This is a genomic window from Cognatishimia sp. WU-CL00825 (assembly GCF_040364665.1).
Classification (GTDB): domain Bacteria; phylum Pseudomonadota; class Alphaproteobacteria; order Rhodobacterales; family Rhodobacteraceae; genus Cognatishimia.
In genome coordinates, this window is record NZ_BAABWX010000001.1 from 1,875,293 (window position 1) to 2,105,406 (window position 230,114).

Here is a 230,114-nt window from a genome sequence, read left to right on the forward strand (position 1 = left end):
GTCTATGATCATCAGGCGATCTGCGTCGCCATCCAATGCAATGCCAACATCTGCCCCATGGGCCACAACGGCCTCGGCTGCAGTCTGAGTGCTGGTTGACCCGCAATTGTCGTTGATATTGACCCCATTTGGATCAACGCCCACCGGAATAACATCCGCGCCCAATTCCCACAGCGCCTCTGGTGCAGCCCGATATGCCGCCCCATTGGCGCAATCAATCACCACTTTCAGGCCGCGCAACGGCAACGCCGATGGCAAAGCGCTTTTGACCCGTTCTATATAGCGGAATCGCCCGTCATCCACCCGTTTGGCCCGGCCAATGTTTTGGGCTTGCGCCGGTTCAACGCCACTCAGCACAAGCGCTTCAATTTCGGCTTCGGCTTCGTCAGACAGTTTAAAGCCGTCTGGGCCAAAAAACTTGATGCCATTGTCATCCGCATGGTTGTGACTGGCGGAAATCATCACCCCAAGGTCCGCGCGCACCGATGTGGTCAAAAGCCCCACCGCAGGTGTCGGCACAGGGCCAAGTAGAAACACGTTCATCCCGGTCGAAGTCAAACCCGCCGTCAGAGCGTTTTCAAACATATAGCCCGACAGCCGGGTGTCTTTGCCTATCACCACCCGGTGCTGATTGTTGCCGTCATTGCGAAAATACCGCCCCACGGCCGCGCCGATTTTCAACGCCATTTCAGCGGTCATCGGATGCAGGTTCGCAGTCCCTCGGACCCCATCAGTGCCAAATAGTTTACGCGCCATCATACTCTCCTCTGGTCACAGCCTGCCAAAGCTGCAAGGCCTGCGTGGTTTCAGCCACGTCATGTACTCTTAAAAATTGTGCACCCTGCGCCACACCGGCAAGCGCAACCGCCAAACTTCCCGGCACGCGCTGCCCAGCATCTGGCGCGTTGCCAATGGTTCCGATGAACCGCTTGCGCGACGCCCCGAGCAAAATGGGGCAGCCCAAGGCATGAAACAGGCTCAGCCGCGCCAATATCGCCAGATTATGCGCGTTGGTTTTGCCAAAGCCAATGCCAGGGTCCACCACGATCTGTTCACGCGGAATGCCCAGACCAATCAAATAGCCGACTTGGGCTGCCAGAAAATCATACACATCCAGCAACACATCATCATACCGCGGATCATCTTGCATCGTGGCCGGATCGCCTTGGGCATGCATCACACAGACCGGCACCGCATGACTTGCTGCCAAAGGCCCAAGGTCCGCGTCATAGGTAAAACCAGACACGTCATTGATCAGCCCAGCCCCCGCTCGCACGGCTGATTTCGCCACAGGTGCCTTGCGCGTATCAATGCTGATCGGCGCAATTGCGGCCTTGGCCACCGCCTCAATCACCGGCGCGGTGCGCTTGATCTCGTCGTCAATCGCCACAACCCCGGACCCCGGCCGCGTCGACTCGCCGCCCACGTCAATCAAAGTTGCCCCCTGGGCCACCATTTCACGACTGCGCGCAATCGCGGCCTCTGGCGCATTGTGCTGCCCACCGTCCGAAAAACTGTCTGGCGTTACGTTCAAAATGCCCATGGTTTGCGGCGTGTTCATCGCCAATCCCATCACATCCGCACGCGGAGCGCTCAGGGTTTTCAGTACCGCAGCCGGAATGTCCTGCGCAGCGACAATACGCGCGGGCTTGCCGCGTTGCAGGCACTCTACTTGGGTAAACCAGGTCCAGCCACCGGCCAGATCAATCGCATTGTCAGGCCGGGCAATATCAACCTGCGGAAGGGCTCTATAGTAAATTTTCATATCAATTGAATGGGCGAAACGCTTCCGCTTGGCAAGCAATCACAGGCTGGTTTGGTCGAGTGTTACGATCTGCGTCGCAATTGTGTTTGCCTTTGGCAGCTCTTTGCCGATCACGTATAACTTTCGCGCCTGCCACTGCTCGGCAAACCAATGCGCCAGATCCACAGCCGCGCTTGGCGGCGTATCGGTAGCATCCAGCACCATCTTGGACGGGGCCCACAGGCAAATCTGGCCGTTTTTCATCGCCCAGTCCAACTCTGTCCGCGTGCCTGCCACAGTAAAATCAGCCGCCATCGCCCGCATTTGCCAGGCTGCTTGTTCGGTAGACAGCAGATCAATGTGCCGCTGCGCCGCAACATCACCAGTGTTAATCCCATGATCAGGCGTGTCTAAACACAATACCACCGGCGCGCCCTTGGCGCGTAGCGCGTCAATCCAACCCGGTAAGTTGCCCGACCTCAGAGCCGCATTGCTAAGAAATGCCACCACAGGGGCCAAGGCTTGTTGGTCCGCGGCAACCCCCTGCCCCGGCACCCGCATAATTTCGACGCCCAAGGCCCCATTGCCCTTGTCCAGCTTTTGAATACGCACAAACACCCGCAACGCCTGTGGCTCGTTCAAAATGCGGTCCGCAATCCGCTCGGCCAGCGTTTCCAACAGGTTCAACCGCTCGGCGGTCAATTCATGTTCAATTGCCCAGGTGATCCGATCATATGACAGGATCAGATCCACATCATCCTGCACATCCGCTTCCGGCTCTGAAACCTCGACAACCACATCAAACGACAGGCGCTGTGTCATATCGCGCTCGGCTTGAAACGCCCCGATTTCCACCGACACAATATGGTCGCGCAAAGACAAGCGATCATGCACCCCCGCAACAGCAGTGGCGACAGCCCGTTTCTGAGGATGTGCGAAAGCAAGTTTGGTGGGATCAGTCATCTGCAAATACGCCTCTGGTTTCAAAGGCGCTATAGCAGTGTCAGAAATCAGAAACCAGCGGCGCTGATCTAGTTCTGCGACAGACGCGTGGGATTACGGTAAAAGTGATGCACACCAATTGTGGTGGTGCGGGTAAATTTGCGCGCCCAACGTGGGTTCACCGCCTTAGTATGATAATACGTCGCGCCGTCAGTCAAATCCCGTGGCCCACCTTCGAGCATCAACTTGGCAATTTTACCAACACGATGATAAGCCGCTTGCTCGCGGATCACTTCCGGGTGGCCATCACAGGTAAAGGTAAACTGACAGGCGTATTTGCGCCCCGTACCCTGATTGACCACTTTGCAAACGCTGTTTGGAAATCTTGGTGTGTCCACACGGTTCAAGATGACCTCGGCCACGGCAAATTGGCCTTTGACGCTTTCGCCGCGCGCTTCAAAATACAGGGCCTGCGCCAGGCACGCCCATTGCGCGTCACCGGAAACAACAGGTTGTTGATCGACCCAGCTGCGCGTGCGTTCCAAGGGGGCGGTCTTTGGGGCTTTGCGACCTGAAAAGAACGTTTTGATCTTTTCCATGTTTAAGGCGGCCATTTGAAATTGCTCAAACGGCAAACCATCCTCAACCGACTTGGCCGGAGTTTCAGCAAAAGCTGTTCCTGCCATCAAGCTGATGGCCAATATCACGTTCGAAAAGATGCGCATGGCAGCCCCACAAAATCCGTATGCCGGGCCCTTTTCCGGCAATTTCCGGCAGCGTGATACCTAATTTTTCACTTTTGGTCTAGATGTCACAAAAATGCCCAATTTTCAGACATAATTTTAACAAAATCCTGTGACCATCACGGCGCTGACCACCCTATCTTGTCTTTGATCGCAAGCTGCGCGGCAGCAAGCCGCGCCACCGGAACCCGGAACGGAGAGCAGGAAACATAGTCAATTCCGACTTTTCGACAGAATGCAATCGATTCGGGGCTGCCTCCGTGCTCGCCACAGACCGAAATTGTCAGGCCCGGCTGTGCCGCGCGGCCACGCTCTGCGCCAAATTTCAGCAATTCACCGACCCCATCCGCGTCCAATGTATGGAACGGATCTTCGGGATAAACCTCTAGATTGACATAGGCCGACATAAAGCGCCCCGCGTCATCGCGCGACAGCCCATAGGTCATTTGCGTCAGATCGTTGGTCCCAAAACTGAAGAAATGGCAATGCGGCGCGATATCTTCGGCGCGCAATGCGGCGCGTGGGGTTTCCACCATGACCCCCAGATGAAAATCAAATTCAGCGTCGCTTTCCGTGCGCACAGCTGCCGCCACGGCTTCAATCCGCGATTTCACCAACTCCACTTCGCGTTTCGCGCTGACCAATGGGATCATGATTTCCGGCACAAAGGGCGCGCCATCGCGCGACACATCAATGGTTGCTTCAAATATCGCACGCGCCTGCATGTCATAGATTTCGGGTACAGTGATCCCTAGGCGCACGCCTCGCATGCCCAACATCGGGTTATATTCGCCCAAGGCCTCTACCCGCCGTTCAACCTTCGAAAGTGGCAAATCAAGCGCTTCTGCCAAATCGCGCATGCCCTCACGGTCTGTCGGCAAAAACTCGTGCAAAGGTGGATCTAGCAACCGAATGCAGACCGGTTGCCCCTCCATAATCCGAAACAGCTCGGAAAAGTCCGCGCGCTGCATTGGCAACAGCCGTTCCAATGCGGCCCGGCGATCTTCGCTGTCGTCCGCAAAGATCATTTCGCGCATCACCGTCAGCCGGTCTTCTTCAAAAAACATATGTTCGGTCCGGCACAGCCCGATGCCCTGAGCCTTGAAATTTCGCGCTGTCAGCGCATCTGCTGGTGTGTCCGCATTGGCCCGCACGCCAATATCCCGACTGTCGTCCGCCCAGCCCATCAACATCTGAAAAGCATCATCCAACGCCGCTTCCAACATCGGCGGTTGCCCGGCAAGAACTTGACCGTTTGTGCCATCAATTGTCAGCGTATCACCCGCCTGCAGACTGCGCCCGTCTGCCGTAATCAATGTCTGTTTACGAGTTTGAAAGCGAATGGAATTGGCCCCTACGACGCCCGGCAGACCCAACCCACGTGCAATCACCGCCGCATGGCTGGTGATGCCACCACGTTCGGTCAAAACCCCAGCCGCCGCATGCATGCCCCGGATATCTTCGGGACTCGTCTCGCGCCGCACCAGAATACAGGCCTCGCCGCGCGCTGCCGAGGCCTGGGCTTCGGTCGCGGAAAACACAATTTTCCCAGTGGCCGCACCCGGGCTGGCGGCAACCCCCTCGCCCAGAACATCCCGTTTGGCCTCTGGATCAACTTGCCGGTGCAACAATTCGTTCAGCGCCCGCGGCTCAATGCGCAACAGCGCTTCTTCGCGAGGAATAATCTCTTCTTGGGCCAAAGCCACCGCGATGCGCACCGCCGCTCGGGCGCTGCGCTGAATACGCACCCCATCCAAGATATGCACCACACCGTTTTCAATGGTGAATTCAACCTGCATTTCTTCTTTCAGGCGCCGGCGCATCAACTGGGCATGCGCCACAAGACTTGCAAAAGCCTCTGGCTGACTGTCCTGCAAAGACGGCCCACGGCTATCGCGTTCCAAAAACAAGGATTTCGCCCCAGCACTCAGCGCATCCCGACCCTGAGATTGCGACAAATACCGCCCTTTGATGATCGGCAAACCGGTTTTGCTATCGGCCAGCTGCAAAACACCAGAGCCACTTTCCCCGGTACCCAGCCCCAAAACCATCGCCTGGACAACCAGGCCCAAACCTGCATCTGCGGGTGCCCCCTTGGCCATGCGCAACAGCCGCGCCGAGGTGCCAGACCACGCCCGCGCCATCGACCGCAAAACCCCAGCCAACTGATCCTTGGGATCCTGCGGAAACGGTTCTTCGGCCTCGTGTTCATAGGCATCAAGGGTTTCGCGCAGCGCCGAGGGACGCGCAGCATCGATATGGTCATACATATCCGGGTCCAGCCGCGCCACGGTTTCAGAATAGCCCTGAATAAAGCGCAAATAGACTTCATCAGCCGCGGCGCTGCCAATTTCATTGACCAAATCCGCATGGCGCGCGCCGTTCATGCCGATGTTGAGCACAGCCCCCGGACCGCCCCAATCAGGGTCTTCAGAACTGGGCCGCACACACAGCAAATCAACGTTTTCAAACGGCGCAAGCAGCGCAAGCATATCGGGCATTTCACCCGCCGCAATCCGGCGCACCGTGTCAAAGGACAGCGCAACCGTGGTTGGCACTGGCAAGTCCAGACGCACCAGCCGCTGCAAACATTTTGCCCGGCCGCCATGGGTGCTGTTGGCCACGGGGGCAACTTGGGTGATCAACGTGATATCTGGATTGTCTTGCTGCACTGCGGCGTTCCTTCTGCGTGGGTGCAGCATAACCGCGAATATACATGTGGCAAGGGAAAGCTGCGCAACGTAATTTGCCGCCCCAAAAGTCAAAAGGCCCAACGTTCTGTACAACGTCGGGCCAAAAGATTGAGTATTTTTAGAAAAGTGAAGCGCGGGCGCTTAACCTTCGACTTTGGTCAGATCTGCGACACTCAGGCAAAGCGTGCGTATACGTGACAGCAGGTTCAACCGGTTGCGGCGCACCACCTCATTGTCTGAATTGACCTGCACGGCTTCAAAAAACGCATCAATTGGCGCGCGCAGCCCAGCCAACCCGGCCATGGCGGCGGCGAAATCTTCGCCCCGGATGGCTTCGGCGATGGGCGCTTCGAAATTATCGAGCGCTGCAAACAGCGCTTTTTCGGTCTCATCCTCGGCGAATTTGACATCCGCACCATAGGAATATTCGACACCGTCTTTTTCTTCGGCCTGGGTGACAATATTATTGGCACGCTTAAAGCCCTGCAGCAGGTTGGGACCATCGTCAGATGCCATAAAGCCCTGAAGCGCCGTGGCGCGATTGACCAAAAGCGCAATGTCGTCGTTGCCGTCCATGGCGATACAAGCGTCGATCACGTCATGGCGAATGCCCTTGTCGCGCAAAAAGACTTTGAGGCGGTCGTGGAAGAAGGACAGGAGGTCGAGCGACGTGTCAGGTACACTGCCAATAACTTTGCGGATCAGGATGCCTTCATGCTCGGCAGTTTTCTCGCTTTCCAAATGCTCGCGGACCGCGCGAATTGTCGCGCCGAACACACCGTGCCCTGCAATCTCCGACAGCAGATCCTTTAGCCCGGCCTCTTGTTCAACATTGTCGCTGGCCAAAACAATCATGTGCTGGAGCAAGGCTTTGTCGAGTTTGTGCTCCAGCGGCATCGTAATTCCATTCTCCAGCACCAAGCGAATAACCCCCAGCGCCGCCCGACGCAGCGCAAACGGGTCTTTTGACCCTGTTGGCTTCTCATCAATCGCCCAAAAACCTGTCAGCAGATCCAGCTTATCCGCCAGCGCCACGGCCACGGAAACCGGTGCAGTTGGCACGTCATCAGATGGGCCCAGCGGCGAGTAATGCTCGGTGGCCGCCGCAGCGACCTCGGCCGGATGTCCGGCAAATTCCGCGTAATAACGCCCCATCAGGCCCTGCAGTTCCGGGAACTCATAGACCATTTCAGAGCTGAGATCCGCCTTAGCCCAACGCGCGGCCTGTTCCGCCACATCCGCATCTGCGTCCACAATCGGCGCGATTTCACGTGCCAGCGCGGCAATGCGATTTATGCGTTCCGCCTGGCTGCCCAATTTGTTGTGAAACGTTACATTGGTCAGCTTGTCGAGCCACTCTGTGGCCCCCGCCTTGGCGGTGCGCACATCGTTTTCCCAGAAGAACTTGGCGTCTGACAGCCGGGCAAATAGCACCTTTTGGTTGCCCGCCAGAATGGTCGCGCCATTGTCGGCAGTTTCACGATTGGCGACGGTGATGAATTTCTCGATGCGACCGGTTTTTGGATTGCGCACGGAAAAGAACTTTTGATGCTCTTTCATCGAGGTCTGCAAAACCTCTGGTGGCAACCCCAGGAAATCCTCGGCAATATCGCCCATCAAAGTCACCGGCCATTCAACCAGCCCGGCAACTTCGGCCAACAGGCCCTTGTCGTCCACAACCTCTAAGCCTTGGGCAAAGGCCAGGTTTTGCGCATCTGCCCAAATGGTTTCGGCACGTTCGCCCTGGGCGAGGATCACGTGATCGCGTTTTAGCTTGGCCGCGTAATCTTCGAAACCTGTCACGGCAAAGCGGCCAGAGCCCATAAAGCGGTGGCCTTCGGTGGAGTCGCCTGCGGTGATCCCGTCAATATCCAGTGGCACAACCGTATGGCCCGCCTCGTCTGATGTAATGCATAAAATCGAATGCAACGGGCGCACCCAGCGCAAAGACCCAGCGCCCCAGCGCATGGATTTTGGCCAGGGGAAATTGCGGATGGTGTCTTCTAGAACTTCAGCCACGATCTCGGCTGCCGGGCGGCCCGGCTTTTGGATGCTGGCGAAATACACCGCCCCTTTGGGGGTGTCGCGTTCCTCAAGCTGGTCCATGGTCAGGCCTGCACCGCGCAGAAAGCCCGCCAGAGCTTTTTCCGGCGCGCCCACTTTGGGGCCTTTGCGTTCTTCTCGCACGGTTGGGCTTTCGGCCAACATGCCTTCGAGTGCAAGGGTCAGACGCCGCGGGGTCGAAAAGGCGGATGCATGCGCATAGGTCAGACCCGCGGCCACCAGACCATCGGTCACGCGTTTTTTCAAATCATCGGCCGCACGCGCTTGCATACGGGCCGGGATTTCCTCGGAAAACAGTTCAATCAGCAGATCTGGCATATCTATTGGCCTTCCGGTCTTGGCGGGCAAAAGTCTGGCGCAGGCTCGCCATCAAAGACCAGCTCGCCGCATGTGTTGATTTGGTGCCAGGCAAAACCCCGGCCGTCGGCCAAAACCGCAATCACGCGGTCGATGCCAAATTGAATATTCTCGGTGCCCATAAAGGCAAGTGCCGCGCCGCTTTCCAGCGCCGCACCAATTTCTTGTGCATTAAAGCAATCAAACCACTCCGGCCCGTTGCGCGGCTCGGCCTTTTCATAGGCCTCGTAGGTCTCGGTCAGCAACGGCTGGCTCATTTCAGTGGTGAAACACGCGCGATAGCGGATTGGGGAACTGCTGGCATCGATGGCCTCAAAGTCCTCGTACAGGATCGCCTCGGGCTGACCACTGGCCATCAAGGTCATCTGCACGTCGTCATCACCGGTCGCTGAAACCGGTTCATAAAACGCATAGATCTGAAAATAATACAGGGCCAATCCGGCTGCGATTGCTGACAAAACGATAAACCCCGCCAATAGTTTCCCGGTCACGCCGCGCTCTCCTGAGCTGCGGTGCCACCTGCTGCGGTCAACACAAAGGCATCTGCACATTGTTTGGACAAATTGCGCACACGGCCAATATAGGCCTGGCGTTCAGTGACCGAAATCACCCCGCGCGCATCCAGCAGGTTAAAGATATGGCTGGCCTTGATACATTGGTCATAGGCCGGGTGCGCCATGATAATGCGCTTGCCGGTCTTTGGATCAACATGTTCCTGCGCCAGAATGGCCTCACACTCGGCTTCCGCCTCCTCGAAGTGACGCAGCAAAACCTCGGTGTTGGCAACGTCAAAATTCCAACGGGCATATTCTTCTTCGGTCTGCTTGAACACATCACCGTAGGACAGCGGGATCAGCGCCTCTGGGTCATTATAGGGCATGTCCATCACGTGATCGACGCCCAGAATATACATCGCCAAACGTTCCAAACCATAGGTCAGCTCGCCAGACACCGGATGGCAATCATGGCCGCCGACCTGTTGGAAATAGGTGAACTGGCTGACTTCCATCCCGTCACACCAGACTTCCCAGCCCAGCCCCCAAGCGCCCAATGTTGGGCTTTCCCAGTCATCTTCGACAAAACGAATGTCGTGCAAATCCATATCCACACCAATCGCCGCAAGCGATCCAAGATACAGCTCTTGCAGGTTGGGCGGGCTTGGTTTGATCAACACCTGATATTGGTAATAATGCTGCAACCGGTTGGGGTTTTCACCATAGCGCCCGTCTGTCGGACGGCGTGACGGTTGCACATAGGCAGCGGCCCATGGTTTTGACCCCAAAGAGCGCAAAGTGGTCGCCGGGTGAAACGTGCCCGCCCCGACTTCCATGTCATAGGGTTGCATGATCGCACAGCCCTTTTCAGCCCAATACGACTGAAGCCTCAAGATGATCTCTTGAAAAGAACGCGGTTTGCTACCTGAATGTGCCATGCTCTGCCCTTTTGAAACGCGATTTGTTCCTATGCGCAACAGCAGGGCGGGTCAATTGCAGGCATTGCGAATTTAGGGATGCATGTGGCCCTGAAATTGGTAAAAGGACGGTCAAATAGGAAATTTCCGTGACCGAAGGGCCAACTTCACTATGCCACGTATGTTAATGTCATTAGTTCTTGCAGTGTTTTTTATGTCGCGCGCCGCTTTTGCGCAGCAAAGTGATATTGTCTGGGTTCAAATCGAAGCACAGCCCAGCCTGACGCAAACGCAGAACGAAATTCGCAATTATGCCAACCGCTTACAAGACGTAAACGGCTTTGACCTGGGCGGAGGTTGGTATGGCATTGCGCTTGGTCCCTACACGCGCGAAGACGCGGAAACCGTGTTGAATGTGTACCGTCGCGACAATCTGATCCCACGCGATTCCTACATCACCTTTTCCTCGTCGTTTAAGCGGCAAGTTTGGCCCATCGGTGCGAATCTGTTGAACACCGCAGCGCTGGACACCCCCAATACCGAGACCCAGACCCCTGTGGCCGTGTTGGACGCAGCGGAAGCGGCCCCCACAATCATCGAAATCGCGGACGAAACCCCACGCGAGGCGCGCGCCAGCGAAGCCCGCCTGTCACGTGACGAGAAAAAGACCCTGCAATCCTGGCTGCAATGGGCAGGCTTTTACACAGCCGCCATCGATGGTTCGTTTGGCCGAGGCACCCGCGCCTCTATGTCTGCCTGGCAGGCCGCGAACAACTTTGAAACCACCGGTGTGATGACAACCCGCCAACGCGACATGCTGAAATCGCAATATAACGCTGTGCTCGAAGGCCTAGACCTTGAGGTTGTCACAAACCCAGACGCGGGCATCGAAATGCTAATCCCAACAGCTGTGGTTGAATTCAGCGCGGCGGAGTATCCGTTTGTAACCTTCACCCCCAAAGCCGACATCGACGCTCAGGTGGTGATGATCAGCCAAGAGGGCGACCAAACCACACTCTTTGGCCTTTATGACATCATGCAAACCCTGGACATCGTTCCGATGGACGGCCCACGCGAACGCAAAGACGACAGCTTCGTGCTGGTCGGCGAGGATGCCAGCCGCATCAGCCACACCGAAGTCAGCCTCAAACAGGGCGAAATCAAAGGGTTCACCCTTGTGTGGCCTGCAGGCGACGAAGAACGCCGCCGCCGCGTCCTTAGCGAAATGCGCGCGTCCTTCACCCGCACCTTTGGCGCGATGAACCCCAATATTGGCTCTGATGCGGTGCAAGACATCGATCTCTTGTCTGGTTTGGAAGTCCGCAAACCACAAGTGTCCCGCTCTGGCTTTTATGTCGATGATGCGGGCACCGTTGTGACCACAGCCCAAGCCATTGGCAGCTGCCAGCGCATCACAATCGACGAAGACTACGAAGCAGAAATCGCTGGTATTAACGCCGATCTGGGCATAGCCGTGTTGCGCCCAACCTCGTCTTTGGCCCCGATGGGGGTCGCGCAATTCCGCGAAAGCAACCCGCGTTTGCAATCTGATGTGGCCGTTGCTGGCTATTCCTTCGAAGGCGTTCTGGGGGCCCCTTCGGTCACCTTTGGCAAGCTGGCAGAACTGCGTGGCCTGCAAGGCGAAGCAGAGCTGACACGCCTTGCCCTGGCCCCACTGCCCGGTGATGCCGGTGGTCCGGTCTTTGATGCAGGTGGCGCTGTGGTGGGTATGCTATTGCCAGCCTCAACAACCGGCGAACGCCAATTGCCCCAAGACGTCAGCTTTGCTGCCCGTGGTGATGCAATCCGTGCTGTCTTGACCGAAGCAGGCTATCAAACCGCCTTGGGCGATGCGCTTGGTCTTATGGCTCCCGAAGATTTGACAGCCCATGCAAGCGATATGACTGTGCTGGTAAGCTGCTGGTAAGCCACTAAAAACACGGCGAAACAAACGAAAAACCCGCATCCTCAGATGCGGGTTTTTGTTTTTTTAAACCGAAAACCTTGGCGATTTGCAGCTCTAGACTCCAAGCTGTGTCAGCAAGGCATCCAGATGCGCGCGCTCTTCGCCTTCTAACGGGGCTTTGCGGGCGCGAAACAACGTCGCCTGAGATTTTAACACCAAGCCGTTGGACAGGATCTTCAAGTGGTTCGCGCGCAGCGTATCGCCAGTTGAAGTGATGTCGGCCACAGCCTCAGCAGTCATATTCTTGACGGTGCCTTCCGTTGCCCCTTGGCTGTCCACCAATTGATAATCAGCGACGCCATTTTCACGCAGAAACTCTCGCACCAACCGGTGATATTTAGTGGCGATCCGCAGGCGAAACCCATGTTGTTTGCGAAAAGCCGCCGCCGCCGCGTCCAGATCTTCCAGCAGGTTTACATCGACCCAGCAGGCAGGCACGGCAATGATCAGATCGGCCCCACCAAAGCCCAATTCGGCCATGGTTTCGATTTTCTGCTCCCAAAGCCCCAACTTTTCGCGCACCAAATCGGTGCCAGTGACACCCAAATGAATGCGCCCGGCGGCCAGCTCGCGCGGTATTTCACCCGCACTCAGCAACACCAATTCAATGCCGTCCACACCTTCGACCTTACCGGCATATTCACGGTCAGACCCGGTGCGCGACAGCTTAACGCCGCGCGCTCCAAACCAGTCAAAGGTCTTTTCCATCAACCGCCCCTTAGAGGGCACACCCAACTTGATTGTCATAGCTGCGCCTCCAGGCTCATAACCACTTCAGGCCGGATCACCGCGCCAACCGCTGGAATTTCGCTGCCATTGCCCAAAACCCGGGTCAGCGCATCATAACGCCCGCCAGTGGCCACCGGCGGCAGATTGGCAAAGCCATCTGCGTAAAACCCAAACACAAACCCATCGTAATATTCTAGGTTCGTACGGCCATAGCTGGCTTCAAATTCTAATGCATCCACCGATACGCCGCATTTGTCCAAAGCCTCGATCCGATCGCGCAGCTTAAACACCGCCTCAGTGATCGCAGGCATATCCACCGCAATATCGCGCAGCCTTTCCAAGGCAAACGGCAGGGTTTCCCGCACATTCAACAAGGCGTCCAGCAAATCCACCTGCCCTGCAGAGATCGGATCAGATTTCACATCCACACGCAGCGCTTCGATGCGGTCAGACACTTCTGCTGGTGTGCGCAGACCAATGAAGGGCACGCCACTTTGCATCGGGGCCTCTTCAGCCAGCAAAGCCGCCCGGCTCGCAGGCACAGGCACCCGGCCAGAATAGCGATCCAGCAAAGCCCGAAAACGCCGTGGCCGCCACACATGGCGCAACAATGCGGCCTTGCGGCGGTCAGATGTGTCCAAGCCCCGCACCGCAGCCATCAGCAGACCAATGTCACCGGTGGCAGCCCGCAACGGCAGATGCGCCAAAGCGCCCTGCACCAACGAAAACACCTCAGCATCCGCCGCCGCCGGGTTCTCACGATCAAAAACCTCGTAGCCCACCTGCGTATATTCATTGGCGCGGCCAGTATCATCTTCTTGACGGCGAAACACCTCACCCGAATAGGTGTAACGTGCCGGTTCTGCCCCGTGGTCCATATGCATCTGCACCACAGGCACGGTGAAATCAGGCCGCAACATCTGTTCCCCCAACAGGCTGTCACTGGTCACATAGGCCCGCGCGCGAATGTCTTCACCATAAAGGTCCAGCAACACTTCGGCAGGCTGCAAAACCGAAGTCTCCGCAACCGTGGCCCCCGTGGCCTCAAAACGCGCCCGCAATTCAGCGGCCCGCGCCCGGATCAACGCTTTTTGTGGCATCAGCTTACGTCCTCGTTCTGGCCCGCCAGTATCTCGCGTACCTTGGCCACCAAATCTCCGCGCGCCACTTCAAACTGACTCGGGCGTTCTTTCCACTCTTCCAGGGTGGCACTTTCCGCGATCTTGGCCCCCAGGATCAAATCTTTAATCTGAACAACGCCCTTTTCCTTCTCGTCGCCCCCTTCGATGATCGCCACCGGAGAATTGCGCTTATCTGCATATTTCAGCTGATTGCCAAAGTTCTTGGGATTGCCCAGATACACCTCAGCCCGAATACCCGCATTGCGCAGCTCTGCCACCATGGCCTGATAATCGGCCATGCGCGCCTTATCCATCACGGTCACCACAACCGGCCCGGCCTCTACACCGCCAATGCGGCCCTTTTCGCGCAGCGCCGCCAACAGACGATCGACCCCAATCGACACCCCGGTCGCAGGCACGGCTTGCCCGGTAAAACGCTTGACCAAATCATCGTAACGCCCGCCCCCGGCAACAGAGCCAAACTGACGCTTGCGGCCCTTGTCGTCCAAGATCTCAAAGGTCAGCTCTGCTTCAAACACCGGTCCGGTGTAATAGCCAAGACCACGCACAACCGATGGATCAATCTCAATGCGATCAGCCCCATAACCACCAGCGGCCAGCAAATCTGCGATCTGCTCCAGCTCGGCAATGCCTTCCGCCCCAACAACAGAGCTGCCAACAGCCGCACGTAAATTCGCAAAGGTCTGCGCAACCTCATCTGCCTTTGATGTCAGAAACGCCAGAACCGGCTCAGCCTGAGCCTCGCTCAGACCCACCCCATCAATAAACGCCCCAGAGGCGTCAAGCCGCCCCTTGGTCAGCAATTCGCGCACGCCGGCCTCGCCAACTTTGTCAAACTTATCAATCGTGCGCAGAATATCGTCAGCAGAAGGAAATTTCTTATTTCCCTCACTGTCATAGATTTCGTTTCCTCTTGGACGAAGTTCCTCAGGGCCGAGAACCACTTCCAACACACCGTTCAAAACCTTGCGGTTGTTGACCCGCACCAGATAATCGCCACGCGCAATGCCCACAGCTTCCAGCGTATCTGACAACATCGCACAAATCTCGGCATCCGCCGCCACAGAGGCCGCGCCAACCGTATCCGCATCACATTGATAAAACTGACGATACCGACCGGGGCCAGGCTTTTCATTGCGCCAAACCGGCCCCATCGCATAACGGCGATACGGCAGCGGCAAATCATTGCGGTGCTGCGCATAGACCCGCGCCAAAGGCGCCGTCAAATCATAGCGCAAGGCCATCCAGTCACCCGGCTTGTCTTGTGATGCGCTTTCATCAGCCTCCTGCCAGGCAAACACACCAGCATTGGGGCGCTCTACATCAGGCAAAAACTTGCCCAAAGCCTCGACGGTTTCCACCGCAGCACTCTCCAAAGCGTCAAAACCATAGCGATGATAAACCCCGGCGATTTGATGCAGCATTTCTGTGCGTTCCGTCACCTCGGTGCCGAAATAATCGCGGAATCCCTTAGGCGTCACCGCCTTTGGGCGCGGGGCTTTTTTCACTTTGGCCATCGCTCATGTTTCCTTGGCTAAATTACGTGGCCCGCACTTACCGCACCCCCCCGCCGCAAGCAAGCCAAACACCCATTCACATCAAGCACGCCAACTGAGCTGCTTCATTTTTCCACAAATACTCTGGGGTGAACGGCAAAACCCTGTTTTGACGAGAGGGGCAAAGCCCCTATCCAATGCATCAAGAGGGGCAAAGCCCCTATTTTTAACCTCAGACGCGCAAACCACCCCACCCTTGACCACTTCCCCCCAAAGCACTAGGCAAATTCCATGCAAGATCTCGAAGAACAAATCGCTCACCTGAGCCGCACCGTCGAAGAAATTTCAGACGTGGTCGCGCGCCAAGACACAGAAATCGCGCAGCTCACCCGCCGCGTGACCCTGCTGCTGGAACGTGAGGCACACCGAGAAGCCTCCGCAGGTGACAGCGTCACCATCGGCAACGAACGCCCACCGCATTACTAATTCATGGCAATTTGACATATGCTTACGAATTCAGACCTCGCAGAATTGACCGCATTTCGACGCCAACTTCACCAGATGCCAGAAGTGTCAGGTGAAGAAATCGAAACCGCGAAAGCCATCGTCAATGCCCTAAAAGCCCTGTCCCCGACCCGCATCTTAACCGGCCTTGGCGGCCATGGCGTGGCGGCAGTATTTGACAGCGGCGTTACCGGGCCAACCGTTATGTTTCGGGCAGAACTCGACGCGCTGCCCATCCAAGAATTAAACGACATCGCATGGGCCTCTAAAATCGCGGGCAAAGGCCATCTTTGTGGCCATGACGGTCACATGACGATGTTGCTGGCGCTTGGGCGGCAAATCGCACGCAGCCCAGTTGCAAAAGGCCGGGTGGTCTTGATGTTCCAACCCGCCGAAGAAGACGGCAGCGGCGCAAAGGCTGTTGTAGCTGATCGCGCATATGCCGACATAAAACCCGATTGGGCCTTTGCCATTCATATCGAACCTGGGCGGCCCTTTGGCTATGTTTCAACCTGCCCCGGCCTGATAAATTGCGCCTCGCAGGGCCTAAAGATCAAATTGACCGGTAAAACAGCCCATGCCGCAGATCCCCAAGATGGGCTTTCACCAGCCCAAACGGTTGCCGAACTGATCCCAGCCCTAAACAGTCTTGGCAAGGGCGGCACGCTCGACGATGACTTCCGGCTGGTCACAATCACCCATGTGAATATCGGCGAGCCGACTTTTGGCATCGCGCCGGGCGACGCCGTTATCTTTGCCACCTTGCGCACGGCAAAAGACGCGGCGATGCGCGTCCTCTCGGATGAGGCACGCCAGATCGCCACCACCGCCGCCAACGCAGCGGGGCTTCAGGTGGCCTTCGAGGTTTGCGATGATTTCGCTGCCTCAATTAACAATCCCGACGCATTTGACATCGCGACCACCGCGATGAATGCCATAAATGTGCCCAATGGCGATGCAGGTGTGCCCATGCGGGCCTCTGAAGATTTCGGCGTTTTTGGTTGGGAGGCCAAAGCCGCCATGTTATGCCTTGGTCCTGGAACAGATTATGCAGCGTTGCACAATCCTGACTATGACTTTCCAGACGATCTGATCCCGGTCGGTGCTGCGATTTTTGAACGCATCACCCGCGATCTTTTGGGCAAAGCCTAACCGCAAAAATCGCTCATTTTGCTTAAAACGAATCGTACGTTTCAGGGCTCGAAACGTACAAATTGTACAATTTCGCAAATATGAAACCCGCGGTCTGACACTGGGCAACCGTTACGCCGCGAAACCTCATATCCTTAGACGGGTGCTAGACGCGCTTAGTAATCTTCAACCGCCATCACCCCGGGCAGCGACTTGATCGCGCCTTTGATTTGCGGGTTCACCGGGAATTGGGTCCCCACATCCATCTCAACTTCTCCCGGCAACTCAGGATCCATCAAGCTGAACATCACCGGGCCACGTGGGCCTTTTTTCACTGCCTGACGCGCGCCTTCCAAAACATTGGCCACATTGGAAACGGCCTCGGCATTCTCAAGATAGATCCGCAGCCCCGAGATGCCCGCATCAGCCACCACCGTATCAATGGGCCCGATGGATTTCGCCAAAAGCTTCAGCTGGTCTGCCTCCATCGTGGCCTCAACACCCACCACGACTTTAGAACCCGTCTCTAAATATTCACGGCTCTTTTCCAAGGTTTCCGAAAAGATCGTGATCTCATAAGCCCCTGTCGGGTCAGACAATTGTGCAAAGGCAAAACGATTTCCGCGCGCCGATTTGCGTTCCTGTCGCCCTGAAACCCGCCCGGCAATTTTAGCCACGCAGGGGCCAGACCGGGCTTTTTCGGTCAGCTCATCCAGCGTCAAAACTTTCTTGCGCTTCAGGGCAACCATATAGTCTTCCAGCGGGTGCCCGGACAAAAAGAACCCAATCGCGCGGGCCTCTTCATCCAGTCTTTCCGCAGGCAACCAATCGGCCACTTTGCTCAGGCGAGGCTCTGGCAGATCATCACCAGCCTCACCAAACAACGACACCTGATCCGAAGCCTTTTGCTCATAAATCGCCGCTGAATAATGTACCAGACCTTCCAGACTTTCAAAGACCTTCCGGCGGTTCTTATCCAACTGGTCAAACGCCCCAGACCGCGCCAACATCTCAAGCGGCCGCTTGCCAACCCGTTTCAAATTCACCCGTCGGGCAAAATCAAACAACGTCGCAAACGGCTTATCCACCCCATCCACCTTGCGTCCTTCGGTCACCAAAGTCATCGCTTCGGTGCCAACATTTTTCAACGCGCCCAGCGCATAGACCAGCTTGCCGTCGTGCACCGAGAACGTCGCCATCGAGCGGTTCACACAGGGCGGCACATAGGGCAGTTTAAGCTTCTTTTTTACTTCTTCAAAGTAAACCGCCAACTTGTCGGTCAGATGAATATCGCAATTCATCACCCCCCCCATGAACTCCACCGGATGGTTGGCCTTTAGCCATCCGGTCTGATAGCTCACAACCGCATAGGCAGCCGCATGGGATTTGTTGAACCCGTAATTGGCGAATTTCTCCAGCAGATCAAAAACTTCGCTAGCTTTCTTGGCTGGTACGCCATTTTCGCCAGCACCTTTTTCAAACTTTGGACGCTCTGCATCCATCGCCTCTTTGATCTTTTTACCCATGGCGCGCCGCAACAGGTCCGCGCCGCCCAGCGAATAACCCGCCATGACCTGCGCGATTTGCATAACCTGTTCTTGGTAAACAATAATGCCCTGGGTTTCGGCCAAGATGTGGTCGATTAACGGATGCACAGACTCAATTTCTTTAAGGCCGTTTTTGACCTCGCAATAGGTCGGAATATTTTCCATCGGGCCAGGCCGATACAACGCGACCAGCGCAACGATGTCTTCGATACAGGTTGGCTTCATGCGCTTCAGCGCATCCATCATCCCCGAAGATTCCACCTGAAACACTGCCACGGTTTTTGCCGCCGCATAGAGTTTATAGGTCGCCTCATCATCCAGTGGAATGGCATTGATTTCATTCACCGCCCCTTCAGGCGGTTCATAAAGCTGCGTGCCATCCTGAGCCGTGTGAATATCGCGCCCCTCGCCCCTGATCAGATCCACTGCGTTCTGAATGACCGTCAGGGTTTTCAGGCCCAAAAAGTCAAACTTCACCAACCCTGCCTGTTCCACCCATTTCATGTTGAACTGGGTGGCCGGCATGTCAGAGCGTGGATCTTGATAAAGCGGCACCAAGGCGTCCAACGGCCGGTCCCCAATCACAACCCCGGCGGCGTGGGTCGATGCGTTGCGCAACAATCCCTCAACTTGCTGACCATAATTCAGCAACCGTTCCACCACCGGCTCTGCCCTGGATTCGTCGCGCAGTCGTGGCTCGTCTTTCAGCGCCTTTTCAATCGATACGGGTTTCACACCCTCGACCGGGATCATCTTGGACAGGCGATCAACCTGCCCATAAGGCATTTGCAATACCCGGCCAATATCCCGCACCGCAGCCTTGGACAACAAGGCCCCAAAAGTGATGATCTGCCCCACTTTGTCACGGCCATATTTCTGCTGCACATAGCGGATCACCTCTTCGCGGCGATCCATGCAAAAATCGATGTCAAAATCCGGCATCGACACCCGTTCCGGGTTCAAAAACCGCTCAAACAGCAAGGAATAGCGCAACGGATCAAGGTCGGTGATCGTCAACGCATAGGCCACCAACGACCCCGCACCAGAGCCGCGCCCCGGCCCCACCGGAATGCCTTGCTCCTTGCTCCAATGAATAAAGTCGGCAACGATCAAGAAATAGCCCGGAAAGCCCATGCCCTCGATGATATCCAGCTCAAAATCAAGCCGCGCCTGATACTCTTCAAGCGTCACCGCATGCGGGATAACAGCCAGACGTTTTTGCAGGCCCTCGTTGGCCTGCCTGCGTAATTCAGTGACTTCATCATCGGCAAATTTCGGCAAGATGGGATCCCGCCGATAAGTGGCAAACGCACAGCGCTTTGCGATTTCCACGGTATTCTCAATAGCTTCCGGCAGGTCGGCAAACAGGGCAATCATTTCCTGAGGGGATTTGAAATAATGCTGCGCTGTCAGGCGCCTGCGGCCGTCTGATTGATCAACATAGGCCCCTTCCGAGATGCAAATCAGCGCATCATGCGCCTCATACATTTCGGTTTTGGGGAAATAGACGTCATTTGTGGCCACCAGCGGAATATCCATCGCATAGGCCATTTCCACAAAGCCACGCTCTGACAAACGCTCTGCCTCGGGCTGCCCATCCTCGCCGGGGTGACGCTGCAACTCTACATATAGACGATCGCCATAGATCTCTTTGAACCGCGCCATCATGGCCTCGGCCGCCGGTCGCTGTCCCTGACGCAACATCCGCCCCATTGGGCCGTCCGGTCCACCGGTCAAACAAATCAAGCCACCCGAGAATTTTTGCAATTCCTCCAAGGTGACCTGCGGCAGCTGCCCGCCCTTGTCGACATAAAGACAAGAGTTCAACTTCATCAGATTTTCATAGCCCTCTTCGCGCTGGCTTAACAACACGATCGGCGCTGGCGGCGGGGCCTGCGTGCGCCCGCTGGGGTCGTCATGCGGCATATGCACGTCCACCTGACAGCCAACGATTGGCTGAATCCCCGCGTCCGCTGCTGTCACTGAAAACTCTAGCGCAGCAAACATATTATTGGTGTCAGTGATGGCCACAGCGGGCATGTCCATATCAGTACAGATGCCAGGCAGTTTTTTGGTGCGAATAGCCCCCTCCAAAAGAGAGTATTCGGTGTGAACGCGCAGGTGAATGAATCGGGGATCAGTGCTCATGGCGACAAGCTACCCCAAGCGACGGACCGATGGAATGCGGCTTGGCACCTGATTTGCCATTCACTCAGTATCGCGCCACAAATGCCCGCAGCGGCCATCGCCGATACTAGGCAGGGTGGCCGCGGTCATTTGCCTGATTTTTCAGCACATATTCGCAACAAGACTTTCAAAAAAAACCTTACAACAAACGGCATTACCATGCATTCTCAGACGATTAGGCTCTTTGCCACACACCTCGACAACACGCATAGCTTGTAGCAATTTTGATGCTAACCCCAAGTTTTCCTTGCCAGAACGTCGTGCCCCTCCCTATCGTAACAAGGTACATACGCGGGGGCCGTGTCCTTTCTACGTCGCATCGAAGGGGCACCTGACGGCACATTTCAGTAAGGCGACGGGTTTCAATATGGAAATCACGTTTCTTCTAAACGGAGAGACCATCACACTTGGTGAGGTTAACCCCACCATGACGTTGCTGGAATGGCTGCGCGAATATCGACGTATGACCGGCACCAAAGAGGGTTGCAACGAAGGCGATTGCGGGGCCTGTTCGGTCACGGTTCAGGACACCACTGGCGTTAAAGCGCTCAATGCATGCATCCTGTTTTTGCCGCAGCTCAATGGCAAAGCCGTGCGCACAGTCGAAGGGTTTTCTGCAACCGACGGCACGCTGCACCCGGTTCAGGATGCCATGGTGCGTCATCATGGCAGCCAGTGCGGATTTTGCACACCGGGTTTCATTTCTTCTATGGTGGCCGCCCACAGCAACAACGCGCAGGACTTTGATGATCAACTGGCAGGCAACCTTTGTCGATGCACGGGATATGCCCCAATCATTCGCGCCGCCCAGGACGCCGCCACCCAACCGGTGCCAGACTGGTTAACTGATACGCTTCCAGATCCGACACCGCCGGAATCCCAGCGCATGCAACCTGAAAGCAGCGATGCCTTGGCGCGGATATATCAGCAGATCCCAGAAGCCACGCTTGTGGCTGGGGCCACGGACGTCGGTTTGTGGGTCACCAAACAATTGCGCACGCTCAATCCAGTGATCTTTCTTGGCCAATGTCAGGATCTTAAAACCATCGAGATCACCGAGGCAGAAATTCGATTGGGGGCCATGGTCACCCTGCAACAAATGCGCGAAGCCATTGCGCCCTATCATCCGTCTTACAGCGAAATGTTGCGCCGGTTTGCCAGCACCCAAATCCGCAACGCCGCCACATTGGGGGGCAATATCGCCAACGGATCCCCCATCGGCGACAGCGCGCCTGTGCTCATCGCGCTGGACGCCAAGCTGCACTTGCGCAAAGCGGATCAGCGCCGCACTCTGGCGATCGAGGATTTCTTTGTCTCATATGGCAAGCAAGATCGTGCACCGGGTGAATTTGTCGAAGCCATTTCGATCCCCCGTCAGGAAGATCGCCTAAAGACCTATAAACTGTCCAAACGCTTTGATCAGGATATTTCCGCGGTGCTTGGTGCCTTTAACATCACGGTAGACAAAGGGCGCGTCACCCATGCCCGCATTGCATTTGGCGGCATGGCAGCCACCCCAAAACGCGCGCAACACGTTGAAACCAGCTTGCTTGGCGGGGCCTGGAGCGAGGAATCCATCGCCGCGGCCTGGGACGTCTGGCAGCATGACTTTTCCCCCATGGATGACATGCGGGCCTCGGCCACCTACCGCATGGATATGGCCCGCAATATGCTCACCCGCTATTTTCTGGAAACACTGGGGGCAGAAACCTCTGTGTTACAGGTGCAAGCATGAGCATATCCACCCCGCTTCCCCACGACAGCGCCACCCTGCATGTCACCGGCAAAGCCCGCTATACCGATGACATCCCAACTCCGCGCGGCACGCTGCATCTGGCCTTTGGCTTGTCTACTATCGCGCGCGGCAAAATCGATGTGATGGCGTTGCAAGAGGTGCGCGCAGTGCCCGGCGTGGTTTTGGTGCTGACCGCCCACGACCTGCCAACGGACACCGATGTCAGCCCATCGGTGCACGACGAACCCCTCTTGGCACAGGGCGAAGTGCATTACCTGGGGCAACCCTTGTTTCTGGTGATCGCCGAAAGCCACACAATTGCCCGCCAAGCCGCGCGCAAAGCCCAGGTGACCTATTCGGAAATGACGCCTTTGCTGACCATCGACGACGCCATGGCCGCCGGAAGCCACTTTGAAGAAGGCCCCCGGATTTGGCAGCGCGGCACGCCTGATGCAGCCCTAAAAGACGCGCCAAACCGTCTGGAGGGCAGTCTGGAAATGGGTGGCCAAGAGCATTTCTATCTTGAAGGCCAGGCAGCCCTGGCCCAACCGCAAGACAATGGCGACATGCTGGTGCAAAGCTCGACCCAGCATCCCAGCGAAATTCAACATAAGGTGGCCCATGCTTTGGATCTGCCGATGCATGCGGTGCGGGTGGAAACCCGGCGCATGGGCGGTGGCTTTGGCGGCAAGGAAAGTCAGGGCAATGCTTTAGCGGTGTCTTGTGCGTTGGCAGCCTCGATGACCGGTCGCTGTTGCAAAATGCGCTATGATCGTGATGACGACATGATGATCACCGGCAAACGGCACGACTTCCGCATTTCTTATGACGTTGGATATGACAACGACGGGCGGGTAGTGGGCCTGAAGTTTTTGCAACTGGCGCGCTGTGGCTGGGCCCAGGATCTGTCTCTGCCGGTCGCAGACCGCGCCATGCTGCATTCTGATAATGCATATCAGCTAGATCACATTCGGATTGAAAGCCACCGGTTGAAAACCAACACCCAATCAGCCACCGCCTATCGCGGATTTGGCGGCCCGCAAGGCATGTTGGGCATTGAACGGGTGATGGATCATATTGCCCATGCGCTTGGCAAAGACCCGCTAGAGGTGCGCCGGGTGAATTTCTACGATGATGGCGCAGAGGGGGGGCTGTCTGCCCCCCCCGGCGAAGCAAAGCTTCCCCACCCCCCCGAGGGTATTTTGGTCAAGAACAACACCACCCCCTATGGCCAAGAGGTGACGGATTTTGTGCTGCATGATTTGGTGCAGCAGCTTTGTGACAGCGCCGATTATGCGGCACGGCGCGCAGCTGTGGCCGCATGGAATGCGGATAACCCCATTTTAAAACGCGGTTTGGCATTAACGCCGGTGAAATTCGGGATTTCCTTTACCCTGACACATTTAAACCAGGCTGGCGCTTTGGTGCATGTTTATCAGGATGGCTCTGTGCAGATGAACCATGGCGGTACCGAAATGGGTCAGGGGTTGAACCAAAAGGTGGCCCAGGTGGCCGCCGCCCGCTTTGGCCTGCCCATAGGCGCGGTGCGCATCACCGCCACAGATACCAGCAAGGTGCCCAATACCTCGGCCACCGCGGCAAGTTCTGGCAGCGATTTAAATGGCATGGCCGTAAAAGCCGCCTGTGATCTGATCCGGGCGCGCATGGCAGATTTCATCGCAGCGCATCATCAATGTCGCGCTGACCAGGTTGAGTTTTCTGGCGGATTGGTTTTGGCCGGCGATGTGGTGATGACCTTTGCCCAGGCCGCCAAGCTTTGTTACGAAAACCGCATCAGCCTGTCGGCCACCGGCTTTTATAAAACTCCGGAACTCGAGTGGGACCGGTTGAAAGGCCAAGGGCGGCCGTTTTATTATTTCGCCTATGGCGCGGCCCTAACCGAGGTTGTGCTGGATCGGTTGACCGGTGAAAACCGTATTTTACGCGCCGATATTCTGCATGATGCCGGGACATCGTTAAACCCGGCGCTGGATATCGGTCAGGTCGAAGGTGGCTATGTTCAGGGTGCGGGCTGGCTGACCACCGAAGAATTGGTTTGGGACAGCAAGGGGGCCCTGCGTACCCATGCCCCCAGCACCTATAAAATCCCGGCCTGCTCGGATCGTCCCGATGTGTTTAACGTCGCGCTTTATGAAAACCCCAATGCCGAAGACACGATCTATCGTTCAAAGGCCGTAGGCGAGCCGCCCTTTATGCTGGGCATATCCGCCTTTTTGGCCCTGTCAGATGCGGTTGCCCAATGTGGCACGCCCTATCCGGATCTTGACGCGCCAGCCACCCCAGAGCGCCTGTTTGCAGCCGTGCAGAAAGTCAGCGATGTTTGATCTCGCGCAGCTTGAAAGCCTCTTGCGCAAACACCCGGTGATCGCGCGGGTTGCAACCATTGAATTGCGCGGATCAGGCCCGCGTGAAGTGGGATCACATATGTTGGTTTGGCCCGGTGGGCAAGCTGGCAGCATTGGTGGTGGCGCGCTTGAATATGAAGCCACCAGAACCGCGCTAAACGCCTTGCAACAACCGGTGCCCTCAATCCACGTCAGGCCCAGAGCCACGATCAGTGCCGTGACCAGCCTGCACCCGTTGGGGCCTGCGTTGGGCCAATGTTGTGGCGGTGCCGTGCGATTGGTCACCGAGGTGTTCACCGCTGAAACCGTCAAAACTCTGATATCTGAAACCCAAAATCTGGGCTATTACCTGCGCCCTGTTCAAGACATCAATGCCGGATCTGCGCAGGCAACTCCAATCGCCATGCCAGAGGTGCCCCTGGCCCTGAAGCGGGCACTGGCGCAGTCCCGCGCCCAGGGCAGCAAGATCAAAACGCAGTATCAGGACGGCTGGCTGCTGGAACCTATGCTGTCGCCGCGCACAGACTTGTGGATCTGGGGGGCGGGTCACGTGGGCCGCGCCCTGGTGAACACCCTCGCACCATTGCCCGATATTGATCTGACTTGGATAGATACAGACCGTGCGCGTTTCCCACCCGATCCACTGCCAAATGTCACGGTTCTGCCCGCCGCCGAGCCCGCCCAACTGGTGGCGCATGCCCCGCCAAAGGCCAGCCACCTGATGGTGACCTTTTCTCATGCGCTGGATCTGGAGTTATGCCATCAACTGCTGCGCCATTCCTTTGACTTTGCCGGCTTGATCGGCTCACAAACCAAATGGGTGCGGTTTCAAAAACGCTTGCAAATTCTGGGCCACAGCCCTGCCCAAATATTGCGCATCACCTGCCCAATTGGCGATCCAAGCCTTGGAAAACACCCGCAGGCAATTGCCATTGGCGTGGCAACTAAAGTATTGCAGAGTAAACAAGAATTCACCTTGCACAAGGATCAGACCGCATGACAGTCCCCCTGCTCTCGATTGATGGTCTCACCAAAGCCTATCCCGGTGTCATTGCCAATGATGCGGTGTCCTTTGACATTGCCGAAGGCGAAGTACACGCCTTGCTCGGCGAAAACGGCGCGGGGAAATCCACCCTGGTGAAAATGATCTACGGGCTGGTCAAGCCCGACAGCGGCTCCATGACCTGGCAGGGCAGTGATTTTGCCCCCGCTGAACCCCGCGCGGCTAGGGCCAGTGGCGTTGCCATGGTGTTTCAGCATTTCTCTTTGTTTGACGCGCTAAATGTCGCAGAAAACGTGGCACTCGGCATGGAAAATCCCCCTGCGATGCGCGATCTGGCGGCCCGTATCAAACAGGTTTCTGAAAACTACGGCCTGCCGCTTGACCCGTTTCGCACCGTCGGCGACCTGTCTGCAGGCGAGCGCCAGCGTGTCGAGATTATCCGTTGTTTGCTGCAGGACCCAAAACTGCTGATCATGGATGAACCCACCAGCGTGCTCACGCCGCAGGAAGTGGACATTCTGTTTCAAACCCTGCGGAAACTGAAATCCGAAGGCACCTCTATTCTCTATATCAGCCACAAACTCGAAGAAATACGCACGTTATGTGACCACGCAACAATTTTGCGTTTGGGCAAGAATGTCGGCGAATGCATTCCCGCCGAAACCTCGGCCCGTGCGATGGCCGAATTGATGGTAGGTGACACCCTGCAGACCCCCACACGAACCGCGAAATCGGGCGGGGCGGTGGTTTTGAAAGTGAGTGATCTGACGGCCCGGTCCGCCAACCCCTTTGGCACTGCGCTCAAGAACATCAGCTTTTCTGTGCGGTCTGGTGAAATTCTGGGTCTGGGCGGCGTGGCAGGCAATGGCCAAGACGAACTCTTGGCGGCGCTGTCTGGAGAATTATCCACCGCACCCGACTGTATTGTGATCAACGGCGCTTCTGTGGGCCACCTAGGGCCCAACAAACGGCGGGGCATTGGCACGCTTGCGGCCCCCGAAGAACGGCTTGGCCACGCCGCCGCGCCCAACATGAGCTTGGTAGAAAACGCGCTGCTGACCGGGGCCATTCGTCAGGGATTGACGCAAAACGGCTTTGTGAACTGGAAAAGCACGGAAAGCTTTGCCGAAACCATCATCAAATCCTTTGATGTGCGCACGCCCGGCGCAGATCGCGCGGCACGGTCCTTGTCTGGTGGCAACCTGCAAAAATTTGTGATTGGTCGCGAGGTCTTGCAAGACCCGGATGTGCTGATTGTCAACCAGCCCACATGGGGCGTGGATGCCGCCGCCGCCGCCGACATTCGTCAATCGCTGTTGGATCTGGCCGCCAAAGGGGCCGCCGTTGTGGTGATCAGCCAGGACCTTGATGAATTGATGGAAATCTCTGACAGATTTGGCGCGTTGAACGAAGGCCGCCTTTCCGAGATCCGCCCGGCAGCCGGTTTGACCATCGATGAAATTGGTCTGATGATGGGCGGGGCACATGACTTGGCACCGCCTGCCTCAGATCAGAAACCCTTAGAAGAGGCGCGCTCATGATCCAGCTTGAAAAACGCCCCCAACCCAGCCGGCTTTGGGCGCTGCTCACGCCGGTCGTGGCGGTTGTCATCACCATGATTATGGGCGGATTGCTGTTTGGTGCGCTTGGCAAAAACCCGGTCGAAGCCATTCGCACGATTTTCTACGATCCGTTGTTTGGCGAGTTTTCCTTTTATTACCGCCCGCAACTCCTGGTCAAAGGTGGCCCGCTGATCCTGATCGCCATTGGGTTGTCACTGGGGTTTCGCGCGGGCATCTGGAACATCGGTGCCGAGGGCCAATATATCCTTGGCGCAATCTGTGGCGCTGCCGCAGGCCTTGCGTTTTACCCGCTCGAAAGCGTGTTTATCTTTCCCATCATGGTGATTGCGGGCGCATTGGGCGGTATGTTTTGGGCGATGATCCCGGCGCTGCTCAAGGTCAAGTTCGGCACCAATGAAATTCTGGTCTCTTTGATGTTGGTCTATGTGGCCGAACAGCTTTTGGCCTCTATGTCACTAGGATTATTGAAAAACCCCGAAGGATTTGGTTTTCCCGGATCGCGTAATTTCCAGGATTACCCCGCAGGGCACAACACTGAAATCATCGCCGGATCAGGCATGCATTGGGGCGTTGCCGCCGCCTTTATCGCGGTCATTCTGGCCTATGTCCTGCTGAACAAACACATCCTTGGTTTTAACATCCGCCTTACCGGCGAAGCCCCCCGCGCTGCCCGCTTTGGCGGCGTCAATCCAACCCGTTTGATCCTGTTTTGCCTTGGCACCTCCGGGGCCTTGGCGGGTCTTGCGGGCCTGTTTGAGGTCTCGGGCCCATCCGGCCAGATCAGCATCGACTTTAACGTCGGCTATGGGTTCACGGCCATCATTGTCGCCTTTCTGGGGCGCCTGCACCCAGTAGGCATACTGCTGGCGGGGCTCTTAATGGCGCTAACCTATATTGGCGGTGAAATCGCCCAGGCCAATCTGGCGCTGCCCGCCGCCGCCATCCAGGTTTTTCAGGGCATGTTGCTGTTTTTCCTTCTGGCGCTTGATCTGCTCACAAACTTCCGCCTTCGCTTTGCCACAAAAGGGGCCGCATAATGGATCTTTCAGCCATCAGCCCAACCCTGTTGATCGCCTCTCTTATGGTCGCGGCCACGCCGCTTTTGTTGGCCGCCATCGGCGAATTGGTGGTCGAGAAAGCCGGGGTTCTGAACCTTGGCGTCGAAGGCATGATGATCACCGGTGCGATCTGCGGCTTTGCCATTTCGGTAGAAAGCGGCTCGCCCTATCTTGGCCTCGTGGCTGCGATGGTTGGCGGCGCGATCCTCTCCCTGCTTTTTGCCTTCCTGACGCAATTTGCCCTTGCCAATCAGGTCGCCTCGGGCCTTGCGCTCACGCTGTTTGGTCTGGGCTTGTCTTCTTTGATGGGCCAAAGCTATGTTGGCATCAAACCTCCAGTGATGGCCTCTCTGCATATCCCGGTTCTTTCTGATCTTCCGGTGTTGGGACCCATTCTGTTTTCCCACGATCCGGTGCTTTATATTGGTCTGCTGTTGACCGCCGTGGTCTATTTTGTGCTGAAATACACCCGCACCGGCCTGATTTTACGCGCGGTGGGTGAAAACCACGAGGCCGCCCATGCGCTTGGCTATCACGTTGTGCGCGTGCGCATTCTGGCGATCCTGTTTGGCGGGGCCTGTGCCGGGCTTGGCGGAGCCTACATCAGCCTGATCCGGGTGCCACAATGGACCGAAGGCATGACCGCAGGCATTGGCTGGATTGCCCTCGCGCTGGTGGTCTTTGCCAGCTGGAAACCCTGGCGCGTCTTATTGGGCGCTTATCTTTTTGGCGGCATCAACGTGTTGCAACTCAACTTGCAAGCCGCAGGCGTGGCCATTCCCGTCGAATACCTAGCCATGTCCCCCTATCTGATCACCATTCTGGTGCTTGTCATTCTCTCGGCTGACAAAGGCGGTGCCCCCGCCTCACTCGGCCGTTCTTTCCACGCCTCGCACTAGCTGCTCTGCACGAGGCCAATCACAACCAAACAAGGGAGTATCCCGCTATGAAACTCACGAGACTACTGGCCACTGCGGCCGTCACCATGGGTCTGGCCACTGCGGCCATGGCCGAAAAAACCAAGGTTGGTTTTATCTATGTTGGCTCTATCAATGATGGCGGCTGGAACGAACACCATCATCATTCCGCCAAAGAGATGGTTGCCCATTTTGGTGATGACGTCGAACTTGTTTTTCAAGAAAATGTTGCAGAAGGCCCAGATGCAGAGCGTGCCATGACACAAATGGCGCTTGGCGGTGCTGACCTGATCTTCTCAACCAGCTTTGGTTTTATGGACCCCACGATCAACGTTGCCAAAAAATTCCCAAAGGTGAAATTTGAACATGCAACGGGCTACAAACGCGCAGAAAACGTTTCAAGCTATTCAGCACGCTTTTACGAAGGCCGCGCAATCCAAGGCACCATCGCTGGCCGCATGACCAAAAGCAACATTATCGGCTATATTGGGTCCTTTCCAATTCCTGAAGTTATTCGCGGCATCAACTCTGCTTACTTGCATGCCCAAAAAGTAAATCCTGATGTCCAATTCAAAGTGATTTGGATTTCAGCATGGTTGGACCCAGCCAAAGAAGCTGACGCAGCCAAAGTGCTCATTGAACAGGGTGCAGATGTCGTACTTCAACACACGGATTCAACCGCGCCGTTGGCAGCAATGAAAGCGGCAGGCAATGTCATCGGTTTTGGTCAGGCCGCAGATATGGCAGAATATGCCCCTCATCCTCGTGTTTCATCAATCATCGATAACTGGGCACCTTACTACATAGCCCGGACACAAGCCGTCATGGATGGCTCATGGAGCAGCATCGACACCTGGGATGGCATTTCCGCTGGCATGGTTGGTATTGGCGAAATCTCTAATGCTGTGCCCGAAGAGGTCAAAGCAGAAGCACTTGCTATGATAGATGCGATTTCAGAAGGCACTTATCATCCGTTCACAGGCCCGATTAACAAACAAGATGGCTCAATGTGGCTCTCAGAAGGCGAAATTGCTGATGATGGTGCCCTAGCCGGCCTTAATTTTTACGTTGAAGGCATCGAAGGGTCTGTTCCTAACTAAACCCGCCTAAAACCATTTCAACAAAGGGCCTGCCACCGCGTGGGCCCTTTTTGCATTGCCCCCAACAATAATAATCCTAGTCCCAACCCGCAGTCTCAATGCGATTTCCCAACCTACAAATCCAGCCTAAAGCCCTGACCTTCCAAGTTCATCTTTCCAAAAAAACTCAATTCCGAACCCAAACATACCCACCGCTGCACCTGTTTTAGGACTCAGGCCCTTTCATCGCCCTTTGTTCACGCCCCATAAAACGTTAACATTTGTTCGCAGACCCAACCAATTGCCCTCACCCAAAGGCCCATGAATGCAGCCCAGAATAGCTTCCCCTAACGGCACGCCCATCAGCCGGTTTGCCTTTGGCACCATGCAATTTGGCGGCCGCGCGGATGACGCCGCAAGTGCCGCCATGTTTGACGCCTGCCGCGCCGCCGGGATCAACCATTTTGACACCGCCCACGTCTACACTGATGGCAACGCCGAAACCCTGCTCGGCCGCTTTGCTAAACCGCAACGCGACGATCTGGTGATCGCCACCAAAGCCGCCTACCAGGGCGGATCTGGCCGCCAAAACCTACTGAAATCCTTTGATATCTCCCGCCAGAGATTAAACCTGGATCAGGTTGATATCCTCTACCTGCATCGATTTGACCCGATGACCCCGCTGGCAGAAACCTATGACACGCTGGCAGAGCTGAAACACCAGGGCAAAATCCGCCACATCGGTGTCAGCAACCACGCGGCCTGGCAGGTGATGAAATCCATCGCGGTTGCTGCCCAGCGCGATCTGACCATCGATATCCTGCAGCCAATGTACAATCTGGTCAAACGCCAAGCCGAGGTCGAACTCTTGCCGATGGCACGGGATCAGGGCCTTCTTGTTGCCCCCTATTCGCCTTTAGGCGGCGGGCTTTTGACAGGCAAATACAGCCGCCAGACCAAAACGCTGTCTCAGGGCCGCCTGGCTGATGATGCGCGCTATCAAGCCCGCTATGGCCAAAAGTGGATGTGGGACACCGCCGAAAACCTATGCCTGCTTGCCGCTCAACACGACATCGCCCCAGCCACGCTGGCCGCCGCCTGGGTTGCCGCCCACCCACAGGGCCTCAGCCCAATCATTTCCGCCCGCTCCCCACAACAACTCACGGCCTCACTTGCTGCTGTGTCCTTTGACATGTCCCCCCAACTCTACGCGGAAATAACCGCGCTCAGCCCAACACCCGCGCCCGCAACAGACCGGCTCGAAGAAACATGAAACCGCCGCTCAAAGGCACCAGCATTGCCACCCCCAATCCAGAGGGGCCGCCACTCCAGCTTTTCGCCCCCTCTGCGGCACGCAACACCCAAGTGATCCAAAGTTTTGTCACACAGAATGCGCCGCAAAGCGGTCGCGCTTTGGAACTTGCCAGCGGCACGGGCCAGCACATCGCCGCCCTGGCCACGGCCATGCCCCAGATGCAGTGGCACCCCAGCGACATTGACCCTGACCGCCTTGCCAGCATCGACAGCTATGCCAGCACCGCAAACCAACACACAGCGCGGCAACTTTCAGCCACCAGCCCGGCCTGGGACACAGAGCCACAAAGCTTTGATCTGATTTATCTCGCCAATCTGTTGCATCTGATCCGCCAAGACGAGGTGCAAACCCTGTTTGCCCAAACCGCAAAGGCGCTCAAACCGGGCGGCATATTCCTTATTTACGGCCCCTTCATGCGCGATGGCCAACTCACAAGCTCCGGCGATCAGCGCTTTCACTCCAGCCTGATCGCCCAAGATGCAAATCTGGGCTACAAAAACGATCAGGACATTCTAGATTGGGCAGCCGCCGCTGGCCTGGCGCATCGCGCCACCCACGGCCTGCCTGCCAACAACCTCGGATTTGTCTTTCACAAACCCGCTTTCACAAACCCAAGGCGCTTTGTTCTTGAACAAAATACCCCGGGGTGAACGGGGAAACCAAAGGTTTCACCGAGAGGGGCAGCGCCCCTCCCCTTTTTCACCCGGTATTTCTTTCGGACTTATCCATCCACACGAATGGTGGCGTTTTTTGGATCATACGGGCTGTCGCAAGTCACCTCGGCATCCCACAACTGATCCAGCATCTTGACCTTCAGCTTGGTGCCAACCTCGGCAAACTCGGGCGCGACATAGCCCATGCCTATCGATTTCTCAAAGGCCACCGAATAGCCCCCGGATGTCAAACGTCCAACGCGCTGACCTTCCGGCGTATACAGCACCTCACGTCCCCAAGGGTCCGCATCCGCAGGTCCATCAATCAACAGCGTACAGCATTTCACCCGCACACCGGCCTCCAGCATGGCCTCCTTGCCATAGAACTCTTTGTTCAGATCAATGAAACGTGGCAGATCGGCCTCTTGTGGTGTCGCGTCCCGGCCCAGTTCGGTGCCAAAAGCGCGATAGGATTTTTCCTGACGCAGCCAGTTCTGTGCCCGCGCCCCCACCAGCTTCATGCCATGCTCCGCCCCGGCGGCCTCTAGCAAATCAAACAGATAGTTCTGCATTTCAATCGGGTGATGTAATTCCCAACCCAGTTCTCCGGTATAGGCCACCCGGATCGCATGTACCGGGCACATGCCCAATTCGATCTGGCGGGCCGACAACCACGGAAACCGCTTGTTGCTCAGCGCAGTTTCCGGATCCGCATCCTTGATGACGGCCTTAAGCACATCGCGCGACTTCGGCCCTGCAATGGCAAACACGCCCCATTGCGTGGTGACATCCTGAATCTCGACATAGCCAAATTCTGCGGCCTTATCTTCGGCCGCTTTGCGCAGATAATCGGCGTCATATTCGGTCCAGGCCCCGGCAGAGACCAGATAATAAGAATGCTCTCCGGTGCGCACGATGGTATATTCGGTGCGTGTGGTGCCCGCAGATGTCAGCGCATAGGTCAGGTTGATCCGGCCAATCTTGGGCAATTTGTTACAAGTGAACCAATCCAAGAACGCTGTTGCGCCCGGTCCTTTGACCACATGTTTGGTAAAGGCGGTGGCATCCACCAGACCAACGCCTTCGCGAATGGCTTTGGCTTCGTCAACCGCATGTTGCCACCACCCACCGCGACGGAAAGACCGCGCGTCATGGTCAAAATTGCTTGGCGCGTCCAGTGGTCCAAAATAGTTCGGACGTTCCCAACCATTGACCCAGCCAAATTGTGCCCCACGGGCGGCCTGACGATCAAACGCAGGCGAGGTGCGCAACGGCCGTGCCGCCGGGCGCTCTTCATCCGGGTGATGCACCACATAGACATGGTCATAGCATTCTTCGTTTTTGCGCGCGGCAAACTCGGTGGTCATCCAGTTTTGGCTATAGCGTTTCGGATCAAGGCTCGCCATGTCGATCTCGGCTTCGCCATCCACCATCATCTGCGCCAGATAATAGCCGGTGCCGCCTGCTGCGGTGATGCCAAACGAGAATCCTTCTGCCAGCCACATATTACGCAGACCGGGGGCCGGGCCGACCAATGGGTTGCCATCAGGCGTGTAGCAAATCGGCCCGTTGAAATCGTCTTTCAGGCCACTTTCTTCGCACGACGGGATGCGGTCGATCATCGCCATATACTGGCTCTCGATGCGCTCCAGATCCAGCGGGAACAGGTCCGCGCGGAAACTATCTGGCACGCCATATTCAAAACAGGCAGGCGCGTTCTTTTCATAGACACCCAAAATCCAGCCGCCGCGTTCTTCGCGCACATAGCTTTGCGCATCCGCGTCGCGCACAACCGGATGCTCTGCCCCGCCCGCTTCGCGGTATTTCACCAGCTCTGGATCGGTGTCCATGACGATGAATTGATGTTCCACCGGAATGGCTGGCATCTTGATGCCCAGCTTGCGCGCCGTGGTCTGCGCGTGGTTGCCAGAGGCCGTCACGACGTGCTCGGCGGTGATCACCACCTGCTCGTCAGAGGGCACAAGATTGCCGCCCTTTTCGATCATCTTGGTGCAGGTCACCTCCCAATGGGAGCCGTTCCAATGAAAGCTGTCAGCCTGCATTTTGCGCACAATATCAGCCCCATGCTGGCGCGCGCCCTTGGCCATCGCCTGGGTCACATCAGCCGGGTTAATATAGCCATCTGTGTTGTGATACAGCGCACCCTTCAGGTCGTCAGTCTTGATCAATGGCCAACGCGCCTTGATCTCATCCGGGGTCAACCATTCATAAGGCACACCACAGGTTTCAGCGGTCGAGGCATACAGCATGAACTCGTCCATACGCTCATCGGTCTGCGCCATGCGCAGGTTGCCCACGACTGCAAATCCAGCATTCAACCCGGTTTCGTCTTCCAGAGTTTTGTAAAAATCGACCGAATATTTGTGAATATGCGTGGTTGCATAGGACATGTTGAACAGCGGCAGCAAACCCGCCGCATGCCAGGTAGACCCGGCAGTCAATTCGTCACGCTCAATCAGCATGACATCGTCCCAACCTGCTTTCGCCAAATGATAAGCAATCGACGTTCCGATTGCCCCGCCACCAACAACCAAGGCTTTGACCTGTGTTTTCATGTCAAACCGACTCCTCTGGAATTTCTTGAAGCCATTTCAACCGATTTTGCCGCCAAACGCCAAACCCACCCGACGCCTCATGTCACAAAACCGACCTTACATTCCTGCAAGGTCGGTTTTTGGCAAATACCAAGCTCTAAACTCAGTGTTTTTCCGCGGCTGGCACCGTCACAAGGCAATGTTTGGCATGGCCATTGCTGCTGCAATTCTTAGAGGCAATGCCACCGCGATGGACCTTGGGAAGCGATTTTTCTTCTGCGCCAGCAGACGTGATCCCATGCCCCGCATCAGCCTGATGCACAGCCGCGCCAAATCCATGTGCTGACAACCAATCCTCAGGCGTATCAATCAAAACTTCAGCCAGGCCTTCCGCAATCAGCGGGCTGGGCAACGTCTGCAATTGGTTCAGACTTTGATAGTCGATCTGCGCCAATATCTCCGCGACCTTGGCATCAGAGCCAAGCGCCCGCACCTTGATCACCAAACCGCCACCCAGGCTGGCAAAGAAGTATTTCACTTCAACATCCCGTCTGTCATGACTGTTGTCGGCCTGCAAAAAATGCACACCGTCATATACATCAAAATGCGCCACATCCTGAGCATGCAAAATGCTATACCCGCGCGCGGTTTCCTTCACATTTGTCCAGAAATAGCTCGCCCGTGGCCGCCCCTCTTTCAGGCGTTCCAGATCGCGGCCTGTTTGCACCACCCAATAAGCTTGCTTTAAGCGTTTCGCCAAAGCCTCGGTTGGTTCGGCAAAATCAACCTGCACCATGACCGAATGGCGGCCCTTTACGTAAATCGCAATGCTCTGATCCAAGGCTTTACGCATCCCCGCCTCAGGGGTCTGGGTGACGCCGTCTGGCCAGCCAAAGGCGGCCGCATAATAATCATCCCAATCCAGCCGCTCCCAGCCCATCAGAACCTCTTCTTCCTCATCAGGAGTTGGCAAATAGCTGTTTGCTGGCACCGCCCGCAGCGCCAACCGCACATCCTTGGCCCGATCAAGCGTCCATGCCTGATCGCTCCCCAGCCCTACCTTGGCCAGCAGATGCCCAAAATAAGACCCCTGAGGCTCTGGTTTGTCAGCCGCGTGCATCTCCAACGCATGCGCGCCATCCAACGAAGCAACCTCTACCGAAGACGCCTGCGAATAGCTGCGATAATCAAGCGCAAAGAAAACGCCCAGCGCGATCACGCCAAAGACGACAGGAATAAACTTATACATAGGTGGCTCCCACGATGGCTCTATTTCGCGCTAACGCTACCGTCAGATCACGGCTCGAATTTGCTGGGAATTAGGCTTCTTTGGGTCTTTGTTCTGCTGCGCTACTGCGTCAGCACCTCAACCGCCACAGGCTTTGCGGCGCTTAACTGCACCTCGCCTGCTGGTTTCAATCCATTGTCAGATTGCAAAACCGCCAACCCAACCAAGCCAAGACAGGCAAAAATCACTGGTAACACACGCTTCACGTTCAAGCCTCCATAGCTGACGTGGTCCAAGCCTCTTGCAAGAACATGCCGAAATTCAGGACCGGATTATGCCAAAACCGTGACGTCACACGGCTTTAGGCGCCGCAGTTTTCCTTGCCGCACCGCAGCACCTTTTGCTACACCACTCCTACGATGCCCAAAGGAGCTCACATTATGCAGGTTTGTCGCACAGTTTCAGACTGCCGCGAAAGTCTCGCCAACTATCGCCGCTACGGCGAAATTGTTGGCCTTGTTCCAACAATGGGCTTTCTGCACGCCGGCCACATCGAGCTTGTGAATAACGCCAAATCTCGCGCTGACCGAGTGGTTGTCACCATCTTTGTGAACCCCACGCAATTTGGCGACGCTAGCGATCTTGACGCCTATCCGCGCGACGAAGCGCGTGATCTCGCAATGCTCAAAGACGCAGGCGTCGATCTGGTGCTGATCCCGCAAGTCGCCGAGGTTTATCCCGACGGCGACGAAACCATCGTAGAAACCACCCGCATGGCCAATATGCTGCACGGGCTGGTGCGCCCGGGACATTTTCGCGGCGTCACCACGGTTGTGGCGCGGCTGTTCAATTTTGTGCAGCCTGATCTCGCGTGTTTTGGTGAAAAAGATTACCAACAGCTGCAAATCATCAAACGCATGACCCGCGATCTGGGCTTTCCTATCGACATTATCGGCGTGCCGATCGTCCGCGAACCAGACGGGCTTGCCATGTCTTCGCGCAATGTGCGCCTGAATGCCCAGGACCGCGCCGCCGCATTGGTGATTTCCAAATCCCTTGAGGCCGCCGAGGCCCTGCCCGAAAAAACCGTTACTTCCCTGCGCGAGATCATCGCGCAAACCATCAACGCCGAACCCCGCGCTACCATTCGCGGGCTAGATATTGTCGAGGCAGAGACCCTGAATGACCTCAGCGGGCCACTGACCTCCCCTGCCGCCATAATGCTTTCAGTCGAATTTGGCGGCGTCCTCTTGCTAGACCAAAGGGTGATCCATCCATGAGCAAACAAGTCCCAATTCGCCGCACAACCGTGCCTCAGATTGCTGCGCGCAAGAATGGCGAACCTATCGTTTCGCTCACCAGCTATCACGCGCACACCGCTGCAATTGTTGATAAATACGCTGACTTCATCCTTGTAGGTGACAGCCTTGGCATGGTCATGCACGGTATGGAAAGCACCATTGGCGTGCCGCTTGACCTGATGATCATGCATGGCAAAGCCGTGGTGCGCGGCACGCAAAAGGCGCTGATTGTTGTGGATATGCCCTTTGGCACCTACGAAGAAAGCCCGGCCGTGGCCTTTCGCAATGCCGCCAAGATCATGAAAGAAACCGGCTGTGGCGCAGTCAAACTAGAGGGCGGCGCGCGCATGGCGGAAACCATCCACTTCCTGGTGGAACGCGGCATTCCCGTGATGGCCCACATCGGCCTGACCCCACAATCCAGCCACGTCATGGGCGGCTTTAAAACCCAAGGCCGTGACGAAGCTGGCTGGGACGCCATCATCAACGACGCCAAAGCCGTTGCGCAGGCCGGTGCCTTTTCAGTTGTGGTCGAGGGCGTGGTCGAACCGCTCGCCGCCAAAATCACCAAAGAATGCCCGATTCCAACCATCGGCATCGGCGCATCTGCCGACTGTGACGGGCAGATTCTCGTGCTTGAAGACATGTTGGGGCTGAATGAATGGACGCCTAAATTTGTCAAAGTCTACGGCGACCTCGGCCCCGCCATCGAACGCGCGGTCTCTGAATACGCCGATGATGTCAAATCTCGCGCCTTTCCAAGCGATGCGGAAACTTATAAATAGCATCCGACTCAAACCGGGGGCTTTGTATTTCCAAAGCCCCTTCCAAATCACGGATTTTATTAAATGTTTTCAATATTTTCAGGCACCGCGCGTGTCTCGCGCGCCTTTTGGTTTGGCGTGGTTTTGCTTATTGTCCCGATTGTCTTTTGCCTCACCCATCTCACCCAGATCATCAGCACAACCGATGTGGCCAAGCTGCGCATGCAGGCCCAGGTCGCCCGTGTGGTGATCGCTGCCCTCATCGGCGTCTATCTGTTTTACGTCACAAAGGGCCTGTTTAAAGCCGCCCACCGCAACAGATCCCCCGGCCTCTGGGGCGGGGCTGCGGTGCTTATCACCGGCAGCCTCACCTTTGTCTCAGCGCATTTTGCCTATGATCCCTGGGCCTATAAACGCTTGATCACCGACAACCTGTCGCGCATCCCCCCGTCAGCAGCCTTACTGGCCGAGGTCACCCATGTTCAGGCCAGCCTGCCCCGGCCCATGTCCAAATCGGTACAGATCCAAAGCGCCGAACTGCGCAAACGCGAACTGGTCTTTCTGGTCGACGCCAAAGGCAAGGTGGCCGACACGCGCGTCAAAGCCATCGAAGACAAGATGTGGCAAACCCTCACCGTCGACCATAGCTATTGCGCCGAACTCCGCGCCGCCTTTGATCAAGGGCTTTGGACCGCGGTCTATGAGTTTCGCTACGAGGATGCGGTGTTTTTTGCCCGCCTAGGCCCAAAACAATGCGCAGCTGTCGCACCCCATCAAGATCTCATCGTGAAAAAGCGGCTCTAAACACCGCCGCCCGCTCCGCGCGCTGCACCTGCTTTGTTCTTGATCTAAATACCCCCGCCGGAGGCGTCCAGCGGGGCAGGCCCAAACAGGCCGCGCCACACTTACAAGGACCTCAATCGCGAATTTCTGTCTCTGCCACGCCCCAGATGTCTGATTTTCGCGCCCAGCCCTTATAGCCCCCAGCGGAAATCTTGCACCAATCTGCACCACATGTGCCCAGATTGGCCACCACCCCCAGCTCCAGCTGGGCAGAGGCCGGCGTATTTGGTTCAGGCCGCAAATTCAGCGGCAACATATCAGCCTGCACAATCACCGTGCGATTGCCAGACAGCAGGGAATAATGCACCCAGCCTCCGGCCCCATCCCGATCCTGCACACGCCGCCAATGCCCATGCTCGGCAGTCACCACCAGCGGCATATCACGGCGCTTGAAAATCCAGTCGATTCGATGGGTCAGCGACGGCCCGCGCCGCACATTGGCCTTACTGGCCTTCAGCGACACAAAGCGCGGCATCGGCAAGTTGGTCACCGGGCCACGCTTGACCTCTGCCAGCGCGGCACTTGCAGAAATCACCATGGCGGCAACAGCCAGACCCAAATTCGCCAAACCACGCCGCCCCAAGCCCTTTTCAGACTGCCCATTCATCCCGGAATTCTTTCGCCTGCTAACAAAATTTCGCGGAGGTTCTTGTACCCCGTCATTCTGTGAGGCACTGTGCCAGTAACATCCTGATTTGGGAAGAACGGTGAGGGGTCCAATGGCAAAGCAACGTCTAAGTGTTGTTGTAACGCGACGGTTGCCCGAGGCAGTCGAAAAGCGACTTTCAGAGCTTTTCGAAGTGCACCTCTGTGCAGATGACGTCCAGATGCCCCAAGAGGCTCTGATAACAGCAGTGCAAACGGCAGATGTGCTGGTGACAACCCTCAACGACCGGATCGACGCCCAAATTCTGGCCGCCGCCGGGCCACAGCTCAAGCTGATTGCCAACTATGGCGCGGGCGTGGATCATATCGAAGTCGAAAAAGCCCGTGATCAAGGCATTATCGTCACCAATACCCCTGGCGTGATGACCGAAGACACCGCAGATATGGCGATGGCGCTTATTCTGTCGGTCACCCGGCGCATTCCCGAAGGCTTGGAGCAAATGAAGGTTGGCAAATGGCAAGGCTGGTCGCCGGGTGCCCTGTTGGGCGGGCGGATTTCAGGCCGTGACATTGGCATTCTGGGCATGGGCCGCATTGGCCAAGCCGTGGCCCGCCGCGCCAAAGCCTTTGGCATGAATGTGCATTACCACAACCGCCGCAGGCTACATCCAGAAATCGAAGCCCGCTTTGAGGCCACCTATTGGGAAAGTCTGGATCAGATGCTGGCGCGCATGGATGTTGTGTCGATCAATTGCCCCCATACGCCGTCAACCTATCACCAGATCAACGCCCGGCGTTTGAAACTGATGAAACCCAGCGCGGTGATCGTCAACACGTCACGCGGCGAAGTCATCGACGAAACCGCACTGGTGCGGGCGCTCAAAGCCGGCGAGATCGCCGGTGCCGGTCTAGACGTCTATGAGGGCGGCGAAGAAATGGGGGCCGAACTGCGCAACCTCGCCAATGTGGTGATGCTGCCGCATATGGGATCTGCCACCATCGAAGGTCGCATCGAGATGGGCGAAAAAGTCATCCTGAACATCAAGCACCTCGAAGACGGCCACCGGCCGCCAGACCAAGTCTTGCCGTCCATGTTATAAGCCTGGACACCCGCCGCGCGTTCTACTTTTGGCCCGTTGACCTTGGCCCACAGTTCACAAACCTTATGTGTAAAGTCGCAGCGCTTGCGCAACTTTGCGAGCCACGTAAAGTTGTCGCATGACCCAAGCCCCAACTCTCACCACCGGCCGCCTGATCCTGCGCGCCCACGGTCTGGATGATTTCCCAGACATGGCAAAAATGTGGGCCGATCCAGATGTGGTGCGCTACATCTCTGGCAAACCGTCGACACATCCGGAATCCTGGGCGCGGTTTCTACGTAATATCGGCCATTGGGAAATGCTCGGCTTTGGCTATTGGCTGGTTGCTGACAAAACAACCGGGGCGTTCTTAGGCGAAGTTGGTTTTGCCGATTTTCAGCGCGACATGACCCCCTCTTTTGCGGGCATGCCAGAGGCCGGTTGGGTGATGACCACTGCTTCTCATGGCAAGGGTCTGGCACAGGAGGCGATGCAGTGCATTTTGAACTGGGCGGACGCAACCCTGACAGCCCAACATTCTGTTTGCATGATTTCACCCGACCATCAGGCCTCTATCCGCTTGGCTGAAAAGCTGGGATTTGGCGACAAGGCTTTGGCCAATTACCTGGGCGAACCCGTGCTGACGTTTAAAAGAAATCGTCCTTCTTAACCCTTTTCTTGCAATGTTGCGCGCGAAACAGCCGAATCGTACGTTTGGGGCCGCCAAACGTACAAATTGTACAATTAATCAAAAATGAAAGCGCCGCACCTTGGGGCCAAACTGTGCGAGGCCCACCAGATATGGCACCCACCGCGTAAAAAAAGGGCCCGCTTCCAGTGGAAACGAGCCGATTTAATGGCTTAACGAGGAGCGCGCTGCCCGCTTGACACTCAGCCGACAGAGGCGCGGATGGCGCGCATGTTTTCGCCATAAGGGGCCGGATTTGACACGCTGCCACCTTTGAAGACCGCAGAACCGGCCACCAAAACATCAGCGCCCGCCGCCGCCATCAAAGGCGCGGTTTCCGGCGTGATGCCACCATCAATTTCGATGTGAATAGGCCGGTCACCAATCATCGCGCGCAGTTTTTTCACCTTATCAACTTGGCTATGAATGAACTTTTGCCCACCAAATCCGGGATTCACAGTCATCACGCAAATCAGATCCACCATATCCAGCAGATATTTGACATCCTCGATACCGGTGCCCGGATTCAACGCCAGACCTGCCTTACAGCCTGCACCTCTAATCGCTTGTAAAGTCCGGTGAATATGGGGCCCGGCTTCCAAATGCGCGGTCAAAACATCTGCCCCGGCATCAGCAAATGCATCGATGTATTGGTCCACCGGCGAAATCATCAAATGCACGTCCATCACCGTGTTGATGTGCTTGCGAATGGCGGCGCACAAGGGCGGGCCAAACGTCAGGTTTGGCACAAAATGCCCATCCATTACATCGACGTGAATCCAATCCGCACCCTGTGCTTCAACAGCTTCGATCTCGGCCCCAAAGTTGGCAAAGTCAGCTGACAAAATAGAGGGAGCAATCTTCAAAGACCGGTCAAAACTCATGGCGTTCTCCTGTGGGGCCATTGATTCGTTGGGCGGAAAATGCGCCGAACCGCGCCAAAGTGCAACGCCCAGCCCTTCAGCGCCCATATTTTACCCATCCCGCACAAGAAAATTGCAGAATGTCATCAACCCGTTACCCGCCATCGCAAACTGTCAAGAAAGCATTTTGCCCTAGGTGAAGGCTTGCAAGACTAACAAAAGCTACATGACACCCAATAGAGAATGCTGCGAATTATTAAGAGTTTGGCTACCTTTTCGAGTTTTACCCAATTGAATTTTCCGCCCAAAGCACGCCGTGCACAAAGGAGCTCGCTATGATGATGTTTTTTGATCCCATGTCTGCAACTACCGCCAGTTGGCAAATATTCGGTAAAGCGGTCGAACAGCAGTTGCGCACCAGCCAAGTGATCGGGCTGGCCGTTGCGCAATCATTTGGCCTGCGATCTGTTGCACAGATAGCCCCGCAACAAGCGCCTAAGACCCCGGTTAAGAAACGCTCTAATAATGCCTTAAAAACAACACCTTCCGAGAATCAACCCCCACGAAAACCGGTAGGTTTTGACGGCGCTAAACCTAAAAAACCAGCAGAGACGAAACCGGAGATTCAACCCGCGCCGGCCCCCGTTGCCAAAGACAAACCAACCTTTCAGCGTGCCATCCCGACACCGCCAGTTGGTGCAAAGCCCACCAAACCAACGCCTGCCGCGCCACGCAACAAGTCCCTAAGCCGTACCGAAGTCAAAGCGCCCAGCCTCGCGCCAGCGGCCCCCAAAGCGCAATCAAGCAAACCCAAGCGCCAACGGGCACCCTCCTCACCCCCAACCATGCCTAAAAAGTAGCCCCCAGCCTTGCGTCTGACGCAAGGCGGCAATGACAAACCATAGGTGGTGCTCGCCAAGCGCAGCCCTTATTTGATCTCACAGGGAGCAATTGAAGCAAATGGAGCATGTCCAATGGCTACTACAACTCTGAATCATAGCGCGTCGCAATCCATCCTGCGCACACTCGCAGCACCGTTTATCGCAATCGGAAACACTCTGATCGCCATCGGCGAAGCCAGCAGCCGCTCAAAGCAGGTTGAATTTCTGAACAGCTTATCTGACAGCCAATTGGCAGACCGCGGCATGACCCGCGAAACCATCGTTCGCCACGTGTTTTCTGATAAAATGGGCATCTAAGCCTAGAGTCCAGACACTGACGAAACAGGGCGCCCGAGGCGCCCTTTTTTGTGTCACTTCAACTGTTTGGAAAGGTAACGCCAGTGGCGTTACTCGTCGTCGTCCTCGACCACTCGCACCGCACCCAAAGATGCGTTAGATACATGCGCCGCATAGCCTTTTAGGGCTTTTGAAACAGCACGCGGTCGACCCAGCGCTTTCCAAGATTTTTTGTCTGCCTGCGGATGTTCCGCGCGACGCCGGGCGATTTCTTCGTCGCTGACATTCAAGTTGATCGAGCGGTTTGGAATCGAGATTGTGATCTTATCCCCATCTTGAACCAGACCAATCAGACCTTTTTCAGCTGCTTCCGGCGACACGTGGCCAATCGACAGGCCGGCCGACCCACCAGAGAAACGACCATCGGTGACCAGAGCACAGGTTTTATCAAGCCCCTTAGATTTCAGATAGGCGGTTGGATACAGCATCTCTTGCATACCCGGGCCACCCTTGGGCCCCTCATAGCGCACGATGACAACCGAATGTTCTTTGACTTCGTTGCGCAGAATGCCGTTCATCGCATCATCCTGGGATTCAAAGACTTTGGCCGTGCCTTCGAATTCATACATGTCTTTGATAACACCCGCAGTTTTGACGATACAACCTTGTTCAGCTAGATTGCCAAATAGCACGCAAAGACCGCCTTCTTGGGAATAGGCATTGTCAAAGTCACGCACGCAGCCGTCCTCAATATCCAGATCAAGCTCTGTGTACATACGTGATTGGCTGAATGCTTCGACCGTGCGTACCCCACCCGGTGCAGCAATGAACAAGTCGTGGGCTTCGTTGCCAGCACTTGCCCGGCGCACGTCCCATTTGTCGATGAAGGCACCAACGGTTTTTTCATGAACAGTCGCACAGTCGCGGTGAATTTTCCCTGCTCGATCCAGCTCGCCCAAAATCCGCGCAATGCCGCCTGCACGGTGCACATCTTCCATGTGATACTTTGGTGTCGATGGCGCAACCTTACAGAGGTGCGGTATTTCACGGCTCAGGCGATCCATGTCCGCCATGGTGAAATCAACCTCACCCTCATGCGCAATGGCCAAAAGGTGCAGAACGGTGTTGGTCGACCCACCCATCGCGATGTCCAGCATCATTGCGTTTTCAAAGGCGTCAAATGTAGCAATGCCACGCGGCAAAGCAGTGGCGTCATCGTGTTTGTACCAACGCTCGGCCAGATCTACGATTTTGTGGCCCGCTTCTTTGAACAAAGCTTCACGTTTTGAATGGGTTGCCAGCAATGACCCGTTGCCCGGCAGCGCCAAACCCAACGCCTCGGCCAAACAGTTCATTGAGTTTGCAGTGAACATGCCAGAACAAGACCCACAGGTCGGACAAGCAGAGCGTTCCAGCTTGGCCACGTCTTCTTCGGAACGGCTTTCATCTGTTGCGCCAACAATCGCAGTTACAAGATCGGCTTTTTGCTCGCCATCTTGCAAGATCACTTTGCCTGCTTCCATTGGGCCACCAGAAACAAAGATCGCTGGGATGTTCAGGCGCATCGCGGCCATCAACATGCCCGGCGTGATCTTGTCGCAGTTGGAAATACAAACCAGCGCGTCAACGCAATGGGCATTGGCCATATATTCAACGCTGTCTGCGATGACTTCGCGGGACGGTAGGGAATACAACATCCCATCGTGCCCCATCGCAATGCCGTCATCCACGGCAATGGTGTTCATCTCTTTGGCAACACCGCCAGCTTTTTCGATTTCTCGCGCGACCAACTGGCCCATGTCTTTTAGGTGGACGTGCCCAGGGACAAATTCGGTAAAGGAATTGACGACAGCAATAATCGGCTTTCCAAAGTCATCATCACCCATACCCGTTGCGCGCCATAGCGCACGAGCTGCGGCCATACGGCGGCCGAAAGTAGACGTCTTGGAACGAAGATCAGGCATTTTGAGTTCCCTAAAAAGCTGGACAAAGGTTTGGCTCTATCGCGTGCCACTTGAAGCGACGATTTGCAAGCATATTGGGACATATTCTTGCGGAAATTCCTGCATTTGAGCAATGCAGCCTTTTCCGAAGACGTCATATACTGTGCAATTGGGTCTTTGGCTGGCCTGCAGCCAAAGACCATTTTATGATGTTTTTCAGCGCTTAAGCTGGCTTGCCGCGCGCGCAAGGGCCTCGATCGCGTCCCAATCACCGGCTTTCACCAAATCATTTGGCGCAACCCAGCTACCACCAGCACACACAACGTTGGACAAAGACAAATAGCTGTTGGCATTTGACGTGCTCACGCCGCCGGTTGGGCAAAACGAAATTTGCGGCAATGGCGCGCCAATAGCTTTCAACGCAGGCGCTCCACCGTTTGCTTCTGCGGGAAAAAACTTCAGCATGTTATAGCCTCGTTCCAACAGGCGCATGGCCTCTGATGAGGTGGCAACGCCTGGCAATGTTGGCAGATCTTCGGCCTCGCAAGCATCCAGCAGCAAATCGGTTGCGCCCGGAGAAACACCAAATTTCGCGCCAGCAGCTTTTGCCGCCTTAACGTCTGCGGGTGTCAACAATGTCCCAGCGCCCACGACGCCACCTTCGACTTTGGACATCTCGTGAATGACCTCGAGTGCCGCAGGGGTGCGCAAGGTCACCTCCAAAGCAGGCAACCCGCCACGCACAAGGGCTTCTGCCAAGGGGCGCGCATGGGCAACCTCATGCACGACAAGCACAGGAACAATCGGAGCCAGCCCACAAATTTCACGGGCAGCAGCGCTGGCTTCCAAAGGTGTTATAGTCATAGTTTAAGCTCCAAATACTGAGGCACCGGTGTCGGCAGAGCCAACAGATGCGCGGAATGCTGAGAACAGTTCACGGCCCATGCCAGCTTCATTTTGAGACAGGTCCGCCGTTGCTGGTGTGCGGTCTAACACACCCTCGGTCAAAATTTCTAGTGCGCCTGTTAGCGCATCAACTCGTAATTCGTCACCGTCTTGAAGATAGGCGATTGGACCGCCATCTAGCGCTTCGGGGCTGACATGAATTGCCGACGGCACCTTACCAGAGGCCCCCGACATGCGCCCATCGGTCACAAGCGCCACTTTCTGCCCACGTCCTTGCATGATTTGCAGCATTGGCGTCAACGAATGCAGTTCCGGCATGCCATTGGCCTTTGGTCCTTGGAAACGCACAACGATGATAACGTCACCCGTCAATTCACCAGCTTTAAACGCTTGTTTGGCGTCCTCCTGATCGTGAAAAACACGCACAGGTGCCTGCACAACGCGGTGTTCCGCTGAAACCGCAGATATTTTCATAACACCGGTGCCAAGATTACCTTTCAAATGCGACAGTCCTCCGTTGACCTGGAAGGGATCTGAAAGCGGCCGCACTATCTTTTCGTTCAATGAGGTCTCTGTTCCGGCGCGCCAAACAAGCCCTTCATCGGACAAAAACGGTTCTGTTGTATAGTTCGCAAGACCCTCACCCGCGACAGTTTTGGTGTCAGGGTGCAGCAGGCCTCCCTTAAGCAATTCATGGATCAAATATCCCAATCCACCTGCCGCGTGGAAGTGGTTCACGTCGGCCAGGCCGTTTGGATAGACCCGCGCCAGCAAAGGCACTTCGGCTGACAAATCTGCAAAGTCTTGCCAGTCCAGAATGATGCCGCCTGCACGCGCCATGGCCAATAAATGGATCAACAGATTTGTTGATCCACCTGTTGCCATCAGGCCTACGATGCCATTCACAAAGGCCTTTTCATCAAGGATTTCGCAGGTTGGAGTGTAGTTGTTGCCCAATGCAGACAGCGAAAGCGCGCGTTTGGCCCCCTCTGTCGTCAGCGCATCCCGCAATTCAGTATTGGGGGTGACAAAGCTGGAACCAGGTAGGTGCAAACCCATGAATTCCATCAACATTTGGTTGGTATTTGCTGTGCCATAAAATGTGCAAGTGCCAGGCCCATGATAGGCCCCCATTTCCGACGCCATTAAAGCCTCGCGCCCGACTTCGCCCTTTGCAAATTTTTGGCGCACTTCGGCCTTATCATCATTGGAAATGCCACTGGTCATCGGGCCAGCTGGCACAAAGACTGCGGGCAAATGCCCAAAGGCCTGTGCACCGATCACCAAACCGGGCACAATCTTGTCGCAGACGCCAAGATAGACCGCCGCGTCAAAAGTGTTGTGACTGAGCGCAATGCCCGTCGCCATCGCAATAACATCGCGCGAAAACAGGCTCAGTTCCATGCCCGCTTCACCCTGGGTCACGCCGTCACACATCGCAGGCACGCCACCCGCCACCTGCGCCGTGCCGCCAACCTCTCGGACCGCGTCGCGCATCAGCTGCGGATAACGTTCAAAGGGCTGATGGGCAGAAAGCATATCGTTATAGGCGGTCACAATGCCTAGATTCCCACCTGTTTTGGTGGCAAGGGCTGCCTGATCCGGTCCAGCGCCTGCATAGGCATGCGCTTGGCCACTGCAAGACAAATGTGCCCGGCTTGGACCCTTACTTTTGGCTGCTGCCATGCGTTCAAGATAGATGCCGCGCGAACCTTCGCTGCGTTTGATAATCCGTTCGGTCACAGATTTAAGCGTCGCATTTAATGTCATGGTTTGTCGCTTTCGTTTCACATAATAGCGGATTAATTGCCAATCGGACGCCAACGGCGTCCATCGCGGTGCATCAAGAGCAATGAATCTTCTGGTCCAGAGCTCCCAACGTCATATTGTTGGGGCTTCAGATTTCGGTCAGTCCAATCTGCTATGATTGGGTCCGCCCAAGCCCATGCGGCTTCCACCTCGTCGCCACGCATAAACAGGGTTTGATCCCCGCGGATAACATCCATGATTAACCGCTCATATGCGTCCTGGGGTCGCTCAGCATCCTTAAGACTGTCGGCAAAGGTCATATCCAAAGAAGCCTCAGTCAGGCGCATACCACCGGGTCCCGGATCCTTGATTGTTGTGTGCAAGGTCATGCCCTCGTCCGGCTGCAAACGTATAACCAAAACGTTGCCCTGCGGGACATCAAGTCCCGGAAAAATCATATGTGGTGGATTTCGGAAATAGACCGCGATTTCGCTCAGCCGTTCGCGCAGGCATTTCCCCGTGCGCAAATAAAACGGGGTCCCGGCCCAACGCCAATTGGCGACATTTACCTTTAAGCCAATGAAGCTTTCTGTAATCGACTTGTCATTACCGGAGTGATCCCGGTAGCTGCCTTGGTCTCCTGACGCACGGTATTGCCCTCGTGCAATATCGCTGCTTTCAACGGCTTCAAGCGCCTCGATGACCTTTAGTTTTTCGTTGCGGACGGCATTCGGAGTAAATTTCGAAGGAGGCTCCATGGCTGTCAGGCATAGCAATTGCATCAAATGGTTTTGCACCATGTCGCGCATGGCACCGGATTGGTCATAATATTCGCCTCGGCCATCCACCGACAGCTTTTCTGAAACTGTGATCTGTACATGATCGATGTGCGAGGCGTTCCAAAGCGGCTCAAACAAGGAATTGGCAAACCGCAGCGCCATCAGGTTTTGCACTGTTTCTTTGCCAAGATAATGGTCGATACGATAGATTTGATGTTCTTGAAAACAGGCCCGCAGCTCTGCATTCAGCGTGCGCGCCGAAGCAAGATCATGTCCAAACGGCTTTTCGACAACGATCCGGCTTTCTTCAGTCGCAATACCGCGATCTCGCAAGCGACGGGCAATTGCACCAAAGAATTTAGGCGCAACGGACAGATAGAAAGCTTGAATAACGTCACTGCGCGTTGCTGCTTCCAAATTGTCCCACCCACGATCGCCCGCTGCGTCCACAGAGACATAATCGATCAGGTCCAAAAACGCTGAAATTTTATCTTTGTCTCCATCATGAGCCGATGAAATGGCGGCCGACACTTTGGCCTGAAAATCCGCGCGACTTAAATCTGAGCGCGAGACGCCAATAATTCTACTGTCGTCCGCAAACTGCCCAGCCAGAAAACGGTGAAAAAGCCCAGGCCAGATTTTGCGGCGCGCCAAATCCCCGGTGGCACCAAAAAGAACGAGGTCAAAGGCGTTGACCGGAATTACGCGTGAAACCATGGTATCCTCATGTGCATGTCGTTTTGCATGCGTTTCTTTGGGTGGTTTTTTTGTAACGAATCAAGCGAATGGCCTTGTACGGCTATCATAAGGAGCCAATAGATTTGACTTTTGGCTTTGTTCTAAAAAGAAACAGACCCTTACATAAACCGGACAGGCCAAAACCCGACTCACCGACTGGTAGCGCTAACATAACCTGAATCCTAGGAGAATCAATGGGTATTTAAGTGGCCTCTGCATGTTCAAGCGCACATTCTGAGCGCGTCTCACATTACTATGAAGACCCGGCATTTTCGCATCTGGTCTGGTCAACTGATCCAAGAGCCTGCGCTGGTAATCACCTGGCTCGTAAAGCTGAATGTACCAAATTGCAGCATGCGACGCGTGTATAGACGCAACAAACAGGTCTAATTTATTGCCATCCTGCAGTTTCCGAATTCACTTGCAGCAAGCTGTCGCATAAAAGCGACCTGATAAAATTTGTGAGCAAACGATGACACCCAAAACCTCGGAATTGTTAATGCCCGCAGGCAATCTGCGAAAGCTAAAGCTTGCAATACTGTACGGTGCTGACGCCGTTTATCTGGGCACACCAGACATGTCGCTGCGCACAAAATCAGAGTTTTCGTTAGAGGATGTGATCGAGGGCGTCGCGTTTTGTCACGCAAAGGGAAAACGCGCGTATCTGACGCTCAATTTGTTTTCACACAACAAAGATATCCCCAAGCTTGATGAATACATTGATACGGTGCGCAAGGTTAAGCCAGACGGTCTGATCATTGCTGATCCTGGCGTGTTTCAATATGTGCGCGAGCGCGCACCCGAGCTGCCACTGCATATTTCGACGCAGGCTAATATTTGTTCTTGGTTGTCGGTCAAATTTTGGGAAGCACAGGGGGCCGAGCTTGTGGTTCTTGCGCGCGAAGTATCCTACCCGGAACTGGTCGAAATTCGCGAGAAATGTCCGGACATCAAAATCGAGGCATTTGTGCACGGTGCCATGTGCATGACCTATTCAGGTCGCTGCCTGTTGTCTAACTTTATGGCTGAACGCGGTGCCAATCAGGGCAATTGCGCAAATTCCTGTCGCTGGAACTATAATGTGAAGCTGCAGTTAAAAGACGGCACGCGCGAAGAAATCAATATCACAGAAGACAATGCAGATCTTTTTGAATTCCTATTAGAGGAAGGCTGCCGGCCCGGGGAGTTGATGCCGATCGTGGAAGATGATCGCGGCTCTTACATTCTGAATTCACGTGATCTTTGTATCATGCCTAAGTTGGACGAATATCTAAAAATTGGCGTTGATAGTCTGAAGGTCGAAGGCCGAGGTAAGTCAGAGTATTATGCCGCCATCGTCGCCCGCGCCTATCGCATGGCCATCGACGATTATTATGCTGACCCCGAGAACTGGGACCCAACGCCATATATGCGTGAATTAGAAGCGGTCGGGAACCGTGGATACACTTTGGCATTCCACGAAGGCCGGCTGAGCAATCTGGCGCACGACTACGAACACACGGCATCACTTGCACAGTGGGAATACGCCGGTGTTGTCACCGAAGTCACAGAAGATGCATTCTTGGTCGAAGCTAAAAACAAATTGGTCGCCGGAGAGGTGCTGGATTTCGTTTCGCCTATTTCGCGCGAAACCGTTTTATTGCGCGCTTACGAATTTGAAAAAGCCTCCAACGGAGAGGTGCTGAAAGTTGTTCATGGTGGCAGTAAAACGGTGATACGCCTGCCCTTTACCTTGTTTGACCACGAAGATTTGGAAGATCTCAAGGCCCGTTTCCCTGTTTACTCTGTGATGCGCAAAGAGCGCGCATTAACAGATGAACAATGGAACCGCATTCGCTTTGATAAACTCACGCAAAGCATGGAAATCAATAAGACCGAAGCCGGCACAAAGGGTTATGAAAAACGCCGCGGTGCATTGATTGACAGTATCCAAGCAGGTGGCACAGACAAGCGTTTCAAAACCAACCGTGTGGGGGTTGAAGGATGCTGTGGCAAAGGCTGCAATGGGTGTTTGATTTTCTGGCAAGATGATCAATATGCAAACGCTCGCGAGTCCCTGCTGAAACGCAAACAAGGCGAGATGCTAAGCCGCGCCGAAGCAACGTCTTTGAAGCTTCCGGAAAAAGCTGATTAGACTTGCACCAACAAATGCACCTTACCGAATATGCCTTTTGGTCATGCGCGGGCCTAATTATTTGACCAAGCCGCTGCAATGGGCTTTGCAATGCGCAGCAAATCAATGGCGCGGGCGGCCAATTGATCGACAATATCCGAAACGGTCTTGGGCCTAAGATAAAACGCCGGCACCGGGGGCATGATTATGCCGCCCATTTCCGTAACTGTCGCCATGTTTCTAAGATGCACCAGCGTTAAGGGTGTTTCGCGTGCCAACAACACCAATCGACGCCGTTCTTTAAGCTGAACCGAAGCGGCGCGGGTCAGTAAGTTATCATCAAGGCCATTGGCGATGGCTGCCAAACTGCGCATCGAACAGGGTGCGACGATCATCCCGCTGACAGGAGCTGATCCGGACGCAATGCGCGCGCCTACGTCGGCAACGTCATAACACGTTGTTGCCAAATCACGCATAACGTCCAATGCATCTGCACCGCATTCTATTTTCAATGTGCGCATTGCAGCTGGGCTGACGACCAATTCCAATTCGGCACCCAAATCGGCAACCTGTTGTGCAATCGACAGCGCCAGATCCGCACCGGATGCGCCGGATACTCCAAGAATAACGCGCGACTTACTCATGTCTGTTCGCCTCGCAAAATACGCTCTGCAAGGGCTGAGGCGAAGGCGCTATCTCTGGGTGATGTTGACATCACGTGCCCCCATTCGCGGGTGGTTTCGCTGTCGATTTTTGTGGTGGCGTCAATTCCCATCTTACCAGCAAGGCCCGCTTTTGGGGAAGCGAAATCCAGATAATCCATGGGAGTGTTTTCCAAAATCACGACGTCGCGTGACGGGTCCATGCGTGTGGCCAATGCCCAAGAGATATCTTGATGGCTTCTGGGGTCGATATCGACATCCACCACAATGATCATCTTGGTATAACTGAATTGTGGCAGCATCCCCCAAAGCGCCATCATCACACGTCTTGCCTGCCCCGGGTAACCTTTGTGGATGCTGACAACTGCTATCCGATAAGAGCAGGCCGCGGGTGGTAACCACAAATCATGGATCTCGGGAATTGAGGCTTGGATCGTTGGCAATGCAAGCTTGTTGAAAACTTCCCCAATAATGGCTGGCTCGTCCGGGGGGCGCCCAGTGTAAGTTGATAAGTATAGCGGATCGCGCCTGTGCGTGATCGCGCTGACTTGCACGACGGGAAAGGGTTCTGCTGGATTATAATAACCCGTGTGATCACCAAATGGTCCTTCGGGTGCGGTTTCTGAACGTGACACCCAGCCTTCGATGATGATCTCGGCCTCGGCGGGCACCATGAGTGGGACAGTCTTTGCCGCGACGAGTCTGGGTCGCATACCGTTTAAGGCTCCGGCGAAACTTATCTCTGAGACATTTTCGGGCAGCGGCAACGCCGATGAAAGCAGCGTTGCTGGATCTGCGCCAAGAACAATTGCAACAGGTGTTTTTTCCCCCACCTGCCCCCAACTTTTGTGGTGCGCAGCCCCGCCGCGATGTGGCAACCAGCGCATGATCATTCGATTATGATCTAAGACTTGGACGCGATAGATACCCGCATTATAGGCCGATATATCACTTATATCCGTGCCAGGGTGCCGCGTGATAACCACTGGCCAGGTTATCAAGGGTCCTGCGTCCTGCGGCCAATGGGTTTGTATGGGCAATTCGCGTAAATTGACTGAGTCACCTTCTGTTACGATGTGCTGAACAGGTGCGGATTTCAGAAACTTTGGTCGTGTTGCCAGAGCAGTCTTCAGCATCGGCCAGCGTGACAAAGCATCGCGCAACCCTGTTGGTGGCGAAGGAGATCGCAACGCTGCAAGAAACGCGCCCAAGTCCGCAAGTTTATCAGGTGTAATGCCCAACCCAGCTGCAACACGTTCTTGCGTGCCAAAAAGGTTAACAACAACAGGAACTTCAGACCTTCCCCCATCTTTTAGGATCGGATTTTCAAAACACAAAACCGGCCCGTCAGCTTCTAGGACTGCACGGTGAACAGCTGTCATTTGATGCTGAACCGAAACCGGATCTGACACTTTCACTAACTGTTGCGTGTCGCCGCACCAATCAAGAAAGCTGCGCAGGTTTGGAAAGGAAGGAAGGGATCGAATGATATTTCTCCAAGCAAATTGCCTGAGGCCGCTTAGCACCGAAAAAACCCGGAAAAATTGACGATCGTCAATTTTTGTCAGGGCCTTTCAAACTAACTCTCTTTTACTCAGCCGACCAATTGCACAATTTGGGGTAGGACACTTCGTTGCATCAATCTTCAGATCCACTTCCCAGATGTCCAACAATGGCGTCTTATGCATTGCGTCTAGCCCCCCTAAGGCCCTTGTCATTTGCATTAACTTCCGTTGCAAAAAACGTTGCCAAAAATCATCCAGGTCTATTTCGGCGGCTTGGCGAATATGGCGATGCCAGTTTTGTTTTAGACCCAACTGACTTGCCATTTGTTATCTTGCTTAACCCAAATAGCGGAACACCAAGCGTCATCGCGACACGCAGGTCTACCAAAACAACCACGCGCATTGCCGGCCCGTTCGCAGCGCTGCTCGGGCTGGTACATGGAAAATTTGATGGCGACGCCCTGTTTTTTTCGCGCAATTTGGTGATCGAAGGCGATACATCTGCTGCCCTGGCGCTGCGCAACGCCATTGATGATGCAGAACTTGATTTGGCGCAGGAATTTTTGAGCCCATCCAGCCCACTTTCTGCGCCTTTGCAGCGCTTTCTTACATATTTGGAACAGATGTCGGGTGTGTGTTTCATCCGGCCTGAGGACACACAAGAATGGTAATGGAAATCGTTTGCCCAGCCGGGACGCCCGCAGCGTTGCGGGCCGCTGTAAAAGCGGGGGCGCACACAATTTATTGTGGATTTAGTGATGAAACCAATGCGCGAAATTTTCCCGGCTTGAACTTTGACAGGGCTGAAATGCGCGCCGGTGTGGAATATGCGCATGCACATGGGGCAAAAATGTTGGTGGCGATCAACACTTTTCCGCGCTCTGGGGACGAGGCCATTTGGCATCAGGCGGTGTCTGATGCCGAGGCCTGCGGTGTTGATGCCGTGATACTTGCAGATATTGGCCTTTTGGACTTTGCGACGCGCAAACATCCAAAGCTGCGCAGACATCTTTCGGTGCAGGCCGCCGCAGCAAATGCCGACATGATCAACTATTATGCCAAAGCATTTGATATCAAGCGCGTCGTGCTTCCGCGTGTTTTGTCGGTTCCGGAAATTGCCGCCATCAACGCCGAAATTGATATCGAAACCGAAGTGTTTGTGTTTGGTGGGCTTTGCGTCATGGCCGAAGGGCGCTGTTCGTTGTCATCTTATGCCACAGGCCGGTCGCCGAATATGAATGGCGTTTGCTCTCCTGCCAGCCATGTAGCCTATCAAGAAACCGACGGAATATTGGATGCACGACTGGGTGACTACGTGATCCACAGGGTCGAAAGCGGCGCACCAGCCCCGTATCCAACGTTGTGCAAGGGATGTTTCAAAACCGAAGAAACGACTGGCCATCTATTTGAGGACCCAGTCAGTCTGAATGCTGAAAAGCTGATCCCACAATTGCAAAAAGCCGGTGTTACAGCGCTAAAAATTGAGGGCCGGCAGCGCTCGCGGTCTTATGTGGCACAGGTTGTAAAGAGCTTTCGCGCCGCGGTCGAAGCTTTGGAGGCAGGCCACCCGATTCCCGAAGGAATGCTGGCCCAATTGTCCGAAGGCCAAGCCACGACCACTGGCGCTTATAAAAAAACATGGAGATAGACGAGTGAAATTAACCGCAGGAGCCATCCAGTTTTTTTGGAGTGCCGATCGTTGGGCGCGCTTTTACGACGATCTCGTTTTGGCACCGGTTGACAGCGTAATCTTGGGTGAACTTGTTTGCTCTAAGCGCTTGCCATTCTATCAAGACCGCATTCCACAAGCGGTTGAGGCGCTGCAAGCGGCAGGCAAGCATGTGGCGTTAACCAGCCTCGCCGTTGTAACCCTCAAACGAGAGCGCAATCTGCTGTCAGATCTTTTCGATCTTGGCGTTGAAGTCGAAGTGAATGATCTCACCGCTTTGGCCTATCTGCCCGAAGGCTCAGCATTTTCAGTAGGCCCGCTTGTAAATGTATATAACGAAAGCACGCTAGGATGGTTGGCCGCAAAAGGAGCCACAAGAATTTGTTTACCACCTGAATTGCCCCTTAATTCAATCGAAATTCTTGCCACTGCTGCAAAGGATCTTGGTGTGGAGATTGAAGTTTGGGGACATGGTAGGATTCCTCTCGCAATTTCTGGGCGCTGCTATCACGCGCGCCTGCACGGGCGCACCAAAGACAATTGCCAATTTGCCTGTGAAGATGACCCCGATGGCAAAGTTGTTCGGACTTTGGATAATCAACCTTTTCTGTCCATGAACGGGGTACAAACACTGTCTGAAAGCCATGCCTGTGTTGTCGCGCAGGTTCAAAAACTTGCCAATGCTGGGGTGTCTTCCCTCCGGCTATCGCCTCAGTCGAAAGGGTTTTTAGATATTTGCCGCCTTTACCGCGCATTGCTAGATGGGAGACAGACCTCTGAAGCTGTTGTCCAAGAAATTCGTCACATTTCTAATGGCATACGCCTATCCGACGGTTTTCTCGCAGGGGCAGCTGGTGTTGACTGGTCTGGCAAAACGTTACAGCCACATGAATGAACGCCACAGTGCGCGCAAAACCCAGACTGTTTAGCCATTTTTGGGATGCCCCTTTTAGACCGCTCTTTTTGGCGGCCTTTCTCTGCGCTTTCTTTTCTATTCTGATCTGGCCAATTGGCGAAAAACTGGGTTTGCCGACGCCGGGGATCCATCCCCCCGTTTTGTGGCACATGCACGAACTTTTGTTTGGGTTTACCGCGGCCGCGATTGGGGGCTATGTACTAACGGCCCTGCCCAATTGGACTGATCAGCAACCTGTCGCCGGGATACTTTTGAAACTGCTTGTTCTTCTTTGGGGAGTTGCCAGAGGCGTGAACGTCTTGCCGCAAACTTTGCCAACGGGCTTAGTCGTGCTCATCAACTTAAGCTATTTTTTATTGCTGTCCTACATCGTTGCTCGCCAGATCTCAGTTTCCAAAGCGTTTCGCAAGTTAAGCTTCGTCTTGGTTGTTTTGGCATTGGGCATGGCTGACGTAGCATACTTAACAGCCGCAAACATGGGTTATCCTTGGGTCAGTCATGACATTGGACACCATGTTTTCATTGGCTTGTGCATGTTGCTTATAGTCGTGGGGGCAAAACTCATCGCTGCCTTTACTAAGAATTGGCTAAACATAAACCAAATTGAAACATCTGATGTAGGCTTGTCTAGCAAGCTGAATTTGCTTGTTTTGGCGTTGCTGATGATAGGCTTTTGGCTGTTTAGCTTCGTAGATAGTGGCCTCGCCTATGCCGTTCTGTTGTGCACATCTTGCCTTATCATTTGGTCCATGTGTGCTTGGCAGGCGAAAGCACTTTTCCGTAGCCCACTAATTGCGGCACTGCATGTCTCCTTTTGGTGGATACCAGCCGGTTTTTGTTTGCTGATCCTATCGCAGACTGCCCCGTCATCTTACCGCGCCGCTGACGCCCTTCACGCGATAACCATAGGGGCGATGTCTGGATTGATCATGGCTATCTCTGGCAGAGCAGCCGCCCTTCGCAACAACGGTGTGTTACACGCTAGAAAGTCGTTTTATGTCGCTATACCACTTGTCTGGACAGCTGCATTGGTGCGACTATTGGTGCCTGCATTCCCCCAGCACACCGAATTGGTTGTAGTGTTATCCGCTACAATTTGGTGTTCTGCTTGGTTCATTTTTATCATTGGCTTTCTTCCGGCGCTTTACGGGCCAGCCCCGCGTCCAGTGTTGAGTGGGGCAAAACACGCCGCTTCAAATTCGACGCCAGCCAAATAGCTATTTGCTCGGCGCAAATAATGAGGGCAATCCTCTGTTACAATGCGCCACAGTCGACCTTGTTTATGCGCTAACCTATGTTACCCAGGTGCTTTCCAAGCACACGATCAAAGTGAGCAATTGGCATGACTGGCAAAAAAACAGACCATCCTTGTGGTCGTTGTGCATTTTATGCGGGAAGCATTTGGAAGCCTGTCCCCTCAGAGTCAGTTTCATTTTTGAAGCAGGGTTTTTCCCGAAAGACCTTACCCTCGAGCCAAGCTTTGTTCAGGCAAGGAGACGAGAACCGAGGCATATTCTGCGTCTCCAAAGGACTGATTGCAATTCGTGCGCTTAGTGCTGACGGTGCATCCACTTTGATCAGGATCGCCTACCCAGGGGACGTCATTGGATATCGTTCGTTTTTGGCCAATCGCCCGCATGAGACAGAAGCTCTTGCTTTGCTGCCGTCGCGCGTGTGCACCGTGGCCTTGCGCCATGCAGACCAAGTTGTTCAGAAAAACCCGATGGTTTTGAAAAGCATTGCGTCCCGGTGCATTTCTGAAATCGACAGAAACCACGAACGGATTATCGCCACGGCTACAAAATCTAACAAACAGCGTTTGGCAGATCTTCTTTATAGGTTGATGACTGAACATGGTAAATCTGATGGCGATTGGATCTCAATGCGACTTCCCCTCTCGCGCATCGATTTGGCGGATTTGATCGGTGTGCAGCCTGAAACACTTTCGCGCCTTATCAGACGGCTGCAATGTGATGGGTCGTTTCAATTCTCTGGTCGATCGGTGCATGTGCCCGCAACGGCTTTTAGTGTTTCACCAGCCTTGTTGCCCCTACCCCCACTAAGCGCTTGATATAATTTATTTATCAATTCCTGAAGATTGAAAAGGATGAGATGCACCCCTCGCAGCAAATAGAGAGGGATGCATGGAAAAAGCTTTAGAGGTTGGCCTCTGGACTAGGCGAATTGGCCATGCTCTGGTCGCGCTCTTCGCGTGGCAGTAAAAGGTTCAAAACGACGCCTGCAACGCCTGCCAGACCAATGCCCGCCAACGTAAAGCCACTGCCAAATGGAATGGAAAGCCCCCCAATTCCAACGACAAGAACAACAGATATGATCACCATATTCCTGGCCTCTGTCAGCCTGTCACCAATCTTGGCAACGACCGATAGACCAATCACAGTCACCATTCCGAACATCAAGATCATGATGCCCCCCATCACGGGCATGGGTATGGTTGCCAAGGCACCGCTTAGTTTGCCAACAAACGAAAGCGCGATGGCGAAGATAGCAGCCCAGGTCATAATCGCCGGATTAAAGGCCTTGGTCAGTGTAACCGCACCAGTCACTTCGGAATAGGTTGTATTGGGTGGCCCTCCAACTAGACCCGCAAATGTGGTGGCCAGCCCGTCTCCAAGCATGGTGTTTTGGATGCCCGGATCTTCCATATAATCCTTTTTGGTGACACCCCCGATGGCCATAATATCCCCGAAATGCTCGATTGCGGGCGCAATTGCGACCGGCAAAATAAAGAGGATCGCCGCCAAGTTAAACTCTGGTGCGACAAATGCAGGAATAGAGAACCAAGGTGCTTCTGCAAAAGGCGCGAAACTGACCAAATTCTGGCCTGTAACAACACCCAAAACCAACGCCACAATATAGCCTGCAATGACACCGAATATGATCGGAACCACCTTGATAATGCCTTTGCCCCGGATTGCAAAAATCATTGTCGTACCTAAGGAAATAGCCGCAATTGTTAGCGCAATCCCCTTGGGCATGATCTGCGTGTCGCCCGCGAGCCCCGTCGACATGTTGATCGCAACCGGTGCTAAAGCCAAGCCGATGACCATAATCACAGGGCCAACAACAACCGGTGGCAAGTATTTGTGCAAAAAGCCACTGCCCCAAATTCTGATCGCAAAGCTAAGCGCCACATAAAACAGTCCTGCAACAGCTAAGCCGCCGGTTGTTGCCGCAAGCCCCCAAGTTTGAACCCCATAGATAATCGGCGCAATGAATGCGAAGGACGATGCCAGGAATACCGGGACTTTACCCTTGGTTACGATTTGAAAAATTAGAGTGCCTACCCCGGCTGTGAAGAGTGCTACGCTGGCATTTAGGCCGGTCAGTAGCGGAACTAAAACAAGAGCTCCAAATGCGACAAAGAGCATCTGTGCCCCGATCAAGGCTTGCCCCAAGCTGAAATTATAGTCGGTGCTGGATAGCCGGGAGTCGCCCCCCGATTGTGAGTGTGTCATGTCGTCCTCCATGTTTTCATCAAGAAACCCTGTTGCCCCTCCACGCTTTGGATTTCTTTTCTGTACTTGCTTTATGATTACGGATTAGAATTATTGTCCCCAAACGCGCGCCTCTCTGAGGCCCAATTTCCTAGCTACACTCTAAAGCTGTCGTGAAATTTTGTTTCAAATTCACCATATTTTGTGCATTTTTTAACCAACCGGTCAATTTAAGTCAATAATTTTACTATTCAGTCAATTTATCCGTGCGCTTTTCTCTCAAAGGATCATCTGAAGCGAACTAGCATTAACCTTTTCAGGTTTATGTAGCTTCAAAACTTTGCACGAAGAATGCCAATCCGAACACTCATTTAGCGCGATATTGGTTTGTACAAATCCGTCGATTTGGAGCGCAACTCATGAAAGCGCCCACCGATCTAATTTCGAAGTTTAGTCAAACAGCGTCGCAAAATTATTCTTGATACTGTCCCCAATGTACAAAGCCAAAGCCTGTATCGTGGATGTGGGATTGACGGCGCCAGCCGTCACAAAGATTGAACCGTCGACAATAAACAGGTTCGTTACGTCGTGGCTGCGCCCCCAGCCGTTCACGACCGAGTTTTCTGCGGCATTACCCATGCGGCAGGTGCCCATTTGGTGCCATCCAGCGCGCCACCATACCGCGTCGTTGCCCTTGCTTAGGATCTTCTGCGCCCCGGCAGCCAAAAGAACCTCTTTGGCTTTCTTCTCGCCATGTTCGAGCATCTTTTTGGTGTTCTCGCCCAATCGATAGGTTATTTTTGGGGCCGGAATTCCATCACTGTCTTTCAGTTCTGGATCAAGCGTGACGCAGTTTGCCTCTTCCGGCAGGTCTTCTATCACCACGGTCAAGCCCGCAAGATATGGGTAAACTTCGTCCATGATCCGGCGATGTTAATTCCCCCAGGGAATAGGCTTATCAATGCCATACCCCCCCCAAAAAGCAAAGGTCATTGGCGTGGTGGACCGGCCAGAGTGAAGACCGTAGCCACGCACAAATCCGCGCGATGGATCACTTTCGTAAAACTTTTGGCTCAATATGGAACAGGCCATCGGTCCTTCGTGGCCTTTCATTGGCTCTTCAAAGACACCTGCAACCCCGGTGAGAGGATGAAACATCAGGTTCTTGCCAACGAGGCCAGAGCGATTTGCCAAACAATCCGGAAAGGCTTTTGATTTTGAGTTCAGCAGCAAACGCGGCGTGCCAACGCCGTTACAGGCCACCACAACCATTTCTGCGCTTTGTTCCTGCAGCTGCCCTTTGGCATCGAAATAAAGCACGCCGTTGGCGAGTCCTGTGTTGGCATCAACAAGAATTTCCGCAACACGTGAATTGGTGCGTAATTCAACACCTGCATTTTCTAGGATCGGCCAATAAGTGAAATTTGTGCCTCCTTTGGCACCCGCTGCACAGCCAAGATCACAAGTGCCGGCATTAACACATTTCTGTCGGCCATCGTGATCTTGGCTTAAGCTCGAAACATCCGACGGCCACCAATGCCAGCCCTTTTCATTGAAGCCTTTGGCCAGTGTTTGTCCCAATTTGCGCATTGGAATTGGCGGAAGGTCAGGATTGTAAGTTGATAGGCTGGATTGCCGCCCAATCCAGAGACGCCGGTGTTGCGGTCATTCGCCTCGTAGAAAGGCGCAAGCGTAGCATAATCAATGGGCCAATCGTCGGCCACGCCATCAAGAGTTTTTGCACTAAAATCCGATTGATCTTGGGTCCACATTGTTTTCATCCTTAACGACCAGAAACGTTGCCAGATCTCGAGACCGCATCAGTTGCCACGGCCAATAGTAGTATGGCTCTAGAGAACATAAGTTTGTCAGCGGCACTGGCACCGGACAGATCCAGCCCATTCCCAAGCGAGCCAATCACAAGTGCACCTAAAATCGCATTCCAAACAGAACCCTGCCCCCCAAATAGTGAGGTGCCGCCAATGACCGCCGCGCCAATACTCTCGAGCAACAGCGAGCCACCTGCAAACGCGGTGTAAGACACCGAACCAAAGCGGGACGCCCCGAAAATACCGCCGATCGCGGCAAGGATGCCAACAATAGCAAAGGCAGACACCCGAATGCGTTTCACATCCATCCCAACACGCCGCGCGCTTTCGGCATTGCCCCCCACAGCAAAGATCGAGCGCCCGTAAGGTGTTGATGTGGTGATCCAGCCAATCAGCGCCATCAAAAGCAGAATAAGCAAAGGCAATGACCGATATGCGTTCATTGTCAAAACAGCTGCAAAAATAAGGCATGCAAAGAACGCTACTTGACCCCATAGGGTCGCGTTGCTGTCTAACTCAAGGTGCAATGCCTTTCGCTGCGCTTGACGGCGCAAGGCCATCGCCGCAACAAACACCACCAAAAGGGCCGCGATAACCAAGCCCCAAAAATCTGGGAGCAGGACACGAGCTATCGCGCGCACAAAGGGATCACCAACGTTCAGATTTCCTGTCGGCAGGATCTTCTGCATCAGACCCTGATAGCCCAAGAGACCGGCCAAAGTGACAACAAACGAGGGTATTCCAACATACGCGACAAGCAAACCCTGTGCGGCCCCCATGACAGCGCCAACCGCGATGACAATAAGGCATGCCAACCAGCCGGGAACACCAGCCAAAACCAAAACCCCAAGAAGCGCAACGCAGACGCCAGCTGTTGCAGCAGCAGAAAGGTCGATATCGACAAGCAACAGAACAATTGTGATCCCAACAGCCAGGGTCGCGATTACCGCGGACTGCATGAACAAGTTGTAGATGTTACGTGGTCTAATAAAGATATAGCGGATTTCTTCGGCGCTTGGATCGCTGAGGTATTCATACAGCGGTACCGCAAGGCCAAAGTAGGTCCAGATTGCTGCCAGTGCGAGCAAACCAGGAACAAAGGTGCCGAACTTGGTTTCGCGCATAATGCGCAACCGATCGACGAACGTAAGTTTGACTTCAGACTGCATTTTTTGCTTCATCTATCCCACGTGTCATCGCAACGACGATTTCGTCGGGTGTCGTGTCTGCGGTGTTCCTGATTGCCACATTCCCGCCGTGTCTGATGACACAGATCCGGTCTGCAATTTCAAAAATGTCGCGCATGTTGTGCGAGATATAGATGACAGCATGGTTGGTTTCGCGCAGCCGTTTGACCACGTTCAAAACTTGGCAAGTTTGGGCAACGCCCAACGCCGCAGTCGGTTCATCCAGCATCACAACCGAACTTTCAGCCCCTACAGCCCGTGCAATCGCAATGGCCTGACGCTGACCACCAGAAAGGCCGCCAACAGTCGCGCGGACAGATTGCAGTGCGCGCACTTCTAAACGGTCGATAGCCCTCTGGGCTTTTACTTCCATTTGCAAGTCGTCAATCGGGTGCAAGAAACGCGGCAGAAACCCCCACCCAGATTTGACAGGCTCGGCCCCTAAAAACAGGTTTGCAGCCACATCAAGATTTTCACAAAGCGCGAGATCTTGGTAAACAATCTGAATGCCACGTCCGCGCCAACACCGTTCTGCACGACTGCGGTCGCAATGTCAGATGTGTCTTGACCGTTGATCAAACGCAGGGTGACTTCTGCTGCTGCACCAATTTCGTGCAAAGGACGCCAACCACATTGGGTCTGCTTGCCAAGCAACATCAACTGTTGTGCTTGGACAGTCCAGTCCAGAAACCGGAACTGTGCCTGCCATGCCTTGCTCTTCCATAGATGCGATGGCTGCGCCGGCGTTACCATCGTTTGATGATACAACACCCTGAACTTTGTTGCTCAGCTGGGTCAACGCATGGTCCATCGAGCGGCGTGCAATGGCCGGATCCCAACCGGGAGTCCAGTTTTCATACCCCAGAACACGTTCACCAGAGTCAAACAAAGGCTGCAAAGCAGAGATCTGGCCCGCTGCAATTACACCTGCGTTTGGATCTGTTGGCGAGCCCTTCAGCATAACCAGAGTATCGCCGGACTTGGTGTTGTCGACAACGTGCTGGGCTTGTGCTGCACCGGTCGCAAACACATCGGCCTGAACCCAGAACTTTGTGTTCGGGGAATTGATCATGCGATCATAGGCAATCGTCGGCACGCCCTCTTCTGCAGCTGTATCTGCGATAATTGCAGAGCTTTCGCCGTCAATTGGGATAACCACGAGCACTTTTGCGCCCTGTGTCAAAGCCTGCTCTGCCTGACGTCGCGGCACAGAAGTGTCATTGTTGGCGTTGAAGACTTCAACCTTAAGATCTGGTGCAATTTCTTTCATTTTATCCAGAAATGCAGCGGCATCCTGCTGTTCCCAACGTAGGTTCACGTTCTCGGGCAATAGCAAAGCAACAGTATCTGCGGAAACTGCGGTTGCCGCAGATTTGCACCGGCCAAGTCGCTAAATTGGGACCCATATCACCCGCAATGTAACGCTTTGATTAATCCAATTCGGTCCAAGGCCATGGCTTCACGTTGCTTGCCGCGGTTTGATATCTGGCGGCTTTTGCCATCCAGATTCCCAAATCGGTCCCAAACTCGGCCAAACGCTCGTTGGGTTGTTTGTTGCTGACCAACATGACGAGAAACTGAATAACGGTCACCACGCCCAAAATGGTTTGTGCAAATGAGATCATGACGGCGATCAAGAGCATAAAAATCAAGCGCCAGAGCATGTTATCGGGTTGTTCCGGCTCAAATTGCTCTCCATGCAGGCGGCCTTCGATTTTTGTTTCGTCTTGGTCCACGTCATTCACCCTTGTTACAGTCACTGCGCGCGGCAAATAGATCACCCCTCGCGCTTCGTTGCAACATTAGGTGGTCATGAATTTCCAAGTTAAAAGAGCAAAAACCAAGAGATATAGAAATCAATCCGGTCTTTCGTGGCTGCGCAAAACTCAGCGCGCCTCGCGCTCTGGGCAGGTGGTGTTGCCTGCCTGGCGCTTGGCACTGTGACAAAGATTTAATTGTACAATTTGTACAACTCAGCCGCTGAAACGTACGATTCGCGCGTCTGACGTGCGATCAACACGCGGCCATCAGCCGATACACAATTTGCGCCGCAGTAAAATCCCAAGCGGCGTTGCCGTCGGGCGCAAATTCGACCACATCCAGTCCCACGCAATTGCGGCCCTGAAGCGCGTGTTCAACCAGGCGCAACGCTTGGTAATACCCAAGTCCGCCGGGCACAGGCGTGCCAGTGGCGGGCATTTGGCTGGGATCAAGCCCATCAACATCAAAGCTGACATAGATATCTTGCGGGAAATCATCTGGCAGATCGACGGCGTGGATATTGTCGACAACCAACTCTTCGGCGTCTTTGAAAAACACACCATTTTTGGTGCGACTGTCTTGTTCCTGCTGACATAGGGCGCGCACGCCAAACTGCGCGAGTTTCAGGCCCTCTTGGGACAAGAGATGCATGACAGAGGCATGGCTGTGTGTGTTGCCCTGATAGGCCACACGCAGATCGGCGTGGGCATCAATTTGCACGATGCCGATGGGCCGCTTTAACGCACGCGCGACCCCCATGACGGCGCCATAACTAAGGGAATGTTCGCCCCCTAATGTGACGGGTATTTTTCCAGCATTCACAGCAGCTTCGGTGCGCTTTGCTATGCGCTCCATGACACTTGGAAGCGCGCCGGTACAGTCAATGGGGGCTTCTGTTTTGATCCCCTGTGCGCAGGGCTCTGACCCGTTGGTCAAACGCTCTAATTCGTTGGATGCGCTGATGATGGCCGCCGGGCCATTTGCCGTGCCCGCTCCATAAGAGACCGTGCGTTCAAGCGGCACGGGAATAACGCGGAATTTGGCCGTTTCAGCGCGTTCCAGGACGGTGAGTTCACTCTCTAGAAAGGAATTCATGGTTAGACTTTCACGACAGGCGATTTTTGAAATCAGAATAGGAGAATTGTTTGACGATCTGTAGATCATCGGTGCGGCTGTTCCAAAGCGCAATTGTGGGCAACGGCACGCCATTAAAGGTGTTGGTTTTCACCATGGAGTAATGCGCCTGATCCAAAAAGGCAAAACGCTGACCAATTGTAAGCGGTTGATCCCAAGTGTAGTCGCCAATGACATCGCCCGCGAGACAGCTTGGGCCCCCAAGGCGATAGCTGTGGCCGGTCTTTGCTTCGCCCAGCATGGCAGGCCGATACGGGGCTTCGATCACGTCGGGCATGTGGCAGGTGGCAGAGATGTCGGTGATGGCAATATTGGTGCTATTGTGAAAGGTATCGAGGACTTCGCCGATTAAAATACCCGCATCAAGGGCAATGGCCTCGCCCGGTTCGATGATCACATCGACGTTGTACTTGTTGCGGATATCTTTGAGCAGATGGATCAACACCTCACGATCGTAATCGGCGCGAGTGATGTGATGACCACCGCCAAAATTCAGCCATTTCAATTGGTTGAAATAGGGCAGCAATTTGTATTCTACCGCGGACCAGACATGCATGAGCGGTTGCACACCTTGTTCACACAGTGTGTGAATGTGGATGCCATCAACGCCCTTGAGCGCATGGGGCGTCAGTTGGCTGATGGGGGTGCCAAGGCGGGAACAGGGGGCAGACGGGTCGTATTTGGCAACCTCGCCCACTGAGTATTCAGGGTTGATGCGCAGACCTACTTGTACACCGGCGGCTTGGCATTTGGCTAAAAAGCGGTCTTTTTGTGCGGGACTGTTAAAGATGACGTGATCTGATAGGGCAATTATTTCGTCGATCTCGGCCTCTTTGTAGGCCGCGCAAAAGGTTGCAACTTTGCCGCCGTATTCTTGGCGCGCGAGCCTTGCCTCGTAAAGGCCACTGGCACAGGTGCCCGGCAGGTATTGGCGGATCAGCGGTGCCAGCGAGTACATGGAAAAGGCTTTGAGCGCCGCCAATACGCTTGCACCAGACCGGTCAGCGACATCTTTGAGAAGGCTTAAATTGCGTTCAACCGCCACCTGATCGACGACAAAACACGGCGAGGGCACGCGCGCCAGATCAAAGTTGCGAAAGGCACCAGGATCGCCGGCTTGGGTGGTCATCATGTCAGACATTTTTGCGCCTTATAAGTTGGCCGGGGGCCAGCCCCCTAGGTCGAATTTGGAAAAATTCGACCACCCCCGGAGTATTTTAAGAAAGATGAACAGGGGCACCGCGCGAAAGCGGCACCCGTGGGTTGTTTAGAAATCAACCGGGCCATCAAGTTCATGCACTTGCCAAGGCAGGCCCTGGGTGTTGAGCATGTCCATGAAGTCATCCGGATCAAGTTGTTCCATATTCCAGACGCCGGGCTGTTTCCAATTGCCTTTCAAAAGCTGCGCTGCGCCAATCATCGCTGGCACGCCAGTTGTATAGGAGACCGCTTGGGAGCCAACCTCGGCATAGCATTCTTCGTGATCGCAGATGTTGTAGATATAAAAGGTTTTTTCACCGGAACCATCTTTGGCCTGACCCGTGGCGATGTCGCCAATACAGGCTTTGCCTTTGGTCAATGCGCCCAGATCGCCGGGATCGGGCAGCAGGGTTTTCAGGAATTGGATTGGGATGATTTCCTGACCATTATGCATCACCGGATCAATGCGTGTCATGCCGACGTTTTGCAGAACCGTCGCGTGCATGATGTAGGCATCGCCGAAGGTCATCCAGAACCTGGCGCGCTCGATTTCAGGGAAATGCGTGGAGAGGCTTTCGAGTTCCTCGTGATACATCTGGTACATGTTTTTTGGACCAACGCCGGGGAAATCAAAGCTTTGTTTGTTGGTCAGTGCCGGACTGTGTTGCCATGCGCCGTTTTCCCAGTGGCGCACTTCGGCCAGCACTTCGCGCAGGTTGATTTCCGGGTTGAAATTGGTGGCAAAGGCCTGACCGTTGTCGCCGCCATTGGCATCCAGAATGTCGATCTGGCGGATGGTTTCGAGTTTGTGTTTTTTCAGCCAGGTGGCAAAAACAGAGGTCACGCCCGGATCAAAGCCGGAACCGAGGATGGCGGTTAGACCTGCCTCGCGGAATTTGTCTTGGTAGGCCCATTGCCAGTGGTATTCAAATTTCGCCACATCTTCGGGTTCGTAATTGGCGGTATCCAGATAATGACAGCCGGCCTCTAGGCAGGCGTCCATCAACACCAGATCCTGGTAAGGCAGCGCTAGGTTGACCAAGAGTTCGGCACCGGTTTCGCGGATCAAACCCACGGTGTCGGCCACCACGTTGGCATCAAGCTGCGCGGTTTTGATGGTGACGCCCGTGCGTTCCAGAACGGCCGCCGCGATGGCGTCGCATTTGGATTTGGTGCGGCTGGCGAGCGTGATATCGGTAAAAATATCTGCGTTCATCGCCATTTTATGAACAGCAGCGTGCGAAACGCCCCCTGCCCCGACAACAAGTGTCTTACCCATGATATGTTCCCCCAAAAGACAGAGTATTATTCGTAATAGGTGTAGCCGTTGATGGAATCGCGATAGGCGCCCATCAGTGTTTTGCGATCTTTAGACTTTAATGCACCGGTTGATATGGCCTCGTCGACCATTTTGCGGAATTCAGCGACACAGGCCTGTGGGTCAAATTCGACGTATGACAGCACTTCTGAGATCGTATCGCCTTCTTGCTCGTGCAAGAGATCAAAGCCGCCGTCCGCCCGCAAATCAATTGTGACCACGTTGGTGTCGCCAAAGAGATTATGCAAATCGCCCAGTGTTTCCTGATAGGCTCCGACAAAAAACACACCCATGTAATAGGTTTCGTCTTGCGGCAATGTGTGCACCGGCAGGCTGTGGCTGATCCCATCCGCCAGAATAAAACGGTCGACCTTGCCGTCGCTGTCGCAGGTGATGTCAGATAGAACGGCCCGTCGATCGGGGCGTTGGTTGAGCATTTGCAGCGGCACCATGGGGTGCAGCTGGTCAATGGCCCAGACATCAGGCAGTGACTGAAACAGCGAGAAATTGCAGTGATAAATATCGGCCAGATGTGTCATCTGTTCGTCAGAAACCGCAATGTTGTCAAAGGCCGCATGCTGTTTGATGCGTGCCATCAGGTGCAGATAGATCTGTTCGGCGCGGGCCATTTGGCGCAGGTCGATATAGCCGCGATGAAACAGCGCGCGCAATTCATTGCGGTAAAAACTGGCGTCATTCCAGCATTCTTGTAGACGGTCGGTTGAAATGTAATCGGTGATCGCCAGCAAGTCACTGATCAGGTGGTGATCGTCCCCCTTGGCATCCGGGGCCGTCTGCGCATCATAGAGCGTGGCTTCGAGCACGTTGAAAATTAACATGGATGACGTTGCCACAACGGCGCGACCACTCTCAGTCACCAAATCGGGATGATCGATGCCAGCGGCATCCATCGCGTATTGCACCGTTTCAACCACATTGGTGCAGTATTCTCGCATCGTGTAGTTGATCGAGCTTTCCGTGGCGCTTTTCTCGCCGGTGTAATCGACACCCAGTCCGCCCCCCAAATCAAGGTGGGTGAGTGGCACGCCCTCTTTGGTCAGTTCAGTATAAAACCGGCAGGCTTCGGACACAGCGCGGCGCACGTCATTCACATCTGGCACCTGGCTGCCAAGGTGGCTGTGTTGCAGTTTAAGGCAATGCAGCAGGCCAGCGTCGCGTAATTTGTCGATCACAGTGACCAGTTGATCGGTTTTCATGCCGAAAGCTGAACGGTCACCAGAGCTTTTTTCCCACTTGCCGGAAATCTGATTTGTCAGTTTGACGCGCACGCCCAACATGGGTTCAACGCCCAGCTCTTTGACCACTTGAATCACGGTGTCGGCTTCTTTTGGGCTTTCCAGCACAATCACAGTGTTAAAGCCGATCTTACGCGACAGGATCGCCAAGGTGATAAATTCTGCATCTTTAATGCCATTGCAGACAATCAAGGATTCCTTGGCCAAGCGATGCGCGAGCGCGATCACCAGCTCTGGCTTGGAACCCGCTTCGAGGCCATAATTATAGGGTTTTCCAAATTCGACGATCCGGTCGATAACCTGCGCCTGTTGATTGACCTTGATCGGAAAAACGCCGCGATAGGCACCATCGTAGCCAACGCGGGTGATCGCCTCGGCGAAACATTCGTTGATGTGGCGGATTTCATTTTCCAGATAAGATGAGACCCGCAACAGCATCGGCACATGCACGCCCCGGTCTTCTAGATCGCGCAGAATTTCTGGCAAGCTGATGGCAGGCGCTTCTGGATTTAGTGGATTTTTGAGCCCGATTTCCCCGTTGCCGAGCACGACAACAAGATCTTTGCCCCATTTTTCGATGCCATAGATGTCATGAGAGGCAATACGAGAATTGTTCAATCGGTGTCTCCCGGAGAGGTAGGGGCCAAAGGCAAGCTGTGGCGCGAAATCAGATGGCGCGGTTTAGGCGCAATTCATGATTCTTCCAAGAAAAATCTTAACGGCTCGCGCGGCCGCTTCTAAGGGCCTAGCACATTCGGCGCGCAAAGGGTTCTGCTTATTCTTCTTTTAAAAGGGTGGAGAGTTTTGCCGCTGCGGTTTTGAGCATATCCACGTGTTGGATTGCCTGATCAAGCGGAAAACGTTGTTCGGGTGCGTGCACGGAAAGCGTAGAGACCAAACGACCATTGGCTTCGAAGATGGGCACGGCGATTGCAGTCATACCTTCCATGAATTCGCAACGATCCACCGAATAGCCCTGATCCCGTACGGCGCGAATTTCTTCGATCAACGCGCTGGCGGAATTGATGGTTTGCGGGGTGCGCTGTTCCATTTGAACAGAGGTGGCATAGCTTTTGAGATGCCGGTTGTCCAAAGAGCTGAGATACATTTTGCCTGAAGCTGTGCAATAAAACGGAACCCGGCTGCCCACCGGAAGTTGAATGCGCAGAGGCCATTTGGTTTCGACCCGATCCAGATAGATCATCGCATCGCGGTCCGGCAGGGCGATATTGCAGGTCTCGCCGATTTCGTCTGCCAAATTAGAAAGGATCGCAACGCGTGCGGTTCGAATTCGCAGTGAGGAAATGATACCCGTGGACATTATTCGCAATCGCAAGCCGGGCGAATAGCCACGACCATCGATTTCGCGTTGGATAAATCCTTCGGTTTCCAAAGTTGTAAACAACCGATGGATGGTTGGTTTGGGCAGGCCGAGATTGTGGTTAACCTCTGTTGGTGTCACCGGCACCCCGGCCTTTGCCATCGCTTCGAGCACGAGAAGCAAACGCAGATTTGTTGGAATTCCGCTTTCTTTGCTTACGTCCTCAGCCATGACTACCCCTTACTTAATTTCGTTTACTGTGCCCTTACCCAGTTCCTGGGATCAGGATGGTGGACAATGCAGGAACCAGCGCGATGATGAACCATACGGTCAACAAGGCGAACAGATACGGCACCGTGTAGCGCAATAGTCTGAAATAGGGAACGCCCGTTACACCCGAGGCCACGTACAAGTTCAATCCATAGGGCGGCGTGATAAAGCCAATCGACGCACCAACCAAGAAGATTACAGCGAACTGGACCGGTTCAACACCAACTGAATGTGCGATCGGAGCCAAGATCGGAGCCAGAATGATGGTGACTGGAAGGCTTTCCAAAACCATGCCACAGACAAACACAATCGCCATGGAAGTAAAGAGAACCGCGTAGTAGCCACCCATGCCGCGTACAAAATCACCGATGATTTGCTGTGCGCCCAGAACCGACAGGATCTGTTGCATCACAACGGAAACGGCAATCAGCGGGGCAAGAATACCGGCGATCTGCGCGGAACGCATCGTGATCGAAGGCAATTCCAGAGGGCCAAAGCCTTGAACAACCAGCATTTCACCATAGCTGCGTTCGCTTGGGTGACGATCTTCGCTTTTGGACCCCATCAGCTTGTATATCGGCAAGCTTAGGAAGCCGACGATGATACAGAAACCAACGGTTACACCCGCCGCTTCGGTTGGTGAGAACTTCCCGGTGTAGATGCCCCAAAGCACAAGACCAATGGCAAAGAAGCCGAGCCATGCACCCAAAGCTGTCTTCATCACACGACCAAACTCTAGTTTGATCAGGTAGCCCCAGCCGTTGCGGGTACAGATGATAAAGGCTGCCAACATCATGCCAAAGACCATCAATGCACCTGGGATGATACCGGCCACAAAGAGCTCGGAAATCGGCAGGTTCATCAAGAAGCCGTAGACGATGAAGATGATCGATGGTGGAATAATGATACCGACCGTACCACCCGCCGCAGCAGTCGCCGCAGAGAATCGCTCGTCGTATCCGCCTTTCACCATTTCAGGATGCAGCATAGAACCGATGGTGGCTGTTGTCGCAGAGTTTGATCCTGAGATCGCTGCGAACAAGCCACAGGCTCCCAAAGTTGCCATCGCCAGACCGCCACGAAGCCAGCCTAAACATGAATAGGCAAAGTCCGAGAGCCGTTTGGCAATCCCCGATCGGTTGATCAAGTCACCGGTCAGAATAAAGAGCGGCATCGCTAAGAGCGCAAAGCCATCGGTGAAGACGTCCCCCAGAGCTGCGCCAATATTTGTGAGGGGCAATCCCAGCACAAAGCTGAGGCCGATCACCCAGTAACCGATGACCAAGAACACAGGCACGCCCAGCATAAAGAAGACCGTTACTGCGATAGAGATAAGTGTAATCCAATTTCCGTCTGTCATGGTGTCACCTATTATCCTTCACCAATGGCAGCGGCTTGAATAAGCGGCTCGCCTGAACGAAGATTTCTATAGTCCTGCAAGTAATTTTCCATCGTCCGGCCAGCAATCATAACAAAACTAAGGGGAACAAAGACCAGAAACCACCACTGAAGCACGTTGTCGGTGCCCAGAAGGATTTGAAAATTCGACGCAGAGTTTGTTGCAACAATTGTTGACGTCACAATCACCACCCAAGCAAAGCCCATCCAAAGCACGAAATCGAGCGTCAGGCATGCAAATTGCAACGGGCGCGGCATGTTGGAGCGAAATTCCGCAAACGCCAAATGGGTGCGAAGTTTAACGTTATATGCGCAGCCCGCCCAGGTCATGATTAGGAACATAAACGGCGGCAAAGTCGTGGACCACGGCGCTTGTACGTTCAGAACAAAGCGGCGGAACACTTCGACAAAGATAATCGTGCCGATCAGTAGGTACGTTGTGACCATGATCGTGCTTTCGAAATTCCGCTCTACCCACGGAACATAATGATAGATCAGCAGGAAGAACCCGCCTCCAAGAATTGTGATGAATGCGCCCAACAGCCAAATGCCGTTTGATTCCATCGCACTGCTCATTTCCCACGCATCATTGGACAAAATTGCCCCAATGATCGCAAACATCTCGCTAAAGAGTGTTGTCATAAACTGTCTCCTCCCAGGGACCGACACGATTTCGATGTGCTGGATTGTTTGTAGCCGCCCAGAGTCAGCGAAATACAAAAATGGCGGCCGGTAAAGACCCGCCGCCAAAATCGATAGGTCTTAGGCTTTCCACCAACGACGTGGTTCGACGTTTTCTGGCAGCATATTCGCGTCTACTTCGCGGGCTACGCGATGCAGTTCGGAATAGGTATCCAGGCCGCCGGCCCATTTGTTGATGCGCTCGCGCCACTGTTCCCAAGCCGCTGGCTGGAACTCTGGTGAACACATTTCTTCGGCCATTTTGATCTGATCATCACCCAAGAATGCGTTACGCACGCCATGCTGAGCGAAGATTGTGTTTGGAAGCTGTGGGTCAGACTGACCAACAGTTTTAACCAAAGCTGCTTCGTTGGCTGCTTGGACGTGAACCTGTGCGAGGTAGGAAGATTCCATAACCGCGTCTTGCAGGTGACCGTCAAGGCTGTCGAATACTTTTGCAGACATCGAGGTGTGCTCGGTACCGCAGAAGAATTTCAGATCAACAGACTGGGACACAACAGGTGACATGTTTGCGTATGCAACCGCAGACGCCCATGTTTCTGCACCATCGATCAGACCTGTTTTCAGACCGTCGAGTGTTTCTTCCCAAGCCACTGGAACCGGGTTCAGGTTCAGAAGCTGCATCGCAATACGACCCAGCTGCGTTCCTGTTACACGGTTTTTCGTGCCAAACAGTTCTTCCAGCTTTGTGACAGTTGGTTTGTCTTGGAAGTTTGAACCCATTTGCAGGCCACGCAATTCACAATGGCTGAAGAGGAACTTCAGACCGTGACGCTTTTCGAGTGGCTCGCGCAGGATCTTGTTTGATTCTGGGCTGTAAAGGAAGTGGTACTGAGATGCGCGACCTGGGAATACATAGGCGTAATCCAGAACGTTCAAATAGGGTGCACCACCCGCAGAGTTTTGGGTTGATGCCGCGTAAATGTCGACAATACCCAATTGTGTTTTCTCTACGCAGGAAAGCTGACCGCAGATTTGGTTGTCACCGATAAATTCAACGCGAATTTCGCCATCTGTACGTGATTCGAGGTCACGTGCAAATTCGAGGCAGCCTGCGCGCTCAATCAGAAGGTTACGCGCATTAAATCCGGACGCCCCGAATTTTAACACATGCTTAGCTTCTTTTTTATAGCGTTTGTCGTAGGTCGATTCGACCGCTCTTGCGAGCGAAGGCATGGTGACAGCGCCTGTAAAGGCACCAGCAGCAAGCAGCGTAGACGACATTCCGTAGCGGCCCGCGAGCTTAAAAAGATCGCGACGTGAAATCCCGCTGAGCTTGTCAGAAACTTTCATGAACTATCCTCCCTGTTCATTTTTGAGACTTGCAGTATCATTTTTATTGAATTATGAATCAAAAGGCAAGGAAAACCTGCACGTTGATTTTCAATCCCTGGGAGGAGCCGATGAGTCCTAAGAATGTCGATTACATTGTTGTAGGCGCGGGTTCGGCGGGATGTGTTGTCGCCAACCGTCTCAGCAAAGACCCTTCGGTAAATGTCGTTCTGTTGGAGGCAGGTGGCAGAGACCTGAATCCGTGGATCCACATTCCGGTTGGATATTTCAAAACCATACACAACCCATCCGTGGATTGGTGTTACGAAACAGAGCCTGATCCCGGCTTGAATGGCCGCTCGATTGAATGGCCCCGCGGCAAGGTTCTGGGCGGCTCTTCGTCGCTGAACGGTTTGCTTTATGTGCGCGGTCAAGCGGCGGACTATGACCGTTGGCAGCAAATGGGCAACCAGGGCTGGAGTTATGACGATGTTTTGCCGCTGTTCAAACGGGCGGAAAACAACGAGCGCGGCGCGGATGACTATCACGGATCAGACGGCCCACTTTCAGTGTCAAATATGCGCATTCAGCGCCCAATCACCGACGCTTGGGTCGCCGCAGCACAGGCCGCAGGTTATCCGTTTAATCCAGATTACAACGGGGCCACTCAAGAAGGCGTTGGGTTTTTCCAGCTGACGTCCAAAAATGGCCGCCGTTGCAGCTCTGCTGTGGCTTACCTGAACCCGGTCAAAGGTCGCAAAAACCTAGAGATCATCACCCATGCATTGGTGCAAAAGGTCGAGTTGGATGGCACGCGCGCCACCGGTGTGACCTATTTGGATAAGTCCGGGCGCAGCCACACGATCAATGCCAGCAAAGAAATCATTTTGTCCGGCGGCGCGATCAATTCACCGCAGTTGTTGATGCTTTCGGGCATTGGCGAGGCTGAGCAGCTGAAAGACGCTGGTGTTGAAGTGAAAAAAGATCTGCCGGGCGTTGGCAAAAATATGCAGGATCACCTGCAAGCGCGCTTGGTCTATAAGTGCAACGAACCGACGTTGAACGATGAAGTGCGCACGCTGTATCGTCAGGCGTTTATTGCCTTGAAATATGCAATGTATCGCGCAGGCCCCATGACCATGGCCGCCTCTTTGGCCTGTGGCTTTATGAAAACCCGCCCCGAGCTTGAGACTCCCGATATTCAATTCCACGTGCAGCCGCTGTCTGCGGAAAACCCCGGCAAAGGTGCAGATCCGTTTTCGGCCTTTACCATGTCGGTCTGTCAGCTGCGGCCGGAGAGCAAGGGCGAAATTCGAATTGTGTCTGATAATCCAAAGACCTATCCGAAAATCATACCCAACTATTTGTCGACTGAAACAGATTGCCGCACCGTTGTGGAAGGTGTGAATATCGCGCGCAGGATCGCGCGTCATGCGCCGCTGACGTCGAAAATTTCGTTGGAATATCGTCCGGATGCTTCGTTGGATATGGACGATTATGATGCGACGTTGGATTGGGCCCGGAACAATACCGCGTCGATCTATCACCCCACCGGCACCTGTAAAATGGGCAATGACTCTGCGGCTGTTGTTGATGCGCGTCTGCGGGTTCATGGCATCTCTGGATTGCGGGTCGCTGACTGCTCGATCATGCCGGAAATTGTCAGCGGCAACACCAATGCGCCTGCCATCATGATCGGCGAAAAATGCAGCGATTTGATCCTTGAGGATCACGCCGCGGGCTAGTTGTCCACCAGAGTTGAGTTGCGCCAGACCCCTTATTTGGCGTAGCTTTCGCCCCGTCGCCACTGTCCACCGGCGATGGGGCATTTTTTTGCCAAGGGAATTTTTTTGCCAAGGGATCTGGGTGGTGAACTGCCAGTGACCAATTGTCGAGATTGCGGTTGGCAGAGTTTGATTTCATTTTGTATACTTGTCACCAACATATTACAAAGGTGAGCTGGCAGTATGAACGACGAAACCAACCCCAAACGCCGCATTGTCTCGTCCCGGCACCTTGCTGAGGGTGAAGGCTGGGAAGCCTCGGAAGTCGAATATGGCATGATCATAGCGTTCAATGCGTTTTCACGCTGGATGACGCGCTGCATGTCAGCCGCGGGCAATACAGATTTGACACCCATTGAAATTTTGGTGCTGCACAACACCAATCACCGGGGGCGGGACAAGCGTCTGACCGATATTTGTTTCCTGCTGAATATCGAGGACACGCATGTGGTGAATTATGCCCTGCGAAAACTTATGAAAATGGAACTTCTGCGCTCTGAAAAACGTGGAAAAGAAGTGTTTTACCGCACTTCAGACAGGGGTGCCGCCCTGTGTGAAGCCTATCGGGATGTGCGCGAGCGTTGTTTTCTGGACGGATTGTCGCGGTTGGATATGACCGGGGAAGAGATGCGCGAGATGGCGGCCAATCTGCGCACCCTTTCCGGGCAATATGATCAGGCCAGCCGCGCGGCCACCTCGCTTTAGCGTCCCATCATATTCGGCAACTTGGTGACAATTTGCGGAAAGACCGTGATCAGAACCACACCGAGCAGCAACAATAGGAAAAAAGGAAAAGCCGCTTTGGCGATTCTTAGGATATTGATGTTTGTCAGCCCCTGAATCACAAACAGATTGAAACCGACCGGTGGGGTGATCTGGCTCATTTCGACAACGATCACCAGATAGATTCCAAACCACAGTGGATCGATGCCAACAGTGGCAACCATCGGCATGATGATTGACGTGGTGAGTACAATCACGGAGATGCCATCCAAAAAGCAACCAAGGACAACAAAAAAGATTGTCAGCACAAAGAGCAAGGTTGTGGCCGACAGGTTCATGTCGGCAATCCAAGAGGCCAGATTTCGCGGCAGCCCCGTGAAGCCCATGGCGACCGAGAGGAAGGCTGCCCCCAAAAGGATCAGCGCAATCATGCAAGAGGTGCGTGTGGCCGACATAACGGCCTGGGCAAACAACGCCCAACTGAATGACCCAGACAGCCAGGCCAGCAAAGTGGCCAGAACGACGCCCAGCGCGGCTGCGTCGGTTGGCGAAGCCAGCCCGCCATAGATCGACCCGATCACCCCACCTATCAGCAAGGCAACAGGCACAAGGTTGCGGGATGCCTTTAGCTTTTCACGCAGAGAAAAGCTTTGATCGATTGGGGGAATAAGGTTTGGGTTCATCCAGGCCCGCACAGCAACGTACCCGGCAAACAAAGCAATCAGCATAAAGCCCGGCAAGACTCCGGCCACAAACAGCCGGGCGATGGATTGCTCGGTTGCGACGCCGTAAACGATCAGAATGATCGAAGGTGGGATCAGCAGCCCCAATGTGGCGGACCCCGCCAGCGTCCCGATGATTAGGCTTTCCGGGTAACCACGTTTGGTGAGTTCGGGCACGGACATGCGGCCAATGGTGGCTGCTGTCGCAGCAGACGATCCCGACACAGCGGCAAAGATCGCGCAGCCAAAGACATTGACGTGCAGCAAACGTCCTGGCGCGCGACCCAGCCATGGCACCAGGCCGCTGAACATATCATCACTTAGGCGCGACCGGAGGAGAATCTCGCCCATCAGAATGAACAGAGGCAGTGCGGTTAAAGCCCAACTGTGTGAATGGCCCCAGAAGGTGGTGGCGATGATCAGTCCGGCAGGGGCATTTGTAAAAAACACCAAGGCAGTCAAGCCAATCAGGCTGAGAGCCACCGCCACCCAGACGCCTGCGGCCAGCAAACCGATCAACATTGTAAGCAGAAGCAGCGCAATTAAAGGATCAGCCATGGTTACACCTCGTCCGGGGTTGCAAGGACAGGTTTGCCTGCCTGCACGAGATCAACCAGAGTGTGCAGGACTGACAGCGTCAGCAGGGCCAGCCCAACAAAGGCCACCGATTGGGGAATCCAGAGCGCAATCGGCACGATCCCATTGGAGACGTCGCCAAAATGCCAGCTTTCTGCGACAAGCGCGCCCATGTAGTAGGTGGCATAGGCTGTCAAAAGCGCGGCGATGGTCAGGGTCAGACCTTCGAGCAGCGTTTGCAGCGCTAAGGGCAAACGCTGGGTCACCAGATTGACGCGAATGTGGCCCCCTGCCCGCAACGTGTGTGCCATGGCAAGAAAGGTGGCCCCGGCCAGCATAAAGCCAGAAAAGTCTGCATAGGACGGGATGGTTGACGGCAGCAACCCTGGGCTTATGCGCCCAACACCGTTCAAAATGATTTGCGCTGAGATCAACAGGCAGATGCACAGGATCAAGATCCCGGCGATGGCCCCCGCCACATCGTAAAGTTTGGTCAATATTCGTGCCATTTTACCTGCCTCCCCGCAGCAAAGTGGCCGGCAAGAGATTTGCCGGCCCAGATGTTCTGGCCTTAGTTGTCATAGGCGTTCAGAATGGCCAAGGCGCTATCAGATGCTTTGGATTTCCAATTCTCGAGCATGGTTTGGCCGATGCCCTGCAGGCCAGCAACCAATTCGGCGCTTGGCTGATATACAATGATGCCATTGGCGGCCAGGGCAGCTGTTTTGCTGTCGGCTTCCGCGGCAGACATTGCCCAGCCGCGTGCCTCTGCGGTTTCCGCGGCGGCCAAGACGGCAGACTGCGTGTCCGCATCCAGACGGTCAAAAACCCGTTTGTTCACCACAACGATGTTTTTGGGCACCCATGCGTTGATGGGGCTGTAATGGGTGACAAAGTCCCAAGCCGTGGAATTTACGCCGGTTGAGGGCGACGTGATCATCGCCGCAACCTGACCGGTGGCAAATGCTTGCGGGATGTTAGAGGCCTCGACCTGAACCGGGGCCGCGCCTGCGAGCGTTGCGAATTCTTCTAGGGCGGCGTTATAGGCGCGAAAGCGCAGACCGTTTAGATCGTCAACTGTGGCGATTTCACCATTGGTGTACAGACCTTGCGCGGGCCATGGCACGGAAAACAGCGGCATCAGGCCTTCTTTGGCAAGCAGTTCTGTCACAACTGGACGCTGGGCAGCCCAGAGCGATTGCGCATCGTCGTAGCTGGTGGCCACAAAGGGTTGGCTGTCTAGGCCAAAGGCCAGATCTTCGTTGGAAAGACGCGACAAAAAGAATTCCCCAATCGGTACCTGGCGCGACCGGATTGCGGATTTGATTTCAGCGTGGGGGAACAATGACCCGGCAGAATGCAGCGTGATATCAAGCTTGCCATCTGTCGCGGTGCGCAGATCATCCGCAAACTGCGCGATGTTTTGTGTGTGGAACGTTGAGTCCCCATAAGGTGTGGGCATGTCCCAAGTGTCGGCTGCGACGCTTGTCGCCAATACCGTCGCCGCGACAGCAAAAATTGCATGTTTCATTGTCTTCTCCCAAATCGGTTGGATTCGTTTGAACCCATTTCCGCATTACGTTTATAAAATGTCAACGTTTTGCAAATAAAGCAACATTAAAATTGAAAAAGGTACACAAGGTACCGGTGAAAAATTCAAGCGGAGCCTATTTTGGCTTTAAAATCAGCATGTTGGTTTGATACGCTCGCTATTCATTGCTAACAGCACCTTGGCAAATTTCGGATCTGCGCAAAACAATATTGAGCTTTGCCCCAAGCAAAACCGTGGCCTTAATTGGCCCTTATTTGGCAAATTGTGCGCTTTAGCAGCGAGTGATCTTGGCCTAAGTTGCCCCGGCTACCCCCTGAACTTATGCCACGTTGGCTGCCAAATTCGGGCAAGATGAAGCAAATCTGCACAACCCAGATGCCAAGTTTGCACAGTCAACTCCCTTGACCTGTGGTCAGATTACGTCAGGCTTAGCGCTATCAGGAATCCTGGAGGGGTAAAAAATGCGCACAAGATTACTCAAAAATTCGGCCCTTGTTGGCGGTGCCATGCTGTTTGCAGCCATGGGCGCGTCGGCAGAAACATTCAAATGGGCGTCGACAACCGACCCGCAAACGATGGACCCTCATGCAGTAAACTCTGCGCCGGTTTTGTCGTTTCTAAACAATATATACGAAGGCTTGGTACGCCGTGGCAAAGACATGGCGATAGAACCCAGCCTTGCGGCGTCTTGGGAACCCCTAGAGGGCGAAAACGGCTGGCGTTTCAATTTGCGTCAAGGGGTGACATTCCAAAACGGCGCGGCGTTTAATGCTGAGGACGTTATGTTTTCCTATCAGCGGGCCTCGAGCGAGGCCGCAGATGTGCGGTCGTGGTTTGCGCCGGTGGCTGACGTGCGGGTGGTGGATGATTACACCATCGACTTTGTCACCAAGGCCCCAAACCCGTTGTTCCCCGATAGTATCGCCAACTTTATGATCCTGGATAAGGATTGGGCAAAAAGCAACGATGCGGCCCTGCCCGCGCGTGATGCTGAAAATTATGCCACAATGAATGTGAACGGCACCGGTGCCTTTACATTGGCAAGTCGTGATCCCGGTGTGAAAACCGTGCTATCGCCACATGCGGGCTGGTGGGATCAGGTAGATCACAACGTGACCGAAGGTGTATTCACCCCCATTGGCAATTCGGCTACCGGTTTGGCGGCGTTATTGTCTGGTGAAATCGACTTTATCCAACCTATCCCGCTGCAAGACGTGCAGCAGGTCGAAAGCCGCGATGGCTTTAAGGTGCTGGAAGGCGAAGAAACCCGCGTGATCATGTTTGGTTTTGGTCATGAACATGAAACGCTGCTGTATTCATCAGATGTCAGCGACGCAAACCCATTTGCCGACCCGAAAGTGCGCTTGGCCACGGCCCACGCTTTGGATTTGGCCTCGATTGACCGGGTGCTGTTCCGGGGCAAGATCGAAGCGGCTTCGCAGTTGGTGCCGGCCAATATCTCTGGCTATTCTGATGCGAACCCAGATCGCCCCGCCTATGACCCGGCGCGCGCCAAAGCCTTGTTGGCCGAGGCCGGTTACCCTGATGGGTTCAGCTTTGGTCTGAAATGCCCAAATGATCGTTACATCAATGACGAAGCATTGTGCCGTGCGGCGGCATCAATGTTTGCGGCGGTGGGCCTGAACGCAGAGCTGAGCACCGGCCCGGTGCGTGACTACTGGCCACAGCTGCGCGAAGACGACTTTGATATGTATCTGCTGGGCTGGTCGCCAGGTACGTTTGATATGGAACACCCCATTCGTTTCTTGATGCATAGCCAAGACAATGAAAAGAAACTGGGGTCTTGGAACTTTGGCAATTATTCCAATGCACGCGTGGATGAATTGCTGCCACTGATCCAGCGCGAAATCGACCCGTCCAAGCGGCAAATGTTGATCGACGAAGTGGTGTCGATTACCCAGGACGAAGTCGCCTATATCCCACTGTATACCCAGCCATTGATTTGGGCAGCCAAAGACAATGTTGATCTGACGCAGCGCGCAGACAACTTCTTTATGCTGCGTTGGGTCACGGTGAACTAAGACTAGCGAACGAAGAAGGCGATGGCATATTTTATCCTAAAGCGTCTGGTCCAGTCCGTCTTTGTGATGCTGGCCGTCGCCTTTTTGGCATTCTCACTGTTTCGATATGTGGGGGATCCGATCAGTCAGATGACCGGGGTTGAGACCTCTGTCACTGACCAAGAGAAACTGCGCGAAGATCTGGGACTGAATGACCCATTTGTGGTGCAGTTCGCACGGTTTACTGGCAATATGTTGCAGGGCGATTTTGGGTTTTCCTATCGCACCCGGCAACCGGTGGCCGAGATGATCACCAGTCGCATCCCCGCGACTTTGGAACTGGGGATTGTGGCGTTGATTATATCGCTGGCCGTGGGCATCCCAACTGGGGTTTATACCGCGTTAAAACCACGCGGGTTTGTGACCCAGACCATATTGATGACCACGCTTGTGGGGGTGTCGATCCCGACCTTTGTGATAGGCATCATGCTGATCTTCTTTTTTGGCGTTCTGCTCGGTTGGCTGCCTACTTTTGGACGTGGTGGCACAGTGCTATTGGGTGGATGGGAGACGTCGTTTTTGACGCTTGAAGGTTGGCGGGCGCTGTTGCTGCCAGCGATCACCCTGGGTGTCTATCAGCTGACATTGACCATGCGTTTGGTGCGGGCTGAGATGATGGATGTGATGCGGTCTGATTACATCCGTTTTGCCACCGCGCGCGGCGTGCCGATGCGGCGGCTGTATTTCAAACATGCCCTGGCCAATACTATGGTGCCCGTGATCACCATTATTGGCTTGCAGTTTGGCGGGGTGATTGCCTTTTCGATTGTCACTGAAAGCGTGTTTCAGTGGCCCGGTATGGGCCTGTTGTTTCTGGAATCCATCCGCTTTGTCGATATCCCGGTGATGGGGGTCTATCTTGTTGTGATCGCGTTTTTCTTTGTTGTGGTGAACCTGATTGTTGATCTGCTGTATGTGGCGATTGACCCAAGATTGCGGGTTGCAGACGTTTCATGATGAGTTTTATCAAACGCCACGAAGGCCTTTGGCTGTTTTCCCATTCGCCCGCTGCGATCATCGCGGCAATTGTTGCAATCGCCATCATTTTTGGCGCGGCCTTTGCCCCCTGGCTAGCGCCGACCAACCCCTATGATTTAGCATCTTTTAGCCTGATGGACGGCCTGCTGCCCCCGATGTGGGAAGAATTTGGCAACCCCAAGTTCCCCTTGGGCACCGATGATCAGGGCCGCGATATGATTTCATCCATCCTGTATGGTGCGCGGCTGTCGCTGATCATTGGCCTGGCCGCCATGGTGATTGCCACGGTCCTAGGCGTGGGTCTGGGGCTGGCCGCGGGATATTATGGCGGGCGCTTTGATGCGATTGTCATGCGGATCGCTGATATCCAACTTGCGTTGCCCGCCATCCTGACCGCCTTGCTGATAGATGGCATTGCGCGGGGCATATTGCCTGCAGACGTGCAACAGGATCTGCGCGTTGCTGTTTTGACCCTGGCGATTGCTTTGTCGCTTTGGGTGAATTTCGCACGTACCGCGCGGGCTTCGACCTTTGTGCAGATGAATAAGGAATACGTGCAGGCCGCGATTATGATGGGGCAACGTCCTATCCGGGTGATGGTTGTGCATATTCTGCCCAATATTTTGGGACCGCTTTTGGTCATCATGACCGTCGATTTGGCCTCGGCGATTTTGCTAGAGGCCACACTGTCTTTTCTTGGGATTGGCCTGCCTGCTGACAGCCCCAGCCTTGGCACGCTGATCCGCATTGGAATGCAATTCCTGCTGTCTGGTGAATGGTGGATCTTGTGGATCCCGACCCTGTTTCTGGTCGCGCTTGTGGTGTCGATCAACATTCTTGGCGACTTCTTGCGAGACGTCTTTAACCCAAGGTTGCGCTGATGCTGAAGGTTGAAAATCTAACGGTCAAGTTTCCGTCTCGGTTTGGCGATGTCACCGCAATCGAGGATGTCGCGATTTCGATCGCCCCGGGTGAAATCCACGGGCTTGTGGGGGAAAGCGGGGCGGGGAAATCCACGGTTGGTGCGGCGGTCATCGGCCTGTTGCAGCGGCCCGGCTACGTTTCTGATGGCAGCATCACACTGGGGGATACAGATTTACGCGGCCTCGATACCTATGAGGCCCACGCCCTGCGCGGCAAGCGGATTTCGATGATTTTTCAGGATCCGCAAACCAGCCTAAACCCGTTGATGACTGTCGAAGATCAGCTGATCGAGACCATTCAATCGCATGAGGATATTGGCACCCGTGCGGCGCGGCAGCAGTCGATAGATTTGCTGGAAGAGATTGGCATTCGCGATGCAGATACCCGTATCAAGGAGTATCCGCATCAATTTTCAGGCGGTATGCGGCAGCGGGTGGTGATTGCTTTGGCGCTTTGTACCAATCCCGAATTGATCATCGCAGACGAGCCAACCACTGCGCTGGATGTGGCGGTGCAAAGTCAGGTGCTCGATCTGATCCGTGAACTGGCAGATAAACGCAAGATCGGATTTATGCTGATCACACACGATATCGGCGTGATTGCCCAAATCGCCGATAATGTCACTGTGATGCGCAAGGGGCGCGTGATGGAAACGGGCCCAACGCAACAGGTTCTGGGGCGTCCAGAGCACCCCTATACGGTGGCCTTAATGGATGCAGTGCCGCCGCTTGACCGTAAAATTGATCGATTTCGCGTGCCAGTAGATGAAAGTCTCGGGGCACGTACAGATCGCCCCGGTGACCGAGCAGAGCGCTGGTTGCTTGAGGGGCAAAAGCAAGACATCACAGGCTTGAAAGTGTCAGGTCTGGAGGTGCAATTTCCCGGTACCCGCACATCTGTTTGGCGCAAACCCGAGGCCTTTACGGCCCTGCAACGCATCAGCTTTGATGTACGCCCAGGCAGCATTCTGGGGCTTGTCGGCGAAAGCGGGTCTGGCAAATCGACTGTGGCCAAGGCGATCACCGGATTGATCCAACATACCGATGGCAGCGTGACGCTGGGTGATGAAATTTTGCCAGCAGGCAAAGCACGTGGGCGCAAACATCCATCGCGCCAATTGATCCAGATGGTGTTTCAAGACCCCTATTCCAGTCTGAATTCCCGCCACCGCGTAGGCGACATTCTGACCGAGCCTTTGTGGTTGTATGATCTGGTCAAAGACGCCGACGAGCGCCGCGATCTGGCCGCTGCCATGCTGGATTTGGTCGGCATGGCCCCTGAGGCCATTGATAAGTATCCGCATCAGTTTTCCGGGGGCCAACGACAGCGCATTGCGGTGGCGCGCGCCCTGCTGGCCCGACCGCGCTTTTTGATTTGTGATGAACCAACTTCGGCGCTTGATGTGTCAATTCAGGCGGAAATATTGAACCTTTTGAAAGATCTGCAATCCACCTTTGGGCTGACAATTCTGTTTATCAGCCACAATCTGTCGGTCGTGCGCCAGATGGCTGACGACATCGTGGTGCTGCGTCATGGGGTGATTGAAGAGCACGGGGACACTGAAGCCTTGTTTGAAAATCCGCAGGCGGATTACACCAAGACCTTGCTGAAACTGACACCGGTCATGCCAATGGGGTGGCGCAAAACGGGTTAGGCACCAGTGTCTGTTGGAATTCGGCCCTTGTAGCGCGCAACCAGGTCTGGCGCGACATCCTGGTCGTCATAAAGGCCCAGCATAACGCCTGTACCCTTGTCTTGCCTTTGTGCAACAATCTCGGCGTCAGATATCGTCAGGCGCTGCGACATGCGCAAACCCCAGCTGTGAAGCTTGGCATACATGTCTTTGCGCGCATTTTCAAAAGAGGGATCACGCCCCAAATCTTTCAATTCTTGCGGGTCATTTTTAAGATCAAACAGCATGGGTGGCATGTTGCCTTCGCAATGCACAAGCTTCCAATCATGATCCGCCACCATGAACATGCGTGCATCCCGCGGGCTGACCTTTAGGCCCTCTGCCACGGGGTGTTTGGAATAGTCATATTCGCTGACGACAAATGCGCGTGCATTCTGGGGCGTTTCGCCGCGCAGATAGGGCAGCAACGACCGGCCTTCGACGATATGATCCGGGATGTCGCGCCCAGAGGCGGCGATGATGGTGGCTGTCAGATCAATGGCTTCGACCAAAGCGTCACATGTGGTGCCGCGAGAGGTGTCGGCCTCTGGTCTGGGATCGTAGATAATGGCCGGAATTTTGACGGATGGCGCATGAAACAGGTCTTTTTCACCCATCCAGTGATCGCCAAGATAATCGCCGTGATCTGATGTGAGTATGATCATGGTGGTTTCGAGCTGGCCGCTGGCTTCCAAATGATCCAGCAAGCGGCCAATTTGATCATCACACTGCTTGATCAAGCCCATATAGGCGGGAATGACTTTATTTCGCACTTTGTCCTGCGCAAAGCTTTGGCCGATCCTGCCATTTGTAAAGGCCTGATATATGGGATGCGGGTCCTGTAATTCGTGATCTGCGCGCACCGGGGGCTGAATGTCTTGGGGGCCGTACATGTCGTGATAGGGTGCGGGCACAATATAGGGCCAATGGGGTTTGATATAACTGACATGGGCACACCAAGGGGCAGTGGCCTGTTTGGTGAACTCTATCGCTTGGGTCGTCAGCCAAGGGGTTTCGCTGTCTTCTTCTTTGATATTGGCCGGTTTGTCGGCGTTTTCCATGAACCAGCCGCTGGCGATAAAGTCACCATCCTTGCCCGCATTGGCAAAATCCACCCAAGGGTTTTCACCGGCATATCCCTTGGACTTTAGATATTCGTTATAGGGGCTGCGCTTGGTGTCATAGGGGCCAGAGGGGCCTTCGGCCCAAAGGCCGTCGTCACGCACATAGACATCAAACCCGCATTCTGCCTGACGGGCACCAATGATGCTGTCTGGCGTTAGACCGAGGCGCGCCATGCCTTTGGCATCCACGTTCATGTGGGTTTTTCCGATCAACCAGCACCCCATGCCGGCCTCGCGCAGGTGATCGCCGAGGGTGGGTTCGCCAACGCGCAGGGGATGGCCGTTCCACTGTGCCCCGTGTGAGCTGACATAACGGCTTGTATAGGCGCTCATCCGGGCGGCCCCGCAGACGGGGGACTGCGTGTACGCATTGGTGAATCGCACGCCCATTTGCGCAAGCCGGTCAATATGAGGCGTTTGCAAACTTTGATGACCCGCGCAGCTGAGATAATCAAACCGAAGCTGATCAAACATGATGTAGAGAATATTCATCAGCGGCACATTTCTTTTGGACAGTTTCAGTGTCTTTTGGACAGTTTCAGTGCAGCTTAGGCAAAAAACTTAGCTTTTGACACCGGTCATTCGCTGTCTGATGCGTTGGCCTCTAGCGTGCCGAGGTCTTCGAGGATCGGGCAATCTGGGCGGTTGTCGCCCGCGCAGGCTGACACCAGATGGCTGAGAGTTGTGCGCATGGCCTGAAGTTGGGAAATCTTGTCGTCAATCTTGGCGAGATGTTGTTGAGCCACCTGCTTCACGCTGGCGCTTTTTCGGCTTTCGTCTTCGTAAAGTGCCAGCAAAGTACGGCAATCTTCGATGGTGAAACCCAAAGCCCGGGCGCGACCCAGAAAGGCCAATTTGTGCAAGTCACTATCGCGAAAGCTGCGGTACCCGTTTGCGCTGCGCTGAGGTGTGACAAGATCAATGTCTTCGTAATAGCGAATGGTTTTGGCGGGCAGGCCTGATAGGCGGGATATTTCTCCGATATTCATGGTGCGCTCCTTAGCTTGGGTCGCCGAGGCTGTCTATGGCTGCGGGGATTTTCCGCAAACGCAGCGCATTGGTGAGAACAAAGACCGACGACAGAGCCATAGCAAAGGCGGCCAGAACCGGCGACAACAACAGGCCGAAGGCCGGATAAAGCACACCAGCGGCCACAGGGATCAGCGCGGTGTTATAGCCAAAGGCCCAGAACAGGTTCTGGTGGATATTGGCCAAAGTGCGGCGCGAGATATCCAGGGCAGTCACAACCCCCCGAGGATCCCCGGACATCAAAACAACATCGCCGGATTGAATGGCCACATCAGTGCCGGTGCCAATGGCAATCCCGACATCCGCCTGCGCCAAGGCCGGTGCATCATTGATGCCATCGCCAACAAAGGCAACTTTTTGCCCCTGAGCTGCAAGCGATTTCAGCGCCGCGCCCTTGCCTGCTGGCAAGACATCAGCGAACACTTTTTCAATACCGATTTCAGCAGCAATGGCATTGGCGGTCTGAATTTTGTCACCGGTGATCATCGCCAGCGTCAGACCCAAGGACTTGAGCGCAGCTATCGCGGCTTTGCTTTCTGGCTTGATGGGGTCAGACACGCCAAGCACAGCGGCAATTTTTCCATCGATCGCGGCAAAAAATGTGGTTTGCCCCTGTGCGGCCAGGTGCGCAGAGCGATCACCCAATTCCCCAAGATTGATATTTTCGCGCTGCATAAAGCGATCGGCACCTACGATGAGTTTTTGACCCTGCACCATTGCCATTGCACCATAGCCGGTGACAGACTTGAAGTCAGAAACCTTTGGCATCACAAGGTTTTGCGCCTTTGCGGCGCGCACAATGCCCTGCGCAATCGGGTGCTCGGAAAGCTCTTCGACGGCGGCTATGCTGGCGAGCACACTGTCAGGATCAAAGCCATCGGCGACGTGGTAGGCGGTGAGTTCCGGTCGGCCAACAGTCAGGGTCCCGGTTTTGTCAAATGCGATCACATCAACAGAGCTCATGCTTTGCAATGCGTCACCTTTGCGAAACAGCACGCCAAGTTCTGCGGCGCGGCCTGTTCCAACCATAATTGAGGTGGGGGTCGCCAGTCCCATGGCGCAGGGGCAGGCAATGATCAAGACCGACACACCCGCGACCAGAGCAAAGGTCAGGGCTGGGTCAGGCCCAAAGAAAAGCCAGGCCAATACCGTCGACGCTGCGGCCAACATTACGGCAGGCACGAACCATAGCGTGACCCGGTCAACAATGCCCTGAATGGGCAATTTGGCACTTTGAGCCTCTTCGACCATGCGCACAATCTGCGACAATGTTGTGTCGGCCCCTACCCGCGTGGCTTGAAATTTGAAACTGCCGACACCGTTCACCGTACCCCCCGTCACCAACGCGCCCGCCGATTTAAAGGTTGGCAGCGGTTCGCCCGTGATCATGCTTTCGTCGACATGGCTTTCGCCGTCGATGACCTTGCCGTCCACAGCGATGCGTTCGCCGGGGCGCACCACAACCATGTCGCCGACCTGCAGTGCCTCTATGTCAATTGTGTCGATGGCCCCTTGGCGTTCTATGCGAGCGGTGCGTACTTGCAGACGCAGCAGTTTCTGGATCGCTGCGCCGGTGCGCCCTTTGGCTCGCGCTTCGAGATAACGGCCCAGCAGGATCAACACGACAATCACCGCGGCAGCTTCGAAATACACGGCACGGACCTGATTGGGCAGCACATTTGGCAAAAAGGTCGCCACAACGGAATAGGAATAGGCCGCACCTGTGCCCAGCGCCACAAGGCTGTTCATGTCAGGCGCGCCCTTTTTCAAAGCAGAAAATCCCTTGGAGTAAAACAACCGGCCTGGCCCAAGTAAGACGGCACTGGTCAGTAGAAATTGAATAATCCAGCTGGCCTTGTGGCCGATGGTTTGACCAATAAAGGCGTGAAAACCTGGCACGGCGTGGCCGCCCATTTCCAAGAGGAACACAGGAATGGTCAGCAAAGCTGCGAGACCAAGCTGACGGCGCAGGGCCAGTGTTTCGGCGGCTTTGCGGTCGCGGCGTTCAGCCTGTTCTTTGCGGTCGGACATGTCAGAGATCGTGGCCGGGTAGCCTGCTGCATCAGCGACTTTGGCAAGCAAGGTTGGGCTTGTGGCGTTTGGCAAATAATGAATTGTTGCCGTTTCGGTGGCCAGATTAACCGAAACCTCCGAGACACCCTCTGCGGCTGCGAGAGCCTTATCAACGCGACCAACACAGGACGCACAAGACATGCCTTGAATGGCAAGCGTGACGTGTTCGGGTTTTGCCATTGTCGTCTCCTGAACGGGATACCTGAACCGAGTTTCGGAACCGGCTTCGACATGGCACTTAGGCATTCCAGTTACTGGAAGGTCAAGAGTTTTCCGACTATTTCTGATATTTCTGGTTGGGGAGATGTCTGAGCTTTGATCGCGTAAGTCACGCTGGGCTCAAAGCAGATTGGCAAAGGCCGCAAACAGCCTTTGCCGATAATATGGACAGCCAATCAGGCCTAGTGCGACAGCACTTGGTCCAAGAAGTTGCGCGTGCGCTCATTTTTGGGTGCGTTGAAAAAACTCTCGGGATCGCTTTCTTCAATGATGGTGCCCGCATCCATAAAGATCACACGATCTGCCACTTTGCGCGCAAATCCCATTTCGTGGGTCACGCAGATCATGGTCATGCCCTCTTCGGCCAGTGTTGTCATAACATCCAGCACTTCGCCGATCATTTCAGGGTCTAGCGCTGACGTTGGTTCATCAAACAACAGAATTTCCGGCTTCATGCAAAGCGCGCGTGCAATGGCAACGCGTTGTTGTTGCCCACCAGAAAGTTGACCTGGGTATTTTTCTGCCTGGTTATCAATCTGCACTTTGGTTAGGTAGCCCATCGCCAATTCTTCGGCGTCAGACTGAGACATCTTGCGCGCCAACATTGGAGCAAGGGTGCAATTTTCAAGAATTGTCATATGCGGGAACAAGTTGAAATGCTGAAAGCACATCCCAACTTCACGCCGCATTTCTTCAATATTTGGCGCGTCTGCATTGATGGGCTCGCCATTGATCAAAATGTCCCCAGACTGGTGTTCTTCCAGTTGGTTAATCGTGCGGATCATCGTGGACTTACCTGACCCAGACGGCCCGCAAACTACGATCTTTTCACCTTTGGCAACGGATAAATTGACGTCTTTTAGGGCGTGAAAAGTTCCATAGAACTTGTTCACGGACTTCATTTGTACGGCGGCTGTCATCGATATTCTCCCTGTTAGGTTTGGCCTATTTCTGCGGCGACCACTATTATTTCTACTTTCAATGCATCGCGGGCGAGTTTTGCCTCTCCACACGCGCGCGCGGGGGCATGACCTGCGGGGACCCACATGTCCCAAACGGCGTTCATTTCAGCAAAGTCTGCCATGTCTGATAGCCAAACTATGGCTTGCAAAATGTGGCTGCGATCAGAGCCAGCTTCGCGCAAAAGCCCATCAACACGTGACAAACAATCTTGGGTTTGTTCCGCGACCGTATCGCCTGCACCCACCTGTCCACAAAGGTAAATTGTACCGTTGTGCTTGACGATCTTGCTCATACGTTCGCCTGTGTGCATCCGTTCGATCATGCAGGTTCTCCAATTAAATTACGCGCAACCAAAGCGTCGGAAATTTCGTTAAGAATAGCCGGATCGTCGATCGCCGCCGGCATTTTATAACTTACACCATCTGCGATTTTTTGCATCGTCCCGCGCAACACTTTGCCAGAACGTGTTTTAGGCAGACGTTGGACCTGAACTGCAATCTTGAAGGCTGCGACAGCTCCGATTTTGGAACGTACGAGTTTGACCAATTCCTTTTCAAGAATATCCGCCTCGCGGTCCACATTGTCATTTGTAACAAAGAAGCCGAGAGGCATTTGCCCTTTTAGGGCATCTGCAGCCCCAACAACCGCACATTCGGCGATATCAGGGTGGCTTGAAATGACTTCTTCCATGGCCCCGGTAGACAGGCGGTGGCCTGCAACATTGATGATATCATCTGTGCGCGCCATGATGAAAACATAGCCGTCTTCGTCGATAATGCCGGCGTCAGAAGTGGCGTAATAGCCGGGAAACTCTTGCATATATGACGTGTGGAACCGATCCTTGGCTTTCCAAAGCGTTGGAAAACCGGATGGGGGCAAAGGCAATTTGCAGACGATATTTCCCAAAGAGCCGTTGGGCACTTCGTTGCCTTCGTCATCCAATACCTGAATGTCATAACCCGGCATCGGTTTGCCCGGAGAGCCGAGTTTAATCGGAAATGCGCCAAGGCCCACTGGATTGCCGGACATTGCCCACCCGGTTTCTGTTTGCCACCAATGATCAATGACCGGCCGTTCGAGATGGTCTTGCGCCCAAGTGATCGTCGCCGGATCAGAGCGTTCGCCCGCCAAGAACAAGGTGCGGAAATTGCTAAGGTCATATTGCGCAATAAGAGCACCGGTTGGGTCTTCTTTTTTGATCGCACGGAAGGCGGTAGGTGCCGTAAACAGCGCAGCAACTTTGTGGTCTTGGATAACACGCCAAAATGCGCCTGCATCAGGCGTGCCGACCGGTTTGCCTTCGTAGACCACTGTGGCGCAGCCGTGCAGAAGTGGTCCGTAACAAATGTAGGAATGGCCAACGACCCAGCCCACATCAGAGGCGGCCCAAAACACATCGCCGGGGGTCAAACCATAGTGGTATTGCATGCTCCATTTCAGGGCGACCATATGGCCACCGTTGTCACGCACCACACCCTTTGGTTGGCCCGTCGTGCCAGAGGTATATAGAATATACAGCGGGTCTGTGGCGGCGACTGGTACACATTCTGTGCTTTGGCCCGTCTCAATTGCTGAGCCGACAGCTTGGGCGTAATCGATGTCTCGCCCCGCGACCAAAGTGCAAAGCTGCGTCTCTCGTTGCAAAATGACGCAATGCTTTGGTTTGTTTTCTGACAGCTCGATTGCCGCATCCAACAGAGGTTTATAGGCGATCACCCGCCCCGGTTCGATGCCACAGGACGCAGAAATGATGGCCTTGGGGGCCGCGTCATCAATGCGTGTGGCAAGCTCTTGCGCTGCAAACCCACCAAACACAACCGAATGAATGGCCCCAAGGCGTGCGCAGGCCAGCATCGCAAAAATGGCTTCGGCGACCATCGGCATATAAATCACAACGCGATCGCCTTTGGCCACGCCACTTTGACGTAACACAGCCGCAAGCGCACCAACCTGAGTTTGCATTTCAGCAAAAGTATAGCTGGCAGATCCCCCGGTTACCGGGCTGTCATAGATCAAGCCGGTACGGGCACCTTGGCCTGCCTCGACATGGCGATCTATGCAGTTATAGCAGGTGTTGCAGGTCGCGCCGTCAAACCAGCGGCCATAAGCCCCTTTTTCCGCATTGAAGGTCTGGGTTGCAGGAGAAAACCAATCGATATCCTCGGCAGCTTTCGCCCAAAAGTCCACGGGATTGGCTTGCCAATCAGCATATGTTTCTGCGTAGCGTGACACGGTCATCCCCTTAACAGGTATAGTTCATGCCGAGACGTCCGCCGTCGACATAGATGGTTTCGCCAGTGATGTAGCTTGATTTTTGGGAGCATAAGAAGGCCACAACGTCGCCAATTTCACGTGCGCCGCCGACCCGTTGCAACGGTGTGCGAGACATCACCATTTTCATGGCGTCTGGGTTTGCGTTCACCCCCGCCATCATTTCGGTGTCGATGGAACCAGGGCCTACAGCGTTCACACGGATATTGTGTTTGGCCAAGGAAAGCGCTGCAGCCTTTGTCAGTTGGTTCACCCCGCCTTTGGAGGCGCAATAAGCCGGGATTGAAGGTATAGCGACCTGGGCATTGATCGAGGACATATTGACAATTGCCCCCTCGATGCCTTTGGCCAACATCGTATTTGCGACGCGCTGCATGGCGATAAATACGCCGCGCAGATTCACATTTAACACGCTCTCAAAGGCGTCCAGATCATAGGAAAGAAAGTCGCCCGGCTTGGCAATGCCTGCATTATTCACAAGGGCCGAAATCGGACCAATATCAGCTTCGATATGATCGATGACAGCATTGATTTCAGTGATATCACCCATATCACATTTCAGACCGATGGCGTCTGCACCGAGTTTTTCGGCTGCGGCTTTAGCCCCTGCTTCGTTGATATCAGAAAGCACCACGCGATAGCCGTCTTCGGCAAGGGCTTCGGCACAAGCGTAGCCAATGCCCTGGGCAGCGCCCGTTACAAGTGCAATTGGTTTATCGTTCATCATCTTTTCCTATTATTCTTCAAAACCGTAGTCAGATTTTGCTTGTTCTTTTGTGATCAATCCGGCCGCGAGATCGTCGGCAATGCGGGCGGTTTCGCGCGCCCTTGGATCGCCGTAACCGCCGCCGCCGGGCAAACTGAGTTTGAGACGCTGGCCTGATTTCACCAATTGCCGGCCTTTGCTCCGCAGTTTGGTGCCGTCGGCCAATTCGACGTTGCCTTTGGCCCCTGGCCCGCCGCCATCGCGGCCCCGTGCCGGGTTTTCGACACGATCAAACATAGCGTTGAAATAGATGTCATAGCCGTCACGCGGCTCGATTTCGATCATCTGACCGAGCCCTCCGCGCAATGCGCCAGCGCCACCCGAGCCTTCGCGCAGGTCTTTGCGCCAAATGGTGATCGGGCCAACATGTTCAGTGGCTTCAACGCTCATGGTTGACACGCCTGATGGAAAGGCTGTTGCTGACAGACCATCCAATGCTGGACGGGCGCCTGTGCCACCCGAATTGAACATCAGCACTTCTTTGTTGGGCAAATTGCTGTCTGGATCGCTTGCCCGTGCGGAGATCTGGATGTTCCAAAGGGCGCTTGCGCCTTCTGCTGGTACGGTATTGGGCAAAGCTTGGTGCAACGCGCCCAACACAACATCAGGAACGAGATGCCCAAGGACGTGGCGCACCGACACGGGCGCAGGTCGCTTGGCGGCTAGGATACAGCCTTCGGGCGCGGTGATTTCAAAGGGCTCAAGCGAGCCAGTGTTGTTGGGCACCTGAGGCGCGATTGCACATTTCAGACCATAACACGCATAAGCGCGGGTATAGACTTCGGGCACGTTGACGCCAAAACGGCTCATGCCAGAGGTGCCATCAAAATCTGCTTTGATTTTGTCGCCTGAAATATCGAGACTGACCACCATTTGCACTGGAGCGTCATAACCATCAACCTGCATGCTGTGCTGGAAACTGCCGTCAGGCACTTTAGCAATCGCCTCGTGGGTGGCTTTGCGGCTTGTTTCGATGATAAATTCAGACAGACCTTCGAGGTCAGCAATGCCAAATTCGCCCATCATGGTTTGCAGCCGACGATCGCCCGCTTCGTTGCAAGCGGCTAAGGAATACAGATCCCCGACCACTTGATCCGGTTCGCGTACATTGGCACGCACAATGCTGATTAGATGCTGCGCAACGGTGCCACGCTCGGCAAACTTCATGATGGGGATCAAAAGCCCCTCTTCATAAACTTCGTTCCCATCCGGGCCAAAACCGCGACCGCCGATATCAACAACATGCGCTGTGCAAGCAAAGAACCCGATATGGACACCGTCGCGGAATGTTGGCGAAACCACGGTGATATCGTGCAAATGCCCGGTGCCAAGCCATGGGTCATTGGTGATAAAAACGTCGCCTTCGTAAGTGTTCTGAAGGCCGATTTCGCGCACAAAATGAGTCACGCTTTCAGCCATCGCATTTACATGGCCTGGTGTTCCGGTAACCGCTTGGGCAAGCATGCGCCCTTGGCGGTCAAACAGGCCCGCTGACAGATCGCCTGCTTCGCGCACCGATGTGGAAAAGGCCGTGCGAATAAGGGTAGTCGCTTGTTCTTCGACCACTGCAATAAGGCGGTTCCACATGACCTGAAAGTCAATTGCTGTAGGGCTCATGCTGTGTCTCCTTTACGGCGCAAAAGCAAACTTCCGTCGCCCTGACCAATGGCCCGATAAGCCGAGGTCACAATGGTGGTTGTTTCATTTTCAACAATGACCGCGGGGCCTTCGGCCACAGCTCCTGGCGTCATGGCAGAGCGGGCGATTTCGCGAGCGGTGACCTGTTTCCGTTGGGCCGCGTCATAAAACGAACGGCTGCGCAGTTCCTCGGCGGGTTTGCCTGCCCCGTGAGGCGTCACACGATCAACGTCGGGCAGTACCGAAGCAACCACCAGTGACCAATTCGTGATTTCGATAGGCAGGCCATCAATAATGCGTCCAAAGAGCGTTTGATATGCGGCTTCAAATGCCACCAGGATCTCTGCTTTGTCTGCATCTGCGAACTCTTTGTAAGGCAGAGAAACCGGGATTTCCCAGCCTTGGCCAGAGTAGCGCATAAAGGCGGTGAGCCGCGAGGTTTTAGGCGCGTCTTTGGCCCCTGCTTCGACAAACAGGCGCGCTTCGTTTTCGAGTTCCTGCAATGCTGCATTGACAGCTTGGGCGTCAAATTGGTGCAAGTGCTGAAACAGGCCGCGGGTGGCCTCATAGCTGAATGGAGCTTTCAGAAAACCGATGGCAGAGCCAACCCCGGCACCGGGCGGGATGAGCAGATCGTCGATCCCAAGTTTTTCGCACAGCCGACAGGCGTGTAATGGGGCACCGCCGCCAAAGCCGATCATGGTGAAATGTTCGATATCACGCCCGTTTTCCACAGTATGGACCCGTGCGGCATTTGCCATATTTTCATCGACCATTTCGGTCACGCCAAAGGCCGCATCTTCGGTGCTTGTGCCAAGTTCATCAGCAAGTTTCGCCGCAATGGCGCTGTCGGAATTTGCCGCTGAAAGCGGAATGGCCCCGCCAGCAAAGTTGTCGGGGTCCAGACGACCAAGCAGCAGATTTGCATCTGTTACCGTGGGTTCTGTACCACCCTTTTGATAGCAGGCGGGTCCGGGCTCGGATGCGGCTGATCTGGGTCCAACCTGAATGCGGCCTAAAGAGTCGATGGAAGCAATTGAGCCGCCCCCGGCCCCAATTTCAACCATTTCAACCACCGGCGTGGACACGGTCATTCCGGAGCCTTTTTTGAAACGATAGGTACGGGCCACTTCGAAGGTATTAGCGGTTTTGGGCGCGCCGTCTTCAATAAGGCAAATTTTTGCAGTTGTGCCGCCCATGTCAAAGGAAAGCACTGAATTCAGACCATGTGCTCTGGCGAAATCTGCGGCAAAAATCGCCCCGCCAGCGGGGCCGGATTCAAGCAAGCGCACCGGCTGTTCCGCAGCGGTTTCAACTGAAATCAAGCCACCGCCTGAATGCAACATAAAGACTGGTGCATCCAGCCCTTCTTCGGTCAAGCGTGCCACCAGACGGCCAAGGTAGTCAGCGACCTGCGGCTGAACATAGGCGTTTGCAATCACGGTATTGAACCGCGGCAATTCCCGCATTTGTGGTGAAATCACCGACGAAATCGAAATCGACAATTCCGGAGCCGCAGCCCGAAGTGCCTCTGCCATCTGAACTTCGTGCGCGTTGTTGGCATAGGAATGCATCAACCCGATAGCGACGGCTTCATAGTCGCCAGCGAGCACGGTTTGTACCATTTCGTCGACTTCGGCAGGATCTAGCGGCAACAAAACCTCGCCGTTTGGCCCCATGCGTTCGTTCAACGTCAGACGATCTTGGCGAGGCACCATCGGTTTGGGGAGCGACAGGTTCAGGTCATATTGCTCAAAGCGGTTCTCTGAGCGCATTTCGATCACATCGCGAAAGCCTTCGGTGGTGATAAAGGCCAATTTTGCGCCGCGACGTTCGATCAGCGCATTGGTGACAAGCGTTGTCCCATGGATAACTTGACCAATATCATTCAGGGCGATGCCCGCCTTTTCAGCCGCCAGCTTAATGCCGTCCAAAATGGCTTGCTCTGGGTGGCTGTAGTTCGTCAACACTTTGCAGGTTGAAAGCCCACCAGAGTATTGCAGCGCAACGTCGGTAAATGTACCTCCGATATCTACGCCAATACGGTTCATTGATGTTGTCATGATCTTCAGATGCTCTTGAGGATTTGATTTGCGGTAAAGGCGGTCTGATACACGCGCGACATGATCGGCGCTGTTGGGACCGTGGATAAGGCTGTGATTGGCAGCGGCAGGTCTGTGCGATCCATACCGGTCAGAAGGTCTGACATGGTTTGGCCAAACAGCGTGCCAGTGGTGATGCCGCGTCCATTATAGCCAATGGCAGTAAACAGGTTGTCTTCCAGCTCATAGATTCGCGGCAGGTGATCCGGTGTCATGGCGATTTGGCCATGCCAGGCTTCTTCAAACTCGACCGGTCCCAATGTTGGAAAGATACGCGCAAGCTGTTTGCGTGCCCAGCGCTGTGACAGCCCTGAATATGGATCGCCAAACACCTTGCCCATGCTGCCAATGATCAACCGATCATATGCATCACGACGCAGGTTAAACATTATGGAACCGGTGTCCCAAAGCCCCTGCCGTTGGGGGAATATATGTGCGGCCTCTGGGCCAAGTGGTTTGGTGGCAAGCTGGAAGTAGTGGATTTTGGTGAAGACGCGGTTCAGCTTCGGCCAAAGAGTGTCAGTATAGGCATTGGTGCCCAAAATCACGGATTTTGCGGTGACAGTCCCCTGATCTGTATCGACCTTCCAAAGCGCGCCGTCCTTGCGCAGTTTGGTTGCTGTGACGCCGGTGCTGATTTTCGCACCGGCGCCTATCGCAGCTCGCGCGAGGCCGCGGCAATAGCCCATCGGATTGATCATTCCCGCACGCTGATCGACCAACCCGCCAAAAAACGATGTGGTGCCAATCAGTTCGGAAACTTGTTCGCGGCTGAGTAAATCAACGGGCTCGCCTAACCGTTGCCACTCGTTGTGGCGGTCTTGCAGCTCTTTGAACCCTGCGGGCGAATGCGCGGCATGAATGGTGCCAACGCGCGCTGCCTCACATTGCATCTGGTGTTTCTCGACGAGAGAGTAGACGACTTCCGGCCCCAGCCCAAAACGCTTGATGAAGCGCGGTCCATAAACTTCGCCCAGTTTCTCGCGGACCTGCTGTGGTGGCAGCCACAAGGCGGCGTTCACAAATCCGCAATTGCGACCAGATCCGCCAAAGCCAATTTGCTGGCTTTCAAGAACATAGGTCGACAGGCCTTTTTCGGCACAGTGTAATGCAGAAGACAAACCCGTATAGCCGCCTCCGACAATCGCAACGTCAACTACGGCATCAACCGCCAGGGGGGCGCGAATGTCTCGCTCAAGTGCCGAAGCATCCCAAAGCGAAATTGCAGACTTGCCTGTCATATTTAAGAATCTCCGGTCATCAAGTTTGAATTGCACAAGACGTGCTGAAAGGTTGCACGATCCAGATAGTTGTGTCAATATCCGAAATAAGCGTTCTATATATCAACACAGGAGCAATAATATGTCGAAGCTCAAAATGTCTTCTTCACAAATGGTCAACGATGCGCGAGAGCGCATAGAAGAGGTTGAAACCGCTGACTTAATCGCGCAGTTGGACTCGCCAGATGTGGTTGTGGTTGACCTGCGCGACATTCGCGAGCGGCAAAGAAGCGGGTTTATTCCCGGCAGCTTTCATGCGCCCCGTGGCATGATCGAATTCTGGGTCGATCCAGACAGCCCATATTTCAAAGATATCTTTGCCCAAGAAGGCAAGAAATTTGTATTCCATTGCGCTTCGGGATGGCGTTCAGCCATCACAACAGCCACGTTGCAAGACATGGGTTTTGAAGCCGCCCATTTGAAAAGCGGATTTTCAGATTGGGTGAAACAAGGCGGCCCCGTCGAGATGCCCGAACAAAAGTCTTAAGGCGTCTAGATGCGGCTCAATTTGGAAGACACGCTGCGAGCCGCATGCGCAACCAAAGCCCCGTAACGCTCTGCCCCATTTTCAGGCAGGCTAATATCAGGCAATGAGATGCCCAACGCCCCAACAGTTTCGCCGCTAGGTAGGGTAATGGCAGCCCCAAAACTTAAGATGCGGTTTCGAAACTCGCCGGTGTCATAGGCAAAACCACGGGATTTCGTGGCTTCTATATCGCGATCCAGCGCATCAAGTGAGGTCAGGGTTCGATCCGTAAATCGGTCAAGCGAACCAGAGATCTGGTCACGAATCCGGTCATAGTTTGCCGCAAGAATGGCCTTGCCTGTGCCCACACAATGCAAGGGTGCGCTGCCACCAATAGCATTCCAAGACCGGATCGGTTTTTGGCTGTCTACTTTATCAATGTAGATCACCGATAGATTTTCCTGCACCGCTAGATAGATCGCCTCGCCGGTTTCCTGTGACAGGAATGTCAGCTCAGGGGCAGCGAGTTCTCTTAGGTTAAGATTCTCGACCGACGAACGACCTACTTGCCAGGTTTTCAGGGTGGCCGCATAGGATTTGTCTTCGCCATGCTTTACGTAGCCAAGCGTAGTCAAAGTTTGCAAAAGTCGAAAAGTATTGGATTTCGTAAGACCAAGTTCTTTGGAAAGCTCGGTAACGCCTTTGCCTTTTTGGGCGGCGGCAAGATTTTCTAGAATAGACAGTCCTTTTGACAGCGTTGAGTCAACTTTGGGCTCTTTTTTCACTTGGTCAGTCATTGTCTACTCATCCAATTTTTTACCGTTTAGCAGTATTTTTTTGCTGATAAAAGGCAGGTGGGTTGTGAACCTGCACATCAGGTGGTTCGCCGATGAATTTTCGCACATCAACCAGTGCAGAATGGGACGCTGGACTTTGCGTAAGGGACGATGTGCGCCCATCATGGGTCAGCACATTTGGATTGCCGTGCCTGTCTCTGGCCTGAGGGGCCGAAAAATCGGGGTCAAACCACGCCCCAGTCCACAAAAATACATTTCCCACCGCAACTTCGTCTGAAAGCACAGCCCCCGCCAGACAACGACCGCGGTCATTAAATATCTCGACGATATCGCCATCCAATAACCCGCGAAGAGCCGCATCAGCGGGGTTTATCAGCACAGGTTCGCGCCCCTGAATTTTGTGACTAACGCTATAATCGCCGTTGTCTAACTGACTATGCAGGCGGGTCTTGGGCTGGCCTGAGATCAGATATAGTGGGAATTTCTGCTTGAGACCCAAGGCGATGTCGCGAGGTGGGAACCATGTCGCATGACCTTTGCAATCAGTCAGGTCAAAGCCAGCAATCTTGTCTGAATATAGCTCTATCTTACCGCTTGGTGTGGGTAAGGCGTTTACCACAGGATCCGCCCGAAAATCGGCCAAGAACACCTGATCGGGGCTTGGGTCTGGCACATCAAGAACGTCGCCACTGATGAAATCCTGCCAATTTGGCAGTGTGACGTTTACTTCGGCTGCCCGGTCTTGGGTGGTTGCCCATAACGCCTGCAACCAGTCCTCTGCTGATTTGCCAGCGGTAAAGTCTTTGCCGTTGCCCAGCATCTCGGCCAATTCGGCATATATGTCGTATTCTACGCGCGCCTCGCCCCTTGGCGATACCAGGCGCGGCATTGGCACCAAAGCGTTGTCGGATTTGCCAGCGCCGAAATCTGTGCGTTCTTGCGCAGCCGCAATCGGCAAAACAATATCCGCATGGCGCGCCGTAGCGGTCCAGTTCAATTCGTTCACAATCACCGTCTGCGGTGACTGGAATGCGTGATGTAAATGGTTCAGATCTTGGTGATGGTGAAATGGGTTTCCCCCCGCCCACCATAACAGTTTGATATCCGGGAAAGTGTGTGTCTGACCCTGGTATTTGAAGGGCTGATTTGGCTTGGTCAGCATTTCGGCGATCATCGCAACGGGAATAAACTCGGTAATCGGGTTCTTGCCTTGGGACAGTGCCCCCCACCTAAAGGGTCGTTCAATGTTGCCGATGTTGGCGTTTACGCCGTAGCCGATCACATAGCCACCTCCGGGCAGGCCGATTTGCCCAAGCATCGAGGCCAATGTAATTGCCATCCAAAGCGGCTGTTCACCAAAGTCGGCCCGCTGCACGCCTGCGGCCACGCTAATCATTGTGCGCGAAGACGCCATTCGTCGTGCAAGCGTGCGAATTTCCTGTGCGCTGATGCCGGTTTCTTGAGCGGCCCACTCGGCTGACTTAACGATGCCGTCTTCCGCGCCCAGCAAGTAGGTTTCGATTTTCTCAAAGCCAACGGTATACCATTCCATAAATTCTTTATTGTGCAGTCCTTCGGTCAACAACGTGTGTGCGCAGCCCATCATCAAGGCGGTGTCTGACCCAGGTTTTGCAGGCAGCCATTTGGCCTTTAGTATGTCCGCTGCGTCGCTGCGCATTGGGCTGATATTTACAAAATCGACACCGGCCTTGGCGCAGGCCGCCAAATTGCCTTTCATACGATGGCGCGCGACGCCACCGTCGCTGACCTGGGTGTTACGCTCTGCCATACCGCCAAACATCACAACAAGCTCGCTGTGTTCTGCAATTACGGTCCAACGCGTCGCCTGTGCCACGTGCTGCCGATATGGACCCACAATGTGAGGCAGCAGACCAAGTGCTGCGTTATAACTATAATTGCCCTCGGACCGCACAAATCCGCCCTGCGTGTTGAGGAATCGTTTCAGCTGGCTTTGTGCATGATGAAAACGACCGGCACTGGACCATCCGTAGGAGCCACCAAAAATTGATTTATTGCCATAAGAATTGCGCACGCGCGTCAGATCACTGGCGATGTGCTGCAACGCGGCGTCCCAGCTGACTTCGACGAATTGATCGCGGCCTCGCGCCACTGCTTTGGTGTCACCCTCGAGCCAGCTTTTGCGAATCGCAGGGCGCAAGATGCGCGCGGCCCCATTTAGGCTGCTGGCAATATTTGCATTGATTTCCGAGGCCGCGGGGTCCCTTGGGTGCCCCTCAACCGAAATCAATGTGTCTTTCTCTACGGTTGCGACGCCCACACCCCAATGGCTGGCCGTCAACTTTGTAACGCTCTTAGTCACGCGCTTCCCTTTTTGTGCCGTTATATAAAACGTATATACCATATGTTGACACATGTCTTTCGGACTGTCATCCTCTGAAAAACACTTGATGCGAGAAAGATATGCCGCATTCTTCACAGAACCTATCAGATACGCTTGTACACATGGGCCGCCCTGCCCGAAAAGACGGTCGACACGTCAACCTTCCGTTGGAACTTGGCTCGACGATTGTTTTTGATACTCTGGATGCTTTCGAAGCAGCGCGTGATGCGCGCTATGAAAACGGCACTCAGTATTATGGACGATATGGCAACGAGGCCACGTTTCAGCTGGAACATATGCTGGCCGAATTAGAGCAAGCCGACGGCGTTTCGCTGACATCCTCTGGTGTGGCGGCCATTACCATAACGCTGCTCACCTTCGCGCAGCCTGGCAAGCATCTGTTGGTTGCTGACCATGTTTATGGCAATACCCGAAATTTTTGCGATGGCGTGTTGCGCCAGATTGGCGTTGAAACAGAATATTTTGACCCAATGATTGGCGCAGACCTTAGCAAGCTTATCCGCGACAATACCTGTGCAATCATGTTTGAAGCCCCCGGATCTGGAACATTTGAAATGCCGGATATCCGGGCTATTTCAGGCGTTGCGCGTGCGGCCAATATTCCTGCGATCCTTGACGGCACATGGGCCACACCGGTGTTTTGCAATGCACTCACCTTGGGTGCCGATGTCGTTGTCGCGTCGATGTCAAAATATCTAAGCGGTCATTCGGATTGCATGCTGGGTATGATCGCCTGCAATGCAAAGTACTTTGAAGACATTCGAAAGACTCTATTTGCGGTTGGTGACAAGACCGGCGCGCAGGAAGTGTTTCTTGCCCTGCGCGGCCTACGTACCTTGAAAATGCGTATGCTTCATGTTGATCAAGCTGGGCGCGACATGGCGCAATGGCTGGGGCAACAACCCCAGGTGAAACGCATTCTGCATCCTGCGTTCGAAAGCTGCCCAGGGCACGCGTTTTGGAAGCGGGATTTCACGGGATCTGCAGGCTTGTTCAGCGTGGTTTTTCACCCCTGTGACAAAAGCCAAATTCGGTCCTTTGTCGACGCGTTGCAACTGTTTGGCATTGGCGTCAGCTGGGGTGGTTACGAGAGCCTTGTTCTGCCTGTCACGCCGCAGCGCAATGCCGGCACTTGGGACGAAGACGGACAGCTTGTCCGGTTTAACATTGGCTTTGAAGAATTGGACAGCCTGAAAGCTGACCTGTCAAAGGCCTTGCCACTTTTGAATATTGCACCGGAGTAACCATGCAAAATAAGATCGACCATTTCGCCATTGGAGCGGATTCATTGGACCAAGGTGTCCTGGCGATGGAAAGCGTTTTGGGCGTGACCGTGCCACGCGGCGGCAAACATGACGCAATGAGCACGCACAATTGCGTCATGCAGTCCGGCAACGAAAGTTTTTTCGAGTTGCTTGCCATTGATCCTGAGGCACCGGCTGATCCCGGTCGCGCCCGTTGGTTCAGCATGGACGAGCAAGCCACAAAAGACCGTCTGAAACAGCGCCCACGCGCCCTGTGCTGGGTGGTCGGGACCGACGATTTGGATGCTGTGATCGCCGCGAGCCCCGTTGATTTGGGCGAAGTGGTATTGTTTACACGCGGCGACCGGTCCTGGCGTTTAACTGTCCCAAAAGACGGAAGCCTGCCAATGGGTGGCCTGTTGCCAGCATTTATCGAGTGGTCACCCGGACCGCACCCCAGCACGGGCCAACAGGATTTGGGCGTGAAGTTGTCAAAAGTTCAGTTGCAGCATCCAGAGCCAGAAACGCTTAGCAATATTTTGGAAGCGCTTCAGGTGAGCCACCTCGCAGAGGTCAGTGCAGGTGCCGCAGCACTTTCTTTCTCATTGCAAACGCCATGCGGTGATGTGGTCTTAGATTAGCAGGGGCAATCGCTGTGCAACCAACGCTTCAACTTGAAAAACTACCCGACGTGAAAGCTTTCTTTGACGATCAGTCAAATACGATCAGCTACCTTGTCATAGATCCCGCCAGCAACGCCTGTGCCATCATCGATACTGTTATGCAGTTTGACTATGCGGCCGGGCGATTGAGCTATGAGACTGCGGATGCGATTATCTCTGAAATAACCGCCCGTGGTCTTGATTTGGCTTGGATCATCGAAACGCATGTGCACGCAGATCACCTGTCTGCCGCCCCCTATATTCAGGAAAAACTGGGCGGCAAGATTGGTATTGGTGAACATATTCTGACGGTTCAGGATACCTTCGGGAAAATCTTTAACGAAGGCACTGAATTTGCCCGTGACGGGAGGCAGTTTGACCAACTTTTCAAGGATGGTGACACCTATCAGGTTGGTTCTCTTTGTTGTGTGGCGCTACACACGCCCGGCCACACGCCTGCCTGTATGGTGCATTTGATGGGGAATGCCGCATTTGCGGGTGATACATTGTTCATGCCCGACGGAGGGTCAGCCCGTGCTGATTTCCCCGGCGGAGACGCGGGCGAACTTTACGATTCCATAGCGCGCGTTCTCGCATTGCCCGAAGAGATGCGGTTGTTTGTTTGCCATGATTACGGGCCAAACGGTCGTGCCATTGCTTGGGAAACCACCATCGGGGCGCAGCGGTCTGACAATATTCATGTTGGAAAAGGAACAAGCCGCGAACACTTTATTGCGATGCGTGAAACCAGAGATGCGCAATTGGCGGTACCAAAGCTCATCATCCCTTCGCTGCAGGTGAATATGCGAGCGGGTGAGGTTCCAAAGGACACCGATGGCAATATGGTTTTGAAAGTTCCGATCAACAAACTATAAGAATTATCCGATTTCCATAAACAAAAAGCCCGGACAAGAAAAATCTGGTCCGGGCTTTTTATTGGAGCAGTGATCAGAGCAAAGGGCTCTGACCATTTTTTTAGCGGGCAGAAACGCTCATACGTCCTTTAAGATACTCACCGTATTGCCCCAACGAGAAGATGAAAGCCCAATAGATTAGGGCCACAAATACATAAACTTCGATGAAGTACGGAGCCCATTCAGCTGTACCAAAGGCAGCGTTGGCTGAAGCTAAGATATCAAAGAAACCGATGATGATCACAATCGCAGTCTCTTTGAATGTCACAACAACCATGTTGATTGTTGCCGGCAATGCATGTCGGAATACTTGCGGCAAAACAATCTTTGACAGAATGTTTAGATAGGACAAACCGAGCGCTCGGCCAGCTTCGAATTGCCCCTTCGGGATCGCCTGAAATCCGCCGCGGAACACTTCAGCTTGATAGCAGGCAAAGAACAACGCAAAGGCGATGATGACACGCCAGATCTTGTCGCCTTGCAACCAGTCTGGCAGCAAGATTGGCACCACAACCGCCGCTGTGAACAGGGTTGTCAAAAGCGGCAAAGATCTGATGAAATCGATGACAAGCGACGCGAAACTGCGCACCACGGGCATTTCTGACCGGCGCATCAACGCAAGGCCTAGCCCCATTGGCATGCCCAACAGAACGACCGAGGCGAACAGAAAGAGGGTCAAAGACAGCCCGCCCCATTGGTCTGTTGTAATCTGGGTCAGGCCTAAAAGCGACCCATCCATCAAGAGATAGTACGCAGCAAAGCCCAAAATCCACAGGATGGACAATCGTTTGCCCGTCCAGGTCCATGGAAAACAAGAGGCAATAACGGTGCCGATGATTGCAATGCACGCTAATGTCGAGCGCCAATGTTCATCAAACGGATAAAGGCCAAAGAGGATGAGACGGTGGCGGGCTGCGATAACTGACCAACACGCGCCACTGTCATGGCCGCAATTGGCGACGTCTTCGGCCCGCCAGACCGCTGTCAAGACGGCCCAGTCCAAGGCAAGCCAAGCGATATAAGCCAGTACACCAAAGACAAACGCAGAAATCAGGCTATCTTGGATCGAACCAAAGGCGCGTTTCCGCAATTTGGCGACGAATTTTTCCATTCTACCAGGAGAACTTGGGGAGGATGTAACTGCCATCGTCATGATCAATGCGCCTTTAGTTGCATACGCGCATTCAGCCAGTTGACGAATTGCGCAATAGAGAAGTTAACCAAGAGGAAAGCCCCCATCAAAATCGCGATCAATTCAAGAGTTTGACCCGACTGCGTGATGGATGTGGATACAATGTAAAACAGATCAGAGAAGCCGATTGCGACGCCAATCGTTGTGGCTTTCATGATGAATATCCACTGATTTCCCAGGGGGGGGATAACTGTTCTGAGCGCCATTGGCATCTTGATACGGCTCCAGATTTGCCCGGAACTCAACCCGACCGCCTGCCCGGCTTCGATCAAACCCGTGGGAACCTGTTTAAGTCCCCCGCGCACAACTTCGGCGATATAGGCAGACCCGTAGAGCACGATGGAAATGATCATTGCCACAAATTCAATTGAAACAGTCAGACCGCCGACAAAGCGCAGACCTTTCAGCTCTGGTGTCGAAACCGCCGCCTCGCCGGCAGGAACCAAAATCAACGCCGCCAGCACAATCATGGCTAGCGTGCCGCCGGCCCAAATGGCAAACAGCTTGCCAAGCTTGACCTTCCGCAGGAAGAGCATCACCAGCAAAAGGATGGAGGCCAGCGCAATCCAGACGCCATATTGGACATCGACGTTCAACGTCGGGATCATCATGCCGCGGTTGGAGAGAAAGACTGAATCTCCCAAGCTTAGCGCCTGACGCGGCCCCGGCATGTGAATGCAAATTGCGTACCAAAAAACCAGTTGCAAGATGAGCGGAATATTTCGGAATGTCTGCACAAATACCGAAGCCGCAGAAACAAGCGCCAAGTTTTTCATGTCGCGCATCGTCCCGATCAAAAAACCCAGAATGGTCGAGAGCACAATACAAATGCCGCCCAAAAACAACGAGTTCATAAAGCCGATTGTCAGCGTACGCGCATAGGTGTCGTCAATGTTGCGATCGATCAAAGAAAAGGAATATGCCCAGCCTGTTGAGCGTTCCAGAAAACCGTAGCCACTTGTAATGCCAAGCGCCGCCAAATTGGTGCGTGCACTTGAAATCGTTGTCCAAATGAAGACCACAGTGCCAAGTATTATAAGGGATTGGATAATAAGCCGACGTCGACGCGCGCGGGCGCGCAATTCCGCTGCAGACATGGTTTCCTCCGTAAAGAAATGAGGTCACCCCAATGGTAAGGGGTGACCAGTGCATGTTGGAAGGATCAATTAGTCTAGTTGTGGAGCGTAAAGCACGCCGCCATGGCTCCAGAGATTGTTCAGACCGCGCTCGAGGTTATATGGGCTATTTTCGCCGATATTGCGGTGGTAGATCTCTGCATAGTTGCCCACTGCAGCAATCATTTCACGCGCCCATGTATCACGCAGGCCAAGACGTTCACCCATGCCTGGGTCAACGCCCAGCAGACGTGCAACTTTTGGGTTTGGTGGGTTTGCCGCCATTTCGTGGACATTCGCCGAAGTGATGCCCTCTTCTTCTGCAATCAAAAGAGAAGCCAACATCCAGTTAACGACGTCAACGAACTCTTCATCGCCCTGACGCATCGCTGCAGCAATCGGCTCGGAGGAAAGCTGATCGTTCAGGATGGTATGGGCGTTGGGATTATCCATCTCTGTGGCACGAAGGACGGCAAGGAATGGGCCCCAAGCGGCAAATGCATCACAGCGATTTGCAAGATACGCGGCACGCAGTTCAGAGGCTTTTTCGTATGAAACCACAGTCACATCGGTATCGATGGACTTCAGGTAGTTCGCTGAAATACGTTCGATCGTAGTACCGGCTTCGACGCATACTGTGCCGCCTGCCAGATCTTTTGCATCCGTGATGCCCAGATCGCCGTGCGCCATAAACTGTGCGCCGCCAAAGAAGTAAGGCAGAGAGAACTGCAGACCCAGTTCAGTGTCGCGGCCCATGGTCCAACCGGTTGCCTTGATGATCACATCAACATCACCAGATTGCAGCGCCGGGAAGCGTTGAGCCCAACTCAGCGGCACGATCTGGGCTTTGCTTGGATCGCCCAAAATGGCGGTGGTCAGCGCGCGGCACATGTCAATGTCCAAACCCTTCCACTCGTTTTTGTCGTTTACTTCAACAAATCCAAAATAGCTGCCGTTGTGGCCGGAACAAAGCATGGTTCCACGATCTTCAATTTGCTGCACGGTCGCACTTTTCGCTGCCACCATGTTTGGTGCTGTTAAACTAAGAGCAGCTAGCGCGCCTACAAGTCCAAGGTATTTCATTTGGCTTCCCCTGTTGTGCTGTTATATGAAACGTTTGTATCGCTATTAAGAATGCTGCTATGCGCTTCTTGTGTCAATAGTTTTTACCGGCCAAAGGTTTTTCTGTTGAAAATTAAGGGAATCCGCATGAATTTTGGGCAAGATTGGTGCGCCGGGCAGATTGACTGGCAGCCAGTTGGAACAAGTGAATTCAGCAATCGCAACTTATCGCGCCGTCAAACAAACATAATCGACGGCCAGTAGTTTCCGGCGAGGGACAATAGCGAAACCGTGATAAGCTTTGCAGAACCCCGCCTTACCATGGGCTTGCGTTTTGGGGCGCGTTTCAAAGCGCAATCGTTGCTTATCACAACGCAAAAAAAACGCGATATGAAGTTGGAACACGAGGCCAGCAGGATCCATTTTTGGCCGATCGAAACCAAACACTCGCTTTGCGAGGAGCTTAAAATTGTTCTGCTAAATGATCGATCAATAGGCGTATTCTTGCGGTCAAATGGCGACTTGGTGGATAAACGGCATAAAGACCAATGACCTTGGCTTCTTGCGGTTCAAAGATCAGCTTTAACTGATTTGAGGCAAGGAAGGGTTGAACAGTGTAAAGTGGCACGCGCCCGATTCCCTGACCATCCGCCGCCATATTGGCGATAGCAAGCGGAGAGTTCGCACGAAAATTGCCTGATACTGCGACAGTGTACACGCCGCTGAGGCCTTTGAATTCCCAATTATCGAAATTTCCGGCAACTGTTTGCAGCAGGCAATTATGGGTCGCCAGGGCCGCAGGCTCGTTTGGGAACCCATGTTGATCCAAGTAATCTGGCGACGCGCAGCAAACCACCCGCATGTTCATGAGTTTGCGTGCAACAAGGCTGGAGTCTTTAAGTTCACCAAACCGTATCGCCAAATCAAATCCTTCTTCGATCACCGACACATGATGATCTGACAGATTCAGATCAATCGACACTTTGGGATGGGCCGCCTGAAACGGCCTGAGAGCCCGCACAAGCAGAGACGCTCCGAACCCAGTTGGGGCGGTGATGCGAATACGACCTGCAAGCTCGGATTGGGTCTCTTGTACCAGCCCTTCCAATTCGTCAAATTGCTCTAACAGGGGCAGGCATCTGTCAAAATAGGCCGCCCCAGTTTCCGTCAATGTGACGCTGCGGGTGGTGCGATGAAAAAGTTGCGCCTCTAAACGCTCTTCCAGCTGCCCAACGTATTTGCTGGCAAGTTTGGTACTGATCCCAACTTGCTTTGCCCCATTGGTAAAGGAGTTTTGCGTTGCCACCGCAACAAACGTTCGCATGCCTTCGATCGTATCCATTGACGCCAATATGTTCATAATGATTGTACAATTTGGTATATTATAGCCGTGATGATCTCAAGTTATTCCTTTGTTATCGCCAGAGCAATCCTGGCTCCGTCAACCAAAGGATCGTTAAATGTCCAACGCCATTCGAATTCACAGTTTTCCACTTTCCGGCCATGCGCACCGTGTTGTGCTGTTCGCCAATCTTGCCGGCATCAACCACGAAGTCATCAATGTGGATATGTCAAAGGGGGCGCATAAGGCGGATGACTTTCTGGCCATAAACCCCTTTGGTCAGGTCCCTGCGATCGAAGACGGAAACGTTGTCATAAGTGACAGCAACGCCATTCTTATCTATTTGGCCCGCAAATACGCCCCATCCTATATGCCAACCGATCCTGTCGCCGAGGCCGAGGTGCAAAAATTTTTGACACTGGCAGCAGGCGAGTTGGCGTTTGGGCCGGCCGCGGCGCGTTTGATCAATGTCTTTAAAGCCCCGTTAGATGTCGACTTCACCCACGCAACAGCCGCTAAGGTTTTGGGAAAACTAGAGGCGCATCTGGAAGGGCGCGACTTTCTCGTTGGCGCGGCGCCGACCATCGCGGACATCGCGATCTATAGCTATACAGCCCATGCGCCAGAAGGTGGTATTTCCCTTGCTCCCTTCCCAAATGTGCGCCGTTTGCTTGCAAATATCGAAGCCCTAGAAGGTTTTGTTGCGATGCCAAGCACAGCGGTAGGTCTGCGCGCAGAAGCAACTGCCTAATTCAGTTGCCCGGCTGGATATTTATCCCCTGGCCGGGCGCATAAACTTTGACAAAGCAGGTTCGCCATGGATGACCAAATTTCGCCCGCCGCCTCGCCGTTTCATAAGGGCGAGCAAGATGCCCAAACGCGCGCCGGCAAGCGCGACAGGATGGAAACCATCGGGAAAATGGCCATTCGGGATTTCATGCCAGAGCAGCACCGCAACTTTTTTGAGCAGCTGCCTTTTATTGTTATAGGCAGTGTTGATGATCAAGGTTGGCCCTGGGCCTCTATTCTGAGTGGAGGCGAAGGATCTATAGTCTCTCCTTCAGATCGTCAGCTTGTCCTAAATGCAAAGCCATTGGCAGCGGACCCGCTTTCAAAGGGGATCGAAGCCGGAGCGCCAATTGGTCTTTTGGGTATCGAATTGGGCACCCGGCGCCGCAACCGTATGAATGCCCGTGTTGCCCGATATGATAACGGTGAGATCCACCTAGATGTCGTTCAGTCCTTCGGTAATTGCCCACAGTATATTCAGACCCGGGATGTCAATTTCATACGCCCAGCGCGCGCCGAAATTACACGTGAAGAGCCTGATCACTTCCGCACATTCGATGCAGCCGCCCAAACGCTCATCAGCGAAAGTGACACTTTTTTTGTATCGAGCTATATCTCAAGAGAAAACGGCGCGCGATCTGAAGGCGTAGATGTTTCACATCGTGGTGGCCGGGCTGGGTTTGTCAAAGTCGAGGGTAACACGTTGACCATTCCAGATTATTCGGGAAACAATTTTTTCAATACAATCGGCAATTTTCTTATGAACCCCAAGGCTGGGTTGATTTTCCCTGACTTCCAAACAGGCGATGTTTTGATGCTGACGGGAACTGTCGATCTGTTGTGGGAAGATGCCCCTGAAATTGCTGCCTTCAAAGGCGCAGAACGTGGTTGGCGGTTTGCTCTGGATCACGGCATTCGCATTGCTGACGCCCTGCCCTTTCGGGCAAAATTTGGCCAGTGGTCCCCGAACAGCCTAATGGCGGATGACTGGGCCACATCACAGGCGCGCATGGATGCCGAGAAAAATCGCGTTGCATGGCGTAGCCTGCAAGTTGTTGGAATAAAGGACGAAAGCAGTGTGATCCGTTCGTTTGAATTCGCAGCTACAGACGACATTCCTTTGCTGCCATTTGAAGCCGGGCAATTTCTGACACTGCGCGTTGACCCGGAAAACGCCCCTGAATTGACCCGATCTTATACCGTTTCTTCTGCGCCAGGTGACGCCAACTATCGTATTTCCGTCAAGCGCGAGCCCAGTGGGACAGTTTCCAATTACCTGCACAATAACCTTCGGGTTGGCGACATTATCACAGCTAAGGCCCCCAATGGCGCATTCTTCCTAGATCCCAAAGCAGAACGACCGGCTGTGCTTATCGCGGGTGGTGTCGGCATAACCCCAATGATGGCGATGACGCGCCACGTTCTGAACGAAGGCCTGCGCACGCGATATGTAAGACCGCTTACAATTATCCACGCAGCTCAAACCACGGAACAACGTGCCTTTTACGGAGAATTCCGCAAGGCCGAAGCTTTAGCACCCGAGAAGATCCGTTATCTTTCTGTCATTGGCCGGCCAAGAAAAGACGAACAACAAGCTGTGGATTTTGATGCCTCTGGTTATGTAACCAAGGGGCTGATCCAACAGGCGTTATTGCTTGACGACTATGACTTTTACCTCTGCGGGCCACCTGCATTTATGCAAGCAATCTATGATATGCTGCGCGCGCTTGGGGTGGCTGATAGCCGGCTATTTGCAGAGGCCTTTGGACCAGCATCTCTATCCCGCGCCCAAGACGCTGGCCCGCGACCTGCAGCTGCGATAAAACCCGTTGCTGGAAAGGCGCGGGTAAGGTTTGATAAATCGGGTTTGGAGACCACTTGGAAACGGGGTGATGAAACCCTTTTGGCAACCGCAGAAGCCCAAGGTTTAAGCCCTGCGTTTTCTTGCAGGAACGGCACATGTGGCAATTGCGCGACGAAAAAGCTTGCTGGGGATGTGACTTATAATGCTCCCGTTACCGCCGCGCATGATACGGATGAGGTTTTGATTTGCTGTGCCGTACCAGCAGCGTCATCAGAAACCTTGGTCCTTGATCTGTAAGCCACTTACCCGCTGCAGCACTTACACTTGAGGACCTTGTAAATACAGGGCGAGCCGGTCTCGCCATCCGGTTAGTATCCGTTTGGCCAACTGAGATACTGGCCTGTGGCGCGGCGTCAAAATGGCGTAGTTGTATAAAATCGGATCCGCCAGTGGAACAAAAGTTATCCGCGACCCTAACGGCTGGGTTTGTTGCTGCGTTAGTGCTGACAGGGGGTCTGTGATGACAATGCAAAGTCCCTCGTTCACAAATTGCATCATGGGCAGAATAATCTGACTATCAACCTTTTGGCGAAATTGTGCACCATTTTCCTCAAAGGCCTTTAGGGTTTTCAGATGAAGCGGATGGCCCGATTGCAGCGTTCCCAAAGGGGCACCATCCAAATCTTTGATTGAAACCTTGGATTTTCGGGCCAATGGGTGGCCAGCCGGCACAGCGCAAAGACATTGGCCCGAAATGACCTCTTCAGAGTAAAGCGCGTTTGGGTCAACAACATCAGAGGCATCCGCAAAACCGAAATCCAGCATCTGGGCCCCAACCAATTCGCGAATTTGTTGGGTCGACCGCGACGATAATGACACAAGGATATTTTCATTTTTGCGTGTTGATTCAGCGATGAACTGCGGAAAAAGATATGTCGAAGGCCCCGGCATCGCCGAGACATTTAGTTCGCCACTTAAGCCCTGCGAAAGGCTGTTCATCGTGCCTTTAACGGTGTTTAATCTGGCAAGAATATTTGAAGCTTCCGCAAAGAGATACTGCGCCTCTGGCACTGGGAGCAACTGGCGTCCTTCGCGTCGAAAAAGCGTAACACCCAAAATTTCCTCTAGGCTTTTGATGGATAGGCTTATGGCTGGTTGCGTTCTGCCCAAATTGCGCGCCGCCTGCGACACGCTTCCAGTCTTCATAACTTCGCAAAACGCAGAGAGCTGAGGTACATTCATCTCTCAATCAATAAGTAAAACTTATTAAAATGCAAGAATATAAAATTTGTAATTATATAAGCTCTGGCTACACTTGGTTGCCATGGATCACAGAATTCAAACGAAAACATCAACAGGGAATCGCTTATGACTAAGTTCACCAAATTTGCTGGCGCTTTACTTGCCTCCTCTTTGCTTGCAAGTGCAGCGTTTGCACAGAACCCAACATTCTTTCGAATCGGCACTGGCGGTGCTGGCGGAACATACTTTCCCATCGGTGGCACCATCGCGAACGGCATTTCGTCTCCTCCGGGATCTCGCGCCTGTGACCAAGGTGGTCAATGTGGCGTGCCAGGGCTGATTGCCATTGCACAGTCAACCACGGCTTCGGTCTTTAACAATGCTGCGGTGCAAAACGGTGAGCTGGAGGCCGGACTAGCGGCAGCAGATGTCACGCGTTCGATGTACCTTGGCGAGGGAAAATTCGAGGGAAAGCCACACCCCAAACTGCGCCTCGTCGCCAATCTTTTTCCAGAAGATCTACATGTTGTGATGCCAAAAGGCTCATCGATTGATGACCTCGGCGACCTCATGGAGAAACGTGTGGGCATAGCTCAGGCCGGTTCTGGTACTCAAGTTGCTGTCTTGCAAATGCTGGATGCCTGGGGCGTGAACCGGGACAAAATGAGTGAGGCGGAGCTTAACAACAGTCAATCCGCGGAACGCCTCGCGGATGGACAACTGGATGCGTATTTCTATGCGGCAGGCTGGCCCGTCGCCGCAATGGTGCAACTCGCCTCTACTAAAGGCATGGAACTGCATTCCTTTGAGCAAGATGATCTAAAAAAGATCAATGAAATAATTCCGGCCTACATCCCGTCAAAAATTCCGGCTGGTGTCTATGAAGGCATAGATTACGACGTACACACTCCTGCGGTTTCCGCAATGTTGGTCGTGTCCTCTGATCTGAGCGAAGAGCTGGTCTATGGAATTACCAAGGCTATGTGGAACGACAACACCCGAAAATTGTTGGACAATGGCCATGCCAAAGGTAAGCAAATCACAGCAGACACAGCGTTGGACGGCGTGGCGGCTTTGGGTGTTCCCCTGCACCCAGGAGCCGAAAAGTTTTATAAAGAAGTGGGACTTCTGAACTAGGTTTGGCAATTGCTTTGACTTTTGGGCGGCAGACCTTCGTCTAGCCGCCCTCTTTAAATTCTATGTTGAAAAGGGTGGGCCATGAGTGACCTTGGGCAAGCAGACTCGCGTGAATTGTCAGCTGAAGAGCTGGCTGAAATCGAAAAGAAATATGACGAGGGCACAGCGACGCGCCAGGTGGCCCCAGGCTTTGCCAAACTTTTGCGAGCCGTGGCACTGACTTTTGCGGTTTATCACTATTTGACCGCGGGCTTTTCGCTTCCACCAGATCATTGGCACATGGGATGGCATCTTTGCGGTCTATTCGTGCTAACTTATGCTTTCTTTCCAATTACAAAAAGCAAAACCGCTTATGATCTAAAGACCGGCGCAATGCGTCTTGGTGGCGTGCCTTATCTAGACATCTTATTGATGGTTCTTGGTGTCTCTTCTGCGCTTTACTTGGGATTGGCTTGGCGCGGGATTCCGTTTCTCGGGATCGAAGAGCAAACGTTCCGTATGGGAAACCCCAACAACTTCGATATGGTGTTTGGCTGTATCTTGATCGTCTTGGTACTAGACATTGCCCGGCGCACACTAGGATGGGTCCTACCCCTTATCATTTGCTTGTTCATGTCTTATGCGCTGTTTGGCCCCATCTTTCCGGGTCTTCTACAGCACCCCGGTGTAAAGTTTCGCACTTTTGTGTCTTCGATGTATTTCCCACAAGAAGGTATTTTCGGCGTGACGCTTTGGGTTGTCTCGACCATCGTGTTCCACTTTGTCCTATTTGGCGTCATTGCCCAGCGCACTGGCCTAGGTCAACTTTTCATCGATAACGCTACCATTTTGGCGGGTCGCTATACAGGTGGTCCGGCTAAAGTCTCAGTTGTATCATCGGCATTTTTCGGAACGATTTCGGGCTCTTCTGTTGCAAACACTGTCTCGACAGGCGCATTGACCATCCCCAATATGAAACGCCTTGGCTATCCCGGTCATTTTGCAGGGGGGGTGGAGGCCGCAGCATCTGCTGGTGGTCAAATCACGCCTCCGATCATGGGTGCTGCCGCCTTTATTATGGCTGAGTTCCTTGAACTACCCTACACCACAATCATCATCGCCGCGATCTTCCCGGCAGTGCTTCATTATGTTGGTGTTTTCACCGTTGTGCATTTAATGGCGCGTCGTCTGAAACTGCAGGGATTGAGCAACGAAATGCTGCCAAAATTTGCAGCGGTTTGGCGTGAAGGCTGGGCGAATATCGTGCCACTGCTCGGGTTATTGATCGTGCTCTTCTCGGGCTACACCCCGTTTATGTCAGCCTTTTGCGGCATATCGCTGTCGATCATTGCTGGCATGTCCCGACGAAAAGAACCCCTAACCCTGATTTACGCCGCGGCATTTATTGCCTTTGCGCTTTGGAAATACAGCAATGGCGGTTTTGACACACTGATTGCATCATCAATGGTGCTGGGTGCGATCATTGCCACGTTCAACCCGCAGGACCGGATCACTCTTTCAGAGATGGCAGAGACATTTGAAACTGGCGTCAAATACGCATTAGCCGTTGGCGCTGCATCTGCCGCAGTTGGAATTGTCGTCGGCGTTATAAATACAACGGGCGTTGGTTTCCGCATCGGGTTTATGGTGACACAAGGGGCGTCAAACCTGGGCGGCGATCTTTATAACCTTGTCAACTTTGGTGGGTTGGAATTATTTTCCGTTGAAGATCTGACCTTGTTTATCAGCCTGATTTTCATCGCAATTGCCTGCATCTTAATGGGGGCCGGGATTCCCACCACAGCGCTCTATATCATGCTGGTTTCTGTGGCTCAGCCAGCCCTCGCGCAACTTGGGGTTCCACCAATCGCGAGCCATATGTTTGTCTTGTATTATGGTGTTGTTGCTGAAATTACACCGCCTGTTTGCACTTCGGCCTATGCCGCCGCCGCAATTGCAAATTCCAACCCATTCCGCACCGGCATCTCGGCATTTACACTTGGGCTGGGCAAGGTTGTGGCCCCTATGGCGTTTGTCTACGCCCCGGTTTTGTTGATTGTTTCTTCAACTGGATTTGACCTTTGGGAATTCACTTATACTGCCACAAGCTGCATCCTTGGCGTTGTTGCACTCTCTACGGCGGTGGTCGGATATTGGCTGACCCCGATGAATGCCATGTATCGAGTGCTTGCGGCAATCGCGGGGATCGTTTTCATCGCTCCCGGACTTCAAGCAGATTTGGTCGCTCTAATAATCGCAAGCCCAGTGATCTTCACCCAATTGCTATCACGTCGCCAGGCAGAGGCTACGAATTAATCGATGACACAAACAGTAACGATTGTAGGCGCGGGGCTCGTTGGCATTTGCACGGCAATAACGCTGGCAGAAAGGAACCTAAGTGTCCGACTGATTGACAAAGAAGCCCCAGGACTGGGCGCGTCCTTTGGGAACGCAGGCATCATCTCGCCATGGTCAGTCCTGCCACAGCCCCTGCCCGGTATCTGGAAAAATATCCCACGCCTTGTTTTTGGACGCCACCGCGTTTTAAAGCCCCATATTTCGCAGTGGCCAAAGCTTATCCCTTGGGGCCTTAGTTTTTTACGCCAAACATCCGTAGACAGGGTTCAAAAGTCCGCCCAGGCGATGTTTCATCTATGTGAGCCATCAATAGAACTTTATCGTCAACTTTTAGTGGGGACGGGCCACGAGGATCTTATTCAAGATGCTTGGTATGTGCATGCTTTTCGCAACGAAACCACCGCGCGCCAATGGGATGAAACTGCGATCGATTATCGATTGCGCCGCGAGTTTGGCGCTGACATTGAATTTGCAAGCTCTGACACATTACGTGAAATCGAGCCCAGTCTGGGCACAGATTTTAAGGCCGCAGTCCTTATCAAAGGTCAGGCGCGCGCGCGGGCACCTGGAAAAATCGCGCAGGCTCTTTTTGACAAGGCGCAAACTATGGGCGTTATTTTTCATCAAGCAGAAATGAAGTCCTTAAAGCGCGAGGGCGACGGCTGGAAAATTCACTGCAAAACCCAATCATTTGCCTCCGATAAGATTGTATTGGCCGCCGGAGCATGGAGCGCCAAATTACTAGAACCCATGGGCATCAAACTGCCCTTGATGGCGGAACGCGGCTATCATGTCGAATTCGCCGATCCGGGTGTGAGCCTTAATAATTCGGTTATGGATATGGACGCAAAAATAGTCGCCTCTTCTATGGCTGATGGCCTTCGCGTGGCAGGAGCTTCAGAATTTTGCAATATTGATGCACCCGCTGACCCAAAGCGCGCTGACCTAATGACACGCCAATCACGTGTAATCTTGCCAGATCTGGATGTCACAAAGCGCACTTTATGGTTCGGACACCGTCCATCTTTTCCGGATAGCTTGCCAATGCTTGATGAGTTCAAACAGCAACCTGGTCTCTTTGCGGCATTTGGACACTCGCACTATGGGCTGATGATGGCCCCAAAGTCGGGTCAAATCGTGGCTGATTTGATAGAAGGGAGGAATTCAAACGTCGATCTAACAAGGTTTGCCTCTGATCGTTTTCAATGAGCTCGCAATCAACGCCATGCTAAGACAGAGAAACCGAGTGTATTGTGCGCCCCTCGGTTTCGGTGTGGCCGCTTGAAAACTTTCAAGATCTGACGAGCAATACCGCGTCAAAACGATGTTCTTGTATTTCAAACGCCGCCTGGCCCAAGAGTTCGACCGCTTTATAAGCTAAACTTTCCACGGGAACGCTGATCGTCGAAACGCCGCCGCCGATCCAGGAGTAAAACGACGGATCGCCATATCCGACAAATGCCATGGGACCACTGGGCGACAGGCCAGCATCCATCAAGGCATTGAGCGCACCATTTGAGATTTCAAACCCGCCGCAAATCAATGCCGTGGCCTTTTTCTGCTCGATCAATCGCTTTGCTTGCTTCAACCCCATTTCTGCAGACGGTGGACCAGTGCAGACAAGCATAGGTTCCTCTTGAATGCCTGCGCTCGCAAGCCCGGCACGAAAGGCTGCCAGTCGTGAGCGACCAGAGGACAAACGGCTATCTGCACCGATGAACGCAATGTTTTTATGACCTTCTGCGGCCAGATGCGCCACGGCATTTTTTAGAGCAGTTCGGTCGTTCACAAGAATTGATGGCGTGGCCTCACCCGTATCGCTTTGCCGAATGAGTTGAATAACCGACATGGCCCTCAGATGGGTCAATTCTGTTTCTGAATGTCCAGGTGCCGGCACCATAACAACACCCTGAGCCTGAATTTCGTGCAAACGCTGCAGAGCCTTTTCTTCTGCAGCGATGTCGTCCCCAGTCAGGTGAATAATCAATTGCAACGATTGTTCTTCGCAAGCAAGCGCCATGGTATTGGCAAAGCGCGCATAGAATTCATTGACGATATTTGGCAGCAAAAGGCCAACGATGCGCGTTTCGTCCCCGCGCATGGCTTTGGCCGCTGCACTTTTAACATACCCCACTTTGCGCGCATGTTCCTGAATGGCTTCTCGTGTTTCTTTCAGCACATTGGGATGATTCGAAAGGGCACGCGAAACTGTCATGTGCGAGATGCCAAGATCTTTGGCTATGGACTTTATGGTGACGCGTGGCGACAAGTTATGCCTTTCATTTTAGGGCCTTATAACAATTGATGACCGATGTGTCTTGACAGAAATTTGTTCTTTGGTAGATATGTTCACGTGAACATTAATTCAGAGGACGGCCGAATGCCTGACCTGCGAGACAGATGCGTATCCATCATGGAAGAGCTTGGGATAACCCGAGACACTGCGATTGACGACGTCATTCCTTTGACCGGTGGCGTCGCATCAGACATCGCGCGCGTTGAAGCTGGTGGCAGGTCCTATGCCATCAAATTTGCCCTGCCAAAGCTAAGGGTCGCCGCAGACTGGCACGCGCCAGTCCACCGCAATGCCGCAGAATACGCTTGGCTGAAAGTGGTCGCCGAACTGCAGCCCGACAGTGCGCTGGCCCTATATGGAAGGTCAGAAAAACAGCACGGTTTCGTCATGGAGTTTCTAACAGGTGACGATGTTTACCTTTGGAAAGCTGCCCTGTTGAACGCACTACCAAAGCGCGGAGAACCTGAAGCGGTCGGCGCTCTTTTGGGTCAGGTACACGCAGCTTCGTCGGGTCCAAATTTTGATGCTGCGCCCTTTCATAATCAAGATGATTTTTACGCGCTGCGGATCGAACCATATCTGGTGCACACAAAGACTATTCACCCCGGGCTTTCATTGATTTTGGATGAAATGGCCGACATGCTTTATCAATCCAATCAAGTATTGGTGCACGGCGATGTCAGCCCCAAAAACATACTTTTCCGCGCAAAGGGACCCGTTTTACTTGACGCCGAATGTGCGACCATGGGCGACGCAAGCTTTGACCCATCGTTTTGCCTTAACCATCTGTTTTTAAAGGCAATTCATCTACCAAAGTCTTGCAATCAACTTTTAAAGTCCGTGGCTGAATTCTGGACCGCCTACCAAGAACATGTGAACTGGGAACCCGCAACAAATCTTGAAGCGCGCGTGTGCAAGTTGTTGCCGGCTTTAATGCTTGGGCGCGTCGATGGAAAATCTCCGGTGGAATACCTGAATGACCCACAACGGGCCTTTGTGCGGATCGCTGCAACACATCTCCTTTCAACACCGGCCACTTCGGTCCCGGAATTTGTCGAAAGGCTAAAACAAATCATGAAGGAGCAGAGCAAGTGACGGCCATCTCAGAAATAAAGGGACGCCGGGTCTGGGACTCGCGCGGACACCCAACGGTCGAAGTTGACGTACGGTTGGAAAACGGTGTTCTGGGACGCGCCATTGCGCCGGCGGGTGCTTCTCGTGGTGCACGCGAAGCAATTGATCTGCGGGATGGGGGTACGGCCCTCGGGGGCAAAGATGTTCAGAGCGCACTTGCCAATGTGAACGGCCCTATCGCAAATGCTTTGAAGGGTCTTAACAGCACCGACCAAACCGGCGTGGATGCTGCTATTCTTGCGCTTGATTTGTCACCGCTCAAAGAAACCTTGGGCGGCAACGCAACCGTAGCCACTTCGTTGGCAGTCCTACATTCGGCAGGCGCAGATGCAAAAAAACCGCTTTGGCGGCATGTGGCTGACCACTATGGAACCGCCCCAGCGCTTCCCCTGCCGGAAATTCAAATTTTTGGCGGTGGTGCCCATGCTGGCCGGCGCGTAGACATTCAGGATTTCATGATCATGGTTCCCGGTGCTGCAAGTTTTGAAGAGGTGATGGAAGTCACCAACGAGATCTATTTTGCCGCCGGTGATATCATGGCCCAAAAGGGCAAATTGGCCGGGGTCGCCGACGAAGGCGGTTGGTGGCCTGTCTTTGACAGCAATGAAGAAGCGCTGGAAACACTGGTCAGCGCGATTGAGAAAGCCGGCGAGACCCCAGGGGAGCGTGTTGTGATTTCGCTGGATATTGCGGCATCAGAATTTGGCAAGTCAGGCAAATACAATTTGGCCCTAGAAAACCGAGACATGGACAGCGGGGATCTGATTGACATGCTTGGCGGATGGATCGACGCTTATCCGATTGCCTCAATCGAAGACCCACTGGGCGAAGATGACCCAGAAGGCATGATTGAATTCACCCGGCGCTTTGGAAACCGCGTTCAGATCATTGGTGATGACTACCTTGTGACCAACGCGCATCTGGTTGAAGAAGCGGCAACAGCCGGTGCTTGCAATGCGGTTTTGGTCAAGGTCAATCAGGCCGGCACCGTCACAGAAAGCATCGACACATTCAAAGCTGCACGTGCGCGGAATTGGGGCGCTATTGTCTCGGCCCGGTCCGGCGAGACCGAGGACGCATCGATCAGCCATCTTTCAACCGGATTAGGCGGCGGACAGCTTAAGGTTGGCTCGTTCACCCGTTCCGAACGCATGGTGAAATGGAATGAATGCCTGCGCATTCAAGAGGCCCTAGGGTCAGACAAATACGTCGCTGGGTTGCCATTGGCCAACACCTGGTGGGGCGCGAAACAAAAGGAAAAGCAATGAAACTGATGCGATACGGTGACCGTGACGGTCGCAAAATCCCCTGCATCCTCGACGCAAACAACACACCGCGTGATGCGTCATCGATTGTCGGAGACTTTGGGCCACGCAGCCTAGCTGCGGGTGCCTTGGTTAAACTTGCCGCTGTCGATCCGGAAAGCTTGCCAGTTGCTGACATCGCCGGAAAACGCCTTGCGCCACCAGTTGCACAGCCGTTTAATATCTGGTGCGTCGGGCTAAACTATTCTGACCACGCTGCAGAGGCGGGCATGGCTATTCCTGATGAACCGATTTTGTTCAACAAAGCCTCATCGACGTACTGCGGACCAAACGACGACATTCTGTTTAGCCCTAAAATGACTAAACTGGACTGGGAAGTTGAACTGGGCATCGTCATTGGCAAGCCCGCGCTTAACATCAGCAAGTCCGAAGCGATGGATCACGTTGCTGGCTTTGTTCTGGTCAACGATCTGTCAGAGCGCGCCTGGCAATTGGAACGCTCTGGTCAGTGGGTCAAAGGCAAATCCTTCCCGAATTTCTGCCCAACCGGGCCGGTGCTTGTGACGCCTGATGAAATCGGCGACGTCAATGCTTTGGACATGTGGCTGGATGTGAATGGCAAGCGCATGCAGTCAGGCAACACAGGCACGATGATCTTCGATGCTGAAACCATCGTGAGCTATATGTCTGAATTCACCAGGCTAGAGCCGGGAGATCTGATCTGCACAGGAACGCCCCCGGGTGTTGGTGCTGGCATGAAACCCCAAGTTTGGCTGCAAAAAGGCGACAAGGTTTCTTTGGGAATCAGTGGCTTGGGTGAACAAAGCCAAACAGTTGTGGATCTATAGGTACATCATGAAACTCAGGTCGCAAAAATGGTTCAACAATCCGGATAATCCGGAAATGACCGCTATCTATGTCGGGCACTATTTGAACTATGGCCTGACACTAGAAGAACTACAGTCGGGCAAACCTATCATAGGTATTGCCCAAACTGGCAGCGACCTGAGCCCCTGTAATCGCCACCACATTGAACTGGCCAAACGCGTGCGCGAAGGTATTCGCGAGGCCGGCGGCATTGCTTTTGAATTTCCGGTGCATCCAATACAGGAAACCGGAAAGCGCCCAACTGCAGCCCTTGATAGAAACCTGGCCTATTTGGGCTTGGTTGAGAGCCTTTACGGATATCCACTGGATGGCGTTGTGCTAACAATTGGCTGCGACAAGACCACCCCAGCGCTGTTGATGGCCGCTGCGACGGTCAATATACCAGCTATCGCGCTTTCTGTTGGCCCGATGTTGAACGGCTGGCACAAAGGCAAACGGGCGGGGACTGGCGCGTCCATTTGGGAGGCGCGCAAACTCTATGCGGCAGGCGACATTGACTATCCCGAGTTCATGAAAATGTCTACCGCATCGACGCCGTCGGTAGGCTTTTGCAATACCATGGGCACAGCCACCACCATGAACTCGCTCAGCGAAGCTTTGGGCATGCAATTGCCCGGTGGCGCGGCAATCCCTGCCCCCTATCGCGAGCGCGGACAGATTTCATATGAAACCGGTCGCCGGATCGTCGATCTGGTGCGTGAAGATCTTAAGCCCGGCGACATCATGACGCGCGCGGCTTTTGAAAATGCAATTGTTGTAAACTCTGCATTGGGTGGCAGCACCAATGCGACAATTCACCTGAACGCTATTGCGGCCCATGTGGGCGTAGAGCTGACCAACGATGACTGGCAGGACTACGGGCACGATATTCCTCTGCTTTGTAATGTCCAACCCGCAGGCGCATATCTAGGGGAGGATTTCCACCGAGCCGGAGGCGTGCCTGCCGTTGTCTCGGAGCTGTTGAAGGCAAAGGTCTTGCCCAATCCAAATGCGCTGACTGTGACGGGCAAAAGCATCAAAGAGAACACCTCTGGCATTGAAGTGAGCAACACTGATGTCATTCACAGCTTTCACAACCCCTTGAAACTTGCAGCAGGCTTTGTGCACCTAAGCGGCAACATTTTTGACAGCGCAATCATGAAAACATCTGTTATTTCAGATGAGTTTCGCGCGCGCTATTTGTCAGATCCGGCCCATCCCAACGCCTTTACTGCGCGCGCCGTCGTTTTTGACGGGCCAGAAGATTATCATGCACGCATTGATGACGCCGCGCTGAAAATAGATGAAAACTGCATTCTTGTGATCCGAGGCACCGGGCCGATTGGCTATCCTGGTGGTGCAGAAGTCGTCAATATGCAACCCCCAGCCGCCTTGTTGCGGCGTGGCATCACAGAATTACCTACATTGGGGGACGGGCGGCAGTCCGGAACATCAGGGAGCCCGTCGATTTTGCATGCGAGCCCCGAAGCCGCAGCTGGTGGCAACCTTGCTATCCTGAGAACCGGAGACGAAATTCGCGTTGATCTGCAAAGCCGCAAGGCTGATGTGCTGATTTCGGATGCAGACATTGCACAAAGGCGCGCCGATCTGGCCCGAACCGGTGGTTATGCCTTTCCAGATCACCAAACCCCTTGGCAAGAGATCCAACGCGGCATGATTGGTCAGCTAGATACAGGAATGACCTTGAAACCGGCACTATCTTATCAAAATATCGTGCAAAAACAGGATGTTCCCCGTGACAACCACTAACCTATATAGCTTGCAGGGCAAGGTCGCCGTAGTTACCGCCGCCGGGCAAGGAATTGGCCGCGCGATAGCCGACCATTTTCTGGCACTGGGAGCCGAAGTTTATGCCAGCGACCTAAACGCAGATTTGCTGAAAGACTTTGGCGGTCACGTGGCTTCGCTTGACGCGGCCGACCCAGCGGCAGTTAGCAGTTATTTTACGACGTTTTCGCGGATCGATATCTTGGCACATGCTGTGGGATATGTGCATCAGGGCACGATCGAAGAGTGCTCTTTCGCAGAGTGGCAGCGTTCGATGGACATCACCTTAAACAGCGCATTTTTTGTCCTGTCTTCCGCGATTCCCTACATGAAAGACCAAGGTGGCAGCATCATCACCATCGCGTCGGTTGTAGGTTCTATCAAAGGGTTTCCACGCCGCGCCGCCTATGGCACAGCAAAGGCTGGATTGATCGGCCTAACAAAATCTATAGCGGCTGACTATCTGAACTGCGGCATTCGGGCAAACGCAATTTGCCCAGGCACGGTTGATAGCCCTAGCCTGCAATCCAGAATTAACGAACTTGCCGAAACACTGGGTAGCCCAAAAGCCGCCAAGGCGTTTTTTATGGACCGTCAACCATCAGGTCGGTTGGGCACCCCTGCTGAAATTGCAAGTTTCGCGGGCTATCTAGCGACAGAGTCAAGCGCTCTGATCACCGGACAAGCCATCGCAATTGATGGAGGCATCATGATCTAATTTCCGACTTGGAGGAGTCGGCACCACTAGGCGCAGCAATGTTCACGTGAACTATGCGCAATATTTACCAGCAATCACCGTCGATAGGAGGAAAGACAATGAAGCTGAAGACAAAACTGGGTATCACGGCCGCCCTGACTGTAACGATGACATCAGCGGCTTACGCAGAACCAAAAACCAACATGCTGCACCAATGGCATTCAGGTGCCAATGCAAAGGCCATCAATGTTTTGGGCGAAATGTATGAAGCAGCAGGTGGCGAATGGAACCAAACCGCTATTCCTGGTCATACATCCAACACCATCGCGCGCCTAAGAGCCGACGTTATTTCGGGCCATCCGCCTTCTGCGGTTCAACTGAAAGGCCCTGAAATTGGTGAATGGGCAAAGACTGGCCTAACCGCAAATTTGAATGATTTGGCTGCGCTGGAAAATTGGGAAACCGTTGTCGCGCCAGAGCTGGTGTCGGTTATGAAACCACATGGTGAGTGGGTTGCTGCACCAATGAACATCCACCGCATTGATTGGATGTGGGCGTCAAAATCAGCCATGGATGCGGCCGGTGCAACTGATCTTCCAAAGACATGGGACGAATTCAACGCTATCGCCGAAAATATGGCGGCGGCCGGCATCATTCCTGTGGCCCACGGTGGCCAGGATTGGATCGATGGCACATTGTTTGAAATCGTTGTTCAAGGCATCTCGACTGACCTTTTCCGCGAAGCCTTTATCGAGCTGAATCTTGACGCACTTCAAGGCCAAGAAATGGTCGCCGCATTTGATCAACTTCGTAAGATGGTCGGCTGGATGGATGACGCATTCCCGGGACGTGGTTGGGAAGAGCCTCTGAACATGATGGCAACGGGCAAGGCTGGGTTCTATTTTCACGGCGACTGGGCCATCGGCACAATGAATGCCGCGGGTTATGAATACGGTACAGATTACCTATGTGCAGGCGCGCCGATGAATAATGGCAAACCAGGCTATATCCTTAACTCTGATTCAGTTGTTTTCTTTGAACAGAAAGACGATGAATTCATCGAAGGTCAGGCCTTGTTGGCATCAACAATTATGACCCCAGAGTTCCAAAAAGTCTTTAATGTCGCCAAAGGGTCGATCCCAGCGCGCATGGACGTCGAATTGGGCGATGAGTTCAATCCGTGCCAACAGCTGAACCTTGTAGATCTCAAAGCGGCGGCTGGAGCCGGTACCGTGGTGCGTTCAATGGCGCATAATATGGCTGTTCCGGAAAAATTCCGCAAAGCGCTGTTCACAGTGATTTCAGAATTCATCACTTCCGATATGACCTCTGAAGATGCTGCGCGCCGCATGGCCGAGGCCGTGATCAACGAATACTGATCACGCATTTCTGGGCGGATCACCTGTGCTCCGCCCCGTCAACTCACAGAAGAAATGAGGCATCTCATGCGAGAAACAGCCGACCTCCCCCCCTTCCAGGCGAGACAAAAAAGCCGATCTGCCCGGCTTTCACAACTCGTTCCTTTGGCGGTGCTACTGCCAACCATGATCACAACCGGCATCTACATTTTTGTATTTGTTTGCTGGAACATCTACCTGTCGACAACAAACTCTACCTTGCTTCCTACCTATGACTTTGCTGGCTTTGACGCCTATACGCGGCTTTGGCGCAATCCCCGTTGGACAACCGGTGTGTCAAATCTGGTCCTGTTTGGGGTACTCTATATTGTCGGATCGACCGTCACCGGGGTTTTTCTGGCTATTTTGATGGATCAGAAAGTCAAAGGTGAAAACTTTTTGCGGTCGATCTTTCTGTATCCCATCGCCATTTCCTTTGTCGTCACAGGCACAACCTGGCAGTGGTTGTTGAACCCATCAACGGGTCTTGAAGCATTTGTGCAGCGCCTTGGTTGGACTGGCTTTGAATTCAATCTGATCACCAACCGCGAAACAGCCATCTATGCTGTGGTTGTTGCCGCCGTATGGCACGCCTCGGGATTTGTTATGGTCATGGTTCTGGCCGCACTTCGGGGCGTGGATCAAGACATGGTCAAGGCCGGACAAATTGACGGCGCAGGTATGATCCGCATTTACCGCCGGATAATCCTTCCCTCGATCTGGCCAGTCATGATTTCCGTCATGATCATTCTTTTGCAATTCGCCATCAAAACATTTGATCTGGTGCTTGCGCTGACCCATGGCGGACCGGGTATCTCGACGACATTCCCAGCCATATTTGTCTACGATCGCCTGTTTGCCGCGGGTGAACTGGCTCAGGGTGCCGCTGCTGCAGTGTGGATGCTGATTGGTCTTGTTGTGGTGTTTCTTCCGATAATCGCATTGAGCTGGGTGATCCGTCGCCAGAAAGGAGTTTCGAAATGACCGCTGTCGAAACCATCCCAAATCTAGACCGCAAGCGTTCGCGCACTCCGGCCCAGATTTTTGGGCGCATCGCCCTTTATGCCACTCTCTTGGTTCTCGCACTCTTCACCTTAATGCCCTTGTTGGTCATCTTGCTAAATTCCGTGCGTTTCAACGATGACATTCTGCGGGAAAGCTTTATTGGCTGGCCCACGCGACTGACCCTGGAAAACTGGGGCGTCGCTTGGGGCAAGGCATGTATCAATGCCAGCTGTACTGGCGTGAAACCCTATTTCTGGGCCTCTATGTTGATGGTCGTGCCTGCAACGGTGATTTCCACCGGCATCGGCCTGGTCAATGGCTTTGCCCTCACCAAGTGGAAAATGCCATTTGCGAGCATCATTTTCGTTGGCATCACCATTGGTGTATTTCTGCCGCCGCAAGTTGTTTTATTGCCTTGGGCAATTGCCCTTAGCTGGCTGGGACTGGCCAAATCCCTAACAGGTCTGGCCTTGGTGCACATCATTCAGGGTACGTGTTTTACCACCCTGTTCTGTCGCAACTACCTGATCAATCTGCCTGATGACCTTATCAAGGCGGCGCGGATCGACGGTGCCGGCTTTTTCAGAACTTTCTTCCGTATTGTATTGCCACTGTCACCCCCGATCATCATCGTGACCGTGATCTGGCAGTTCACTTTCATCTGGAATGAATTTCTGTTCGCGGTGACATTCAGTTCATCAGACTTCCGTCCGATCACAGCTGCTTTGATGTCACTAAACGCCGACGACACTGGCGTAAGCGAATATGGTTTTGGTTCTGCCGCAGTGTTGATTGCAGCCATTCCACCACTCATCATCTATTTCCTCGGCGGACGCTACTTCGTTCGAGGCCTTACTCAGGGAGCCGTGAAGTAAATGGCAAGCCTAAATATCGAACAAGTCTGGAAGAAATACGGTGATTTCATCGCCTTGCGTGACATCAACCTAGACATACAGGACGGTGAGTTCATCGTATTGGTCGGCCCGTCTGGCTGCGGGAAATCCACCCTTTTGTCTATCATCGCCGGTCTCGAGGAAACCTCGCACGGCACTTTGACCATGGGCACCCGCGACGTCACCGACCTGTCGCCAAAAGACAGAAACATCGCCTTGGTGTTTCAATCCTATGCGCTTTACCCGACGATGACCGTGCAACAGAACATCACCTTCGGCATGGAAAACCGAAAGGTTCCAAAAGCAGAGCAAGACAAGGCTGTTGCAGATGTCGCAAAGCTGCTGCAGATCGAACCCCTGCTTGATCGCAAACCAAGCCAGCTTTCCGGTGGACAAAGGCAGCGGGTTGCCATGGGGCGCGCGCTTGTGCGTGACCCGCAACTGTTTTTGTTTGACGAACCCTTGTCAAATCTTGATGCCAAGCTGCGTGTTGAAATGCGGACTGAAATCAAAAAACTGCACAAGCGCCTTGGGCAAACCATTGTTTATGTCACCCACGATCAGGTCGAAGCCATGACTTTGTCTGACCGGATTGTCGTGATGAACGGTGGCGTCATCCAACAGTTCGCAGACCCGGACACGATCTATCAGAAACCCGCAAACAAATTTGTGGCTGGTTTCATGGGATCCCCGGCAATGAACTTTCTGGATGTCGAAGTTGCTGGCTCGGCAGGAGACTTGCGGCTGATCTACAACGGCGATCAGCAAGAGGTGGTTTTCCCAATTGCAGATCAGCATCCGCAATTGGAGCGTTATGTCGGTCAAAAGGTCACCTTGGGCGCGCGGCCTGAACACTTTCAACCCGCGTCAGAAGAACCGGGAAATACAGTGCCCCTTTCGGTGCGCATCGATGTTGTTGAACCTACGGGGCCGGACACCATGGTGGTCTTTACTCTGGCCGGAAACGCCTTGGTTTCTGTAATGCCTGCGAATTTCCGTCCTGAAGAAGAAGAACAGGTGGACATCGAACTGAAGCTGGACGACGCCTGCTTCTTTGATATCGCGACAGGTGTGAGGATCGGCGAAGATGGTTGAATTTGCCCACTACCCAAGCCTTTCTGGTAAAGTCGCGTTTGTGACGGGTGGTGCAACGGGCATCGGTGCCGAAATGGTCAGCGCCTTTGCCAAGCAAAACTGTAAAGTTGGTTTTGTGGATATTCAGGAGGGTGCGGCCACAGAGCTTTCCCACAAGCTAAGGCTTGAAGGAGCAACTGTTTGGTTTTGCAAAACCGATGTGACCGACGTTGAAGCGTTAAAAAAGGCGATATCTGACTGCGAAGCCGCGCTTGGCCCAATTGATGTTCTGGTAAACAATGCCGCAAATGACACACGGCAATCCTGGCAGGAGGTCACAAGTTTCAGCTGGGATGTCACCATGAACGTAAACCTGCGACCCGCCTTTTTTTCCATCCAAGCTGTTGCGTCCGCAATGAAGCACCGGGGACATGGGTCGATCATAAATTTTGGGTCGATCTCGTGGAAAGCCAAACACGGTGGCATGCCCGTATATGTCACCGCCAAAGCCGCCATTCATGGTTTGACACGATCATTTGTCAACGAATTGGGGAGCTCTGGCGTGCGCATTAACACCGTGCTGCCAGGCTGGGTTTTAACCGAGAGGCAACTTAACGAACATTGGGATAACAGTAGCGCAAGCACACTTGATCAGAACCAGGCGTTGAAAGGCAGGATACAGCCTTGTGACACAGCCGCATTGGTTATGTTCCTTGCAAGCGACGACAGTCGGATGTGCACAGGACAGGAATTCACAGTTGACGGTGGCTGGACTTAGCCGCCGTGAAAAGGAAGCAGATATGAACCAATTAGATCTTCAAAATCGCCGTGCAGTTATCACCGGAGGCGGTCGCGGCATGGGGTTTGCCATCGCCAAGCGACTGTTGCAAAGCGGCGCGTCCGTCGCGCTGTGGGATGTTGACCAAGACACGCTAAAGACCGCAAAAGAAGCACTGTCACCATTAGGACCTGTGCATACGCAGATTGTGGACGTCTCTGATTATGCGGCCGTAGAAGCCGCTGCCAAAAAAGTGTCCAGCATATTCGGTGGTATCGATTTGCTGATTAATTCCGCTGGTATCGCCGGGGTTAACACTCCTTTGGTGGACTACCCACTTCAAACGTGGAACGCGGTGATGAACGTCAATTTGAATGGTATATTCCATACCTGCCGCGCGATTGTGCCCTATATGCAGGAAAACGATTTTGGCCGCATCGTAAACATCGCCTCGGTCGCCGGCAAAGAAGGCAATCCAAACGCCTCTGCATATTCCGTTTCAAAGGCGGGTGTTATCGGTTTGACCAAGAGCCTTGGTAAGGAACTGGCGCTCACCGGAATCAGGGTGAATGTCATTTGCCCAGCAGTCATTAAAACTGAAATGTTGGAAAACGTAACCGAAGAGCAAATTGGCTATATGCTTGCAAAAATTCCACAGGGGCGCATGGGCACAGTTGACGAGATTTCAGCGATGGTCGGCTGGGTCTGTTCGGATGAATGTTCTTATAGCACTGGTGCCGTATTTGATTTGTCGGGCGGTCGCGCGACCTACTGATCTAGCGTCAGGACTGGTGTCTAAACAATTTGGTAGGAAGATTGCCTCTGACAAACTCAGAAAGTAAGCGACATTTTCGGTGTGTAAATTGCAGGGTCCCGTTTCATCCAGCTGTCAACAGACAAACCAGCGACCTGACGGGAATTCAGGTCTTGGAAAGTGCACTTAGAAGAACCATACGCGTGTCTTGCAGCGCTAACACACACATTTGCGCGCAATACCCTTGGCACCTTTAAATGATAAATTCGCCAATCGTTGTGTCACTTCGTGAGCCTGTTTTTCCAAAAAAATGACCAATTGAAGAATTCGTGTTGGCAGGTAAACTTTTAATTTATCTGCCAACACAAGCACAGAATGAACTGTTAGGGCATCATACCTGGCAACCAGAGTACGATCTGCGGCAGCAAGAAACATAGGAGTAATCCGAAAACCTGCAGACCAACGAAAGGCAAAATGGAACGGTAGATAGTCCCGATGCTAATTTGCCCCTTGGTGATACCTTTTAGATAGAAAAGTGCATAGCCAAATGGTGGTGTCAAAAAACTGGTCTGAAGGTTGATCGCGACCAAAATTGCAAACCAAACCATCAACGGTTGACCGGACAAGCCGTTGCCGAACTGAAGTGTTTCTACGACAGGGATGACAAGTGGCAGGATGACAAAGCTAATCTCGACCAACTCTAGGAAAAACCCCAAAACAAAGATCAATCCCATCAAGAGCATGAGCAAGCCGTAAGGGCCGAGACCTGTACCTGTTATTATTTCTTCTATCATTGTGTCTCCACCGAGACGCTTAAAAACAACAGAGAAGCAGGTTGCACCGATAACCACAAACAAGATCATCGCAGATGTATCAGAGGTGCTGCGCACTACCGAGCGCAGATTTTTCATCGTCAACTGACGGGCGGCAGCGGCGAGCACCAAGCTACCCGCGGCGCCGATGGCTGCCGCTTCGGTTGGCGTTGCAATACCCATCATGATTGATCCAAGCACCGCGGCAATAAGGAAAACAGGGCCCAAAAGATCTCGCAGTAAGGCAAATACCAAAGGAGTATTATCTGCGTTTTCGTCATCCATGTCAGCAGGTGGCGCCCACGCTGGCTTTAGGGAAGCCGTGATAAAGATATAGGCAATATAAAGGCCACCCAACATCAAGCCTGGAATGATGGCCGCTTTGAATAGCGCACCCACTGAAATCTGAAGAATTGACCCCATAATCACAAGTATGATCGATGGTGGAATCAGGATCCCAAGTGTTCCGGATGCTGCAATTACTCCCCATGCCATTTCAGGGCGATAGCCCTGCTTAAGCATAACCGGCAAAGACAGGAGCCCCAGCATAACAACAGAAGCACCGATAATCCCGGTCGAAGCTGCCATGACAACACCAAGGATCGCCACAGAAATGGCCAGACCTCCGGGCGTACGCCCAAACAGACGCTGCAACGTTAGCAACAAGTTTTTGGCGACACCTGACTTTTCAAGGGCTAGCCCCATAAAAACAAAGAGCGGGATCGCGAGGAACAGCCAGTTTTCAATAACACCTCCAAAGATCCGTGAACCCACCGTGCCCAGGAACGCCATAGGGATGCCTGCGATAAAGGAAAACAGAATACCAAGGCCGCCAAGAATGAATGCCACGGGATATCCTGAAAATATGCCCAGAAGCAGCGACACGACCATGATGATAGCCAAATGGTATTCTTGAATGAAATCGATAATGCGAGAGCTCCGGGAATTCGGTCTGCCACGGAGGCTGAGCTGTGGTTTTCGGGATCAAGAACAACGGCCAGTTTTTGAAGCACTTGGCCGACTGCTCCGACGGCAAGGAAAACGAGGCCAATCGGCATCATTGCCTTGATTAGATAACGATCTGTCAATCCGCCATAGTTCGACGCTTCGCCCGACATGTATGAAATGCGAACAAAGTGTTGAGACAGCCAAGCAATAATCAGGCAGAATGGGATCAGAAATACGACGTGCCCAACAATATCAACGATAGCGCGGCCACGTGGCGTTAAGTTGTGATACACAAGGTCGACGCGCACATGTGTGTCTTTGTGCAATGCGTATGTGCTACCAAATAAAGTTAAGACACCAAAAACATGCCATTGTAGTTCGGTCATACTGTTGATGGTGACGGCCTTACCAAAGAGCAAAACATTGTTTTCCCAACGGCCAAGTTCATTGATACCAAGGGCATTCATCAAAACGGTGGCCAAGACGGACAACATCACAAATAGCACGAGCCAACTGGTGGTACGCCCAACGAAGAATCCTAGCCCAACCAAAGGTCGGGCTAGAGTTGCGCAAAGGACCGCGCCGCGTACACTTAAAGACGCAGAACCGGTTTGTTGCATTTACTTAACCTCAAACTTTAGGCTTTGAAGGTCGTCCCAAGTTTCAAACATCGCTTGATGCTCTTTCAGAGAGGCAAATGCTTTTGCCAACATAGGCTTGTCTGCAAACTCTTCTTCGCGAACCTCGTCCCAAGCAGAGCTTAGCTCGGCCAGAACAGAATCCGGGAAGCGGTGGAATTGAACACCCTTTTCACGGAATGTTTCCATCGCCGCTGCTTGAAGAGGCATGTGATCAGACAGAGCTCGCTGGATGTTTGCGCGGCATGCTGTTTCAACCTGAACGTGGTTGTCTTCGCTCAACTCGTCCCAGACCGCTTTGTTAAACAGCAGAGAGTTCCAGTTTGCGCGCTGATGCCAACCTGGAAAATGGTAGTGGTCTACTACCTCGTCAAAACCCATCGCGATGTCGATCATAGGTGTCGCGAATTCTGCTGCTTCGACACGGCCGCGTTCTAGAGCCAGATAGATTTCGCCTCCTGGGATCAATTGTGTAGAGGCACCCAATTTGTTTAGAACTTTTGCGCCAAAACCAGCGATGCGGATGGACAGGCCATCAAAATCTTCTGGGCCAGTGATTTCTTTGCTGTACCAGCCGCCTGTTTCAGGTGGCGAAATCATGCAGGGAACCGCGTGAACACCATATGGCGCGTAAGCTTCGTTCAGCAGTTCTTTACCGCCGCCACCAAATACCCAAGTATTGAATACTTCGGCGTTTGGGCCAAATGGCAAACCGCCAAAAAGGCTCACGACCGGGATTGTTCCGGCCCAATATCCAATCCAATCAAAGCCAACTTCAACCGCGCCGGAAGACACCGCGTTGAATACTTCGAGTGGTGGAACAAGATCGCCAGGGTTGTGGATCTTCATATCGATTGCGCCGCCCGAAATCGATTTGATATCAGCTGCAATCGCTTCAGCATGCTGGCCCAAGTAGTTACTTGTGCCGAACACGCTTGCAACATCGATTTTGCGTGATTCCGCAGTTGCGGTAGAAACCATTGCCATGCTGGCAACGCCAACGATCGTTGTAAGAGACAGTAGTTTGCTTTTAGTGGTGATAAACATAAATCCTCCATTGTCTTTCTTCACAGTCGTTTTGCCCAATTAAAAAGGCGGCATTCACGTCAATTCAGGAAACCAACATCCGACTATTCGCTACAATTCCACCCTCCTGGTGGTTTTCTTGATGCGCAAATTGGGTGCAATCGGTGGGGTATCCCATTGAAATAGCCCGCAGGTGGGGTCATGAATTTTGTGTGGTTCAAAAGGCGACTTTTTCGCCACCTTTCAGATCCAAAATTTCGCGGGCTTCCGCAGGTGTCGCGATTTCGAGGCCCTGACCTTCTAGGATACCGCGTACGATTTTCACCTGTTCCGCGCTGCTTTTTGCCAGTTTTCCTGGGCCGGCCCAGAGAGAGTCTTCAAGGCCCACGCGAACATTGCCGCCCATAGATGCTGCAACGGATGCAATGCGCATTTGGTTGCGACCACAGCCCAATACAGACCAGCAGTACTGATCACCAAACAAGCGATCGGCAGTGCGTTTCATGTGCATGATGTCTTCTTCATGTCCGCCGATTCCGCCCAAGATGCCAAATACCGATTGGACGAAGAATGGCGGCTTGATGAAGCCGCGATCTGCTAGGTTCGCGAGCGTATACAGGTGGCCGATGTCATAGCATTCGATTTCAAACCGCGTGCCGTTGTTGGCGCATTCGGTCAAGATGAATTCCATATCAGCAAAGGTGTTGCGGAAGAAGGAATATCGAGAGCCTTCGAGGTACTTACGTTCCCAGGCGTGCTTTAGATCTGGGAAACGGTCGAGCATTGGGAACAAACCAAAGTTCATGGTGCCCATGTTCAATGAAGCGACTTCAGGCTTGAAAACAATCGCTGGTTTTGCGCGTTCTTCGACTGTCATTGTCATCGCACCGCCAGTTGTGAGGTTGACGACAGCATCAGTGGCTTGCTTGATGGTTCCTAGAAATGGCTCGTATGCCTCAACGCTTTGATCAGGCTCGCCGTCAACTGGGTTCCGCGCGTGAAGGTGTACAACCGCGGCCCCTGCTTCGGCGGCCTCAATTGCTGCTTTTGCAATCTCTGGGCCCGTCACTGGCAGGTAAGGTGACATAGATGGCGTGTGGATTGACCCGGTTACAGCGCAGGTGATGATGAATTTGTTTGGTGTGCTCATGACTGAGAGTCCTTGATTTTCTGCTCTGGGGCGCGAAAGCTGTCGGCTTGTTGCAAATGGGCGGCAAGAGCGCCCAGACCCTCGTCGCGCTAGATGCTTTTCTGTGTCACGTATTCTTGGGTCGGTGTTTCGCCCCAACTGTCTGCTACACGTTGGCAATTTTCGGGTCCCCAGATGTCTTGATCGACTGGGGTTTTGGACAGGCCGAACAACATGTAGCTTTAGCGATCGCAGTAATCGGCGATCCCGCACGGAGCATTGAGTTCGATTGTCTCCATTGGCCCCATAAAGGACCAACGACGGCCCAACTCGTCTTTGATTGTTTTGTCGAGATCCGCAGCAGACACGTATCCCTCACCCACCAGACGAAAGGCTTCAGCCAGTAGAACGGCCTGCATGCGGTTCAGGATAAATCCGTCGATTTCTTTTTTGACTTCAACAGTTTTCTGGCCGATGGAGTCGTAGATCACTTTTGTTCGCGCAAGCACGTCTGGATCGGTCCATGGTGCCCCACAAATTTCAACCACGGGGATCACATGCGGCGGATTCACGGGATGCCCAATCACACAACGCGCGCGACCAGGGAGCTCTTCGGTAAAGCGCGAGGCAACCAATGCTGATGCAGAAGAGGCCAAAATTGTGTGAGGGGCTGCCAGTTCATCAAGGCGTTTGAACAGCGTAAGTTTGATGTCGATCCGCTCGGGAGCATTTTCTTGAATGAAATCTGCTCCTTTTACAGCGTCATCCAAGGAAATCCCCGCGCGAACAGATGCGCTACTGGCCTCGGGATCTTTGACCAATCCAGGCTCTGCCAACTCATACAATGAGTCACGGACAAGGGCGGGGGCACCTTCGAGGGCTTCTGCGTTTTCGTCCCAAAACGCGACCTCCCAACCCGCGCGTGCAAATACATTTGCCCACGCGCGACCGATGAGGCCTACGCCGATGATCCCGACTTTTTGTTTGGTCTTATGTGGGGATGTCATGTTCATTTTGACCAAGCTCACCACTCAACCGAAATGTATTTCTGTTCCATGTATTCCAGCATGCCGTGGTGCGCACCTTCGCGGCCTAGGCCGGATTGTTTTACCCCGCCAAATGGAGCCGCTGGGTCAGAGCCAAGGCCGCGGTTCAAGGCAGTCATGCCAGCCTAAATCGCCTCAGAAACACGCATACCGCGTGATAAATCTTGGGTGTAAACATAAGCAACCAAGCCATATTCGGTTCTGTTTGCAGCAGCGATGCCTTGGGCTTCGGTGTCAAAGGACGCAATCGGCACGATCGGGCCGAAGATTTCGTCGTTCATCATTTCGGCATCGGCTGAAACATTGGACAAAACAGTTGGCGGGAAGAAGCAACCGTTGCGCTCAAGTGGGATGCCACCTGTCAGGATTTTCGCGCCACCGGCAACTGCATTTTCGACTAAACCGTTTACGCGCGTGACAGCATCGGCATTCACCAGCGGACCACATTGTGTATCTTCTTTGGCGCCATCATCCACCTTCAGTGCAGCCATACGTTCGGTTACACGTTTTGCGAATTCGTCATGAATTCCTTTTTGCACATAGATGCGATTGGCTACGGTACAGGCTTCGCCACCGTTGCGCATTTTGGCAATCATCAAGCCGTCGATGGCTTTGTCGATGTCTGCGTCATCAAAGACCACGAATGGTGCGTTGCCTCCCAGTTCCATAGAGGAATTCATGACGGACTCAGCCGCTTTCTTCAGCAAGATACGACCAACTGCTGTGGAACCCGTAAAGGAAATCTTGCGAACCCGGTCGTCATTCATAATGGCGCTGACAACTTTGCCGGTTTTGGATGTTGTCACAACGTTGACAACACCGTTGGGCACACCCGCTTCGGCAAGCAAAGCAGCAACTGCGTAGGCGGTCAGCGGGGTTTCGGTCGCTGGCTTTAAGATACATGTGCAACCGGCAGCCAAAGCTGGCCCGATCTTACGTGTCGCCATAGCCGCAGGGAAATTCCACGGTGTGACCAAAAGCGCAATACCAACAGGTTGATGTTGAACAACAATCCGCGCACCAGTTACAGGAGCGGTGCTGATATCGCCGATGTTGCGAACGGCTTCTTCTGCATACCAACGGAAGAATTCAGCGGCATAAGAAACCTCGCCTCGGGCATCAACCAACGCTTTGCCATTTTCCAAAGAAATCAGCTGTGCCAGATATTCTGCATCCCGCAGCATTAAGTCATAGCAACGGCGCAGGATGTCAGAACGATAACGCGCTGTTGTTTTTTTTCCAAGCATCTGCAGCTGCTGACGCGGCCTCAACCGCTGCCATGCCATCGCTGATGGAGGCATCCGCAACGTCGGCAAGTTTTTCGTTGTTGGACGGGTTCATCACATCGATGCGGCCGCCTTCAGAGCATTCGACCCATTGACCATCGATGAACAAATTGGTTGGGAGGTTTGCAGATTCAAACGGCATTTTCGATTTCCTGATTGGTTGTTCCGTGAAACGCGGCAGTCACGATTTCTGTGACACCTGCAAGTTCAAGTTTGCGAGGATTGTTGTTGATGAGACGCGCGGCTGACATCGATTGAGACGCAACCCAATCAAGTTTATCTTGGCCCAAACCAAGGTCGGCCAGGGTCTCTGGTATACGGATTTCAGCAAAAAGATCGCGGATACGACGAATGGCATCTTTGGCCAGAGTTTCGGTATCGGTATCCGAGGCACCCATCGCCTTGGCGGTGAAGGCTTCAATCGCGTGGGTCAACGCATCGGCACCAGCAACTGCGGTCAAACCCGGAGGGCAAGTCAACGTCAGTTCTGGGTCACAGATCGCGACTTGTGGGATCATGTACGGGCTGGAAACGCCAACTTTCAGATCACGCATGTTGTCGGCAACAACGGCAACTGGTGTTACCTCGGATCCAGTTCCGGCAGTTGTTGGGATCGCGATCACGGGGATGATCGGACCGCGGACCTTAAATTCACCGTAATAGTCAGACAGATCGCCGCCGTGTGTCATCAATAGAGACACAAATTTGGCCATATCCAAACAACTGCCCCCTCCAACACCGATGATGCTGTCAGGACTATGGTGACCATAGGTCTTTTGGCAATCAACGATGCTCTCGATTGGAAGTTCTGGCTCCGTCCTCGTGAAAACTTGTGGGGTTACTTTAGCATCGAAGAGCGATCTGAGAAGATCTTGCATCTCTGCGCTTTCAGCGAAACGCTCGTCTGTGCAAATTAGTGTAGATGGACCAAATTGACGGGCAACTTTTCCCAAGGCGTGACGCTGTTTGGCCCCGAACAACACAGAGTCTGGCGCGCGCATTATACCTAGTGAATTGCTCATCAAATTCTCTTTCTCATTGAGTGCGGACCTGATGCCCGCGGGTTATTTTGTTCAAATGCGATGTGTTCAAGACGGGCTAGCGCCCTCCGCCTACGTCGATAATGGTATCGTGCACGTAGGAAGCGTCGACGGACATGAGCCACCAGATGACGTTTGCGACTTCGTCAACGGTTCCGAAACGTCCCATCGGAACCGTGTGCAAGAGGCCCTTAATACGATCAGGGTTGCCCAGAGAAGCATGGATATCAGTTTCAATCATACCTGGGCGGACAGCATTGACGTGAATACCTTCGCCACCGACTTCTTGAGCAAGACCCTTTGTCATGACGTCGATGGCCCCCTTGGAGGCAGCATAGTCAACTTGCGTATTCGCGCCGCCCAAGCGTGCCGCGACGGAAGAGAGGTTGATGATGGAACCACTCTGCCCACCATTTGAGACAGTCATGCGAAGCACCGCTTCTCGAGCACACATAAAGGAGCCAAGAATATTAACGTCAAAGACGCGACGCATTCTTTGAGCAGACATGCTCTGAATTTTCCTCACTAGGTCGACTACGCCTGCGTTATTGACCAATGCGTCAAGGCGACCAAATTCTGTATCAATCGCTGCGAACATTGCCATCACATCCGCTTCGACATAGACATCTGCTTGGATCATTAGCGCGTCGGTCTTGTGATTGTATCTCAGCAGCGACAGCTTCTGCGGCCGCTAGGTTACCGGCATAATTGATTGCAACGTCGTAACCGTTTTCCGCGGCTATTATGCCGTCGCTGCGCCAACTCCTCGGCTGCCACCAGTGATCAGGACAACCGTCGCGTCCTTAAGAGTGTCATTCGCAGTTTTCTTATCGTTCATTTCTTACAGATCGAATTGCCTAGAATACGGTGACACCGCACGATGCATCTGCACCGATTGGCTTTGCATTCCCGGTCATTCGCCCCTCCCTAAAGGCTTTTTTTGCAGTTCAATGAATTGTGCCGTTCTGACGGCACCCTACATCTTCGCGTGTACTGGTATTCGCTATATTTACGATATCCGATCCGATCGAATTTGACCTGACCTACGATCAAAAGTAAATTTTGACTCGGTCAAGAAACTTTCATTACAAACGAATTTGGACATAAAAACCAATGGCGAAACAGTCGAGCAAAACAAAGCTAAAGCAGGTTGGGAAACCAAAACCCCTAGCCGATCAAGTCTATGATCTCCTGCTCAATCTGAACACATCGCCAAGAATGCCACCGGGTAGCCGCCTGTCTGTTGACGCCTTGGTGCGCGAACTAAACGTATCCCAGACACCGATCCGTCAAGCATTGGTGCGCCTTCAAACACAAGGCCTGGTGGAACGAGAGCTTAACGTTGGCTACAGTACCCCCTCCCTCCCAGACGCAAGCGAATTGAACGACATCTTTGCCTTTCGGCTGATGATTGAACCGCAAGCCGCTGGATTAGCGGCCGAAAAGACGAATGCGCCACACGCAGACGCTCTTGAAAAGCTTGCACAGGACATGGAGGCGATTTCGGCTGATAGTAGCTTGGGCAATTACGGTAGGTTTGCGGCGAAGGACAACACGTTCCACGAACTGATTCTTACGCAAGCCGGAAATCGTGTTGCGCTTGACGCCATTCAACGTTTGAACGTGCATAACCACCTGTTTAGACTATATTTTCATAGATCTGTTACCGATGATGCCAACCATGAGCATCGTGCAATTTTGGAAGCAATCAAATCCGGTGTAGGGCAATCGGCAAGTGATGCGATGCGCCGCCATATCGAAGCGTCCTATAAGCGCCTAGAACCGCACTTTTAGAACCCTCTTTGTTCTTTTCTGTTTCCCCCTTTTACAGGATGTGAGTTGCTAAGAGACGGATTTCAGCTTGAGATCAGGCGAAATCCAACGTGCGACGACGATGTCGAAGCACCTGCGAAAGTTCGTGCCGCTATGCGATACCGGTAGCAATAAGATTTGTGACACATGAATGAACCGCCCTTTAAAAGGCGCGGCGCATCTTCTGAAGGATGTTCGCCTTCACCGCCCAGGCACCACTCCCAAACATTGCCGCTCATGTTGTGAAGGCCAAAGCCATTCGCAGGAAAACTGTCTACCGGAGCGGTTCCCAAAAAGCCGTCTTGGCCTGTATTATTCTCGGGAAATGTCCCCTGCCAGATGTTGCATAGCGGCACGTCATCTGTTGGTTCTTGATCGCCCCAAGGGTAGATTGCATTCGGATTGCCGGCACGCGCAGCTGTTTCCCATTCCGCCTCGCTAGGAAGCACGCCCTTTGCCCATTTGGCGAAGGCTAAAGCGTCATTCCAAGACACATGTGTTACTGGGTGATCTAAGCGAGCGTTAATGTTTGATTTGGGGCCATCGGGGTGTTTCCAATTTGCACCATGTACTTGGCACCACCAAGGAGTGGCCGCCACACGGCGGTATTGGATATTGGGATCAGCGAAATCAAAGAAGACCAGCGACCAACCATAACGTTCCGCATCAGTTTGATAATCGGTGTCGTTGATGAATTCAGAAAACCACCGATTGGTCACCGTAAAGGGATCAATCCGAAAGGGCTTTAGGTAAACTGGTTTCCGGGGGCCTTCCTCGTCAACGCGAATGACCGGTAGGTCCGTCCCAACATGCGACGTGCCGCCCGATATTGAAACAGTGCGCGACTTCCATGTTTGGCTGCATGTGGCAGCAATTGGTGCCGAACCTGCTGAACGTTTTGGCGCTTCGCCTTCCCGCTTGGGAATACAGCAAACTTTGATTATGTCCGGCTGATCCTTCATCTAAACGCAGCCGTTCGGTCTCGCGTTTTGTAATTGCTGGCAATCAACCATTCTAGAAGCGTTTCTTTCAGCTCTTGCTTTATAGAGCTGTGGTCAGCATTCAGCCAAAGGTTGGTCAGCTCATTTGGGTCAGCTTCCAGATCAAAGAGCTGACCTTCGGCCGACCCCATCAGATGGACCAGCTTCCACTTTTTGCTACGCACCATGGTGATAAAGTCCGCTCCAGTAATGACCATATCGCCCGCTTGCTCGCAGAACACATGATCCCGCGCGGTCCATTCTTGGCCTTTTAGGATTGGCAGCAGACTTTCGGCTTCCATGTCGCTGCTCGGAGTAAGGCCGGCCAATTCCAAGATCGTTGGGCCGAGATCAAACAGCTGACAAAGATCATCAACAGTACGTCCACCCTTGAACTTGTTGGGCGACCAAATAATCATAGGGACACGGGTCACGACATCATACATTGACCATTTTTGCGACAGGCCGTGATCACCCAGACAGTCACCATGGTCTGATGTGAATATGACAACCGTGTTGTCTAGGTAGTCATTCCGATCCAACGACTCCATTATATTCCCGACACATTCGTCAATCATGGTGACGTTGGCGTAATAATAAGCCCGCATGCGACGTTCGTCTTCTTTACTGCGATCCAAATTCCAGATTACGGAATCATGATCCACCTTTGAATCATGAACGCGCTTCTCTTCCATATAAGACGGCTGACTTGCGAGATCTTCGTCCGTTACGATTGGCATCGGAATGTCTTCGCGATTTTCATACTTTTCGATGAATCGCTGCGAGGGATCATAGGGCGGGTGTGGCCCCGGAAAACCAACCTGCATGAACAAAGGTGATGATTTGGGTTTTGTGTCAAGCCACCATTTGGTGAAGTTACCAACGAACATATCCGAATGCAGCTCTTCAGGAAGTTCCCATTCAAATGCACCTAAGCGCGTGCCATAATCATCCCGATTTCGGTAATGCTCTCGCTGTTGCTTAACTAGACCATGGGAAGCAAGTGCTTTGTCCCATTCGTCAAAATACCAACGCCCTTGAAGGTAACGGTCTTTATTTTCAACATTGTAGCGTTCGCTAAAACCAGCTTCGGCGGTGAATGGATTTGTGTGCATTTTGCCAACGTTAACGCAGGTATAGCCAGAGCTCTTTAGATCTTGCACCCAAGTCGTTTGCCAGTCTTGTTCGTTTTCCAAAACACCGGTTGTGTGAGGGTAGTATCCCGTGAATAGACTTGCGCGGCTTGGGACACAGCTCGCAGCGGTGATGTGGCATTGTGAAAATGAAACACCCTCGTTAGCGAGGCGATCCAAATTTGGCGTGTGCATATGTGGATGGCCATGTGCGGCGATGGTATCAAACCGCTGCTGATCTGTGATGATCAAAAGAATATTTGGCCTATCGTCTGAATTTGGCAAGTCTTCTGTCGCACTCACAGTTTTCTCCAACATCTATTTTTGCATAACCGCAGGCTTGGCGCGGCCAAACGCTGGGTCATTTTGGTTAGTCCAATTTAAGTACAGCCAGACCGGTTTGTCCAGTCCAAAATTAGTTTTTTAACTTTTTGGCTAGACCAATTTAGATTTTTGGATTAGACCAGAGTCCAATTCCCGTCCCCACTGGCCCTCTGAAACTTCAGGAACACCACATGACAAGCTCACCATCCACAACCGGCGCAGACATCATTGCGGACACGATCCAACACGAAGAAAAGGTTGATACAATCTTCTTCGTTGATGCGGTCCTGCGTCACACGCTTTTGCGTTTAGAGGAACGCGGCATCACTCGGGTTCTTGCCCACAGCGAAAAAGCCGCCGCCTATATGGCTGACGGCTATGCGCGCATTTCCGGCAAGACCGGTATTTGCATGGCCCAGGCCGTTGGTGCAGCCAATTTGGCCGCCGGCCTGCAAGACGGGTATCTAGACCGCGTGCCAATGTTGGCGCTGACAGGCCGCAAAGCAGACACGCACCTTGATCGCAATGCCTATCAAGAAGTTGCCCATGGCCCGATGTACAGCTCGGTCACAAGCTATTCAGCACAGGTTCGCACGGTCGAAGAATTGCCGCGCATGCTGGGAAATGCCCTGCGCGCCAGTCGCACCAATACCCAGCGTCCGGTCCATCTGGATTTGGATGGCCTGAAAGGCGACAAGGTTGAAGAGGCAACTTTTGCAGGTGACAAAGCCCTTTTGAACTTTCCCGCATCAGGGCGCAGCGTCTCTGCTCTGCCGGATGCGACAGCTCTAAAACGAGCCCTCAAACTTCTGGCCGAGGCCAAACGCCCGATGTTGGTATGCGGTGTTAGCAGCCTATACGCGAAAGCAGGTGAAGGCATCAAAGCGCTGGCCGACACCTGCGGCATTCCGATCGCAACCTCTGTTGGCGGCCGATCTGTGGTTGAAACCTCGCATCCAAATCATTTTGGCGTTGTTGGCACCTATTCCGCACCCTACGCCAACAAGCATTTGGCACAATCTGATTTGGTGATCTATGTGGGCTGCCACATGGGGGACCAGATCAGCTGTGACTGGACAATCCCCTCGGCCGGAACAAAAATCATCCAAATTGACACCGATGCCGCCGAGCTGGGCCGCGGTTACCCAAATGTTTTGGGGCTGTGTGGCGATCTCAACAAGACCTGTTTGGCGCTTGCTGGCAATGCGGAACCTGTGCTTGCAAACGGTTGGCTGACACAATGCACATCGGCGGCGCGCGATTGGCTCGCCGGCTCTTTGGCAAACGCCCATGAAGAAGCCGAATTGATCCCTGCCCCGCGCTTGGCCTTTGAGCTTGGAGAAGCTCTTCCCAAAAACGGCGTTGTAGTTGCCGACACCGGATTTTCTGCCACATGGACTGCACAGTACACTGGCTTCAACGGCGCCGACCAAACCTATCTGCGCGCCGCTGGCTCCTTGGGATGGGCCTTTCCTGCCGCTATCGGCGCGCAAATGGGGGCCCTGGACAGACCAGTCGTGTGTTTCACCGGCGATGGCGCGTTTTACTATCACATCGGTGAATTGGAAACGATGCGCCGCTGGAACGTGCCGCTTGTTGTTGTGATCAACAACAACTCAGCTTTGGGCCAAGGATTGCGCAGCGTGAAAAAGCTGTATGAAAACCGCGACGGCAACCTGGGCGATCTGGTGGAATTCAAGAAAACCAACTTTGCCGAAATGGCAAAAATTTATGGAATCACATCGTTCCGCGTTGAAAAAGCCGAAGATATTCGCCCCACAATCGAAAAAGCCATCGCGTTGAAAGAACCTGTGATCATAGATGTTGTCACCGACCCTGACAGCAACCCTGAGCCAGCTTGGGTTCTTTAAGATGACAGCATTTTCAAACGTCACCGTCGCAGGTGCAGGAACGATGGGTCATGCCATCGCTCTTGTACACGCGATCGGGGGATGCCAAGTCACATTGACTGACCTGTCCACTGCTCAGCTCGAATGGGCCGGCACGCGTATCGATTCATTAATCCATGAGATTGAGACTCTTGGATTAATCAAAGCCTCGGACACCAAAGCGATTCTCCGACGAATAGAGTATCAGGCAGATATTGGCAGGGCGCTTGAACATGCGGACCTTTTGGTAGAGGCCATTGTCGAAGACGCCGAGGTCAAAAAAGCTTTCTACCAACAAGTCGCGCCTTTAATGCCAAAAACTTGTGTTTTGGCAAGCAACACATCGTTTCTTGATGTGTTTCCATTGCTGCCTAGTATCCTCAAAGAGCGAAGCCTAATTGTACATTGGTATACGCCACCTTATTTGATTGATCTGGTAGATGTGGTCCCCGCTCCGGATACGCCGTTTCGGATTGCTCGAGAAATGAAGCAATTTCTTGAACGCATGGGGAAAAAACCGGTCATCCTTAAAAAATTCGTACCAGGCTACATCGCAAACAACGTACAGATGGCAATTGAAAGTGAAGTTTTTCGATTGCTTGATGCAGGTGTCGCGAGCGTCGCTGATATCGATGATGCGGTGCGCTATGGATTAGCCCAAAGATTATCTGTCATGGGGCAATTCAAAAAAATTGATTATACAGGCCTTCAAGTGGTTCACGACATTCATGTGGCTGGATTGTACACGCCGCCTAGCCAGCCTACAGCCACACAACGTTTGAAGGAGCTTTTGTCGGAGGGCGCAAGTGGGGTCTTATCAGGTCATGGTTTCTATAACTATTCCGATGCAGATAGTGCGACCTACCTAACCCGCCGAGACAGGAAACTTGTAAAAATAAAACAAGCCATGCGGGACGACGATGATCAAATCTAATACACCGCATTGGCCTTTGGCCGTGTTTGATTGGGGCACATCGAATTTGCGCGTTTACGTTGTTGAGGCAAGTGGGAAAATATTAGAGCGCAAAGAATGGCCTCTTGGGGTTAAGTTCTCTGAACCATCACAATTGCCTATGCGATTTACCGAAATCATGGAGCGACTCGAAGCTCAATTTTGTTGCCAATATGCGCTGTTGATAGGCATGATCGGTAGCGGCATGGGTTGGCGCGATGTACCAATGTTGCACGGTCCGCTTAGCATTGCAGAACATGCCTCAAGACTTTTCCCACTGGATGGAACTGACGCATACATTGTGCCCGGCGTGACAGCACCTTCGGTAGTAGGCTTAACCGATATGATGCGCGGAGAAGAAACGCAGGCCTATGGCGCGCTAAGATTGCTACAGAAAAGCAATCTATTGTTATGTATGCCGGGTACCCATTCCAAATGGGTTAGTCTCAAAGACAACTTAATTCACGGTATCACTACCAGTATAACTGGTGAACTTTTTGAGCTCTTGTCAAACAATAGTGTTTTGCATGAACAGCTTAGGGATGCCGGTTCTTCGTTTGATCAAACCGGATTTCGCGAAGGCCTAGAGATCGCGAAGTCAGGCCTTGGTGCCCAAAACCTTGCATTTTCTGTCCGCCCGCGCGCATTAGTGAACTGCAAATCGATCCAAGCCAATGCATCGAGTTACCTTTCAGGAATCTTAATTGGCTCTGAAATATTGGCCATGAAAACTGCTTTTGGCGTCTCCGAAATAGCAATTATTGCTGAGATGGGCTTAGCTAAACTGTATGAAATAGCTTGTGGTACATTCGCAATCTCAGCCATGGTGTTGGACGGCGCAGAGGCTGTTTGCGCAGGTGCGTCCAAGCTGCACAGCGCACACCATGCGCTTAAGGATTAATAGCTAAGAAACCTGGAAATCATCCAATCAATGTGCCTTTGCATCGACGTTCGTGCCGCTTGAGGCCGGCGCGCCAAAATCGCGTCGGTTACTTCCTGATTGTTCGCGATCACTGTGATACGATTTTTGCGCGACCGTGTTGTTCCATACCAGTTCTCCCATAACGGCCCGCTCTTTTGCTCCCAAAGAAAATCGAGCAAATCATGGAAAAGCGAATTTTCGGATGCCTTCGCGATACTCATATGAAAACGCCGTGTGCCTTCGTGAAATTCAGGCGTATCATTTGGCGGTACAGCTGCGTTGGCCGCATTTGCTTCGGCTATCTCGCGTAGGGCTGCTTCTGATCCGTTTAGCGCCGCCAAAAAGCAAGATTCGCCTTCAATCAGTCTACGCATTTGAAGGACTTCATGCGGGCCCGGTTGCTTTTCTAACTTAGAGAGGAAGCCAGATTGAGCATCCACGACTGGCTGCACATAGGCACCTGACCGATCCTTGATCTGGAGCAGGCCTCCTGCTTCCAAAGCCATCAATGCTTCGCGAACAGTCGTCCGACTTACTTCGTGCGTTTTGGCAAGTTCTCGTTCGGAAGGTAGCCGAGACATCGGCTTCAATTCACCGCGGCGAATTTGCTGCTCCAAAGTCGCAGCTAGCTTTTGATATGTCTTCACCGACATCTGCAGTTTACCTCGTTTCCTATCCTTGTATCTTTTGGGCCAACCAATTTTCAATACAGAGCGCTAACATTTGTAAAAATTCACCTTGGATCAACCAAATACACCACAGTCCGATTTTTTTGGGGGGGGACCGCCCAAAATATTGAATTGGACAAAAAACCTGTTGAAATTGGAACAGTCAAATACCCGATTTCAGCTTAGGGAAATCAATGCACAAGACAAAAACTAGAACAATCCGCTGAGCAGCCCTTCTTGAACAGTCAATTTTGAAATCTATTGCGTGATTGCTCTTAATCAAACCCGAGGGTGGCCTTAGCAATGAACTCAGGGCATCGCCCCTCCCGCAATTAGGGACCTCGAATTTCAGTCTCACCTAGAAGAGGTTAATCACTCCGTTTCGCGGCACGTACTTTGATCAGCAATTCGCCTGGTTTACGGCTTTGTTTTTCAATACCTCGCAAAAACCATGCTGATTGCCAACTTCGTGTGAGTTCAAAAGGTTTCAAATCGAAACAGTTAGATAGGATGTCAAATTTCTGAGGAAGATTTTGAGATATACCAATCGCACATTTCAAGCCGATCCTGTCCAAAAAAAACTTCGTTTTCAAATAGCAAAGTTGGTGTACCCCAATGCCCAGCGCATTTTAATTCTTGGGCGTTTCGGGCCAACAATTCATCAAAACGATCAGAATGTACCTTTGCATGTTGATTGAGACTAAACCAGTCGCCTCCTGCCGATTTCACGGCTGCTTCTAACGCTCCAGACCGCGTCCAACTACCGTTTTGGCCAAACAAAAGGGCGCCAACAGCTTGATAAACCTGCACTCCCAAGCCGGCCCGACAAGCGGCTGCCAGCAAACGCGTCAGCTGCCGGATGTAGGGCTGATCTTGCGCAATCTCGCCTGTTTCAAGGTTCTGGACAATCGGATCTGGGGCCGGCCAATCAAAGGGAATACCCAGCATTGCAGCCGTCCGTTCCGCGTCGGTTCGCAGATAGTTCAGCAGAGCCGGATTACCTTTTGAAAAGAACTGTGGTTCTCGAATAGCCAAAGGATAAACTGGCTTGAGGACCAAATCCAAACTGTGCTTTTTGGCAAGGCCGATCACCCGATCCGTTGCCAAATATGAATAAGGTGATCGAAGAGTTACAAAAAAAGGCAAATCTCGCGTCATGCGACAGCCACCCGTTCTGGGCCAGCAGACAGGGTTCCCATCATGCGATCCAAATGACGCGCAATTAGCTTTGCCTTGAGCTCGGAGTATTTCGGATCGTCCCAGAGGCACCGAAACTCATTGGGATCTTCTTGCAAATCAAAGAGTTCGCCAAGGCCAGGATGTGAATGATAAACAACTAGCTTATATCGCCCGTCACAAGTCATGCTAGCGCGCGTATCATGCGTAACCTCGCTACTGCCAAGCGAGTCATTGAAGTCGGTTACAACTGTTTCTTTGTGAAAATCCGCACCCTCAAAGACAGTATCCGTGAAAGACATACCTTGGATGGATTTGTCGATTTCAATTCCAACCAAAGAAAGCAAAGTTGGTGCGATATCAACGCTTTCCGCCATTACTTCAGAGCGTATATCGCGCGGAATACCTGGGCCTGTCATCACTAGGGGTACACGAATTAACCCTTCAAAAAAGCGACAACCTTTGTAAAGCAATCCATGATCGCCAAGCATTTCTCCATGGTCGCTTGTAAATACGATGACAGTATTATCGATTTCTCCGGTAGCTTCGAGGTGATCAAGAATTCGGCCAAATTGCGCATCAAGATTTTCGATCATCGCATAGTACGCCGCTTTGACCTTGAGTCCATCAAAGCGGTCAGGCGGCTTTGCGCCACGTTTATCCCCTTCGGGAATGACATGCGCTGCACGCTCAGTTGGCGATAACAACGGATTTACCGCTACGCGCTTTTGCGTCCGAACATCAAAGAACCTTTTTTGGTGGGCAATATCTGTCTCTTGAAACAGAGGTGGGGCCAAATCCTGTCCGTCTCCAAAGCGATCCATTGTTTCTGGTGGCGGGTTAAAGGGAGGGTGCGGATCAAATGGATTCAAACTCAGCATCCATGGGCCATCCCGATCCTCTTGCATGAATTGGATCGCCCGCTCTGCCAGCCAAGCCATTTGGTGCAACTCTGCTGGAACACCAACAGAAAGATACGGTGGTTTTCCAGAGAACAATTGGCTTGGATCTTCGCCTTTTTCGCGAAGCCATGTCCAATATGCGTTGCTGCCTGGCACCTTCTCCCAACCAGGGTTCTGGCACCACTCAAAAATCCGATACCCATCGTCAGGGCGTTGTTCGAATTTAGAGGCCGTTGAGAGATGTAGCTTGCCGATCAAACCGCAGTCATAACCGTTTTCGGCAAATGTCTTAGTCACCAGTTTTTCGGTCTTTGGGAAATAGGCGTTTCCGTTGCGATATACGCGATGTGCTGCTGGATACCGCCCCGTCAGAAAACTTGCGCGACTCGGCGTGCATATCTGGTTCTGCACATAGCATTTTTCGAAAGTTGTCCCAATCTTCATCAATCGATCAATGTTGGGTGTCTCGATCTCGGCATTTCCCAATGCCGAGATGGTATCGTAGCGCATCTGATCTGCGCAAAACCAAAGGATATTTGGACGGGTATCTGCGCCGGTCTTGCTCATTTTTTAGCGCCTCGTTAGTTCGCTGCGCGCGTTGCGCGATGTTGCAGAAGAGTTTTCACCAATGGCCAACACAGACTCGCGATCGAGATAGCTAAGAAGCTGGCAGCGAAAGGCCTTGTGAATAGCGGCTCGAGACTACCACCCGTAGACATCAGGCCAGACCGGAGCTGTTCTTCTGCGATCGGAGCCAGAACAAATCCGATGACGAACGGGCCCAGAGGCATTTTGATCCGCTCCATGCAAAAGCCCAAGACACCTAAGCCAAGCATGATCCACACATCAAAGAAACTGTTACCGACGGCAAAAATACCAACCACACAGAACACAATGATCGTCGAAAGTAGATAGGCCCGTGGCACATAAAGAACCTTGGCAATATGGGCCACGCTAACCATCATAATGCCAAACATCACGATGTTCCCGACGAGATATGCCGCTATTACGCCATAGGCAATTTCGGGATTGTTGATGAACAACAATGGCCCTGGCTCGAGATTGTGAATAATCAATGCGCCAATTAAAATCGCGTCGACCACTGATCCCGGAATTCCCAATGTAATCAGAGGAATTAGCGCCCCACCAACCGCTGCATTGTTTGCTGTTTCCGCGGCAACAACACCTGGTTCATGGCCCGTTCCAAACTTTTCCGGTTCTTTTGACGCGCTGCGTGCTGCGGAGTACGACAGCATAGATGCGATGTTTGATCCAATGCCAGGCAAGATACCAATCCACGTCCCAATGATGCTTGAGCGCATGAAGTTGGACGAGAATTTGCGAATATCGTGCAAGCTTAGGAACATATTGCCGCGTTCTAGCTCTGCTTTCGGAGGGATTTCATCTATCTTAATGATATCCTTGAAAATCTGGCTTACCGCAAAGGCACCGATTAGAACGGGCAATAAGCTGAGACCACTTTCCAAAGGAGTGAAGCCAAAAGTCAATCGCGTTGTTCCCGCGCTAGGGTCAATACCGGGCATATGGATTAACATACCAAGACAAGCGGCAATTAAGCCTTTGAGTAAGGAGCCTTGGCTTAGGCTGGACAGCATTACCAACGCCATCAGGACCATGGTGAAGTATTCCCAAGGACCAAATGTAATCGCCAACTTGGCAAAGGGTGGCGCAAGCAAAGCAAGGAAAACAAACGAGATCATCCCGCCAACAAATGAGGCTGTAATTCCTAAACCCAACGCGCGGGCGGCTTTGCCCTGTTGGGTCAGCGGATAGCCATCAAATGTCGTCATAATGGAAGATGGGGTGCCTGGCATTCGCAACAACGTTGCTGAAATTTGGCTTCCTGACACGCCGCCAACATACATCCCTACGAGCAACATGATCGCGTTCACACTGTCCATGAAGAATGTCAGCGGTAAAGTCAGTGTGATCAACATCGTTGTTGTCAAACCCGGGATCGAGCCAACGACGATCCCAAGCGCAACGCCGCTGAAAACGAGCACAAATGGCAATGGTGCCATTAGATACAAAAGTGCGTCAAAAAACTGCATGCTAGTCCCCAGTTAAGGTAGGTTGATGTAGAAAAATTTTGTGAAGACATATGTGCAGGCCGTGATCATCACGACTGAATATCCGGCAATCCATGGAAGCTTTCGCATATCGCGATGCGTCATCAGCCAAGCCACAATGGTCAAAAAGATGATGCCCGCTATGTTGAAGCCGAGGAGACCCAAATCCATCACCGCTACAAAAACAAGAGTCGCAAGAAAAACAACCAACGACAGCATGTTGTGCGATTTGATCGTATTGGGCTTTGGTTGCGCTTCAGGTTTTGAACGCTGAAGCTGGTATATCGCCCGGCCTATCATGATCAATGAAAGCAACGCCATGATGCCAGAAAGCGCGCGTGGCAACGCTGCTGAACCGAGGGGCTCAAACTTCGGAGGAGGCAAATCAGCGGTGCCAAAATAAATCAGACCACTAAAGGCGATTAAGACAATAGCAAAGGCAATTTCAGACTTTGCGGTCGCGTTGGATGACATTTCGATCCCCTGCTAATACCTGCCAGCGCCAGTACTGCTGGCAGGTAACGTTGACTATTTAGAGATGCCGTTTTCAGAGACGACAACTTTCAGACCCTCAAGTACCTTGCTGGATTCACTCAACGCTGTATCACCTTCGGTCCAATATGGATCTAGCGAGTTCTCTTTGAACCAGGTTTGCATCTCATCGCTTTCTATTGCTGTCTTTAGCACAGACTGAAGCTTAGCGGCGGCGGCTTCATCGAGATTTGGCGGTGCCAACCACCATGCCGGGTTTGCCCAAACCACGTCGTATCCTAATTCTGATGCGGTTGGCACATTAGGCAAAGTCGCCAGGCGGTTCGCACCAAAATAGACCAGTGCACGAATGCCATTGGGCTCAAACTTCAAGTATTCCGTGGCAGCAAATAGTGCGATGTCAGCATTTCCGCCAAGTAAACGAGCCAAACGATCAGCACCACCTGGTGCGCCGATCAACCGTGTTTTGAAATCTGCAGCGCTAGCAACTTGAACACCAACGAGGTGCGGCACGGTTCCAATGCCAACTGCTTCAACCAAGCTTTCCGGCTCTGCCTGCAGGGCTTTAACCAGATCATCGAAGGTTTCGTACGGAGAGTCTGAACGCACAGCCCAAACAGGACTACCGCCACCGGTAAAACCAAGTGACGTAAAGTCATCTGGTGAAATGTCGTTCACTCCCATTGAATTGGAAATCAGCATGCCATGTGACCAATGCATAATCGTGTGGCCGTCCCCGCCGGCGGCAAGCACTTCACGGGCAGCATTTGCAGAAGCTGCACCAGGCTTGTTCACGATTATCATGGGCTGACCAAGAAGGTCTTTCTCATTGATATAATTTGAAATCTTGCGGGCAATCGTATCAGTACGTCCACCTGGCTTAAAACCAACGTACACCTTCACCGGAGCCTCGGGGAAATCAGCCAATACCAAATTTGGAGTTGAAGCGATTGCCAAAGCAATTATCGCACCAACCGTCTTTCGTTTGATGAATTTAGTAAATTCCATTCAGTCGTCCTCCCTCGACGAGATCGTGCAACTCGCACAATTGGCCCAACCAATATTATTTTTAATACAACTTGTCCAGTCCAAAAATGCCATCGATACGCCAGCCCGGTCACCTTGCTGGGATTTTAGAGCGGGCCTAATTTCCTTTTTGTGTAACATTTGGGGGCAGTTTCATTAAGTACCTCACGCCCTGATCCAATCATTTAAGCCTTGAGCAGGAGGGCGGGAATTCAATCCGCCAGAACGTGTCAGCGCTCGACGCCGCTCGTTTGATAGAATTTCGCAACATAATAGAAAGACTATGAAAATTCTCTGGGATCATGACAAAGTGACAGCGTTTAAGGCCACAAGCGATCCAACACATTATGGGCTGATGCTGGGACCAAAACATCCTTCAGCCGCGACGGGAGAGCCGCTGCCTGACCACAGCACAACACAAACCAAAGGTCGCGAATTTGGTATGTTCACCTCAAAAAACAATCAGCGTTTGATTGGTCCAACCTAAAAGGCCTAAATCATCGCTTCAACAATGCTGTGTCTATCGCCCACCAAGTGGACATTGCGATCTCTACCCACTTCTAGCGAACAGCCGATTGCAACGAATCCGCAAAAACAAAACGAATTCCACTGCGCGTCGCATTCCTTCAAAACTGATCGTCCCAAAAGTCGCTAGGCATATCATGGAGCAGTTGGGCAGTTGTGTCATCAATCCAGTCCTGCTGTTCATCTGCGGACCAACTTGCATACCCAGGTTCTTCATGGGCAAGTGCTTGGGCGCGGCGCTTGGCTTGTGCATATTTGATTTGATCGATGGGCGCGTCGGGGATTATGGCATAGACGAAAGTACCGCCCATCGCCCTGGCAAGATTTTCCATCTGCTTAAGGGACACTGCCCCTTCTTTTTCGCTGCGTTCGGCCTGGTAGATGGCGTTGCGCGAAACGCCTTTGCGCGTAGCAACTTGCTCAGCCGACATGCCCAACGCAAGCCGCATCGTCGCAATCCATCCCCTTTCAGGTACGGAATGATCAGCAAACCGTACTGCACAGCGGTCAAGCAGACGAGCCCAGCGTCGGCGTTGCATAAAGTCAGGCATGAACGTCCTTTAGCAAAATTCGGCCATTACTTTAACAAACCACATAAACCACAAAACCCAATTCTCCAAATTATTTGACAAGTATTGCCAAAAAAAGAACATATATACCTAACATTTGTGAGAATTAGTGTTATATAAAAATGGAGAGGAAAGCGATGTTTAATTCATTTTTGGCTCCAGAAGCCATCCCATTTGCGATTGCACTTGCCGTTGTTGCCGGCCTATTCATCCTTGAAATCCTGAGTGCTCTTTTGGGAGTTACGGTCCTTGGCCTTGGTGGCGAAGGGCCGGATATTGATATCGACCCAGACTTCGATTTGAGTATGGATATTGATGTTGATGGTAACATCGATTTTGACGCACTGAGTGTGACGGGCGACATAGCTGATAGCCCCATTGCGCCATCTGGTGTCCTGACTTGGATCGGCGCGCGCGATGTGCCCTTCCTGATCTGGCTTGTGTCCTTTCTAACAACTTTTGGTCTGATTGGTCTGATTATTCAGTCCATAACGACGGGACTCATTGGAGGTCCAATGTTCATGTGGCTGGCGGTGGCGCTTACTATTGTACCCGCTCTTAGCGTCACACGCCTCATTGCCAATTGGGTCGCTTTGATTATGCCCAAAACAGAAAGCAGCGCGATGCGCACCCGATTTTTGGGTGGTCATCGCGGCACGATTACCCAAGGGACCGCCAGTCGCGGCAAACCCGCCGAGGCTAAGATCAAAGACCGTCACGATAACATCCACTATATCAGGGTCGAACCATTGGAAGACGATGGCGTTTTCCGACAGGGCAGTGATGTAACGCTTATTCGCAAGCGTGGTGACAAATTCTTTGTCATCTAAGCCGCCACCGGCCCCCAAGCTAATACACATAGTACGAAGGAGTTTCTCATGGATATAATTTCAATTCTTACTTTCGCGGGTATCATTGTCGGCCTGCTTATTTTTATCGGCCTAATCATGGCGCGTCTTTATAAGCGCGCAACCCGCGAAACCAGTTTGGTAAAGACCGGGTCGGGTGGCAAAAAAGTTATCATGGATGGCGGCACTATTGTTGTGCCGTTCCTACATGAAATTTCGATGGTCAACATGAAGACCCTGCGCCTTGAAGTGGCCCGAGTGAACGAACAGTCGTTGATCACCAAAGACCGTATGCGTGTCGACGTTGGGGTTGAATTCTACGTCTCGGTTAACGCGACCGAAGATGGGATTTCTCGTGCGGCGCAGACCCTTGGAGATCGCACCTTTCATGTAGATCAGCTGCGCGAGATGATTGAGGGTAAGCTGATTGACGGGCTACGTGCCGTTGCGGCCCAGATGACCATGGATGAATTGCATGAAAACCGTGCCAGCTTTGTCCAGGAGGTGCAGAATGCGATTTCTGAAGATCTGCTGAAAAACGGTCTGGAACTAGAAGCTGTTTCTTTGACCGCTTTGGATCAAACCCCATTTGAACAGCTGGATGAAAACAATGCGTTTAATGCCGTTGGTATGCAGAAACTGGCCGCTGTAATCGCGACATCGCGTAAGGAACGCGCTGAAATTACGGCGGAAGCAGACGTATCTGTTGCGCGCTCAGAAATGGAGGCTGAAAAGCTGAAGTATCAGATTGACCGCGAACAACAAGAAGCCTCTATCACGCAAATCCGCGAAATCCAGTCGCTTCAAGCCAGTCAAGAGGCCGAGATTGCACGCAATCAAGAAGCCTCTGATCAGGCCAAAGATCAGGCCCGCATTGAACGCGAACGTGCGGTGCGTGCATCCGAGATTGAACGCGAACGGACCATCCGTGAAGCTGAGATCGCGAAAGAGCGTGAATTGGAGGTTGCAGACCAAGAACGTCAGATCATTGTTGCGCGAAAATCTGAAGAAGAAAGCCAAGCGCGTGCATCAGCGGATAACGCCCGAGCTGAAGCTAAAAAAGCATCAGAAGCAATTGAAACTGCCCGCGCTGTTGCAGAGGCAGAGCGTCAGAAACAGATTGCATTGATTGAAGCTCAAAAAGAAGCCGAGCGTCAGGCGACGGGTATCCGTCTTGCGGCTCAGGCTGAAAAGGATGCGGCAAGTGACCGAGCTGCGGCGAAGTTGGAGGAAGCTCAGGCTGATGCTAACGCGATTATTGTTCGCGCCGACGCAAAAAAGACCGATTTACTAGCCACAGCCGAAGGTCAGACCGCGATTGCCAACTCTGAGAATGAACTAAGCGCCGAGATCATCGCAATGAAGATTCGCCTTGCAAGTCTTGAGGCGCTGCCTGGGATTGTGGCCGAAATGGTCAAGCCCGCAGAAAAGATCGACTCGATCAAAATTCATCAAGTCACAGGCATGGGTGGCGGACAAAGCAATGGTGAGACCATGGGCAAAGGTGGAACGCCTGTAAACCAAGCACTGGACTCTGTTTTGGGTATGGCCCTGCAGATGCCCGCGATGCAGGCGCTGGGAAAAGAACTGGGGATCAGCTTGGAGAACGGTATAGCTGGTGTCGTTGAATCGACCCTTGAAAACCCAGTCGCTTCCGATGAAACCGTCCCACCAATGAACTCCGAAGCTGAGACAATGCAATAACGGCAATGGGGCTCCGTGTTTTGTCGGAGCCCTTTCTTTTCCAGCGAGGCCTGCCAGCTTTGGATTTCAAAACCGATGTTTAGCTAGCGCAACTGCAATTACCAAAGAGTTGGTCCAAAAAAGATAACCCGTTTTGACGCCCCTTTAAGCCGACATTCACTGCACAGAAATCATAAGGAGCTTTGGACTCGGCACAGACTTTTGCTGCAGTATTTTTAATACCTGCCTTCGCTTTTTAAGCTGTTTTTCTTCGAAATCAACGGATGTCAGCAAACCGTTGTTTATCTGCTTTCGTTTCGCGCTATGGAACCGTTCGATGTATTCGAGGACGACTTCTCAAGCGACTTTGTAGGATGGGTAGGTTCTGCGCCTGATCCACTGCTTCGCGCTTGAAATAGTTTGACCCTTAGTCAACTTCCTTGACAAAAAAACGGGGGCAAAGCGTTACAGACCTAGCGGTGCCCCATTAAAAGGCAAAAATTTAGTATTGGCTGATTTAGATAAACCCAAAAAATCATCAAAAATCGATCACTTGAAATCTGTGTAGGTAGCATTTCTTATAAGATGTGCTTTTGTCATTTAGCTGTACAAACCACCACCGAAAGGAAACAGGTTGATGAATTTGCAGTGCCCGGAATTGATATATCTCTTGCGGTATCCGAACTTCGCCTCCACAGCTTTAACGAATGTGAACAAATGGAGATCTTTGGTTCAAATGGCGCTTCAAGGCGCATCGTGTTCCTTCGAGTTGTTTAACGACGCGCACCATTCCATTGCCACCTTGGCTACTTCGCGCCTTAAATTTGGGCTGGTAATTTCCTATGCATAGAATCGCGTATCGCAAGTACCGCAAGCTTTTCACTCTATTAAAGAGCCTTCAAAAAACTGCATTTTTTCTTGTGCTATTTGCATGCAGCTCTTTTCTCACAACATTTGAACTAAACGCGGAAATTCGTGAAAGCAAACACCTCCAACGACACACATTCTTTTGGCATTACACAAATTTTGAAAGTTACGTTGAAGCTACTTTTTTGGTCGGCACTCCCGCTCAAACTCTGCGTAGCTGGTTGGACACCCATAATTTTGAGAAACCAAGTAACGTGCCTCACTCTCTTGTTTATCTGTTGGCTAATGACAAACGCATAAAACGCCTCACGGGAGACGAGGCGAATACAATTTGGAAAATGTCCAGCAAACGCATTTGGTCGATATGTGGCCCAAGCTGGCATGAAGTTTTCTGGCGCGAAGATGAGCAATCAAATATCTCGGATTTGGCCACCTACCAGGTGCTTTGCGTTTCGAACCTACCCTAGTTTTTATTGAGCATTTTTGGGAAAGTTGTATTTCCTGAAACTTTAATGGGGTACTCGTCCTCATCGAAGCCCCTTGCCTTCGCCAAACTCGTTTGTTTGGTGCTTACTCGACGATTTCACCCGTCAAGATAAGCCGAGCGCGACCAAAGCGGGTCATTTCACGCTTGAAGATGTGAAATTTGTCGCCCAAAATCGTGGGTTTCTCGGCCACCTGAACCTCACAACAAAAAATGTGTAATTTTGTGTTAGGCCGAATCCGAGCAATATCCACAAGCTGACTAACTCATTGCTTTTACTTGGTAAAAATGGTGCCCAGGGGCGGAATCGAACCACCGACACGAGGATTTTCAATCCACTGCTCTACCCCTGAGCTACCCGGGCACGGGAGAGTGATTTCTCACTCGGGTTGCGGCGTTTTATGTCACTGCTGGGGTGGTGTCCAGAGCCAAATTGAAAAAAGTCAGTGAAGTTGATTGTCTTTATTTCCGGGTTGCAAAAGACCTGCTTCTTGGCCCTCTTCTGGCTCAGTTGGATAAGTATAACCGCCACTTAGCCACTTTCCCAGGTCGATGTCAGCGCAACGTTTGGAGCAGAAAGGCCGATAGGTTTCAGAGGTCGTCTTTTTGCAAATTGGGCAGCTCATGACAGCAGGGCAGCCACAGGCAAACGTTCACGTTTGCGTTGCAATTCAAAATGTCCAAGAGGCGTCCATCCAGCCATAACTGTTTCAACACCATCAGCGCGCAATGCGGTCCGAATTGCCGTTTCAAACGCACGACGATCCTTTTTTGCCATAGGCGCAAGGTCAAGTGTGATCTGCCCACCTATTCCACGAATGCGGCACTGGCGCGGCAAATCTTTCGCAGCCGCCAAATTTGCGCGCAATGTTGCCGCCGGTGATGTGTCGCTGCCAGTATTCACATCAACGGCAACAAGCGCTCGGGTAGGCTCGACGAACATATATGCCCCGGCTCCTAGCGCCACTTTGGAAAACTGCAATTCATCTAGCGCATCCAGAACACCAAGGTCTTCAAATCCCGCTTCATGGGTGACAACTTCGGCAGGATCGGTCCATTCGCGCCAAGCCACCAAATGCGGCCCATCGCCTTCCAACAGCATTTCTGCTGCACCCTCTGCATCCGCCAAAATAGCTTCCGCAAGATCTTGCATCGCTGCGATGTCTTCTGCGATCTGTTCAGGCTCGGCTGTTGCGCAACTGGAACGCAGTATCAATCCCATCCCATTTTCACGCATAACGTCATGGGCTATGCCCTTCAATGTATCGCGTGTGTCTTCATCCCGTATGCTCCGACTAACGTTCAAGCCAGGCGCTTCTGGGGTCACAATTGCAAAGCGGCTTTTGAACAACACTCGTGCGGTGACCGGAATCGCCTTGCCATCTTCTGCGTATCCGGTGACTTGAACCAACAGGGTTTGCCCCGGTGACAGACCTTTGACCTGACGCAAAAACGCGCTGCCATCCGGTGTCTGCAAAAACATGCCGCCCTGACCCTTGATCGGTCGGTCTGCGACCGCGCGATAAATGGTGCCTGGACGTGGCGCATCGCCATCAATCAAGAAATCAGACAGTTTTCCGTCAACCATTAGCGCCGCAGCCTCACGGTCGTTCACTTGGTCTAGGATGATTTGGCGACCCTTCATGGGAAATCCTTATACATTGGAAAACCTGCGGCGCTTAGCAGGGCAGCGGTTTCAGCAAGTGGCAAGCCAACGATGCCAGTAAATGATCCGCTAATCCAAGGAATAAAAGCACCAGCGGGACCCTGAATTGCATAAGCACCAGCTTTGCCTTGCCAGTCGTTAGTCGCAAGATAGCTGTTCAATTCTTGGTCCGAAAGACGCTTCATCTTGGCGAAGCTGACCACGTCTTTGTGCCACATCTGGTCGCCCTTACGCAGGGCCACAGATGTAATAATGCTGTGGCGACGTCCACCCAGGGCAATTAGAAATTCGGCAGCCTGGGCAACGTCCTGGGGTTTTCCCAGAATACGCCGACCTAAAGCCACGGTTGTATCAGCGCACAAAACTATATCAGTGTGATCTGCCCGTACTGCGGCAACTTTTTCGCGGGCAATACGACCGCAATATGCGCGCGGCGCTTCACCCCTACGGGGTGTCTCGTCAATGTCGGGGGGGCGAATATCATCCGCAACCACACCGATCTGAGCAAGCAATTCCTTGCGGCGCGGGCTTCCAGAACCAAGAATGAGCTTCATATCTTCGGTCCCGCACCTAAGGCCGCGCAACAGGGCGCGTTATTTGAAACGATAGTTGATCCGGCCTTTGGTCAGATCATATGGGGTCATTTCAACTTGGACTTTGTCACCAGCAAGAACACGGATGCGGTTTTTACGCATCTTGCCTGCCGTATGTGCAATAATTTCATGGCCGTTTTCCAGCTCGACCCGAAACGTCGCATTCGGCAGGAGTTCCTTTACGACACCGGGGAATTCGAGCAGTTCTTCCTTGGCCATGGTCTCTCCTATAGCGTAGCACTCGCCATTTGCGAGCGGCCTTTAAATGGGCGCAAATTCTCTTTTTTACAAGGGTTATTCGAACCGCATCTCCGAATTATGGCAAGTTTTGATTGAATACCGGCCTCAATCGGCTGGGAAGCAGCAAAAAATGACAAAATTCCATAGGGTTTGGCAGAGAAACCTTTAGAATTCTGCTTCACCATAGATCTTTTCATTATTAAGAATCTTTTGCATTACAGCTCAACGTGATCGGTTTTGGAGGCATTTTCACCCTCGTTTAACTTATCCATCCACTCCCCCGCCAAAGATTTATATTGCAGCCAAGCTTTTGAACTGCCTTGGTAAATCTTTTTCCGAACTTGAGACTGGGAGGCCGTTGTCACCGGTTGGTTGCCTTTTTCAGGGCTAAGGCATGCGGCATGCCAAGACAGGCCAACTTGTACAAGTAAGTTCCTTATTGTGTTCTCTGGCCCGCGAACAAGTTGTTCATAGTCCAGAGAATAGATTCTGGACGGAAATCGGGTTTGCCAAAACGCCATTAGTTGCTGATAGGCCTTATAATAGGACACGAGATCCTCTGGATCATAAGAAAACCCATTGCCCATCGAGCTATAAAGCGTGCGAAAGTTGGACCAACAGACGGCATTTGCGTCACGTCGCATGTGAATGACGCACGCATCAGGTATTGCCATAAGAATATGACCGATTAACCGAAAATTGGTCGGCATCTTATCGGTGAAAAACGCGGTTTGTCTGGCACAAGGCGGTAAGCGCCGCAAATAATCCTGTCGCAATGCGGCAGCCTGATCCACATCTGGGGCCTCTTGGTTTGGCAGGCATGTTACCACGCTTTGTAACAATGCGCTGGTTTCGCCACACGCCATCACATCGGGATGGCGCGCAAGTATGGCTTCGGCCAATGTTGTGCCGGAACGTGGCATCCCGACGATGAATATGGGTCTTGGCCCCGCCGCGCGGCGAGCTTGCGCAAGGTTTGGCGTTGGCACCGCAAATGCCGTTTTGAGTTTCTCAAATAGCGCGATGTCGCGACCAACATCATAGGCCAAGTATTGTTTTTGCAGCGCATTTCCTTCGCAATAATGCGCATATGCACGATCATAATTTGCGTTGTCTTCACACAGTTTTGCCATGGCGAAATGCAAATATTTGGCATCACGTTGACTTTGCGGAAGATCAAGAGCGCCTGTTATTCGCTCTGAAATTTCAGGCTCGGTGCACATATCGTGCCGCAATGCAAAATTATAAAAATGATTGCCTTGCGGCTTGCCCAACACAATGGCATCTCGGTGGGAATTATTGGCCTGATCAATGCGTCCCAATGCGCCCAACGCAGCAGCTTTCAGGCCGTAAAATTGCTCTGACGCGGGGTCTGACTTTAGGCCTTGCTCTGCTATCTCGAGCGCTTTTTCAGCCTGGCCAGAATTATAGCAACATCGGCCAAGAGCCAGTTGAAAACTCTGGTTATTTTGCGAAAGTTTAAGTGCAATTTCATAGCTCTTAATAGCTTCCTCGAACAAGCCAGCTAGTTCAAATGCCTCTGCAAGTGTGCCAGCATAAATCGGGTTTTTTGGATCCCTAGCAAGCGCGGCTCCAAGTTGCGTCAGCGCTTCGCGCAACCGATTTGACCGCATCAACGCCGTGCCAAGCCGAAATGTAAGGTCTGCATCAGAAGGCCCAAGTTTCTGTGCCGTGACAAAACACGTTGCCGCCAAGGCGTTCTGGCCAACTGCCAAATACAAATTGCCCAGATCACGGTGCAGCATGGAAATACTAGCGTCCATTGCAATGCCACGCTTGTATAGAACAATGGCCTGTCGTAGCCGGCCCAATCCCGTGCTGGCCGCCCCCAAAAAACCTTGAATTACGGCCTCTTCTGGAAAGCGTCTTTGCGCGCGCGTCGCCATCTTATGCAGCTGACGAAATTGTCCCTTGTTCAGCAGGCGCTGCAACACATGAAGCTCAGAGGCCTTTTGGGTCTCCTTAACGATGGGCTGCATTTTACAAATCCTCTTAGCCACTTGTCAGACTCACGGTCCAACAAAAATGCGAAGATTTGGTTAGCCTGCGCGCCTATTGACTTGCGTCACCCCAATTATGTTTCAAATGCGAAATAATCTCGTCTCTGGCCAAACGATAGGCCACCAGCTTTGCCTCTCGGCTTTCCCCCTTGCCTGTCGGATCGGGTATCGGCCAAAACTGAACATCCGTATGAAAGAACTTTGTCAGTTCCATTGCCTTGGCATGGCTCGCGGGTGTCAGCGCAACAATCAAATCAAAACTAGAGAGCTGATCGCCCCATTGTTCCATTTCTTCAAACGACCGAGACCGATGGCGCGATAGTTCCACATCAATCTCCTGGCACACAGAAATGGCGAATCCATCGATTTCCAGATCGTTTTTCAACCCGGCTGATTGCACATAGCTATCAGTGCCAAACAGTTTTTTCATCACCCCTTCGGCCATCGGAGAGCGCACTGCGTTGTGATCGCAGCAAAACAACACGGACTGCGGAAAATCAGCGGCCATTGTCACGCTCCGAAATGCAGCACACAAATCAGCGTAAAAAGGCGACGAGCTGTGTCGTTGTCAATCTCGGCCTTCCCTTCCAAACGCTCTATCAAAATGCGCGCACCCTCATTGTGAATGCCACGTCGAGCCATATCGATGGTTTCGATCTGGCTTGGAGGCATGTTTTTCACTGCATCAAAATAGCTTTCGCAAATCTGCCAATAATCTTTGACAACTTGACGAAACGGCGACAATGACAGGTGGAATTCCGCCGCCTTTTCTTCGCTCTCAGTGGTCAGGTCAAATACCAATCGCTTGTCGCGGATCGCAAGTTCGAGCTGAAACGGGCCCGTTGGATCTGGTCGATCCGTACGCTTTGGCAAGGCAAACACGTTCTTTTCGACCAAGTCAAACATCGCTACACGGCGCTCTTGCTCGATTTCGGGCGTAGGCGGCGGCAGATTGCGATCGTCTATTTCAATACGGCTGATACGGCTCATCTCTAAACTCTTACCTGTCCTGTTGCCAAATGGGTAACCCAAGTGCTGCAATACAGCAATGCGGCAGAGCGACATAAGTATTAATACCGTTGCACTTGGCAACATTCGTAAAATCGCAGAGAACAAGAAAAAAGGGGCGATTATGACAGATTACGGTGTATTCTCTTTGGCCGGTCAGCGCGCGCTGATCACTGGCAGTAGTGCAGGTCTGGGCTTTGAAATTGCAAAATTACTCGCGAGCGCAGGGGCAGAAGTTTGGGTCAATGGTAGGCAGAAAACTGACGTACACCAAGCCGTTGAATATATTGGAGTAAATGCACGTTCCGCGATTTTTGACGTGGCAGACCACAGTGCGGTAGTGGCTCAGTTTAATCAGTTTGAGGACCTTGGAGGCCTCGACATCTTAGTTAACAACGTCGGCCTAAGAGATAGGCGCAATTTCCCCGAATTTACCCATGCTGATGTCACACGTCTTTTGGATGTAGACCTTGTCGCGCCGTTCTTCCTGGCACAATCTGCCGCAAGATTAATGGAAAAAAACGGCTATGGGCGTATCATAAACATTTCATCTCTTGCGGGGTTAGTCGCCCAACCCGGAGACGCGGCCTATACCACAGCAAAATCTGGTCTCATTGGCATGACCCGAGCCCTATCTGCTGAGCTGGGCCCCAAAGGCATCAATGTAAATGCGGTTGCACCTGGATTTTTCAGAACATCGCCGAACCAAGAAGCCAGCAAAGACCCGGCCTTGGCGCAACGATTGAAGTCAAATTCAGCACTTGGTCGTTGGGGCGAACCGGCGGAGCTAGCACCAACAGTTTTATTGTTGGCATCAAAGGCTGCATCCTACCTTACAGGGCAGGTCATTGCGGTGGACGGTGGGTATTCGACGCATTATTGACCTTTTCTGGGCGGCGATAACTCTTCGTTAGGAATTCAGCGCAATATTGAGCACGCGGAACAGGCGGGGACGCCGATGGCCGTGTCAAAGAAGCCTCGCAGCCTTGAGGGGATCCGGTTGCGATGGGAAGGGCCCGGTCTTCTTTGACAAAAAATATCTATTCTTTGTTCAACGCGTCCAGTCGCGCAAGGACAGACAAGCCATGTGCCTCTAGGCTTTCGCTCTCAGCAAGTCTTGCAGCTGCAGGACCAATGGCGCGCAAACTGTCCGGGGCCATCTTGGACAGGGTAGTGCGTTTGACAAAATCCATCACTGAAAGCCCAGAGCTAAACCGCGCGGATCTGGCCGTCGGCAGCACGTGATTGGGACCGCCGACATAATCCCCTATGGCTTCAGGAGTATACTGGCCGATAAAAATCGCCCCCGCGTGAATGGTTTTTTCGCTTAGCGATTCTGCATCTGCCACACAAAGCTCTAGGTGCTCGGGCGCAATGCGATTGGACAATTCAACAGCCGCATCAAGATTTGGCACAGTGATGATTGCCCCGAAATCACGCCAGCTTGGGCCAGCAATTGCGCGGCGTTCTAGTGTCTCCAAGCGTTTCTCAACGGCGTTGGCCACCTCTTGCCCAAATTGCGCATCGTCAGTAATCAATATCGACTGAGCGCTTTCGTCATGCTCGGCTTGGCTGAGCAAATCCAACGCAATCCAATCTGGATTGTTATCTTTGTCAGCAATCACCAAAATTTCTGATGGGCCGGCGATCATATCGATCCCCACTTTGCCAAACACACGGCGTTTGGCCGCCGCAACAAAAGCATTGCCCGGACCGGTGATCTTATCCACAGGCGGAATGGTTTCCGTGCCATAAGCTAGGGCCGCAATAGCCTGAGCACCGCCGATTCGATAGATTTCATCAACCCCTGCCAGGCGGGCCGCCAACAACACCAACGGATTGGCCACGCCATCCGGTGTGGGCACCACAATCGCCAAGCGTGCAACGCCTGCCACCTTTGCAGGGATAGCATTCATTAATACCGAAGAAGGATAACTTGCCAAACCACCAGGAACATAAAGCCCCGCAGCAGAGACCGGCGTCCAACGCCACCCAAGTGTCGCGCCGGTTTGGTCGGTCCAGCTTTGATCTTCGGGCAGTTGTCTAAGGTGATAGGCGCGGATACGGTCAGCCGCCAATTCCAGCGCAGCGCGATCTGCTGCATTCACCTGTGCACAAAAGGCCTCTACTTCAGCTTCGGAAAAGCGTAGAGACTGCGGCGTCAATTTAAGCCGGTCGAATTTAGCCGTAAGATCAATGACCGCTTGATCACCATGTGCCCGCACCTGCGCGATGATATCAGCAACTATGGCATCGACATCGGGGCTGTCTTCCCGTTTTGCACCCAAAAGTGCGGTGAACTTGGTTTCAAAATCTGCGTCCGAAGCATTTAGAAACTGGGGCATGCGGCTCTCCTTTGATGTGCTCATAGCGCTGTGCGCTCAGAGCCTCAAGGAATAAGCTGCTTTTTCATGGGCTGCCCCTGAGTCGAATAACACGCGACTTCTGGGCCATCTGAGTGCCAGCCCCTTTTCCGATAAAAGCCCAGCGCCGTATGTGAACTAACCAACTGGGCCTGTTGATTGCCAAAAGATGCGATTTCTTGCTCCATTGCGTCCAGCAATGCACTGCTATGCCCCGCGCCGCGAAACGCTGGGTGTACATAGAGCAAAAGGATTCTCCCTGTCGTCAGGAACCCTCCGACTGCAGCAATCTGGCCATCGCATTCGCTCACGCGCAACTGCGTGCCTGCGTTGATCCAGCGCACGATGTCTTCCGGCGATTTTTCAGCCGTCCAACTTGCTATGGCTTCAGGGGCATCCTTGTGATCATCAAAACAAAGCTGGGTAATCGAACGGATCAATACGCGGCTGATGCTTTGCGCGTCTGCTTCAACCGCCTGCCTGATCATCGACAGGCTCAAGTCTCGTGTGTCGGCATTTGCTTTGAGGGTGCCAAATAGGGGCGTGTCACATCTTTAAGCGTCGCCTCCAGCGCCTCTACGGACAATTTTAGAACGCCGTCCCCGGCCAATGTAAGCAATATATGCCCTGCCCCATCTTTGAGCGGTTCATAGGTCAAAGAAAGCAGCGAAAGGATTGTTTCTTTGTCACTTCGATCTACGCCCTGACTGGAAACGCTTAGCACATTTTCGACCAAAAGTACCGATTGTACCCGCTCGACGGCGCGCCCCGTCTGTTTGGCCGTCGGGGCGTCTTCCCAACGAAATCGGTTAAGCAAGATGGCAAAGCGGCGCTCTCTGGCACGCCAGGTCATTTCCGTGACCGGAAACACCGCATCTTGAGCTAAAGCCGAAATCACTTGCAGATCTTCGGCATCCAACGCGCCCAAGTTTAGCGGCGTTTCCTGCCCATCTTCAAATCGTGCGTCTTGGGTCATATGCCATCTACCCTTTTTATCACCGCGCCAACATTCCCAAGTTTTTCTTCTAAGCGCTCATAGCCGCGGTCCAGATGATAAACGCGGTTCACGATGGTTTCGCCTTCGGCCGCCAGACCCGCCAAAATCAAAGAAACAGAAGCGCGTAAATCAGTTGCCATTACGGGCGCACCTTTCAGGCGCTCAACGCCGTGTACAGTTGCTGTACCGCCGGACACTTCGATGCTGGCCCCCATACGGATTAGCTCGGGGGCATGCATAAAGCGGTTCTCAAAGATCTTTTCTTCCAGAACCGACGTGCCCTCGGCGGTACACATCAGCGCCATCATCTGGGCTTGCAAATCAGTCGGAAAGCCCGGGAAAGGTTCAGTCACCACATCCACGGCTTTGACCCGACCGTTTTTGCACACAACTTTCAGACCAGCCTTGGTTTCCTCGACAGAAATTCCAGCCGCATCCAGTTTTTCGCAAAACGCGCCAACCAGTTCGATGCGCCCACCCAACAGCTCAACTTCACCACCCGCGATGGCTGGGGCAAGCATATAGGTGCCTAGTTCGATGCGATCTGTAACAACCGGATGAGTCGCGCCACTCAGGCGATCTACCCCTTGGATAACAATTGACGGGCTACCGTCGCCTTCAATTTGCGCGCCCATAGAACGTAAACAGGTTGCAAGGTCTTGGATTTCAGGTTCACGGGCGGCATTGTTGATCACCGTTGTGCCTTTGGCCAATGTTGCCGCCATCATGATATTCTCTGTTGCCCCAACAGAGGCAAAAGCCAATGTCATTTCCGCGCCCTTCAGGCCCTTTGGGGCTTTGGCGTGCAAATAACCGTCTTTCAATTCGATCTGAGCACCCAGCTTTTCAAGTCCATAGGTGTGCAGATCCATCGGCCGCGCCCCAATCGCGCAGCCTCCGGGCAAAGACACAACCGCATGACCAAGACGCGCAATCATCGGGCCAAGCACCAGATTAGAGGCCCGCATTTTGCGCACAATGTCATAATCAGCGATGTGATTATCAATGTTGTGGCTGGACATCGCGATGACTTTGCCGTCCTGCAGCGAGGACACTTCAGCTCCCAATGACTGCAATAGCTGGGTCATGGTTTTGATATCAGACAGCCTAGGTGCATTGGTCAACGTCAGCGGTTCTTCGCTGAGCAACGTTGCCGGCATGAGGGTCAGACAAGCATTTTTTGCACCTGCAATGGGAATTTGGCCATTCAGCGGACCATTTCCTTTAACAATAATTGAATCCATCTGCCCTAATCCTTGTCCTGAGCGCCTGTCTCTTTATCACCCGCAGGTTCGGTGCGCGCACGGGCTTGCGCCTTGCGACGTCCCATATTTGCCTTCAAAGCTGCTTTCAATCGGTCCTCGCGCGTTTGCGCAGGCTTTGACCGATTTGTTGGTGTTTTTTTATTTTCCATGCGCTTTCATTACATGAGCCGAAAAAAACATTCTAGATCCCCTTGCACAGTTAGAAATTTGAGGCTAATCACCGCGCCACGGTTGACGAGACAATCTGTCTTTATGCGACGGTATGCTGTGGTAGCTCAGTGGCAGAGCACACCCTTGGTAAGGGTGAGGTCGAGAGTTCAATCCTCTCTCACAGCACCATTCACTTTTACCCTATGCTGAAACACCGCTAAAGCCTGGAATGGTAAAGCTATTCCTGGTGTTCTAACTCCTGAATTTCGATGATAGGTAAATCGACCCGTAAATGCCAATCTCAGCAGCATTCTACGCAGTGTGATATTGCCACTTTCCCATACTTTATAAGGACTTGCGAGGAAGCAGAGTGAGAGTTCTAACGTTTCTTCTAGCCTACCCTTTTTCGGCGTTTGATACGTCAATGAATCTTGCAAAAAACCTTGGATTTTTCTAATTTCGCTATTTCTTCGTATGCACCGACCGCTGTCATACTGGAGGCATCCATAATGCGCCCCACCAATTGTTCGATTTGCTTATCGATTTCGGCGATCTTGCCTTTCACATCCTTAGACGCGCCCTTGGCCTGATCAATTCGGGCCTGCCAAGCGTCTTTGAACATCGCCTTTAGCCCTCAGTTCCTACATGCAATGATGATCATCGAAGCTGTCTTGGATATCGAACTGGAAGCGCGACAGTCACCATATCAACGATTTGTTCCCGTTGACGAAATTCTGGTACGGGCACCTGAGACCACGCGAGAAGCGGCAAACCCTTTGGCAATACCAGTTCGACTTCATGAGAACGATACATATCTCATACCAGATGCCTTGTACGGCATTGAGCACGATGAAGATGGAGAAAAGGGATACCGTTTCTGGGCGATAGAGTGCGAGCGCACGAGTCCTGAACACCGTTCCAATCAAAGGTTATCCAGCACGGGAAAAAAGAAAGAACTCTATACCAGATTGCTGCGAGACCGGAGTTACGGAGCGCACTGGGGGATTCCCAACCTGAAAGTGCAATTTGTTAATCACAAAGGCACTTCAGATTACTCTTCTGTATAAAGCTAATTTTTTTTAATTTCTCATACCTGAACATAGAATATCGCCCCTTATGATCACGATTTATGAGCCTAAAAAGAGCCTAAAAACAAACAAAGCCTTAGCTGATTCCAGCTAAGGCTTTGTTTTGTGGAACGTCACGAAGAGCGGCCATTTATCGACGCTGCGGCTAAGGTCTCATCTGAGCCCAAAGTCTCAAATGCTGCACAACGCTTGAATGCCTGGATTTTACGCAAGCGGAGTATGTTACGAACGGTGATCTGAGGCTTTCTTTACCAATTGTGAATAGAACCTGTCTCGCACGCACTCGGAGGTTCCATGCAACACGGTTTCAGCGATTTTCTCCGGTATGGCGGTGACAGCCAGTACAGAATGGCGCAACGACATGGTCGCCTGGTTGGCTACCCCTCGGGGTTCTCACTCAAATCCATTTTTCCGAACTATTCCGCTTTGCGAGCCGATTTCAGTGAACGTCTCGACCAGGTGACTTCTGAAAACACTCGGATGCTCTTGAACGTGCTGACGCCGCCTGACACCGTGCCGACTGTTTCGGCGTCCGATTTGCGAGATGTATCCGATGCAAAGGCAGAAGCGCTTAGCGCTTGGGACGCGCGACTTGAGAGTATATTCAGCGAGTATCAAAACCACCCGCAACGGCTTAGACCGCTTCGAGCGTCCATGGAAGAACGCCTTTTGCGTGCCTTTGCTGGGCTAATCAACCAACTCCGACAAGAAGACCTCGGGATTGAGCAATATATCTGGCGCTCGCAAGATGATGCCAAGGTGCGTGACAGCCATGCGGCCTATGACGACCGAGTGTTCCGGTGGGATAATCCACCTGAAGGCGGGCACCCCGGCGAAGCACATAATTGTCGTTGTTTTGCCGAGCCGATTTTTCTTGCCGTGTCGAGCAACGTTGTGCTCGCTGATTTCGCGCCAACGGCTGACAGCTTTCCGGGCGGCAACAATACTGTTCGACGCCTGGGTAATGGCTTGCTAGCACGCTCGCCTGCGGGATTGGCAGCATACGCGGCCCTTGAAGCAAGCAACCGGCTTCAAGAATTCACACGCGCTGCGAACGAGAGACGTGTACGTGATGCGGCAGAAATCTTGGGCGCTGATTTGGGCACCGTTGAGGGCATCCTGGCTGCCCAAGCCTACGCTATGGCGAAAGAACTTGCTGAGAATGGTTTCCTGTCTGACGCACCAGAACGCGGCGACCGGGCGAGAGTAATTGCGGAAGCCATCGGCCTTTATGAAATGTATCAGCCAGGGCTGTTTACGTTGCCAAACGAGAATGCCGCTGGGGCAGTAGAGATTGCACGCCAACTGGCTGCACAAGCTTTGGCGGCTTTGGAGGCAAACCAGCTTACACCTCTGGACGGTGAACTGGCAAAGGGTTGGGTGGAGGTTTTCCCTGAATTGACGGAAGATGAGCGTCGATTGGGCCAACTGCCGGGTTTCACACCCGAACGGCATGAGCAGTGGCTTGAAACCTATCCGATTGAAGATTTAGGTTTGCCGAACAACACGGGCTCACCCATACCCGGCGATCCGACCGACAATATCATATCAACGCCGATCCCAGAGGAGGCGGGGCCGAACATTATGGCCTCTGAGCGCACGCAGGAAGAGTTGGACGCCTTGGCAAGCGCCCCTGGCAGAGGAGGCGTTATTAATGGAAAAACCGAACAAGAACGCAAGATAGGTCTTGGTGCCGAGGAAGCTGGTCTGGTTGCAGGCCCCATTGTCCGCGATCCCACTGGTGCAGCTGAGTTTATTGATGCAGATGGTCAGGCCTGGGATGTGAAGGGCTTTCGCAGCGATTTCCCCGCCAGTACCGGTGGCTTTGACATTGATAAGGACATCGCAAAGGTTGAGCGGGAGTTGGCGGCGGGTCACAATGTGATCATAGATACAGAAAACCTGAGCGAAGCAGACCTTGAAGCTCTTAGGAACGAAATTGAACGCCGAGGAATCTCAGACAGGGTGGTATACTGGCCATGACAAAGCTTGATCTTCAACAGCGCGTAGATGCGTTTAGCAATGGGCAGGGTCGGAACCTTGACCATGGAACTAACCTTGAAGAGCTTGGATTGGACTTCAGAGATGTATTTCTTGATGATCGCAACCTGGCTGGTGCCGTGATACCTGGTTCGAACTTTTCCGGCGTGGTTTTGGAGAACGTTGATTTTTATGGCGCAAACTTGGGTGGTGCAAATTTCTCTGGGGCGGTCCTTAAGAATGTCGACTTCACGAAAGCGAATCTCGACAACGCCAACTTCACAAACGCTACAGTTGTTGGAGGTAGCTGGTTCAGAGCAACTTGCATAGATGCGCAGGTTGCAGGGCTTACCTTTTCCGGGACCAATCTGGAACGAACATTCCCTCAGCTTTCGTAGCGAGATCACCAGACGATTTCGGTCATAACTCACAGGTTTTTGTCCGGCCAACTCGCAGCAGTCATTGGAGCAGTCGCAGCGAAAGCGCACTTTGTTCGCATTTCCGTTATACCGAAGCGCCCCCCCGAATGATAGGTTTCGCAACCTCCAGATGTTGGGTGCCGCCGTAACAAACGGCGAACGTCGCCTAAGGGATGTTATGTAAAGCACTTTAGAGTTGAACCACCTATTTAGATATAGACTGACTGGCGGACCACAACGGACCCTTCTAAGCCTGCCACTGCCTTCAACCTCATCTCCACCGCTTCAGGCACCAGGCTTTCCGAGACCATTTTTGCGAGTGCCAACGTATTCCCGCCGTGAGACTCGATGCTTACAGCATTATTGCGCGCAGCGGTGATCCCCTCAAAATCTAACGTATGCCCCGCGCGCCTTGCTAGCTGCTCCATAAATACACGTTGGGTCCGCCCATTTCCTTCGCGAAATGGATGGGCATAGTTGAGATCAGACAAAATCTCCGTCGCCGCCTTTGCAAAGGTCTCAAGGTCCGTTGACCTTGCTTCTGGTGCATTTGCGAGCCGCTGAATATGAGCCAGCCCATTGTCCAGATGAGACGCCGGTAAGAAGGTACTATCGCCTTTGGACAAGAGGTTCGCGAAATCAGGGACATTAAAGGTCTCGCCTTCCAAAACGATGACATCCGAGCGCATTGTCCCCGCCCATTCAAACAGGTCTTGAAACAGATGCCGGTGAATAGCGCGCAGATGTGCCGAACCAAAATCACCGGTGATTTCATCAACAGTTTCGGTACGACTTGAAACAAGTTCACGTTCTGCAATCCGTAACAGGTCCGGGTTATTGTTGATCCCGAGACGATTTTTCATCGTCCTCTGATCGGCTTGGAAAAATGGATCAACCAAGGTCGCGCACCCTATCTAGGACCATTCGCATGCGTCGCTCTTGCAATTCTATGCGATCAATCTCGCCCGTGATCCAGAGCTCAGACAGGGCGTTGTATTCAGGCGTTTGTCGCCCAAGCCCTTCCATTTCCGCGCTCCAATTTGCCCTGGATACGATCTTTCGACGTCGCTGCACCTCTTCTTGTGTGATTGTTTTTTTCGACGGTTCCTCGTCCAAAACGCCCCCCAATATCAGCTATTCTATCATACCATTTTTTTGAGCCAGACCCAACAAACCCAGTTCTTATTTTTCTAATGGGACACAAAACGCCAATGCGCAGCTGCTTAGGTCACCAAATTTGAGGGCCGTACACCAGCTCAATTCAAATTGAACTAAGCTTCCCATCCAACAGCGCTCTTTTCGTAGACGCGGACATACTCCCCACCACAAGAAATTGGCGGGATATCATTGTCATCCAGCTTCCGTGCCAAATGTATCGGGGCTATTTTTTGCTTCGCGGACATCTGGCCAAGCGTCACATAGGTTTCTTCGAAAGCAAGGATGCTTTCCTTGGAAATGTAACTCTTGATACGGTTGGTATCTACGTTGCGCTTTTTCAATTGGCTCAAATACCCGTGGTTACGCAACTGGCGAACAGAGATGACGCTTATTTGCAAATATCTAGCAACCTCTGATAGTTGCAGATCACGATTGAACTGAACCCGGTCAATCGCACACATTGCGTCCCAGGCGACTTCCATCGCTTGAAATCCAGTTCCCACCTCTCCGCGAAAGAGCGCGCCCTCCAGCTCCACATTCGCCCAAAGTTCGATCAATCGAGGAATCCCGACACCTTTGTCGCGACAAAATGCTTTTAAAGGCACAAGAGCTTGACCTTCGCGCGCTACGGGAAGGCTTGTGACCTTTCGTAGCAGAGTTGCGACCTGCTCTTGCTTTGCATAGCGCAATGAAGAGGTCACTTTGATTGTGTCCAGAACTCCGCGATCTTGAAGGGCCTTTATCTGACGAACTGGAAGGCCAAATGATTGACTTGCCTCTTTCAGGGTCATCAAACTCGACCAATAGCTTTTTGCGCTATCAAGTTCGTCTACATGCACATCTGTACGCTTTAACGCGTCGCTTTCGCCAACTCCATTCATGTGTCCCAGCAGTTTTTTGAGAAACACCACTCCAAATCCAGTCAACTTACTAGCATCGCGCATCGTAAACCAGTTTTGCTTTGACGGCAGTTGGCCGAACACTTCTTTTTCTATTGATGTTGGGTACGTTTCAAAGATATGCGCACAGGTCAAATCGACCATTGGTTTCAGCGACGGGGCATCATAACACTCCCGAAGCCATTGGTAAAATGGCCCCATATCCGAGCTATAGTATGGACGTTCAGTTTTGCTTTGCATGTGCAGTTTCTGCAAAGCAATTCTATATCGCGGCGCCCCACCTTTGAGATATTCAAAGCCTAATTGGCAAAATTTTCGCTCTTGCTGGATTTCAAGTGATTTCAAGTAGTGGGCCTGACTGCCATCAAGCGCGGCCCCCAAATTCAGGCACACCCGATGTAGTTGAGTGAGATCAAACTCTTTGAGCCAGTCGTCTTTGGGTCCTTTCCAAAGGCGTGATCGAAGGTAGATCTCGAACGGCGTTGGCGCAAATGACTGTAGGTCCCTACTAACGCTTTGCACTAAATCAAGGTGCTTCAAAACGCGCGAAACGAAGTCATAATTTGTGTGCGCATGTATAGCGGACGGAAGTGTCATCAAAAGGCAATTATGTTTCGGACAGGATTGCAAAGGTATCACTGCCCATTCAATCAATTGAAAAACGCCGAAAGGCCCGCTTTTCGAAAGAGCTCTGCATACGCATTTGGGGCAAAAACGGACCGCAGTCCGACGCACTACCCCAAAAGTAGCAACGGTTTGGGGGCTGTCGGAGAAAGCATGTTTGCGGCGCTCGCAACGTCCGCTCGACTGATCGTCAACTCCAGTGAGCGAGACCAAAAGGGCTGGGACTTTTTCGTTCAGAAGGCGAGAGAGACCTCGGATATTGGCAGGCCGCTTGATCAGCGGACTGAATGGTCTTGTTACGTTCAGCTGAAATCTACCGCTCAGAAAAAGGGGCGCACGGTCAAGGCAAAGCTCTCGACGTTTGAGCCATTTGCCAAGCTTCCGGGACCATCATTGCTTGTGGTGTTCAGATTGCACACGGACGGCGAGCCAAAATGCGGCTACGTCATCCCTATTTTTGGCGAGAACCTGGCGCGCGTCTTGCTGCGCTTACGTCAATGCGGGCTGCTGACGCAGCATCGAGCGACCGTAGTCAACGGCAGCAATGGGCCGTTCACGCCAATCTGGTAGAAGCATCATTCACTGCTTTGGTAAGGAAATATCTTTGTGTCGGCGTCACAGAGATCTCGCACTGCATCAGATAAAAGGTTCGAACCGGACATTCGCGGTTTGACCACAAACATCCGGTTCGCGGTGAATTGGGTCAGTTTATGACGCAAAAGTCAATTTCGTCTGACGTTCAACAAAAGGTGAAATGGCGCTCTGGGGAGGATTCGAACCCCCGACCCCCTGATTCGTAGTCAGGTACTCTATCCAGCTGAGCTACCAGAGCGCGTTATGTGGGCGGTTTAGTCTGAACCGCTGAGGGGCGCAAGACCTAAATCGGAATTTTTTCTAAATTCCTGCAACTCCCCCTTTTGGAAGGCAAATTTCGAATCGAGTGCCCGTTTCGTCACTGTGTTTCAGCGTGACATCGCCGCCGTGGCCGCGAATAAGTTCGGCTGATATTGCCAGCCCAAGTCCCGTCCCGCCTTTGCGCATGCCGCCTTGAAACGGTTGAAACAAATGCTCCTTTGCCTTTGGTGGCAAGCCCGGGCCCGTATCCTGAACTGCCAAAACCCAGTGGGAGTCGGTTTCGCGGGCTTCCAGCAATATTTCACCTGGTTGGGCTGTTGCGACAATCGCTTGCCTGGCGTTGCGCACCAGATTGGATACCACGCGATGCAGTTGTTCAGCATCTGCCATTACCGTCATATGCTGCGGGATATCCTCGCTCAAACTCAGGTCAAAATCGCCAACCGCAAGCCTTTCGGAATCCAAAACATCGCTGACCAACTCTGCCAAATCAACAGAGGTCAACCGGGGTGCCGGCTCTTCTGCCTTGCCAAACGCCAGAGTGCTCTCACACAGATGCACGGCACGAGTGATCGAATTAACCAGTTTTGGGGCCATACGTTTGACGGTTGGGTCTTCTGACATCTCGATGCGATCTGTGAACAGCTGGGCCGAGGTCAGAATATTTCGCAAATCATGGCTGACCTTAGCCACCGCGCCGCCCAGCTGTGCCAGTCGTTCTTTCTGGCGCAAGGCAGCGGTTAATTCGGTTTGCAACATTTGCAGCGCCTCTTCGGCCTCGCGCAACTCCACAACCCCAGATGAGGGCTGAATGATGCGACGCGCGTCTTCTGGCGCCGCAGCATATCTTTGCATATAGCCCACAACGCCTTTGATGGGACGCACCAGAATATAACGCACAGCAAAAAACAACAAAGACGCCGTAAAGGCAGAAATCACCGCGGATAATATCAAAATTGTCAGACCATAGTCGATCATCGCGTTGCGCAGATCCTTGGTCCAGATAGTGACCTCGATCAACAATCCTGCCTCGAGCACCGGGGCCCCGATCACCCGAATGACCTCTGGTTCCGGCGTAAACAAACGGTGCATCGCATCCATGATCAATTGCATGGCGGTGGCGTTGCGCAAATCAAAGGTCGCCTGAATCGGCGCGGGCATGTCCGACGAAAGCATCAATTGGCGAATTTCATCGCGCCGCAACACAACATTGTAAACTTCGGCGTTGCGCAGCAATTCAGCTTCCAGCTCTGCGTCAATCATATCATCCGCCAGCAAGGTCAAAGACGCAATTTGCGCGCGTTCAAGACGCGACAGCAAATAGTCTTCGCGAAAGCGGGCCACCGAGGGAACAAAGATCAGAACCTCTCCGAGCATCACAAAAATGATGGTCAGAAAAAGGAACCGTCCTGAGAGGGTCTTTAACATAGCTGCGGACCGATCATTCTAAGGTAGCCAACGTTGCACAAAGCCGACGATACGTTTCACTTTAGGGTTTTCAAACAGTCTTGGGGAAAAATATGCCCCCGCTGCCCGTTTGTTTAACTCGCCCACAGTCGGATAAGGCGCAACCATGTTGGCCACCGCAGACATCTTAAGCTTATTTGCAATCACCAAGGCCCAAAGGTTAATCAACTCACCGGCCTGATATCCGGCAACAGAGGCCCCAACGGGCCGGCCTTTCACAACCATTACTTTGATCAAACCATCGGTTTTGCGTTCCGCAATCGCCCGGTCATTGTGGGAAAATGGGAACCGAACCACTTCCAGAGCATCCCCGTGTTTTTCCTTGGCCCGCGCTTCGCTTAGGCCAACCTGGGCCAGCTCTGGATCCGTGTAGGTCGCCCATGGAATATGATCTGTACGTTCCTTGGCAGGCAAGCCAAAAAGCGCTGACCGAATGATCAGCCCGGCATGATATCCGGCCACATGGGTGAACTGCAATCCCCCCGCCACATCGCCAATGGCATAGACCTTGCGGTTGCTGGTGCGCATACCGTCATCCACCTTAATGCCCGCACGCGTGAACTCGATCCCGGCCTTTTCCAGATCCAACTTGTCGATGTTGGGCTTACGGCCAACCGCCATCAACAAATGCGTGCCTTTAAAAATGCGTCCATCTTTTGTTTCAACTTCAATGGCACCAGCTGCGCCACGAACTTCGGCCGCCAGCGCATCTTCTTCGATCACGATGCCTTCGGCACGCAGGTTGTTTAGCACCACGGCCGCCATTTCAGGATCGTCTTTGCCCAAAGCCTTTAGGCCTTCGATGACGGTCACCTGACTGCCCAAACGCTGATGGGCCTGTGCCATTTCCAATCCAATCGGACCACCGCCAATGATCAGCAAGTGTTCAGGCTGCTCGCGCAGCTCAAAAAGCGTCTCGTTGGTTTCATAGGGCACACTTTCCAACCCAGGGATCGGCGGCACAAAGGGCGATGACCCGGTGGAAATCACAATGCGGCGGGCTTTTATCAAAGTATCGCCTGCCTGCACTTCGGTTGGCGACAGAAACACACCGTATTCCTGAATGACCCGCACGCCCAAGTTTTCAAAGCGCTCAACGGAATCATTGGGCTCAATTTCAGCAATAACAGACGCTACGTGATCTTTTGCAGCGGCATAATCCACATATGGCACAACATCTGCGACACCGTATTTTTGCCCATGGCTTTGCGCCCAGGCAGCCTTACCGCTTGCGATCAATGCCTTAGAGGGAACGCAGCCAAAATTCAGGCAATCTCCGCCCATTTTGTGGCCTTCAAGCAAGGTCACATCCGCGCCCATCTGCACAGCCCCGGCTGCAACCGACAAGCCTCCAGAGCCTGCCCCGATGACAAGCAAATCAGTCTTTATGCGTTTCATGATCAGGCGTCCTTCTTGCCGCGCAGGGCTTTGATAACAATGGGCAATGCGGCCAAAACACAAAGGCCAAGAATGGGGAACAATATTTGCGGCTCAAAGATGATGCCCAAATTCGGGGTCTCACCGCGTTCAAATACCTCACCTAGACCCGCACCGACAGAGGTATAAACCACCCCTCCTGGGATGATTCCCAAAAAAGTAGAAATTGCAAAGCGGCTCAGCGGAACCCCCACCAAAGCGGGCACCAGATTGGCCACAAAGAACGGCACAGCAGGCACCAAACGGATCAAAAACAACATCGACCATTGGTTCTCGTCGATACCATCTTTGATTTTCTTCACTGCCCCCTCGGACCCTTCCATTTTGGAAGCCAAGCGATCACCCAGCCCCCAGCGAGCTGCCATAAAGATAAGCACCGCCCCGACTGAGGCCGCCGAAACGTTAAAGAGCGCACCGGGGAATGTGGCGAACAAAAAACCACCAGTCAGCGTGGCGATGGTGGCACCGGGCAATGAAAACGCCACGATAATAATATAAGCCAATACAAACAGGCCGACCGTCAGACCATAGTTCGCATCCCGAAACGCCAACAAGGCTTCACGATTGTCGCGCAGGGTCTCAAAGCTTAGGTAATCCCGCAGGGTAAAGGCTCCAATCGCAGCAACTGCAAGTATCGCAATCAACGGCAGGCGTTTGGCCAATCCACTCTTGGGTACGTCGGTCATGTCACTCATCTTTTTTCTTTCGCTTATACTGGTTTCCTCCAAGATGCGGATCAGAGCAACCCAACGGTAGCCTCCTCACGGGCCCTTGATAAAGATCACGGCTTCTGTGATCAGAACGGCAGGTTTTGACATGAACTGAAACATTTCACTGGCATATTTTTGGTTTTTTGTTGCAAAAGGCATTTAGGGTGTTTGACTTATTTGAATGCGGCTCCTATAGACCAGTCTTCGAATAGAAAGCGCACCGGCATGAGTCGCGGTACGCAGCTCACACAAGTACGGAGACGGAGCGATGAAACGCACCTACCAACCCTCGAACCTGGTTCGCAAACGCCGTCACGGCTTCCGTTCGCGCATGGCGACAAAAGCTGGCCGCAAGATCATCAACGCACGTCGTGCGCAAGGCCGCAAGTCGCTGAGCGCATAAGCCTCAGCTTGACTGCGTATTAATATGAAGCCGCCGGAGGCCCCCATGGATGGTAACACCAACCAGCGGGAATTGGCTCCGGCGGCTTTGCCGTGTCTTCAGGTTATCAAAGTGCGCAAGGACTTTCTGGCCGCCTCACGTGCCCGCAGACAGGGCACCAAAGGCATGATGGTCCAGGCTCGCAAACGACAAGACACAGAATCCACGCAAGCAGATGTCATACGCGTGGGCTTTACCTGTTCCAAAAAAGTCGGCAACGCCGTGGCCAGAAACCGCGCCAAACGCCGGTTGCGCGAAGCAGCAAGACTGGTGCTGCCTGATCACGGGCAGCCGGGATTTGACTATGTCCTGATTGGCCGTGCAGACGCCACAGCCCAGCGCCCCTTTGAAGATCTCAAGCGTGATCTTATGTATGCTCTAAGAAAGTTACACGAGTCGCGCTGATGTCCCCGCTTGCCCATATCGTTGCTTTGCCTATTCGAGCCTATCGGCTGATTTTCAGCCCATGGGTGGGCTTTAACTGTCGCTACCAGCCCACCTGTTCCGCCTATGCGCTTGAAGCCCTTGAAAAACATGGCCCGATACGCGGCACATATCTAACCATTCGCCGGCTGGGTCGCTGTCACCCCATGGGCGGCGACGGATATGATCCTGTGCCTGAATCCAGAAATAAAACTCAAAGTGATACTTCCGCAACAGATTAATGCGGTAAGGATTTCCCGACTTGGCGAAGCGTCTGATCCTGCTAGGTTGCCCGCGGTCCACAATAGCAACAGGAGGCTTACCATGACATATTTTGATCGCGATGCAGGCCTTTGGTTCGCGGGCAACCGATTTTTCGGCTTTGCACTAACCCGCCGCTAAGCTTGGGCACATATTGATCTGTTAGTGTGATCCGACAGACCAACACCACCTTTTCCATTATTTAGATCTGATTTGTGAGCGGCACAAAACCGTCCTCAATTTGCATCTCTATCTCATTTCAAAACAGGAATCCGACCGCGTTTGCGGCGGAGAAAATCATGACACGTACAGACGCCACACCCAGCCTTTCTGACCTAAACTTGGAAGTCAGCACTCTGATTGCAAAATTTGGCCGGTGGAAAGCCTTTCTTGCCGTTGTCCAGCACTTGCTAAAACCCAAAGGCCAGCCGCCTGATGCGGTCAATGCGTTGAACACCCATCTGCGTAAGGATATCGGCCTGCCGCCAGAGCCACCGACGCGCCTTCGCTGGATGCCACCCAAATACTAACAGCCATGCGGAGCACGCTATCGCCTGCCCTGCACTTCTTTGGCCGCACCCCCCAAAAACGCCCAGTTTTTCTTGCTCTTGAAAGCCGTTTTGCTTATGCGGCAATCATGCTTGATGATCTTGATGACATTCACCCGCTATTTCACGGTGCCCCCTCTTCGGCCAGCTTCAAAAAGCTGCGCAAACGCATTGTGCGCCAAACCCGCGAGGCGATCGAACAATACGGTATGATCGAACGCGGCACCCGCTGGTTGGTCTGCCTGTCAGGCGGCAAAGACAGCTATACGCTGCTTGCGGTTCTGCACGAATTAAAGTGGCGCGGATTGCTGCCCGTGGATCTTTTGGCCTGCAACCTTGACCAGGGCCAGCCGAATTTCCCAGCAACCGTCTTACCTGAATTTCTAAAGCGCATGGGCGTTGAGCATCGGGTAGAATATCAAGACACCTATTCGATTGTGAAAGACAAAGTCCCTGCAGGACGCACCTACTGCGCGCTGTGCTCGCGTCTGCGCCGTGGCAACCTTTATCGCATTGCCCGCGAAGAAGGCTGCTCTGCCGTGGTTCTGGGCCACCACCGCGACGACATTCTAGAAACCTTCTTTATGAACCTGTTCCATGGCGGGCGTCTGGCCACCATGCCACCAAAGCTGTTGAACGAAGAAGGCGACGTCTTTGTCTATCGTCCTCTGGCGCATGTGGCCGAAGTGGATTGTGAAAAATTCGCCAAGGCCATGAACTACCCGATTATTCCCTGTGATCTATGTGGCAGCCAAGACGGTTTGCAGCGCCAGCAGGTCAAACAAATTCTGGACCAATGGGAAACCAACAGTCCGGGTCGGCGCAACGTGATGTTTCGTGCCTTGATGAATGCGCGGCCCTCACACCTCCTAGATCCCAAACTCTTTGATTTTGCAGGGCTTTCCCGAGAGTCTCTAAAAGTCGACGCAGATTCTGACGACATTCCCCAGCTGCGTTAATCGCAGACTTATTTTGATGCTCTAGCGTTCCGGTGATGGTGGTATGCCACAACAGGAACACAACATGAAGCAACCGTATAAAACGGGCCAATCGCTGGGTCACTCTGTTTTAAACTGGGCCACCCATCCAACCCTAATTGGGCTTGGTATCAGTCTTTCGTGCTTGGTCGCCTATTGGGCTGGCGGAGAACAAAGCCTGCTGTTTGCCGCGATCTTTTTGCTGCTGCTGGGGTTTCACTTTGTTGCCAGATATCTGCCAAAACAGGCAGAAAACCCAAATATCGATCGTCTGACAGGACTGCAATCGATCAGCTATGTAAGGGACGTTGCGCAAAACTGGCTTAAACAATTCGAAGTCTCACAACGCAAAACCGCTTGTTTTGTGCTCAGCATCGACTCGTTTGACGACGTGGTTACCCAATATGGCGAAGCTGCGGCGCAACAAATTCAACAAACCGTGGCTGCCCGCATCTCACGTGGCCTGCGCGACGAAGATCTGTTTGCCCGTTCTGGTGACGGTGACTTTCTGTTGTTGCTGACGCCGGTCCGCCATCTGGATCTGGAAATTTGCGTACAACTGGCCACGCGCTTAAAATCCGCCATCGAAACCGCCATTCCAGTAGAGGCGACAACTGTTGACGTCACAGCTGGCATCGGATTTTGCCGCAGCGACCAAATTTTAAGTCGGTATTTTTCTGATCTCGAAGATGCAACCCGCATGGCATTGCGTGAAGCCCGCAAAAATGGTGCCTCATCCATGCGCGCCTATTCCGAAAAAATGCGCCGCAGAAACGAAAGCCACAAACAGCTTTGCCAAGACGCCGCACGGGCGCTGCAATTGGGTGAAATCCGCGCGTGGTTTCAGCCTCAAATTTCTACAGACACGGGAAAAATCACCGGCTTTGAATCACTTGCCCGCTGGGAACATCCCCAAAAGGGCATCGTCGCCCCCGGAGAGTTTCTCGACACGCTTGCGGAAACAGGCCAATTGGAAAAACTCGCGGACTTTATGCTCAAAAGCGCGTTGCAAGCCCAAAGCCAATGGCAAAGCCAAGGGTTTGAAGTGCCACACGTGGGGGTGAATTTCTCTGGCGATGAACTGCGCAATCCAAATTTGGTTGATAAAATCCATTGGGAATTGGACCGCTACAAGCTTTCGCCTGATCGCGTCGCCATCGAAGTGCTAGAAACCGTGATCGCCGGTCCATCTGAAGGTGCCGTTTCAAAAAATGTAAACGGTCTAGCCAAGCTGGGCTGCTACATCGATCTTGATGATTTCGGCACCGGAAATGCCTCGATAAATTCAATCCGGCGTTTCTCTGTGTCGCGCCTCAAGATTGACCGCTCATTTGTCATGCATGTCGACAGTGACCCCGAACAGCAACGTCTGGTGGCGACCATTGTCACAATGGCCGAAAGACTGGGTTTGGAAACCCTCGCCGAGGGGGTCGAGACCGCAGGCGAGCACAACATGCTGGCACAATTGGGCTGCAATCACGTGCAGGGCTTCGGCATTGCCCGCCCAATGCCCTTTGAACAGACGATTCCTTGGATGACCGACCATATCGCGGCATTGCAACAGACCCCGCAAATCGGCAAACAACTGCGGTGAAACACGGATAATTCCCCAACAATTTGGCCCTTAGCCCCTCTGCAAAAGGATTCCACTTGACCTTTTGTCCCTACCTCTGTTGAACCAGCCTGAACCAAAGTGTGCGCGCGCGATGATCTTGGCGCAGCCGCTTATACTGGAAAAGGTCAGGAACGCTTGCTTTGGCACCATACCAAAGGCGTTTAAACAGACAGGTGGCCCATCGTAATGGACAACAATAACAAGAACCTCATTCTTGCAACCGCGCTTAGCTTTGCTGTGATCCTCGTTTGGTTCCTTCTGTTCCCTCCTCCGGAGCAGCCAACCAACACAGCGGTCAACGAAATGGAAGCCACGCAGCCATTGACCGCACCGGTAGCGGCACAAGCGACTGGCGCTGCGACTGTTGAAACAGCCGTAACCGACGAAACTGTTGATGCGCCGCGGGTTTCCATCGAAACCGCTCGCCTCAGTGGCTCGATTTCTTTGCAAGGTGGCCGGATCGACGATCTGTCGCTGAAAGACTATCGAGAAACTTTGGACGACGATTCTGAAATCGTTCACTTCTTCAAACCGCGCAACACGCCCGGCAGCTATTATGCGCTTTATGGCTGGGCACCAGGTGCCGGGCTGACACTGGATACCGTGCCAGGGGCCAATACCATCTGGTCGGTGGAAAAAGGTGCTACTCTCACCGAAGATGCTCCCGTCCTTTTGTCTTGGGACAATGGCAACGGCTTGACCTTCCGTCGTGAAATCTCGGTGGATGAAAACTTCTTATTTTCCGTCAAGCAATCTGTAGAAAACACTGCAGCCGGCACCGTTTCGCTTGCGCCTTATGGCGTTTTGGCTCGCCACGGTGAACCCCAAGACCTCAAGAACTTTTTCATCTTGCACGAAGGTTTGGTGTCGATGTCCGACGGCGAGCTGAACGAGCTTGATTATGACGGCATGACCGATTTCGAGTTCAATCAGAACGAAGGTGCCAAAGCCGAGGCCACGCAGGTTTCTGAAAACGGCTGGATCGGCTTTACCGATCACTATTGGATGGCAACATTGATCCCGTCCCAAACCAGCGCGTTCAAATCAGTTGCCAAATACGATGACCGCCGCGACATCTATCAGACCGAAGCGGTGATGCCGACAGAAACACTGGCCCCCGGCCAGTCCGTGACCGTTGAAAGCCAGTTGTTTGCCGGTGCCAAAGAATGGGCAACCATTCGTGGCTATCAAAACGAAGGCGGCGTCAAAGGCTTTTTGGACAGCATCGACTGGGGTTGGTTCTTCTTCCTGACCAAGCCAATGTTTGCTCTGCTTCACTGGCTAAACAGTGTCATCGGCAATATGGGATGGTCGATCATCGCGTTGACCGTGATCATCAAGGTAATCGTCTTCCCCTTGGCTTATAAATCTTATGCCTCGATGGCAAAGATGAAAGAGCTTCAGCCTCAGATGGAGAAGCTGAAAGAAAAAGCCGGTGATGACCGCCAGAAGATGCAGCAAGATATGATGGCGCTGTATAAGTCGGAAAAGGTAAACCCAGCCTCTGGCTGTTTGCCACTGCTTATTCAAATCCCGATCTTCTTCTCGCTCTACAAAGTGATCTTTGTCACCTTGGAACTGCGCCACGCACCTTGGATCGGCTGGCTGAAAGACCTTTCCGCGCCTGATCCAACTTCGATCATCAACCTCTTTGGCCTGCTGCCATTTGCGGTGCCTGAACTTGGATTCTTCGAAATCCTCAGCCTTGGTGTTCTGCCAATCTTGCTGGGCGTTTCAATGTGGCTGCAGCAAAAGTTGAACCCGGCCCCAACCGATGCGACACAGGCGATGATCTTTGCCTGGATGCCATGGGTGTTCATGTTCATGCTGGGCAGCTTTGCCAGTGGTCTGGTCATCTACTGGATTGCCAACAACACCATCACCTTTACACAGCAATATTTGATCATGCGCAGCCACGGGTTCAAACCCGATGTCTTTGGCAACATCAAAGGCAGCTTTAAGCGCAAGGCCAAGGCCGACGACAAATGAACGTAGCTGTTGCGGCCCTTTGGCGCCATCCCATCAAAGCACATGGCCGGGAGGCCTTGCAGCGCGTCGCGTTGCAAGCCGGCAAATGCATGCCATGGGACCGCCATTGGGCCGTGACACACGACGCCACCAGGGCTGATGGCTCTGAATGGGCCAGATGTATCAACTTCTCGCGCGGTGCCAGCTCACCGCGTTTGATGGCCATGACCGCCAAGCTCGACGAGGCCACGGGCCGGGTCACGCTTTCACATCCTGATCTTTGGGATCTGACCATCAACCCAGACACCGACGCTGCGAAATTTGTCAGCTGGGTGCGCCCGATCATGCCCGCTGATCGCCGCCAATCCACCGGCATCTTAAAAGTGCCGGGCGTGGGGCTTACAGATTCCAGTTTCCCATCCCTCAGCATCCTAAACCTTGCGACAAACGCCGCCGTTGGTGCCGCTTTGGACGCCGAGCTTTCGATGGACCGCTGGCGTGGCAACATCCACCTTGATGGCTTGCCCGCATGGGACGAATTTTCCTGGGTCGGGAAACACATCCGGATCGGCACTGCCGAATTCGAAGTACGAGAGCGGATCGAACGTTGCACCGCAACAACCGTTGATCCGGACACCGGCGAACGCGATTACGATACGCTGACCGCTCTGAAATCAAATTGGGGTCACAAAGATTTTGGTGTCAAAGCCATTGTGACCAAAGCTGGCGACATCGCTGCTGGCGATCACGTCGAGGTTCTATAATGCAATTGCCCTTCCCTCTGGTCGAAGAACCAGATGCCATCAGCCTTGAAAAGGGCCGCAAGATGTTTGTCGGCAGCAATGCTGATTTTCTCAAAGGCGTGGTGGCCATGTCCGGCCTGCCTGGTGATGATCGCATCGAGGTTTGCTTTGCCGGGCGTTCAAATGTTGGCAAATCCAGCCTGATCAACGCCCTGACGGGGCGCAAAGGTCTGGCGCGCGCCTCAAACACCCCAGGCCGCACCCAGGAAATCAACTATTTCACATTGGCAGACAGCCATTATCTGGTCGATTTACCGGGCTATGGCTTTGCCAATGCCCCCCTGCCTGTCATTGAAAAATGGCAAAAGTTGCTCAAGCAATATCTCTCAGGACGCGTATCCTTGCGCCGCGCTTTTGTACTGGTGGACAGCCGCCACGGCGTCAAAAAAGTCGACGAAGAAATCATGTCGCTTTTGGACAGCTCTGCCGTGACCTTCCAGGTGGTGATGACCAAGGCCGACAAAGTCAAAGACGTTGACCGCGAAAAGATCTTGGAACAAGTGCGCACGGCCTTGTCAAAACATCCGGCCGCGTTCCCGGAAATCGTGCTGACGTCCAGCGAGAAAGGCTGGGGGCTGCCCACATTACGGGCGCTTATTGCCAACCTGAAATAACCCCAACCCAGTCATTTGGGTCTGTAAAAACATCTACTCTTGGCCAATTGCCAGCGATTGGGTAACACAGACGGCCAGAGGGACCAGGACATGAAGAAGCAAAACATGAATCGCGATTGGATCGCCACCGCCCGCACCCTGTCACAAGCTCTGCCCTATTTGCAGCGCTACACCGGGGCGATAGTTGTCGTAAAACTTGGCGGTCACGCCATGAGCAGTGACGACGCGATGGATGAATTTGCGCGTGATGTTGTTTTGATGCAGATGGTCGGCATCCACCCCGTTGTGGTGCATGGCGGCGGCCCAATGATCAACGCCATGTTGGACCGTCTTGAAATCAAATCAGATTTCGTCAACGGTAAACGGGTTACCGATGCCGCCACCGTCGAAGTGGTTGAAATGGTTTTATCTGGCCGCGTCAACAAACGCATCGTTCAGGCCATCAACGCACAGGGTGGCAAGGCGGTTGGCCTGTCGGGCAAAGATGCCAATCTGATCACCTGTGATCAAACCAACCCTGATTTGGGCTTTGTCGGCACCCCCACCGAAATGGATCCAGAAATCCTGCATGACATGTTTGCCAAAAACACCATCCCAGTGATCGCGCCTTTGGGGGCGGGTCGCAATGGGGAAACCTTTAATATCAACGGCGATACAGCCGCCGGGGCCATTGCTTCGGCGCTGAATGCCGACCGCCTGTTGTTGCTGACCGATGTGCCGGGCGTCAAAGGTGAAAACGGCGACGTGATGACAGAGCTGAAGGCCCAGCAAATTCGCGACATGATCGCATCCGGCGTGATTGCTGGCGGCATGATCCCAAAAACCGAAACCGCACTAAGCGCCATCGAAGGCGGCGTGCGCGCCGTGGTGATCTTGGATGGCCGGGCACCAAATGCCTGTTTGTTGGAATTGTTCACCGAACATGGCGCAGGGTCAATGATCCGCGACGACAGTTGATTTGACAGCCCCCCCTTGTGGGGTACTCTGCGCTTATGGAAAACGAAGCCACAATACGTCTTAGCATATTCCTCGGTCTTTTCATTGTCTTAGCCGGCATCGAAACCCTGCTTCCGCGTCGTTTGCGCGCCCAATCGCGCAAATCAAGATGGGCGACGAATTGGGCGCTGACCGCTATAAATACACTGACCCTACGTGCTTTGGCCTTTTTACTGCCAGCATTGGCTGTTGGGGCCGCTCTGGATGCATCCGCCCAGGGATGGGGTCTGTTTAATCTTGTTGGACTTCCCCCGTGGCTAGAAGTTTTTCTGGCGATCTTGATTTTTGACTTCGCTATTTGGCTTCAACATCTCGTAACCCACAAAGTGCCCCTGCTCTGGCGCTTGCACCGGGTACATCACGCGGATCGTGACATGGATGTCACCACCGCAATCCGCTTTCACCCAATCGAAATCGCCCTGTCTATGTCGCTGAAAATCGGGCTTGTTTATCTGCTAGGACCAAGCGCACTGGCAATCATCTTGTTTGAAATCATCCTGAATGGCACCGCCATGTTCAACCACGCCAATATTCGACTCCCCCTTCCCCTAGATCGCAACCTGCGCCGGGTTTTGGTCACACCTGACATGCACCGGGTGCATCATTCCGTGCACCGGCACGAACATGACAGCAACTATGGGTTTTCGCTTTCCCTCTGGGACCGACTTTTTGGCACCTACATTGCCCAGCCCGCCGAGGGCCACGACAACATGACGGTTGGCCTAAGGTGGCAAGACACACGCCCCGCCAAGCTCAGCTGGGTGCTGACCCTGCCGTTTTTCAAAAAATGATCGCGCAGCTACTTCATGACAATCGGCTGACCGTTGTTGGCGGTTTCCACCCCCACGATGACCCCTGGGTTGATGGTTTTCAGACCGTGTTGATGATCGGCCCGGACGAACCCGGTTTTTGGGGGCATTTCACCCAACAACCAGAATACCTGGATGGCCGGCCCAATGCCCTAGATCGTTTTGGCAAGCGTATCCTCAATGCCATCGCAAAAACAGAAAGCGCCACAGCGTTTTTCCCATCAGATGGGCCACCCTATGCGCCGTTCATTCAATGGGCGCTCCAATCTGGCTGTGATCAGTCGCCCGTAGGCTTGCTGGTACATCCCAAAGCCGGGCTGTTTGCCTCGTTCCGAGGAGCACTGGCCCTGCGGCGGCATATTGCGCTGCCAGCGGCTTTGCCCGCGCCCTGTGGCAGCTGTCATCACAAACCATGCCTCACCGCCTGCCCCGTCGGCGCACTGACAGCCAAGGGCTATGACGTGGCCGCCTGTCAAAGCTACATCAAATCCCCTCAAGGCCGCGACTGTATGACAGGCTGTAAGGTGCGAATTAGCTGCCCAACGTCGCAAAAGTTTGGCAGAGTGCCCGCACAATCAGAATTTCACATGAAGGCTTTTTTAGGCGAATGACCAAACACCTCATTCTTATGCGCCATGCTAAATCCAGCTGGGAACACGTTGGCCGAGATTTTGACCGCCCTCTTAACACCCGTGGCCAAATGGCAGCCCCAGCAATCGGGGACTGGCTGCGCACACAGGGATATCTGCCTGACGCTATCCTAAGCTCCAGCGCCAAACGCACGCGCGAAACCTGCGACGGTTTGGGGTTTGATGTACCAATGCGATTTGAACGCAGGCTTTATCTGGCTGATCCCGATACCATGCTGGCAGAACTAAAGGCGGAAACGGCCAATACGGTTCTGCTGTTGGGCCACAACCCCGGTATCGCCGAATTGGCGGATCAATTGGTGGCAACCCGCCCGGATCACTCGCGGTTTTATGACTATCCAACCTGCGCAACCACAGTCATCGACTTTGAAATTTCAGACTGGGCCGCCCTCAAGCCAGGATCCGGCAAGATTCGGGATTTTATTGTTCCCAAAGATCTGAAATGAACCAAAAAAGCCCCGCACAATGGCGGGGCTTTCTGAAATTTTTGCACTGCGCTCTTAGTGACCCAGGATCTGGCTGAGGAACAATTTTGTCCGCTCGCTTTTTGGATTGTTAAAGAACTCTTCTGGCTCGTTCTGTTCAACAATTTGACCTTGGTCCATAAAGATCACGCGGTTGGCCACCTGACGGGCAAAGCCCATCTCGTGGGTCACGCACAACATGGTCATGCCTTCTTCGGCAAGCTCGATCATAGTGTCCAGAACCTCTTTGATCATCTCTGGATCAAGAGCGGATGTTGGTTCATCAAACAACATGATACGTGGCTTCATGCAAAGCGAACGGGCAATCGCCACACGCTGCTGCTGACCACCCGAAAGCATGCCAGGATACTTGTTGGCCTGCTCAGGGATTTTGACCTTTTCCAGAAAATGCATCGCTGTTTCGATGGCTTCTTTCTTAGGTGTTTTACGCACCCAGATCGGAGCCAAAGTACAGTTTTCCAAAATCGTCAAATGCGGGAACAGGTTGAAGTGCTGAAAGCACATGCCAACCTCAGAGCGCACCTTGTCGATGTTCTTAAGGTCAGACGTCAACTCCGTGCCATCCACGATGATTTGGCCCTGCTGATGCTCTTCCAGACGGTTGATACAGCGGATCATGGTGGATTTACCCGAACCCGAGGGCCCGGCGATGACGATACGCTCGCCCTCGTTGACGGTCAGGTTAATATCCTTGAGCACGTGGAACGACCCGTACCACTTGTTCATATTGGTGATTTGAATGGCAACGTTGTCGCTTACCTGAAGCTTTGATCGATCAACGTTACGGTCAGTTGCAAGATCAGACATATCTAGATCTCCTATCGTTTGTGACCAGTCTGAAGCTTGCGCTCCAGGTACATGGAATAGCGGGACATGGAAAAGCAGACGATGAAGAACAAGAAGGCGATAAACGCAAACAGTTCCCAATAGACGCCGTTCCAAGCGGTGTCGGCACGAATGGCTGTCGAAAGACCAATCACGTCAAACAGACCAATGATCGACACCAGCGTTGTGTCCTTAAAGATGCCAATAAAGGTGCTCACGATACCTGGGATCGAGATCTTTAGCGCCTGTGGCATAATGATAAGACGTTGTGCCTGCCAATAGTTCAGACCAAGACTGTCTGCGCCCTCGTATTGCCCTTTGGGCAAGGCGGCCAGACCACCCCGAACGATCTCGGCCATATAGGCGGCAGAGAATAGGGTCATCATGATCATGACACGTAGGATAATATCAAAATTCGTACCCGGTGGCAGGAAGACGTTCAGCAAAAGCGACGCCACAAACAACAGGGTGATCAGCGGCACGCCGCGGATGAATTCGATAAATCCGATACAGATGGCTTTCACGATCAACAGATCAGACTGACGCCCAAGGGCCAGCAAGATACCGATCGGAAGGGACACCCCAATCGCAACGATCCCCAGCAACAAAGCCAGCATAAAGCCGCCGAATTTGCGGCTTTCAACCGCTTCGATGCCAATTGGCAAGATGTCAGACAGGCCATTGCTGACCCAACCTGCCAAAAACAGCCACCAAATCACTGCAGACGCGACCGCACCAATCAAAGCGATTAATCCGCTCATATTTGAAAGTGCACGATAGGCCAGAACAGCGATTCCAAAACCTGCAGCCACCGCCAAAGGTCCCCAAATGGTGCCCCCCCACAGAAGCCAAGGCATCAGGAATGGATACGCCATTGTCAGATAGATAAACTGCTTAGGTGTTTTTTCTGAAAACAGAATGGGTGCCAAAGCTGCCAAGGTCAGAACCAAAGTCAGATTCACACGCCAGTACAGGTAGTCTGGATAGAACCCATACAATAGTTGCAGCCAACGATCGTTCACAACACCCCAGCAAGCGTGCCCATGGGATGTGCCATAGGTGGCATTGAATATCTCACGACATTCGGTCAGCGATGTTGCGCTCCAAGAGGATTGAAACATCCAAGGCAAAAGCCCGGCAAGGATCGAATAGATGAAATAGATCGAGACGAGTGTAAGGATTGAATTTAATGGGCTAGAGAACAGGTTTGCTCTGGCCCAGCCGATAAAGCCCACAGAAGTTGCTGGCGGTGCCAATTCTGGCAACATTTCTTCGCGGACAAAAGGTTGATTGCTCATTCTACCGCTCCACCAATTTCACACGATTGTTGTACCAGTTCATCACCAGCGAAATGCTGAGGCTGATCATTAAGTACACTGCCATTAGCAACACAACACATTCCAGCTCGCGGCCGGTTTGGTTCATCGTGATGCCGCCCAAAGTCCCGGTGATATCCATGTAACCCACCGCAATCGCCAATGACGAGTTTTTGGTAAGGTTCAGATAGTTGGAAATCATCGGTGGGATGATGACACGCAACGCTTGAGGCAGAACAACAAGGCTCATGATGCGGCCAGACCGCAGACCCAAGGCACCAGCCGCTTCGGTTTGACCATGGCTGATGGCAAGAATACCACCGCGCACGATTTCCGCGATAAAGGCGGCAGTATAAAGCGACAGCGCCAACCATAGGGCGATCAAAGAGTTCCGCATATGCGTCCCACCCTGAAAGTTAAACCCTTTCAGCTCTGGGTACCCAAGGTGGAAACCCAAGACAGCAAACAGCACAATGATTGGTATGAACACAACAGCAAGCCGTGTGTACCAGGTCGTAGGCCGTAGGCCCGTGGCTTCCTGCGTTACATCCGCGCGTTTCTTAATGGTGTGACTTGCAAAAAGCCCAGCCACCAAAACAAGCGCAAAGGCCAAGAAATCAAGCGAGATATCAAATCGTAAGCTCGAGTTGCCAAAAATCGGTAGGTTGCCCAGTGAATTGGAAAACAGCGGCTCGGGGATATACACACCCCGGTTTGTGATCGCGACTGTGTCAAAAAAGCTAAGGGTCGCTTCTGGGTTTTCACCGCGGAACGCCCGTGGTGCTGGCAGGCTTTCGATCAGAATGGCCATGGCCAATACGATCCACAGCAAAACCGGGACGTTGCGGAACATTTCCACATAAAACGTCATGATTCTTGCGACAATCCAGTTTTTGGATAGGCGCAGCACACCAATTAGAACGCCCAGGATTGTGGCTGTGATACAGCCCAAAACGGCGACGACCAATGTGTTTAACAGCCCAATAAAGGCCGCGCGCAGGTGGCTGTCTCGGCTGTTATAGTCCAGAAGTCTTTGGTTGATGTCGTAACTTGCAGGCTCTGTAAAGAAAGCCAATGAGATCGGCTTGCCCAGCGTATTCAGGTTTGTCAGCGTATTGTTGATCAGCCATGCAGCCAAAAGCATAAAGCCAAACAATGCAACAACCTGGATCGTCGCCGAACGATACCGGGTGTCGTATATCAGCATTGATAGCCGAAACGACGCCTTCGGAGGGTCGGTGAGAGTTGTCATTTAGGATGTTCCCCGTGCTTCGACCAATTTATTATGCACTTAAGATGTGCTGGTCGATTATTCTTAGGAATAAAACATTTGGGGCGCGAGATGGATCTCGCGCCCCAAAACTTCAGACCTTAGCGGAATGGAGGAGAGTACAGCAGACCACCGTCTGTGTACTGCGCGTTCAAGCCGCGCGCCAAACCGATTGGTGTGTTTTCACCAATGTTCTTTTCGAACACTTCGCCATAGTTGCCGCCCGCCATAATAGCGCGCTTAGCCCATTCTGCGTCCAGACCCAGCATTTCGCCCAAGGAACCTTCGGAACCCAACAGACGGTTAACTTCTGGGTTGTCTGTGCCCGCAGACATCTCAGCAACGTTTGCAGAGGTCACACCCAGCTCTTCTGCTGTGATCAACGCGTTCAAAGTCCAGCGAACAATGTCGCCCCATTCGTTGTCGCCGTGGCGAACAAGTGGCCCGAGTGGCTCTTTAGAGATGATTTCTGGCAGAACGGTGTGATCACCAGGGTTTTCGAATGCAGCACGCGTTGCCGCCAGACCAGACGCATCTGTGGTGTAAACATCGCAAGCACCAGCTAGGTACTGCTGTTGCGCTTCAGCATTGGTTTCGATTGGAACTGGCTCATAGCTGATGCCGTTTGTGCGGAAGAAATCCGCCAGGTTCAGCTCTGTTGTTGTACCGGTTTGGATACAAACAGTTGCGCCATCCAATTCTTTCGCAGAGGCAACACCCAGTTCTTTTGGAACCATGAAGCCCTGACCGTCATAATAGTTCACACCAACAAATGTGAACTTCAGGTCAACATCCCGAGAGAATGTCCATGTGGTGTTACGCGCCAACATATCGATTTCGCCGGAAGCCAGCGCCGTAAAGCGTGTCTTACCAGTTGTCGGCACAAATTCGACGGCCTTTGGGTCACCCAAAACAGCACCGGCAACCGCACGACAAACAGAGACGTCAAAGCCACCCCATTCACCGCTGGCATCCGGGGTTGCAAATCCCACCAGACCAGACGCAACGCCACAGTTCAGTTTGCCACGTGCTTTCACGTCATCAAGCGTGCCAGCAGCGGCGACACCAGCGGAGACACAAGCAATGGCCGCGGCGCCAATTAGTACAGATTTATTCATTTTAACCTCTTCCTGAATTACCGTCCCTTTTTGGAACGAACTTCTGATCCATTTTACGATCAGTTTGTTGCTGTGAAGAGTCCTCGCTCCTTCAGCAGGAGTCAGTTTGGGCGCATTCATCAGAAAAGGTCAAGGGCTGGTTCAAGGAAATTGATGCATTAATAATGCTTGCTCAAATGGCAATCATTTCCTTCCTAAACTGTCTTATTATCAGGATATTTTGAAAAAATGATGCGCGTGCAGGAATGCCAAACGCTTGGTTTCAGAAAGCGCATGGGCGTCATCATCCCGTCCCCATTGCTCTTCTTGCCACAATTCGTCCAACCGAGACAGTGTCCAGCAGTCCTCAGCGGGACGATATTCGTGCACCGCAGCAAAGCCCAGAACAAGTGATCCGGACATGCAAACGAGATCATGAAAGGCTGCCAACTGAAAGCTAGAAAGCCCATGCACCATGTCGCGCAGCCGCTTTAAAGCAGCTTCATTCTGAGACTTAAACATCACGCCAGAGACAGGCTGCAATCTCGCCCCAAGCGAATCAGCAGCCCAATCCAGCACCGGATCCCAGTTTTCCGCCTGACGGGTCACCAATTCCACAGGTGATTCGGCGCGATAACACAGCAGATCAGTGCCACCATAATCTGCCAGCATCTCTGCGACATCTTGCTTCTGGATTGCGACCTTATCTAGGGCAGAATTCGCCGTGCGGGTCATGGGCATGGTCAAAGGATCAACCTGATCACCCTGCGCGTCCCATTCAGCCGCGATGGCTTCGGCCAATTCGCGCGTTGGCACCACCACCGGCGTCTTAGCGGGGGTCTTTAGGCTGCGCCCATCCAACTGGATCACAAAGCCATTTTCATGTGCCTCATATCCTGCATTTTTCCAAAAGCGCTTGTTGGTATTCCAGCCCGCCATCGTCTTAGCCCCAAAACTTGTTCAGCACATCGTGCAATTGATTGAATTCGTGAATGACAACATCAGCCTGATGCAACTGATCAGGCTTATGATAGCCCCAGCTGACACCAATGGCATAAAGACCCGCTGCCTTGGCCATTTCCATATCAAAACTTGTGTCCCCCACCATAACCGCACGATCCTGCGCCACACCCGTGTCAGACAGGGCAGCGTGTAACATCGCGGGATGCGGCTTAGACGGGTGAAAATCGGCCACTTGTTCGGTCACAAAAGTCCTGGTCAACCCATGCGCTTCCAGCAGCTTATCCAATCCTCGGCGGGACTTGCCAGTTGCAACACCCAACAGCGTATCTGGCAGGGCATTCAAGCTGCCCAACACATCCAAAGCTCCAGGGTAAAGCGGCGAACTTTGCACACTGCCTTTGGCTTTGCGCAAATGCATATAAGCGTCCTTATAGCCCTGCACCAAACTGTCAAATAGCGCCTGCGTTCCGTCGGGAACCAACCGTGGAAAGATCACCTCAAGCGACAAGCCAACCTGCGCCAACACCTGATTGCGCGGCGGCATCGTCAAGCCCTGCCCTTCAAAGGCCAGGGTCATCGCAGCGATGATATCGCCTTGACTGTCCACCAAAGTCCCGTCGACGTCAAAGACGACAAGCCTCAAATCCGTCATCGCAACTCCTCAAACGGATCTTCGGCGGCCATATGCGGGGCCCAGTCAAAAGTATCAAAGGTGTTTTGCATATGCTCAGGCAGGGGCGCATGCACAATCAATGGCTGTTTTGTCACCGGATGCTCAAACGACATGGTGCGCGCATGCAGGTGCAGCTTTTTGCTGATCATCCCGCCAAGCTGCGCGCCCCAACCATCGCCCAGGTTTTCCTGGCCAGAACCACCGTATTTTCCATCGCCAATAATCGGGTGACCAATCTCTGCCATATGCGCCCGCAGCTGGTGTGTCCGCCCCGTCACCGGCTCCATGGCGACCCAGGCCGCCCGGCTCGCCACCCGGTATAATGTGGCATATTGAGTGATCGCGCGTTTGGCACCTGGGGTGCTCGCCACCTCACGTGGATGCACGCAATGCATCTTCTCGCCTTCCCCCCGCGGCCCGTGACCGCCAGCTTTGACCAGACCATACTTGATTTCGCCAAGATAAGGCGTGGGCACACCGCCCACCACCGCCCAGTAAATCTTGCGCGTCGCGTGATGGCGAAAAGCTGCGGTCAAATCGCTGGCCATCTTGCGCGACCGCGCCAGGACCAAAACACCAGAGGTGTCTTTGTCCAACCGGTGCACAAGGCGCGGTTTCTCATCATTGCCAAACTTCAGGGCCTCTGCCAAACCATCCACGTGGCGCGTTTGTTTGCTGCCGCCTTGGGTGGGCAGTCCTGCTGGCTTGTTCAACACAATCAGATGATCATCGCGATACAGCACGCAGGATTGAATCAGTTTTTCATCGGCCGCCGATATCCGGCGCTCGCTGTGCTGTTTTGGCTCATAATAATCCGGCACCGGCGGAATACGAATATTCTGCCCTTCCACCAAACGGGTCGCCGGCTTCACCCGGCCGCCATCCAGGCGAATTTCGCCCTTTCGGCACATCTTTTCGATGCGGATTTGGTTTAACTGAGGAAACTTCTGTTTCATCCAGCGGTCCAACCGCATATCAGCGTCATCCGCCACGATCGTCAAATTCTGTACGCCACTCATGCCCATACTCCGCGTGCAAGCCAAACCCCAAGCGCCAAGGCCAAGATCGACCCAATCACTGAAATCAGCACATAGCTTAGCGCCGCACCGGTCTGGCCGCGCTCAAATAAAGTCACCGTTTCCAGCGAAAACGCCGAAAAGGTTGTGAAGCCTCCCAAAAACCCTGTCATCAACAGGGGGCTTAGATGCATCAACCCACGTTTGCCCAAATAGACCACGCAAAGTCCCATCAGAAACGATCCGATGACATTCACCGTGATAATCCCCAGCGGCAGGCCCGCCGCCGCAAGGCGCGCAGCGCCAAGCCCGGTCACATAACGCAAAACAGCGCCTAATGCCCCGCCAAGGGCCACATATGCAAGGTTGATAAGCATCCCGCGTCTCTGTCGTCTGCCCCGGCACTTGTCAAGCGAAAGCCCCTATTCACCTTTGCACAAATACTCTGGGGGAGGCGTTGAAATGCAATTTCAACGGCGGTGGCAACGCCCCTACTCCGATCCCTCGCGCTTTTCGCGCAGCTTGGCAAAGTAATCGACGCGTTTTTTCAGGTCCCGCTCAAAGCCGCGCTCCACCGGCTCGTAGAATTTGGGGCGCTTCATGCCTTCCGGAAAATAGTTCTGACCGGAAAACCCATCTTCGGCGCTGTGGTCATAATCATAGCCTTTGCCATAGCCCTGCTCTTCCATCAGCGAAGTCGGCGCATTCAGAATATGTTTGGGCGGCATCAGGGATCCGGTCTTCTTGGCGGCCACCCGCGCCGCCTTATAGGCCATATAACCGGCGTTGGTCTTTGGCGCGAGCGCCAGATAGATCACCGCCTGCGCCAGCGCCAACTCACCTTCCGGCGAGCCCAGCCGCTCAAAGGTTTCCCAGGCATGCAAACACACAGTCTGAGCATTGGGGTCCGCGAGCGCGATATCTTCGACTGCCATGCGCACAAAGCGCCGCGCAAGATACCGCGGGTCCTCGCCACCCTCCAGCATTCGGGCAAACCAATACAGAGCCGCATCCGGGTCCGAGCCGCGCACCGATTTATGCAAGGCAGAAATCAAATTGTAATGTTCATCGCCGTTCTTGTCGTATTTCGCCGCGCGTTTCATCAGGCGCTTACCCAGTTCTTCCGGGCCAAGATCCCCAGCAACCTTCCAGGCGTTGATTTGCTCAATCAGGTTCAACAGCGCCCGCCCATCACCATCCGCCATAGAATGCAACGTCGCGCGGGCGCTTGCGGTCAGGGGCAACGGCTTGCCCAGTTCCGCTTCGGCCCGTTGGCTCAAGGCCTCAAGGTCTGCATCATCCAAGCGTTCCAGCACCATGACCTGTGCGCGCGACAGCACCGCCGCATTCAGCTCAAAACTTGGATTTTCAGTTGTGGCCCCCACCAACAGAATGGTGCCATCCTCCATATAGGGCAGAAACCCATCCTGCTGGGCTTTGTTAAACCGGTGGATCTCATCCACAAACAACAGGGTGCCGCGTCCATTCTGGCGACGAATTTTGGCCGCCTCAAAGACTTTGCGCAAATCCGGCACGCCGGTGAATATCGCGCTGATCTGAACAAAATGCAGATCCGTTTCCAACGCCAATAGCCGGGCTATAGTGGTTTTACCAACCCCCGGAGGCCCCCAAAATATCAAGGAACTCAGCGTGCCCGAGGCCAGCATGATCCCCAGCGGGGCCTCTGGCCCAAGCACCTGGGACTGTCCGATCACCTCTGACAGAGTCTGTGGCCGTAACCGATCCGCAAGCGGTCGCGGCGCTGTGTTGGGCGTGGTTTCAGAGCCAGATATAGGCCCGGCACCCTCGTCTTGGAAAAGATCCGCCATGGCTAGAGCCGAAAGCGCATAACAACCCGGCGCGCGCCTCTTTGGACCCCCATGGAAAGCCGGTTTTTGGCTGCATCTAAGGCCTTGGTGACGGCCGCCACATCCGGCGTTGCTCGCCCATCGACCTCAAGCAAAATATCCCCAACCCTAAGCCCCGCGCGGGCACCGATATCGCCAGGGTCTTCCACCACCACCCCTTGCGACAGAAGCGGCAGGCCAAACTGCACCACCACCGCCGGGTTGATATTTGACAACACCATGCCCGGAATGGCGGATTTGCGGCCCGTGGTCGCCTGATTTCGGGCTGGGCTATCCGGTGGCGCAATCAGATCGACCTCCACCACTTGATGTTTTCCGTCAATCAGACCGCCAATTTTGGCCACCGAGCCAATACCGGCAACCGCCATGCGAAACACCATTTCGGCACCATTTGTCACCGGCTGACCATCCACTGACAGGATCACATCGCCAGACCGAATGCCCGCCGCACGATAGGGGCTGGCCGCATGTAAGGCGGAAATCACAATGCCCCCTGGACGATCCAACCCCAGACTGTCAGCGATATCAGCATCAACCGATTGTCCAACCGCCCCCGCCCAAGGTTTTTCGAACTGGCGATTGCCCGCCCGTGCCTGCTGCACAAATTCCGCGACCAGATTGGCCGGAATAGCAAATCCAATGCCGTTGCTCCCCCCCGACCGTGTGAGAATTCGGGTGTTGATGCCAATCAAATCGCCATTCACATCAATCAGCGCGCCCCCTGAGTTGCCCGGATTGATCGGCGCATCGGTCTGGATGAAATAGCCCTGACCAGCGCCGGCCGCCGTGCCGCTGCGCGCCAATCCCGAGACAATGCCGCTGGAAACCGTTTGCCCAACCCCAAACGGATTGCCAATCGCCAGTACCAGCTCTCCGACAGCCACATTATCGCTGTCACGCAGGGGTAGAAACGGCATCTCTTCGGTGCTGTTTAGTTGCAGGATCGCCAGATCGTTGGCCTGATCAGACAACAGAACATCTGCGGTGAATTCGCGCCGATCATTCAAAACAACGCGGATATCGGTCGCCATGCCCACAACATGGTAGTTTGATACAATAATACCGTCAGATGACAGGATCACACCTGATCCCAAAGAGTTTTGCACTTTGGGCCGTGTGGTGCCAAATTCCCGAAACAGATTCTGAAAAAATGGGTCGCCCTGAAACGGGCTTTCACGCACAGCCACCACACGTTTGGCATAGATATTGACCACCGCCGGTGTGGCTTGTTTCACCAATGGGGCAAAACCAAGCGCTATCTCGGCCCGAGAATTCGGGATTTGGGTATCGGCTGTGGCAATGCTGGCAAGGCTGAGGCATAGCGCTGTGGCAATGGCGCGGATCATGATGGCTCCTGAAATGTCTGTTCAGGATATGCGGCGCAGCAGAGCAGAATGCAAGATGCGTCTGCCATGGGCGCGTGTTCACGGCGGCGTTGGGGTCCGGAAAAAGGCGGGGCTTCGCCCCCAACGTTGAAATTACATTTCAACGCCTCCCCCAGAGTATTTCTAGAAAGATGAAAGGGAGGGCCGCACTAAAGATCGCCGCGGGATTTAAACTGATTGGGCAGCTTCACCCGGTCAAACAACAGCCGCGCAAGCGTCTTCAGGCCGATGCCGGTGCGGATTTCAAATTCTTCATATCTGAACCTGCGCTGCGGCAAACCATTGCGGCGAAAGCCTTCGCACAGGGATTTGCGCATGGGTTTTGGCCCACAGAAGGCCACCGTAAGATCACGGGTCTGCAGGCCTGTTACCTGCAAAATACTCTCGGCCGTCGCACGGGTTTGCGAGGCTGAACTGTGCAGATAAAGGTTTAGATTGTCTTTTTCCGCCGCCAAAAGTTGCAGCTCGCTCAAATGCGCCGCATGCAGTTCTGATTTTACACAATACAGCAAATGCACCGGTCCATTGTCCGCACTGAGTGACTGAGCCCAGGCCATAAATGGAGTAATGCCGATGCCCGCCGCGATCCAAAGTTCCGGAGCGCTGCGTGTTTTGCGCTCAAACCGCCCATAGGCTCCTTCGATGCGCAGCTCTGCCTGATTGAGCGTCTGCTGATGCATTCGCGCGGTAAAGTCACCCAATTTGGCCACGGTCATGCGCAGCGTGCCATCCGCACTGGGAGCTTTGCTGATGGTAAAGGGATGGGGTTCAGAGCCATCAATGCTGAGAAAGGCAAATTGTCCGGGCCGGTATTTCAGCCCCCCATTGTGGGGCGTCATGCTCAGCGCCAGCGCGCCGCCGGTCTTTTCAATCTGACTGATCTTATAGCGCCGCGACGGGCGCAGGGCGGCCGGCAGCAATCGATAGGAAAATGCCAGGATTCCCAGCAAACACATGGCGCTGACATAAAGCCCGATCGGGTCGGCGTTTTTGAACGGTTTCAGGATGAACAGATAATGCGCCGCACCAGCCACAAAGAACATTCCCATAAAGCGGTGGGTCCAGCGCCACAGATGATAGGGAATAAAGGTTGTGATGGTGATCATCACCAGGATCAACAGACCATATAGGCTGAGTTCCCCCAGCGTTTCCGCCAGTTCTTCCAACCAGTTCTGCCCGCCAAGATGGCGCATATCTGCATCAATTGTATCGTGTAGCAAGATAAAGACCATGGCCATGATGCCCAGCCACTTGTGCAATACATAGCCTTGGTCCAGCCCGCCAAACAACATCTCTACGATCTTGAAGCGCGTGGCAATCAGCTGAGAAATCGCCATGGCAATCAACGCCGCCATGCCCATGTACTGGCTGACCAAAGCCAATGTATCTTTGCCGTGGTCCAGCGCGGGCAGCCAGATTATGGGTGTCAAAATGGCAGCGGCTGTCACGATAAGACCAAGAGGCTTGAGGCGCATAGGTGATCCTTTTTGGCTAGGCCGCTGTGGGCTTGGCTGGGCCGCTGTGGGCTTGGCTAATTCGCTCACAGGTCTGCTGGCCTAAGACGCGCAAGTCAACAGTGGATCAGCCGGATTTTGCCAATTTGCAACGCCCTAGCGCCCCAGTAGATCGAGCCATGAAAAAAACCCGCCTGTTGCCAGACGGGGTTTTCTAAGTAATCAGAGAGAGAGCAGCTTATTCCGCGTCTTCGATCTCTACCAGGCGGGCTTTGTCGCCTGCGCCTTTGGCGTCAACATCGCGGTCAACGAATTCGATGATCGCCATTGGGGCCATGTCGCCATAACGGAAACCGGCTTTCATGATGCGGATGTAACCACCGTTACGCTCTGCCATACGTGGGCCAAGAACATCGAACAGTTTCGCAACGTACTTGTCTTGTTTCAGACGAGACGCTGCGTTACGGCGAGAGTGAAGGTCACCCTTTTTCGCCAAAGTGATCAGTTTTTCAACGATCGGGCGCAGTTCTTTTGCTTTTGGCAAAGTTGTTTTGATCTGCTCGTGCTCGATCAAAGAGCCGGCCATGTTTGCAAACATCGCTTTACGGTGTTCGTGTGTCCGGTTTAGGCGGCGGTAACCACGTGCGTGACGCATTTTATTAATCCTTGTTTCGTGCCCTTGTGTGGGCGGTGCTTTGTCTGGCGTCCCATGCGGGTGGGCCGCTCTCCTTGGGGCAGGATCGCCCAGATTGTCCCCACTATTGTGGGCATTTGAGCGGGCCGTATATGTGGCCCGCCCGAATTCTTCAAGACGCTCTTAGAAGGCGTCTTCGAATTTCTTCGCCAGGTCTTCGATGTTGTCCGGCGGCCAGTCCTCGACGTCCATGCCAAGGTGCAGACCCATGCCTGACAGCACTTCTTTGATTTCGTTCAAAGATTTGCGGCCAAAGTTCGGAGTGCGCAGCATTTCTGCTTCGGTTTTCTGGATCAAATCGCCAATGTAAACGATGTTGTCGTTTTTCAGGCAATTTGCAGAACGTACAGACAGTTCCAGTTCGTCCACTTTCTTCAGCAGAAGCGGGTTGAACTCCAGACCATCATCTTCGTCCTGACGGCCAGCAGCTTCTGGTTCGTCAAAGTTCACAAAGATAGACAGTTGATCTTGCAGAATGCGCGCCGCATAGGCCACCGCGTCTTCTGGTGTGATCGAACCATCTGTTTCGATCTTCATAGTCAGCTTGTCATAGTCCAGAACCTGACCTTCGCGGGTCGGCTGAACGTCGTAAGACACGCGTTTCACAGGCGAGTAGATCGCATCAATTGGCATCAGGCCAATCGGCGCGTCTTCTGGCTTGTTTTTATCCGCAGAAACGTAACCTTTGCCTGTATTGACAGTCAGTTCAACAAACAGGTCGGCGCCATCGTCAAGGTGACAGATAACCAGGTCTTTGTTCAGAACTTCGATGCCAGCAGAGTCAGAGATATCCGCCGCTGTGACTGCACCGGGGCCTTTGGCATTGATCGAAAGGCGCTTAGGGCCTTCGACTTCCATGCGCAGGGCAACCTGTTTCAGGTTCAGGATAACGTCGGTGACGTCTTCGCGAACGCCCGCAACCGAGGAAAACTCGTGCAATACGTTGTCGATTTGAACGCTAGTGATGGCAGCACCCTGCAGCGAGCTCATCAGAACGCGGCGCAATGCGTTGCCCAAAGTCAAACCGAATCCACGTTCCAGCGGCTCGGCAACAACCGTTGCTTGGCGCGCAGGGTCGTTGCCCGGCTTTACTTCTAGCTGTGTTGGCTTGATCAATTCAGCCCAATTCTTATGGATCATGCGTCCCTCCATTCTTGTCTTACCCCCATGTTCCGAAAGGGTCAGACTCCCGAGGTTTCAAAACGACGAACTGGGGCCGAGCGAATGTCGCGGCCCCAGTTACTAATTTTGGATTAAACGCGGCGGCGCTTTGGTGGGCGGCAGCCGTTGTGTGCCATTGGGGTCACGTCACGAATAGATGTGATGTTAAAGCCAATTGCAGCCAATGCGCGCAAAGCAGATTCACGGCCAGAACCTGGACCCTGAACTTCTACTTCCAATGTCTTAACACCGTGATCCTGAGCTTTCTTGCCCGCATCTTCCGCCGCCATCTGAGCAGCATATGGGGTAGACTTACGAGAGCCTTTGAAACCCATTGTGCCCGCAGAGGACCAAGCGATTGCGTTGCCTTGAACGTCAGAGATCAAGATTTTGGTGTTGTTGAACGAAGAATTCACATGGGCAACGCCCGCTGCAATATTCTTCCGCTCTTTTTTCTTAGTACGAGTCTTTTCGCGTGCCATCTAATCAGCCCCCCTTATTTCTTCTTACCAGCAATGGCCTTTGCAGGACCTTTGCGAGTACGAGCGTTGGTGTGGGTACGCTGACCACGAACTGGCAGATTACGACGGTGGCGCAGGCCACGGTAGCAACCCAAGTCCATGAGGCGCTTGATGTTCATTGTGACTTCACGACGCAAGTCACCTTCAACGGTGTAGTTTGCATCGATGTGCTCACGAACGGCCAGAACTTCTGCGTCAGACAATTCGTTAACACGACGGGTTGCGTCGATCTTAACGGCTTCGCAGATGGCTTTTGCAGAGGTGTGACCAATACCAGTGATGTAAGTCAGGGCAATCGGGACCCGTTTATGGGTCGGGATGTTAACGCCGGCGATACGTGCCAAGTGTCATTTCCTTTTCGTTGCGGTTCCGTAGCTCCAGAACCTTTTTTCACAACATAAGCCCGAGGCGATAAGGCCACCGGGCTACAGCTGATCAGGTGATCCGTTCCCCGGGGGCGACCCAAAAAACGAGAATTTGATTCTCTAATAGAGATAGTGTCGTTTAGGGGGGAATTGGGGGGCGGTCAAGAGAAAGAAAGGGTTATCATCTAACCACCCAAACATTATTCTCCACGATCAAGGTGAAAGAAAGGGTACCCTAAACTGGCGCCAAAACGAGTCATCGTTTCAAAACTGAATAAGAACAACAGCCCGACGCTAACCGAGATGACAAGTCTTAGTAAAATGCGGACCCGAAGTCCCCAAAATGCTATGAAAGCAAATACTAGAGGCAAAACCCAAATCCCAATTAGAAACTCAACGAGAGGCGCATCGCCAACTTTGGACGCAAAATATGCGCTGTAAGCGATCCATGCTAACACAATACTCGCCAAGATACTCAGAGCGATGACAATCCGGTTCCTATCAATCAAAGCTGAACCCTCCATTGAGCAAGCTTTGGAAACCCGTGCGAACAGCCGTCGATAACTGAGCCGAGTTACCTGCTCCAGCGTGCGGTATTCGATCTGCGCCGACAATGCTTACATTTGTATAACCATCAGTAAATGATTTAACAGACCCATACTCTTTGTTAATTTTGTCGATCAATCCTTCATAACTTCGATCACCAAAGAAGCCACCAGCAACAGCGAGAAAGGATCAAACGAAAGACCCTCGAAACGCGCCGCTTGCATCACAGGCAACGCGCGGCATAACCAAACCAACCAGATGAGCCAAACACTCTCTTAGTTTAGGCCCTCTTTGGACCCAAAAACTCTGCCGACGGACAGCACCCAATATACGGAGCTGACGACATCAAACTACATTTGGTCACGATCAGTCAATCGCTGAGAGGCAGCCAACTCCCAGTTGAATAACCAGGGTCGGGCTCGATAAGAACCCAAATTTCTCCAGTTTTAGAGCACTTAAAGTATCGTTCAGCAATTGGTAATTTGAGGTTATCGTACTCGCTTAACTCTGTGCAAATTTCTTTTGCTGTCTGTTGTTTCAACCAAACAACAAACCTTTCATATTCCCCTAAAGATACAAATCCGTGGATCTTTTCCCAGTTACAACTATTCATTTATTTCACTATCCAATTTGGATTAAGTGGATTGATATTGACTTGTTCCCTCTTGAGCCCGCTAATTTAAGTTAGCTCTGTTCAGGTTTTGGTCTTTCTTTGACCGGATCATTCCCCGAGTACGCATACCTATTCGTGCCGACACCTTGCTCTTGTGGGTCTAACCAATCTGGCTGAATGAACAGCGCACTCGCCGAGGATGCAAAAACGCTTAGCGCTACGGCCAAAATCAATTTCTGTAAAATGCGGAGCATAGAACTCCCCTGATTAATTTAATAAGTTGCGCGCGGGTTAGGCTATCTTTGTAGGGGACGCCAACCTAACTCTTCGGCCTGCGAAAATGTGCATTGGTTGATACGTTGCAAATAGGCCAATTAACTGCGCCGGCTCGCAGGCACATCCTGCGCATTTGGGTATTCTGAATGCCCGCCCGTGCCGCAACTGAAGCCGTAAATAAGAAGAGCACGGCAAGTAAAAATTGTTTCAAAATATACTCCAGTAATCACACTCGCAAAACCATGGCCTAGTACCACGGCTCCTACCTTGTCAGAGTTCTTGGGTCTAGCTCAGCCAGTTTGGAACCCGCCTTTACCCCCTCTTCTCCGCCATTATCTCTCCCATGCGCGCGCCAAGCGTGGTTTCAAAATCACCCTGACGTTCTCGGATGGCGTTCAGATAAGCGTCGTTTTCAGCGGCCGGAATATCCGGGTCATAGTGCTCGGCAACGGTCAGCATCCCCTCGCGATCCATGTCGCCAAAGGCCGCAACCATACGGTCGGCTTGATCCCGTGAATACCCAAGACATTCAATCGCAGAACGTCCCATGCGCAGCGAGCTATCATAGGTGTCGCGAATGATGTCACGACACCCTGCTGCCCACAGATCATAGACATGATTGCGGTCTACCGCGCGGGCCACAATATGCACATCCGGGTAATGCTGCTGCACGTATTTCACCAGCTCTGTGATCTGCTCCTTGCCATCAATTGCAATGACAAACAGCTTGGCCTCGGCAATCCCCGCCGCATGCAACAGATCCGGCCGGGTGGCGTCGCCATAATAGGCCTGCACACCAAAGCTCTTGAGCATCTCAAGCTGCTTTGAGCTGAAATCCATCACCGTGGGGTTCATCCCGGCCCCGCGCAGCATGCGGCTTACAATGCCGCCGACCCGCCCGTGCCCGGCAATAATAATATCGCTATGCTCGGCAATCTGATCCATCTCACGCTCTTCTTGGGCAGAAAACCGCGGCGCGATCACCCTGTCATACAGAATAAACAAAGCGGGCGTCAGCAACATCGACAAGGCCACCACCAACAGCAATCGATCCGCCAGCTCTACCGGGATCACCGCATTGGCCACCGTAAACGACAACAGCACAAAGCCAAACTCGCCGGCCTGTGCCAAACCCAGGGCAAACAGCCACCGGTCAGACCCCTGGATTTTAAAGATCAGTGCCAACACCAACAGCACCCCGGCTTTCAGCGCCATCAGACCCAGCGTCAGGCCCACAATCAGCGCCAGATTATCCAGCAAAAGCCCAAAGTTGATCCCGGCCCCAACGGTCATAAAAAACAGGCCCAGCAACAACCCCTTAAAGGGATCAATGTCGCTTTCAAGTTCATGGCGATATTCGCTGTTGGCCAGCACCACGCCCGCCAAAAACGTCCCAAGCGCCGGGGACAGACCAACCAATGTCATCAACAGGGCAATGCCCACCACCATCATCAAGGCCGTGGCCACAAACAACTCGCGCAGCTGCGCATGCGCGATAAAGCGAAAGATCGGGCTGGTCAGAAAGGCCCCGCCGACAATCACAACCGCAATCGCGCCCAGCGTCACCAGTGCCACGCCCCAGCCCGGCAAACCATCCACCAAGCTCATCGAAGCGCCGTGGTCCCCTTCGCCACCGTGATCGGCCGCGTGTGACATCGCCTCCATCAGCTCCGGCATCGCCAGCAAAGGCACCAGCGCCAGCATCGGGATCACCGCGATATCCTGAAACAGCAGCACCGAAAAACTAGACTGCCCGCCGTCACTTTTCATCAGCCCCTTTTCACCCAGCGTCTGCAGCACAATCGCGGTGGATGACAGTGCAAACACCAGACCGATGGCCAAAGCAACCGTCCAGACCTGCCCAAAGGCCATGGCCACCAGCATCACCGCCCCGGCCGTCAATCCGACTTGGCCGCCACCCAGCCCCAACAACTTGGCGCGCATCGACCACAGCAATTTGGGTTCCAGCTCTAAGCCCACCAAAAACAACATCATCACCACGCCAAATTCAGCAAAATGCTGAATAGACACCACATCCACATGCAGAACGGCCAAAACAGGGCTGATCACAATGCCTGCAATCAGATAGCCCAACACCGATCCAAGCCCCAATCGCGAGGCAATGGGCACCGCCACAACGCCTGCGATCAAAAAGATAAATGCCAGTAGTAGAAAATCGGTCATGTCGCGCGCGCCCCGTCATTTGTGCCTGTGTCGATAGCACCACAGGGGGGCCACAAATGCAAAGCGTTAAGTCAAGCCGACCGCCCTCGCACACTGGGCAAACACGAGTCTATCGTGACACGCTGCAATTCAGACAAGGACCACACGGATCTGCACATTCTGGAGTTTTCCAGAACCGTCTTCGCGAAAAACCGCTGTCTCAGACGATCAATTACATCGCCTAGTCACGCGCCCCGTTTAGAAACACGGAGCGCTGTTTTCTCGGAATATAGGTCCAAGCAATGAAACGGCTGGTTTTTTGCCCCTGTGCCATTTCGGCGGTCTTCACATCGACCGCCTTGGCCCGGTCGAGAATTTTATAGAGCGGCTGAAGGTTGTCTTTTTTTGACACAAGCGAACTGAACCATAGGCACTGTTTGGCGAATTCTGTGCTTTCTTTGATCATATTCGCAATGAACCTAATCTCACCGCCCGGGCACCAAAGTTCGGCGTTTTGTCCACCGAAGTTAAGCTTTTTTGACTGCCCTTTGCCAAGGTTGCGCCATTTGCGTTGCGTGCCCTTTTTGGCCTCTTCTTTAGAGGCATGAAATGGCGGGTTGCACATGGTCAGGTGAAAAACATCTTGCGGCTTGATCACCCCACGAAAGACATTCTCCCGCATGTTTTGTTGCCTAAGGGCAATATCCAGCGCGTTGGCGTCGCAAATCCGCTTAGCTGACTGAATGGCACCTGCGTCTATATCTACCCCGGTGAAATGCCAGCCATATTCGCTTTGCCCAACAAGCGGATAAACCAAATTTGCACCCGTACCGATGTCCAACACTTTGACATCACGCCCGCGGGGAATGACTTGATTGTTGCTGTTGGCAAGCAGGTCCGCCAGATAGTGGATGTAATCTGCACGACCAGGGATCGGAGGGCACAGGTAATTGGCCGGGATGTCCCAAAAATCAATGCCATAATAGGCCTTCAACAACGCACGGTTCAGCGTACGAACCGCCCGCACGTCTTGAAAATCAATGGTTGTCCGACCAACAGGGTTGCTGATTGTGAATGATTCCAGGTCAGGTACAAGCGCTGCCAAACGTTCAAAATCATACCCATCGCGGTGTTGATTTCGCGGATGTAGATTAGCTTTCTTGGCCATCACAACGCCTTTGGTTATCTGGGGGGGGGCAGGATATTGTCCCTCAGTCAGGACATCTAGGGCACCATCCAAACATTGTCCTCACCCGTAAACGAAATACCCCGCCTCAATGAGACGGGGTTTTCCAATTCATTCGGTGCTCAAGCGCTTAACCCAGCGCTTCGGCGATCTCTGCTTTCACGGCGTCGATCTCTGCAAGACCATCCACCCAGACAAGATTACCCTTGGCATGGTAATAGCCAATAAGCGCGTTGGTCTTTTTGTAGTATTCCATCAAGCGGATCTTGAGGCTTTCCTCGTTATCATCCGCACGGGCTGTTCCACCAGCAGCCACAGCTTCAGCCGCACGGCCAACGATCCGGTCCACCAACACATCATCGTTCACGGCCAAGGCAACCACGGCGTCCAGTTTTTCGCCAACTTCCGCCAGCAAATCAGCCAAAGCATCTGCTTGGGTCAGCGTGCGCGGGAAGCCATCAAAGATGAACCCACCCTTTTTATCGCCTTCCAGCTTTTCGCGGATCAGACCAATGACGATCTCATCTGTCACCAGTTCGCCAGCATCCATGATGGCCGCAACTTTCAGACCCATTTCGGTGCCGCTACTTTTGGCCTCCCGAAGCATGTCCCCGGTGGACAGCTGGATCATATCACGTGTTTCAACAAGATGGCTGGCCTGTGTACCCTTACCGGCACCAGGTGGCCCAAGCAAAATAATATTCATCGACGAGCAGCTCCCTTTTTACTGCGCTTCTTGCTGCCTTTGCCACGCAGCTGAGACTTTTCAATCAAGCCTTCGTACTGGTGCGCAAGCAAGTGGCTCTGAACCTGTTGGATGGTGTCCATGGTCACAGAGACCACAATCAGAACCGAAGTGCCGCCAAAATAGAAAGGAATTGCCAATTGGCCACGTAAAATCTCTGGAAGGAGACAAACTGCCGCAAGATATGCCGAACCCAGCACCAAAACGCGGGTCACAACATAGTCTAAATACTCTGCCGTTTTCTTACCCGGACGAATACCAGGAATGAAACCGTTCTGATTCTTCAGATTGTCGGCCACTTCGTCAGTCTTAAACGCCACGTTGAACGTATAAAAGAACGCGAAGAAAACGATCATGCCCACAAAGAACAACAGATACAGCGGCTGACCCGGTCCGAAATATGCCAACAAAGTTGACATGATCGGGTTGGTCGAATTGCCAGAGAACGTCGCGATTGTGGTGGGCAACAACAGCAAAGAGCTTGCGAAAATCGCTGGGATAACACCGGCTGGGTTCACCTTGACTGGCAGGTGAGACGAGCCACCGTCATAGACTTTCATGCCAACTTGGCGACGCGGGTATTGGATGTGGATCTTGCGCAGCGCGCGTTCCATGAACACCACAAAGGCGATAGTCGCAACGACCATGATGATCACACCAACGATCACTGCCGGGCTGATGGCCCCAGAGCGACCAGACACAAAGAACTGCGCCAAAGCCGCAGGCAGTTCTGCAACAATGCCCACAAAGATGATCAAGGAAATACCGTTGCCAATGCCGCGCGCGGTGATTTGCTCACCCAGCCACATCAAGAACATAGTACCACCGATCAAGGTGACCATGCAGGCCACAATGAAATACAGACCCGGGTTTGTCACCAAATCACCAGATTGCAGGCTGACCGCCAGGCCGTAAGACTGCAATGTCGCCAGCACCACAGTGCCATAACGGGTGTATTGGTTGATCTTTTTGCGACCCTGCTCGCCTTCTTTTTTCAATTGCTCCAGCGCCGGAACCATTGATGTCATCAGCTGAACAATAATCGACGCCGAAATATAGGGCATAATGCCCAGAGCGAAGATCCCCATGCGGCCCAATGCGCCACCTGTGAACATTGTCAAAATACCGCCAATTCCGGTCGCCGCAGATTCCATGAACTCACGCAGGGCGTTTGCGTCGATACCGGGCACCGGAATATATGTACCAAGGCGGTAAACGATCAAAAGACCAATCGTGAACAGGATTCGATTGCGAAGATCGGTGGCTTTACCAAGTGCTGACCAGCTTGTGTTAGCCGCCATTTGCTCTGCTGCAGATACCATTCGGATCTCTCTATCAAATGAAAACGCCGCCAAGGCCGTTTTCCGGCTCTGGCGGCGTCTTTAGGAAAACTTAGAAGTGTATGTAAGCGGACACGCGCCCGCTCACAACCTCTTATTCAGCCGCTGGCGCGGTTGTGACTGTCAGAGAGCCGCCCGCTTTTGCAACAGCTTCGACAGCAGAGGCAGATGCGCCCGTCACTTCGATGGTTGCTTTGGCTGTGATTTCACCTTTTGCCAACACGCGCACGCCGTCTTTGACGCGACGGACCAGGCCGGATGCAACCAAAGCTTCTTCGGTGATGGTTTCTGTGGCGTTCAATTTGCCTTCGTCGATGAATTTCTGGATCAGGCCTAGGTTTACAACGGCAAACGCCTTGCGGTTACGGCTGCTAAAGCCACGCTTAGGCAGGCGTTGGTACAATGGCATTTGACCGCCTTCGTAGCCTTTGATCGCAACACCGGAACGGGATTTCTGACCTTTGATACCACGGCCAGCCATCTTACCTTTGCCAGAGCCAGGACCACGCGCAACACGCATGCGTTTCTTGGCGGCACCAGCGTTGTCGCTGAGTTCATGTAATTTCATGTCGCTTCTCCTTGCCGGAACTGACCCCTGAAGCGTTAAGCGGGTCAAACACGGCTTTTCTTGATTGTGATTCGAGACCCAATTCGGGCCACTGGCCGCATATACGGCGAAGGAGATGGGGAATCAAGCTTTGACGCACCGCCAAACCACAATTTGCCACCACCCGGTCAGCACTGCGCAGGAAGCGGGGTTTGCGAAGTTTGAGGATCGGCCCAGAAGACATTCGTGAATTTTGCGGCGAATGGCCGGAAAGAGCCCAAACTGACAAATGCTGCGCTCTGTGCGAAAGACCGCATTGATGAGTGATTGAAAATGGTCTTCGCAACGAGGTTAATGGCGGAATACCCCGCCTGAGTTGGTTAATGTCAACATGCGCGCCGATATTGTGTGTTCCTGGTTAAAGCACCTTGCATTTACTTGCGTTTCAATAAATCTGCGTGATCTCAGTCAAGCCGCCGTTTTTGGTTTAGATCTCATGGACCAAATCAGATCAAATGGGCCAAAATCATTCCGAGCGCTTTGTGGAAACACCAGAATGCGCAAGCAACTGATATGCAGGCAGCCAAACGTAGTTTGTCGCTTATGACCGGCAATTGCAGTGCTAACCATCAGCCGCCTCATTGTGTGCGGTTTCTACCAACCAATCACGCAGTAGTTTCGCCTTTTTGCCAGCATGTGGTGATTGGCGAACATAGAAGGTTTTGGATGCGGGGCTGCAAAAATCAGTGAGTACTTGCAACGCACCGCTATTCAACAAAGGCGTTGTCAATCGTTCCCATCCAAGAACGACACCCATCCCATCCCGTGCGGCCTGTAGGGCGATAATATAGTTATTTACTGAAAGGCCATCCGGCACCGGGCCTGAATACCCCATTTCCGCCAGCCAGTCCTTCCAGCGTGTCCATTGTCGGTCTAGCGCGTTCAGATGGATAAGCGGAAGACGTGCAAGGTCCGCCAAGTCTTTAACAGGGTTGAGCTGTGCAAAACTGGGGCTGGTTAGCGGTCGAAGCTTATCCTCGAATAGAAGCCTACACTCTCCACCATCGGATTTCATGTCACCGTAGCGAATAAGCAAGTCATAACGCTCATCGGTCCAAGGGTAATCGTTGACCTGCTGGTTAACTGTGACGTGCGCATGTTCACGCCAAAACCGACCCAGCCTCGGTGTGAGCCAGAGATGTGACATAGCTGTTGTTGCTATCACCTGAACACCGCGTTTGCTTGATTGCTTACGTAGGCTTTCGATGGCATCCGCGATATGTCCGAACCCGTGTTCCAATGCTACGTAAAGCAACGTCCCATCACGATTCAGATTCACACCGCGGTTGGTACGTTCAAAAAGCGTAATGCCAAGTTCGGATTCTAGCGCCTTGACCTGATGCGAAACCGCCGAAGGGCTGACATTTAATTCCGCCGCACCACGCTTAAAGCTGCGATGACGGGCAGCCGCTTCAAAGGCGTCGAGCGCGCTAAGTGGGGGAAGATTGAAGTGAGTTCTAGCCATTCCCGTTTTTCTGCATGACCATGAATGTATATACCCATTTGAAAATGACGAACATTGGAGGTGATTTAGATTCACCTCTACATGATTTTTTGCACCGTTGTAAACCACGGAGGCTATGTCATGACTTTGGACAAATGGGAGATCAGAAATGAACCAATCGACACTTGCACAGCTTGACGACAAATTGCGGGCACAACGCGCTTCCTTCGATAAAATCCCGATGGTGGATATTGCCGCGCTAATTGATGGCAGCAACCCTGGCAAAGTCGCCAAGGAAATAAACTGGGCGCTCGCAAACACTGGTTTCATGTACGTAAAACACCATGGCATTGACGCACAACTGGTTGCGGATGCGTTTGACCAGACCCGTGCATTCTTTGATCTGCCAGTGGAAGAGAAAATGAAGCTGCATGTCGGCAACTCTGGTGTTGCCATGCGTGGCTATATTGAGATGTTTGGCGAAAACACTGACCCCGCCAAAACCAAAGACCTCAAGGAATGTTATGATCTGGGCCCCGAGACTCCAGAGGCAACTACCCCTTTCTTCGGTGCCAACCAATGGCCGGAAGCAACGACCCTGCCTCGGTTCCAGAAGGTAATTTATGACTACCATCAGGCAATGCGAGCATTATCCATGCAATTGCTGCGCGGGATCGCTCTGTCACTGGATTTGGAGGCCGATTACTTTGAGCCGAAAATGCAGAATGCGATTTCGATTCAGCGACTGCTGCATTATCCACCACAGCACGGCAAGATTGATGAAAGCGTGATGGGCATTGGTGCCCATACCGACTATGGCAACCTAACCGTTCTGGCGCAGGATGATGTCGGTGGATTGCAGGTGATGAACCGTGAGGGCAACTGGGTTCAAGCCCCACCGATTGAAGGATGCTTTGTCATCAATATTGGTGATCTTGTGCAGCGCCTGACCAATGATGTTTACCTAGCCAACCTGCATCGTGTCGTAAACATATCGGGCCGCGAACGCTATTCGATCCCTTTTTTCATTGATGCGGATTATGAGGCAGAATTTGCACCGTTGCCATGCTGTATCAGTGCTGAAAATCCTGTACGGTATGAACCTGTAACATGCGGAAGACACAAATTCTCGCGTTTCGTAGCAAGCTTTCCTCATCTTGCAGGGGAGTTCGTATAGTCTCAAAATTTTAACTCGGTGTAACCTTTCCTGGAAGCGTATGCGCTAACGGTAGGAAAGGGTTGATCATGCCGTTTGGCAAAACTAAGTGCGCAAAGCGAACATTGGGATAGCAAGTGAGAAATGGCCGCTTTGTCCGCTAAGCTGATGTTGGCGCTGGTAGCAGCGAACGACCGCTTCCCGCCGTGTGTGCCGCAAAGTCACGTCCGCCCCGGCCCCCCATCAGCCGCTCATCCGCATAGCCCCCCCAAAGCCTCAAATTCCCCCTGCGAATCGTACGTTTCGGGCGCTGAAACGTACAAATTGTACAAATAACCCAAAATAAATCCGCCGTACGGCCCCACCGCAACCGTTTCGCCGCGAAACCTCTCGCGGACCCCATGCGGGGCGTCCCCACCCCATTTTGCTCCGGTCCGGCGTGGCCTTTCCGGTGCGGCCCGCGCCCATGTCATCGGTTGGATCTGGCCGGCTCCTTGGCCGTTTGGCGGCCAAGCAACCCTCTCATGAACACTCAAAAAAATCACATTAAATCAGCACCTTACCCTCACCTTCTATTTGAAACACCGACATCTGAGCCGCCAGAGCCGCAGCCACCCCCTGTGCAGAATCCTCAAAAACCACAACCTCTTCGCGCTCCAGCCCCATGAGGTTTGCTGCCCGTTCAAATATCTGCGGTGCGGGTTTGGGCGGCAAGCCGTCCGAGATGCTCACAAGGTGTGACACCCGATCAAGCAGCCCAATTGCCTGCAACGACAGCAGCGCCACCTCCCGTTCCGCATTCGTCCCCACCCCCACCCGACACCCTTTATCACACAGCGTTTGGAACAACTTTACCGGCTGTTTGATTGGATGCAGTGTATTGATATGATTGCGAAATCCAGAAATACTTCCCTTGATCGCCTTTGCGACATCAAGGCCTGGTGCAACTTGGTTTTTGAAGTCGCAAAACAGTGTTTCGCGGTCAAGACCTGTCCGCGCGCCATACCAGTCCTTTGCCATAACAAACCCCTGGTCCCACGCAGCTACTTGCATAGACCGGCAATGTGCTTCGGTGCTTTCCACCAGCGTCCCGTCGCAGTCAAAAATCACACCCTTGGCACCCAGGCATTCAATCTTGGACAGCCAGTCGTCGGCCACAACCGGAACCTGCTGACCTTTGTGATGCAGCGTTGCACTCATCGAGATCACCGCCCGGTCAACCCTGCACCAAACGCGCCAGGTTTTGATCTATACGCACAGTAACGGCTGCTCCATTGGCAAAGGGTCGTGCTTGAACTGGGGTGACTACATAAAGCGAACCTATGGCTGTCTCGACGGTGTATTGCATTTCTTTACCGAGGTAAGCGGCATAGGTGATTTCGCCCTGAAGCCCCGGTTCCTTGGGGGCAACAAGACCCAGAACATGTGGGCGTAGCACCATCTGCGCCTCTCCCTTGCGGACCCCCTGAGCGGGCACGCTGTAGCTGTGCCCGTTCATCGTAACAGTTGCCACGCGGTCCACCACTTGATCCACGCAACAATCCGCCAGATTTGCGTCGCCGATGAAATCAGCGAGAAAGGCAGACGACGGAGCATTATAAAGGTCAGCTGGTGTGCCGATCTGCGCAATCTCGGCGTTGTTCATAACTATAATGTTGTCTGACACAGCCATTGCCTCTTCTTGATCGTGGGTCACATAGACCGCGGTTAGACCAAGGCGTTGTTGGATTTGGCGAATTTCTTCACGAACGTGACGGCGCAGTTTGGCATCCAGATTGGATAGCGGTTCATCCAGCAAAAGCACCTCGGGTTCCAGCACAATCGCGCGTGCCACGGCCACGCGCTGTTGTTGACCGCCAGACAATTCACTTGGCAGCCGATCTCCGAAACCAGCAAGGCCCACCAATTCCAACCCCTGGTCCGCTTTCTCTGCCGCTTCTACCTTTGGCATCGATTTCACAGACAAGCCGTATGCAACGTTTTCCCGCACAGTCATATGCGGAAACAGCGCATATGACTGAAAAACCATCGAAACTTTGCGATAGGTTGCCGTCAGATGGGTAACGTCCTGCCCGCCGATAATGATCCTACCATGGCTGGCCATTTCCAAACCAGCGATCAGTCGCAAAGTTGTTGTTTTGCCACAACCTGATGGCCCCAAAAGGGTTACCAATTTGCCAGGTGCGATTTCCAGATCAAGATGTTTGAGGGCTGTGACTTCCCCGAATTTCTTAACGACGCCATCAAAGCGCACCGAGCCAGATGTTGAATGTATCATTTTGGTTTCCTCATTGGGCTGGCTCAAGTAGCCGATTGAACACGGTCGGTGCGGCGCAAGCGGCGGGCTCCGACAAAAAATTGTAAAAGTAGAATCGCGGCCAACATCGTGATGATCAGGACCGCAGAATAGGCGATGGCAAGGCCGTATTCACCGTTTTCGACCCGGCCAACGATGAACGACGTTGCCATGTTATGTTTTGCGCTGACCAAGAAAATAACAGCACTCACCGACGTTATGGCTCGAACAAAGCTGTAAGTCAGCGCTGCCAAAATGGCAGGCCCCATCAGCGGCATGATAACGCGACGCACTGTGGTAAAACTGTTTGCACCAAGCGTAATTGAAGCCTCATCAAGACTTTTGTCCAATTGGCTCATGGCCGCGATGCCACCTCGTACACCGACAGGCATGTTCCGAAATACAAAGACGATTATTAGGATGATCGATGTGCCTGTCAGCTCTATCGGAGGAAAGTTAAAAGCCATAATGTAGCTGACACCAATAACCGTGCCGGGGATTGCAAAGCTAAGCATTGTCGAGAATTCAAAGACATCTTTGCCAACAAACTTCTGGCGCACCAATAGATAGGCTGTCGAAAGGCCAACCAGCGCGGTGAGCGGCGCTGCGATTGAAGAGATCGTCAATGTGGTGAAGTAACTGTCCCAGGCGACTCCGGTGAAACGGCCTGTGCTAAAATCGATGCTAAAGGCGCGGATATAGTGGTCAAATGTAAAGCTGTGATTGTAGCCCCAGAGTTTGACGAAACTGCCGAAGATAATCATCGAATAGACAGCTGCAGTGAGCGTCGCCCAAGGCAAAGCCGTGGCGTAGCACAATGCGCGCAAGGCCGGGTTGAGACTTGCGTTTTGGCCACTATCCGCCTTTCCAGTTATTGTGGCGTAAGATTTTTTACCAAGCCAGGCACGTTGCGCAATGAACGCCGTAAGCGTGAGGGACAAAAGTGCAATTGCCAAAATTGCGGCCTTTGCCGGGTCCGCGACCGCGCCGACAATGGCAAAGTAGATATCAGTCGATAAAACGGGATACCCGCTGCCCAACACCAGAGGATTGCCGAAATCCGCTAAGCTTTCGATGAAACCCAGCAAAAACGCATTGGCCAAGCCTGGGCGCATTAGCGGCAGTGACACATATCGAAATGTCTGCCAACGGTCTGCATCCAACGTCTGAGAGGCTTCTTCCATTGATGGGCTGACGCCTTGAACAACACCAATAAGCACCAAGAACGCAATCGGCGTGAAGGACAGCAATTGCGCGAAATAGACGCCCCAAAACCCATAAAGCCATCGTGTTTGCTCCCATCCGAATAAGTCAGCGAAAAACGCGGTGACTGTTCCAGTGCGGCCAAACAACAGAATAAGAGCCAGCCCAATGACAAATGGTGGGGTGATAATCGGTATCAGTGTCAGAATACGCAGCATTTTCTTAGCGCGAAAATCTGTGCGGGTAAAAACCAAGGCAAACGACAGTCCAAGCAATGTCGTTCCGGCGCCCGTCATGACGGCAAGGAACAGCGAATTAATGCCAACGCCACAGGATCGGGCTCCGACGAGGCAGTCAAGCCCCCACAGGTCGTTGCTAAAAAATCGCAAGAAGAATTCGTTGATTGCATAGCCGTCATCAACTTGGAAGGCACGCACAAGAATATGCAGAACCGGAAAAAACACAAAGACGGCCACCAAAGCCACAATCAAGCCTATAGTGCCTATAACAAATGCATCCCCTTGCCCCTTGCCAGAGTGCGACAATGCGCTAGTGGCGGCAAACAGCAAAGAAACAGCACAAAAGCCTGCGCCCAACCCCATTCCCAGCTGTCCTGCAAGGACGGTTTCGGTGGTTAAGATGCTTTCAAACATTCGTGGTCCGGCGCGTACGATCACCAGTCCTTGCAGCACCAACAAAATGAGACCAGTAAGGCTGACATAAAGCGTAGCGCGTGCGCGTCTTACGGGGGAAGGCAGGGTCAATTGCACACCAATAGCGGCGATAAATGCCAGCCCTACCGGCCACAACCACCACTGGCCAAAACGCGCCTTATTAAAACCGGTAGAGGCTGCACCATCGCCAATCCAAGCACCGTTTAGGACGCCATCATCGGTCATGTGCCAGGGCAGCATCAGAAAACTCGCAAGCCCAAAGGCCAGCCAAAGGAAAGCTGTGTTCTTCATCGGATTTCCGCAAAAATAAGAGGGTGATGTCACGCTCTTGGCAGGACATCTGAAGCAAACCGGTCCCGACGGGACCGGTCCATCAGAGAATATTATTTCTCTGGATTAGGATCGCCCACTTCTGCATCCCAACGGGCCAGCAGTCGTGCACGTGTTTCGCTGGAGCCATAGGTGGCAAAGTCGTAGTCGATCAATTTGATGGAGGCCAAATCCGGCGATTCAGGTGCGACCTGCGCGTTTGAATTGGACGGCACCTGAAAAGACCCCGATTCCGGTGCCCGAGATTGAATGTCAGCGCGTAGGGCGAATTCAACCCAAGCCCGCGCTCCATCAAGGTTGCGGGCCCCATCAATGACGCTAACCGCGCCAACTTCATATCCAGTGCCTTCGCAAGGCGCGACAATTTTCAATGGAAAACCCTGCGAAGCCAAATTGACCATATCATGCATAAAACCAATGGACACGCCGGTTTCACCACGCGCTGCAGCACGTGACGGGGCAGAGCCAGATTTAGTGTAGGAATTGATATTCTGACCAATCGCGGCCAGTTTTATCATGGCTTCTGTCTCACCAAACAGCTGCACGAAAGTGGCGAGTTCCGTATAAGCCGTGCCGGAACTATTTGGATTGGCAACCTGAACTTCGCCTGCAAATCGTGGATCTTCGAGATCAGCCCAACATTCAGGCGGTGCAATGCCTTTGCCTGCCAATATGTCAGTATTGTAGGCAATACCAAGCGCACCCGCATAGATGCCTATTGCACGGCCCTGGGAAATTTCGGCCATGTTTTGCGCCCAACCCAAAAGCGCGCCCGTATCAACGCCAGAGGCTTGTGTTAGTCCTTCTTCAGCGGCGATCAGATGCGGGTCACCTGTCCCACCCCACCAAACATCGATTTTGGGGTTACCGGCTTCGGCGCGAATTTGCGCCAGCGTTTCGCCAGTGGATTTGCGCACCATTAATACGTCGGTGTCAGGATTTTCCGCCTCAAATGCAGCAACCATCAGTTCGCACCATTCCGGTTCCGCGCTGCAGACAAGACTAATTTCATCTGCCCATGCACCTGTCGCGGACACCAAAAGCGCCGCGGTTGAGATCATTCCAAATCTATTCATTTTTTCCTCCCAAAGTTTATCAAGCGCTTCTCTTGCTCCTCCACATGAGGGCGCTGACCTCTTTCTAGGGGGTGTGGGTGTGTCATGATATGAAGGCCAGATGAACAATGCTACAACGACCCTCTTGCTTCATTAACAAAGTTACGAAAGCCGTCTCCGATTGTAACAATCGAAACAATTAATCCTGCGACTCAACCAACAGTATGGTGCTAACAAGGAGCTACAAAGGGAGGAAAAACGTGTCGCGCCCAACCATAGGCATCGTCGACGATGAAGCAAGCATGCGCGATGCGCTTGTCGCTCTGTTGCACCAAAACCAGCTCGACGCGGTGCCGATGGCGAGTATCGCTGAGTTCAACGACATACAGAAAACGACAGCGTTCGACTTGATCTTGATCGACCTTCGATTGGGCGATGAAAGCGGCCTTGATCTAGCGCTTAGTATCCGCAAAAGCCACGATCTACCCATTGTCATGTTAACCGGACATGGTGATGAAACCGACAAGATAGTTGGATTGGAACTTGGCGCTGACGACTATGTACTAAAGCCATTTAATCCGCGCGAACTTGTGGCACGTATCCGCGCGGTCTTGCGCCGCTACGGAGCTGGATCCCAGGTTACTGGCCCAAACTCCTTCCAAAATGGTTGTCTGACGTTTGGACGATTCACAGTGGATCAAAAGCAGCGCATTCTGTTTGACCAATTTAGCCAGGAAATTGCATTAACCAACGCGGAATACCGACTGTTAGACTATTTCCTTGGCCGCCCCAATGACATCATTACACGCGTCGACTTGTTGGCGGAATTGGGCAGTGACCTGACAAAATATGTGGATCGCACGGTTGATGTCCTGATCTTGCGATTGCGCCGAAAGATAGAAGAAAACCCCTCTAAACCTGTTCACCTCCAGACCCGCCGAGGGCAAGGCTATATCTTTGTGACGAACCACGTCAGGGATGCGGACTAATGCGGTATTTACCTCGCTCGGTTCGCGGTCGGCTCTGGACTGCACTTGCGATCTTGTCCTTGGCCATCCTTGGCATAAGCGGGCTGACATGGACCGCGCTGCATCGCGTGGACACCCAACTTGAAGAATTGCACAGGCAATCCCTCAGTCAGGTTGCTCAGGCCATAGATTTATCAAAGCGCACCTCTGACCTTGCAACTTCAGCTCCCTATCTGCTGAATCAGCGTTCAAATTTTCTAATTGAACAAGAAGGCCAACTACTCGTTGCAATTTTGCGCCGGGTCAGAGAGCAATGGGCTGATCCTGACGGGCCTGACACCAAACGGGATGAACTATTCCCGATCACCATCGCAATGGAAGCTGGTATCAATGATCTGGTTGAAGCGTCAAGATCCTTGGATCTGGTTCAATCCCAAATACGAGCGCGGATCGCGACTTTGAGCATGTTGCGCGAGCGCGCTACCACAGCTATTGAAAATCCGTCTACGTCTGACACAATACGCCTTGTTTGGTGGACGCTGCAGAGCATGAATGCCGACGCCTTGAACGCAGCCTATGCGGACAACTTGATCGGGGTCGGCGAAGAACAGCGGCAATATCAGCGTCAGGCGCAGCCCATTGATGTAGCTCTTTTGAACGGCTCCCAAGCCACCTTCCTGAAGCAGCTGTCAGAACAGGTCTCAGGAGAATTCGGCATCTTTGAATTGCGTCGCAAAGAACTCGGGGCAATTCTGAACGCGCAAAATGCGCTTTTCCGGATTCGTCGGGACGCCAATCAGATCAATGAACTCGCGTCCCAATATGCGCGTGAAGTTGAAAATTTTTTGACGCAAGAACGCAGCGCCTCATCTTCCTTGATCAAACTTACACGGCTCTCGATTGCCAGCATCAGCGCGATCGGACTGGCCTGCGCTTTGGCGGCGGCCTTATTTGTATCCCGCTATGTCGCATTCAACATTGGCCGCGTTTCCGAGGCGATGGTCAATCTCGCAAAGGGCGACCGAAGCAGTGTATTGCCGCGCAAGCTGGGCAATTCTGACGAAATCGGAGATCTTTTTCGAACGTTCCGCAGTTTTCGCGCAAATGCGCTGCGGCTAGACAGGTCACACCGTGCACTTAACCAACGCAACGCCTTGTTCGAAAAGGTATTCGCCAATATTTCTGACGGTATTGCGATCACAGATGCAACTGGCAAACTTACCGCATCCAACCCGGCGTTTGATCACATTCTTGGCTTGATCGCAGACAAAAGCGATCTAAGCGACATTGCGCTGTGGCTCCGTGAAGGCCGATTTGGGCCATCTGCGGTCGCAGCGGGTTTAACGGCCTCGCATCGAGGGTCGATAGAACTCGTCGCCGCAGATGGACAGATCATAGAATTGCGCGCCAGTCGTTTGCCGGATGAAGGGCGGGTTTGGCTGCTGTCAGACGTTACTGAACAACGCAGCATTCAAGCACGTTTGGAACAGATCGACCGAATAGAAACACTAGGAAAACTGGCAGGCGATTCAGCCCATGACTTTGGAAATATCCTCGCCACAATCCGCACCCATGCGCATCTTTTGGGTGAAAGCGACAATGCCGACGCTTCCAAGAATATAGCAGCTATTGAAAATGCCGTAGAGTTTGGCACTTCGTTGACGGATCGTTTGCTAGCGTTTGCCCGAAAACAACCCTTATTGCCGGAAGTCGTCGATCTGAACTCGTTGATAGCAGGCATGATCGAACTGGTCGAAATTGGACTGAAACCAGGTGTCAAAATTCAAGTCACCTATACTAACGACCCTCTGCTGGTTTTGGCAGACCCAGGCCAGCTTGAATCCGCGATCTTGAATCTGGTTTTGAACGCCAATAACGCGATGAATCAGCAAGGTACGATTGAAGTTACCCTGAGCTGCGAAGCTGATGAAACCGCGACTATATCTGTGACCGACACAGGCAGCGGCATGTCACCTGATATTCGAAAAAAGGCCATTGAGCCGTTTTTTACCACGCGCAGTGCAGATGGCGGCACCGGTCTTGGATTATCCATTGTCTATGGGTTTATCATTCAATCTGGCGGCACAATGGAAATTGAAAGCCGCATTGATAGGGGGACGCAGATCCATATCGTTCTGCCCTTAGCCACTGTTGCGACGGCACAAACCGTCTCTCCCAATCGCTTAGCCCTACTTGTCGACGACAATCCAAAAGATCGTCAAGTGACTGAAACCGCGTTGTCCGCATTGGGCTATGACGTCAGGCTATGTCCATCAGTTGAAGACGCAAAATCGGCCCTAGAGAAGCACACCTTTGATTTGATCGTCAGTGATTTTGATCTTGGTACAGAAGAGAACGGATTGGATTTATTGAAGGTAGCACGACGCCAATCGCCCAAGACACGATGCTTACTTATTAGCGGAAAGACCAGTCTTGCCGAGGCGCTACCGTCTGATGTTGTGTTTCTGGAAAAACCCGTGTCAAGAAGCGCGCTTGCTTTGCTGAATTGAAAACGCGTTATCACAAGCTTGACTACTGGGCAAAGCTTCTCCCCGTACAAAACAAAACGCCCCCGGTAAACCGGAGGCGGTGTTCTTAAACCAACGATGTCAGTCGCTTATTTGCCGTAGACGTGCTCGTGAGCAATGTCTGCGATATCGTAGCGAGAGAAACCCAGATCTGCGAGATCACGGTCTGTCAGGTTTGACAACTCGTTATAAGTTGTCCGGTAAGTCGCGCGTTTCGCCTGAGCGGCTTTGAATTCTGTGAACAGGCCCCGGATACGATCAACGATGCCAGTGCCAAGATATGTTGTGTTTACTGCGGTTGCCATGATGCAACTCCTATAGAGAATGCTGAGACGTATTTCCCAGCGGGTTAAGTTGTGTTCTCCTCGTGACACTGAGATAGGACAGCAAGTTAGCGCGAACAACTTACATTATGGGAAAGCTGTTATGCAGGTGCAGCATAGCTAAATTATTGAAACGCCTCTCAAATAAGCGTTTCGTGTACTTTGATTGCAATCGGCGAAAGCTGTTCGCGCTCTAGCGGTGCAACAACAAAGAAAACCCAAGGGCCATCCTGCCAGCGGACGGTTGTCAGGTCTTCTTCTTCAAGGAATCGCAACGAGGTCTGTGCCTGGGTGGACGTGCGGGCCATATAAACCGTTACCCGTTCACCCTGAGCATCCTCATACATATATTGCGCTGCCGCCTGTCCGCCCGAAGGCAACAGACGCCCGCCAATAAAGGTCAGGCCGTGCTCTTCCAGTTGGGGCACTACCATTTGACGGCCCATACGTTTGGCAAGCCAGGTTTCCAGATGGTCGGTTTCCTCGGGGCCAACTTCGACAGCATGGCGCATCTCGGCAGTAAACAAACGGTGCGCCGACGTCGCATCCAAAGTAGCCCGAATGATCACGATCTGCGCTGGATCGTCGGTTTTCTGAACAGTGTTCAAGCCATACCCCCCTAGCCCACCAAGCAAAAACACCAACGCAAGGCTTGCAAACCGGCGCATAGTCCAGCGTGGGCCTTCAGGGCGATTGGCAGCCATAAGGCTTTCCATATGACTGTCAGAGGGCGTTGGCACCAAAGATTGCAAGATGTCGTCCGTGGAAGCCCATTGCGAGACACGTTCGGCAATGCTGGGATCGGCCTCTAGCACCTCTTCGAAGGCCGCGCGATCCACTGCGGACATTTCCCCGTCAAGATACGCACTCAGCCGCTCTTCGATGGTATTGAAGTCGGTCATGTCACGCTCCTTAGCCCGGATGCATTTGCAGTGGCTTCGTCATTCAGCTTTGCCCGAGCCCGTGCGACACGCGACAATATTGTCCCAATCGGCACACCAAGAACTTCGGCGGTTTCGGCATAACTTAAGCCGCCAAAAGCAACAAGTTGCAGCGCATGTTGTTGCGCCTCTGGCAAGCCCTGCATGCGACGCACAACGGCCGCCAGTTCTGCCCTGTCTTCAACAGTTGTGTCCTGAGCCGCCCCAGCGTGTTCATTTAAGAACGGCACCTCGGCAAGTCGCGCGCGTGCACGGTAACGGTCGCGGAATATATTAAGCAGTATTTTCATCAACCATGGGCGCAAGGGTTGGTTTTGGTCCCAAAGCGCCCGTTTGCGCAGGCCACGTTCCACACAATCCTGCACCAGATCATCCGCCTGCGGGCGATCTTGGGTCAGGGAATATGCATATCGCCAGAGATGTGGCATCGCATCTTTGAGTTGGGCTGTGAACCGGGGCATTGAAGCATCCGAATTGGGTCAGATCAATCATGCACGGGCGGGCGATGTGACGCCAGCCCATCTTGGCAAAATCTGTTTGCGGCCAGATCAGGGCTTAGCGATATGCCAAACGCCCTGGACGCCATCACCGGTTGTGTCTCCTGGCTTTTTGTCCTGGATCCACAGATAGAGCGGTTGACCATTAAAGGCGATTTGCATGTCCCCGTTTTTGCGTTTGATCGCCGTAAAACCATCGGGCAAATCCGCCCCTTCTTTGGCCACCAATGGCGGCCAAGCCCGCGCACAGCCGGCATTGCAATTTGATTTGCCTGCCGTGTCTTTGTCAAAAGTATAAAGCGTCATGTCAGCTGCATCGGTGAAGTATCCGGCGTCCGAGGTTTTGACGGGCGCGGCATGGCCCGCTGCATAGGCGGAACACGCGGAAAGGGTTGCAGCGGCGGTGGCAATAATCAGAAAACGAGTCATTGTTGGCTCCTAAATGTCATGCCCTTTTGAAGGGCTGGTATAAGACATACGAAGCTGATCGCCGGTTTATTCCGCAAAACCAAATTTTTTTCAAAAAAAAGCGCCCCCGGGAATCCGAGGGCGCTTTAAAGTCTTTAGAAACTGGCGCTTAGCCCTTTTCTTCGATGATCTCTACCATGTGTGGGATCTTGTTGATCATGCCACGTACGGAAGGTGTGTCTTCCAGTTCACGGGTTTTGTTCATCTTGTTCAGACCCAGACCGATCAGCGTTGCACGCTGGTCTTGTGGGCGACGGATCGGGGAACCGACCTGTTTTACAACGATAGTTTTAGCCATTGGTCAGTCTCCTTACGCGTCTGCTGCTGCAGGTGCTTCATCCTTACGCAGGATTTCAGCAACTTTTTTGCCACGACGTGCTGCAACCTGACGTGGGCTAGACTCTTTGGTCAGGCCGTCAAGTGTTGCGCGGATCATGTTATATGGGTTCTGGGAACCAATAGACTTAGATACAACGTCTTTTACGCCCAGCATTTCGAAGACGGCACGCATTGGACCACCGGCGATGATACCAGTACCTTCAGGTGCTGTACGCATAACGACTTTACCAGCGCCGTGACGACCATTGACGTCATGGTGCAAAGTACGGCCTTCACGCAGAGGCACGCGAACCATTTGACGTTTCGCTTGCTCAGTCGCTTTGCGGATCGCCTCAGGTACTTCTTTTGCTTTACCTTTGCCGAAGCCAACACGACCTTTTTGGTCACCAACAACAACAAGTGCTGCGAAACCAAAGCGCTTACCACCTTTTACGGTTTTGGAAACGCGGTTGATTGCAACCAAGCGGTCCTGAAATTCAGGAGTTTCTTCTTCGCGTTTGCGACCGCGGCCGCGACGATTTTCACGTTCTGCCATTTGGCATTCCTTTGTAATCTGGCGCATGCATTACCACAGTGCGCCTTTGTCCAATCCTAGTGAGCATTTGCGCCCCCGGATCATCGGGGTTCCCAATTGGAAACCCACAAATAGAAAAAACGCCCCCCTAGCGAGGGGCGTCCATAATCAGACTTTCAAGCCACCTTCACGCGCAGCTTCGGCCAAGGCCTTCACTTTGCCGTGGAACAGGCGACCGCCGCGATCGAAATACGCTTCGGTGTGACCCGCTTTGACAGCGCGCTCGGCAATTGCCGCGCCCACTTTTGTCGCTGCGTCGATGTTGTTCTTGCCAACAACGCCCAGATCTTTTTCCAAAGAGGAAGCCGATACGAGGGTTACACCGTTTACGTCGTCGATCAGCTGAGCGCTGATGTTCTTGTTCGAGCGGTTCACGGACAAGCGCAGCTTGCCAGTGTTTACCTTGCGAAGTTTGTTCCGGACGCGCAGGCGGCGCTTGAGGAACAGTTCCCGTGTGCTGTTTGCCATTACTCTGGTCCTTACTTCTTCTTACCTTCCTTGCGGAAGATATACTCGTCTTTGTACTTGATACCCTTGCCTTTATAAGGCTCAGGCTTACGCCATTCGCGGATGTTCGCCGCGACCTGACCTACAAGCTGTGAATCGCTGCCTTCGATGATGATCTCAGTCGGCTTAGGTGCTGTAACAGTCACGCCTTCTGGAACTTCAAAGTTGACATCGTGTGACAGACCCAGCGCCAGCTTCAGGGTTTTACCCTGCATCTGGGCACGGTAACCAACACCAACGATCTCAAGCTCTTTTTTGAAGCCTGAGGTCACGCCGGTGACAAGGTTTTGTACAACAGTACGGGACATGCCCCACTGTTGACGTGCACGCTTGGACTTGCCGCGAGGAGTTACCTTAACGGTGTTCTCTTCGACAGTCAGTGTCACATCGTCGGTTGCGGTGAAGGAATGAGTCGCTTTTGGACCCTTAACTTCGATGGTCTGGCCGGAGACAGAAGCAGTTACGCCACTGGGAAGTTCGACCGGTTTTTTACCAATACGAGACATTCTAAGCTCCTTAGAAGACCGTGCAAAGTACTTCGCCGCCAACATTGTTGGCACGAGCATTTGCATCCGACATCACACCTTTAGGGGTGGAGACAATCGACACACCCAGGCCCTGACGGACAACTGGAATGTCATTGACGCTCATGTAAACGCGACGGCCAGGTTTAGAAACCCGCTTCACTTCGCGAATGACAGGAGTGCCTTCGTAGTATTTCAGGCTGATTTCGATAGCCGGGTGGCCGTCGTTACCAGTCGTTTTTTCGTAGCCGCGGATGTAGCCTTCGTCAGCCAGTACATCCAGAACCCAAGCACGCAACTTTGACGCTGGCGAAGACACTGTGGACTTGCCGCGCAATTGACCGTTGCGGATACGGGTCAGCATATCACCGATAGGATCGTTCATTTTTTAACCCTCCTTACCAGCTTGACTTAACCATGCCGGGGATTTGGCCATTCGAGCCAAGTTCCCGCAGCGCGATCCGGCTGACCTTTAGCTTACGATAGTAAGCATGCGGACGACCGGTCAGTTGGCAACGGTTGTGCAGACGTGTAGCCGAGCTGTTGCGCGGCAGTTTTGCAAGCTTCAGGCGCGCTGTGAAACGCTCTTCCATTGTCTTGCTCTCGTCGTTTGCGATTTCTTTAAGCTCGGCGCGCTTAGCGGCATATTTTGCCACCAGTGCTTCGCGCTTTTTCTCGCGTGCGATCATAGATTTTTTAGCCATGATATCCTCTCCCGCGCTTAAGCGTTGAACGGCATGTTGAAAGCTTTCAACAGGCTCTTGGCTTCAGCGTCGTTATCGGCGGTGGTCGTAATCACGATGTCCATACCCCAGTTTTCGTCAACTTTATCAAAGTCGATTTCAGGGAATACGATGTGCTCTTTCAAACCAGTGGCAAAGTTGCCGCGGCCATCAAAGCTTGGCTTCACGCCGCGGAAGTCACGAATACGTGGCATCGCTACGGTGATCAGACGATCGAGGAATTCGAACATACGGTCGCCACGAAGAGTCACTTTTGCGCCCATCGGCATGCCTTCGCGAACGCGGAAGCCAGCGATAGAGTTTTTCGCAACAGTTGTCAGGGCTTTTTGACCTGCGATCAAAGTCAGGTCAGCTTGCGCGGACTTGGCTTTTTTGCTGTCTTTAACAGCCGCACGACCACAACCGATGTTCAGAACGATTTTTTCAAGTGCAGGTGTCTGCATTGCGTTCTTATAGCCAAACTCTTCTTTCAGAGCGGCACGGATTGTGTCGTTGTACAGCGCCTTCAGACGTGGAGTGTAGTCAGCATTATCAAGCATCGATCACATCTCCTGTCGTCTTAGCAAAACGCACTTTTTTGTCGCCTTCGATTTTGAAGCCAACGCGTGTTGCTTTACCGTTTGCATCCAAGAATGCCAGATTGCTGAGCTGGATCGGCATTGCCTTAGGCACGCGACCTCCTTGGTCAGTCTGGGATTGCTTGGTGTGGCGGATGGCCATGTTAACGCCGTCTACCACTGCTTTGCCAGCTTTCGGGTCAACAGAAGCGATAACGCCCTCTTGGCCCTTGTCTTTGCCAGCAAGTACGACGACTTTGTCGCCTTTTTTAAGCTTAGCAGCCATCTTACAGCACCTCCGGCGCGAGTGAGATGATTTTCATGAAGTTTTTGGCCCGCAATTCGCGAACAACCGGCCCGAAAATACGGGTACCAACCGGCTCACCTGCATTGTTCAGGATCACGGCTGCGTTACGGTCAAAGCGGATTGCTGTGCCGTCTTCACGACGAACTTCTTTAGCGGTGCGTACAACAACGGCCTTACGGACGTCGCCTTTTTTAACGCGACCACGTGGGATAGCTTCTTTAACCGAGACGACAATAACGTCACCTACGGAAGCGTACTTACGCTTAGAGCCACCCAGAACCTTGATGCACTGAACTCGGCGAGCGCCGGAGTTGTCAGCAACATCCAGGTT

The 230,114-nt window shown here is 53.1% G+C and carries 212 protein-coding genes, 3 tRNA genes and 2 pseudogenes (2 of these 217 running past the window's edge); 80 read left to right on the forward strand and 137 right to left on the reverse strand.

Annotated features, from left to right (window positions below; translation table 11 throughout):
* The 8 genes from glmM to ABXG94_RS09355 form a co-directional block, all read right to left on the reverse strand.
* Positions 1-756: the 5' portion of a phosphoglucosamine mutase gene (gene glmM / locus ABXG94_RS09320; RefSeq protein WP_353533718.1), read on the reverse strand. 588 nt of this gene lie to the left of the window's left edge; the window shows 756 of its 1,344 coding nt (coding positions 1-756); its start codon is at positions 754-756; its stop codon lies off the left edge, out of view.
* Positions 746-1,765 (reverse strand): dihydropteroate synthase, encoded by a 1,020-nt coding sequence (folP, locus tag ABXG94_RS09325; protein ID WP_353533719.1) that lies wholly within the window; start codon positions 1,763-1,765, stop codon positions 746-748. Before folP ends, glmM begins: the two co-directional genes overlap by 11 nt.
* A 39-nt stretch (positions 1,766-1,804) precedes the next feature.
* Positions 1,805-2,707, reverse strand: coding sequence for a dihydroneopterin aldolase (locus ABXG94_RS09330; RefSeq protein WP_353533720.1), 903 nt, complete (start codon positions 2,705-2,707; stop codon positions 1,805-1,807).
* A gap of 68 nt (positions 2,708-2,775) precedes the next feature.
* A complete protein-coding gene (locus ABXG94_RS09335) occupies positions 2,776-3,411 on the reverse strand; it encodes a cell wall hydrolase (protein WP_353533721.1) in 636 nt (211 codons plus the stop codon).
* Between the two features lie 137 nt (positions 3,412-3,548).
* Positions 3,549-6,131 (reverse strand): pyruvate, phosphate dikinase, encoded by a 2,583-nt coding sequence (gene ppdK / locus ABXG94_RS09340; RefSeq protein ID WP_353533723.1) that lies wholly within the window; start codon positions 6,129-6,131, stop codon positions 3,549-3,551.
* 132 nt (positions 6,132-6,263) lie between these two features.
* Entirely contained in the window at positions 6,264-8,504 is a 2,241-nt protein-coding gene (gene glyS, locus ABXG94_RS09345; RefSeq protein ID WP_353533725.1) for a glycine--tRNA ligase subunit beta, read from the reverse strand.
* Between the two features lie 2 nt (positions 8,505-8,506).
* Complete coding sequence (locus tag ABXG94_RS09350) at positions 8,507-9,034, reverse strand: DUF6446 family protein (protein WP_353533726.1); 528 nt, start codon at positions 9,032-9,034, stop codon at positions 8,507-8,509.
* Complete coding sequence (locus ABXG94_RS09355; RefSeq protein WP_353533728.1) at positions 9,031-9,975, reverse strand: glycine--tRNA ligase subunit alpha; 945 nt, start codon at positions 9,973-9,975, stop codon at positions 9,031-9,033. The genes ABXG94_RS09350 and ABXG94_RS09355 overlap by 4 nt, the downstream gene beginning before the upstream one ends.
* A 151-nt stretch (positions 9,976-10,126) precedes the next feature.
* On the opposite strand from ABXG94_RS09355, the gene ABXG94_RS09360 reads away from it, so the two are divergent.
* Positions 10,127-11,881, forward strand: coding sequence for a serine protease (locus ABXG94_RS09360; RefSeq protein WP_353533729.1), 1,755 nt, complete (start codon positions 10,127-10,129; stop codon positions 11,879-11,881).
* A 93-nt stretch (positions 11,882-11,974) separates the two neighbouring features.
* Here the strand turns inward: ABXG94_RS09360 and hisG are convergent, their stop codons facing one another.
* The 3 genes from hisG to hisS are packed head-to-tail and all read right to left on the reverse strand — an operon-like array spanning position 11,975 to position 15,308.
* A complete protein-coding gene (gene hisG / locus ABXG94_RS09365) occupies positions 11,975-12,667 on the reverse strand; it encodes an ATP phosphoribosyltransferase (protein WP_353533730.1) in 693 nt (230 codons plus the stop codon).
* Positions 12,664-13,749 carry an ATP phosphoribosyltransferase regulatory subunit gene (locus ABXG94_RS09370; RefSeq protein ID WP_353533731.1) on the reverse strand — a complete coding sequence of 362 codons (1,086 nt, stop codon included), beginning with the start codon at positions 13,747-13,749 and terminating at the stop codon, positions 12,664-12,666. The genes hisG and ABXG94_RS09370 overlap by 4 nt, the downstream gene beginning before the upstream one ends.
* Positions 13,749-15,308, reverse strand: a complete 1,560-nt coding sequence (hisS, locus tag ABXG94_RS09375; RefSeq protein WP_353533732.1) for a histidine--tRNA ligase — start codon at positions 15,306-15,308, stop codon at positions 13,749-13,751. Before hisS ends, ABXG94_RS09370 begins: the two co-directional genes overlap by 1 nt.
* Before the next feature lie 270 nt (positions 15,309-15,578).
* Between hisS and ABXG94_RS09380 the strand changes: the two genes are divergently transcribed.
* Both ABXG94_RS09380 and ABXG94_RS09385 read left to right on the forward strand, forming a co-directional pair.
* On the forward strand, positions 15,579-15,773 hold the full coding sequence (locus tag ABXG94_RS09380; RefSeq protein ID WP_353533734.1) for a SlyX family protein: 195 nt from the start codon (positions 15,579-15,581) through the stop codon (positions 15,771-15,773).
* An 18-nt stretch (positions 15,774-15,791) separates the two neighbouring features.
* On the forward strand, positions 15,792-16,943 hold the full coding sequence (locus ABXG94_RS09385) for an amidohydrolase (RefSeq protein WP_353533735.1): 1,152 nt from the start codon (positions 15,792-15,794) through the stop codon (positions 16,941-16,943).
* A 155-nt stretch (positions 16,944-17,098) separates the two neighbouring features.
* Here the strand turns inward: ABXG94_RS09385 and dnaE are convergent, their stop codons facing one another.
* The gene (gene dnaE, locus ABXG94_RS09390; RefSeq protein ID WP_353533736.1) at positions 17,099-20,617 is read right to left on the reverse strand and encodes a DNA polymerase III subunit alpha; all 3,519 of its coding nucleotides are present in this window, start codon (positions 20,615-20,617) and stop codon (positions 17,099-17,101) included.
* A gap of 406 nt (positions 20,618-21,023) precedes the next feature.
* Between dnaE and xdhA the strand changes: the two genes are divergently transcribed.
* From xdhA to ABXG94_RS09435, 9 genes are all read left to right on the forward strand, one after another.
* Positions 21,024-22,391: a xanthine dehydrogenase small subunit gene (gene xdhA / locus ABXG94_RS09395; RefSeq protein WP_353533738.1), complete on the forward strand. Its 1,368-nt coding sequence runs from the start codon at positions 21,024-21,026 to the stop codon at positions 22,389-22,391.
* Positions 22,388-24,736: a xanthine dehydrogenase molybdopterin binding subunit gene (gene xdhB, locus ABXG94_RS09400; protein ID WP_353533740.1), complete on the forward strand. Its 2,349-nt coding sequence runs from the start codon at positions 22,388-22,390 to the stop codon at positions 24,734-24,736. The genes xdhA and xdhB overlap by 4 nt, the downstream gene beginning before the upstream one ends.
* Positions 24,729-25,757 (forward strand): xanthine dehydrogenase accessory protein XdhC, encoded by a 1,029-nt coding sequence (gene xdhC, locus ABXG94_RS09405; RefSeq protein WP_353533741.1) that lies wholly within the window; start codon positions 24,729-24,731, stop codon positions 25,755-25,757. The genes xdhB and xdhC overlap by 8 nt, the downstream gene beginning before the upstream one ends.
* The gene (locus tag ABXG94_RS09410) at positions 25,754-27,301 is read left to right on the forward strand and encodes an ABC transporter ATP-binding protein (protein ID WP_353533742.1); all 1,548 of its coding nucleotides are present in this window, start codon (positions 25,754-25,756) and stop codon (positions 27,299-27,301) included. Before xdhC ends, ABXG94_RS09410 begins: the two co-directional genes overlap by 4 nt.
* Entirely contained in the window at positions 27,298-28,380 is a 1,083-nt protein-coding gene (locus ABXG94_RS09415; RefSeq protein WP_353533743.1) for an ABC transporter permease, read from the forward strand. Before ABXG94_RS09410 ends, ABXG94_RS09415 begins: the two co-directional genes overlap by 4 nt.
* Positions 28,380-29,300, forward strand: a complete 921-nt coding sequence (locus ABXG94_RS09420; protein WP_353533744.1) for an ABC transporter permease — start codon at positions 28,380-28,382, stop codon at positions 29,298-29,300. Before ABXG94_RS09415 ends, ABXG94_RS09420 begins: the two co-directional genes overlap by 1 nt.
* 47 nt (positions 29,301-29,347) lie before the next feature.
* Positions 29,348-30,418, forward strand: coding sequence for a BMP family ABC transporter substrate-binding protein (locus ABXG94_RS09425; RefSeq protein WP_353533746.1), 1,071 nt, complete (start codon positions 29,348-29,350; stop codon positions 30,416-30,418).
* Between the two features lie 304 nt (positions 30,419-30,722).
* Positions 30,723-31,670, forward strand: a complete 948-nt coding sequence (locus tag ABXG94_RS09430; protein WP_353533748.1) for an aldo/keto reductase — start codon at positions 30,723-30,725, stop codon at positions 31,668-31,670.
* Positions 31,667-32,362 carry a DUF938 domain-containing protein gene (locus tag ABXG94_RS09435; RefSeq protein WP_353533749.1) on the forward strand — a complete coding sequence of 232 codons (696 nt, stop codon included), beginning with the start codon at positions 31,667-31,669 and terminating at the stop codon, positions 32,360-32,362. Before ABXG94_RS09430 ends, ABXG94_RS09435 begins: the two co-directional genes overlap by 4 nt.
* A 71-nt stretch (positions 32,363-32,433) precedes the next feature.
* Here ABXG94_RS09435 and ABXG94_RS09440 read toward each other — a convergent pair whose 3' ends face one another.
* The 3 genes from ABXG94_RS09440 to ABXG94_RS09450 form a co-directional block, all read right to left on the reverse strand.
* Entirely contained in the window at positions 32,434-34,941 is a 2,508-nt protein-coding gene (locus ABXG94_RS09440) for a GcvT family protein (RefSeq protein WP_353533750.1), read from the reverse strand.
* Between the two features lie 142 nt (positions 34,942-35,083).
* Entirely contained in the window at positions 35,084-36,169 is a 1,086-nt protein-coding gene (locus tag ABXG94_RS09445; protein WP_353533751.1) for a hypothetical protein, read from the reverse strand.
* A 101-nt stretch (positions 36,170-36,270) separates the two neighbouring features.
* On the reverse strand, positions 36,271-36,414 hold the full coding sequence (locus ABXG94_RS09450; protein ID WP_353533752.1) for a hypothetical protein: 144 nt from the start codon (positions 36,412-36,414) through the stop codon (positions 36,271-36,273).
* A 174-nt stretch (positions 36,415-36,588) separates the two neighbouring features.
* On the opposite strand from ABXG94_RS09450, the gene panC reads away from it, so the two are divergent.
* The 3 genes from panC to ABXG94_RS09465 all read left to right on the forward strand — a co-directional run bounded on the left by panC (position 36,589) and on the right by ABXG94_RS09465 (position 39,017).
* Positions 36,589-37,428 carry a pantoate--beta-alanine ligase gene (gene panC / locus ABXG94_RS09455; RefSeq protein ID WP_353533753.1) on the forward strand — a complete coding sequence of 280 codons (840 nt, stop codon included), beginning with the start codon at positions 36,589-36,591 and terminating at the stop codon, positions 37,426-37,428.
* Complete coding sequence (panB, locus tag ABXG94_RS09460) at positions 37,425-38,234, forward strand: 3-methyl-2-oxobutanoate hydroxymethyltransferase (protein WP_353533754.1); 810 nt, start codon at positions 37,425-37,427, stop codon at positions 38,232-38,234. Before panC ends, panB begins: the two co-directional genes overlap by 4 nt.
* Before the next feature lie 63 nt (positions 38,235-38,297).
* Entirely contained in the window at positions 38,298-39,017 is a 720-nt protein-coding gene (locus ABXG94_RS09465) for a hypothetical protein (protein ID WP_353533755.1), read from the forward strand.
* A gap of 112 nt (positions 39,018-39,129) precedes the next feature.
* On the opposite strand, the gene ABXG94_RS09470 is transcribed toward ABXG94_RS09465, so the two are convergent.
* Positions 39,130-39,594: an SH3 domain-containing protein gene (locus ABXG94_RS09470; protein ID WP_353534035.1), complete on the reverse strand. Its 465-nt coding sequence runs from the start codon at positions 39,592-39,594 to the stop codon at positions 39,130-39,132.
* 181 nt (positions 39,595-39,775) lie between these two features.
* On the opposite strand from ABXG94_RS09470, the gene ABXG94_RS09475 reads away from it, so the two are divergent.
* Both ABXG94_RS09475 and ABXG94_RS09480 read left to right on the forward strand, forming a co-directional pair.
* Positions 39,776-40,762 (forward strand): 2-hydroxyacid dehydrogenase, encoded by a 987-nt coding sequence (locus ABXG94_RS09475; RefSeq protein WP_353533756.1) that lies wholly within the window; start codon positions 39,776-39,778, stop codon positions 40,760-40,762.
* Positions 40,763-40,880: 118 nt separating this feature from the next.
* Positions 40,881-41,411 carry a GNAT family N-acetyltransferase gene (locus tag ABXG94_RS09480; RefSeq protein ID WP_353533757.1) on the forward strand — a complete coding sequence of 177 codons (531 nt, stop codon included), beginning with the start codon at positions 40,881-40,883 and terminating at the stop codon, positions 41,409-41,411.
* A 221-nt stretch (positions 41,412-41,632) separates the two neighbouring features.
* Here ABXG94_RS09480 and rpe read toward each other — a convergent pair whose 3' ends face one another.
* Positions 41,633-42,313 (reverse strand): ribulose-phosphate 3-epimerase, encoded by a 681-nt coding sequence (gene rpe / locus ABXG94_RS09485; protein ID WP_353533758.1) that lies wholly within the window; start codon positions 42,311-42,313, stop codon positions 41,633-41,635.
* A gap of 314 nt (positions 42,314-42,627) precedes the next feature.
* On the opposite strand from rpe, the gene ABXG94_RS09490 reads away from it, so the two are divergent.
* Both ABXG94_RS09490 and ABXG94_RS09495 read left to right on the forward strand, forming a co-directional pair.
* Positions 42,628-43,152, forward strand: coding sequence for a hypothetical protein (locus tag ABXG94_RS09490; RefSeq protein WP_353533759.1), 525 nt, complete (start codon positions 42,628-42,630; stop codon positions 43,150-43,152).
* Between the two features lie 114 nt (positions 43,153-43,266).
* Complete coding sequence (locus tag ABXG94_RS09495) at positions 43,267-43,491, forward strand: DUF1127 domain-containing protein (protein WP_353533760.1); 225 nt, start codon at positions 43,267-43,269, stop codon at positions 43,489-43,491.
* An 89-nt stretch (positions 43,492-43,580) separates the two neighbouring features.
* Here ABXG94_RS09495 and ilvD read toward each other — a convergent pair whose 3' ends face one another.
* The 4 genes from ilvD to zwf form a co-directional block, all read right to left on the reverse strand.
* Positions 43,581-45,434: a dihydroxy-acid dehydratase gene (gene ilvD / locus ABXG94_RS09500; protein WP_353533761.1), complete on the reverse strand. Its 1,854-nt coding sequence runs from the start codon at positions 45,432-45,434 to the stop codon at positions 43,581-43,583.
* Between the two features lie 195 nt (positions 45,435-45,629).
* Complete coding sequence (eda, locus tag ABXG94_RS09505; protein ID WP_353533762.1) at positions 45,630-46,277, reverse strand: bifunctional 4-hydroxy-2-oxoglutarate aldolase/2-dehydro-3-deoxy-phosphogluconate aldolase; 648 nt, start codon at positions 46,275-46,277, stop codon at positions 45,630-45,632.
* Positions 46,278-46,280: 3 nt separating this feature from the next.
* Positions 46,281-48,089 carry a phosphogluconate dehydratase gene (edd, locus tag ABXG94_RS09510; RefSeq protein ID WP_353533763.1) on the reverse strand — a complete coding sequence of 603 codons (1,809 nt, stop codon included), beginning with the start codon at positions 48,087-48,089 and terminating at the stop codon, positions 46,281-46,283.
* A 32-nt stretch (positions 48,090-48,121) separates the two neighbouring features.
* The gene (zwf, locus tag ABXG94_RS09515) at positions 48,122-49,564 is read right to left on the reverse strand and encodes a glucose-6-phosphate dehydrogenase (RefSeq protein WP_353533764.1); all 1,443 of its coding nucleotides are present in this window, start codon (positions 49,562-49,564) and stop codon (positions 48,122-48,124) included.
* A 493-nt stretch (positions 49,565-50,057) separates the two neighbouring features.
* Here zwf and ABXG94_RS09520 point away from each other — a divergent pair, with 493 nt between their 5' ends.
* Positions 50,058-51,719: a peptidase U32 family protein gene (locus ABXG94_RS09520; protein WP_353533765.1), complete on the forward strand. Its 1,662-nt coding sequence runs from the start codon at positions 50,058-50,060 to the stop codon at positions 51,717-51,719.
* Between the two features lie 53 nt (positions 51,720-51,772).
* Here the strand turns inward: ABXG94_RS09520 and ABXG94_RS09525 are convergent, their stop codons facing one another.
* Both ABXG94_RS09525 and ABXG94_RS09530 read right to left on the reverse strand, forming a co-directional pair.
* The gene (locus ABXG94_RS09525; RefSeq protein ID WP_353533766.1) at positions 51,773-52,342 is read right to left on the reverse strand and encodes a UbiX family flavin prenyltransferase; all 570 of its coding nucleotides are present in this window, start codon (positions 52,340-52,342) and stop codon (positions 51,773-51,775) included.
* Positions 52,339-53,847 carry a UbiD family decarboxylase gene (locus ABXG94_RS09530; RefSeq protein ID WP_353534037.1) on the reverse strand — a complete coding sequence of 503 codons (1,509 nt, stop codon included), beginning with the start codon at positions 53,845-53,847 and terminating at the stop codon, positions 52,339-52,341. The genes ABXG94_RS09525 and ABXG94_RS09530 overlap by 4 nt, the downstream gene beginning before the upstream one ends.
* Positions 53,848-54,032: 185 nt before the next feature.
* Between ABXG94_RS09530 and ubiT the strand changes: the two genes are divergently transcribed.
* The 5 genes from ubiT (at position 54,033) to ABXG94_RS09555 (ending at position 58,521) form a co-directional block, all read left to right on the forward strand.
* The gene (gene ubiT / locus ABXG94_RS09535) at positions 54,033-54,536 is read left to right on the forward strand and encodes a ubiquinone anaerobic biosynthesis accessory factor UbiT (protein WP_353533767.1); all 504 of its coding nucleotides are present in this window, start codon (positions 54,033-54,035) and stop codon (positions 54,534-54,536) included.
* Positions 54,536-55,513 (forward strand): ubiquinone anaerobic biosynthesis protein UbiU, encoded by a 978-nt coding sequence (gene ubiU, locus ABXG94_RS09540; protein ID WP_353534039.1) that lies wholly within the window; start codon positions 54,536-54,538, stop codon positions 55,511-55,513. Before ubiT ends, ubiU begins: the two co-directional genes overlap by 1 nt.
* 4 nt (positions 55,514-55,517) lie before the next feature.
* Positions 55,518-56,429 carry a ubiquinone anaerobic biosynthesis protein UbiV gene (gene ubiV, locus ABXG94_RS09545; protein WP_353533768.1) on the forward strand — a complete coding sequence of 304 codons (912 nt, stop codon included), beginning with the start codon at positions 55,518-55,520 and terminating at the stop codon, positions 56,427-56,429.
* 8 nt (positions 56,430-56,437) lie between these two features.
* Positions 56,438-57,667, forward strand: a complete 1,230-nt coding sequence (locus ABXG94_RS09550) for an NnrS family protein (RefSeq protein ID WP_353533769.1) — start codon at positions 56,438-56,440, stop codon at positions 57,665-57,667.
* A 125-nt stretch (positions 57,668-57,792) separates the two neighbouring features.
* Complete coding sequence (locus ABXG94_RS09555; RefSeq protein ID WP_353533770.1) at positions 57,793-58,521, forward strand: Crp/Fnr family transcriptional regulator; 729 nt, start codon at positions 57,793-57,795, stop codon at positions 58,519-58,521.
* Positions 58,522-58,606: 85 nt separating this feature from the next.
* Here the strand turns inward: ABXG94_RS09555 and ABXG94_RS09560 are convergent, their stop codons facing one another.
* The 16 genes from ABXG94_RS09560 to ABXG94_RS09635 all read right to left on the reverse strand — a co-directional run bounded on the left by ABXG94_RS09560 (position 58,607) and on the right by ABXG94_RS09635 (position 74,577).
* Positions 58,607-59,929 (reverse strand): uracil-xanthine permease family protein, encoded by a 1,323-nt coding sequence (locus tag ABXG94_RS09560; protein ID WP_353533771.1) that lies wholly within the window; start codon positions 59,927-59,929, stop codon positions 58,607-58,609.
* A 429-nt stretch (positions 59,930-60,358) separates the two neighbouring features.
* Complete coding sequence (locus ABXG94_RS09565) at positions 60,359-60,829, reverse strand: GMC oxidoreductase (protein ID WP_353533772.1); 471 nt, start codon at positions 60,827-60,829, stop codon at positions 60,359-60,361.
* Positions 60,830-60,841: 12 nt separating this feature from the next.
* Positions 60,842-61,498, reverse strand: a complete 657-nt coding sequence (locus tag ABXG94_RS09570) for a GMC family oxidoreductase N-terminal domain-containing protein (protein ID WP_353533773.1) — start codon at positions 61,496-61,498, stop codon at positions 60,842-60,844.
* Positions 61,417-61,680: a hypothetical protein gene (locus ABXG94_RS09575; protein WP_353533774.1), complete on the reverse strand. Its 264-nt coding sequence runs from the start codon at positions 61,678-61,680 to the stop codon at positions 61,417-61,419. The genes ABXG94_RS09570 and ABXG94_RS09575 overlap by 82 nt, the downstream gene beginning before the upstream one ends.
* 11 nt (positions 61,681-61,691) lie before the next feature.
* The gene (locus ABXG94_RS09580; RefSeq protein WP_353533775.1) at positions 61,692-62,906 is read right to left on the reverse strand and encodes a sugar ABC transporter permease; all 1,215 of its coding nucleotides are present in this window, start codon (positions 62,904-62,906) and stop codon (positions 61,692-61,694) included.
* Entirely contained in the window at positions 62,896-63,432 is a 537-nt protein-coding gene (locus ABXG94_RS09585; protein WP_502901697.1) for an ATP-binding cassette domain-containing protein, read from the reverse strand. The genes ABXG94_RS09580 and ABXG94_RS09585 overlap by 11 nt, the downstream gene beginning before the upstream one ends.
* Positions 63,433-63,477: 45 nt before the next feature.
* The gene (locus ABXG94_RS09590; RefSeq protein ID WP_353533777.1) at positions 63,478-64,242 is read right to left on the reverse strand and encodes a substrate-binding domain-containing protein; all 765 of its coding nucleotides are present in this window, start codon (positions 64,240-64,242) and stop codon (positions 63,478-63,480) included.
* Positions 64,243-64,354: 112 nt separating this feature from the next.
* Positions 64,355-64,660, reverse strand: a complete 306-nt coding sequence (locus ABXG94_RS09595) for a DUF4389 domain-containing protein (protein ID WP_353533778.1) — start codon at positions 64,658-64,660, stop codon at positions 64,355-64,357.
* 277 nt (positions 64,661-64,937) lie between these two features.
* Entirely contained in the window at positions 64,938-65,780 is an 843-nt protein-coding gene (speB, locus tag ABXG94_RS09600; RefSeq protein ID WP_353533779.1) for an agmatinase, read from the reverse strand.
* Between the two features lie 10 nt (positions 65,781-65,790).
* Positions 65,791-66,960 (reverse strand): carboxynorspermidine decarboxylase, encoded by a 1,170-nt coding sequence (gene nspC / locus ABXG94_RS09605; protein WP_353533780.1) that lies wholly within the window; start codon positions 66,958-66,960, stop codon positions 65,791-65,793.
* Positions 66,961-67,086: 126 nt separating this feature from the next.
* Positions 67,087-68,298 carry a saccharopine dehydrogenase family protein gene (locus ABXG94_RS09610; RefSeq protein WP_353533781.1) on the reverse strand — a complete coding sequence of 404 codons (1,212 nt, stop codon included), beginning with the start codon at positions 68,296-68,298 and terminating at the stop codon, positions 67,087-67,089.
* Between the two features lie 26 nt (positions 68,299-68,324).
* Entirely contained in the window at positions 68,325-70,211 is a 1,887-nt protein-coding gene (speA, locus tag ABXG94_RS09615) for a biosynthetic arginine decarboxylase (RefSeq protein ID WP_353533782.1), read from the reverse strand.
* A gap of 157 nt (positions 70,212-70,368) precedes the next feature.
* Positions 70,369-71,145: an IclR family transcriptional regulator gene (locus ABXG94_RS09620; protein ID WP_353533783.1), complete on the reverse strand. Its 777-nt coding sequence runs from the start codon at positions 71,143-71,145 to the stop codon at positions 70,369-70,371.
* A gap of 34 nt (positions 71,146-71,179) precedes the next feature.
* A complete protein-coding gene (locus ABXG94_RS09625; protein WP_353533784.1) occupies positions 71,180-72,544 on the reverse strand; it encodes a TRAP transporter large permease in 1,365 nt (454 codons plus the stop codon).
* 11 nt (positions 72,545-72,555) lie between these two features.
* Entirely contained in the window at positions 72,556-73,224 is a 669-nt protein-coding gene (locus ABXG94_RS09630; protein ID WP_353533785.1) for a TRAP transporter small permease, read from the reverse strand.
* Positions 73,225-73,344: 120 nt separating this feature from the next.
* Positions 73,345-74,577, reverse strand: a complete 1,233-nt coding sequence (locus ABXG94_RS09635; RefSeq protein ID WP_353533786.1) for a TRAP transporter substrate-binding protein — start codon at positions 74,575-74,577, stop codon at positions 73,345-73,347.
* A 110-nt stretch (positions 74,578-74,687) separates the two neighbouring features.
* On the opposite strand from ABXG94_RS09635, the gene ABXG94_RS09640 reads away from it, so the two are divergent.
* Together ABXG94_RS09640 and ABXG94_RS09645 are read left to right on the forward strand one after the other, a co-directional pair.
* Complete coding sequence (locus ABXG94_RS09640; RefSeq protein WP_353533787.1) at positions 74,688-76,301, forward strand: GMC family oxidoreductase; 1,614 nt, start codon at positions 74,688-74,690, stop codon at positions 76,299-76,301.
* A gap of 222 nt (positions 76,302-76,523) precedes the next feature.
* Positions 76,524-77,045 carry a winged helix DNA-binding protein gene (locus ABXG94_RS09645; RefSeq protein WP_353533788.1) on the forward strand — a complete coding sequence of 174 codons (522 nt, stop codon included), beginning with the start codon at positions 76,524-76,526 and terminating at the stop codon, positions 77,043-77,045.
* Here the strand turns inward: ABXG94_RS09645 and ABXG94_RS09650 are convergent.
* The 3 genes from ABXG94_RS09650 to ABXG94_RS09660 form a co-directional block, all read right to left on the reverse strand.
* The gene (locus ABXG94_RS09650) at positions 77,042-78,343 is read right to left on the reverse strand and encodes a TRAP transporter large permease (protein ID WP_353533789.1); all 1,302 of its coding nucleotides are present in this window, start codon (positions 78,341-78,343) and stop codon (positions 77,042-77,044) included. The genes ABXG94_RS09645 and ABXG94_RS09650 overlap by 4 nt on opposite strands.
* A gap of 2 nt (positions 78,344-78,345) precedes the next feature.
* Positions 78,346-78,870 (reverse strand): TRAP transporter small permease, encoded by a 525-nt coding sequence (locus tag ABXG94_RS09655; RefSeq protein WP_353533790.1) that lies wholly within the window; start codon positions 78,868-78,870, stop codon positions 78,346-78,348.
* Positions 78,871-78,932: 62 nt separating this feature from the next.
* Entirely contained in the window at positions 78,933-79,892 is a 960-nt protein-coding gene (locus tag ABXG94_RS09660; protein WP_353533791.1) for a TRAP transporter substrate-binding protein, read from the reverse strand.
* A gap of 482 nt (positions 79,893-80,374) precedes the next feature.
* Here ABXG94_RS09660 and ABXG94_RS09665 point away from each other — a divergent pair, with 482 nt between their 5' ends.
* From ABXG94_RS09665 to ABXG94_RS09680, 4 genes are read left to right on the forward strand one after another with little or no spacing between them, the layout of a single operon-like run.
* Positions 80,375-81,955, forward strand: coding sequence for an ABC transporter substrate-binding protein (locus tag ABXG94_RS09665; protein WP_353533792.1), 1,581 nt, complete (start codon positions 80,375-80,377; stop codon positions 81,953-81,955).
* A 21-nt stretch (positions 81,956-81,976) separates the two neighbouring features.
* Positions 81,977-82,951, forward strand: a complete 975-nt coding sequence (locus tag ABXG94_RS09670; RefSeq protein WP_353533793.1) for an ABC transporter permease — start codon at positions 81,977-81,979, stop codon at positions 82,949-82,951.
* Positions 82,948-83,853: an ABC transporter permease gene (locus tag ABXG94_RS09675; RefSeq protein WP_353533794.1), complete on the forward strand. Its 906-nt coding sequence runs from the start codon at positions 82,948-82,950 to the stop codon at positions 83,851-83,853. The genes ABXG94_RS09670 and ABXG94_RS09675 overlap by 4 nt, the downstream gene beginning before the upstream one ends.
* Positions 83,853-85,550: a dipeptide ABC transporter ATP-binding protein gene (locus ABXG94_RS09680; protein WP_353533795.1), complete on the forward strand. Its 1,698-nt coding sequence runs from the start codon at positions 83,853-83,855 to the stop codon at positions 85,548-85,550. The genes ABXG94_RS09675 and ABXG94_RS09680 overlap by 1 nt, the downstream gene beginning before the upstream one ends.
* Here ABXG94_RS09680 and ABXG94_RS09685 read toward each other — a convergent pair.
* The 10 genes from ABXG94_RS09685 to ABXG94_RS09730 all read right to left on the reverse strand — a co-directional run bounded on the left by ABXG94_RS09685 (position 85,547) and on the right by ABXG94_RS09730 (position 98,994).
* The gene (locus tag ABXG94_RS09685) at positions 85,547-87,184 is read right to left on the reverse strand and encodes a sulfatase-like hydrolase/transferase (protein WP_353533796.1); all 1,638 of its coding nucleotides are present in this window, start codon (positions 87,182-87,184) and stop codon (positions 85,547-85,549) included. The two genes, ABXG94_RS09680 and ABXG94_RS09685, sit on opposite strands and share 4 nt — an antisense overlap.
* An 86-nt stretch (positions 87,185-87,270) precedes the next feature.
* Entirely contained in the window at positions 87,271-87,681 is a 411-nt protein-coding gene (gene cueR, locus ABXG94_RS09690; protein ID WP_353533797.1) for a Cu(I)-responsive transcriptional regulator, read from the reverse strand.
* Positions 87,682-87,691: 10 nt separating this feature from the next.
* Entirely contained in the window at positions 87,692-90,100 is a 2,409-nt protein-coding gene (locus tag ABXG94_RS09695) for a heavy metal translocating P-type ATPase (RefSeq protein ID WP_502901698.1), read from the reverse strand.
* A gap of 95 nt (positions 90,101-90,195) precedes the next feature.
* On the reverse strand, positions 90,196-90,933 hold the full coding sequence (locus tag ABXG94_RS09700) for an amino acid ABC transporter ATP-binding protein (RefSeq protein WP_353533799.1): 738 nt from the start codon (positions 90,931-90,933) through the stop codon (positions 90,196-90,198).
* A 14-nt stretch (positions 90,934-90,947) separates the two neighbouring features.
* Positions 90,948-91,298: a RidA family protein gene (locus ABXG94_RS09705; protein ID WP_353533800.1), complete on the reverse strand. Its 351-nt coding sequence runs from the start codon at positions 91,296-91,298 to the stop codon at positions 90,948-90,950.
* On the reverse strand, positions 91,295-93,208 hold the full coding sequence (locus tag ABXG94_RS09710) for a propionyl-CoA synthetase (protein WP_353533801.1): 1,914 nt from the start codon (positions 93,206-93,208) through the stop codon (positions 91,295-91,297). Before ABXG94_RS09710 ends, ABXG94_RS09705 begins: the two co-directional genes overlap by 4 nt.
* 10 nt (positions 93,209-93,218) lie before the next feature.
* Positions 93,219-93,971: an SDR family NAD(P)-dependent oxidoreductase gene (locus ABXG94_RS09715; RefSeq protein WP_353533802.1), complete on the reverse strand. Its 753-nt coding sequence runs from the start codon at positions 93,969-93,971 to the stop codon at positions 93,219-93,221.
* A 12-nt stretch (positions 93,972-93,983) separates the two neighbouring features.
* On the reverse strand, positions 93,984-95,630 hold the full coding sequence (locus tag ABXG94_RS09720) for a hydantoinase B/oxoprolinase family protein (protein WP_353533803.1): 1,647 nt from the start codon (positions 95,628-95,630) through the stop codon (positions 93,984-93,986).
* Complete coding sequence (locus ABXG94_RS09725; RefSeq protein ID WP_353533804.1) at positions 95,627-97,714, reverse strand: hydantoinase/oxoprolinase family protein; 2,088 nt, start codon at positions 97,712-97,714, stop codon at positions 95,627-95,629. Before ABXG94_RS09725 ends, ABXG94_RS09720 begins: the two co-directional genes overlap by 4 nt.
* Before the next feature lie 5 nt (positions 97,715-97,719).
* Complete coding sequence (locus ABXG94_RS09730; protein WP_353533805.1) at positions 97,720-98,994, reverse strand: NAD(P)/FAD-dependent oxidoreductase; 1,275 nt, start codon at positions 98,992-98,994, stop codon at positions 97,720-97,722.
* A gap of 121 nt (positions 98,995-99,115) precedes the next feature.
* Between ABXG94_RS09730 and ABXG94_RS09735 the strand changes: the two genes are divergently transcribed.
* Positions 99,116-99,520 (forward strand): rhodanese-like domain-containing protein, encoded by a 405-nt coding sequence (locus ABXG94_RS09735; RefSeq protein WP_353533806.1) that lies wholly within the window; start codon positions 99,116-99,118, stop codon positions 99,518-99,520.
* 5 nt (positions 99,521-99,525) lie between these two features.
* On the opposite strand, the gene ABXG94_RS09740 is transcribed toward ABXG94_RS09735, so the two are convergent.
* Positions 99,526-100,296, reverse strand: coding sequence for an IclR family transcriptional regulator (locus tag ABXG94_RS09740; protein WP_353533807.1), 771 nt, complete (start codon positions 100,294-100,296; stop codon positions 99,526-99,528).
* Positions 100,297-100,315: 19 nt separating this feature from the next.
* Positions 100,316-102,637, reverse strand: a complete 2,322-nt coding sequence (locus tag ABXG94_RS09745; protein ID WP_353533808.1) for a molybdopterin-dependent oxidoreductase — start codon at positions 102,635-102,637, stop codon at positions 100,316-100,318.
* A gap of 101 nt (positions 102,638-102,738) precedes the next feature.
* Between ABXG94_RS09745 and metC the strand changes: the two genes are divergently transcribed.
* From metC to ABXG94_RS09760, 3 genes are read left to right on the forward strand one after another with little or no spacing between them, the layout of a single operon-like run.
* A complete protein-coding gene (gene metC / locus ABXG94_RS09750) occupies positions 102,739-103,923 on the forward strand; it encodes a cystathionine beta-lyase (protein WP_353533809.1) in 1,185 nt (394 codons plus the stop codon).
* 2 nt (positions 103,924-103,925) lie between these two features.
* Positions 103,926-104,564, forward strand: a complete 639-nt coding sequence (locus ABXG94_RS09755) for a VOC family protein (RefSeq protein WP_353533810.1) — start codon at positions 103,926-103,928, stop codon at positions 104,562-104,564.
* 14 nt (positions 104,565-104,578) lie between these two features.
* A complete protein-coding gene (locus ABXG94_RS09760) occupies positions 104,579-105,460 on the forward strand; it encodes an MBL fold metallo-hydrolase (protein ID WP_502901688.1) in 882 nt (293 codons plus the stop codon).
* 100 nt (positions 105,461-105,560) lie between these two features.
* Here the strand turns inward: ABXG94_RS09760 and ABXG94_RS09765 are convergent, their stop codons facing one another.
* The 4 genes from ABXG94_RS09765 to ABXG94_RS09780 form a co-directional block, all read right to left on the reverse strand.
* The gene (locus ABXG94_RS09765; protein WP_353533811.1) at positions 105,561-106,652 is read right to left on the reverse strand and encodes an amino acid ABC transporter permease; all 1,092 of its coding nucleotides are present in this window, start codon (positions 106,650-106,652) and stop codon (positions 105,561-105,563) included.
* Between the two features lie 2 nt (positions 106,653-106,654).
* Positions 106,655-107,788 carry an ABC transporter permease subunit gene (locus ABXG94_RS09770; protein WP_353533812.1) on the reverse strand — a complete coding sequence of 378 codons (1,134 nt, stop codon included), beginning with the start codon at positions 107,786-107,788 and terminating at the stop codon, positions 106,655-106,657.
* A gap of 69 nt (positions 107,789-107,857) precedes the next feature.
* On the reverse strand, positions 107,858-108,889 hold the full coding sequence (locus ABXG94_RS09775; protein WP_353533813.1) for an amino acid ABC transporter substrate-binding protein: 1,032 nt from the start codon (positions 108,887-108,889) through the stop codon (positions 107,858-107,860).
* A gap of 442 nt (positions 108,890-109,331) precedes the next feature.
* Positions 109,332-110,192: a LysR family transcriptional regulator gene (locus ABXG94_RS09780; RefSeq protein ID WP_353533814.1), complete on the reverse strand. Its 861-nt coding sequence runs from the start codon at positions 110,190-110,192 to the stop codon at positions 109,332-109,334.
* Between the two features lie 136 nt (positions 110,193-110,328).
* On the opposite strand from ABXG94_RS09780, the gene ABXG94_RS09785 reads away from it, so the two are divergent.
* Both ABXG94_RS09785 and ABXG94_RS09790 read left to right on the forward strand, forming a co-directional pair.
* Positions 110,329-110,961, forward strand: a complete 633-nt coding sequence (locus tag ABXG94_RS09785) for a glutathione S-transferase family protein (RefSeq protein ID WP_353533815.1) — start codon at positions 110,329-110,331, stop codon at positions 110,959-110,961.
* A gap of 66 nt (positions 110,962-111,027) precedes the next feature.
* On the forward strand, positions 111,028-113,100 hold the full coding sequence (locus tag ABXG94_RS09790; RefSeq protein WP_353533816.1) for an FAD-binding oxidoreductase: 2,073 nt from the start codon (positions 111,028-111,030) through the stop codon (positions 113,098-113,100).
* Between the two features lie 21 nt (positions 113,101-113,121).
* Here the strand turns inward: ABXG94_RS09790 and ABXG94_RS09795 are convergent, their stop codons facing one another.
* Positions 113,122-114,045 (reverse strand): LysR family transcriptional regulator, encoded by a 924-nt coding sequence (locus ABXG94_RS09795; RefSeq protein WP_353533817.1) that lies wholly within the window; start codon positions 114,043-114,045, stop codon positions 113,122-113,124.
* Positions 114,046-114,171: 126 nt separating this feature from the next.
* On the opposite strand from ABXG94_RS09795, the gene ABXG94_RS09800 reads away from it, so the two are divergent.
* From ABXG94_RS09800 to ABXG94_RS09810, 3 genes are all read left to right on the forward strand, one after another.
* Entirely contained in the window at positions 114,172-115,182 is a 1,011-nt protein-coding gene (locus ABXG94_RS09800; RefSeq protein WP_353533818.1) for a TAXI family TRAP transporter solute-binding subunit, read from the forward strand.
* An 81-nt stretch (positions 115,183-115,263) separates the two neighbouring features.
* Positions 115,264-117,477, forward strand: coding sequence for a TRAP transporter permease (locus ABXG94_RS09805; protein ID WP_353533819.1), 2,214 nt, complete (start codon positions 115,264-115,266; stop codon positions 117,475-117,477).
* Positions 117,478-117,480: 3 nt separating this feature from the next.
* On the forward strand, positions 117,481-118,728 hold the full coding sequence (locus tag ABXG94_RS09810) for an NAD(P)/FAD-dependent oxidoreductase (RefSeq protein WP_353533820.1): 1,248 nt from the start codon (positions 117,481-117,483) through the stop codon (positions 118,726-118,728).
* An 82-nt stretch (positions 118,729-118,810) separates the two neighbouring features.
* Here ABXG94_RS09810 and ABXG94_RS09815 read toward each other — a convergent pair whose 3' ends face one another.
* On the reverse strand, positions 118,811-119,788 hold the full coding sequence (locus tag ABXG94_RS09815) for a LacI family DNA-binding transcriptional regulator (protein ID WP_353533821.1): 978 nt from the start codon (positions 119,786-119,788) through the stop codon (positions 118,811-118,813).
* Between the two features lie 111 nt (positions 119,789-119,899).
* Between ABXG94_RS09815 and ABXG94_RS09820 the strand changes: the two genes are divergently transcribed.
* The 11 genes from ABXG94_RS09820 (at position 119,900) to ABXG94_RS09870 (ending at position 131,488) form a co-directional block, all read left to right on the forward strand.
* Positions 119,900-120,910, forward strand: coding sequence for a phosphotransferase (locus ABXG94_RS09820; RefSeq protein ID WP_353533822.1), 1,011 nt, complete (start codon positions 119,900-119,902; stop codon positions 120,908-120,910).
* Positions 120,907-122,217: a phosphopyruvate hydratase gene (gene eno / locus ABXG94_RS09825; protein ID WP_353533823.1), complete on the forward strand. Its 1,311-nt coding sequence runs from the start codon at positions 120,907-120,909 to the stop codon at positions 122,215-122,217. The genes ABXG94_RS09820 and eno overlap by 4 nt, the downstream gene beginning before the upstream one ends.
* Positions 122,214-123,062, forward strand: coding sequence for a fumarylacetoacetate hydrolase family protein (locus tag ABXG94_RS09830; RefSeq protein WP_353533824.1), 849 nt, complete (start codon positions 122,214-122,216; stop codon positions 123,060-123,062). The genes eno and ABXG94_RS09830 overlap by 4 nt, the downstream gene beginning before the upstream one ends.
* Before the next feature lie 55 nt (positions 123,063-123,117).
* Positions 123,118-124,851, forward strand: a complete 1,734-nt coding sequence (locus ABXG94_RS09835; RefSeq protein WP_353533825.1) for an IlvD/Edd family dehydratase — start codon at positions 123,118-123,120, stop codon at positions 124,849-124,851.
* On the forward strand, positions 124,838-125,587 hold the full coding sequence (locus ABXG94_RS09840; protein WP_353533826.1) for an SDR family oxidoreductase: 750 nt from the start codon (positions 124,838-124,840) through the stop codon (positions 125,585-125,587). Before ABXG94_RS09835 ends, ABXG94_RS09840 begins: the two co-directional genes overlap by 14 nt.
* A gap of 98 nt (positions 125,588-125,685) precedes the next feature.
* A complete protein-coding gene (locus ABXG94_RS09845) occupies positions 125,686-126,945 on the forward strand; it encodes an ABC transporter substrate-binding protein (RefSeq protein ID WP_353533827.1) in 1,260 nt (419 codons plus the stop codon).
* 165 nt (positions 126,946-127,110) lie between these two features.
* Positions 127,111-127,947: a carbohydrate ABC transporter permease gene (locus ABXG94_RS09850; protein WP_353533828.1), complete on the forward strand. Its 837-nt coding sequence runs from the start codon at positions 127,111-127,113 to the stop codon at positions 127,945-127,947.
* Positions 127,944-128,843 carry a carbohydrate ABC transporter permease gene (locus tag ABXG94_RS09855; RefSeq protein ID WP_353533829.1) on the forward strand — a complete coding sequence of 300 codons (900 nt, stop codon included), beginning with the start codon at positions 127,944-127,946 and terminating at the stop codon, positions 128,841-128,843. Before ABXG94_RS09850 ends, ABXG94_RS09855 begins: the two co-directional genes overlap by 4 nt.
* Positions 128,844-129,956 (forward strand): ABC transporter ATP-binding protein, encoded by a 1,113-nt coding sequence (locus ABXG94_RS09860; RefSeq protein WP_353533830.1) that lies wholly within the window; start codon positions 128,844-128,846, stop codon positions 129,954-129,956. It abuts the gene before it with no gap.
* On the forward strand, positions 129,949-130,713 hold the full coding sequence (locus ABXG94_RS09865; RefSeq protein WP_353533831.1) for an SDR family NAD(P)-dependent oxidoreductase: 765 nt from the start codon (positions 129,949-129,951) through the stop codon (positions 130,711-130,713). Before ABXG94_RS09860 ends, ABXG94_RS09865 begins: the two co-directional genes overlap by 8 nt.
* Positions 130,714-130,735: 22 nt before the next feature.
* Positions 130,736-131,488 carry an SDR family NAD(P)-dependent oxidoreductase gene (locus ABXG94_RS09870; protein ID WP_353533832.1) on the forward strand — a complete coding sequence of 251 codons (753 nt, stop codon included), beginning with the start codon at positions 130,736-130,738 and terminating at the stop codon, positions 131,486-131,488.
* Positions 131,489-131,850: 362 nt separating this feature from the next.
* Here the strand turns inward: ABXG94_RS09870 and ABXG94_RS09875 are convergent, their stop codons facing one another.
* The 9 genes and pseudogenes from ABXG94_RS09875 to ABXG94_RS09915 all read right to left on the reverse strand — a co-directional run bounded on the left by ABXG94_RS09875 (position 131,851) and on the right by ABXG94_RS09915 (position 140,071).
* Positions 131,851-133,128, reverse strand: a complete 1,278-nt coding sequence (locus ABXG94_RS09875) for a TRAP transporter large permease (RefSeq protein WP_353533833.1) — start codon at positions 133,126-133,128, stop codon at positions 131,851-131,853.
* A gap of 161 nt (positions 133,129-133,289) precedes the next feature.
* Positions 133,290-133,847, reverse strand: a pseudogene (locus tag ABXG94_RS09880) (TRAP transporter small permease subunit); the annotation flags it as partial.
* Positions 133,848-134,912, reverse strand: coding sequence for a TRAP transporter substrate-binding protein (locus tag ABXG94_RS09885; RefSeq protein ID WP_353533834.1), 1,065 nt, complete (start codon positions 134,910-134,912; stop codon positions 133,848-133,850).
* 196 nt (positions 134,913-135,108) lie between these two features.
* The gene (kce, locus tag ABXG94_RS09890) at positions 135,109-136,041 is read right to left on the reverse strand and encodes a 3,5-dioxohexanoate:acetyl-CoA acetone transferase (protein ID WP_353533835.1); all 933 of its coding nucleotides are present in this window, start codon (positions 136,039-136,041) and stop codon (positions 135,109-135,111) included.
* 221 nt (positions 136,042-136,262) lie between these two features.
* Positions 136,263-137,033, reverse strand: coding sequence for a 3-hydroxyacyl-CoA dehydrogenase (locus ABXG94_RS09895; protein ID WP_353533836.1), 771 nt, complete (start codon positions 137,031-137,033; stop codon positions 136,263-136,265).
* Between the two features lie 11 nt (positions 137,034-137,044).
* Positions 137,045-138,367: pseudogene (locus ABXG94_RS09900) on the reverse strand (NAD-dependent succinate-semialdehyde dehydrogenase).
* Positions 138,276-138,494, reverse strand: coding sequence for an aldehyde dehydrogenase family protein (locus tag ABXG94_RS09905; RefSeq protein ID WP_353533837.1), 219 nt, complete (start codon positions 138,492-138,494; stop codon positions 138,276-138,278). Before ABXG94_RS09905 ends, ABXG94_RS09900 begins: the two are co-directional and overlap by 92 nt.
* Positions 138,484-139,374, reverse strand: coding sequence for an iron-containing alcohol dehydrogenase (locus ABXG94_RS09910; protein WP_353533838.1), 891 nt, complete (start codon positions 139,372-139,374; stop codon positions 138,484-138,486). The genes ABXG94_RS09905 and ABXG94_RS09910 overlap by 11 nt, the downstream gene beginning before the upstream one ends.
* Before the next feature lie 76 nt (positions 139,375-139,450).
* Complete coding sequence (locus ABXG94_RS09915; protein WP_502901699.1) at positions 139,451-140,071, reverse strand: SDR family oxidoreductase; 621 nt, start codon at positions 140,069-140,071, stop codon at positions 139,451-139,453.
* A 434-nt stretch (positions 140,072-140,505) separates the two neighbouring features.
* Here ABXG94_RS09915 and ABXG94_RS09920 point away from each other — a divergent pair, with 434 nt between their 5' ends.
* Positions 140,506-141,186, forward strand: a complete 681-nt coding sequence (locus tag ABXG94_RS09920; protein ID WP_353533839.1) for a GntR family transcriptional regulator — start codon at positions 140,506-140,508, stop codon at positions 141,184-141,186.
* A gap of 62 nt (positions 141,187-141,248) precedes the next feature.
* Here ABXG94_RS09920 and ABXG94_RS09925 read toward each other — a convergent pair whose 3' ends face one another.
* Both ABXG94_RS09925 and ABXG94_RS09930 read right to left on the reverse strand, forming a co-directional pair.
* Positions 141,249-142,166, reverse strand: coding sequence for a formylglycine-generating enzyme family protein (locus ABXG94_RS09925; RefSeq protein ID WP_353533840.1), 918 nt, complete (start codon positions 142,164-142,166; stop codon positions 141,249-141,251).
* Positions 142,163-143,620: a sulfatase family protein gene (locus ABXG94_RS09930; protein WP_353533841.1), complete on the reverse strand. Its 1,458-nt coding sequence runs from the start codon at positions 143,618-143,620 to the stop codon at positions 142,163-142,165. The genes ABXG94_RS09925 and ABXG94_RS09930 overlap by 4 nt, the downstream gene beginning before the upstream one ends.
* A 212-nt stretch (positions 143,621-143,832) precedes the next feature.
* Here ABXG94_RS09930 and ABXG94_RS09935 point away from each other — a divergent pair, with 212 nt between their 5' ends.
* From ABXG94_RS09935 to ABXG94_RS09945, 3 genes are read left to right on the forward strand one after another with little or no spacing between them, the layout of a single operon-like run.
* On the forward strand, positions 143,833-145,512 hold the full coding sequence (locus tag ABXG94_RS09935; RefSeq protein WP_353533842.1) for a thiamine pyrophosphate-binding protein: 1,680 nt from the start codon (positions 143,833-143,835) through the stop codon (positions 145,510-145,512).
* A gap of 1 nt (position 145,513) precedes the next feature.
* Positions 145,514-146,464: a 3-hydroxyacyl-CoA dehydrogenase family protein gene (locus tag ABXG94_RS09940; RefSeq protein WP_353533843.1), complete on the forward strand. Its 951-nt coding sequence runs from the start codon at positions 145,514-145,516 to the stop codon at positions 146,462-146,464.
* Between the two features lie 22 nt (positions 146,465-146,486).
* Positions 146,487-147,383 carry a 2-dehydro-3-deoxygalactonokinase gene (locus ABXG94_RS09945; RefSeq protein WP_353533844.1) on the forward strand — a complete coding sequence of 299 codons (897 nt, stop codon included), beginning with the start codon at positions 146,487-146,489 and terminating at the stop codon, positions 147,381-147,383.
* On the opposite strand, the gene ABXG94_RS09950 is transcribed toward ABXG94_RS09945, so the two are convergent.
* The 6 genes from ABXG94_RS09950 to ABXG94_RS09975 form a co-directional block, all read right to left on the reverse strand.
* Entirely contained in the window at positions 147,380-148,057 is a 678-nt protein-coding gene (locus ABXG94_RS09950) for a FadR/GntR family transcriptional regulator (protein WP_353533845.1), read from the reverse strand. The two genes, ABXG94_RS09945 and ABXG94_RS09950, sit on opposite strands and share 4 nt — an antisense overlap.
* A gap of 528 nt (positions 148,058-148,585) precedes the next feature.
* The gene (locus ABXG94_RS09955) at positions 148,586-149,230 is read right to left on the reverse strand and encodes a 2-hydroxychromene-2-carboxylate isomerase (protein ID WP_353533846.1); all 645 of its coding nucleotides are present in this window, start codon (positions 149,228-149,230) and stop codon (positions 148,586-148,588) included.
* On the reverse strand, positions 149,227-150,717 hold the full coding sequence (locus ABXG94_RS09960) for a sulfatase family protein (protein ID WP_353533847.1): 1,491 nt from the start codon (positions 150,715-150,717) through the stop codon (positions 149,227-149,229). The genes ABXG94_RS09955 and ABXG94_RS09960 overlap by 4 nt, the downstream gene beginning before the upstream one ends.
* 14 nt (positions 150,718-150,731) lie before the next feature.
* Positions 150,732-152,222: a tripartite tricarboxylate transporter permease gene (locus ABXG94_RS09965; RefSeq protein WP_353533848.1), complete on the reverse strand. Its 1,491-nt coding sequence runs from the start codon at positions 152,220-152,222 to the stop codon at positions 150,732-150,734.
* Between the two features lie 12 nt (positions 152,223-152,234).
* On the reverse strand, positions 152,235-152,714 hold the full coding sequence (locus ABXG94_RS09970) for a tripartite tricarboxylate transporter TctB family protein (RefSeq protein ID WP_353533849.1): 480 nt from the start codon (positions 152,712-152,714) through the stop codon (positions 152,235-152,237).
* A gap of 54 nt (positions 152,715-152,768) precedes the next feature.
* A complete protein-coding gene (locus ABXG94_RS09975) occupies positions 152,769-153,740 on the reverse strand; it encodes a tripartite tricarboxylate transporter substrate binding protein (RefSeq protein ID WP_353533850.1) in 972 nt (323 codons plus the stop codon).
* Positions 153,741-154,041: 301 nt separating this feature from the next.
* Here ABXG94_RS09975 and ABXG94_RS09980 point away from each other — a divergent pair, with 301 nt between their 5' ends.
* Positions 154,042-154,245: a hypothetical protein gene (locus ABXG94_RS09980; RefSeq protein WP_353533851.1), complete on the forward strand. Its 204-nt coding sequence runs from the start codon at positions 154,042-154,044 to the stop codon at positions 154,243-154,245.
* Between the two features lie 139 nt (positions 154,246-154,384).
* On the opposite strand, the gene ABXG94_RS09985 is transcribed toward ABXG94_RS09980, so the two are convergent.
* Positions 154,385-154,834: a helix-turn-helix domain-containing protein gene (locus tag ABXG94_RS09985; protein ID WP_353533852.1), complete on the reverse strand. Its 450-nt coding sequence runs from the start codon at positions 154,832-154,834 to the stop codon at positions 154,385-154,387.
* Positions 154,835-154,989: 155 nt separating this feature from the next.
* Between ABXG94_RS09985 and ABXG94_RS09990 the strand changes: the two genes are divergently transcribed.
* Entirely contained in the window at positions 154,990-155,682 is a 693-nt protein-coding gene (locus tag ABXG94_RS09990; protein WP_353533853.1) for a YqiJ family protein, read from the forward strand.
* Positions 155,683-155,730: 48 nt separating this feature from the next.
* The gene (locus ABXG94_RS09995) at positions 155,731-157,404 is read left to right on the forward strand and encodes a flotillin family protein (protein WP_353533854.1); all 1,674 of its coding nucleotides are present in this window, start codon (positions 155,731-155,733) and stop codon (positions 157,402-157,404) included.
* A gap of 1,619 nt (positions 157,405-159,023) precedes the next feature.
* On the opposite strand, the gene ABXG94_RS10000 is transcribed toward ABXG94_RS09995, so the two are convergent.
* The 8 genes from ABXG94_RS10000 to ABXG94_RS10035 form a co-directional block, all read right to left on the reverse strand.
* Positions 159,024-159,098, reverse strand: a tRNA-Phe gene (locus ABXG94_RS10000).
* Positions 159,099-159,177: 79 nt separating this feature from the next.
* Positions 159,178-159,360: a DNA gyrase inhibitor YacG gene (locus ABXG94_RS10005; protein WP_353533855.1), complete on the reverse strand. Its 183-nt coding sequence runs from the start codon at positions 159,358-159,360 to the stop codon at positions 159,178-159,180.
* Positions 159,357-160,379 (reverse strand): ribonuclease E/G, encoded by a 1,023-nt coding sequence (locus tag ABXG94_RS10010; protein WP_353533856.1) that lies wholly within the window; start codon positions 160,377-160,379, stop codon positions 159,357-159,359. Before ABXG94_RS10010 ends, ABXG94_RS10005 begins: the two co-directional genes overlap by 4 nt.
* Positions 160,376-160,954: a Maf family protein gene (locus tag ABXG94_RS10015; protein WP_353533857.1), complete on the reverse strand. Its 579-nt coding sequence runs from the start codon at positions 160,952-160,954 to the stop codon at positions 160,376-160,378. The genes ABXG94_RS10010 and ABXG94_RS10015 overlap by 4 nt, the downstream gene beginning before the upstream one ends.
* A gap of 39 nt (positions 160,955-160,993) precedes the next feature.
* Entirely contained in the window at positions 160,994-161,212 is a 219-nt protein-coding gene (gene infA / locus ABXG94_RS10020; protein ID WP_007205486.1) for a translation initiation factor IF-1, read from the reverse strand.
* A gap of 236 nt (positions 161,213-161,448) precedes the next feature.
* Positions 161,449-163,233 carry a tetratricopeptide repeat-containing sulfotransferase family protein gene (locus ABXG94_RS10025; RefSeq protein WP_353533858.1) on the reverse strand — a complete coding sequence of 595 codons (1,785 nt, stop codon included), beginning with the start codon at positions 163,231-163,233 and terminating at the stop codon, positions 161,449-161,451.
* A 73-nt stretch (positions 163,234-163,306) separates the two neighbouring features.
* Positions 163,307-163,762, reverse strand: coding sequence for an arsenate-mycothiol transferase ArsC (locus tag ABXG94_RS10030; RefSeq protein ID WP_353533859.1), 456 nt, complete (start codon positions 163,760-163,762; stop codon positions 163,307-163,309).
* 2 nt (positions 163,763-163,764) lie between these two features.
* Positions 163,765-164,244 (reverse strand): UPF0262 family protein, encoded by a 480-nt coding sequence (locus ABXG94_RS10035; protein WP_353533860.1) that lies wholly within the window; start codon positions 164,242-164,244, stop codon positions 163,765-163,767.
* A 142-nt stretch (positions 164,245-164,386) separates the two neighbouring features.
* On the opposite strand from ABXG94_RS10035, the gene ABXG94_RS10040 reads away from it, so the two are divergent.
* The gene (locus ABXG94_RS10040; RefSeq protein ID WP_353533861.1) at positions 164,387-165,145 is read left to right on the forward strand and encodes an SDR family oxidoreductase; all 759 of its coding nucleotides are present in this window, start codon (positions 164,387-164,389) and stop codon (positions 165,143-165,145) included.
* 157 nt (positions 165,146-165,302) lie between these two features.
* Here the strand turns inward: ABXG94_RS10040 and hisD are convergent, their stop codons facing one another.
* The 5 genes from hisD to ABXG94_RS10065 are packed head-to-tail and all read right to left on the reverse strand — an operon-like array spanning position 165,303 to position 169,036.
* A complete protein-coding gene (gene hisD / locus ABXG94_RS10045) occupies positions 165,303-166,607 on the reverse strand; it encodes a histidinol dehydrogenase (protein WP_353533862.1) in 1,305 nt (434 codons plus the stop codon).
* Between the two features lie 44 nt (positions 166,608-166,651).
* Complete coding sequence (locus ABXG94_RS10050; RefSeq protein ID WP_353533863.1) at positions 166,652-167,113, reverse strand: GNAT family N-acetyltransferase; 462 nt, start codon at positions 167,111-167,113, stop codon at positions 166,652-166,654.
* 8 nt (positions 167,114-167,121) lie between these two features.
* A complete protein-coding gene (locus ABXG94_RS10055; RefSeq protein WP_353533864.1) occupies positions 167,122-167,601 on the reverse strand; it encodes a DUF2948 family protein in 480 nt (159 codons plus the stop codon).
* The gene (gene murA, locus ABXG94_RS10060) at positions 167,598-168,866 is read right to left on the reverse strand and encodes a UDP-N-acetylglucosamine 1-carboxyvinyltransferase (RefSeq protein WP_353533865.1); all 1,269 of its coding nucleotides are present in this window, start codon (positions 168,864-168,866) and stop codon (positions 167,598-167,600) included. Before murA ends, ABXG94_RS10055 begins: the two co-directional genes overlap by 4 nt.
* A 5-nt stretch (positions 168,867-168,871) precedes the next feature.
* Entirely contained in the window at positions 168,872-169,036 is a 165-nt protein-coding gene (locus tag ABXG94_RS10065) for a hypothetical protein (RefSeq protein ID WP_353533866.1), read from the reverse strand.
* A 115-nt stretch (positions 169,037-169,151) separates the two neighbouring features.
* On the opposite strand from ABXG94_RS10065, the gene ABXG94_RS10070 reads away from it, so the two are divergent.
* Positions 169,152-169,226, forward strand: a tRNA-Thr gene (locus ABXG94_RS10070).
* Positions 169,227-169,458: 232 nt separating this feature from the next.
* Here the strand turns inward: ABXG94_RS10070 and ABXG94_RS10075 are convergent.
* Positions 169,459-169,659 (reverse strand): hypothetical protein, encoded by a 201-nt coding sequence (locus ABXG94_RS10075; protein WP_353533867.1) that lies wholly within the window; start codon positions 169,657-169,659, stop codon positions 169,459-169,461.
* 28 nt (positions 169,660-169,687) lie between these two features.
* On the opposite strand from ABXG94_RS10075, the gene ABXG94_RS10080 reads away from it, so the two are divergent.
* The 3 genes from ABXG94_RS10080 (at position 169,688) to ABXG94_RS10090 (ending at position 172,503) form a co-directional block, all read left to right on the forward strand.
* On the forward strand, positions 169,688-170,104 hold the full coding sequence (locus ABXG94_RS10080) for a hypothetical protein (protein ID WP_353533868.1): 417 nt from the start codon (positions 169,688-169,690) through the stop codon (positions 170,102-170,104).
* Positions 170,105-170,419: 315 nt separating this feature from the next.
* Complete coding sequence (locus tag ABXG94_RS10085; protein ID WP_353533869.1) at positions 170,420-172,108, forward strand: phage minor head protein; 1,689 nt, start codon at positions 170,420-170,422, stop codon at positions 172,106-172,108.
* Positions 172,105-172,503 (forward strand): pentapeptide repeat-containing protein, encoded by a 399-nt coding sequence (locus ABXG94_RS10090; RefSeq protein WP_353533870.1) that lies wholly within the window; start codon positions 172,105-172,107, stop codon positions 172,501-172,503. The genes ABXG94_RS10085 and ABXG94_RS10090 overlap by 4 nt, the downstream gene beginning before the upstream one ends.
* 230 nt (positions 172,504-172,733) lie before the next feature.
* On the opposite strand, the gene ABXG94_RS10095 is transcribed toward ABXG94_RS10090, so the two are convergent.
* The 3 genes from ABXG94_RS10095 to ABXG94_RS10105 all read right to left on the reverse strand — a co-directional run bounded on the left by ABXG94_RS10095 (position 172,734) and on the right by ABXG94_RS10105 (position 174,926).
* Positions 172,734-173,423 carry a Fic/DOC family protein gene (locus ABXG94_RS10095; protein ID WP_353533871.1) on the reverse strand — a complete coding sequence of 230 codons (690 nt, stop codon included), beginning with the start codon at positions 173,421-173,423 and terminating at the stop codon, positions 172,734-172,736.
* Positions 173,416-173,598, reverse strand: a complete 183-nt coding sequence (locus tag ABXG94_RS10100; protein ID WP_353534043.1) for an antitoxin VbhA family protein — start codon at positions 173,596-173,598, stop codon at positions 173,416-173,418. The genes ABXG94_RS10095 and ABXG94_RS10100 overlap by 8 nt, the downstream gene beginning before the upstream one ends.
* A gap of 197 nt (positions 173,599-173,795) precedes the next feature.
* On the reverse strand, positions 173,796-174,926 hold the full coding sequence (locus tag ABXG94_RS10105) for a hypothetical protein (RefSeq protein WP_353533872.1): 1,131 nt from the start codon (positions 174,924-174,926) through the stop codon (positions 173,796-173,798).
* Positions 174,927-175,358: 432 nt separating this feature from the next.
* On the opposite strand from ABXG94_RS10105, the gene ABXG94_RS10110 reads away from it, so the two are divergent.
* Positions 175,359-175,775: a hypothetical protein gene (locus ABXG94_RS10110; protein ID WP_353533873.1), complete on the forward strand. Its 417-nt coding sequence runs from the start codon at positions 175,359-175,361 to the stop codon at positions 175,773-175,775.
* Between the two features lie 185 nt (positions 175,776-175,960).
* Here ABXG94_RS10110 and ABXG94_RS10115 read toward each other — a convergent pair.
* From ABXG94_RS10115 to ABXG94_RS10130, 4 genes are all read right to left on the reverse strand, one after another.
* Positions 175,961-176,037 (reverse strand) — tRNA-Arg (locus ABXG94_RS10115).
* 62 nt (positions 176,038-176,099) lie between these two features.
* On the reverse strand, positions 176,100-177,488 hold the full coding sequence (locus tag ABXG94_RS10120) for a sensor histidine kinase (RefSeq protein WP_353533874.1): 1,389 nt from the start codon (positions 177,486-177,488) through the stop codon (positions 176,100-176,102).
* Positions 177,489-177,506: 18 nt separating this feature from the next.
* A complete protein-coding gene (locus tag ABXG94_RS10125) occupies positions 177,507-178,925 on the reverse strand; it encodes a dihydrolipoyl dehydrogenase family protein (RefSeq protein ID WP_353533875.1) in 1,419 nt (472 codons plus the stop codon).
* Positions 178,926-178,927: 2 nt separating this feature from the next.
* Positions 178,928-179,659, reverse strand: coding sequence for a TVP38/TMEM64 family protein (locus ABXG94_RS10130; protein WP_353533876.1), 732 nt, complete (start codon positions 179,657-179,659; stop codon positions 178,928-178,930).
* 283 nt (positions 179,660-179,942) lie between these two features.
* Here ABXG94_RS10130 and rpmH point away from each other — a divergent pair, with 283 nt between their 5' ends.
* From rpmH to ABXG94_RS10195, 13 genes are all read left to right on the forward strand, one after another.
* Complete coding sequence (gene rpmH, locus ABXG94_RS10135) at positions 179,943-180,077, forward strand: 50S ribosomal protein L34 (RefSeq protein ID WP_025048050.1); 135 nt, start codon at positions 179,943-179,945, stop codon at positions 180,075-180,077.
* Between the two features lie 24 nt (positions 180,078-180,101).
* Positions 180,102-180,521: a ribonuclease P protein component gene (rnpA, locus tag ABXG94_RS10140; RefSeq protein WP_502901689.1), complete on the forward strand. Its 420-nt coding sequence runs from the start codon at positions 180,102-180,104 to the stop codon at positions 180,519-180,521.
* Positions 180,521-180,781, forward strand: coding sequence for a membrane protein insertion efficiency factor YidD (gene yidD / locus ABXG94_RS10145; protein ID WP_353533878.1), 261 nt, complete (start codon positions 180,521-180,523; stop codon positions 180,779-180,781). The genes rnpA and yidD overlap by 1 nt, the downstream gene beginning before the upstream one ends.
* 318 nt (positions 180,782-181,099) lie before the next feature.
* Positions 181,100-181,330, forward strand: coding sequence for a hypothetical protein (locus ABXG94_RS10150; protein WP_353533879.1), 231 nt, complete (start codon positions 181,100-181,102; stop codon positions 181,328-181,330).
* A gap of 107 nt (positions 181,331-181,437) precedes the next feature.
* A complete protein-coding gene (ttcA, locus tag ABXG94_RS10155) occupies positions 181,438-182,307 on the forward strand; it encodes a tRNA 2-thiocytidine(32) synthetase TtcA (protein WP_353533880.1) in 870 nt (289 codons plus the stop codon).
* A 64-nt stretch (positions 182,308-182,371) separates the two neighbouring features.
* Complete coding sequence (locus tag ABXG94_RS10160) at positions 182,372-183,919, forward strand: putative bifunctional diguanylate cyclase/phosphodiesterase (RefSeq protein ID WP_353533881.1); 1,548 nt, start codon at positions 182,372-182,374, stop codon at positions 183,917-183,919.
* A 207-nt stretch (positions 183,920-184,126) separates the two neighbouring features.
* Positions 184,127-185,929, forward strand: coding sequence for a membrane protein insertase YidC (yidC, locus tag ABXG94_RS10165; RefSeq protein ID WP_353533882.1), 1,803 nt, complete (start codon positions 184,127-184,129; stop codon positions 185,927-185,929).
* Positions 185,926-186,672, forward strand: a complete 747-nt coding sequence (locus tag ABXG94_RS10170) for an MOSC domain-containing protein (RefSeq protein ID WP_353533883.1) — start codon at positions 185,926-185,928, stop codon at positions 186,670-186,672. Before yidC ends, ABXG94_RS10170 begins: the two co-directional genes overlap by 4 nt.
* Complete coding sequence (yihA, locus tag ABXG94_RS10175; protein ID WP_353533884.1) at positions 186,672-187,325, forward strand: ribosome biogenesis GTP-binding protein YihA/YsxC; 654 nt, start codon at positions 186,672-186,674, stop codon at positions 187,323-187,325. Before ABXG94_RS10170 ends, yihA begins: the two co-directional genes overlap by 1 nt.
* A 90-nt stretch (positions 187,326-187,415) precedes the next feature.
* Positions 187,416-188,282, forward strand: a complete 867-nt coding sequence (gene argB / locus ABXG94_RS10180) for an acetylglutamate kinase (RefSeq protein ID WP_353533885.1) — start codon at positions 187,416-187,418, stop codon at positions 188,280-188,282.
* 35 nt (positions 188,283-188,317) lie between these two features.
* Complete coding sequence (locus ABXG94_RS10185) at positions 188,318-189,112, forward strand: sterol desaturase family protein (RefSeq protein ID WP_353533886.1); 795 nt, start codon at positions 188,318-188,320, stop codon at positions 189,110-189,112.
* A complete protein-coding gene (locus tag ABXG94_RS10190; protein ID WP_353533887.1) occupies positions 189,109-189,741 on the forward strand; it encodes a 4Fe-4S dicluster domain-containing protein in 633 nt (210 codons plus the stop codon). Before ABXG94_RS10185 ends, ABXG94_RS10190 begins: the two co-directional genes overlap by 4 nt.
* A complete protein-coding gene (locus ABXG94_RS10195; protein WP_353533888.1) occupies positions 189,738-190,226 on the forward strand; it encodes a SixA phosphatase family protein in 489 nt (162 codons plus the stop codon). The genes ABXG94_RS10190 and ABXG94_RS10195 overlap by 4 nt, the downstream gene beginning before the upstream one ends.
* Positions 190,227-190,280: 54 nt before the next feature.
* On the opposite strand, the gene ABXG94_RS10200 is transcribed toward ABXG94_RS10195, so the two are convergent.
* The 21 genes from ABXG94_RS10200 to ABXG94_RS10300 form a co-directional block, all read right to left on the reverse strand.
* Complete coding sequence (locus ABXG94_RS10200; RefSeq protein ID WP_353533889.1) at positions 190,281-191,072, reverse strand: amino acid ABC transporter ATP-binding protein; 792 nt, start codon at positions 191,070-191,072, stop codon at positions 190,281-190,283.
* A gap of 11 nt (positions 191,073-191,083) precedes the next feature.
* On the reverse strand, positions 191,084-192,388 hold the full coding sequence (locus ABXG94_RS10205; RefSeq protein ID WP_353533890.1) for an amino acid ABC transporter permease: 1,305 nt from the start codon (positions 192,386-192,388) through the stop codon (positions 191,084-191,086).
* A 1-nt stretch (position 192,389) separates the two neighbouring features.
* Complete coding sequence (locus tag ABXG94_RS10210; RefSeq protein ID WP_353533891.1) at positions 192,390-193,658, reverse strand: amino acid ABC transporter permease; 1,269 nt, start codon at positions 193,656-193,658, stop codon at positions 192,390-192,392.
* A 119-nt stretch (positions 193,659-193,777) separates the two neighbouring features.
* Positions 193,778-194,794: an amino acid ABC transporter substrate-binding protein gene (locus tag ABXG94_RS10215; RefSeq protein ID WP_353533892.1), complete on the reverse strand. Its 1,017-nt coding sequence runs from the start codon at positions 194,792-194,794 to the stop codon at positions 193,778-193,780.
* Between the two features lie 210 nt (positions 194,795-195,004).
* A complete protein-coding gene (locus ABXG94_RS10220) occupies positions 195,005-195,712 on the reverse strand; it encodes an ATP12 family chaperone protein (RefSeq protein WP_353533893.1) in 708 nt (235 codons plus the stop codon).
* Positions 195,713-195,716: 4 nt separating this feature from the next.
* Positions 195,717-196,388, reverse strand: coding sequence for an HAD-IA family hydrolase (locus ABXG94_RS10225; RefSeq protein WP_353533894.1), 672 nt, complete (start codon positions 196,386-196,388; stop codon positions 195,717-195,719).
* Complete coding sequence (locus tag ABXG94_RS10230) at positions 196,385-197,428, reverse strand: RluA family pseudouridine synthase (RefSeq protein ID WP_353533895.1); 1,044 nt, start codon at positions 197,426-197,428, stop codon at positions 196,385-196,387. The genes ABXG94_RS10225 and ABXG94_RS10230 overlap by 4 nt, the downstream gene beginning before the upstream one ends.
* Entirely contained in the window at positions 197,425-197,802 is a 378-nt protein-coding gene (gene crcB / locus ABXG94_RS10235) for a fluoride efflux transporter CrcB (RefSeq protein WP_353533896.1), read from the reverse strand. The genes ABXG94_RS10230 and crcB overlap by 4 nt, the downstream gene beginning before the upstream one ends.
* A 114-nt stretch (positions 197,803-197,916) precedes the next feature.
* Positions 197,917-199,254, reverse strand: a complete 1,338-nt coding sequence (locus ABXG94_RS10240; protein ID WP_353533897.1) for a replication-associated recombination protein A — start codon at positions 199,252-199,254, stop codon at positions 197,917-197,919.
* A 2-nt stretch (positions 199,255-199,256) separates the two neighbouring features.
* Positions 199,257-200,639: a trypsin-like peptidase domain-containing protein gene (locus tag ABXG94_RS10245; protein ID WP_353533898.1), complete on the reverse strand. Its 1,383-nt coding sequence runs from the start codon at positions 200,637-200,639 to the stop codon at positions 199,257-199,259.
* A gap of 188 nt (positions 200,640-200,827) precedes the next feature.
* On the reverse strand, positions 200,828-202,153 hold the full coding sequence (locus ABXG94_RS10250) for a ferredoxin reductase family protein (protein ID WP_353533899.1): 1,326 nt from the start codon (positions 202,151-202,153) through the stop codon (positions 200,828-200,830).
* 217 nt (positions 202,154-202,370) lie between these two features.
* Positions 202,371-202,787 (reverse strand): 50S ribosomal protein L17, encoded by a 417-nt coding sequence (gene rplQ / locus ABXG94_RS10255; RefSeq protein WP_353533900.1) that lies wholly within the window; start codon positions 202,785-202,787, stop codon positions 202,371-202,373.
* Positions 202,788-202,949: 162 nt separating this feature from the next.
* Positions 202,950-203,966: a DNA-directed RNA polymerase subunit alpha gene (locus ABXG94_RS10260; protein ID WP_353533901.1), complete on the reverse strand. Its 1,017-nt coding sequence runs from the start codon at positions 203,964-203,966 to the stop codon at positions 202,950-202,952.
* Between the two features lie 113 nt (positions 203,967-204,079).
* Positions 204,080-204,469 carry a 30S ribosomal protein S11 gene (rpsK, locus tag ABXG94_RS10265; protein ID WP_353533902.1) on the reverse strand — a complete coding sequence of 130 codons (390 nt, stop codon included), beginning with the start codon at positions 204,467-204,469 and terminating at the stop codon, positions 204,080-204,082.
* 14 nt (positions 204,470-204,483) lie between these two features.
* The gene (gene rpsM / locus ABXG94_RS10270; RefSeq protein WP_353533903.1) at positions 204,484-204,852 is read right to left on the reverse strand and encodes a 30S ribosomal protein S13; all 369 of its coding nucleotides are present in this window, start codon (positions 204,850-204,852) and stop codon (positions 204,484-204,486) included.
* Positions 204,853-206,620: 1,768 nt separating this feature from the next.
* Positions 206,621-208,492, reverse strand: a complete 1,872-nt coding sequence (locus tag ABXG94_RS10275) for a cation:proton antiporter domain-containing protein (protein ID WP_353533904.1) — start codon at positions 208,490-208,492, stop codon at positions 206,621-206,623.
* A 220-nt stretch (positions 208,493-208,712) separates the two neighbouring features.
* Positions 208,713-209,639 (reverse strand): 23S rRNA (adenine(1618)-N(6))-methyltransferase RlmF, encoded by a 927-nt coding sequence (gene rlmF / locus ABXG94_RS10280; protein WP_353533905.1) that lies wholly within the window; start codon positions 209,637-209,639, stop codon positions 208,713-208,715.
* 148 nt (positions 209,640-209,787) lie between these two features.
* A complete protein-coding gene (locus ABXG94_RS10285; RefSeq protein ID WP_353533906.1) occupies positions 209,788-210,363 on the reverse strand; it encodes an adenylate kinase in 576 nt (191 codons plus the stop codon).
* Positions 210,360-211,724 carry a preprotein translocase subunit SecY gene (gene secY, locus ABXG94_RS10290; RefSeq protein ID WP_353533907.1) on the reverse strand — a complete coding sequence of 455 codons (1,365 nt, stop codon included), beginning with the start codon at positions 211,722-211,724 and terminating at the stop codon, positions 210,360-210,362. The genes ABXG94_RS10285 and secY overlap by 4 nt, the downstream gene beginning before the upstream one ends.
* A gap of 112 nt (positions 211,725-211,836) precedes the next feature.
* Positions 211,837-212,310, reverse strand: coding sequence for a 50S ribosomal protein L15 (gene rplO / locus ABXG94_RS10295; protein ID WP_353533908.1), 474 nt, complete (start codon positions 212,308-212,310; stop codon positions 211,837-211,839).
* A gap of 601 nt (positions 212,311-212,911) precedes the next feature.
* The gene (locus ABXG94_RS10300; protein ID WP_353533909.1) at positions 212,912-213,814 is read right to left on the reverse strand and encodes a LysR substrate-binding domain-containing protein; all 903 of its coding nucleotides are present in this window, start codon (positions 213,812-213,814) and stop codon (positions 212,912-212,914) included.
* 184 nt (positions 213,815-213,998) lie between these two features.
* Here ABXG94_RS10300 and ABXG94_RS10305 point away from each other — a divergent pair, with 184 nt between their 5' ends.
* Complete coding sequence (locus tag ABXG94_RS10305) at positions 213,999-214,970, forward strand: isopenicillin N synthase family dioxygenase (RefSeq protein ID WP_353533910.1); 972 nt, start codon at positions 213,999-214,001, stop codon at positions 214,968-214,970.
* Between the two features lie 525 nt (positions 214,971-215,495).
* Here the strand turns inward: ABXG94_RS10305 and ABXG94_RS10310 are convergent.
* From ABXG94_RS10310 to ABXG94_RS10325, 4 genes are all read right to left on the reverse strand, one after another.
* Positions 215,496-216,149 carry an HAD family hydrolase gene (locus tag ABXG94_RS10310; protein ID WP_353533911.1) on the reverse strand — a complete coding sequence of 218 codons (654 nt, stop codon included), beginning with the start codon at positions 216,147-216,149 and terminating at the stop codon, positions 215,496-215,498.
* 16 nt (positions 216,150-216,165) lie between these two features.
* Entirely contained in the window at positions 216,166-217,227 is a 1,062-nt protein-coding gene (locus ABXG94_RS10315; RefSeq protein WP_353533912.1) for an ABC transporter ATP-binding protein, read from the reverse strand.
* A 23-nt stretch (positions 217,228-217,250) separates the two neighbouring features.
* Complete coding sequence (locus tag ABXG94_RS10320; RefSeq protein ID WP_353533913.1) at positions 217,251-219,413, reverse strand: ABC transporter permease; 2,163 nt, start codon at positions 219,411-219,413, stop codon at positions 217,251-217,253.
* Positions 219,414-219,505: 92 nt separating this feature from the next.
* The gene (locus ABXG94_RS10325) at positions 219,506-220,528 is read right to left on the reverse strand and encodes an ABC transporter substrate-binding protein (protein ID WP_353533914.1); all 1,023 of its coding nucleotides are present in this window, start codon (positions 220,526-220,528) and stop codon (positions 219,506-219,508) included.
* Positions 220,529-220,767: 239 nt separating this feature from the next.
* Here ABXG94_RS10325 and ABXG94_RS10330 point away from each other — a divergent pair, with 239 nt between their 5' ends.
* Together ABXG94_RS10330 and ABXG94_RS10335 are read left to right on the forward strand one after the other, a co-directional pair.
* Positions 220,768-221,496: a response regulator gene (locus ABXG94_RS10330; RefSeq protein WP_353533915.1), complete on the forward strand. Its 729-nt coding sequence runs from the start codon at positions 220,768-220,770 to the stop codon at positions 221,494-221,496.
* The gene (locus ABXG94_RS10335; RefSeq protein ID WP_353533916.1) at positions 221,496-223,985 is read left to right on the forward strand and encodes an ATP-binding protein; all 2,490 of its coding nucleotides are present in this window, start codon (positions 221,496-221,498) and stop codon (positions 223,983-223,985) included. Before ABXG94_RS10330 ends, ABXG94_RS10335 begins: the two co-directional genes overlap by 1 nt.
* A 107-nt stretch (positions 223,986-224,092) precedes the next feature.
* Here the strand turns inward: ABXG94_RS10335 and ABXG94_RS10340 are convergent, their stop codons facing one another.
* The 13 genes from ABXG94_RS10340 to rplN form a co-directional block, all read right to left on the reverse strand.
* Positions 224,093-224,308: a DUF1127 domain-containing protein gene (locus ABXG94_RS10340; protein WP_353533917.1), complete on the reverse strand. Its 216-nt coding sequence runs from the start codon at positions 224,306-224,308 to the stop codon at positions 224,093-224,095.
* Between the two features lie 158 nt (positions 224,309-224,466).
* Entirely contained in the window at positions 224,467-225,228 is a 762-nt protein-coding gene (locus ABXG94_RS10345; protein ID WP_353533918.1) for an anti-sigma factor family protein, read from the reverse strand.
* Positions 225,225-225,728: an RNA polymerase sigma factor gene (locus ABXG94_RS10350; protein ID WP_353533919.1), complete on the reverse strand. Its 504-nt coding sequence runs from the start codon at positions 225,726-225,728 to the stop codon at positions 225,225-225,227. The genes ABXG94_RS10345 and ABXG94_RS10350 overlap by 4 nt, the downstream gene beginning before the upstream one ends.
* Before the next feature lie 87 nt (positions 225,729-225,815).
* Positions 225,816-226,193 (reverse strand): COG4315 family predicted lipoprotein, encoded by a 378-nt coding sequence (locus ABXG94_RS10355; RefSeq protein WP_353533920.1) that lies wholly within the window; start codon positions 226,191-226,193, stop codon positions 225,816-225,818.
* Between the two features lie 148 nt (positions 226,194-226,341).
* Positions 226,342-226,530: a 50S ribosomal protein L30 gene (rpmD, locus tag ABXG94_RS10360; protein WP_353533921.1), complete on the reverse strand. Its 189-nt coding sequence runs from the start codon at positions 226,528-226,530 to the stop codon at positions 226,342-226,344.
* 12 nt (positions 226,531-226,542) lie between these two features.
* Complete coding sequence (rpsE, locus tag ABXG94_RS10365; protein ID WP_353533922.1) at positions 226,543-227,106, reverse strand: 30S ribosomal protein S5; 564 nt, start codon at positions 227,104-227,106, stop codon at positions 226,543-226,545.
* Between the two features lie 147 nt (positions 227,107-227,253).
* Positions 227,254-227,613: a 50S ribosomal protein L18 gene (rplR, locus tag ABXG94_RS10370; RefSeq protein ID WP_353533923.1), complete on the reverse strand. Its 360-nt coding sequence runs from the start codon at positions 227,611-227,613 to the stop codon at positions 227,254-227,256.
* Positions 227,614-227,624: 11 nt separating this feature from the next.
* A complete protein-coding gene (gene rplF, locus ABXG94_RS10375; RefSeq protein WP_353533924.1) occupies positions 227,625-228,158 on the reverse strand; it encodes a 50S ribosomal protein L6 in 534 nt (177 codons plus the stop codon).
* A 10-nt stretch (positions 228,159-228,168) separates the two neighbouring features.
* Positions 228,169-228,561 carry a 30S ribosomal protein S8 gene (gene rpsH, locus ABXG94_RS10380; protein ID WP_353533925.1) on the reverse strand — a complete coding sequence of 131 codons (393 nt, stop codon included), beginning with the start codon at positions 228,559-228,561 and terminating at the stop codon, positions 228,169-228,171.
* 13 nt (positions 228,562-228,574) lie between these two features.
* On the reverse strand, positions 228,575-228,880 hold the full coding sequence (gene rpsN, locus ABXG94_RS10385; RefSeq protein ID WP_303506774.1) for a 30S ribosomal protein S14: 306 nt from the start codon (positions 228,878-228,880) through the stop codon (positions 228,575-228,577).
* Positions 228,881-228,897: 17 nt separating this feature from the next.
* Positions 228,898-229,458, reverse strand: coding sequence for a 50S ribosomal protein L5 (gene rplE, locus ABXG94_RS10390; protein WP_353533926.1), 561 nt, complete (start codon positions 229,456-229,458; stop codon positions 228,898-228,900).
* Positions 229,451-229,762, reverse strand: coding sequence for a 50S ribosomal protein L24 (gene rplX / locus ABXG94_RS10395; RefSeq protein ID WP_353533927.1), 312 nt, complete (start codon positions 229,760-229,762; stop codon positions 229,451-229,453). The genes rplE and rplX overlap by 8 nt, the downstream gene beginning before the upstream one ends.
* A 1-nt stretch (position 229,763) precedes the next feature.
* Positions 229,764-230,114, reverse strand: the 3' portion of a protein-coding gene (gene rplN, locus ABXG94_RS10400; RefSeq protein WP_035248467.1) for a 50S ribosomal protein L14. The gene runs 18 nt beyond the window's last position; only the last 351 of its 369 coding nucleotides appear in the window; its start codon lies beyond the right edge, outside the window — the gene reads right to left on this strand; it ends in the stop codon at positions 229,764-229,766.

Excerpts from the sequence above, each read along its gene's own strand:
- ppdK (WP_353533723.1), bottom strand. The coding sequence starts at position 6,131 with ATGCTGCACCCACGCAGAAGGAACGCCGCAGTGCAGCAAGACAATCCA.
- rpe (WP_353533758.1), bottom strand. The coding sequence starts at position 42,313 with ATGAGTTTTGACCGGTCTTTGAAGATTGCTCCCTCTATTTTGTCAGCT.
- panB (WP_353533754.1), top strand. The coding sequence starts at position 37,425 with ATGAGCAAACAAGTCCCAATTCGCCGCACAACCGTGCCTCAGATTGCT.
- rplO (WP_353533908.1), bottom strand. The coding sequence starts at position 212,310 with ATGAAATTACATGAACTCAGCGACAACGCTGGTGCCGCCAAGAAACGC.
- ABXG94_RS10025 (WP_353533858.1), bottom strand. The coding sequence starts at position 163,233 with ATGCAGCCCATCGTTAAGGAGACCCAAAAGGCCTCTGAGCTTCATGTG.
- ABXG94_RS10170 (WP_353533883.1), top strand. The coding sequence starts at position 185,926 with ATGAACGTAGCTGTTGCGGCCCTTTGGCGCCATCCCATCAAAGCACAT.
- ABXG94_RS10190 (WP_353533887.1), top strand. The coding sequence starts at position 189,109 with ATGATCGCGCAGCTACTTCATGACAATCGGCTGACCGTTGTTGGCGGT.
- rplR (WP_353533923.1), bottom strand. The coding sequence starts at position 227,613 with ATGGCAAACAGCACACGGGAACTGTTCCTCAAGCGCCGCCTGCGCGTC.
- ABXG94_RS10110 (WP_353533873.1), top strand. The coding sequence starts at position 175,359 with ATGTTTGCGGCGCTCGCAACGTCCGCTCGACTGATCGTCAACTCCAGT.
- rpmD (WP_353533921.1), bottom strand. The coding sequence starts at position 226,530 with ATGGCTAAAACTATCGTTGTAAAACAGGTCGGTTCCCCGATCCGTCGC.
- ABXG94_RS09520 (WP_353533765.1), top strand. The coding sequence starts at position 50,058 with ATGACACCCAAAACCTCGGAATTGTTAATGCCCGCAGGCAATCTGCGA.
- rnpA (WP_502901689.1), top strand. The coding sequence starts at position 180,102 with ATGAAGCCGCCGGAGGCCCCCATGGATGGTAACACCAACCAGCGGGAA.
- nspC (WP_353533780.1), bottom strand. The coding sequence starts at position 66,960 with ATGTCTGACATGATGACCACCCAAGCCGGCGATCCTGGTGCCTTTCGC.
- speB (WP_353533779.1), bottom strand. The coding sequence starts at position 65,780 with ATGAATTCCTTTCTAGAGAGTGAACTCACCGTCCTGGAACGCGCTGAA.
- ABXG94_RS09725 (WP_353533804.1), bottom strand. The coding sequence starts at position 97,714 with ATGACAACATCAATGAACCGTATTGGCGTAGATATCGGAGGTACATTT.
- rpsE (WP_353533922.1), bottom strand. The coding sequence starts at position 227,106 with ATGGCAGAACGTGAAAATCGTCGCGGCCGCGGTCGCAAACGCGAAGAA.
- ABXG94_RS09675 (WP_353533794.1), top strand. The coding sequence starts at position 82,948 with ATGATGAGTTTTATCAAACGCCACGAAGGCCTTTGGCTGTTTTCCCAT.
- rplE (WP_353533926.1), bottom strand. The coding sequence starts at position 229,458 with ATGCTTGATAATGCTGACTACACTCCACGTCTGAAGGCGCTGTACAAC.
- yidC (WP_353533882.1), top strand. The coding sequence starts at position 184,127 with ATGGACAACAATAACAAGAACCTCATTCTTGCAACCGCGCTTAGCTTT.
- ABXG94_RS09820 (WP_353533822.1), top strand. The coding sequence starts at position 119,900 with ATGCCTGACCTGCGAGACAGATGCGTATCCATCATGGAAGAGCTTGGG.
- ABXG94_RS10040 (WP_353533861.1), top strand. The coding sequence starts at position 164,387 with ATGACAGATTACGGTGTATTCTCTTTGGCCGGTCAGCGCGCGCTGATC.
- ABXG94_RS09830 (WP_353533824.1), top strand. The coding sequence starts at position 122,214 with ATGAAACTGATGCGATACGGTGACCGTGACGGTCGCAAAATCCCCTGC.
- ABXG94_RS09735 (WP_353533806.1), top strand. The coding sequence starts at position 99,116 with ATGTCGAAGCTCAAAATGTCTTCTTCACAAATGGTCAACGATGCGCGA.
- ABXG94_RS10010 (WP_353533856.1), bottom strand. The coding sequence starts at position 160,379 with ATGAAGGGTCGCCAAATCATCCTAGACCAAGTGAACGACCGTGAGGCT.
- ABXG94_RS09960 (WP_353533847.1), bottom strand. The coding sequence starts at position 150,717 with ATGAGCAAGACCGGCGCAGATACCCGTCCAAATATCCTTTGGTTTTGC.
- ABXG94_RS09650 (WP_353533789.1), bottom strand. The coding sequence starts at position 78,343 with ATGGCTGATCCTTTAATTGCGCTGCTTCTGCTTACAATGTTGATCGGT.
- ABXG94_RS09360 (WP_353533729.1), top strand. The coding sequence starts at position 10,127 with ATGCCACGTATGTTAATGTCATTAGTTCTTGCAGTGTTTTTTATGTCG.
- ABXG94_RS09800 (WP_353533818.1), top strand. The coding sequence starts at position 114,172 with ATGACTAAGTTCACCAAATTTGCTGGCGCTTTACTTGCCTCCTCTTTG.
- ABXG94_RS09425 (WP_353533746.1), top strand. The coding sequence starts at position 29,348 with ATGAAACTCACGAGACTACTGGCCACTGCGGCCGTCACCATGGGTCTG.
- ABXG94_RS10275 (WP_353533904.1), bottom strand. The coding sequence starts at position 208,492 with ATGACCGATTTTCTACTACTGGCATTTATCTTTTTGATCGCAGGCGTT.
- ABXG94_RS10125 (WP_353533875.1), bottom strand. The coding sequence starts at position 178,925 with ATGAAACGCATAAAGACTGATTTGCTTGTCATCGGGGCAGGCTCTGGA.
- ABXG94_RS09525 (WP_353533766.1), bottom strand. The coding sequence starts at position 52,342 with ATGAGTAAGTCGCGCGTTATTCTTGGAGTATCCGGCGCATCCGGTGCG.
- ABXG94_RS09700 (WP_353533799.1), bottom strand. The coding sequence starts at position 90,933 with ATGACAGCCGCCGTACAAATGAAGTCCGTGAACAAGTTCTATGGAACT.
- ABXG94_RS10085 (WP_353533869.1), top strand. The coding sequence starts at position 170,420 with ATGCAACACGGTTTCAGCGATTTTCTCCGGTATGGCGGTGACAGCCAG.
- ABXG94_RS10225 (WP_353533894.1), bottom strand. The coding sequence starts at position 196,388 with ATGACGGATTTGAGGCTTGTCGTCTTTGACGTCGACGGGACTTTGGTG.
- ABXG94_RS09905 (WP_353533837.1), bottom strand. The coding sequence starts at position 138,494 with ATGCCGTTTGAATCTGCAAACCTCCCAACCAATTTGTTCATCGATGGT.
- ABXG94_RS10050 (WP_353533863.1), bottom strand. The coding sequence starts at position 167,113 with ATGATCAGGCAGGCGGTTGAAGCAGACGCGCAAAGCATCAGCCGCGTA.
- ABXG94_RS10240 (WP_353533897.1), bottom strand. The coding sequence starts at position 199,254 with ATGGCGGATCTTTTCCAAGACGAGGGTGCCGGGCCTATATCTGGCTCT.
- yidD (WP_353533878.1), top strand. The coding sequence starts at position 180,521 with ATGTCCCCGCTTGCCCATATCGTTGCTTTGCCTATTCGAGCCTATCGG.
- ABXG94_RS09795 (WP_353533817.1), bottom strand. The coding sequence starts at position 114,045 with ATGAATGTACCTCAGCTCTCTGCGTTTTGCGAAGTTATGAAGACTGGA.
- kce (WP_353533835.1), bottom strand. The coding sequence starts at position 136,041 with ATGAGCACACCAAACAAATTCATCATCACCTGCGCTGTAACCGGGTCA.
- ABXG94_RS09435 (WP_353533749.1), top strand. The coding sequence starts at position 31,667 with ATGAAACCGCCGCTCAAAGGCACCAGCATTGCCACCCCCAATCCAGAG.
- ABXG94_RS09955 (WP_353533846.1), bottom strand. The coding sequence starts at position 149,230 with ATGACGCGAGATTTGCCTTTTTTTGTAACTCTTCGATCACCTTATTCA.
- ABXG94_RS09660 (WP_353533791.1), bottom strand. The coding sequence starts at position 79,892 with ATGAAACATGCAATTTTTGCTGTCGCGGCGACGGTATTGGCGACAAGC.
- ABXG94_RS10195 (WP_353533888.1), top strand. The coding sequence starts at position 189,738 with ATGACCAAACACCTCATTCTTATGCGCCATGCTAAATCCAGCTGGGAA.
- ubiT (WP_353533767.1), top strand. The coding sequence starts at position 54,033 with ATGGCGTCTTATGCATTGCGTCTAGCCCCCCTAAGGCCCTTGTCATTT.
- ABXG94_RS10300 (WP_353533909.1), bottom strand. The coding sequence starts at position 213,814 with ATGGCTAGAACTCACTTCAATCTTCCCCCACTTAGCGCGCTCGACGCC.
- ABXG94_RS10310 (WP_353533911.1), bottom strand. The coding sequence starts at position 216,149 with ATGAGTGCAACGCTGCATCACAAAGGTCAGCAGGTTCCGGTTGTGGCC.
- rpmH (WP_025048050.1), top strand. The coding sequence starts at position 179,943 with ATGAAACGCACCTACCAACCCTCGAACCTGGTTCGCAAACGCCGTCAC.
- ttcA (WP_353533880.1), top strand. The coding sequence starts at position 181,438 with ATGCTTGATGATCTTGATGACATTCACCCGCTATTTCACGGTGCCCCC.
- ABXG94_RS09680 (WP_353533795.1), top strand. The coding sequence starts at position 83,853 with ATGCTGAAGGTTGAAAATCTAACGGTCAAGTTTCCGTCTCGGTTTGGC.
- ABXG94_RS09755 (WP_353533810.1), top strand. The coding sequence starts at position 103,926 with ATGCAAAATAAGATCGACCATTTCGCCATTGGAGCGGATTCATTGGAC.
- infA (WP_007205486.1), bottom strand. The coding sequence starts at position 161,212 with ATGGCCAAGGAAGAACTGCTCGAATTCCCCGGTGTCGTAAAGGAACTC.
- ABXG94_RS09440 (WP_353533750.1), bottom strand. The coding sequence starts at position 34,941 with ATGAAAACACAGGTCAAAGCCTTGGTTGTTGGTGGCGGGGCAATCGGA.
- ubiU (WP_353534039.1), top strand. The coding sequence starts at position 54,536 with ATGGAAATCGTTTGCCCAGCCGGGACGCCCGCAGCGTTGCGGGCCGCT.
- ABXG94_RS10130 (WP_353533876.1), bottom strand. The coding sequence starts at position 179,659 with ATGAGTGACATGACCGACGTACCCAAGAGTGGATTGGCCAAACGCCTG.
- ABXG94_RS09490 (WP_353533759.1), top strand. The coding sequence starts at position 42,628 with ATGATGATGTTTTTTGATCCCATGTCTGCAACTACCGCCAGTTGGCAA.
- ABXG94_RS09805 (WP_353533819.1), top strand. The coding sequence starts at position 115,264 with ATGAGTGACCTTGGGCAAGCAGACTCGCGTGAATTGTCAGCTGAAGAG.
- xdhC (WP_353533741.1), top strand. The coding sequence starts at position 24,729 with ATGTTTGATCTCGCGCAGCTTGAAAGCCTCTTGCGCAAACACCCGGTG.
- ABXG94_RS10005 (WP_353533855.1), bottom strand. The coding sequence starts at position 159,360 with ATGAGCTGCCCAATTTGCAAAAAGACGACCTCTGAAACCTATCGGCCT.
- ABXG94_RS09785 (WP_353533815.1), top strand. The coding sequence starts at position 110,329 with ATGTCCAACGCCATTCGAATTCACAGTTTTCCACTTTCCGGCCATGCG.
- ABXG94_RS09810 (WP_353533820.1), top strand. The coding sequence starts at position 117,481 with ATGACACAAACAGTAACGATTGTAGGCGCGGGGCTCGTTGGCATTTGC.
- ABXG94_RS09565 (WP_353533772.1), bottom strand. The coding sequence starts at position 60,829 with ATGGACGAAGTTTACCCATATCTTGCGGGCTTGACCGTGGTGATAGAA.
- rlmF (WP_353533905.1), bottom strand. The coding sequence starts at position 209,639 with ATGGCCAAGAAAGCTAATCTACATCCGCGAAATCAACACCGCGATGGG.
- ABXG94_RS09865 (WP_353533831.1), top strand. The coding sequence starts at position 129,949 with ATGGTTGAATTTGCCCACTACCCAAGCCTTTCTGGTAAAGTCGCGTTT.
- cueR (WP_353533797.1), bottom strand. The coding sequence starts at position 87,681 with ATGAATATCGGAGAAATATCCCGCCTATCAGGCCTGCCCGCCAAAACC.
- ABXG94_RS10075 (WP_353533867.1), bottom strand. The coding sequence starts at position 169,659 with ATGTTCAAAGACGCTTGGCAGGCCCGAATTGATCAGGCCAAGGGCGCG.
- ABXG94_RS09855 (WP_353533829.1), top strand. The coding sequence starts at position 127,944 with ATGACCGCTGTCGAAACCATCCCAAATCTAGACCGCAAGCGTTCGCGC.
- ABXG94_RS09715 (WP_353533802.1), bottom strand. The coding sequence starts at position 93,971 with ATGAACGATAAACCAATTGCACTTGTAACGGGCGCTGCCCAGGGCATT.
- ABXG94_RS09790 (WP_353533816.1), top strand. The coding sequence starts at position 111,028 with ATGGATGACCAAATTTCGCCCGCCGCCTCGCCGTTTCATAAGGGCGAG.
- folP (WP_353533719.1), bottom strand. The coding sequence starts at position 1,765 with ATGAAAATTTACTATAGAGCCCTTCCGCAGGTTGATATTGCCCGGCCT.
- ABXG94_RS09575 (WP_353533774.1), bottom strand. The coding sequence starts at position 61,680 with ATGTGGACCCAAGATCAATCGGATTTTAGTGCAAAAACTCTTGATGGC.
- ABXG94_RS09465 (WP_353533755.1), top strand. The coding sequence starts at position 38,298 with ATGTTTTCAATATTTTCAGGCACCGCGCGTGTCTCGCGCGCCTTTTGG.
- argB (WP_353533885.1), top strand. The coding sequence starts at position 187,416 with ATGAAGAAGCAAAACATGAATCGCGATTGGATCGCCACCGCCCGCACC.
- ABXG94_RS09730 (WP_353533805.1), bottom strand. The coding sequence starts at position 98,994 with ATGACAGGCAAGTCTGCAATTTCGCTTTGGGATGCTTCGGCACTTGAG.
- eda (WP_353533762.1), bottom strand. The coding sequence starts at position 46,277 with ATGACTATAACACCTTTGGAAGCCAGCGCTGCTGCCCGTGAAATTTGT.
- ABXG94_RS10035 (WP_353533860.1), bottom strand. The coding sequence starts at position 164,244 with ATGAGCCGTATCAGCCGTATTGAAATAGACGATCGCAATCTGCCGCCG.
- ABXG94_RS09705 (WP_353533800.1), bottom strand. The coding sequence starts at position 91,298 with ATGATCGAACGGATGCACACAGGCGAACGTATGAGCAAGATCGTCAAG.
- ABXG94_RS10345 (WP_353533918.1), bottom strand. The coding sequence starts at position 225,228 with ATGACCGACTTCAATACCATCGAAGAGCGGCTGAGTGCGTATCTTGAC.
- ABXG94_RS10150 (WP_353533879.1), top strand. The coding sequence starts at position 181,100 with ATGACACGTACAGACGCCACACCCAGCCTTTCTGACCTAAACTTGGAA.
- ABXG94_RS09645 (WP_353533788.1), top strand. The coding sequence starts at position 76,524 with ATGAACGACGAAACCAACCCCAAACGCCGCATTGTCTCGTCCCGGCAC.
- dnaE (WP_353533736.1), bottom strand. The coding sequence starts at position 20,617 with ATGAGCACTGATCCCCGATTCATTCACCTGCGCGTTCACACCGAATAC.
- ABXG94_RS10055 (WP_353533864.1), bottom strand. The coding sequence starts at position 167,601 with ATGACCCAAGACGCACGATTTGAAGATGGGCAGGAAACGCCGCTAAAC.
- edd (WP_353533763.1), bottom strand. The coding sequence starts at position 48,089 with ATGACATTAAATGCGACGCTTAAATCTGTGACCGAACGGATTATCAAA.
- ABXG94_RS10260 (WP_353533901.1), bottom strand. The coding sequence starts at position 203,966 with ATGATCCATAAGAATTGGGCTGAATTGATCAAGCCAACACAGCTAGAA.
- xdhA (WP_353533738.1), top strand. The coding sequence starts at position 21,024 with ATGGAAATCACGTTTCTTCTAAACGGAGAGACCATCACACTTGGTGAG.
- ABXG94_RS09720 (WP_353533803.1), bottom strand. The coding sequence starts at position 95,630 with ATGAGCCCTACAGCAATTGACTTTCAGGTCATGTGGAACCGCCTTATT.
- ABXG94_RS09775 (WP_353533813.1), bottom strand. The coding sequence starts at position 108,889 with ATGAAATACCTTGGACTTGTAGGCGCGCTAGCTGCTCTTAGTTTAACA.
- ABXG94_RS09770 (WP_353533812.1), bottom strand. The coding sequence starts at position 107,788 with ATGTCTGCAGCGGAATTGCGCGCCCGCGCGCGTCGACGTCGGCTTATT.
- xdhB (WP_353533740.1), top strand. The coding sequence starts at position 22,388 with ATGAGCATATCCACCCCGCTTCCCCACGACAGCGCCACCCTGCATGTC.
- ABXG94_RS09445 (WP_353533751.1), bottom strand. The coding sequence starts at position 36,169 with ATGTATAAGTTTATTCCTGTCGTCTTTGGCGTGATCGCGCTGGGCGTT.
- ABXG94_RS09975 (WP_353533850.1), bottom strand. The coding sequence starts at position 153,740 with ATGGAATTTACTAAATTCATCAAACGAAAGACGGTTGGTGCGATAATT.
- rpsN (WP_303506774.1), bottom strand. The coding sequence starts at position 228,880 with ATGGCTAAAAAATCTATGATCGCACGCGAGAAAAAGCGCGAAGCACTG.
- ABXG94_RS10015 (WP_353533857.1), bottom strand. The coding sequence starts at position 160,954 with ATGAAGCTCATTCTTGGTTCTGGAAGCCCGCGCCGCAAGGAATTGCTT.
- ABXG94_RS10245 (WP_353533898.1), bottom strand. The coding sequence starts at position 200,639 with ATGATCCGCGCCATTGCCACAGCGCTATGCCTCAGCCTTGCCAGCATT.
- ABXG94_RS10120 (WP_353533874.1), bottom strand. The coding sequence starts at position 177,488 with ATGTTAAAGACCCTCTCAGGACGGTTCCTTTTTCTGACCATCATTTTT.
- ABXG94_RS09940 (WP_353533843.1), top strand. The coding sequence starts at position 145,514 with ATGACAGCATTTTCAAACGTCACCGTCGCAGGTGCAGGAACGATGGGT.
- ABXG94_RS09935 (WP_353533842.1), top strand. The coding sequence starts at position 143,833 with ATGACAAGCTCACCATCCACAACCGGCGCAGACATCATTGCGGACACG.
- ABXG94_RS09430 (WP_353533748.1), top strand. The coding sequence starts at position 30,723 with ATGCAGCCCAGAATAGCTTCCCCTAACGGCACGCCCATCAGCCGGTTT.
- ABXG94_RS10340 (WP_353533917.1), bottom strand. The coding sequence starts at position 224,308 with ATGGCAACCGCAGTAAACACAACATATCTTGGCACTGGCATCGTTGAT.
- yihA (WP_353533884.1), top strand. The coding sequence starts at position 186,672 with ATGCAATTGCCCTTCCCTCTGGTCGAAGAACCAGATGCCATCAGCCTT.
- glyS (WP_353533725.1), bottom strand. The coding sequence starts at position 8,504 with ATGCCAGATCTGCTGATTGAACTGTTTTCCGAGGAAATCCCGGCCCGT.
- ABXG94_RS09765 (WP_353533811.1), bottom strand. The coding sequence starts at position 106,652 with ATGACGATGGCAGTTACATCCTCCCCAAGTTCTCCTGGTAGAATGGAA.
- hisD (WP_353533862.1), bottom strand. The coding sequence starts at position 166,607 with ATGCCCCAGTTTCTAAATGCTTCGGACGCAGATTTTGAAACCAAGTTC.
- ABXG94_RS10355 (WP_353533920.1), bottom strand. The coding sequence starts at position 226,193 with ATGACTCGTTTTCTGATTATTGCCACCGCCGCTGCAACCCTTTCCGCG.
- ABXG94_RS10200 (WP_353533889.1), bottom strand. The coding sequence starts at position 191,072 with ATGTCTGATCTTGCAACTGACCGTAACGTTGATCGATCAAAGCTTCAG.
- hisG (WP_353533730.1), bottom strand. The coding sequence starts at position 12,667 with ATGACAATCAAGTTGGGTGTGCCCTCTAAGGGGCGGTTGATGGAAAAG.
- ABXG94_RS10090 (WP_353533870.1), top strand. The coding sequence starts at position 172,105 with ATGACAAAGCTTGATCTTCAACAGCGCGTAGATGCGTTTAGCAATGGG.
- ABXG94_RS09895 (WP_353533836.1), bottom strand. The coding sequence starts at position 137,033 with ATGAACATGACATCCCCACATAAGACCAAACAAAAAGTCGGGATCATC.
- ABXG94_RS09670 (WP_353533793.1), top strand. The coding sequence starts at position 81,977 with ATGGCATATTTTATCCTAAAGCGTCTGGTCCAGTCCGTCTTTGTGATG.
- ABXG94_RS10325 (WP_353533914.1), bottom strand. The coding sequence starts at position 220,528 with ATGAATAGATTTGGAATGATCTCAACCGCGGCGCTTTTGGTGTCCGCG.
- ABXG94_RS10320 (WP_353533913.1), bottom strand. The coding sequence starts at position 219,413 with ATGAAGAACACAGCTTTCCTTTGGCTGGCCTTTGGGCTTGCGAGTTTT.
- ABXG94_RS09330 (WP_353533720.1), bottom strand. The coding sequence starts at position 2,707 with ATGACTGATCCCACCAAACTTGCTTTCGCACATCCTCAGAAACGGGCT.
- ABXG94_RS09740 (WP_353533807.1), bottom strand. The coding sequence starts at position 100,296 with ATGACTGACCAAGTGAAAAAAGAGCCCAAAGTTGACTCAACGCTGTCA.
- ABXG94_RS10335 (WP_353533916.1), top strand. The coding sequence starts at position 221,496 with ATGCGGTATTTACCTCGCTCGGTTCGCGGTCGGCTCTGGACTGCACTT.
- ABXG94_RS09415 (WP_353533743.1), top strand. The coding sequence starts at position 27,298 with ATGATCCAGCTTGAAAAACGCCCCCAACCCAGCCGGCTTTGGGCGCTG.
- ABXG94_RS09385 (WP_353533735.1), top strand. The coding sequence starts at position 15,792 with ATGCTTACGAATTCAGACCTCGCAGAATTGACCGCATTTCGACGCCAA.
- ABXG94_RS09870 (WP_353533832.1), top strand. The coding sequence starts at position 130,736 with ATGAACCAATTAGATCTTCAAAATCGCCGTGCAGTTATCACCGGAGGC.
- ABXG94_RS10065 (WP_353533866.1), bottom strand. The coding sequence starts at position 169,036 with ATGGAAAATAAAAAAACACCAACAAATCGGTCAAAGCCTGCGCAAACG.
- ilvD (WP_353533761.1), bottom strand. The coding sequence starts at position 45,434 with ATGCCTGATCTTCGTTCCAAGACGTCTACTTTCGGCCGCCGTATGGCC.
- ABXG94_RS09845 (WP_353533827.1), top strand. The coding sequence starts at position 125,686 with ATGAAGCTGAAGACAAAACTGGGTATCACGGCCGCCCTGACTGTAACG.
- ABXG94_RS09355 (WP_353533728.1), bottom strand. The coding sequence starts at position 9,975 with ATGGCACATTCAGGTAGCAAACCGCGTTCTTTTCAAGAGATCATCTTG.
- ABXG94_RS10210 (WP_353533891.1), bottom strand. The coding sequence starts at position 193,658 with ATGACAACTCTCACCGACCCTCCGAAGGCGTCGTTTCGGCTATCAATG.
- ABXG94_RS09495 (WP_353533760.1), top strand. The coding sequence starts at position 43,267 with ATGGCTACTACAACTCTGAATCATAGCGCGTCGCAATCCATCCTGCGC.
- ABXG94_RS10230 (WP_353533895.1), bottom strand. The coding sequence starts at position 197,428 with ATGAGTGGCGTACAGAATTTGACGATCGTGGCGGATGACGCTGATATG.
- ABXG94_RS09970 (WP_353533849.1), bottom strand. The coding sequence starts at position 152,714 with ATGTCATCCAACGCGACCGCAAAGTCTGAAATTGCCTTTGCTATTGTC.
- ABXG94_RS09630 (WP_353533785.1), bottom strand. The coding sequence starts at position 73,224 with ATGACAACACTCTTTAGCGAGATGTTTGCGATCATTGGGGCAATTTTG.
- ABXG94_RS09655 (WP_353533790.1), bottom strand. The coding sequence starts at position 78,870 with ATGGCACGAATATTGACCAAACTTTACGATGTGGCGGGGGCCATCGCC.
- ABXG94_RS09920 (WP_353533839.1), top strand. The coding sequence starts at position 140,506 with ATGGCGAAACAGTCGAGCAAAACAAAGCTAAAGCAGGTTGGGAAACCA.
- ABXG94_RS09990 (WP_353533853.1), top strand. The coding sequence starts at position 154,990 with ATGTTTAATTCATTTTTGGCTCCAGAAGCCATCCCATTTGCGATTGCA.
- ABXG94_RS10220 (WP_353533893.1), bottom strand. The coding sequence starts at position 195,712 with ATGGCGGGCTGGAATACCAACAAGCGCTTTTGGAAAAATGCAGGATAT.
- ABXG94_RS09850 (WP_353533828.1), top strand. The coding sequence starts at position 127,111 with ATGATCACAACCGGCATCTACATTTTTGTATTTGTTTGCTGGAACATC.
- hisS (WP_353533732.1), bottom strand. The coding sequence starts at position 15,308 with ATGGCCAAAGTGAAAAAAGCCCCGCGCCCAAAGGCGGTGACGCCTAAG.
- ABXG94_RS09980 (WP_353533851.1), top strand. The coding sequence starts at position 154,042 with ATGAAAATTCTCTGGGATCATGACAAAGTGACAGCGTTTAAGGCCACA.
- ABXG94_RS09370 (WP_353533731.1), bottom strand. The coding sequence starts at position 13,749 with ATGCCACAAAAAGCGTTGATCCGGGCGCGGGCCGCTGAATTGCGGGCG.
- rplF (WP_353533924.1), bottom strand. The coding sequence starts at position 228,158 with ATGTCTCGTATTGGTAAAAAACCGGTCGAACTTCCCAGTGGCGTAACT.
- ABXG94_RS10250 (WP_353533899.1), bottom strand. The coding sequence starts at position 202,153 with ATGCGCCTCAAGCCTCTTGGTCTTATCGTGACAGCCGCTGCCATTTTG.
- ABXG94_RS09380 (WP_353533734.1), top strand. The coding sequence starts at position 15,579 with ATGCAAGATCTCGAAGAACAAATCGCTCACCTGAGCCGCACCGTCGAA.
- ABXG94_RS09635 (WP_353533786.1), bottom strand. The coding sequence starts at position 74,577 with ATGAAAGTTTCTGACAAGCTCAGCGGGATTTCACGTCGCGATCTTTTT.
- ABXG94_RS09835 (WP_353533825.1), top strand. The coding sequence starts at position 123,118 with ATGACCGCTATCTATGTCGGGCACTATTTGAACTATGGCCTGACACTA.
- ABXG94_RS09475 (WP_353533756.1), top strand. The coding sequence starts at position 39,776 with ATGGCAAAGCAACGTCTAAGTGTTGTTGTAACGCGACGGTTGCCCGAG.
- ABXG94_RS09685 (WP_353533796.1), bottom strand. The coding sequence starts at position 87,184 with ATGAATATTCTCTACATCATGTTTGATCAGCTTCGGTTTGATTATCTC.
- ABXG94_RS10160 (WP_353533881.1), top strand. The coding sequence starts at position 182,372 with ATGAAGCAACCGTATAAAACGGGCCAATCGCTGGGTCACTCTGTTTTA.
- ABXG94_RS09335 (WP_353533721.1), bottom strand. The coding sequence starts at position 3,411 with ATGCGCATCTTTTCGAACGTGATATTGGCCATCAGCTTGATGGCAGGA.
- ABXG94_RS09555 (WP_353533770.1), top strand. The coding sequence starts at position 57,793 with ATGACTGGCAAAAAAACAGACCATCCTTGTGGTCGTTGTGCATTTTAT.
- ABXG94_RS09995 (WP_353533854.1), top strand. The coding sequence starts at position 155,731 with ATGGATATAATTTCAATTCTTACTTTCGCGGGTATCATTGTCGGCCTG.
- rpsK (WP_353533902.1), bottom strand. The coding sequence starts at position 204,469 with ATGGCACGCGAAAAGACTCGTACTAAGAAAAAAGAGCGGAAGAATATT.
- ABXG94_RS09950 (WP_353533845.1), bottom strand. The coding sequence starts at position 148,057 with ATGTCGGTGAAGACATATCAAAAGCTAGCTGCGACTTTGGAGCAGCAA.
- ABXG94_RS09780 (WP_353533814.1), bottom strand. The coding sequence starts at position 110,192 with ATGCGAACGTTTGTTGCGGTGGCAACGCAAAACTCCTTTACCAATGGG.
- ABXG94_RS10215 (WP_353533892.1), bottom strand. The coding sequence starts at position 194,794 with ATGAATAAATCTGTACTAATTGGCGCCGCGGCCATTGCTTGTGTCTCC.
- ABXG94_RS10350 (WP_353533919.1), bottom strand. The coding sequence starts at position 225,728 with ATGCCCCGGTTCACAGCCCAACTCAAAGATGCGATGCCACATCTCTGG.
- murA (WP_353533865.1), bottom strand. The coding sequence starts at position 168,866 with ATGGATTCAATTATTGTTAAAGGAAATGGTCCGCTGAATGGCCAAATT.
- zwf (WP_353533764.1), bottom strand. The coding sequence starts at position 49,564 with ATGGTTTCACGCGTAATTCCGGTCAACGCCTTTGACCTCGTTCTTTTT.
- ABXG94_RS09625 (WP_353533784.1), bottom strand. The coding sequence starts at position 72,544 with ATGACAGACGGAAATTGGATTACACTTATCTCTATCGCAGTAACGGTC.
- ABXG94_RS10185 (WP_353533886.1), top strand. The coding sequence starts at position 188,318 with ATGGAAAACGAAGCCACAATACGTCTTAGCATATTCCTCGGTCTTTTC.
- metC (WP_353533809.1), top strand. The coding sequence starts at position 102,739 with ATGCCGCATTCTTCACAGAACCTATCAGATACGCTTGTACACATGGGC.
- ABXG94_RS09925 (WP_353533840.1), bottom strand. The coding sequence starts at position 142,166 with ATGAAGGATCAGCCGGACATAATCAAAGTTTGCTGTATTCCCAAGCGG.
- ABXG94_RS09665 (WP_353533792.1), top strand. The coding sequence starts at position 80,375 with ATGCGCACAAGATTACTCAAAAATTCGGCCCTTGTTGGCGGTGCCATG.
- ABXG94_RS09965 (WP_353533848.1), bottom strand. The coding sequence starts at position 152,222 with ATGCAGTTTTTTGACGCACTTTTGTATCTAATGGCACCATTGCCATTT.
- ABXG94_RS09910 (WP_353533838.1), bottom strand. The coding sequence starts at position 139,374 with ATGAGCAATTCACTAGGTATAATGCGCGCGCCAGACTCTGTGTTGTTC.
- ABXG94_RS09570 (WP_353533773.1), bottom strand. The coding sequence starts at position 61,498 with ATGCGCAAATTGGGACAAACACTGGCCAAAGGCTTCAATGAAAAGGGC.
- ABXG94_RS09480 (WP_353533757.1), top strand. The coding sequence starts at position 40,881 with ATGACCCAAGCCCCAACTCTCACCACCGGCCGCCTGATCCTGCGCGCC.
- rpsH (WP_353533925.1), bottom strand. The coding sequence starts at position 228,561 with ATGAACGATCCTATCGGTGATATGCTGACCCGTATCCGCAACGGTCAA.
- ABXG94_RS10285 (WP_353533906.1), bottom strand. The coding sequence starts at position 210,363 with ATGAATATTATTTTGCTTGGGCCACCTGGTGCCGGTAAGGGTACACAG.
- ABXG94_RS09620 (WP_353533783.1), bottom strand. The coding sequence starts at position 71,145 with ATGGCTGAGGACGTAAGCAAAGAAAGCGGAATTCCAACAAATCTGCGT.
- ABXG94_RS09860 (WP_353533830.1), top strand. The coding sequence starts at position 128,844 with ATGGCAAGCCTAAATATCGAACAAGTCTGGAAGAAATACGGTGATTTC.
- rplQ (WP_353533900.1), bottom strand. The coding sequence starts at position 202,787 with ATGCGTCACGCACGTGGTTACCGCCGCCTAAACCGGACACACGAACAC.
- ABXG94_RS09470 (WP_353534035.1), bottom strand. The coding sequence starts at position 39,594 with ATGGTGATTTCTGCAAGTGCCGCGCTGGCAGAGGTCAAGCGTGGCCCG.
- ABXG94_RS10030 (WP_353533859.1), bottom strand. The coding sequence starts at position 163,762 with ATGGCCGCTGATTTTCCGCAGTCCGTGTTGTTTTGCTGCGATCACAAC.
- ABXG94_RS09420 (WP_353533744.1), top strand. The coding sequence starts at position 28,380 with ATGGATCTTTCAGCCATCAGCCCAACCCTGTTGATCGCCTCTCTTATG.
- panC (WP_353533753.1), top strand. The coding sequence starts at position 36,589 with ATGCAGGTTTGTCGCACAGTTTCAGACTGCCGCGAAAGTCTCGCCAAC.
- ABXG94_RS10080 (WP_353533868.1), top strand. The coding sequence starts at position 169,688 with ATGATGATCATCGAAGCTGTCTTGGATATCGAACTGGAAGCGCGACAG.
- ABXG94_RS09410 (WP_353533742.1), top strand. The coding sequence starts at position 25,754 with ATGACAGTCCCCCTGCTCTCGATTGATGGTCTCACCAAAGCCTATCCC.
- ABXG94_RS10315 (WP_353533912.1), bottom strand. The coding sequence starts at position 217,227 with ATGATACATTCAACATCTGGCTCGGTGCGCTTTGATGGCGTCGTTAAG.
- rplX (WP_353533927.1), bottom strand. The coding sequence starts at position 229,762 with ATGGCTGCTAAGCTTAAAAAAGGCGACAAAGTCGTCGTACTTGCTGGC.
- ABXG94_RS09580 (WP_353533775.1), bottom strand. The coding sequence starts at position 62,906 with ATGCAGTCTGAAGTCAAACTTACGTTCGTCGATCGGTTGCGCATTATG.
- secY (WP_353533907.1), bottom strand. The coding sequence starts at position 211,724 with ATGGTATCTGCAGCAGAGCAAATGGCGGCTAACACAAGCTGGTCAGCA.
- crcB (WP_353533896.1), bottom strand. The coding sequence starts at position 197,802 with ATGCTTATCAACCTTGCATATGTGGCCCTTGGCGGGGCATTAGGCGCT.
- ABXG94_RS09985 (WP_353533852.1), bottom strand. The coding sequence starts at position 154,834 with ATGCCTGACTTTATGCAACGCCGACGCTGGGCTCGTCTGCTTGACCGC.
- ABXG94_RS09640 (WP_353533787.1), top strand. The coding sequence starts at position 74,688 with ATGAGTCCTAAGAATGTCGATTACATTGTTGTAGGCGCGGGTTCGGCG.
- ABXG94_RS09885 (WP_353533834.1), bottom strand. The coding sequence starts at position 134,912 with ATGTTTATCACCACTAAAAGCAAACTACTGTCTCTTACAACGATCGTT.
- ABXG94_RS09560 (WP_353533771.1), bottom strand. The coding sequence starts at position 59,929 with ATGACACACTCACAATCGGGGGGCGACTCCCGGCTATCCAGCACCGAC.
- ABXG94_RS10205 (WP_353533890.1), bottom strand. The coding sequence starts at position 192,388 with ATGAGCAATCAACCTTTTGTCCGCGAAGAAATGTTGCCAGAATTGGCA.
- ABXG94_RS09610 (WP_353533781.1), bottom strand. The coding sequence starts at position 68,298 with ATGGGTAAGACACTTGTTGTCGGGGCAGGGGGCGTTTCGCACGCTGCT.